Consider the following 230686-nt stretch of genomic DNA (forward strand, 5'->3'; position numbering starts at 1 on the left):
CTTGAAGCACTTCATACAGGCCGTAAAGCTCTTTGCCTTTATGGAAGATAGGCGTTTCTGGTGAGTTCAGGTATTTGGGTGTGCCGTCTTCTAAGACACGACCACCAAAACCAATCACTCGACCGCGACGATCGCGAATCGGGAACATGACACGCCCACGGAATCGGTCGTATCGGTTGCCTTTATCGTTTTCTATCAACATGCCGCCAGTAACGAGCATGTCTTGGGCTTCTTTTTGTTGCCCAAAGTTCTTACGAACCAAGTCCCATTCATCAGCGACGTAGCCAATGCCAAACTTCTGTACGATTTCACCAGACAGTCCACGATTCTTTAGGTAATCAATCGCAGGTTTGTTGGCTGATATTTTCAGTTGAGAGCGGTAAAAATTACTGATGCCGCCCATCAAATCGTAGAGGTTACGTTTTTGTTCGCTGTTGGCTCTTGGTGCCGTGGATATTTCACCACTGCGCTGTTCTCTAGGAACATCAAGGCCTAAAAATGAGGCAAGTTCTTCAATCGCTTCAACAAAGTCGAGACGTTCGAACTCCATAATGAAGTCGATGGCATTGCCATGCACGCCACAACCAAAGCAGTGATAAAACTGTTTTTCTTGGCTTACGCTAAAAGAAGGGGTCTTCTCGTTGTGAAATGGACAACAAGCACCATAGTTTTTGCCTTTTTTCTTAAGTTTCACGCGTGCGTCCACAATATCGACAATGTCGAGACGCGCTAGGAGATCATCGATGAAACTACGCGGGATGTGTCCTGCCATAAAACCTTAGAAAAATGCACTAACTGAGAGTGTGGATAATAATAGTTTGAATAGGTTACAGATACAAACAAGCCGTGCGTTCCGAAGGATTGCACGGCTTGTTGCAATTTGATTTGGGATTAAGCGAGTTTAGAACGAACTAAACCACTAACTTTTCCCATATCTGCACGCCCTTGAATTTGTGGTTTCAAGATAGCCATTACTTTACCCATGTCTTGCATGCCCGCAGGTTGAGCTTCCGCGATTGCGCTATCAAGTAGTGCAACAACTTCTTCTTCAGTTAACGGTTGAGGCATAAAGCCTTCAAGTACAGTAATTTCTGCTTTTTCCACGTCAGCAAGATCTTGACGATTTGCTGATTCATATTGAGCAACAGAATCGCGACGTTGCTTAACCATTTTAACTAATATAGCAATTATGTCGTCGTCGTTCAGAGTGATCCGTTCGTCAACTTCACGTTGCTTAATTGCTGAAAGAGCTAAGCGGATAGTGCCAAGGCGCGGTTTGTCCTTGGCTTTCATCGCTAATTTTTGCTCTTCTTTGAGTTGTTCAATAAGAGCCATAACTCAGTCCTTATGGATTAAGTTATTAGTACAGGCGAACGCGACGTGCGTTTTCGCGAGCTAGCTTCTTAGCGTGACGCTTTTGAGCTGCTGCTTTAGCGCGTTTGCGAACTGTAGTTGGCTTTTCGTAATGCTCACGACGACGCACTTCAGAAAGGATACCTGCTTTTTCACAAGAGCGCTTGAAACGACGTAGTGCAACGTCGAACGGTTCGTTTTCACGTACTTTAACTATTGGCATATGCCTTTCACCTCAGGGGTTATTCATTATCGCTGGTCACTCAGTACCAAATCAGAGAAGTTACCCATCGAGCTAACTCTCTATTCGCGTTTGGCCATTAACCAGCTTGATCAAAAATGGTGCGGAATTTTAATCCGATCACAGTGGCTTTGTAAAGCACTTTGTCGATTATAGTCTGTACAATATTTGTTTGAAGAGCTTAGGCAGGGTAATATTGCGCTAATTTCCCATTTTAGACGAAAGCGTGCCGAGAAAATTATGCGCATTATTGGTATTGAAACCTCTTGTGATGAGACAGGAATTGCGATTTATGATGATGAGCAAGGCCTGCTTTCTCATCAATTATACAGCCAAGTGAAGCTGCACGCCGATTATGGTGGTGTGGTTCCTGAGTTGGCATCGCGTGACCACGTAAAAAAGACCATCCCACTGATTAAAGCGGCATTGGCTGAAGCTAATCTAACGTCAAAAGACATTGATGGTGTGGCTTACACTGCAGGACCCGGTTTAGTCGGCGCTCTTCTGGTTGGCGCAACGATCGGTCGCAGTATCGCTTATGCTTGGGGTGTACCAGCTGTACCTGTTCACCACATGGAAGGTCACCTTCTTGCTCCTATGCTAGAAGATAACCCGCCACCATTCCCATTTGTTGCTCTGCTGGTTTCTGGCGGACATACCATGATGGTAGAAGTGAAAGGCATCGGTGAGTATCGAATCCTTGGTGAATCGATTGATGATGCTGCCGGTGAAGCATTTGATAAAACCGCGAAGCTGATGGGCTTAGATTACCCAGGTGGCCCGTTGCTGTCTCGTTTAGCAGAAAAAGGCACACAAGGTCGTTTTAAATTCCCGCGTCCAATGACCGATCGTCCAGGACTCGATATGAGCTTTTCTGGTCTAAAAACATTTGCTGCGAACACCATTCGTGCGAATGACAACGACGATCAGACGCGCGCTGATATCGCTTACGCTTTCCAAGAAGCCGTTTGTGCGACCTTGGTAATTAAATGTAAGCGTGCCTTGGCGGAAACGGGCATGAAACGTATAGTGATTGCTGGTGGTGTCAGTGCCAACAAACAGCTACGTATTGAGCTTGAAGCGCTGGCGAAGAAAATCGGTGGTGAGGTTTACTACCCGCGAACTGAGTTCTGTACTGATAACGGTGCCATGATTGCCTACGCTGGTATGCAACGCCTTAAAAATGGTGAAACGGCTGATTTGTCTGTTCATGCCACGCCGCGTTGGCCAATTGACCAACTAGAGCCAATTGCTTAACTAGTAGCAATCGTTCAGCGAGAAACAGTCGATCAACAAAAGCTAAGCGCAGAATAAACCATAGTATTTCGATAAACGGTCGCTGAGTGCGGCCGTTTTTATATCCTAGCTTATCGACTATATGTCGATAAATAATTGCTGATAGAGATTAGGGAAGAAAATGAATAAGTTCACTGTAGATAACCAGTCGATGACGTACCTAGATGAAGGTCAGGGCCCTGTTGTTGTATTCGGTCACAGCTATCTTTGGGATAGTGCAATGTGGCAGCCACAGGTTGAGGCTCTAAAAGCTCAGTATCGCTGCATTGTTCCAGAGCTTTGGTCTCATGGTGAATCACAAGCGGCGCCGAATTCGATGCGTAACTTGAAAGATTACGCTCAGCATGTTTTGGATCTACTTGATCATTTGAAAATCGAAGAGTTTTCTGTTGTCGGTCTATCGGTTGGCGGTATGTGGGGAACAGAACTAGCGGAGTTAGCACCTGCACGAATCAAGTCTTTGGTACTTATGGATACCTTTGTTGGTTTAGAGCCAGAAGTTGCCCATGCTAAATACTTCAGCATGTTAGACACCATTACTCAAACCAAAATGGTTCCTCAACCGATTGTTGAAGCCGTGGTTCCACTGTTCTTTGCCAATGATGCTCAAACAAACTCACCAGCTTTGGTTGAGAGCTTTACTCAGCATTTGTCTGAACTTCAAGGTGATAGAGCAGAAGAAGTGGCACGAATCGGTCGAATGGTGTTCGGGCGTCGCGATATGATTGAAGCGGTGGAGAACTTTGCACTGCCAGTTTTGATTGCGGTTGGACAAGAAGACAAACCGCGTCCGGCACTGGAGTCATACCTAATGCACGATTGTATTACCGGCAGTGAGTTGGTTGTAATTCCTGGAGCTGGTCATATTAGCTCGCTAGAGCAACCTGAGTTTGTGAACACAATGCTGAAGACGTTTTTAGATAAGCATCTACTGTAAGCTTTAAATATTGAATAGTATTGTTCGACAGAGACTTACGTTGGTTTAAACGTATCTCAGTTTAAAAATGGTTCGGCTTAGACGTGACAGTTTAAGCCGATTTTTTTTGTCCAAGTTTTGGCTCGCTGCCATCGAGAAGGCGGCGGATATTCTGATGGTGACGTAACACAATTAAGCAACACAGCATGGCTACTGGCAGCGTGTATTGTGGTTTGACTAACCAAGCGTAGAAAGGCGCAAGCAAGACGGTAACCAGTGCCGCTAACGAAGAGTAGCGAAACAAAAATGCTACCACCAACCAAGTCGCCATGATCATGCCTGTTAAATCGAATCCAATTGGGGCGATGGCTCCTAGTGCGGTTGCGACGCCTTTACCACCTTTGAAGTGGAAGAAGATTGGATACATATGACCAAGACACGCCGCTATCGCGACAACACCTAAAATGATCGGGTCGATTTTGAGGTAGTAGCCAAGCCAGACTGGAATGGTACCTTTAAGCATGTCACACAAAAGGACGGCAGCAGCTGCGGCTTTACCGCCAACACGCAGAACATTGGTTGCTCCAGGGTTGTTAGAACCTACCGTTCGAGGATCAGGGAGTCTTAAAACTCGGCATATCAAGACCGCACTCGAGATTGAACCTAGCAAATAGGCAGCAATGATCATGATGAGAGCCAAAGGGGTCATGTCTGTCCTTAACGGTTATAAGCTTAAGCTTAACGATGGGAAAATAATGCTCAATCCAAGAGTAATTGATATCATATCCGGAATTGCGCAAATAATACGTTTTTTTCCCCAATATGGGTATCCGACCTCTAAAAGGACAAGTCATGGCACTGGATAAAGTTTTCATTGAACAGCTAGAAGTAATTACAACGATCGGTGTTTACGATTGGGAACAAGAGATTAAACAAAAACTTGTGCTTGATATTGAAATGGCTCATGACAATCGCCCTGCGGGTAAAAGTGACGATGTGGTTGATGCTTTGGACTATTCGACGGTAAGTACTGCTGTGCTGGATCATATTGCTAATGGCCGTTTCCTATTAGTGGAGCGCGTGGCGGAAGAAGTGGCTGAATTGATCATGACTCAATTCTCAGTGCCTTGGATTAAAATCCGTCTGGCGAAACCAGGTGCTGTGCCTCAAGCAAAAGCTGTGGGCGTAATCATCGAAAGAGGTCAGGCATGACAATAGCCTATGTTGGTGTTGGCACGAACATAGACCGCAACAAGCATGCAAAGGTGGCATGGACTGAGCTTCAATCGTTAGGGACTAACCTTAAATGCTCTAAAATCTATCACTGTGAGCCTGTTGGGTTTAAAAGCCACTCGTTTTATAACTTTGTGATAGAGCTTGATACTCCGTTGTCATTGACGGAGTTTTCACAACAGTTGCGTAAAATTGAGTTTAAATGGGGTCGCTCTCAAGATGCTCATAAACTTCAAGACCGTAAACTCGATCTTGATATCGTGCTGTTTGGTGAGGCGGTTTCTGCGAGTGATCCAGAATTACCTCGCAGTGACATCTATAAATATCCTTTTGTAACACAACCACTTTATGATCTTTGTCCTGCGAGAGTGATCCCGCAAGACGGAAGAACCGTCGGTGAAATATGGCAGAATATGCAGCAATTAGACTCGCTCTCTGTCGTAGACATAAAACTATAATTTTTAAGGTAAGTAATGAGTTATTTTGAAGCGTTTATATTGGCGTTGGTGCAAGGCTTTACTGAATTTCTGCCTATTTCCAGTTCGGCACACTTAATCCTTCCTTCTGCTGTTTTAGGTTGGGAAGATCAAGGCTTGGCTTTTGATGTCGCGGTCCATGTTGGTACTTTAGCTGCTGTGGTTATCTATTTCCGCAAAGAAGTGGTGTCTCTTTTGGGCGCTTTCTTTGGATCTATCTTCAAGGGCGATCGCAGCAAAGAAGCGAAGCTGGCATGGATGATCATTCTCGCAACCATTCCTGCATGTATCTTTGGTCTGTTGATGAAAGACATTGTTGAACTTTATTTGCGTAGCGCGTGGGTAATTGCAACAACCACTATCGTCTTTGGCCTATTGCTATGGTGGGTGGATAAGAACTCAAGCCTGCGTGATGACGAATACCAAGCGGGTTGGAAAAAAGCGTTGTTTATCGGTCTTGCTCAGGCAATGGCGATCATCCCTGGAACGTCGCGTTCTGGTGCGACGATTACGGCCGCGCTTTATCTTGGTTTTACACGTGAAGCGGCAGCTAGATTCTCTTTCTTAATGTCTATCCCAATCATCACTCTGGCTGGTGGTTACTTAGGTCTTAAGTTGGTAACAAGCGGTGACCCAATCCATGTTGGCACACTGCTAACGGGCGTTGCGGTGTCTTTCATCAGTGCCTATATCTGTATTCACTTCTTCTTGAAGCTTATCTCTCGTATGGGTATGACACCATTTGTTATCTACCGCCTGATTTTAGGTTTTGGTCTGTTTGCTTTCTTGATGATGCAGTAACAGACACCGGTAACGGTCTCGTCTTGAAGATTGAAACAAAAAGCCCGCTTAACAGCGGGCTTTTTAATACGTTTTAGTTAGTGCGGTTACGATTAACTAGTAGCGAGCTCTGATAACGCGCTCTCAATCGCAGCAGCTCTGCGCCTCTCTTGTTCTTCTCGAATATCTTTGCCTTGAAAACCATCGGCAATGATCGATTTAACTTCGACTTGAAGCGCTGCTTGGTAAGCGACTTCAAAACGCGCTTTCTGAGGGTAAGGTTGATCTTCTAACCCTTTACGGCCTGCATGATCGGCTTGGCAACAAAGCAAGATGTCGTTGAGTCTGTCTGGTTTACGCCAAACATCAAACTTGTTCAGAACCTTGAGGAAAGTTGTGGGCTTTAGCTCACCTGCGCGATGAATATTAGAGTGTTGCTCGCAGACTAACAGTGCGAGATCTCTGAATTCATTCGGCACTCTTACTCTTTCACATAGCTTCTTAATTATCTTCAAGCCAGTATGACAGTGCATTTTGTGGCTTGGCCATTCGACTTGTGGTGTGACGCCTTTACCCAAGTCATGCACTTGGGCTGTAAAGCGTACTGGTAACGATGAGCTTAATAGCGCAGCTTGCTGAGCAACCATTAGAGTGTGAATGCCAGTGTCGATTTCTGGGTGCCATTTTTCGGGTTGAGGTACGCCAAATAGAGCGTCAATCTCAGGTAATACGACTGCCAATGCACCGCACTCTTTCAGTACAGAAAGGAACACTTCAGGATGTGGTGTGCTAAGAGATTTATGCCACTCTTGCCAAACACGCTCTGCCGTAAGATGTGCCAGTTCACCAGATTGAACGATCTCACTCATCATCACCATAGTTTCAGTAGCTATCGTAAAGTTAAGGTGGTGAAGCTTGGCGGCAAAGCGAGCCACACGGAGTACGCGAAGAGGATCTTCAACAAAAGCGTCCGAGACGTGTCTTAGAATGCGATCATCAAGATCTTGCTGCCCATGATAAGGATCGCAGAGAGCGCCTTTATCATCTTGAGCGATAGCGTTGATCGTTAGATCTCGGCGCATCAGGTCTTCTTCTAAACTCACGTCCGGAGCAAAGTAACACTCAAAACCTGTGTAGCCAGAACCTGATTTCCTCTCAGTACGAGCCAGTGCATGCTCTTCTTTGGTTTTTGGGTGTAAGAATACAGGGAAATCTTTCCCGACAGCAGTAAAGCCAAGGCTTTCCATTTCTTGAGGGGTACTTCCTACCACGACCCAATCTCTATCATAGCTATCAATATTGAGCAGCCTATCGCGTACCGCTCCACCGACTAGGTAGCGCTGTAGCCCACGCTCTTTTGGTAGGCTATCGTATATTTGCAACTTATCACCTCGAAATGTTTTATCACTGCTGGACTTTACTGCGAGCAATGGTACTTTCCATTAATCGTAATTATAGGGCAGCACATGTATAAGGAATATTTTGGCTTCGTTGAGATGCCATTTTCGATTGTACCAAATTCTCGCTATTTGTTTTTGAGTCAGCGTCACCAAGAAGCAATGCAGAACCTACAAGCCGGTTTAGGCGAAGGTGGGGGCTTTGCGATGCTTACTGGTGAAGTGGGTACAGGAAAAACAACGGTCGCCAAAGCGATGTTGTCATCACTCGATAATCAGACTCAAGCTGGCCTTATACTTAACCCTACGTTTTCCAATACGGATTTACTGGAAGCGATTTGTGATGAGTTCGAGGTCGAGTACCCTGAACGAGCATCGTTGAAACAGCTCAGCCAAGCGATTCATTATTTCCTGCTTGATAGTCATGCTGAAGGTATTCAAACCTTACTGGTAATTGACGAGGCTCAACATCTCGCAGCCGATGTGTTGGAGCAGCTACGTCTTCTAACCAATCTAGAAACAGACAGTCGTAAGCTGTTAAAAGTGCTGCTGGTTGGCCAACCGGAATTGCAGCAGCATCTACAGACCACTCAGCTACGTCAGCTTGCACAGCGCATTACGGGTCGTTATCACTTACTGCCTCTTAATACTGAAGAGGCAGGCAAGTACATCGCGTTTCGTTTGGAAACTGCGGGTGGCGAGCAGATGTTATTTTCGAATCGTGCTATCAAGCTGATCGCTCAATATACTCATGGCATTCCAAGATTTATCAATCTGGTGTGTGATAAAGCACTGCAGTTAGCTTTTCATGATGGTGAGCAAACGCCCTCGAATGAGACGGTTAGCCGAGCTTGTCAGCAGATCATGGCTTTTCAGGCTGATGTGTATCATGTTGAAAAACAGCACGCAGTTGCTGCGGCACCAAAGCTACTCAAATATGCCGCTTTAGCGACGTTAAGCATTGGCTTAGCCTTTACTACTTTTAACTTCGCCCCGTCATACATAGAGCCATGGCTATCGACTAACACTTCAAACGAAGCTAAAACCGAAGTGCCGGCACAAGCGCAACGCTCATTGGTGGCAGATACGGCTAAGTTAGCGGCAGAGGCTAACTTAGCAGCAGAGCCGAAGCCTTCAAAGTTTGCATTACCACAAGATATTCAACAGCATTTAATGCAAGGAACTAACCGTTCTCTTGCGGTTAAAGATCTCTATACCTTATGGGGATATCAATCTTCTTTGCGTGATGGTTTGTGTTTAAGTGAACCTCAGAGCGTGTTCGTGTGTGAGCAACAACAGTCCAACCTAGCGGATTTAGTAGAGCTTGGGGTACCTGTGGTTCTCAATCTTGAACTCGAACAAGAGTCGGTATTCGCCGTGCTTTATGGGGAGTCTGACGACTCGGTTGAACTACTCATTAACGAGAAGTTGCTGGTGATGCCTAAGCGCTCGTTAGAGCAGCTGTGGCAAGGTGATTATGTCGCGATTTGGAAACAACCACTGAGAGAAACCCTAAAAGAGGGTTATCAAGGCGAAGCCGTAACATTATTGGATTTACTGTTGTCTGAAGTGTTAGGTGAAGTCGTTTCAGGAAATGATGTGTTTGATAATGAATTAAAAATGAAAGTCGAAGCCTTTCAGATCTGGCAGGGGATGTCTGTGGACGGTATTGCTGGCAAACGTACACTGGCAAGATTGCAAAGGTTGGCTCAACTGGATTCACCTAAGTTGATGTCACTTGATGGAGGAGCTAGCTAATGTCACGCATTATGCAAGAGCTCAAACAATCCGAGCTTAGAGGCTACCAAAGCCATCATGTACCTAATTCTGCTGTGGCTATCAGTAAAAAGAGAGGTTCGTCGCTCACTATAGGGCTTCTCCTGCTATTAGTCCCTTCTTTGTTGGTCGGTGGAGCGTTGATTTATCAATCTTATAGTTCCTCATCTCAAGTACTCAGCCGGTCTACTGAATCAATGCCTCCGAATCCTGAAGATAAAACGATCGCTTCAAAGGCGCCAGTAACGAATGAAACCGTGGCAGTTACACAAGATGAGTCACCATTTTTGATTCGCACAGCACCAACAAATAACGAGTTAAAAGCATTACCGCGTAAAGAGGTGTATGCACAAGTGAATATCAACGGCACCGCTGATATGGATGATTCGAACGCCATGCTTGCACTCGCTGATGTCTCTGAACCCAATTCAGAGTTAAATTCTGAGCCAAGTACAGAGAGCTTCGAACCTTCATCGACACAGTCAAGCTCATCCGACTACAGTAATGAGTTGCAATCAGACAGTGATTTACTGCAAAGGCTCGACCTCAGTGAGTTACCACCTGATTTAGCATTGAAGCTTGAATCTATCATGGGTGACCAACAAAGCGCACCTGAGCCAATGGATTCTAGACCTGCTGAAAGTATGGAATCTCCGGTCATCGAGTTAGAATCTCATGGCAGTAGTTTGTCTGGGGTACTGCCAAAGCTAGATTTACAAACTCATATGTACTCGAGTAGTGAAACGAAACGTTGGGTCAAAGTGAATGGTCATGAAGTGGCGCAAGGGGACTGGATTGGACAAGACATTCAGTTGCTAGAGATTAAGCCACAATCGGTGATCATTGAGTTCAATCAGCAGAAGATAGAAATCCCAGCTCTATATGAGTGGAAAGGCTAGTGCAATAGAGGGTAGATTCTCCTCTCACATAGAGCGGAGATTTGAACGAGGAACCAAGACAAATAAAAAGGAGCACCGAGGTGCTCCTTTTTTGATATTCGATACTGAATTTACTCTGTTTCGCGCAAGATGAGCCAAACAGGAAAAGCGGTCAGCTTACGACCAGCCGTTTGGTGACTTTCTGCGACGAGGCATAATGTGCGGAAGGATAAGGCCAAGAAGTAGACCAATACCAGCAACACCACCACCGTACATGAAGTACTTCAGTAGTAGATCATCTTTTTGCGTGTCTAGCTTAGCGCGTAGCTCACGGTTCTCTGTTTGAGAGCTCGTTAGCTGTTGGCTAATCTCGCTGTAGTTTTGCTCAAGTTCAGCAATTTGCTTGTTACGAGAGTCTAGAGAGCTCGCTAGGCCAGCTTTCTCGCTGTCTGCACTTTGACGAGCATTCGCTAGCTTGCCTTTAACTTCAGTCAGCTCTTTCTCTAGCTTAGGCATACGTAGAGCCATGCTTTCTTGAGTGCTTACAAACTTACTTTCTACCCAGCCTTTACGGCCGCGGTTGTCTTGAACCTGGGTGTAACCCGTGCTCTTGTTAGTTTGTAGGTAAGTAATCTTTTCACCAGCATCAACACTACCGATGATACGGAATGTGTTGTTTGGGCCAGAATGCATATAAGTAAATAGTTTGTCAGCAATATAACGGTCTTGTGCAAAGGCAGCTGGAGCCGCAAGCATTGCGAGCAAAACTAAGCTAATCAGTTTTTTCACAGTAAATCCCTTAACGATTCAAATTGGGTAGGCGTATGAGTCAGCCTCAATGAGCAAATAATATTTAGTTTCTTTATGCGGTGCAACAAAGAAGGGAGGCAAAGCCTCCCTTTCTGTGCGTTTGAGTCAATAATGACATGGTATTTACATATCGTTACCGAAGCTCACCGTTTTCTGACGCTAATATTTACTAACGTCAGGGCTATTACATAGTAAACATAGCCTGAATTGCGTAGAAGAACACAACAGCAAGTAGAGCACCTGCAGGTAGCGTTACAATCCACGAAGCAACGATGTTACGCACAACGCCTAGGTTCAGAGCTGCGATACCACGAGCAAAACCTACACCTAATACCGCACCAACTAATGTTTGTGTGGTTGAGATTGGAAGGCCAGTACCAGAAGCAAGAACAACGGTACACGCAGTTGCAAGCTGAGCTGCGAAACCACGGCTAGGTGTTAGTTCTGTAATACCAGTACCCACAGTCGCCATTACTTTATGACCCATGGTAGCAAGACCAACAACGATACCAATACCACCTAGTGGAAGAATCCACCATGCGATAGTGCTCTTACCGGAGATTTCACCCATGTGCTCAACAGTTGAAACAACAGCAGACAGTGGACCAATCGCGTTAGCTACGTCGTTTGAACCGTGTGCGAATGCCATTGCACAAGCTGTGATAACCATAAGTACGCTGAAGATACCTTCAACGCCTGCAAAGCCATGGTCTTCTTCGCGATTAGCAAATTTCTTTTGAATGTATAAGTAACCGCCAACCATGACTAGAGCAGAAACTCCTGCTGCCCATAACCATGCCTCAGTACCACTTAGGTGAAGGCCAACGTGCTTAAGACCTTTCTTGATCGTTACAAGTGCAATGACCATGGTTGTAATGAACATGTACACAGGCACAAAACGCTTAGCGTTAAACAACGGATTTTCTGTATCGAATATCAGTCGTTGGGCACTTACAAAAATGAGATAGGCGAAGATGCCGGAAATCAACGGTGTGACAATCCAACTACCCACAATGCCTTGAACGCTGTTCCAGTCTACGGCTTCTGTACCAACAGACACACAAGCGAAACCGATGATTGCACCGATGATTGAGTGAGTCGTTGATACTGGCCAGCCCATGTATGATGCTAGAAGCAACCATGTACCAGCAGCTAGTAGTGCAGACATCATGCCGTACACAAGTACATCAGGTTGATGAGCGAATAGAGACGTTTCGATAACACCTTTACGGATCGTGTCTGTTACTTCGCCGCCCGCAAGGTAAGCACCTGCGAATTCAAAGATCATTGCGATAATGATCGCTTGTTTAACGGTTAGAGCTTTAGAGCCTACTGAAGTGCCCATTGCATTCGCAACGTCATTTGCACCAATACCAATAGCCATCAAGAAACCGAAAGCTGCTGCAACAATAATCAGGACAGTGCCGTAGTTAGCAAGGATATCCATCGTAATACCTAGTTGTTTGATAACAAGCGGAACAAATTTAGACGCAAAAAACCGCTCAGCGAGAGGAATACTCAGCGCATAAGTGGTTTGGTTAAAAAGTGCTCTTCGTTATATGGTTAACGTATGATTTAAGATCGAGAAAGCATTACTTCAAGACGAGCGCCAACACGCTGTGCTTGATCTGCAATACCACCAACCCATTCAAGAATCTTGTACAAGAACATGATGTCAACTGGATTCAGACCTTCTTCTATCGCCATAAGTTGTTGGCGTAGTTCGATCTGCATCGCGTCCGTGTCATCTTCAATTACATCTAATTGATGAATCATTTCAGCAACGAGTGTTACTTCACGGCCTTTAAAGCCAGTTTCAAGCAATTCGTCTAATTCATTGATTACGTTTTGTGCTTGGTTCGCTGCATCTAGACAACGTTTAACGTAAGCGATGAAGTTCTGTTGCATTGGAGCAGGAATGACAAGTTGACGACCATACACACGGCCAGCAATGTCTTTCGCTAGGTTTGCTAGTTTGTCTTGTTGAGTTAAAAGCTCCAACATGTCGGTGCGATCAACTGGCATAAACAAACCGCGAGGAAGTTTAAGGCGAATTTCACGTTTTAGTACGTCAGCTTCTTTCTCAAGGTGAGAAATTTGAGCTCGAATTTCAGATGCTTTTTCCCAGTCACCTTTTGAAGAAACTTCAAAAAAATTAACTAGGTGAGAACAACATTCGTTCACGCATACTACGTGACGCTGCAAAGGTTTAATTGGGGACTTTGCAAATAACCCCATAATTGTATTTACTGGCATGGTCATCCAACCTAATAAATAATAACCTTAAAACAACATACACCATATTCATGGTGAAATGTTAAGCGATGGCTACAAAGTCGCGCATGTTAACCTAATCAATGTCTCATTAAAACTGTTTTAGATCATCATAAGGGCGATATTTCTGACTTGCTGACTTTTCAAATTGGCAATATCCTGTCCCTATCTTCACAGAAAGGTATAACTATGGAAACCGAGATAGAACTGAAGTTTTTTGTTTCTCCTGATTTTTCAGAGACTTTACGCAATAAAATTGCTGAAACTAAAGTACTTCAGCACAGTTGTCGTGAGCTAGGTAACATCTACTTTGACACCCCTGACAACTGGCTACGCAAGCACGATACAGGCTTGCGCATTCGACGTTTTGATGACGTATTTGTACAAACCGTTAAGACCGCAGGTCGCGTGGTTGCTGGCTTGCATCAAAGACCAGAATACAACGCAGAACACGACAGCAATGAGCCTAAGTTATCCTTACATCCTGCGGATATTTGGCCAGCAGGTAAGGACATTGAAACCTTACAAGCAGAGCTGACGCCTTTGTTCTCTACCAACTTTACCCGTGAACAGTGGCTGGTGGGTATGCCTGATGGCAGCCAAGTTGAAGTGGCATTTGACCAAGGTTTTGTCGAGTCTGGTGGCCTACAAGAACCCATTTGCGAAGTCGAATTAGAACTTAAATCAGGTCAAACCGATGCTCTGTTTACTTTGTCTCGTCAATTCTGCGAGCAAGGCGGCATGCGCTTAGGCAACCTTAGCAAAGCGGCTAAGGGCTATCGTCTTGCTCAGGGTTATCAAGGAGATGAAGTCACTCCTTTGACATTAGTTGATACTGGCAAAACTGATACCGTTGAATCGTGTTTCATTCAATCTTTAGAGCATGCTCTCGCTCATTGGCACTATCACGAGCAGATCTTCACAGAGCGCCAATCAATCGAAGCGCTGCATGAGATCAGTCACTCGTTGAGTTTTATCCGTCAAACCTTCACTATTTATGGTGGCATCGTGCCAAGACGCGCGAGTGCTATTTTACGTCAAGAGTTGAAGTGGCTTGAGCAAGAGCTCGATTGGCTGAAAAGCTATGACCATTTCGAAGATTTGTTGGAAGATAAAGGCCACGTGCTGCGTAAACTTGATGCGCGCAAGTTCTTAGTCGCTGAGCTGAAAGAGATGCAGGAACAGCTTCCTGATCGTGAAAACCTGCTTACCTTGTTAAGCTCTGCTCGTTATACCGGTTTGTTGTTAGACCTAAGCCGTTGGATCTTGTCTCGTGGATGGCAACCATTCTTAGATGAGAAAGCGCGTGAGCAAATGGGTCGTGGTATCGAATGGTTTTCGGTGCAGCAACTCGATCGTACATGGGCAGACTTGATGGAAGCTTTCCCGCCAGAGCGAGTTATGACCAGCCAAGCGTATATTGATCAGCAATACCGTTTGATGCGTAATCTATACTCTGGCGTCGGTTTCGCGAGTTTGTATGACGACGATGAGCGCAACAGCTTCCGTTTGCCATGGGCCGATATGGTGCAAGGTATTGATGACTTGCTGGCACTTAAAACATTAGAGCCTTTGACTGAGAAGTTGGAAGGCGATGAGAAGGTTCAGCTAGAGCGTTGGTTGGCTCGTCAAGAAGTGTCCATTCTGCATGCGATGGAACAGACGCGCCAAATCAGTGTCGAGGTTGAGCCATACTGGCAAGACTAAATTCTGTATCTATATGAATTTGAAAATAGGGCTCCGGCCCTATTTTTTTGTCTGTTGCTCAAGCTTTTCTAGGCGTTCTAAGATTTTTTGTTGCTGCTCAATGATTTTCTCAAGATGCTTCTCTTTGTTTTCCGCTCGTTGACTCTCGTGATGAGTTGGAGAGGTGATTAAAGAGGTAATCAAGCCTGAAATCATACCAAACACCCCCACACCGCAAATGATCACCAGAGAGGCGACTAATTTTCCTGAGCTTGTGACAGGATAATGATCGCCATATCCCACCGTACTGATGGTGACGAAAGCCCACCATAAAGCATCTTGTCCAGTGGTGATGTTGGCATTGGGATCTTTGTGCTCTAACAGCAGTATTGTTCCTGCTCCTATGGTCAGGAGAATGACCAACAGCAATATAATTGAGGCGAGGGTAGTTTCTTTACGATTGCGAAATAGTTCTCTGAGAACACGTTTTCCTGAACGGAGAACAAGAATGACACGCAAAATCTGAAAAATGCGAGCGAAACGAAGAGGCTCGATCATAGGGATGCTTGCTAAGAAATCGATCCAGTGTACTTTTAGATATTCTTTTTTGTTTTGTGATCTGAATAGATCAATTGTGAGCTGAAAAAGAAAAACACTACAGATTACAAAATCGAGGCCGATAAGGACTTGTTTCGATTCTTTATCAATCGGTACGAACAATAAGCCTGAGATCACAAATAACGCTAAGAAAGAGAGAATCAGTGACAATAAGCTCATCGGCTTGGTGGCGTCTTTGGTATTATTCAACATTCATACGAGGCTCAAAATAAATCGCGAACTTTGACTGACATAGCCACCTCGCGGATATAGAAGCCATCAATATATAAGAATTAATGGAGAACTGACAATGACTAAACTGTCATTCAAGCCGTGGGAAAGGATAATCTCTGACGTTCGTCTCGTTCCGAAAATGATCATGCTAATGGTATTCAGCACTGTTTTGATCATTTCGAAACAGCTATGGGACGCAAGTACGTTTTACGATTCATTGCTTGCTGTAACGAATAATGCTCAAGTTGCACAACAGCATTATGAGACTTACCTAGTTCAAGTGGCTTGGCAAACAGCCTTAATGATCGTTGTTTTTGTGGTTCTTCTATTAGCGGCAGCTCGCGTGATGTTGCGTCAAACTCAATATCTTAACGACGCTATTAAAACTATGGCCGATAAAAACTTATCGGTGCCTATTCAAATGGACTGTAAAGATGAATACGGTGATGTGGCACGTGAGCTTGAGAAAACACGTGTTCAGTTGCATGACATGGTTAAAGCTCAGATTGCGTCTTCAGATGAGCTGTTTGCTCTGACAGAAGTAATGACCATCAGTATGTCGGAAACCAAAGATTCGGCTCAAGAAGAGTTCAATGAGATCGATCAGCTTGCGACAGCGATGAGTGAGATGACATCGACAGTCCAAACAGTAGCTGAGCATGCGCAAAACGCTTCATCTTTGACTGAGCAGGCTTCAGGTCAGGCTCTTACTGGCCAGAAATTTGTCCAAGGCTCTGTTTCTAAGATGAGTGAGTTGTCTTCAGACATCGCAGCCTCTGCTGCGGCAGTAAACCAAGTTGAAGAGCGTGTTGACTCAATTGGTAGCGTTGTTGGTACTATCCAAGGCATTTCAGAACAAACCAACTTACTGGCATTGAACGCAGCGATTGAAGCGGCGCGTGCGGGTGAGGCGGGTCGTGGTTTTGCCGTGGTTGCTGATGAGGTTCGTAACCTTGCACAGCGCACTCAGCAAGCGACGGTAGAAATTCAAGACATGATCAGTCATCTACAAAGCAGTGCAAATTCTGCGGTAGAGCTGATGGAAAAAAGTGTGGTGGAAGCGGCTGAAGGCGTTGAACTTGTTACCAATGCAGGCTCGGAGCTTGATGGTATCGTAAGCCAAGTAAACCAAATCAATGATATGAATTTCCAGATCGCGACGGCTGCGGGTCAGCAAAGTAGTGTCGCTGAAGAGATGAGTGTCAACCTAACCAATGTTCGGGAGCTCGTTGAAGCGTCTGTTGTGGTGGTTGGTGAACTTCTTGAGACTTCTCAGCTTATGGAAAGCAACGCACAAGAACTTGACGGTAAGATTAAGCAGTTTAAGGTTTAATCCTTAGCGCTTGGTCTTTATCCGTAAAAGCTTACTCTCAGAAACTTTTCTCAGATGTAAGCTCAACCAGATAAGTTAATCGATAAAACGCCCACATTGCTAATGTGGGCGTTTTTTATTGGCGTAATTTGGTATAACTTATCTTATATCAATCGTAGTCAATAACTGGTCACCCTAGCTTGTTAAAAATCTCGATAACTGCGTTAGAATTTTTGATTGTAGAATAACTACTTATCGAAACTATTTGTCGAAAAGAGCTGCCTTATTCTCAAGCTTTTTTCTACGCTATTTCTGAACACTTACTGTGATTGGTGTTAGCTTTTAAAACTCGTTACTGAAGAACTGAACCGATAAACCGATTGTTCAGCGCGCAGCTTACACAAGGAAGAAACATGCCATTGCCTCCTCAACTCGTTACTCATTCGCAGTCTGCTTTTGAGCATTTACTAGAACATCAAAGTGAAGCCATTAATGCGTGGTCTGAACCACTTGTTGACGATCTTAAGTATGTATTAGGTTTGAGCGGCTTCATTGGTGAATGCCTGCAGCGTGATTCGGTTTTATCGAGCGCTTTACCAGACATGCTCAAGTGCGATGAACGTGCTCAAGGATATCGTGAGCGATTAGCAGAGCTTCTCTCTAATTGTACTGATGAAATGAGTGGTCAACGAGTGTTGCGCCAATTCCGCAACCGAGAAATGACCTATATTGCATGGCGTGACTTTATGGGCTCTTGGCAACTTGAACAGAGCTTAAGCCATTTATCGATGTTAGCTGAGGCGATGATCTTCGAGACCTATCAATGGCAATACGACATTTGCTGTAAAGAGTGGGGCACTCCTTGCAATGAACAAGGCGAAGCGCAGCCTATGTTGATCATCGGTATGGGGAAGTTGGGTGGCGGAGAGCTTAACTTTTCTTCGGATATCGACCTAATTTTTACCTACCCTGAAAATGGCGAAACACAAGGTGCTCGACGAAGTATCGCCAATGCTCAGTTTTTCACTCGCCTAGGGCAACGCATTATCAAGGCGCTCGATCAGCAAACTTTTGATGGATTCTGTTATCGCGTCGACATGCGTCTGCGTCCATTCGGTGAGAGTGGACCTTTGGTGATGAGCTATGCTGCGCTGGAAGATTACTACCAAGAGCAAGGCCGTGATTGGGAACGCTACGCGATGGTTAAGGCGCGAGTCATGGGCTGTGAAATGTATCCTCAGTACCAAGAGCTTCGCCAGATGCTACGCCCATTTGTGTTCCGTCGTTATATCGATTTCAGTGCCATTCAATCGTTAAGACGCATGAAGTCGATGATTGGCAGTGAGGTTCGTCGTCGTGGCTTATCGAACAACATCAAACTGGGCTCTGGCGGCATCCGCGAAGTGGAGTTTATTGCTCAAGTATTTCAGCTGATCAGAGGCGGCCGTGAACCAAGCCTTCGTGGGCGAGGTCTACTTGAAACGCTAAGTGCGATTGAAGCTCTGAGTTTGCTAGAAACTGAAGAGGTGGGTCACTTACGTGATGCTTACCTGTTTTTACGTCGCCTTGAAAATCTATTGCAAGCTATGGGAGATAAGCAGACCCAGACCTTACCTGACAACGAGCAAGAGCAATTACAGCTAGCGATAGCGATGCAATTTTCTGATTGGGATGGTTTGATTGACGCGACCCGTGCGCACATGGCGAATGTACACACCGTATTTGAAGACTTGATTGGGGTTGAAGAAGAAGACGCCAATCCAATTGCGAGTCACTTTAGTGAGCTGTGGGATATGGCTCGTAAACCGGATGTGATTGAGCATGTATTAGAACATGACATAGCGGTAGCTAGCCCACCTCAAGCGGCTAAAACGATCATTCAATTTAAAGCTGATTTGGCTAAGAAAACCCTCGGCCCTCGTGGGCGCGAAGTTCTCAATCGTTTGATGCCTAAAGTATTCCAAGCCTTATATACCGCCAAAGATGCCGAGTTTGGCTTGTCACGCGTGTTGCATTTACTGCAAAAGATAGTGACTCGAACCACCTATCTAGAGCTGCTTGATGAACATCCTGCCGCCTTGACTCAACTCGTTCGCCTGTGTACAGCGAGTCCGATGATCTCGGAGCAGCTTGGTCGTTATCCTATTCTTTTAGATGAACTTATCGACCCTCAGCAACTCTATAACCCTGTGCCATTAGAGTCGTATAAAACAGAGTTGCGTGATTATCTTGCTCGTATTCCTGAAGACGATATGGAGCAACAGATGGAAGGTCTGCGTCAGTTTAAGCAGACTTGTATTCTGAGAATTGTTGCCGCGGATATTGCGGGCGCTTTGCCTGTAATGAAGGTCAGTGATCACCTTACCTATTTAGCGGAAGCGATTGTTGAAGCTGGTGTTAACCAAGCGTGGCTGCAAGTGTCAGCTAAGTTCGGTGAGCCCACTCATGTAAAAGATCGAGAAGGTCGCGGTTTTGCGGTTGTTGGTTATGGCAAAGTTGGAGGCTGGGAGCTCGGTTATAACTCCGACCTTGATATTGTGTTCATGCACGACTGTCCGGTACACATCTATACTGATGGTAAGAAAGAGATTGATGGACGCCAGTTTTATCTAAGATTGGCTCAGCGCATCATCCATATTTTCTCGACAAGAACCGCTTCCGGAATTTTGTATGAGGTCGACACACGTTTACGTCCTTCAGGAGCGTCTGGCCTGTTGGTTAGCCCTACAGATGCGTTTGATGAGTATCAACACCAAGACGCTTGGACATGGGAGCATCAAGCTCTGACTCGCGCTCGTATGATTTATGGCGATGAGCTATTGGCTTCTGCGTTTAACAAAACACGTCATGAGGTGTTGTGCTTGCCGCGTGATGAAGCGACGCTGAAAAAGTCTGTTGTGGATATGCGTGAAAAGATGCGTGGTCATTTAGGCGGAAAAAAATCTGACCGATTTATGCTTAAACAGGATGCGGGTGGTATTACTGATGTCGAGTTCTTAGCTCAATACTTAGTACTGAGATACAGCAACGAAAAACCAAAGCTTACCCGCTGGTGTGACAATGTACGAATCTTTGAAAGTTTGTTGTCGCAAGGGATTATGGATGAGCAACAAGGTGTTGCATTAATGAATGCGTATACGACGCTACGCGATGAAATTCATCATCGAAACTTACTCAATCTAGATGCAGACGTAGCGATTGATAAGTTCGAAATGGAAAGAGAACATGTTGTTCAAGCTTGGAAGCAATGGATGGAAGCATAAGTTGTCTTTTGCTTATCTATCACAGTGCCTATCGAGATAGGTTTTACTTATTTTTATATGGTTTAGCCACTGTAATCAGTGTGCTAGACTCTAGCCAGATTCGATTTTTGGAGTTCAACAATGAAACCAATTCTACCTGACTACAGCCAATCAGGTGTTCTTATTGTCGGTGATGTAATGCTTGATCGTTACTGGTATGGCCCAACTGGCCGTATTTCACCAGAAGCACCTGTACCCGTTGTGAAAGTAGAAAATAACGAGGAGCGCCCTGGAGGTGCTGCCAATGTAGCGATGAATATTGCTTCTCTTGGTGGTCATGCTCATGTCGTTGGTTTGACTGGTAAAGATGAACCTGCTGAGGTGTTAAAAAACACCTTAGGTGCGCTCAATGTTAAGTGCGACTTTGTTGAGTTGGACGATTACCCAACCATCACTAAACTGCGAGTAATGAGCCGAGGTCAACAGCTGATTCGTCTTGATTTTGAAGACAAATTTGAGAACACAGATCCGGAGTTGGTCTTGTCTCGCATGGAACAAGCGCTACCTAATGTACGTTCGGTTATCCTATCTGATTATGCGAAAGGTGCACTTGAGCACGTACAGAGCTTTATCCAAAAAGCTCGTTCGGCTAATGTTCCTGTATTTATCGATCCGAAAGGCGCTGATTTGGAACGCTACCGCGGTGCAACTTTGCTTACTCCAAACATGTCGGAATTTGAGTTGGTTGCAGGCAAGGTTAAGTCTGAAGAAGATCTTATTGAGAAAGGCATAGCCTTGATTGAAAAGTATGACTTTGAAGCTTTGTTGGTGACTCGTAGTGAACATGGTATGACGCTGCTTCGTAAAGGTCTGGCACCATTCCACTTACCGACTCAAGCCAAAGAAGTCTATGACGTTACTGGTGCAGGCGATACCGTTATCTCAGTACTGGCTGCGTCTGTTGCTGCTGGTAAGCCACTGGATGAAGCGTGTGCATTAGCGAACGCAGCGGCTGGTGTGGTTGTTGGTAAGCTAGGTACGTCAACGTTATCTACGATTGAACTCGCGGAAGCGATTCATGGTAGCCAAGATACTGACTACGGTGTGATCTCTGAAGCGGCACTGGTTGAAGCGGTTAAGCGAGCTCGTGCGAAAGGCGAGAAAGTGGTTATGACTAATGGCTGCTTTGATATTCTTCATGCTGGTCATGTCTCTTACATGAACCATGCGGCTGAGTTAGGTGATCGTTTGATCGTTGCCGTTAATACGGATGACTCAGTGAAACGTTTGAAAGGTCCTGGGCGCCCTGTGAACCCAACCGATCGTCGTATGGCGGTATTGGCTGGTTTAGGTGCGGTTGATTGGGTTGTTCCGTTTTCTGAAGATACGCCTCAACGTTTGATCTCTGAAGTATTGCCAAGCATTTTGGTGAAAGGTGGTGATTATAAACCTGAAGATATCGCTGGCGGTGCGGAAGTGATTGCGGCTGGTGGCGAAGTTAAAGTACTTAACTTTGAAGATGGTTGCTCTACGACTGAAATCATCAAAGCTATTAAAGGTGGCCGAGGTTAACCCTTAGCCTTCTAGTATCAAACCTTTAGCCTCAAGCTTCTAGTCAGATTGTAAATCTAACTTTTGATAGATAAAAAAATGCCGCTCAATGAGCGGCATTTTTGTAACTGTAATCTAGTCACTTTATTAAAGACTCTGATTAGAATCTTTAATTAGGATTTAAGAATTACTTGTTTGCTACTTTTAGACCTGCGTTTACATCAACGATGTCTTGTTCGCTTAGTGTACCAACCGCTTGACGAAGCTGAAGTACACTTAGGATGTAGTTGTAACGAGCATCTGAAAGGTTTTTGTTCGCATCGTATAGACGACGAGTCGAATCTAGTACGTCAACGATAGTACGAGTACCCACATCAAAACCAGCTTCTGTTGCTTCTAGAGCAGACTGAGCTGAAACCACAGATTGTTCGTAAGCGCGTAGAGCACCGATCGAAGCTGTGATGTTGTTGTTGAATGCACGTACGTCTTTTACAACGCTACGGTAAGTGGCTTCTAGATCTTCACTTGCTGCAACGTAGTTGTATTCAGCCTGTTTAGTCAAAGAAGTTGTGCTACCACCGGTGTATAGAGGTACAACTAAGTTCAAACCAATGTTTAGGTTGTCAGAGTCGTAATCATTTGCACTGGTAGAGCTGTCAGTCTGTTCTGCAAGACCGTAACTACCATCTAACGTTAAGCTTGGTAGGTGACCAGAGCTTGCTAGAGAGATGTTATCTTTTGCTACGTCTTGAGAGATACGTGATGCAAGAAGGCTAAGGTTCTTTTGCTCTGCTTGTTCAACAAGTGCAGATGCAGATTCAGAAGACTTGCTTGCCGAGAAACGATCAGTATCTAGGATGCTTAGGTTAGAGTGTTCCTGACCAGTGATCTCACGTAGACCTTCGTAGTTATTTATCAGAGTGTTTTCTGCTAAAACTTCGTCAGCCAATACGCCATCGTACTGAGCTTGCGCATCATGTACATCGGTGATTGCTGAAAGACCTACTTCAAAACGTTGCTTAGTTTGCTCTAGTTGACGAGCAACCGCGGCTTTTTCTGCACGAACAAACTCTAGATTATCCTGAGCTCGAAGTACTTCGAAGTATGCTGTCGCAACACGAAGGATCAAAGCTTGTTGCTCTGCCGCATACGCTGAATCAGATTGACGAGCAGTTTTCTCTGCCGTGTCTAGTGTGATCCAAGAAGAACGCTGGTAAAGCTCTTGACTGAAACCGATGCCAACACCCCATTGGTTGTTGTCATTGCTCATATCGCTTCGATCGCCACGGTTAATGTCGTAGTTAGCCGTTAAATTGATTTGCGGTAACAAAGAGCTACGGCTTGACGTTACTGCTTCAAAAGCGGCATCGCGCTGCGCTGCTGAACGAAGAAGTTGTGGATCGTTCTGTTTTGCTTGGTCGTAAACTTCAGCTAGCGTATCAGCGAAAGCTGACGAACTCAGGCTGCCAATTGCTGCACTGATAAATAGTGGAAGCAGTTTTTTCATTTTCCTATTCCTGCCTTTTATGGAATTTTCTTTAAAAGAGTTTAACCCAGTTTGGTGGTAATTTACTCGAAACTTTGCACTTTTTTACAGTTAACTGTCCACTTGTGCAATATTTATTTTTCAAAACTTAACTTTAATTGTAAGTTTTATATAAAAAGTTGAACCTTATCCTTGGTAGTTAACTCGGACAATGAGTAAACTGTAAAGATCACTTAGTGAGGTACCAAATGCAACAGTATGACAATCAACGACATGAGTTTACTCCGCAAGATGTGGAAATAGTCTCAAAAGAGACGCTGTTTCGTGGTTTTTTTAAAATGGTGAAGTACACATTCAAGCATAAGCTTTTTGAGGGAGGCTGGAGCCAACCGATAGAACGCGAGATGTTTGAGCGTGGTCATGCCGCCGCTTTGTTACCTTACGATCCTGTCCGTGATGAAGTTGTGATCGTGGAGCAGATCCGTGTCGGTGCTTTAGAGCATCAAAACCCGTGGCAATACGAAATTGTTGCTGGGATCATTGATACGGACGAATCCCCCCAAGACGTCGCTCGTCGTGAAGCAATGGAAGAAGCGGGAGTCGAAGTCGGATCTGTATTACCGATTACTTCGTATTACCCTTCATCTGGAGGCTGTTCAGAAAGACTTGACGTCTTTGTTGGCTGCGTTGATGCCACGACAGCAAAAGGGGTACACGGATTGGATTACGAAGGTGAAGATATTCGCGTACAAGTGATGAGTCGCGAAGCGGCTTATCAGTTAGTAAAAGAGGGTGTGTTTGAAAATGGGGCCACGATCATTGCGTTGCAGTGGCTACAATTGAACTACCAAGAATTACAGTCAGAGTGGATAGATTAACGTTATGCCAAATATAGCGGTCAAAAAACCGTATCATGTTGATCTTGCTGAATTGATGCGAGTTTACGAAACCAATTATGCCAAACTTAACGCTTTGTTACCTGTTGGGCATGAGGTTGGTGACGTTCGCTGTTACCAAGCCGTTAATATGGTGTATCAATTGACAGTGAATGAGGTCACAAAATACACCACATTAATAGATATATGTCAGAGTGACGCGATGCCAGTGTTTCCTTTGCCAGAAATGTCTGTCAGGCTATATCACGACGCTCGAGTTGCAGAAGTATGCGCTAGCGGGGACTTTTCACGAGTCAAAGCGAAATATGACTATCCCAACACTAAGCTTCTTCAAAAGGACGAGAAATTTCAATTGAATAAATTTCTTGGAGAATGGTTAACGTTTTGTTTAAAAACTGGTATCAGCCGAACTCCAATTGCCTTTTAATTGAGCCTACTTAACAACACTTTTTAAGTCTAAACAGTAACGTATCTGGATTTGTTATTTTGGAATTATCACACACTTCAAAATTTGATGAGAGCACTATTAAGCTTGTGCAGCTAACGGACACGCATTTGTTTGCGCCGAGCAATGGCAGCTTATTAAGCATCAACACTCAAGATAGCTTTCGTGCTGTAGTCGATGGCATTGTTAGCCAGGACTTCGATTATGAAGCGATCTTGGCTACTGGTGATATCTCTCAAGATCACAGTGCAGAGTCGTACCAGAAATTTGAGTCAGGGATTCAACCTTTGGAAAAGCCATGTTATTGGCTGCCAGGGAACCATGACTTCAAGCCTAATATGGGCAGTGTTTTACCATCACCACAAATACAGTGCGTTGAGCATGTATTGCTAGGCGATAACTGGCAGATGGTGATGCTGGATTCGCAAGTAGTTGGTGTACCTCATGGGCGTCTCAGTGATCAACAGCTTGATCTACTCGAACAAAAGCTGACGGAATTCCCTGAACGCAATACCTTGGTTCTATTACACCACCACCCACTATTGGTTGGCAGTGCATGGTTGGATCAACATAACCTGAAAGATGCAGACCAATTTTGGGACGTGGTTCAACAGCACACTAATGTGAAAGCAGTGCTGTGTGGCCATGTTCATCAAGACATGAACCGAGATCATCATGGTGTACAAGTCATGGCAACACCGTCGACTTGCGTGCAATTCAAACCGAATTCAGATGACTTTGCCGTCGATACTTTGTCTCCTGGTTGGAGAGAGATTGAATTGCATCAAGATGGCACGGTAAGTACGCAAGTTCACCGTTTGCCTCACGGGCAGTTTTTACCTGATTTTGAAGCCGCTGGTTATTAATGAAGGTTGTTACTGATGTCTGAATTTCTCAAGCAAACTGCAAAACCATCACTGCTTCTCTATATTCATGGTTTTAACAGTTCATCACGTTCTCACAAGGCGACAGTGATGGCTGAGTACTGCGCTCAACATCGCGCTGATATTAAAGTTGTAACTCCTCAACTGCCGAGTTTCCCTCAGCAAGCAGCTCTGCATTTACAGCAGCTAGTGGAGCAATATAAAGATCAATATCAGATCGCGTTAGTCGGTAGCTCGTTGGGTGGCTATCTTTCAACATGGCTGAATAGTCACTATGGTTTCAAAGCGGTGGTTGTAAACCCTGCAGTGAAGCCGTATGAGCTGCTTGCTGATTATTTAGGTGAGCAAGTAAACCCATACACAGATGAACGATATGTGTTAGAAGCAAAGCATATTGATGAACTGAAGGCATTAGAGGTGCCGGCTTTAGCTAAGCCGAGTGATTTCTGGTTACTTCAGCAAACGGAAGACGAAGTTCTGGATTACCGACAAGCGGTAGAGAAGTACCAAGGTGCAACACAAACAGTAGAAGAGGGCGGGGATCATAGCTTTGTTGATTTTGAACGCTACCCACAACAAATCGTCACCTTTCTAAATCTTTAATCTGTTTCTCCCACAGAGTTATTTCTCTTGTTTGCCTGTTATTTCATCTATCAATGGTGAAATATCATAGTTTGATGTCTTAGTTTTTGAACTAGCTTGACATCATTACTCAGCTTCCAGACTATATTCCCCAATACTTCGCTCGTTCGCTCTACTATGAAGGTTCATAGTAATAATTTTGCTTTAGTGCAACTAGAGCCCGCGAACTTACGCAAACTTTTTGAGTAAACTCCGTATTATGACTGAACAATATAATGCAAAAGACCTCGAGGTACTTGAAGGTCTCGATCCTGTGCGACACCGCCCAGGTATGTATACAGAGACAGAAAGGCCGAACCACCTTGCCCAAGAAGTCATTGATAACTCGGTCGATGAAGCATTAGCGGGACACGCTAAGAAAATTAAAGTCGTGCTTCATGCTGACCAATCATTAGAAGTTACCGATGACGGCCGTGGTATGCCGGTTGATATCCACCCTGAAAAAGGGATCTCGGGTGTTGAGCTGATTTTAACTAAGCTCCACTCAGGCGGTAAATTCTCAAACAACAACTACAAGTTTTCAGGTGGTTTGCACGGGGTAGGTATCTCGGTAGTAAACGCACTGTCTAAACGTGTAGAAGTGACCGTTCGCCGTGAAGGGCAAGTGCACGAAATTGCCTTAGAAGGTGGTCATGCAGTGACTGAACTCACTGTGACTGGCACTTGTGGTCATCGCAATAGTGGTACATCTGTTCACTTCTGGCCTGATCCTAAATACTTCGATAGCTCTAAGTTTTCGGTTTTACGTCTTATTAATAACCTGCGCGCGAAAGCAGTACTTTGCCCGGGTTTAGAAATCACTTTCATCGATAAAGTGGGCGGTGAAGAACATAAGTGGTACTACGAAGATGGCCTAAAAGATTACCTTGCTGAAGGTGTGAAAGGTTATACCTTACTACCTGAAGAGCCTTACGTTGGCGAGTTCGTTGCTGAAACTGAAATGGCGAACTGGGCGATTATCTGGCAGCCTGAAGGCGGTGATATGATCACCGAGAGTTACGTGAACTTAGTACCAACTAAACAAGGTGGTACACACGTAAACGGTCTTCGCCAAGGTCTGCTTGATGCGATGCGTGAGTTCTGTGAATTCCGTAACTTGCTGCCTCGTGGCGTTAAGTTAACGGGTGATGACATCTTTGACCGTTGTTCTTACGTTCTATCGGTGAAGATGCAAGATCCACAATTTGCTGGTCAAACGAAAGAGCGTCTATCTTCTCGTCAAACCGCTGCGTTTGTTTCTGGTGTCGTTAAAGATGCGTTTAGCTTGTGGTTGAATGAAAAGCCTCAGCTCGCAGAACTACTTGCAGAAGCGTGTATTGCTAACGCCCATCGTCGTATGCGAGCAAGCAAAAAGGTTGTACGTAAAAAAATTGCTTCTGGTCCAGCACTGCCGGGTAAATTAACTGACTGTTCAGTTCAAGACTTAAGCCGCACCGAAATCTTCTTTGTGGAAGGGGACTCGGCGGGCGGTTCTGCTAAACAAGCTCGTGATCGTGAATTCCAAGCGGTAATGCCACTGCGCGGTAAGATTCTCAACACATGGGAAGTATCTGCAGACCAAGTTCTTGCTTCACAAGAAGTACATGATATTTCCGTAGCTCTCGGTATCGACCCTGATAACGATGATTTATCGGGTTTACGTTACGGTAAAATCTGTATTCTTGCCGATGCGGACTCGGATGGTCTTCATATCGCGACACTGTTGTGTGCACTGTTTACTCGCCACTTCCATGCATTGGTTGAAGCGGGTCATATCTATGTGGCAATGCCTCCTCTGTATCGTATCGATTGCGGTAAAGAAGTGTTCTACGCACTCGATGACGCAGAGAAAGATGGTGTACTTGAGCGATTATCGCAGAAAAAAGCCAAGATCAACGTGCAACGATTCAAAGGTCTGGGTGAGATGAACCCACTTCAGTTGCGTGAAACCACGATGGATCCAAATACTCGTCGTCTTGTTCAGTTGACTATTGATGACAACGATGCGACCAACGAGATGATGGACATGCTGCTTGGTAAAAAACGTGCAGATGATCGCCGTTCATGGCTACAGACTAACGGTGATATGGCCGAGGTATAATGGATGTCTAACGAAATTACATATGATGGCGTTGAACAATTGCCGATGCGCAAGTTCACCGAAGATGCCTATTTAAATTACTCAATGTACGTGATCATGGATCGTGCATTGCCTTATATCGGTGATGGCTTGAAGCCAGTACAGCGTCGTATTATCTATGCGATGTCTGAATTAGGTTTATCGGCTGCATCGAAATATAAAAAATCAGCTCGTACGGTTGGTGACGTTCTAGGTAAGTACCACCCACACGGTGACTCTGCTTGTTACGAAGCGATGGTGTTGATGGCGCAACCATTCTCTTACCGTTATCCATTAGTGGATGGCCAAGGTAACTGGGGTGCTCCTGATGATCCTAAATCATTCGCTGCTATGCGTTATACCGAAGCTAAATTGTCTAAATTCGCGGAAGTTTTGCTTGGTGAATTAGGTCAGGGCACCGTTGATTGGCAACCGAACTTTGATGGCACGATGAAAGAGCCTCAGATGTTGCCAGCACGCCTTCCTCACATCTTGCTTAACGGCATCACGGGTATTGCGGTTGGTATGGCGACTGACATCCCGCCTCACAATGTCCGTGAAGTGGCGAACGCAGCGATTCATTTGATTGATACGCCGAAAGCTGAACTTCCAGATGTGATGGGTTTCATTCAAGGTCCAGATTACCCGACAGAGGCTGAGATTATTTCGCCTAAGTCGGACATCGAAAAGATCTACCGTACAGGCCGCGGAAGTATCAAGATGCGTGCGGTATGGCATAAAGAAGGCTCTGATATTGTAATCACCGCTCTTCCTCATCAAGTGTCTGGTGCGAAGTTACTTGAGCAAATCGCGAACCAAATGCGTGCTAAAAAGCTGCCAATGGTTGACGATCTACGTGATGAATCTGATCACGAAAACCCAACGCGTATCGTCGTGGTTCCTCGCTCGAACCGAATCGACTGTGACCAACTGATGAGTCACCTATTCGCTTCGACAGATCTCGAGAAAAACTTCCGCGTTAACTTGAACATGATTGGTTTAGACAACCGTCCTCAAGTGAAAGGCTTAGTTCAGATTCTGAAAGAGTGGATTGAGTTCCGTCGTACGACCGTTCGTCGTCGTTTACAGTACCGTTTAGATAAAGTACTGGCTCGTTTGCACATATTAGAAGGCTTACTTGCCGCTTACCTAAACATCGATGAAGTGATTGAGATCATTCGAACAGAAGACGAGCCGTGTCCTGTTTTGATGAACCGTTTCAACATTTCTGAAATTCAAGCCAATGCGATTCTTGATATTAAACTTCGTAACTTAGCGAAGTTAGAAGAATTTAAAATCCGAGCTGAGCAAGAAGAGCTTGAAGCTGAACGTGAGAAGCTTGAAAAGCTCCTAGGTTCAGAGCGTCGCTTGAATACGCTGATCAAAAAAGAAATCCAAGCAGATGCAGATAAATACGGCGATGATCGTCGCTCACCATTGATTGAACGTGCTGAAGCGAAAGCGCTAACAGAGCGTGACTTAGTACCAAGCGAACCTATTACGGTTGTGCTGTCTGAGAAAGGTTGGATTCGTCATGCTAAAGGGCATGAGGTTGACGCTGAAGGCTTGAACTACAAATCAGGTGATAAATTCTTAGCGAGCGCTAAGGGTAAGAGTAACCAACAAGCGGTGTTCCTCGGCAGTGATGGCCGAAGCTACTCTCTTGAGTCTCATTCATTACCGTCGGCTCGAAGCCAAGGTGAGCCAATTACAGGCCGCCTGAACGTCAGTCCGGGTACTTCGATTCGCCAAGTGGTGATGGGAGAGAATGAACAGCTATGGTTAGCCGGTTCTGATGCTGGATACGGTTTTGTTTGTAAGGGCAGTGATCTACTGTCGAAGAACAAGAGTGGTAAAGCATTAGTGAACTTACCGCAATCTTCAGAAGTAATGCTGCCAAGCCCAATTGCTGATCTTGAAAGCAACCAGATCTTGGCGATTACTAACCAAGGTCGTATGTTGTTGTTCCCAATTAAGGACCTGCCGCAGCTTAGCAAAGGTAAGGGTAACAAGATCATCAACATCCCTTCTGCGAAAGCGAAAGAGCGTGAAGAGTTTGTGTCACACTTGATGGCTATCCCTGAGAATGCGACGCTGACTATCTATGCGGGTAAACGTAAGCTTGGTTTGAAACCATCCGATCTTGAGAACTTCCGTGGTGAACGTGGTCGTCGTGGTGGTTTATTGCCGAGAGGATTGCAACGCGTGACTCGTATCGATATCGAAGATCCAAGCGAATCATAGAGACGTTTGTTATCTTGATTAGATAAAAGAAAACCCAGCCTGAGAGCTGGGTTTTTTGTGGTTGTACTCTTTTGTATATGTATTTGGCGGTTTGAATCGCGCCTGTAATGTTTAACCTACAAGCGTGTATCTTCGGCAATCGTCACTTTCAGAGTTTCGTTTTTACCTTGGCGTAAAATACCCACATCAATCACTGTACCTGGTCTTAGGTCGGTAACAATGTCCATGACGCTTTGGCGTCCATTAACTTGGGTGTTGTTGATGCTGACAATAATATCTTGTGCTTCAAAGCCTGCATCGGCTGCTGGACCGTTCGGGTCAATACCCAGTACCACAATACCACCGATGTTCTTATTACCCAGTAAGCGTGATGTCACTGAGTTAATATCTTGCCCATCAATGCCGATGTAACCACGAATTACACGCCCATCCGCGATGATTTTTTGCATGATCTTATTGGCCAGTGGGTAGGGGATAGCAAACGAAATACCGTAGGTTTCCATATCGGTGGCTTGCTGGAAAGATGCGGTGTTGATACCGACTAGTTCGCCTTGTGAGTTAACAAGAGCACCACCAGAATTACCTTCATTGATGGCGGCATCAGTTTGAATAAACGCTTGGTGTCCATCTGCACTGATTGAAGAGCGACCCGTTGCTGAGATAATACCAAAGGTCGTCGTTTGCCCTAGATTGTATGGGTTGCCGATGGCTAGTACCACATCGCCCACATTGGCTGTGTAATCTTGGTTCAGTGGAATCACCGGTAAGTTGTCACCGCTGACTCGGAGTATTGCGATATCGGTGCGTTTGTCTGAACCGACTAGTTGTGCAGCGGCAATGCGACCGTCTTGTAAGGCAACCACAATTTGGTCAGCTTGAGCCACCACGTGAAAATTGGTAATGATGTAGCCTTTTTCGCTGACAATGACCCCTGAACCCAAACCTTGAGTCAGCAGTTTGTTGCGATCGCTTTCTGCGTATTTACGGCTATAAATGTTGACCACAGCTGGTGCCGCGCGGCGTACAGCTTGGTTAAATGAAATCTGAAGTGAACCGATGTTATCCACCTTAGGGCTAGTAACATCAGAAACAATAGCGGGTCTCAAGCTTGGAAATGCAAGAAGAATAAGCGCCGCTGAAACAAGTCCAAGGGAAATAGAACGAAATAGAAAGGACAGCATGTTTCCCTCTTCACAAGTAAGGTGTGAAGCCTCCATCGATGGATGGACGACTTGATTACTAGTGAAGCATAGCATTTTGATTCATCTAAAGAAAAGGGAGACTGAGCAAGTTTAAAGCAAACTTACCGAGCCTCCCTGTTATTACGCTGACGCATGACTATCTAATAACGAGGTAGATAGTCCTGTCGCCACGTTGGATATTTAGCGCTAATACGCCCGGCTGTTTCTCTAGAATTTCTCTAAATTCGGCAAGGTTCTTAACGGTTTGGCGATTGACGCCAATAATGATGTCGTCTTTGAGAAGTTGATAAGCTTCTGCTGGCGAGCCTTGAGCAACACTTGATACTTTCACGCCTGTCGCTGAATCACTCTCGTTAGTGTTAGTCAGCTCTGCACCGGCAAGTCCTTCATGAAGCTTTTCAGCTTGTGTCTTGCTATTGGTTGATTCGCCAAGGGTCACATCATAGCTTTTGCTTTTTCCATCGCGGATAACACCGAGTTCGATCTGTTTGCCTGCGCCTAGTGTCGCAACTTTCGCTCTGAGTTCACTAAAAGTATCAATGCGTTTGCCATTAATAGAGACGATAATATCGCCCGCTTTCAGGCCTGCTTTGTCTGCGGCACTGTCAGGGACAATTTGGCTAACAAAGGCACCTTTACTGGATTCATAACCTAGTGCTTCTGCCAATTCAGAGGTCACCTCTCCGCCTTGAACACCAAGCATGCCGCGTTTTACCTCACCGAAATCGAGGATCTGTTCTGTCAGGTTTGTCATCATATTGGATGGAATTGCAAAGCCGATACCGACATTGCCTCCGTTAGGGCCTAGGATCGCCGTGTTGATACCAATCAGTTCACCGTTAAGATTCACTAATGCACCTCCAGAGTTACCACTGTTGATTGCGGCATCGGTTTGAATGAAGTTCTCGAAGTTCTCTAGATTAAGACCGCTACGGCCTAACGCTGAAACGATACCGGATGTCACGGTTTGGCCAAGTCCAAATGGATTGCCGATAGCGACACTGAAATCGCCGACTCTTAGTTTGTCTGAGTCTGCGACTTTTATTTGGGTAAGGTTTTTGGCTTTCTCTAATTTGAGCAGTGCGATATCAGACATCTGATCGCCACCGATCAGTTCGGCATCGTACTCTCGACCATCATGAAGTTTTACTTTGATATCGTCGGCGCCATTTATAACGTGATAGTTGGTGACGATATGGCCTTTTTTAGCATCAATGATGACACCAGACCCTAACCCGCGGAATGGGCGTTCTCGTGTTTGCTCTGGGCCGAAAAAGAATTGGAATTGTTCAGGGATTTGCTGACGTTGTACCTGTTTGCCTTCTACGGCAATACTAACCACAGCGGGGGTCACTTGTTCAAGCATGGGTGCCAGGCTCGGTAATTGTTCATTACCCACACTTAATGGCAGTGCGGCGGTTGCTTGAATTGGGGTGATGATTGAACTTAAGCTTAAAGTCAGTACTGATAAAGCAAGCAAAGGTTTTTTCATCATAAACTCCTCTCTAGTTAAGGCCTTATCCCTCTCATATTTGCTATAGATATGAGAGGTTTCAAATGACCTGAGTGAAAGTTATGACTCAAAAACCTTTGTAAAGTTCAAGAAGTGTTAAATGTTTACGATGCTTTTGCTGTGACTACGTCAGGAGCATCCATGATTTCTTTCTTTTGCTCTTTAAATAAACCGGTTGCGCCATTAGCGTAATCTTTTGGTTGTTCCTCAAGAGCCGCTTCTTTAGTTGAAGGCTTGTCTTGCGTCTTATCCGAATGGGCAGCGGCTGTTTTGACAAACGGGTTGTCTTGCTCTGGCAGATTAGGAATCAGCTCTGAGCTCGTTTTTTCCATGTGTTGATACAGCTTTGTGTAGTCCTTACCTAAGGTATCTAACATTTCTGCTGATTTAGCAAAGTGGTCAGCAAGTTCTTGTCGTTGCTGTTCAAGGGCAAACTTTGCACTATCTAATTCTTTTTGTACGTTCTTTTGTTTTTTGTATTCAGGCGTCATGAGACGAGAAATAGCGACCCCTAAGATAACTCCGACTAGTAAACCGGCAACGGCATACATCCAAGGCATAACAGCTCCTTATTATTGTTTTTTAACATGTTTGTTACTGCTTAGTTACACGTGATACGGCTCCATGGTACTATGAGAAAGCCGCAGTATAAAGAGAAATGCGTGTGCGCTAGATAGCAGTTTAGTGTTGCTTTATTCATCGTATCAAACCATCTCTCGTGCTGTTTGGGTACCTTTTTCTTCGCTGTCTGATATCGCTTTCATTGTGGAAATGTCGTCATGAATCCCGTTAAAAAATACGAACAAGATATAAAAGAACATGGATTTCAAAGAGATCCAGCACAAGAGCAAGCCGTTAAATCTTTAGATGAACTCTTTCATCAATTCCAAGATTACATGAATACCCCAGTTCCTCAACTTACGCGATTCCAGAAATTGCTAGGTAAAAAGCCCGAGTTGCCAGAGCCGCCTAAAGGCCTCTATTTTTGGGGCGGTGTAGGGCGTGGCAAAACTTATCTAATGGATACGTTTTACGAAGCCTTACCGACCACTAAAAAAATGCGAGTTCACTTTCACCGCTTTATGTATCGAGTTCATGATGAGCTGAAAGCGCTCGGTAATGTTAGTGATCCGTTACCACTGGTGGCTGACACGCTAAAGCAAGAAGCCGATATTATCTGTTTCGATGAGTTCTTTGTTTCAGATATCACAGACGCCATGATTTTAGGGACTTTGTTCCAAGAGCTATTTGCGCGTAACGTTATCTTGGTGGCTACTTCTAACATCCCGCCGGCAGACCTATATCGTAATGGCTTACAGCGTGCACGCTTTTTACCTGCGATTAAGCTGATTCAAGAAAACTGTCACATCCTTAATGTAGACAGTGGTATTGATTATCGACTGAGAACCTTAGAGCAAGCTGAGATCTATCATTACCCATTAGATAACCAAGCCAATATCAATCTAGAGAAATATTACGCGCAGTTGGTCGGTGAAGATAAAGAGAAGCTCAAGCAGATCGAAGTTAACCATCGCCAATTGGATGTCATTGAGGCGAGTGACGGTGTATTACATGGTACTTTTGCACAACTTTGTCAGTCGGCTCGTAGTCAGAATGATTACATAGAATTGTCTAAGGTTTACCACACGGTTTTATTAGCGGATGTTTTACAGATGGGAGCAACGTCAGACGATGCGGCGAGGCGTTTTATTGCATTAGTTGATGAGTTTTATGAGCGCCACGTGAAATTAATAATTTCAGCGGAAGTTGAGTTAGAAAAATTGTACACGAATGGCCAGCTAGAGTTTGAGTTTAAACGTTGTCAGTCGCGTTTAATCGAAATGCAGAGCCATGAATATTTGGCAAAAGAACACTTAATTTAGCTCTTATTATCTCGAATACGAAAGAGAATTAAAAAAATCGTGATTTTGTTCAAAAAGAGGTGATTTTTTCTTCGCTCTTCTCTATAATCCTGCGACCTACCGTTACTGCGGGCCTCTAGCGATGAGTAAAATCACGTTATGCCAAGAGTTTTCCAACACTCGAAGGGGTGATGAATGGTAACTCTTAGACAGTGGGAATACGCGAGTATTCCTTAAGTGTAAATTTTTTAAATAGGTAATTATTAGCATGAAAACTTTCGTTGCTAAACCAGAAACTGTAAAACGCGACTGGTATGTTGTAGACGCTGAAGGCAAAACTCTTGGCCGTCTAGCAAGTGAAATCGCTTCTCGCCTACGCGGCAAGCACAAAGCAGAATACACTCCTCACGTAGACACTGGTGATTACATCATCGTTGTTAACGCTGAGAAAGTTGCTGTGACTGGTAACAAAGCTAAGGGTAAGGTTTACTACCGTCACTCTGAGTTCCCAGGTGGTCTTAAGACTATCACTTTTGAAAAGCTAATTGCTAAGAAACCAGAAATGGTTCTTGAACTAGCAGTTAAAGGTATGCTTCCACGTGGTCCTCTAGGCCGCGCGATGTACCGTAAGCTTAAAGTATACGCTGGTACTGAGCACAACCATGTTGCTCAACAACCACAAGTACTAGACATCTAATTGGGGATTAAGACAATGGCAGAGAATCAATACTACGGCACTGGTCGTCGCAAAAGCTCAGCAGCTCGTGTTTTCATCAAACCAGGCTCTGGTGAGATCGTAATCAACAAGCGTAGCCTTGATGTTTACTTCGGTCGTCCAACTTCTCGTATGGTTGTTAAGCAACCTCTTGAGCTAGTTGAACTAACTGAGAAACTTGACCTTTACATCACTGTTTCTGGTGGTGGTATTTCAGGTCAAGCTGGCGCAATCCGCCACGGTATCACTCGTGCTCTTATGGAATACGATGAAACTCTACGTCCTGCTCTACGTGCAGCTGGCTATGTTACGCGTGACGCTCGTTGCGTTGAACGTAAGAAAGTTGGTCTACGTAAAGCACGTCGTAAACCTCAATTCTCTAAGCGTTAATTTTTCCTTACCGAAAAATACACGCGACCAGTTTTATTACTGGAATTGTGGTTCAAAGCTCGGCTATATGCCGGGCTTTTTGTCTTTCTGGCCCCCGCTAAACGCTTTTCCCCCCTCGTTTTATTCCCAAATTCTTATATTTTGAAAGCTTTTGTAACCCAATGTGCGCTTTGCCTCATGATTGTTACAAAAAGGTAGCTTTATCTTGTCAAAAAGTAGGGTTTTATTTATCATTTGCCGTCAATAAATAGAACTAAATACATATTTTGTTAGCCATGCTCTTTAATCGGAATTATTTCAATCCATAAGGAGCAAATGGGAGAATGTTTGGATGAGCAACGCGCCTTTAAATAACGGTCGCAGGCGTTTCTTAACCGCAACAACAGCCGTTGTTGGTGGTTTGGGAGCAGCTGCTGTAGCCGTGCCTTTTATTAAATCATGGAACCCGAGTGCCAAAGCGAAAGCTGCGGGCGCGCCGGTGGAAGTGGAAGTCAATAAGTTAGAACCAGGACAAATGGTTCGTGTCGAGTGGCAAGGTAAACCTGTATGGGTTGTACGCCGAGCTGAATCGGTACTAGAGAACCTAAAAGCGATCGGTGGTCAACTTCGTGACCCTCAATCTGAGACTGAACAACAACCCGACTACGCACAGAATGAATTCCGTTCAATTAAGCCGGAGTTCTTCGTTGCTGTTGGTTTCTGTACGCACTTAGGTTGTTCTCCTACTTACCTACCAGATTCTTTCGCAGAACAAGTTCAAGGTGTTAAGTCAGGTTTCTTCTGTCCTTGCCACGGGTCAAAGTTTGACATGGCTGGTCGAGTGTTCCAGGGCGTACCTGCACCGCTCAACCTTGTTGTGCCTAAGCATATGTATTTGAGTGACACGAAGATCATGATCGGTGTCGACGAGGGAGACGCATAATGCAAGGATTGCTTGATTGGGTAGAAAAACGTCTACCCGCGATGAATGCTTACAAAAAGCACTTATCTGAATACCCAATGCCTAAGAACTTTAACTTTTGGTACCTTTTCGGTTCTTTGGCAATGTTGGTACTGGTTAACCAAATCCTTACGGGTATCTGGTTAACAATGAACTACGTGCCGTCTGGTGAGGGTGCGTTTGCTTCTGTTGAATACATCATGCGTGATGTGGAATACGGTTGGTTACTGCGTTATATGCACTCGACTGGCGCTTCTGCGTTCTTTGTTGTTATCTACCTGCATATGTTCCGTGGTCTAATCTACGGTTCTTACCAAAAACCTCGTGAGCTACTTTGGATCTTCGGTATGTTGATCTTCTTAGTGCTTATGGCTGAAGCTTTCATGGGTTACTTACTACCATGGGGTCAAATGTCTTACTGGGGTGCTCAGGTAATCATATCTCTGTTTGGTGCAATTCCTGTAATTGGTGATGACCTAACGCTTTGGATCCGTGGTGACTACATCATCTCTGGTGCAACGCTGAACCGTTTCTTCGCACTGCACGTTATTGCTCTACCAATTGTACTATTGCTGCTTATCGTACTTCACGTACTAGCACTACACGAAGTTGGTTCGAATAACCCTGACGGTATCGAAACTAAGCTTCCTAAAGGTACTATGGGCGACGACTACAAGACTCAGTTCCCATTCCACAAGGATTACACTAAGAAATACGACATCATCGACTCTATTCCTTTCCACCCATACGGGACGGTGAAAGATATGGTAGGTGTTGCGGGTTTCCTATTCTTGTTCTGTTACGTGCTGTTCTTTAATCCAGAGATGGGTGGGTACTTCCTTGAGCCGCCTAACTTTGAAGCTGCAAACCCACTGAAAACACCTGAGCACATCGCTCCAGTTTGGTACTTCACGCCGTTCTATGCGGTATTACGTGCTGTTCCAGATAAGCTACTGGGTGTGGTTGCAATGGGTGCGTCTATTGTTGTGCTATTCCTACTGCCATGGTTCGACCGTTGTAAAGTGCGTTCTTACCGTTACCGTAGCAAGCTGCATTTGATTAACATCATCCAATTCACAATAAGCTTTATTGCGCTTGGTATCCTTGGTGCGCTTCCAGCAACGCCAACATACACATTACTGGCTCAAATTTTTAGCTTAGGTTATTTCATGTTCTTCGTTCTGCTGTGGTTCTACAGTAAAAATGAAGCGACGAAACCATTACCAGAAAGGGTGACATTCAAATGAAAAAGTGGATTGTAATTTTATTTGCTATGTTGCCGTCACTAGCGATGGCAGCGGGTGCAGGCGTACCATTAGACAAAGCAAACAATGATTTAACAGATAAAGCTTCATTGCAAAATGGCGCTAAGATGTTCATGAACTACTGTTTTGCTTGTCACTCAACGCAGTACCAACGCTATGAACGTGTTGCGAATGATTTAGAGATTCCTTTAGATCTAATGAAGGAAAACCTGATCTTCGATCCTGAAGTGAAAATTGGTAGCTTGATGGTTAACGCTATGCCGTCTGACCAAGCAGCTAGCTGGTTTGGTGCTCCACCACCAGATCTAACATTGGTTGCTCGTGTTCGTGGCGCAGATTGGCTATACACGTACCTTCGTACTTTCTATGAAGATCCGTCTCGTCCATTTGGTGTGAACAACATTGTTTTCCCAAGTGTTGGTATGCCGCATGTTCTTGAAGAGCTACAAGGCATCCCAACGCCAATCTACGATACTCACATGGTTGATGGTGAGGAAGTAAAGGTTGTTGTTGGTACTGAAACGGACGGTTCTGGTGAACTAAGCACTGGTGAGTATGACAACGCGGTTCGCGATCTTGTTAACTTCCTAGTTTACTCGGGTGACCCAGTACAACTTGAGCGTCATGCTATGGGTTGGTGGGTAATGGCCTTCTTGGTAATCTTCACTATCGTTGTGATTTTACTGAAGAAAGAGTATTGGCGTGATGTGCACTAATTGTGCTATAATACCGTGCTAATTCCCAAATTATGTTAATGTTCAATGGAGGCTTTAGGCCTCCATTGTTTTTATTTAAAGTGTACTGGAGGGCTCCATGGCTGTAGCTGCCAATAAACGTTCTGTAATGACTCTTTTCTCAAGTGCTTCTGATATGTATAGCCATCAGGTGCGCATTGTTCTTGCTGAAAAAGGCGTAAGTGTTGAAGTTGAGTTAGTAGATGAAAAAAATCTACCAGCAGAGCTTGTTGAACTGAACCCGTACAAATCAGTACCTACCCTTGTTGATCGTGAGCTTGCTCTATATGACTCAAAGATCATCATGGAATATCTAGATGAGCGTTTCCCTCATCCACCATTGATGCCTGTATACCCGGTTGCACGTGGTAATAGCCGTCTAATGATGTACCGTATTGAGCGCAACTGGTATTCAGTTGCAGAGAAGATCGTTAAAGGCAACGCTGAAGAATCAGAAGCTGCTCGCGTTAAACTGCGCAACGACCTACTGACTCTTGCTCCTATCTTCGCTGAGTATGAATACTTCATGAGCGAAGAGTTTAGCCTAATTGATTGCTACCTTGCTCCGCTACTATGGCGTTTACCTGAGCTTGGTATCGAACTGATTGGTCCTGGTTCTAAAGAGCTTAAGATTTACATGAACCGCGTATTTGAACGTGATTCATTCCTAGCTTCTCTAACGGAAGCTGAACGTGAGATGCGACTCGTTCGCTAAGCGTATGGATATTTCTAATATGACACCACGCCGACCATACATGCTTCGTGCATTCTATGATTGGTTGGTTGATAACGAATTAACGCCACACCTTGTTGTCGAAGCAACATTACCAGGTGTGCGAGTTCCAGAAGAGTTTGTTCAAGATGGCCAGATCATTCTGAACATCGCGCCTCGTGCGGTTGGGCAACTTGAACTGAGTAACGAGGCTGTTACGTTCAGTGCTCGCTTTAGCGGACGTCCACACTCTGTGATCGTTCCTCTATATGCAGTACAAGCGATTTATGCTCGTGAGAACGGTGCTGGTACCATGTTTGAACCTGAAGAGGCATACATGGAAGCGTTTGAAGAAGGGATTGAAGAAAGTCCTTTTGAAGAACCAGAAAAAGGCCCGTCTTTGAGTGTAGCAACGGCAGACGTTGATGCTGAAGAGCCTGACTCAGATCCTGAGCCACCTCGCCCAGCAAAAGGTCGACCAAGCCTTCGTGTTATCAAATAGCGTTATTTTTAAATAACTCCAAATACAAAAAAAGCAGCGATTTATCGCTGCTTTTTCTTTTTGTGCTTTCTGGTTTTTATTCGCCTGATTCATTTCGTTAGGCTTTTTCAGCTAACTAAGCAGCTAAGCCAGTTAAGTCCGTTTAAGTGAACTGAGGGAATGTTAGTTTACCGAAGCGTCTTCTTCACCATATTCGAATGCTCGAATAACCTGCTTTACGCCTGAAACATTACGGGCAACTTCTGTCGCGATATCAGCGTGCTCTCGAGATACTAACCCAAGTAAAAACACCTCTGAATCTTCAGTGATGACTTTAACCTTGATACCGTTGAGATCAGAATTCGCAAGAAGGGCCGATTTTACCTTAGTGGTAATCCAGCTGTCGTTACTAATGGCGCTGATGGTCAACGGCTCTTTTACTCGAACCTGATTATGGATGCTTTCTACGCCTGTCACTTCTTTGGCTTGGCTTTCAAACGCGCGACGTTCTGAATCAGTGGTTGCTTGCCCCATCAATACAACTGAACCTCGGTAAGAGCTGGCTGTGATGCGAACGTTGCCACGATATGGCTGTTTGTTGGTGATGGCTGCGACTTCAAATTCGATATTGTTGTCGTTCCAAATTTGTTTGGTGGTTCGTGTATCAGTGACTAAGTTCGCTGTGGTTGCGGCACCAGCAATGAAAATGCCAGCACAACCAGACAGAGAAAGTGTAAGTAGCGAAACACTAATCAGCTTAAACAGCCTCATAGAGGTTAATGATTTCATTGTGATGCTCCGTCTATCACTCTTCGTGAGCAGGGAAGAGTACTTGATCGATTAGATCACATAGGCAGTGCAGTGTCACCATGTGAACTTCGTGAATGCGTGCTGTACGGTGTGAAGGAATACGAATTTCTACATCGTGTTCGCCAAGCAAACCAGCCATTTCACCACCGTCTTTACCGGTAAAAGCAATGATAGTCATATCACGAGTTACCGCCGCTTCCATCGCTTTGATGATGTTCTTGCTGTTACCGCTGGTCGAGATAGCCAGTAAAATATCACCAGTTTGGCCAAAAGCACGTACCTGCTTAGAGAAGATCTCTTCATAGTGGTAATCGTTAGCAACGGCTGTCAACGTCGTATTGTCCGCCGTTAGAGCCATTGCTGGTAGGCTAGGGCGTTCTGTTTCAAAGCGGTTTAATAAGCATGATACAAACTGTTGAGCATTAGACGCAGAACCACCATTACCACAACAAAGAATTTTGTTTCCGTTGAGCAGGGTTGCAACCATTGCTTGTGCAGCATGCGTAATTGCGTCAGGCAGTGCTTCGGCAGCAGCAATCTGGATCTGAATACTTTCTGTAAAACTTTCTTTAATGCTGTCTAGCATGTTTATCCTTGGGTAATCGCGTTTTGAATCCAGTTGATATCGTCATTTGGGCCTTCGATGGCAACGATATCAAATCGGAAGTCTGTAGAGTGTACTGACAGGCCTTGCTGCATAAGCCAGACATTGGCTGTTTTAAACAGCTTGTGTGACTTCTTTGCTGTCACCATCTCAGCGGCATGTCCGTAGCGTGTTTGCTTGCGGTATTTTACCTCAGCAAACACAACCGTATTGTTATGGCGCATTATAAGATCAATTTCGCCACACTTTGCTATGAAGTTTTCTTCAATTAGCGATAAACCGTGGCGAATTAGGTAGGACTTTGCCACGGCTTCGTATTTATCACCCACTTGTTTGTGGGTGATTGTTGGTTTGGAGAGAAACTTGCGGCTAAAAAGCCCCATGCTCTGCCCAACTGATTTCTCGTTGTACGATGCAATTGTTGTCGATAGTCAGCACACCGGTTTCTCCTGGAATGCTGTAGCCTTGAACGGCTTTCATCTGTGGAAGCGCATCCATTAGGTAATAAGCATCCATTCCCAACGCTTGCAGACGTTTTTGGCCGTTTGAGTTTGAAGGCCATAGGTCGTTTAGCTCTTTGTTCAGCTCGTTCTTGTTCTCAACCAATAGTGGGATGTCGCTGTAGAACACACCTGTTAAGTCTTCGTACTGCTTATCACCGCTGTTGCTGCGTGAGTTTGAGAACAAGGCTGGTTGGTCAGCATCTGGGTTAATCGCCACTTCAATGAAAGGCTTAATCAATGTTAGCTCTGAGTTCTTCGCCACAATGTAGACTGAGTCGATATCGCGACGACTGCGTGGCTCAGTTTCTAGATCCAGATTAAGGAGGCCATCCATTTGAGCGATACGCTGCTGGCTTTCTTGTAGTCCGAATACTTGATTCACATTACGCTGAAGTTGGCGTTTGTCAGAGAACATAGTAATCGCGACTTCGTTGTTGCTGTACTTTTTCCACTCGGCTTTGAAGGCTTGCTCTACTCGGTCACCTAAGCGTCCTTTTGGCGCTAGGATAAGCGGGTACTTGTAGCCTTGAGCAAAAAGATGTTTCGCTGCTTGAGCGACTTCTTGTTCTGGCGATAGAGCGAGATAGCAGATATTAGTATCAGGTTCTAGTTGCGTTGGAATGTTCAAAGCTAACGCAGGAATCGAGTTCTCGTGATTTTTCTGCGCTTGTTGTAGCTTGGTGATGTTGCTCTTAATCAGCGGGCCAACAATGAAATCAACGTTGTTTTCTTCCAGCGTTGCTTTAATTTCAGCGGCACTTTGTACGTTGGTATCCATAACAGTTAGTGTTGCATCTTCTTCGCGCTCTTTGTCATTCATCATTGCAAAGATAAAACCGTCACGAACGAGTTGAGCCTGCTTGCCGTACTTACCTGTTAAAGGAAGCAATAGCGCGGTGCTGGTCGGCTTGCTGATTTCTAACGCTAATATGTCGGTGATCGCTTGAGGTGTATAAAGCGCTGCTGGGTGACGAGGGTTCTCAGCTAACCAGTCAGACAGTGTTTTCTGTAGGTCTGGAAGATTTGAGTTGAGCGTTTTCATGTAAATAGACAGCTGTAACCAGCCCGCTAAAACGTCTTCGGTAGGAGACGTTTTGAGTTCTAGAATCTCATATTGAGAATAGCTATTCAGATTCTGCCAAATACGGTCAGCCGTTTGTTGCTGGATTTCTTCATCAGCATCTACGTACTCTGAATAAAGCACTAACTCACTGCTCGCTTCGAAATATTCTGTCTTCATCTCGGAAATATTAGCGCGTAGCTCGTGATAATCTTTCCATTGCTCGTTAGGCAGTTTCCACCACGGCTGAAAATTAAGTTGGCTATAGGCTTGATCTGGTTGTGAGTTATTTACTAATAACTGCGCACGAGCCAGTTGCCATTCTGCTTGTTGCACTTCGCTAAGCTCTTGCTTTGCTATGCGTTTGATAAGCAAAGTAGCTTGATCGGTTTTTCCAGCTTGCACAGAGGCTTTAAGTGCCATGATTAGCCAATCGTTTTGCAGGCTTCCTTTGCTGCTATCCGCTTGCATCATGTATCTTTCAGTTGATTGCGCTGGATCTAGTGTAATATCAACACGCGTTGGTGCTTGAGGGCCTGAAGAACAAGCCGCCAACGTAATTGCTAATGCAATTGGAGTGAGTAAGCGTGGTACACTGAGTCTCTTATGGTTCATCGTTGCCATGAGTTCTTTAAATTCCGTATCAATTTGTATCTATATTAATCGTTGAAGTGATGGTAAACAAATGACAGATAACAAAACCTTGCTCACAGAGAGCCCAACTCTCTATATTGTGCCAACCCCAATCGGAAATTTGGGAGATATCACTCAAAGAGCAATTGAAATTTTATCAAGTGTCGATGTTATTGCAGCCGAAGACACACGCCACACGGGTAAGCTGCTTGCTCACTTCAATATATCCACCAGAACGTTCGCTTTACATGATCATAATGAACAAACTAAAGCGCAAGTTCTAGTCGAAAGGTTATTAGAAGGTCAGTCTATCGCATTAGTCTCTGATGCGGGTACTCCTTTAATCAGTGACCCAGGTTACCATCTTGTATCACAATGTCGTCAAGCGGGTGTGAGAGTTGTGCCACTTCCTGGTGCTTGTGCTGTGATTACCGCACTCAGTGCGTCTGGTTTGCCGTCTGATCGTTTCAGCTTTGAAGGCTTCTTACCGCCAAAGAGTAAAGGTCGTAAAGACAAGTTCTTAGAGATCGCAAAAGCAGAACGCACGTGTATCTTCTACGAATCTCCGCACCGTATTACTGATTCTCTACAAGACATGCTAGAGATCTTAGGCCCAGACCGTGAGGTTGTGTTGGCGCGTGAGCTGACTAAAACATTCGAAACCATTCAAGGGTTACCACTCGGTGAGCTTATTGAGTGGATTGAAGAAGATTCGAACCGTAAGCGCGGCGAGATGGTGCTGCTGATTCATGGTCACCGTGAAGAGGCGTCCACAGAGCTACCAGACGAAGCTACCCGCACGCTGGGTATTCTAACCAAAGAGCTGCCCCTTAAAAAAGCAGCAGCAATGACGGCAGAGATCTACAACCTTAAGAAGAATGCACTCTATAAGTGGGGTCTAGAACACCTAGACAACTAATACTTCTTTAGTGATTTAGTTCAGATACAGATAAATGAGTAACTAAGCTGTTCTCTTTTATCTGTATTGCTAATCTGCCGCTCGCTCTTAAATGTTTTCGCAACTCTCATCCGCTTTTAATTTTTTTTCGAATCCCTCATCTCGTTACTCGCATCCGCTTTTAATTCTTTTCGAATCTCTTATCTCGCTAGGCGTATCTGCTCTTTAGCTGCTTTTGCTTAATTTCTGAACACTTAACAATCGGTTTGCAGCATATTTGTGATCTCGCTAGACACTGCACACTAATCTCTATACAATCCGCCCTCGGAGTTGAACGGGTAATCGCTGCTTTGCTGATGTCCTTCGGGAGACTGACGTTGAGGTCCTTAGGGAAACTGACGTTGAAGTCCTTCGGGAGACTGGTAGAGGGGAGGAACGTCCGGGCTCCATAGAGCAGGGTGCCAGATAACGTCTGGGGGGCGCGAGCCCACGACAAGTGCAGCAGAGAGAAGACCGCCGATGGCCTCATTTCTTCGGAAGAGGCACAGGTAAGGCTGAAAGGGTGCGGTAAGAGCGCACCGTGCGGCTGGCAACAGTTCGTAGCAAGGTAAACTCCACCCGGAGCAAGATCAAATAGGCCCTCGCATTGCGCTGCTCGCGTATGGGGGCGGGTAGATTGCTTGAGCCTGTGAGCGATTGCAGGCCTAGACGAATGGTTACCGCCGCGCAAGCGGAACAGAACCCGGCGTATGTGTCAACTCCACCTATATAAAGAACCCATCATTACTTAACGGTAGTGATGGGTTTTTTGCTTTATATTGACGTAAATTATTTAGATTTCCTTAGAATCCTTCATCCTGATATGAGCTTGGGTCAAAAATTCCCAAAGCCTATACACAATATGGTGGAGATACAGCTCGAAATCAGTACACTAAAACGTTAATAGAACAAATTATTGCCTAACTAACGGCTCAATCCACTCACTGAGAAGACTATGACAGAAGCATTCAAACATATTTCAGTATTGCTTAACGAATCTATTGACGGACTTGCGATCAAACCTGACGGTACCTACATCGATGGTACTTTTGGCCGTGGTGGTCACAGCCGTACAATCCTGTCTAAACTGGGCGAGAATGGACGACTCTTTAGTATCGACCGCGATCCACAAGCGATTGCTGAAGCTCAGAAGATTGATGATCCCCGTTTTACAATTATTCATGGCCCATTTTCGGGTATGGCTGAATATGCAGAGCGTTATGACTTAGTCGGTCAAGTGGATGGCGTTTTACTGGATTTAGGTGTTTCTTCACCGCAGCTGGATGATGCTGAACGTGGCTTTAGCTTCATGAAAGATGGCCCGTTGGACATGCGTATGGATCCAACCACGGGTATTCCTGTTTCTCAGTGGTTAGTTGAAGCGGATCTTGATGATATCACTTGGGTTATTCGTGAGTTTGGTGAAGACAAACACGCTCGCCGTATCGCGAAAGGCATCATTGCTTATCAAGAGAACGAAGAGAACGAACCGTTAACGCGTACTGGCCAACTGGCTAAGCTTATCTCAGATGTTGCTCCAAAGAGCTTTAAAGAGAAAAAGCACCCAGCGACACGTGCATTCCAAGCGTTTCGTATCTATATCAACAGTGAACTTGAAGAGATCGATACCGCACTGAAAGGCGCTGCAAGCATTCTTGCTCCTCAAGGTCGTATCTCTGTTATCAGCTTCCACTCTCTTGAAGACCGTATGGTGAAGCGCTTTATCCGTAAAGAGAGCCAAGGGCCGCAAGTTCCTCACGGTTTACCGCTAACAGAAGATCAAATTAAAGCTTTAGGCAGTGCCGATCTAAAACCAATAGGTAAAGCGATCAAGCCTTCTAAAGATGAAGTGGATGAGAATACTCGTTCGCGCAGCTCAGTTCTACGAATCGCAGAAAAGCTATAGTCAATGAAGACCTCCAAACCAAACTTAGCCAAGATAATATTTTTTGATTTGATCTCAGTGGGCAAAGTCCCACTGGTGCTTCTTATCTGTATCTTCGCGAGTGCGATGGGGGTCGTTCTTACGACGCATATGTCACGTCAGGCTATTACGCAAAAAGACACGGCATTAGTGGAGCGAGAACAGCTTGATGATGAGTGGCGAAATTTAATGCTTGAAGAGACGGCTCTAGCTGAACATAGCCGCGTTCAAGCAGCAGCAAAACGAGAGCTAGACATGAAACGTCCAGATTCTGACAAAGAAGTAGTGATCACATTGAAATGACCGGTAAAAAGGAAAAAGCACCCGCGAAAACCGTTAATAAATCAACGAAAGAGCGAGTGAAGAGCGAAAAGGATTCGGATCCAATTCTTATTAAATGGCGTTTCAACGTCGTGATTGCTTTCGTGTTTCTTGCTTTTGCTGCACTCGTAGGCCGCGTGGCTTACATTCAAATCATTGAACCAGATAACTTAATTCGTCAGGGCGACCTTCGCTCGGTACGTGTTAAGGCAATTCCTTCCGCCCGCGGTATTATCTCAGACCGCAATGGCGAACCGCTTGCTGTAAGTGTTCCAGTGGAAGCGGTATGGGCCGATCCGAAAACTATTTTCGATAAAAACGGCATGGCTCAAATTGATCGTTGGTATGCGTTAGCCGATGTACTTGGCCTACAGCGACAATCAATGATCGATAAGATCTCTAGCAACAAATCCCGCCGATTTATCTATCTACAAAGACAAGTTAGCCCCGCGATGGCTAAGTATATTCGCGAGCTTAAGTTGGTGGGTGTTGGCCTGAAAGCGGAATCTCGACGTTACTACCCTGCAGGCGAAGTCAGTGCACACCTTATCGGTGTAACCGGCATTGACGGGCACGGTTTGGAAGGCGTTGAACGCAGCTATGACAAATGGCTCACGGGCGAGGCGGGTAAGCGGACTATTCGTAAAGATCGTTACGGGCGCGTTGTTGAAAATATTGCCTTAGAAGAGCGTGAAGAAGGCAAACCACTAGAGCTAACGATCGATCAACGACTTCAGGCGATAGCTTATCGAGCGATTAAGCAGGCCGTGGCGGATCATAAGGCGACTTCAGGCTCTGCTGTATTACTCGATGTAAAAACGGGTGCCGTGTTAGCCATGGTTAATGCCCCTTCTTATAATCCGAATAATCGTGCTGATTTACAAAGCTTTAAGATGCGTAACCGCGTTCTGACAGATGCAATGGAACCAGGTTCTACCGTGAAACCTTTTGTGGTTTTAGCGGCGCTAGAGAACGGTACTGCAGACCCTGATATCGTTATTGATACGGGCAATGGCATTATGCAGATCGGTGGCAGTCGCGTACGAGACTCTTCTAAAGTCGGTAAGGCTGACTTAGCGCTTATCCTCAAGAAGTCGAGTAACATCGGCGTAGCTAAATTGGCACTTAATATGCCACTTGAAGCTTTGCTTGGTATGTACAGTTCAGTTGGTCTAGGCGAGATGTCTGGGCTCAACTTGGTTGGTGAAACGAGCGGTATTTTCCCGAATCGCCGTCGTTGGTCAAAGTTTGAAATTGCGACCTTAGCGTTCGGTTATGGTTTGTCGGTTACGCCGATGCAGTTGGCTCATGCTTATGCAACGCTAGCCAACAAAGGCATGTATGAACCGATTCATATTATTAAGAGTAACGACCAAGATTTTTCTAAGCAAATCATCAAGCGAGAGAACGCTGAACTGGTTTTGAATATGCTAGAAGGGGTTACTCAAAAAGGCGGTACGGCAACAAGAGCCGCAGTGCCTGGTTATCGAGTTGCAGCAAAAACGGGTACCTCTCGTAAGGCTGAAGCGGGCGGCTACAGTGATGAATACATCGCAGTGACCGCAGGCTTTGCTCCCGTTAGTGACCCAAGGGTGGCGCTGGTTGTTGTGGTCAATGAGCCTCAAGGTGACCTTTACTATGGCGGTTCAGTCGCAGCCCCCGTTTTTTCTGAAATCATGAAGGGTGCACTGCAAATACTCAATGTCCCTGCTGATGAAAACAAGTTTCAAGAATAGAGCTAATCAGGATTCAATATGAGTAATAGCCTCACGCTGTCATCTTTACTTTCTCCTTGGGGAGACTTTGGTTCTCCTGAGTTGGAGTCGATTGCTATTGAGCAATTGGAGTTAGATAGCCGAGCCATCAAGGATGGTGATGTTTTTGTTGCCGTAATCGGACATGCTGTCGATGGTCGTCGGTTTATCGACAAAGCGGTCGCTCAAGGCGCGAAAGCCGTCATTGCACAAGCTGGCGATGACAAAGTTCATGGCTTGGTTGAATGGCTAAACTCGGTTCCTGTGGTTTATATTTCAGACTTAAACTCAATACTCTCTGAATTAGCTGGCCGTGTTTATTCTTCTCAAGCGACCAAATTGATTGGTGTCACGGGCACCAATGGTAAAACCACCATCACCCAGTTGATTGCTCAATGGCTTGATCTCGTCGGCCAGCGTTCAGCGGTAATGGGCACTACTGGTAATGGTTTCTTAGATAATCTAAAAACTGCTGCTAACACCACGGGGAGTGCTATTGAAATACAGCACACATTGAGTGAGTTGGCTGCAGAAAAAGCGGTTTATACCGCAATGGAAATCTCTTCTCATGGTTTGGTTCAAGGCCGAGTAAAAGCGTTGGATTTTGAGGTTGGTGTATTTACTAACCTGAGCCGTGATCATCTTGATTATCACGGTACGATGGAAGAGTACGCATTGGCTAAGAAGAGCCTGTTTACTCAACACAAATGCAAGCACGCAGTCATTAATGTGGATGACGAAGTGGGTAAAGCTTGGATGTCAGATTTATCCAATGCAATAGCCGTTTCACTGTCACCGCTAACGGGCTATCAACAATCGCTATGGGCATCTGATGTCGCTTATGCAGAAACCGGTATTCAGTTGTCTTTCGATGGTAGCTGGGGACAAGGGAAGTTTTCTGTTCCACTGATTGGTCAGTTCAACGCATCAAATGTACTGGTTGCTTTTGCGACTTTGCTTTCGTTGGGTATCGACAAGCAAACCTTGGTCGATACCGCGTCTCAGCTTCAGCCTGTTATTGGCCGTATGGAGCTTTTCCAAACTCCGAACAAGGCAAAAGTGGTTGTCGATTACGCTCATACGCCCGATGCGCTAGAGAAAGCATTGGCAGCACTACGCGTGCATTGCTCTGGACAACTGTGGGCAATCTTCGGCTGCGGTGGTGACCGCGACACCGGTAAGCGCCCAATGATGGCGGCAACCGCAGAGCAGTTCGCAGATAAAAGCATTATTTCAGATGACAACCCTCGTAGTGAAGATCCTGCGTTGATTGTTAAAGATATGCTGGCTGGCTTAAGTAAACCTGAATCTGCATTTGTCGAGCACGATCGCTATCAAGCCCTTAAGTTTGCTCTAGAGCAGGCTGGCAGCAATGACATTATTCTTTTGGCTGGTAAAGGCCATGAGGATTACCAAGTATTGAAAGACAAAACGGTACATTATTCAGACCGAGAGTCTGCGCTACAACTTTTAGGTATTTCATAATGATTGATGTATCACTCGAGCAGATTTGTTTTGCTGTTAATGGCGAGTTGATTGAGTCTTCAGAAACGAGTAGTCACAATACAGTGATCAACGCCGTTTCTACCGACACGCGTACAGTCGAAGACGGCGCGCTGTTTGTTGCTATCGTCGGTGATCGTTTCGATGCGCATGATTTTTGCCATCAAGCAGTTGCAGCAAACGCGAGCGCGTTGTTAGTCGAACGAAAACTTGACCTAAATATTACTCAAGTTGTTGTTGAAGACACTAAACTTGCTTTAGGTCAGCTAAGTGCTTGGATCCATAAGCAATGTAATGTTCCAACCATGGCGATTACAGGCAGCTGTGGCAAAACGACCGTCAAAGAGATGGTGGCAAGTATTCTACAGCAGCGAGGCAAGGTGCTGTTTACGGCAGGTAACTTCAATAATGATATTGGTGTGCCTTTGACTTTGCTACGCAGTGAACCAAGCGATGACTATGCGGTGATCGAATTAGGCGCCAACCATATTGGTGAAATCGCCTACACCACGCAGCTAGTCAAACCACAGGTTGCTTTAGTGAATAATGTGGCCGCGGCTCATTTAGAAGGCTTTGGTTCTATCGATGGCGTTAAACAAGCGAAAGGTGAAATCTTTCAGGGGCTTGCTGCCGATGATACTGCTATTGTTAATTTAGAGAGCAACGGTGGTGACTTTTGGAATGAAGTACTCGCGGATAAAACGGTACTGACATTTTCTGAAAGTAACCATGAAGCCGATTACTTTGCTGAAAATATTGAAATCAACGACCAAGGCGAAGCTTTCTTTGATATGCAAACGCCACTAGGTGCTACGGCTGTTGAACTTGGTATTATTGGTCAGCATAACGTGGCGAACGCGTTGGCAGCTGCAGCGTTGAGCATTCAATTTGGTGCAACGCTTGATGAAATAACAAGTGGTTTAGCGAATCTTATCTCGGTCAAAGGACGAGTTGAGGTTCAACAATTAAGTCAGAATATCAAGCTGATAGATGACAGTTATAACGCTAGCGTGCCTGCAATGAAGGCGGCAGCTAAACTGCTGTCGAGCTTTAAAGGTCAACGTTGGTTGATTTTAGGCAATATGGCTGAATTAGGCGACGAAAGTCTTGCACTTCACCGTCAAGTCGGTGAATATGCTGCCCCATTCGCTTTTGAGCATGTACTCACTTACGGTGATGATACCAAGGTGATTAGTGAGGTCTGTAATGGTACCCACTTTGTAACGCATCAAGCGATGATCGCACACATAGAGCAGCACTTATGCTTGCCGAATAACGTGTCACACACCTTGTTGGTGAAAGGCGCAAACAGTGCAGGAATGAGTAAAATAGCCGCTGCTTTAAAGGAGAACTTTTCATGATAATTTGGCTTGCAGAGCTACTACAGCCATACTTTTCTTTTTTCCGTTTGTTCGAATACCTATCGTTTCGAGCAATCGCGAGTATTTTGACGGCTTTATGTCTGTCGCTGTGGATGGGACCTCGTTTAATTGAGCGTCTGCAAATGCTACAAATTGGCCAAGTTGTTCGTAATGACGGCCCAGAGTCTCACTTCAGTAAACGTGGTACGCCAACCATGGGCGGCGTGATGATCCTTGCTGCGATCATTATTACGGTATTAATGTGGGCTGATCTTTCCAACCCTTACGTTTGGGCGGTATTGGCAGTGCTTGCTGGCTACGGCGCCGTTGGTTTTGTTGATGACTACCGTAAAGTGGTTCGTAAGAACACAGATGGTCTGATCGCTCGCTGGAAGTACTTCTGGCAATCGGCGATTGCACTTGTGGTGGCATTTGCTCTGTATGCTCACGGACACGATACTGCGGCAACTCAATTGGTTGTTCCTTTCTTTAAAGATGTAATGCCACAGCTGGGTTTGTTGTACATCGTACTGACTTATTTTGTTATTGTGGGTACCAGTAATGCGGTAAACCTAACGGACGGCCTAGACGGCTTGGCCATTATGCCAACGGTTATGGTGGCGGCTGGTTTTGCTGTGATTGCATGGGCAACAGGTAACGTTAACTTCGCGGCATACCTCCACATTCCATACATCCCATACACCTCTGAGCTGGTTGTGGTATGTACCGCTATCGTGGGCGCGGGTCTTGGTTTCCTATGGTTTAACACCTACCCAGCGCAAGTATTCATGGGCGATGTTGGCTCACTAGCGCTTGGTGGTGCATTGGGTGTGATTGCTGTGTTAGTTCGCCAAGAGTTGGTACTGGTTATCATGGGCGGTGTGTTTGTAATGGAGACCTTGTCAGTTATTCTTCAAGTCGGCTCTTACAAACTGCGTGGTCAGCGTATTTTCCGCATGGCACCGATTCATCACCACTATGAACTGAAAGGTTGGCCAGAGCCGCGCGTAATCGTGCGCTTTTGGATCATCTCAATGGTATTAGTACTGGTTGGCCTAGCGACACTGAAAGTTCGTTAATCCTATGTGAGCCTCTTGATGAGAGGCTCTTTAAAACTATTAAGAGCATCTTGTTTAAATGGAACGTTGGCACAATATTCAAAATGTAGTGGTTGTGGGGCTCGGTATTACCGGGCTCTCTGTCGTTAAACATCTCGTAAAATATCAACCTCACACTCATGTGAAGGTGATTGATACACGAGAACTACCACCAGGCCGAGAGTCTTTGCCTGAATCGGTAGATCTGCATTCTGGAAGTTGGAATAGCCAATGGTTAGCGGAAGCTGATTTAGTTGTTGCTAACCCGGGTATCGCCTTAGCGACCCCTGAAATACAAGATGTTATTCAAGCGGGAACTCCGGTTGTTGGCGATATTGAACTGTTTGGCTGGGCGGTAGACAAACCCGTCGTGGCAATAACAGGTTCCAATGGTAAGAGTACCGTGACCGATCTAACGGGTGTGCTTGCTAAGGCTGCCGGTCTTAACGTTGGCGTTGGTGGCAACATCGGTATTCCTGCCCTAGACCTTCTTGAGCTTGGTGCTGACTTGTATGTCCTTGAGCTTTCAAGCTTTCAGCTAGAGACAACGTCCAGTCTAAATCTTGCAGCAGCGGCCTTTTTGAACCTGTCAGAAGATCATATGGATCGCTACCAAGGCATGGCAGATTACCGTGACGCCAAGCTAAGAATCTTTAGCAATGCTCAGTATGCAATTGTAAACCGCGACGACAAAGAGACGTACCCAGACAACAACATGCCATTAGTAACATTTGGGCTCGACGACCAAGAGTTTGGTGTGGCGACAATTGATGGTACTGAATGGCTGGTGGACAACGGTAAGCCTGTACTTACTACCCAAGATTTGACATTGGTTGGACGTCATAATGTGGCGAATGCTTTAGTCTCTTTAGCACTACTGAAGCAAGTTGGCATTGATTACGGCAAAAGCCTTGAAGCTCTGAAAGCCTACAATGGTTTGACGCATCGTTGCCAAGTAGTGGCTGACAAACGTGAAATCAAATGGGTTAATGATTCGAAAGCGACCAACGTAGCCAGTACATTGGCTGCTCTGTCGGGCTTAGAGTACCAAGGTACTCTGTATCTTTTGGTTGGTGGTGTGGGTAAAGGTGCCGACTTTAGCGAGCTTAAACCTGTGTTGGCGCAACTAGATCGTGTTCAACTGTGTTGCTTTGGGGAAGATGCAGCACAGTTTATGCCATTACATCCATCGGCTAAGACATTTGATACCATGCGTGACATCATCGAGCGTATCTCTGCACAATTGGTGTCGGGTGACATGGTGATGCTGTCTCCTGCGTGTGCAAGCTTCGATCAATTTAATAACTTCATGGCGAGAGGTGATGCGTTCACTGAACTTGCCCATGAATATGCCTAACGTGTTGAAGGACTAACATTCAGTGCAAAGAGTGAAAGAGATCAATCAATCTATTTGGCAATGGCTTAATCGTGCCACACCAGAGGCGCTCTACGATCGTCAATTGGTATGGATTGCTCTTGGACTGATGCTGACCGGTTTGGTAATGGTAACGTCGGCTTCGTTCCCAATCAGTGCTCGTTTAACCGATCAGCCGTTTCACTTTATGTTCCGTCACGCCATTTTCTTGGTATTAGCGTTATGTGTATCTAGCGTAATACTTCAAATCCCAATGAAGCGTTGGTTTCAATACAGCATGTATCTACTGGGTTTATCCTTCTTTTTGCTGGTTGTGGTATTAGCTGTCGGTAAGTCGGTTAACGGCGCATCACGCTGGATTCCGCTTGGGCTGTTTAACTTACAGCCTGCCGAAGTCGCTAAATTATCACTTTTTATCTTTATGGCGGGCTACTTAGTTCGTAAGCAAGACGAAGTGAGGAAAACCTTCTTCGGTGGCTTTGGTAAGCCAATTATGGTGTTTGGTGCCTTTGCGGTATTACTCCTTGGCCAACCCGATTTAGGTACCGTTGTTGTAATGCTGGTTACCTTATTTGGCATGCTATTTATCGCGGGTGCCAAGCTTTCACAATTTATTGCCTTAATGGTGGCGGGTATTGCCGCGGTCGTCGGCTTGATTGTTATAGAACCCTACCGTGTTCGACGTGTGACCTCATTCTGGGAACCTTGGAATGATCCGTTTGGCAGTGGCTACCAGTTAACTCAATCACTGATGGCATTTGGTCGTGGTGATTGGATGGGACAAGGTCTTGGTAACTCGGTTCAGAAGTTAGAATATTTACCAGAAGCACATACCGATTTTGTGTTTGCTGTATTGGCTGAAGAGTTGGGCTTTGTTGGCGTGACTTTAGTGCTGATCCTTATTTTTAGTTTGGTGCTTAAAGCGATTCTAATTGGTAAAAAAGCCTTCGAAAACGACCAGTTATTCAGTGGCTACCTTGCTTTTGGTATTGGAATTTGGTTTGCATTCCAGACGCTTGTTAACGTAGGCGCGGCGTCGGGTATCGTTCCAACCAAAGGCCTAACATTGCCATTAATCAGTTACGGCGGGTCAAGTTTGATCGTGATGTCGGTGGCGGTTTCTATGCTGCTACGTATCGATCACGAATGCCGAATACAACAAAAAGAACAAGCCGACAATCAAAACGAATTAGCAGAATAAGAATCTAACGTGATGAAAAAAAACAAAAAACTTTTAGTGATGGCTGGTGGTACTGGCGGTCACGTTTTCCCTGGCTTAGCGGTGGCTAAAAAGCTTCAGCAACAAGGTTGGGAAATTCGCTGGTTAGGAACTGCGGACAGAATGGAAGCGGATCTGGTGCCAAAACATGGTATTGAGATCGACTTCATTAAGGTGAAAGGCCTGCGTGGTCAAGGCATTAGCAAGCTAATTAAAGCGCCATTCCAGATTATTAATGCCATACTTCAAGCAAGACAGCACATCAAAGCATGGCAACCAGATGTGGTGCTTGGAATGGGGGGGTACGTGAGTGGTCCCGGAGGTATCGCGGCATGGTTATCCGGTATTCCTGTGGTTCTGCATGAACAAAATGCAGTGGCTGGTTTAACCAACCAATGGCTATCTAAAATTGCTAAAAAAGTGTTCCAAGCTTTCCCCGGTGCTTTTCCAACGGCTGATGTTGTGGGTAACCCTGTACGTGAAGATGTTGTTGCCTTAGCTGAACCCGAGCAACGCATGGCAGGGCGTGACGGTGATGTTCGTATCCTCGTGATGGGTGGCAGTCAGGGCGCTAAGATCTTGAACGATACCTTGCCAGTTACCATGGCCCAGCTTGGTGAAGGTTTTACAGTGGTGCATCAAGCCGGTAAGAACAATCAACAGCAAGTGATTGAACAATACAAATCACATTCTGTAGATAATGTTCAAGTGACTGAATTTATTGATGATGTGGCGCAAGCTTATGAGTGGGCAGATCTATTAGTGTGTCGCTCAGGTGCATTAACCGTATCGGAAGTGTCTGCAGCCGGCGTGGGTTCTATTTTCGTTCCGTTTATGCACAAAGACAGACAGCAAGCGCTGAATGCCGATCACCTCGTTGAATGTGGCGCAGCGTTAATGATTGAACAGCCTCAACTGACGGCTGATAAGCTAGCGAATACTATCGCTCAGCTTGATAGAAATGAATTAAAAATGATGGCAACAAAAGCTCGTCAGGCAGCCAAGCTTGATGCGGATGTGACCGTCGCTAAAGCGATTAAAGCTTTAGCAAAATAATGAGATTGAATTGATGACGATTGAACATACCCAAGACTTAGCGCAAATCCGTGCAATGGTGCCAGAGATGCGCCGTGTTAAATCTATCCACTTCATTGGTATTGGTGGCGCAGGAATGAGCGGGATTGCTGAAGTCTTGCTTAATGAAGGCTACCAGATCACGGGTTCCGACATTGCTCAAAACCCAGTGACCGATCGTTTAGTTAGCAAGGGCGCGACCGTTTATATCGGTCACCAAGCAAGTAACGTTGCCGAAGCAAGTGTGGTAGTGGTTTCAACCGCTATCAACGAAGAAAATCCAGAGATTATTGCCGCTCGAGAAGCGCGCACACCTATCGTTCGTCGTGCTGAAATGCTGGCTGAGCTGATGCGTTTTCGTCATGGAATTGCTGTGGCAGGTACGCACGGTAAAACAACTACCACTGCACTAGTTACACAGATTTACTCGGAAGCGGGTTTAGATCCAACCTTCGTAAACGGTGGTTTGGTGAAGAGTGTAGGTACGAATGCTCGTCTAGGCTCTAGTCGTATTCTTATCGCTGAAGCCGATGAAAGCGATGCGTCATTCTTACATCTGCAACCAATGGTTAGTATCGTCACTAACATTGAAGCGGATCATATGGATACCTACGGCGGCGATTTCGAGACGCTAAAGCAGACGTTTATTGATTTCTTACATAACCTGCCATTCTATGGTCAGGCTGTGATGTGTGTTGATGACCCGGTAGTACGTGAGCTTATTCCTCAGGTTAGTCGCCAAGTGATTACCTACGGCTTCTCAGAAGATGCTGACATCCGAATTGAAAACTACGTACAAGAAGGCCAGCAAGGTAAGTTCACTGTCGTTCGTGAAGGCAAAGCTAATCTTGATATCACGCTGAACATTCCGGGGCGTCATAATGCACTGAATGCCTCTGCAGCGATTGCGGTGGCAACGGAAGATGACATCAGCGATGAAGCGATCCTAAAAGCGATGGCAGGAACCGAAGGCACAGGCCGTCGTTTTGATCACCTAGGTGAATACGAAACGGGTAAAGGTATTGCAATGTTGGTTGATGATTACGGTCATCATCCAACTGAAGTTGATGTAACGATTCAAGCTGCTCGCAGTGGTTGGACAGACAAACGTCTCGTGATGATCTTCCAGCCGCACCGTTATAGTCGCACTCGCGATCTGTATGATGATTTCGCGAATGTTCTTGAGCAAGTAGATGTACTTATTCTATTAGATGTTTATTCTGCCGGTGAGAAACCAATTGCAGGAGCAGACGGACGTTCACTAAGTCGAACTATTCGCGGGCGTGGTAAGATAGATCCAATTTTTGTTGCTGATATCAACACTCTGCCATCTGTTTTAGCTAACGTAATTCAAGGTGGTGACCTTGTTTTAACGCAAGGCGCAGGTGATGTTGGTCGTGTTGCTAAGCAACTCGAATCGTTACAGTTAGACATTAATAAGATGCAGAACGCGTAACAGAATACTGTCTACAGACTGTGGTCAATCGCTCACTTCTTGCGATTGACCTAAAATTGACCAAAAATCTTATTATCAACGTTTGATAGTTTGATTTTGCTCAGTATAATTCATAGGTTAAAGTAAGTGCTTTTACCTCTATTACGAAGATAGGGAATAGAATTGCGAACCAACGACAGGGAATGCGGGCTTTGGTAGAAAGTACTTTTAGCGAAAACCGCCACCTATTCAGTTTACCATCGCTCAAGAAACACGCCTTAGGCGGGTCTTTTTTAGTCGTGGTATTGCTATTCATTGGGTTTCTTTTCTATACCACACTGACTTGGATGTGGGACGATCAGCGATTGCCTCTTTCCAAAATAGTACTTCAAGGCGACTTAACTTATGTAACGGCTGGTGATGTTCAGCATGCTTTTGGCGAGTTAGAACATATTGGCACCTTCATGTCGCAAGATATTGGGGTATTACAAGACAGTTTAGAGGCGTTACCTTGGGTATCTGTTGTCTCGATTCGTAAACAGTGGCCAGACACAATAAAAGTATTTTTGACTGAATACCAAGCGGCAGCAATCTGGAATGGCAACATGCTGCTCAACGAAAACGGTCAAGTGTTTAATGGCGATATCGGCCTGTTAAAGGGTGATAGAGTTAAGCTTTATGGCCCGGAAGGGACCAGCCAAGAAGTGATAGCAAAATGGCGACAGATAACTCCTTTGATTAACAGTCTAGGATTAACCGTTACCTCACTTGTTCTTAATGAACGTCGCGCTTGGCAAATAATCCTAGATAACGGTATCCGTTTAGAACTAGGTAAAGATTCTTTAAATGAGCGTGTTGAACGCTTTATTTCGCTTTATAACGAATTAGGAAGTAAAGCGAATCAAGTGAGCTACATCGACCTCAGGTATGATACGGGAGCCGCTGTAGGTTGGTTTCCAGAGCAAGAGTTAGAAGAGAGCAGAAATGACTAAGACCGCAGATGACAACATAATCGTTGGTCTTGATATAGGCACTGCGACCATATCAGCTCTAGTTGGTGAAATACTGCCTGATGGTCAAATCAATATCATTGGTTCAGGGCAAAGCCCATCCAGAGGTATGGATAAAGGTGGTGTAAACGACCTAGAGTCGGTAGTGAAATCGGTTCAGCGAGCGATTGATCAAGCAGAGTTGATGGCTGAATGCCAAATCAGCAATGTATTTATCTCACTGTCCGGTAAGCATATCGCAAGCCGAATTGAAAAAGGCATGGGCACTATTTCTGATGAAGAAGTGTCTCAAGACGATATGGATCGAGCGATCCATACCGCGAAATCGATTAAAATAGGTGATGAGCAGAGAATTCTGCACGTGATTCCACAAGAATTTACCATCGACTACCAAGAAGGCATTAAGAATCCGCTTGGTTTATCTGGTGTTCGAATGGAAGTCAGTGTTCATCTAATTTCTTGCCATAGCGACATGGCGAGAAACATTATTAAAGCTGTTGAACGATGTGGTCTCACTGTAGAACAAATCGTGTTTTCAGGACTTGCCTCAAGTAATGCGGTAATTACTGACGACGAGAGAGAGCTTGGAGTATGTGTTGTTGATATTGGTGCCGGTACGATGGATATTTCCATTTGGACTGGCGGCGCACTGCGACACACAGAAGTCTTTTCCTATGCAGGAAATGCAGTAACCAGTGATATTGCCTTCGCTTTCGGTACGCCAGTGAGCGATGCTGAAGAGATAAAAGTAAACCATGGTTGCGCTCTGAGTGAACTCGTAAGCAAGGATGATTCTGTTAACGTCCCTAGTGTAGGTGGCCGTCCATCGAGAAGTTTGCAAAGACAAACTTTGTCGGAAGTGATTGAACCACGTTACACTGAACTTATGGGGCTCGTTAACCAAACTATTGATACAGTTCAATTACAGCTACGAGATGAGGGTATTAAACACCACCTTGCAGCTGGCGTCGTTCTCACTGGTGGAGCGGCACAAATTGACGGATTGGTAGAGTGTGCGGAACGTGTTTTCCGCAATCAAGTTCGAGTTGGTAAGCCGTTAGAAGTTAGTGGCTTAACTGACTATGTTAAAGAGCCGTATCATTCTACGGCGGTTGGTTTACTTCATTACGCAAGAGATTGTCAGATAAGTGATGAAGGTGATTACAGCGAACCTAAGCGTTCAGCACCTTCTATGTCAGGTTTATTTGGTAAATTGCGTAATTGGATACAAAAAGAGTTTTAACCTGAGTTGCAGGAAAAAACGGAGATAACACATGTTTGAACCGATGATGGAAATGTCTGACGATGCAGTAATTAAAGTCGTTGGAGTTGGTGGCGGTGGCGGTAACGCTGTTGAGCACATGGTACGTGAGTCAATTGAAGGCGTAGAATTCATTAGTGTTAACACTGATGCTCAAGCCCTTCGTAAAACAAGCGTGAGCAGCGTGATCCAGATTGGTGGTGATATCACTAAAGGCTTGGGCGCTGGTGCAAACCCACAAGTAGGCCGTGATGCAGCTCTCGAAGATCGAGAAAGAATTAAAGAAGTTCTAACTGGCGCCGATATGGTATTTATCGCAGCTGGTATGGGCGGTGGTACAGGTACAGGTGCTGCTCCAGTTATTGCTGAAGTTGCGAAAGAGTTGGGTGTGCTAACGGTTGCTGTTGTAACTAAGCCATTTAGCTTTGAAGGCAAAAAGCGTTTAGCGTTTGCTGAGCAAGGTATCGAAGAGCTTTCTAAACATGTGGATTCTTTAATTACGATTCCAAATGAAAAGCTGCTTAAAGTACTTGGCCGTGGCGTAACACTGCTAGAAGCTTTCGCAAGTGCAAATGATGTACTTAAAAACGCTGTACAAGGTATCGCTGAGCTAATTACTCGCCCTGGTATGATCAACGTCGATTTCGCGGATGTTCGCACTGTGATGTCGGAAATGGGTCATGCAATGATGGGTAGCGGTATCGCAAAAGGTGAAGACCGTGCTGAAGAAGCTGCTGAAACGGCAATTTCTAGCCCATTATTAGAAGACATCGACCTAGCTGGTGCTCGTGGCGTTCTTGTTAACATCACTGCTGGCCTAGATATGCGCTTAGATGAATTCGAAACTGTGGGTAATACAGTTAAGGCATTCGCTTCTGATAACGCAACGGTTGTTATTGGTACTTCTCTAGATCCTGATATGACGGATGAAATCCGCGTAACTGTTGTTGCAACAGGTATCGGCACAGAGAAAAAACCAGACATTACTTTAGTTGCTGGTGGTAAAGCAAAAGTAGCGCCAACGCCTCAACCTCAAGTTGCTGTTCAAACAGCAGCAAAAGTGGAAGAGAAAGTGGCACAACCATTGCAGGAAAAAACTGAGGTAAAACCTCAAGTTAAACCACAGCCAACAACGTCACCTGTTTCTTCAGGTACAGGGGCTAGCCAGAGTGCTGCACCTAAAGCTGAGAAAGAGAGCGGATATTTAGATATCCCAGCATTTTTACGACGTCAGGCTGATTAACAAATACCCAAAATTTGACTATCGTCGAATTAATGGTAAAATTCGCGGTCGGTAAATACTGACCGTGATTTGTAGCACTGATAACGAGGCAAGCAGATGATCAGACAACGTACTCTGAAAGAAATTGTGAAAACAACTGGTGTGGGTCTCCACTCTGGTCGTAAAGTCACACTTACTCTTCGCCCGGCAGCTGCAAATACAGGTATTGTTTATCGTCGTACAGATGTAAATCCACCTGTAGATTTCCCAGCTGATCCCGCATCAGTTCGTGACACTATGCTATGTACCGCTCTTGTTAATGACGAAGGCGTACGTATCTCTACAGTGGAGCACCTTAACGCAGCTCTAGCTGGAATGGGTATCGACAACATTATTGTTGAAGTAGATGCTCCAGAAATTCCAATTATGGATGGCAGCGCAAGCCCATTCGTATACTTGCTACAGCAAGCGGGTGTAGAAACACTGAATGCAGCGAAGCGTTTTATTCGAATCAAAAAGCCTATTCGTTTTGAAGATGGCGATAAATGGGCAGAGTTTGTTCCATTTAACGGCTTCCGTATGGACTTTGAGATCGACTTTAACCACCCTGCAATTGAATCCGATGAGCAACGTTTGTTGTTTGATTTCTCATCACAAGGTTTTGTGAAGCAGATTTCTCGTGCTCGTACTTTCGGTTTTATGCGCGATATTGAGTACCTTCAGTCTCAAAACCTAGTACTTGGCGGTAGCTTTGATAATGCTATCGTACTGGACGAATACCGAATCCTTAATGAAGAAGGCCTTCGTTTCGATAATGAGTTTGTAACTCATAAAGTATTGGATGCGATTGGTGACCTTTACATGTGTGGACACGCTATTATTGGTGAGTTCCGTGCATACAAATCAGGTCACGGCCTAAACAACCAACTTTTACGTGCAGTTCTTGCTGACGCAGAAGCTTGGGAATGGGCAACATTCGAAGAAGAAGCTGGCTCTCCAGTTGCTTTCGCAGAACCGGGTATGGTTCTAGCGTAATTGTTGTTTACAACAATATAAGATTTCAAAAACCAGGTCATCGGCCTGGTTTTTTTGTATCTATTTTCCAGATACAGTGTCGTTAACCTCCGGAAATTGCTGGCCAATGGGCTGCAGTCTGCTTAATCCATCAGCAATTAGAAAGAAAAGTTCCAAGCACATCAAACAAATGGTGTTCTAAATGGTCGTTAGTGTGAAAATTACTTACACTAAAGGGCATTAATTTTAACTCAAGCCTTGAAAACTCTACTCTCAAGTACAATATCAAAGATACTAGATTTATCTCAGTATCCTTGGTTAGTAACTGAAGACTAGTTCATAGCTAGTAGAGACTGACGGCATTTAAAATAGATCGCGGACGATCTGAGAACGAAGAGATTCCAAGCACATGATTACTAAGCTGCTGACAAAGGTAATTGGCAGTCGCAATGACAGAACACTGCGCCGCCTTAGAAAAATTGTAAAAGAAATTAATAACTACGAACCAACGTTTGAAGCACTTTCTGATGAAGAGCTAAAAGCAAAAACGGTTGAGTTTCGTGAGCGCTTAGATAAAGGTGAATCGTTAGATCAACTTCTACCTGAAGCATTCGCTACGGTACGTGAAGCGTCTAAGCGTGTTTACGGCATGCGTCACTTTGACGTGCAAATGATTGGTGGCATGGTTCTAAATGGTGGCCAAATTGCAGAGATGCGTACTGGTGAAGGTAAGACACTTACCGCAACCCTACCAGCTTATCTAAACGCGCTACCAAGCAAAGGTGTTCACGTAATAACGGTGAACGATTACCTAGCGAAGCGTGATGCGGAAACAAACCGTCCATTATTTGAATTCCTTGGCATGACTGTTGGCGTGAATGTGGCAAACATGGCTCCGCCAGAGAAAAAAGAAGCGTACCAAGCTGACATCCTATACGGAACAAACAACGAGTTTGGTTTTGATTACCTTCGTGACAACATGGCTTTCCGTGCTGAAGACCGAGTTCAACGTGAGCGCTTCTTCGCTGTAGTCGATGAGGTTGACTCAATCTTAATTGATGAAGCTCGTACTCCGTTAATTATCTCTGGCCCAGCTGAAGATAGTTCTGACCTTTATACGCGCATTAACACTCTAATTCCTTCTCTAGAGCGTCAAGATAAAGAAGATTCAGAAGAGTACCGTGGTGAAGGTCACTACACCATGGACGAAAAATCAAAACAGGTTCACCTGACTGAAAACGGTCAAGAATTTGTAGAAGAACTAATGGTCAAAAACGGCTTGATGGAAGAGGGTGACACACTTTACTCTCCAACCAATATCAGCCTATTGCACCATGTGAATGCTGCGCTTCGTGCACACGTATTGTTTGAGAAAAACGTCGACTACATCGTTACTGAAGAAGGCGAAGTGGTTATCGTTGATGAACATACTGGTCGTACTATGCCAGGTCGTCGTTGGTCTGAAGGTTTACACCAAGCTGTTGAAGCTAAAGAAGGTGTGAAGATTCAAAATGAAAACCAAACGCTAGCATCGATTACATTCCAGAACTTCTTCCGATTGTACGAAAAACTGTCAGGCATGACAGGTACTGCTGATACTGAAGCTTTCGAATTCCAGTCTATCTACGGCCTAGAAACGGTGGTTATCCCAACCAACAAGCCTATGGTTCGTAACGATATGCCAGATGTGGTTTATCGTACTGAAGAAGACAAGTTCAATGCGATCATTGAAGACATCAAAGACCGTGTTGCGGCTGGTCAGCCATCACTGGTTGGTACGGTTTCTATCGAGAAATCTGAACTGCTGTCTAACGCACTGAAAAAAGCAAAAATTAAGCACAACGTACTAAATGCTAAGTTCCATGAGATGGAAGCTGAGATCGTTGCGCAAGCTGGTATGCCGAGTGCGGTAACTATCGCAACTAACATGGCAGGTCGTGGTACCGATATCGTGTTAGGTGGTAGCTGGCAGGCACAAATTGAGAAGCTAGATAATCCAACGAAAGAGCAGATCGACAAGATCAAAGCTGACTGGAGAGTTGTCCACGATACAGTTCTTGAGTCAGGTGGTCTGCACATCATTGGTACTGAGCGTCATGAATCTCGCCGTATCGATAACCAGCTACGTGGTCGTTCTGGTCGTCAAGGTGATGCGGGTTCTTCTCGTTTCTACCTATCAATGGAAGATTCTCTACTACGTATCTTTACGTCTGATCGTATGGCTGGTCTTATCCAAAGTGGTATGGACGAAGGCGAAGCGATTGAATCTAAGATGCTGTCTCGCTCAATTGAAAAAGCTCAACGTAAAGTGGAAGGTCGTAACTTCGACATCCGTAAGCAGCTTCTTGAGTACGATGATGTAGCCAATGACCAACGTAAGGTTGTTTATGAGCTACGTGATGAACTGATGAGTTCTGATGACATCAGCGAGATGATCGAACACAACCGTGAAGATGTACTGGCGTCAGTCATTGATGAATACATCGCTCCTCAATCTCTTGAAGACATGTGGGATATCGCGGGTCTGCAAGATCGTCTGAAGAATGACTTCGACCTAGACTTTGATATTCAAGGTTGGTTAGACGAAGACGACAAGCTTTATGAAGAAGCATTGCGTGAGCGTATTCTTGGTATGGCGGTAGATTCGTACAAACAGAAAGAAGAAGTGGTTGGTGCTCAAGTACTGCGTAACTTCGAGAAGTCTGTGATGCTACAAACGCTAGACGGTCTTTGGAAAGAGCACTTGGCTGCGATGGATCACCTTCGTCAAGGTATCCACTTACGTGGTTATGCTCAGAAGAACCCGAAACAAGAGTACAAGCGTGAGTCGTTTGAACTGTTTGAAGGCCTACTCGATGTGCTGAAAACAGATGTTGTTACCATCCTTTCTAAAGTTCGCGTTCAGCAACAAGAAGAAGTTGAAAAGATGGAAGCTCAACGTCAAGCTCAAGCTGAACAAGCGGCGCGTCGTGCACAAGCACAACACGCAACGGCTGAAAACCAGCTAGCTGACGATGAAGCGGATGCGGCATCTCCACAAACGGTAGTACGTGATGAGCGTAAAGTGGGTCGTAACGAACCATGCCCATGTGGAAGTGGTAAGAAGTATAAACAGTGTCACGGCAAAATTGACTAAGTTTGGTGAAACGTTGCTGTAACGGATGATTACAGTGTCGGAGGTACTCACTTACTAACGTAAGCTCCGTGCCACCTCCTTGCACTCACCACATCACAGCTTAGCTTCATAAAACTTACTGATATTAAAAAGAGTCGCTTAGGCGGCTCTTTTTGTATGTAAATAATAAGGTTTTGATAGCGTCATCCTCGAGAGTGAGGTACGAGCGAGTCGGGGATCTTTCGAACTAACAAAAGAGCAGATACCCTATCTAATTCGTTCCTCATTGTAGGGAATGACGGTAGGGACATAGAAGGAACATCATCATATGAAAAGAATCCATATTGTCGCGGGCATTATCTTCAACCAAGATAAGTCACAGGTCTTTATCACTAAACGCCCAGACGACAAGCACAAAGGCGGTTTCTGGGAATTCCCTGGTGGTAAAGTAGAAGCGGGCGAAACCATTGAGCAGGCGATGGCTCGTGAACTTGATGAAGAAATTGGCATTAAGGTGACAGATCAGTCTCTGTTTGAGCACCTTGAATTTGATTACAGTGACAAGTCGCTTAAGTTTGATTTCATTCTTGTGACTGATTTCGAGCAACAGCCTTATGGTAAAGAAGGGCAACAAGGTGAATGGGTCGATCTTGAATCATTGAGCCAATACGCATTCCCTGAAGCGAATGTGCCCATTTTAGAGCGAGTAATAAAAGAGTTTTCGTAATTGCTAGCCTGAGTTTGAGATTGTTGTTAGTTTAAAGAGATTAATCGAATGAACGTTGCTGCGACAGATGAGCAGTGACGGTAACCAAAACAATGGAGATATTCGCAGTGGTAAGAATTGCAATTGCAGGAGCAGCTGGCCGTATGGGTCGTAACTTGGTGAAAGCCGCTCACCAAAATTCAGAAGCAAGCGTTGGCGCTGGTTCAGAGCGCCCAGAGTCATCTTTGGTCGGTGTTGATGTTGGCGAGTTATGCGGTGAAGGCCGTTTTGATGTAGCTCTAGTCGATGACCTTTCGAAAGCGATTGAAGAGTTTGACGTGATCGTCGACTTTACCGCACCTGTGAGCACATTAGCGAATATTGAACTTTGTAAACGTCACGGAAAGAAGCTAATTATCGGTACGACAGGTTTCTCTGAAGAAGAAAAGCAGGTTATCGATGCGGCTTCAAAAGAGATGCCTATTGTAATGGCACCAAACTACAGTGTAGGCGTAAACCTGGTATTTAAGCTGCTAGAAAAGGCCGCTAAAGTGATGGGCGATTACTGTGATGTTGAAATCGTAGAGGCTCACCACCGTCATAAAGTTGATGCACCTTCTGGTACTGCGATTGGCATGGGCGAAGCGATCGCCGGTGCGATGGGCAATGAACTAAACGATGTCGCTGTATGGTCACGCGAAGGCATTACGGGCGAGCGTACAAAAGATGAGATCGGTTTTGCGACAATTCGTGCCGGTGACATCATTGGTGAGCATACCGCTATGTTTGCTGATATTGGCGAGCGCGTTGAAATTACCCATAAAGCAACGGATAGAATGACCTTTGCTAATGGCGCAATCAAGGCGGCTGTTTGGCTAAATGACAAGCCAGCAGGCTTTTATACCATGACGGATGTCCTTGGTTTAAACGATCTATAAATAGATATTTATGCGCTGGCAATTGCCGGCGCTTTCTTTATTACCCCCTTTTTTCCACTTAAACTGCTCTTGGTTACTTTCTTCTTATTCTCGATTTTTCCTGATTAGAACTGTAATTGGCTATTGTTTATGGGTGCTTGGCTGTTGTTTTTGATTTAAAGCCCTAAATTTACATGTTTACTCTTTGTATTTATCGATTGCGTTTTGTTGGTGATATTTTTGTTACTCAATGGCGGGTGAAAATGACGGGTGAAAATTAGAAAATCGTAATATTCCTATTAATTGAGTATGAAAGTTGAACTTTTGAAGCTTTGGTAAAGGAAATTGAATTAGTTCTTACAAATGTTTAATTTCTTTTGCGTTAAATGTTGACACGTATCACGCAGATCACTAAAATACCGCCAATTTGTCTAATTTCCATAAACACGCAGTTTTTAGTGTTGCAGGAAGGTAGATTTGCAAATTAAATCAATTTTAATGCATTTTTATTTCTGGAGGTTGTCTTGAAGAAGTCAGCACTACTCGTCCTAGAAGATGGGACAGTATTTCACGGTGAAGCCATTGGCGCTGTAGGTTCTGCAGTTGGTGAAGTCGTTTTTAATACCTCGATGACGGGGTACCAAGAAATCCTCACTGATCCTTCCTATTCTCAACAAATCGTTACCCTTACTTACCCTCACATTGGCAATACCGGAACCAATTCCGAAGATGAAGAATCTTCTTCAATCCACGCTCAAGGCCTTGTGATTCGCGATCTCCCTCTAATCGCTTCTAACTTCCGTAATGAACAATCCCTTTCTGATTACCTTAAGTCGCAAAACGTTGTTGGTATCGCTGATATCGATACTCGTAAGCTGACACGTATTCTTCGTGAAAAAGGTGCTCAAAACGGTTGTATCGTTGCAGGTAACAATTTAGACGAAGCTTTGGCTCTGGCTAAGGCAAAAGAATTCCCTGGCCTGAAAGGTATGGACCTTGCGAAAGAAGTTACAACAAAAGAAGCGTATCAATGGAAACAAGGTTCGTGGACGCTTACGGGTGGACTTCCTGAAGCGAAAGCAGACTCTGAATTGCCATACCACGTTGTTGCTTATGACTTCGGCGCAAAACGAAACATCTTACGAATGCTTGTTGACCGCGGCTGCCGCCTAACGGTTGTTCCTGCTGAAACTTCAGCAGAAGAAGTACTCGCTCTGAACCCCGACGGTGTTTTCCTTTCAAATGGCCCTGGTGACCCAGAACCATGTACTTACGCAATTGAAGCGACAAAAGTGTTCCTAGAAAAAGGCTTACCAATCTTTGGTATCTGTCTAGGTCACCAGATTCTTGCTCTTGCGTCAGGTGCTAAGACAGTGAAGATGAAGTTTGGTCACCACGGTGCAAACCACCCGGTTAAAGATTTAGATCGTGATGTTGTGATGATTACTTCACAAAACCACGGCTTTGCTGCTGACGAAGATACACTTCCAGAGACATTGCGAGCGACTCATAAGTCTCTATTTGATGGTTCTCTACAAGGTATCCACCGTACAGATAAACCAGCATTTAGCTTCCAAGGGCACCCAGAAGCAAGCCCAGGTCCAGAAGATGCGGCACCGCTATTCGACCACTTCATTGAATTAATTAAACAGCACACAGCGTAATCCGGAGTAGTAGATAATGCCAAAACGTACTGACATTAAAAGTGTTCTAATTCTAGGTGCTGGTCCGATTGTTATCGGTCAAGCATGTGAGTTTGATTACTCTGGTGCTCAAGCTTGTAAAGCACTTCGCGAAGAAGGTTACCGAGTTATTCTTGTAAACTCGAACCCAGCGACAATCATGACTGACCCAGACATGGCTGATGCGACTTACATCGAACCTATCCAATGGGAAGTGGTTCGTAACATCATCGCTAAAGAGAAGCCAGATGCAGTTCTACCGACAATGGGCGGCCAAACTGCACTTAACTGTGCGTTAGATTTAGAAAAATACGGCGTACTTGAAGAGTTCGGCGTAGAGATGATTGGCGCAACGGCTGACGCTATCGATAAGGCTGAAGACCGCTCTCGTTTTGATAAAGCAATGAAATCGATTGGTCTTGAGTGTCCAACGGCTGATACAGCGAAAACGATGGAAGAAGCTTACAAAGTTCAAGAAATGGTTGGTTTCCCTTGTATCATTCGTCCATCGTTTACGATGGGTGGTACAGGCGGTGGTATCGCTTATAACAAAGAAGAATTTGAAGAAATCTGTCGTCGTGGTTTGGACTTGTCTCCAACCAACGAACTTCTAATCGATGAGTCACTAATCGGTTGGAAAGAGTACGAGATGGAAGTGGTTCGCGACAAGAACGACAACTGCATCATCGTGTGTGCGATCGAAAACTTTGACCCAATGGGTATTCACACTGGTGACTCGATCACAGTGGCTCCGGCTCAAACGCTAACAGACAAAGAATACCAACTAATGCGTAACGCTTCTCTAGCGGTACTGCGTGAGATTGGTGTTGAAACGGGTGGTTCAAACGTACAGTTTGGTATCAACCCGAAAGATGGCCGTATGGTTATCATCGAGATGAACCCACGTGTATCTCGTTCTTCTGCACTTGCTTCTAAAGCAACAGGTTTCCCAATCGCTAAGATTGCAGCGAAACTGGCTGTTGGCTTTACGCTAGATGAGCTAATGAATGACATCACTGGCGGCGCAACACCAGCATCATTCGAACCAACAATCGACTACGTAGTAACTAAGATTCCTCGTTTTAACTTCGAGAAATTTGCAGGTGCTAACGACCGTCTAACGACGCAAATGAAGTCGGTTGGTGAAGTTATGGCTATCGGCCGTAACCAACAAGAATCTCTACAGAAAGCACTTCGCGGTCTAGAAGTTGGCGCAACTGGTTTTGACGAAATGGTTGACCTAGATGCGCCTGACGCTCTAACGACGATTCGCCATGAGCTTAAAGAAGCTGGTTCTGACCGTATTTGGTACATCGCAGATGCTTTCCGTGCTGGTATGTCAGTTGATGGTGTATTCAACCTAACGCAAATTGACCGTTGGTTCCTAGTTCAAATCGAAGACATCGTGAAACTAGAGCAAGAACTTAAAGCGAAAGGCTTTGCTGGTCTGAATAAAGACGAGCTAATGAAGCTTAAGCGTAAAGGTTTTGCTGATGCTCGCCTGTCTAAGATTCTAGGTGTGGCAGAAAGTGAAATTCGTCGTCTACGTGACCAATACGATATTCACCCAGTCTACAAGCGTGTAGATACGTGTGCGGCAGAATTCTCTTCTGATACGGCTTACATGTACTCATCTTACGATGACGAATGTGAATCGAACCCAACAGACAAAGAGAAAATCATGATCTTAGGCGGCGGTCCAAACCGTATCGGCCAAGGTATTGAATTTGATTACTGTTGTGTACATGCATCTCTAGCACTGCGTGAAGATGGCTACGAAACAATCATGGTTAACTGTAACCCTGAGACAGTTTCGACAGACTACGATACATCTGACCGTCTGTACTTTGAACCAGTAACACTGGAAGACGTACTAGCAATCGTTCGTGTTGAGAAGCCAAAAGGCGTTATCGTTCAGTACGGTGGTCAAACACCACTGAAACTGGCTCGTGAGCTTGAAGCTGCTGGCGTACCAATCATTGGTACTAGCCCAGACGCAATCGACCGTGCAGAAGACCGTGAGCGTTTCCAAGTTGCTGTTGACCGTCTTGGTCTTCTACAACCAGAAAACGCGACAGTAACAACAATGGAGCAAGCGGTAGAGAAATCTCGTGAAATCGGCTTCCCATTGGTTGTTCGTCCTTCTTATGTTCTTGGTGGTCGTGCGATGGAAATCGTATACGACGAGCAAGACTTACGTCGCTACTTCAACGAAGCAGTCAGCGTTTCAAATGAATCTCCAGTACTACTTGATAGCTTCCTAGATGATGCCATTGAAGTAGACGTTGATGCGATTTGTGACGGTGAGCGCGTTGTTATTGCGGGTATCATGGAGCACATTGAGCAAGCAGGTGTTCACTCGGGTGACTCAGCATGTTCTCTTCCTGCTTACACGCTAAGCCAAGAAATCCAAGACGTAATGCGTGAGCAAGTTGAAAAGCTAGCGTTTGAGTTGGGTGTTCGTGGTCTAATGAATACGCAGTTTGCTGTTAAGAACAACGAAGTGTACCTAATCGAGGTTAACCCTCGTGCAGCACGTACAGTACCGTTCGTATCGAAAGCAACAGGCGCAGCGGTCGCTAAGATTGCAGCTCGTGTTATGGCGGGTCAATCGCTAGAGTCTCAAGGCTTTACGAAAGAAATCATCCCACCATACTACTCAGTGAAAGAAGTTGTTCTTCCATTCAACAAATTCCCTGGTGTTGACCCACTATTAGGCCCAGAAATGCGCTCTACTGGTGAAGTTATGGGTGTTGGTGCAACGTTTGCTGAAGCATACTCTAAAGCTGAATTGGGTTGTGGCAACATCTACCCAGAAGGCGGCCGTGCACTTCTTTCTGTTCGTGAAGGCGACAAAGAGCGCGTTGTTGACCTAGCATCTAAGCTATCTAAGCTTGGTTACCAGCTAGACGCAACACACGGTACTGCAGTTATCCTTGGCGAAGCGGGTATCAACCCACGTCTAGTAAACAAGGTACACGAAGGTCGTCCTCACATTCTTGACCGTATCAAGAACAATGAGTACACGTACATAGTGAACACTGCTGCTGGCCGTCAAGCGATTGAAGATTCTAAAGTTCTTCGTCGTGGCGCATTGGCTGAGAAAGTTAACTACACGACTACGCTAAACGCTGCATTCGCGACTTGCATGGCGCACACTGCAGACGCGAAAACGTCAGTAACTTCAGTTCAAGAGCTACACGCACAAGTTAAAGCTTCTCAAGCTTAATTGACTCACGTGTATCGCTGTTAAGCGGATATAAATGCTCAAAGCCCACTCTTCGGAGTGGGCTTTTTTATGTCTGTCATTTGGTTGGAATTAAATGATGAAAATTTGGAATGGGTTACAATCTTGTGTTTCGTTGTTGATTGTTTGCTCACGGTGGTAAGTTGTCGCTACACGAGAATTTAAGGCGTTGGGTATATGGAAATCACTCTAGAAATATTGGCTATCTTGTTTGTTGTTGCAACGGCGGCAGGTTTTATTGATGCAATGGCTGGTGGCGGTGGATTGTTGACTCTACCTGCATTGCTAGCGGCAGGAGTACCACCAACGCAGGCATTGGCAACCAACAAACTTCAAAGTTCTTTTGGTAGCTTCTCCGCCAGTTGGTATTTCGTACGCAACGGTATCGTGAACATAAAAGAGATGCGTCTTGCCATTATCTGTACCTTTATTGGTTCTGCGATTGGCGCTGAGTTAGTGCAGCATATTGACGCGAGCTTGCTGACCAGCATGATCCCATTACTGCTTATTGCCATCTCTCTCTATTTCCTATTAGCACCACAAACCAGAGCGTCTGAGGGAAAACAAAAGATCTCTGAGGCGATGTTTGCTTTGTGTATTGGTGGTGGTGTTGGCTTCTACGACGGCTTTTTTGGACCAGGTACGGGTTCTATTTTTACCGTCTGTTTTGTTGCTATCGGCCATTTCTCTTTAGTGGATGCTACGGCACGTACCAAAGTACTGAACTTCACCTCGAACATCGCTGCACTGATCTTCTTTATTTTGGCTGGCTTGCCAATTTGGGAGTTAGGATTAGTGATGGCGGTTGGTGGCTTTATGGGCGCTCAACTTGGCGCTAAAGTAGTGGTGACAAAAGGGCAGAAGTGGATTCGCCCCCTTGTGATCGTGATGTCGATGTTAATGGCTTCTAAACTGCTTTGGGAACAGCATCAACAATGGATTCTATCAGTGTTTTAACCCGTGGAGACTGATAGCTATTTGGCCTTACACAGATATGAATCGGTCGAATTAACCCCTCTAGCTCCGGAAAACTAAACAGGTATTGAGGCTCAATATTGAGTGTCTTTACGATCGAGAGCGGGATCAAAGCAGGCCCTGTCCCACCCAACGCTAGCTGGGCTGCTGCGGTGTAAGCATCCATCTCCATTAAGGGTTTGATGCCGAACTTTTCAAGCACAGATAACTGATATGAGTTTGCCGGATTAGTCATGTCGTTGGTAATGACTAAAGGAGGAAGCTTAGTCAGTGGCGTTTGGCTGACAATATAGAATGGTTCGTCAAACAGATGAAAGGTCATCAGCCCGTGATGCGGTGGCAGTAAGCCTGCACACAACCCCAATGTAGCCTTGCCCGATTGAACGCGCTCGATAATTCTTGGGGTATGGTTAGTGGTGATGGTGATGTATTTATCTTGCTGGATAAATTGCCCCATCATTTGCCCTAAATAACCTGCGATCAAAGATTTAGAGCTATCTAAGGTAATAAGGGTGGTGTCTTCCAACTCTTGTTGCTCATAGATAAGCCCTCGAAGTTCATTGAATGCAGGGCCTATACTCTCGATGAGCGCGACCGCATCCGGCGTCAGTTTTATCTGTCGGCCACTCGGTTCTATGAGTTTCTTGCCTAACTTCTTTTCTAAATTCGCAATCCGTTTGCTGACGGCTGATTGGCTGATATAAAGCAAACTGCCAGTACGGCTCATGGTCTTTGCTTTGCTCAGTACCAATAGAGTTTCGATTCCTTCGAGTAACATTTAGTGATATTCATGAAAGTTGGGAATGATTGACCCAAGTTACCTTAAACACCATTCATTCTCTAGTCTTGAACTCATAGATATTAAACAAGCTAGGAGTTTTGAAGCTAGTCGCTAGTGAGTACGTTAGCTAGGTTCTCTTAGCTAGGCTCGCGATGCGTTGGCCAAAGTAGAAAGCGGTTTTAAGATCATTGCTGTTAATGTGATTATTGGTGCTATCAGCCGTCTGATCATCACTGGCGACCAAACCAATACTTGAACCTGTGCGATTCAAACCTAAATCATCGATATGCTTTGAGATATCAAGCCCCGCCCAAATCATGCCATGCTGACAAGCCAGAGTGAAAAAGCTTAACAAAGTTTGTTGCTGCTCGCCGTTAAGGCTACCACCAGTAGTGAAACCTGCAGCGAGCTTATTCCGCCATGCTTTCTTACAGTAGGTATCACTGCTCGCATCCATAAAGCTTTTAAACTGCGCGGCTGGTGAGCCCATGTAAGTAGGAGCACCATAGATAATCGCATCACAGCTATCTAATACTTTGAGCTTATCGTCATTGTCATATCTTCCTTCTACTACCTCAGAAGATAGGACTTCAATGAGCAGTGCTGAGTTGGATTGTTGAGTGTTAATACCTTCAGCGATTGTCTCAGCGACTTGCTTCGTCGACCCATTTTTAGAGAAGTAAACAATACCTACTTTACTGATGCTCATCTTGAACTCCCTATTGTCAGTGTTAGTAAATAAAATTATTTATAAAGCAACCTATTTACCAATATAGCCTGCCAACTAGATAAGTAAATAAAAAACATTACTAAACCATGAGCTAATGAACTAACCAGCTATCTAAATTGAGAGTAAGGAAAGAGGGGGATCTTTGAAGGGTGAAATAGAGGGTATAAGTGATTTGAAAGCGAATAAAAAAGGCTCCTATGCGGAGCCCATTTCTATTTTGTAACGCTAGCCTATTTGATTGCGAAGGTAGGCAATGACAAGTGCCAGCGAATAGCGCCAAGCCTAATCAATAGTGTCGTGAACACGCCGGCTAAAAAGGCAGTTTCTGAGTCGTGTCCCATGCTAATTGCCATGGTATGGAAAGCGCCGCCAATGATACAAGCGGTCGCGTAGACTTCACTTCTTAGGATCATCGGGACTTCACGAGCAAGTACGTCACGGATAATACCGCCACCGCAACCTGTGATCACACCCATGATAATAGCAACCAATGCAGAATCTTGATAAATCAGTGCTTTTTCAACACCAATGCCAACAAATACAGCTAAGCCGATCGCATCACATACTGGCAGGATCCACCAAGCCAGACGCTTTGGGCGTCTTACTATAATCATGGTCAGCAAACAGGTGGTGATGATGACCCAAAGGTAGGTGGTATCGGTGATCCAAAACACGGGAGTTGCACCCAATGCCATGTCACGAATAGTACCGCCGCCAATCGCGGTTACACTGCCTAAAACGGCTACACCAAAGGGATCCATCTTAAGACGGCCAGCGACAAATACGCCAGAGACAGCAAAAATGGCAGTGCCAAATAAATCGATAATATAAAGCAGCATGGAGTCCATGATACTGGTGCTCTTATGGTTGAAATTGTAGGGACAGGTCGGTGGCGAATTGTACGAAAAAACGCAGCAAATAGTTAGTGATTTTGCCTCGCTCTATCGAAGAAATCGCATACTTGTTGGATCGCTTTCAAAGTTCTCGTCGTTGGGCGATTTATCCAGTCAGAGTTGAGTGACCAAATCTGATTTTGAGCGACCGCCGGGATCTCATCTTGCCAAGTTTGCCACATGGCTCCATTCTCAATTGCGTGCTGAGAAGTGAAGATCACTTGCGGCTTCCTTAACACAACTTGCTCAATGCCAACTTGTGGGTAAGGAGAGGCGCTGTCTTCAAAAATATTGTGGCCACCACAAAACTCAAACACCTCACTTGGCCAGTGTCCTTGAGCTACGGTGATGATCGGCTTTTCACTGAGCTGATAAAAGTAGTCTACGGGTTCGGCATCTTTATATTTTAGTCTCAACTTGTTGAGCTGCTCTTTGTATTGCTTAGCATTATTCTCTCCAATATTCGGATCACTGGAGTATTGGCTGAGTTGCTCGATATTGGTCGCAATGCTGTCTAGGCTTTTGGTTTTAGAGTAGTAAATGTTAAATCCAAATTGCTCTAGTTTCGCGAGTTCTCTTGGTGGATTCCCAGCTGGCCACGCGAGAATCAGATCAGGTTGCAGGGCGATGATTTTCTCAACCTTGATGCCTTGGTAATTCGCCACTTTCTCCAGCTTGTCAGCTTGTGGTGGATAATCACTTCGCTCACTAACCGCGATAAGATTGTCACCTAAACCTGCGCTGTAGGCGAGCTCAGTCGCGTGAGGAGCAAGGCTGATGACGCGCTCGGCAGTTACTACTTCTGTTGCGAGGGAAGCGGGTGCCCATAAATAAAAACTGAGACTGAACGTGAGAGCGGTACATCGTGTAACGAGTTGAGAGGGTTTCACTTTAAATCCCTTGATGAATAATGAGTAATACTAGGCTTTGTAAGAATATCCAGATAGCGATGCGGCCAAAAACCAGCCTTTGAACCTGAGATAAATGCAGGGCTGATGGAGCGATTCTGCCGCCTAATTTTGCACGAATGGCTTTGGTGTTGTCATAAATAGCAGGACCGCCCAGTGAAAGCTCAAGCTTGTTGCCAACAGCGGTAATTAACCATGCAGGGCCAGGTAGAGGCCAAGAGCGACTCTGAACGAGCATCATCTTAAACGTGTGTGTGGCCTTATCACCACATACGATCATCAAAGCAAATAAGCGCATTGGTATGAATTCTAGGGTCGCGACAATCTTGATAGCGGTTGAGCCGAATGGGGAAAATTGCTTGCGACTTGGTGACCAAGCTCGAGCTAACTCGACTACAAGGCGATACATTAGCGCGGCGATTCCACCACCGATGGCGTACCAGAACAGCACACAAACTACATTACGAGCGTAACCCATGATGATGGTTTCAGCAGCGGCTTTACCAAGCCCAAGTGATGACAGTGATTCAGTTTGACGATTAACAATCGGAGCCAATAACTGGCGAGCCGCGGCTTTATCTTCTCGGCCAAGTGCTTTGATCAGTTGATTCGCTAGCTTTTCATTGTTACGCCAATCAATCGCGAGTAACAACAGCGCTAATTCAAACAGTTGTGATTGCCAAACCAGTGGCTGCAGTGCCAATAGAATAACCAGAGCCGGCAAGACCATTAACCCCCAAGCTAAGGTGCCCGAGATTAAGCTTTGGGAATAGTTTTGGTTGTTATTAACCTTGCTTGCTAAAAGTTCAGCAAACTTATGCCATAAGGTCGTGGGGTGTGCGGCATGAGGGATAGGTAAAATTAAATGAAAAAGCAGTGCTCCCCACATTACAAGGAGCACGCCATTTGCAAATACCTGATCGAACAGTGTTTGCATGTCTAGTCGCTTACTTTAGTAGGGCAACCATCTTGATAACCATTTCAGAAGAGCTTTGCGCTGCTAGTGGCAGGAACTCTTCGAAGCTCATTGGTGATTCTTTGTCTGCAACGTCAGAGATTGCACGAACAACCACGAATGGTACTTGGAATTGGTGACAAGCTTGAGCGATAGCCGATGCTTCCATCTCTACAGCAACCACCGATGGGAAGTGCTTACGGATAAACTCTTGGCGTTCAGCTGTACATACAAATGCGTCGCCAGTACAGATAAGACCGCGAACGGCATGCTTACCTTCCATTTGTGCTAGTGCTTGTTCTGCAACAGCCATCAGCGTGTCATCCGCCTTGAACGCTGCAGGTTGACCTGCCATTTGGCCGATTTCGTAACCGAAAGCAGTAACGTCTGCATCGTGGTGACGAACTTCAGTCGAGATAACCACATCACCAAGGTTTAGCGTTGAATCAAAACCGCCAGCAGAGCCAGTGTTTAATACTACATCTGGTTGGTATTCGCTTAGTAGGATTGAAGTACCAACAGCCGCTGCTACTTTACCAATGCCTGATTGAAGCAAAACAACGTCAACACCATTAAGCTGACCAGAGAAAAAGGTACAACCGCCTTTATTAACTTCAGTAATGTCTGAAATTGCTGCTTTTAGGATCGCAACTTCTTGCTCCATTGCGCCAATGATGCCGATTTTCATGTGTAGTCTCTTAATAAATAATATTTAAACAGTAGAGCGAAATTGTAGCATGGATAAGAAGTGTCGAGCGACTGCCCAGAGGCACTTCTCATCCGAATAGCAGCAATTTGTCTGCGTATTCTTTTATCTATTTGATTAGGCCTTCGCTTTTCAAGCTAACGCGAAGTTGTTCAGCTCGTTTTCGGTTTACACCAAAATCAGAATGACCAGTACGAGATTCAGAGCGAACAATCAGTTTTCCATCGACTGTTTTTAGCTCTAAATCATCGACAAAACGCATGATGCGTGAGGTGCATTCAACACGTAGGTAGTCTTCCGTTTTATTAGCAGTTTTTGCGCCTGGTAAGGTAAGAGCAACTTGTTCAATTTGATCGAGAGTTACAGACTCTGAGAGGTCAAACTCTGCTAGAGCATGTTGTTCACGGTTATCTTGAGTTGAGACACAGTTGGGTTTATCACCACAAGGCGATGAGGTTCTGTCTTTCATGTCCGTGATTCCTTGGCTGCAAGCGGTTAGAGTTAAAAGAGATAGAGAGAGGAGAGCGGCTTTTTTCATCGTGATTCCAATGGTGTTGTTTTCGTTGTTATTATAGTTCTCGATATTGGTTCTTTTGCGATTGTTCTACTTATTTGTCGTTAGGCTTGTGATCAAACGTATCGAATTGAAAAAAGGATCCATGCTTGGATCCTTTTTTTATAGTAACGAACTGAGTAATAAGGGAAACCTTATATTAGGGCGTGTTGACCTTTCGTGGTTAAATTTTGTTCGAGATAAAAGCGTTTTAATCGCGGCGAGGGGGAAGTAGCCTAGTCACTCTAAGCAAATCTCCCTCAACAAAGAGTAAAACGCTTTTTGCGGGGGCGCCCAGCTCGAACCCTTCGGGCAGCGTTTACTGGTCATTTCTACTACGTTATCGGCTTCTCATGTAGGCTAGCTACACATCGACGCCTCTGCCTTGTATAAATACCCAGCAACTCGCTGCAAAAGTCAGCTCGAAAGATCAACACGCCCTAGTCACACTTCTAGGTAGTCCAAGATCCCTTCTGCGGCTTTACGGCCTTCATCGATAGCGGTTACCACTAAGTCAGATCCTCGAACGGCATCACCACCGGCAAATATCTTGCTGTTGGTGGTTTGGTATTGAAACTCTTGTTTGCCGGGAGCTTTGATACGGCCCCATTGGTCGAGTTCAACACCAAATGGTTCTAACCATTCCATAGCGTGGGGCTGAAAACCAAATGCCATGATTACGGCATCAGCCTCAAGAACATGCTCACTGCCTTCAACTGGTTCTGGACGACGACGTCCTGCATCATCAGGTTCACCCAAGGCTGTTTTCACCACTTTGACGCCGGTAACGTGACCTGATGAGTCGGTTTCCAGTGCTAATGGTTGAAGGTTGAACATGAACTTCACGCCTTCTTCTTTCGCATTTTTCACTTCGCGACGAGAGCCTGGCATGTTCGCTTCATCTCGGCGATAAGCACAAACAACATTAGCTGCGTGTTGACGAATCGAAGTTCGGACACAGTCCATCGCGGTATCACCACCACCAAGCACGACCACTTTTTTGCCTTTCATGTCGATGAATGGTGTTGGGTTATCCAGTTCCATGACCTTGTAGGTATTGGAAACAAGGAATGGTAGCGCATCATAAACACCCGGTGCTTCTTCATTGTCTAACCCTGCTCGCATGTTTTTATAGGTACCGACACCTAAGAAAACGGCATCATAGTCATCGACCAGTTGTTGCAGTTGAACGTCTTTACCGACTTCGGTATTCATCTTAAATTCGACACCCATTCCACTAAAGATACGGCGTCGGTTTTCCATGATGCCTTTCTCGAGTTTGAATGATGGGATACCAAACGTCAGAAGGCCACCGATCTCTGGATAGCGGTCAAATACCACGGCCTTTACACCATTTCGAACTAAGATATCAGCAGCTGCAAGACCTGCTGGACCTGCGCCGATGATGGCGACTTTTTTGTCGGTCCATTCAACGTGAGACATGTCTGGCTTCCAGCCCATCTCAAACGCTTTGTCGTTAATGTACTTTTCAATATTGCCTATCGTTACTGCGCCGAAATCTTCATTGAGGGTACAAGACCCTTCACACAAACGGTCTTGAGGACAAACTCGGCCGCAAACCTCAGGCAAGCTGTTGGTTTGGTGGGACAGTTCAGCCGCCTCGATAATGCGCCCTTCATTGGCAAGCTTGAGCCATTGAGGGATGTAGTTATGGACTGGACACTTCCACTCACAGTAAGGGTTACCACAGTCTAAACAGCGGTCAGCTTGCGCCTTGGCTTGTTGTTTAGTAAAAGGTTCGTAGATCTCTACAAACTCAATTTTACGAATCTTGATTGGTTTCTTCGCTGGATCTACGCGATTCACATCAATAAATTGGTATACATTCTGGCTCATTATTGGCTCCTTCCAATTATTGCGCTTGAACACGAAGTTCAGCAGAGCTTCGGCTTTGGTGGCCGAGCAAGGTGTTAAGATCCGCCGTCTTCGGCTTCACTAGGTAGAACTTCGGAATCCATTCATCAAAGTTCGCCAGAATCGCTTCAGCGTGTACTGAGCCTGTCTCTTCTAAGTGCTCTGCAATCAAACCGCGTAGGTGTTCTTGGTGGATAAATAGCTCAGACAGAGAAAGTGCTTCGACCGATTCGTTGTTTACGCGACCTTGGAAGTCTTCATTCTTATCCATGACATAAGCAAAACCACCCGTCATACCGGCACCGAAGTTCACTCCGGTTGCGCCAAGAATAGCCACAATACCGCCTGTCATATACTCACAAGCGTTATCACCCGCGCCTTCAATCACTGCGACGGTTCCTGAGTTACGCACGCCAAATCGTTCACCTGCGGTGCCTGCTGCAAATAATTTGCCTCCGGTAGCGCCATACAAGCAGGTATTGCCGATGATGGTCGCTTCGTTACAAACAAATGCAGTGCCTTGGTGAGGTTTGATTACTACTTTGCCGCCCGCCATGCCTTTGCCGACATAGTCATTGGCATCGCCAGTCAGATACAGCTCGACGCCACCGGCGTTCCAAACCGCAAATGATTGGCCTGCCGTACCATCGAGGTGCAACTTAATTGGTGAGCCCGCCATGCCTTGGTTACCGTAGCGTTTGGCAATTTCGCCAGAGATACGAGCGCCAATTGAGCGATCGGTGTTGATTACGTTGTAGTAGAGGTTGGTGGATTGACGTTTCTCAATCGCATCGAGTGCGTCATCAAGGATTTGTTGGTTGAGCTGAGCCTTATCAAATGGTGCGTTTGGCTCGGTCCAAAACAGCGGGTGACCTTCTGGAGACACAGGAGCTTCGAGTATTGAAGATAGATCGAGTTTACTCTGTTTCGCAGTAAGGCCTTGAACTGCTTCAAGTAGATCTGTACGACCAATCAGGTCTGTAAGTTTTTCTACGCCAAGTTCTGCAAGGTACTGGCGAACTTCATCGGCTAGGCCAGTAAAGTAGTTCACTACCATGTCTGGGAGGCCTTTGAAGTATTCACGACGTAGCGTTTCATCTTGAGTCGCAACCCCCGTTGCACAGTTGTTTAGGTGGCAAATTCGTAAGAACTTACAACCCATTGCGACCATTGGTGCAGTACCAAAACCAAAGCTTTCAGCGCCTAGAATCGCGCCTTTAATCACGTCGAGGCCGGTTTTTAAACCACCATCGACCTGTAGGCGGATCTTATGACGAAGCCCGTTGGCGACTAATGCTTGTTGAGTTTCAGCTAAGCCAAGTTCCCAAGGACAGCCTGCGTATTTCACCGAGGTCAGTGGGCTTGCCGCGGTACCACCGTCGTAACCAGAAATAGTAATCAAGTCGGCATAGGCTTTTGCTACACCTGTGGCAATGGTTCCTACACCAGGTTCAGATACTAACTTCACTGAAACCAAGGCTTTAGGGTTTACTTGTTTAAGGTCGAAAATCAGCTGTGCCAGATCCTCGATAGAGTAGATATCGTGATGTGGAGGAGGGGAGATCAGTGTTACGCCTTGAACTGAGTATCTCAGCTTAGCGATTTCTGCTGTGACTTTATGACCTGGCAGTTGACCACCTTCGCCGGGTTTCGCCCCTTGTGCAACTTTGATTTGTAGAACATCCGCATTGGTTAAGTAATGTGGCGTTACACCAAAACGGCCTGACGCAATCTGTTTGATGCGTGAGTTACGGTCGGTACCAAAACGTCGTGGATCTTCACCGCCTTCACCAGAGTTAGAATAGCCACCTAAGCGGTTCATCGCCATGGCCAGCGCTTCATGAGCTTCTGGACTTAGAGCACCAATCGACATCGCTGCCGAGTCGAATCGCTTAAAGAGATCGCTATTTGGCTCTACTTGTTCTAATGGCAGAGGTTGTTCGGCTTTTTTGAGGCTCATTAAGTCGCGCAGCATAGCTGCAGGACGAGCATTAACTTGCTTGGCAAAAGATTGGTAGTCGGATGTTTCGCCTGTTTTTACGGCTGTTTGTAAGGTACTGACCACGTCTGGGTTGTAGGCGTGGTATTCGCCGCCATGTACGTATTTGAGTAAGCCACCATGTTCCAGTGGTTTACGTTTAGTCCATGCCTTACGCGATAAGTTATAGATATCTTGCTGGAAATCGCTAAAACTAGCGCCTTGGATGCGAGTAGTTACGCCACGGAAGCACAAATCAACAACATCGGTATGTAAACCTACCGCTTCAAATAATTGCGAGCAACGATAAGAAGCAATCGTCGAGATACCCATCTTCGACATGATCTTATAAAGACCTTTGTTGATGCCGTTTTGGTAATTTTGTAATGCAGTGCGATAGTCTTTATCTAATGAACCATCGTCCAACATTTTGCCCAGAGCTTCATAAGCGAGATACGGGTAAACCGCGGTAGCACCGAAGCCAAGCAGTACTGCAAATTGGTGTGGGTCACGTGCGGTTGCTGTTTCAACTACTATGTTGGCATCACAACGTAGGTTGGTGTCTGCAAGTCGAGTTTGCACCGCACCGACCGCCATGGCTGCTGGTACTGGGATCTTACCTTTCTCTAAACCTTTGTCTGAAAGCACAACTAAAACGGCGCCGTCACGTACTTCTTGAACTGCACGATCACACAAGTCGTTGATGGCTTGTTCGAGATCTTTTTCTGCTGGGTCATAGTGCATGCTAAGAATCGCATGGCCATAATGCTTTTGATTTAATTGCAGAAGTTGCTGCATATCAGAATAAAGCAGAACGGGTGAATCAAAAGTCACACGGTAAGCATGCCCATCGGTTTCACAGAACACATTCATCTCTTGGCCGATACTGGTTGCCAGAGACATAACGTGTTTTTCACGCAAAGGGTCAATCGGTGGATTGGTTACTTGAGCAAACTTCTGACGGAAATAGTCGGTAATGAGGCGCTCTTTCGAAGACAGTACAGCCATAGGCGTATCGTCGCCCATAGAACCGACGGCTTCTTGTCCCATGTCACCGAGTACACGCAGTACTTGGTCTGACTCTTCGTTGCTCATCGCAAACTGTTTTTGATAGGTCTTTAGGGTGTCGTCATCAAAATTACGCTTACCTACTTGGTCATCTGCTAGTGCGGAAAACGGTGTTAATTTGTGAACGTTCTTATCCATCCACTGTTTATATGGGTGACGGCTTTTAAGATCATTGTCGATCTCGTTTGATTGCCATAGCTTACCGCGACGAGTATCAATAACAAGCAATTCACCAGGGCCGACGCGTCCTTTCTCTGCCACTTCGTCTGGCGCATAGTTCCAGATACCAACTTCGGATGCCAAGGTGATCAAGTTATCTTTAGTGATCACATAACGAGCAGGGCGTAAGCCGTTTCTGTCTAGGTTACACGCAGCATAACGACCATCTGAAAGTACGATACCCGCAGGGCCATCCCATGGTTCCATATGTTTGGAGTTGAAATCGTAAAAGGCACGAAGATCAGGATCCATGTCTGGGTGGTTTTGCCAAGCGGGCGGTACAAGCATACGCATCGCTCGGAACACATCCATACCACCGGCAAGGAATAGGTCGAGCATGTTGTCTAAGCTTGAGGAGTCAGATCCTGTCTCATTCACAAAAGGTGCGGCTGTTTGTAAGTCTGGCAGCAACGGTGAAGAGAATTTATAGGCACGAGCCTTGGCCCACTGACGGTTGCCTTCAATGGTATTGATCTCACCATTGTGCGCCAAGTAGCGAAATGGTTGAGCTAGTGGCCAGCGAGGTTGCGTGTTGGTTGAAAAGCGCTGGTGGAACAGACATATGGCTGATTCCATACGTAAGTCAGCAAGATCGAGGTAAAATCGCGGAAGATCGGCGGGCATACACAAGCCTTTGTAGACCATTACTTGAGTTGACAGGCTACAAATATAAAAATCTTTGTCTTCGGTGATCTGCTTTTCAATTCTACGACGAGCGATATAAAGGCGTCGTTCAATATCACGTTCACGCCAACCTGCGGGAGCCGAGATAAACACTTGTTGAATATTGGGAACAGAATCTTTGGCGATTGGGCCTAAAACATCGGTGTTGGTTGGCACGACACGCCAGCCAGCTATGGTTAAAGTCTCTTGAGCGAGCTCTTTATTGACGATGTCTTGCGCTGATTGCGCTTTGATTGGATCTTGGCTGAAGAAAATCATGCCGACAGCATATTGCTTGCCGAGCTTGAAGTTATTCTCTTCAGCAATAATTCTGAGATAAGAGTCGGGCTTCTGTAGCAATAAGCCACAGCCATCTCCTGTTTTACCATCCGCGGCGATACCACCACGGTGTGTCATGCGATCGAGGGCTGAAATAGCAGTTCGTACCAACTTATGACTAGGTTGGCCTTCCATTTGCGCTATTAAACCAAATCCACAGTTGTCTTTTTCAAGACTAGGATCATATAGAGCCATTGCAATTCTCCCTTTTGCTTCGCTGTCATCCAGACAGTAAATGACTAACTATTCATGTACTTGTTATTTTTTTTGAACTTATAGTTTGTTTTTAGCTAGCTAAAACGTTATTGGTTGTGTTAACAAAACCGATTGGTTTTATTTTCATCAGCTTTACAACGTATAGCTAATTGTGTTTAAGGTCAAGTTCATGGTTAATTATCATGTGTAAACGCGATTAGCCACGTAATAATCTAAAATAGTCGATGAAGATCAATGAGATATAAAAGCTAGATGTTAACGGGATTTAACATATATAGCAGGGGTGATTGAGAAAGAGTTAAAGGCCAGATAGAAAAAAGGCTAGCATCGAGTGCTAGCCAAATATAAAAGTTAGGAAGGGTGTTGCTTTTTCCCTAGGCCAACGTCAACGACGTTAGCCCGAGAAATATTATGCGGAAAGCATGAGTGAATCAGCTTTCGCTTCTAAGTTTGAGTTACCCATTAAGAAGTCATCAATGGCAATTGCACATTCACGACCTTCATTGATACAACGTACAACTAGAGACTGGCCAGTACGCATGTCACCAGCAGCGAAAACGCCTTTCTGGTTCGTCGCATAACCTTCAGAGGCCACGTTGCCGCGCTCATCAAGTTTAATGTCTAGCTGAGCCAGTACACCTGTTGGTTCAGGGTGTAAGAAGCCCATTGCTAAGAATGCCATGTCACAAGGGATAACACGTTCAGAGTTTGCTACTTCATCAAAACCTGGACGTTCACCTGGTTTCGCATCTTGCCAAACGATGTCAGCAATGCGAAGTCCGGTTACATTACCGCTATCGTCAGAGATGAACTCTTTAGTCAGGATGTTCCAATGACGTTCACAACCTTCTTCGTGAGAAGTGGTGGTCTTCATGATCATTGGGTATTGAGGCCAAGGCATATTGGCAGGGCGCTTCTCTGGTGGGATCGGCATGATCTCAACCTGAGTAATGCTTGCTGCTTTATGACGGTTTGATGTGCCCACACAGTCAGAACCTGTATCACCACCACCGATAACCACAATGTGCTTATCTTTAGCGTGAAGCTCTTCTGTTTTAAGGTCTAAGTCGTTGGCACGGCGGTTGTTTTGACCAAGGAATTCCATGGCAAAGTGAACGCCTTTCAGCTCACGACCTGGGATTGGTAAATCGCGTGGAACCGTAGAACCACCCGTTAGCAATACCACATCAAATTCTTGGCGTAGCTGTTGAGCATTAACATCAACACCGATGTGTTGGTTCACTTTAAACTCAACGCCAGCTTCAGCCATTAGGTTGATCTTACGATCAATCACGTCCATACCAAGTTTGAAATCTGGGATACCGAAACGCAGTAGGCCACCCACTTTCTCGTCACGTTCAAATACCGTCACAGAGTGACCTGCACTGTTTAGTTGCTCAGCAGCGGCTAGACCTGCAGGGCCTGAACCGATCACGGCTACTGTTTTTCCTGTACGAGAGCGAGGTACTTTAGGCTTTGCGTACCCTTCACGGTACGCAGTTTCTACAATTGTTTTCTCGATATTACAGATAGTGATTGGGTCTTGGTTGATACCAAGAACACAAGCGCTTTCACAAGGAGCAGGACACACACGACCTGTAAATTCAGGGAAGTTGTTGGTAGAGCTTAGAATGTTCCAAGCTTCTTCCCAGCTGTCACGGTAAACCGCATCATTGAATTCTGGGATGATGTTACCAATCGGACAACCGCTGTGACAGAAAGGTACGCCACAGTCCATACAACGAGAGGCTTGAGTATTGATCTTTTCACCAAACTCTTCGTTAAGTATGAACTCTTTATTGTCTTCAATTCGAACTGACGGGTCGAGCTTCTTTGGAAGCTCACGACCGTGTTCTAAAAATCCAGTAGGCTTACCCATTATACTGCCTCCACTTCTTCCGTTTGTGCCTGTTGTGCTTCAGCTTTACGCTTTTTAAGAACCGCTTTGTAGTCACGTGGCATGACTTTAATCAGTGATGCAACACTTGCTTCAAAGTTGTCTAGGAAAGACTGAGCAACTTCACTTCCTGTGAATTCAACATGCTTAGTTAGCATATCTAGTAGAAGATCTTTATCTTCTTGTTCAATTGGATCTAGGTCGACAAGTTCTGCGTTGAGCTTGGTTTCGAAGTCGCCTGCTTTATCCCAAACATAAGCGACACCGCCACTCATACCTGCAGCAAAGTTACGGCCTGTTGAACCAAGGATAATTGCCGCGCCACCTGTCATGTATTCACAACCGTGGTCACCAACACCTTCAACAACAACCTTTGCACCAGAGTTACGAACACAGAAACGTTCGCCAGCCATACCGCGAATGAAAGATTCACCTGAGGTTGCACCGTAGAAACATACGTTACCAACCACGATGTTATCTTCCGCAACGATAGTAGATTTCGCATCTGGGTACAGTACCAAAGTACCGCCAGACAGACCTTTACCCCAGTAATCGTTCGCGTCACCTTCTACTTCGAACTTCACGCCTTTAGCAAGGAATGCACCGAACGATTGACCTGCACTACCGTGGAACTTAACGTTCATTGGCTGTGGTAAACCTTGGTCTTTGTAAACCTTCGAGATTTCGTTCGACAGCATCGTGCCTGCTGAACGGTCCGTGTTGATAATAGGGAACTGAGCGGTAACCGCTTCGCCTTTCTCAAGCGCTGGGATTGCAGCCTGAATCAATTTACGGTCTAGAACGTCTTCAAGATTATGATTTTGTTTTGTCTGGTTGTAGATACCATCTTCAGCACGAGCCTGCTCAATGTGCAGTACCGGTGTTAGATCTAGGTTCTTGTATTTCCAGTGACCGATGTCATCACGAACTTTAAGTTTGTGTGATTGACCAACCATTTCGTCGATAGAACGGAAGCCAAGTTCAGCCATTACTTCACGTAAGCCTTCAGCCATGTATTGGAAGAACGTTACTACGTCTTCTACACGGCCGTCGAAACGCTCACGAAGAGTTTTGTTCTGTGTTGCGATACCAACAGGACATGTATTCTTGTGACACTTACGCATCATGATACAGCCTTCAACAACTAGAGCGGCGGTTGCTACGCCCCATTCTTCAGCGCCAAGTAGCGTTGCGACTGCAAGGTCACGTGGTGTTTTCATCTGACCATCAGACTGAACAACGATACGGTTACGTAGGCCGTTTTTCAGTAGTGTTTGGTGAGTTTCTGCTAGACCCAGTTCCCAAGGCAGACCTGTGTGACGGATAGAAGACATCGGAGATGCACCCGTACCACCATCAAAACCTGCGATAAGTACTACGTCAGCTTTCGCTTTCGCTACACCTGATGCAATCGTACCTACGCCAGCTTCCGATACTAGTTTCACGTTGACACGGCCATTACGGTTCGCGTTTTTCAGATCGTAGATCAGCTGAGCCAAATCTTCGATTGAGTAGATATCATGGTGTGGTGGTGGAGAGATAAGACCTACGCCCGGAGTCGAGTGACGTGTTGCACCGATCCAATCATCAACCTTATCACCTGGTAGCTGACCACCTTCGCCAGGTTTCGCACCTTGAGCCATTTTGATTTGCAGCTCATCAGCGTTAGATAGGTAGTAAGACGTTACACCAAAGCGACCGGAAGCCACCTGTTTGATTGCTGAACGCTCCCAGTCACCGTTTTCTTTACGCTCGAAACGTGCTGGATCTTCACCACCTTCACCTGAGTTTGATTTTGCGCCAATGCGGTTCATTGCAACAGCCAGTGTTGAGTGAGCCTCATGTGAGATTGAACCAAAACTCATAGCACCCGTTGCGAAACGCTTAAGGATTTTCTCGATAGGTTCTACTTCCGCTAGAGGAATAGAGCCTGCTGGGTTCTTAATGAAATCAAGTTGGCTACGTAGTGTCGCTGCGTTGTCGCCTTGAGCATCAACGGCGTTCGCGTACTTTTTGAATTGACCGTAATCTTTGTTACGCGTCGATTCTTGAAGTAGAGAAATCGTTTCTGGGTTGAATAAGTGCTTCTCACCACGTTGTTTCCACTGGTAAACACCACCAACATCAAGAATCTGTGCTGGGATTTCACGAGCAGGATAACCAACACGGTGACGTACTAGGACTTCGCGTGCGATATCATCGATCGTTAGACCTTGGATACGAGAAACCGTCCCTGTGAAGTATTTTTCAACCACTGATTTGCTGATACCAAGAGCTTCAAAGATTTGAGCGCCGTGGTAAGACTGCAGCGTAGAGATACCCATCTTCGAGAAGATCTTCAGTAGACCGCCGTTAACACCTTTACGGTAGTTATCGAATAACTCACGTGGGTGAACGTTTGGATCTAGCTTCTTAGTACGTTGCAGTTCAACAATCGTTTCGATAACTAGGTATGGGTTAACTGCGTTTGCACCGTAACCGATTAAGGTTGCGAAGTGGTGCGTTTCGCGCGCGTCACCCGTTTCAACCACGATGTCACACTTAGCACGTAAACCTTTACGGATTAGGTGGTGGTGAACAGCGCCAACCGCCAGCATTGCTGGGATAGCTGCGTGGTTTGAGTTAACCGCACGGTCAGTCAGTAGAATGATAGAGTAACCATCAATAACCGCATCTTCCGCATATTGGCAGATCCGCTTAAGTGCGCGCTCTAACTTTCCTTGGTCTCCGTTCGCTTGGAATACGATATCCAGCGTCTTCGATTGAAGGTGCTCATTATCGATAGCACGAAGTTTTTCTAACTCAGAGTTAGACAGAACTGGAGACTCAAGTTCTACTTTTTGACAGTGTTCAGGTGTTTCAGCAAGTAAGTTCTGATCTTTACCTAGGTAAGTGTTCAGAGACATAACCATACGCTCACGAATCGGATCGATTGGCGGGTTAGTTACTTGAGCAAACAGCTGCTTGAAGTAGTTTGAAAGGTGCTGCGATTGGTGAGAAAGAATCGCTAGCGGCCAGTCAGCACCCATTGCAGAAAGTGGCTCGTAGCCTGTTTTTGCAAGAGGGAGAATGATTTCGTTTACTTCTTCAGAGCTCACACCAAACGATTGTTGTTTGTGTAGAAGCTTCTCTGGAGAAGGTTGGTTAAATTCGTTGCTCGCATCGGGTAGCTTTTTCAAGCTCAGAAGGTTCTCTTCAACCCATTTCTCGTAAGGTTGCGATTTAGCGATGCCGTCTTTCACTTCTTCATCAGAAATGATGCGGCCTTGCTCAAGGTCAGCAACGAAGATACGACCAGGCTGTAGACGACCACGGTATTCAACGTTCTCTGGTGCGATTTCAACTACGCCAGATTCAGACGCCATCACTAGGAAGTCGTCTTTGGTCACTGTATAGCGAGAAGGGCGCAGACCATTACGGTCAAGTGTTGCACCTACTTGAACACCATCAGTGAAGCAGACAGAAGCTGGGCCATCCCATGGTTCCATTACGTTCGCGTGGTACTGGTAGAACGCGCGACGAGTTGGATCCATGTTTTTGTTTTCTTGCCATGCTTCCGGGATCATCATCATCAATGCGTGTGGCAGAGTACGACCAGACAGAACTAGAAGCTCAAGTGCCATATCGAAGTTTGATGAATCCGAGCTACCTTCCTGACAGATAGGCAGTAGCATGTCGATTTCAGCTTGTGTGAACAGATCCGATTCAAGGATTGCTTCACGTGCTTTCATCCAGTTTAGGTTGCCGCGAACCGTATTGATTTCGCCATTATGCGCAATGTAACGGAAAGGCTGAGCTAGACGCCAACGTGGGAATGTATTGGTAGAAAAACGAGAGTGTACAAGTGCTAGAGCTGTCACCATGGTTGGGTTTTGCAGATCTAGGAAGTACTGAGGAACTTGTTCTGTTGTTAGCTGACCTTTGTACACCAATGTCTTGTAAGACATAGAGTTGATGTAGAAGTCATCACCAATGTTTGACACGCTTTCTAGGCATACACGAACAGTGTAGTTACGTAGAACATACAGTTTGCGTTCAAGCTCTTCTGGTGTAGTACCAGGGCCGCCAGAGATAAATACGTGTTCAAATTGAGGTTCAGTGCTTAGTGGGTCAGCACCAATCATTGAATTGTCCGTTGGAAGTTCACGGTAGCCGATAACTTCTAACTCAAGGCGTTGTGCATTGCGCTCTAAAATGTCGCGACACTGAGCACGTTTGTATTCATCTTTAGGGAAAAGTACAACACCAACACCATATTTTTCAAAAGATGGCAGTTTAATTCCAAGCTTAACGGCTTCTTCTAGTAAGAATTCGTGCGGCTTCTGTAGCAGGATACCTGCACCATCACCAGAACACGGGTCGCAGCCTTGGCCGCCACGGTGTTCCATACGTGCAAGCATATCGAGTGCTTGAGTTACTACATCATGAGATTTGCGATTCTTTAGATGCGCAACAAAACCGATACCACAAGCGTCATGCTCCAGTTCAGGAGTATACAGACCCTGTGAGTTCTGCTCTTGATCTACCATAGATACATCCTTCCAGTTAAATCTAGGCGCAACTTATTTGTATAAAGTTAGCCTTGTCCTTTTATATTTATGGGTCTAAACCTGCCTATGCTGGCGGTTTGAATCCTTTCCGTATCTCGCAGGAAAAGTATTGCGAGAAAAACAATCCTTAGTGATATCCGTTTATTTTTAGCCACAAACTAGTGGTTTATATAGGTGGGATATGGATATCACCGACTTATTAACAAGTTTTCGTTGTAAGTAAATACACAAAAATAGCCAATATGTGTAAGTATCCTACAATTTTGTCTAGGCGAATTGCAATGAAAGTTGACCCATGTAGACCATTTTTTTCGTTTTATTTTGAATTTAATGTCTAACAAATGTGCAACATTAGGCAAATAGAGCCGATTTTTTGCATGTTTATTGATATTTGATAGGTTGCTCGCAAAAGGCCTTGAGTAAACTAATTGGTTGAATTTTGCAGGGATGTAATTTTTTTTCAGAAATAGACTGATATTCATTCTTATTTACTTGAGCACTTTCAAAATATGCAATTACACGAGTTGGTTAATACTATCGGCCAAGACCTTCAGCGCCGTTATGGCGAGAAGGTTCATAAACTGACACTGCACGGTGGCTTTAGCTGTCCAAATCGCGACGGAACAATAGGCCGTGGTGGGTGTACTTTCTGTAATGTCGCTTCATTTGCCGACGAACAAACTCAGATTCAAAGTATTGCTGATCAGCTAAAAGATCGTGCGGGTGAAATTGCCCGAGCCAAAAAGTATCTTGCTTACTTTCAGGCTTACACCAGCACTTATGCTGAAGTACAAGTGCTCAAGAATATGTATGAAGAAGCGCTTAGAGCACCGGGTGCTGACATTGTTGGTTTGTGTGTCGGAACAAGACCTGATTGTGTTCCAGATTCGGTGTTGGAACTGCTGGCGGGTTATGTGGAGCAAGGCTATGAAATATGGCTTGAGTTAGGCTTACAAACTGCAAACGACAAAACATTGAAGCGTATTAATCGTGGCCATGATTTTGCGGTGTATGAAACGATAACCCAACGTGCACGTGCTTTAGGAATCAAGGTGTGTACCCACCTTATTGTTGGCCTGCCGAAGGAAACCAAAGCCGATAATCTTGAAACTTTAAACAAAGTACTTGCCGTTGGCACCGATGGTATCAAATTGCATGGACTGCATATTGTAGAGGGCAGCACCATGGCTAAGGCGTGGAAAGCTGGCAAGCTCGAGGCGCCAACGTTGGAGGAGTACATTGATATCGCCAGTGCAATTATCCAACGCACGCCTGCTCATGTGGTTTATCACCGAGTTTCTTCTGCCGCGCGACGTCCAACACTGCTCTCTCCTTTATGGTGTGAAAACCGCTGGTTAGCGATGACAGAAATTGGCCGTTCGTTAGACAAAACGGGCGCTCAAGGCATCGAAACGGGCGCTGAATTTAAGTACACATTACCTGTATTAAACAGCGGTAATTGATAGATTTGAGCAGAAAGTAGGTAACAGCAGATAATCCCTATAATTAGTGGTAACATTTCCCTCACAGAATTGATGGTATAGATTGAGAGTAAATGGAACTGGTTATGACTTGGTTGTGGGACAGGGCTTATGGGTACGGTATTTATATCGTGATCATGTTGCTCATTGGTCTCATCTGCTGGCACCTTTATTCTCGTTATCAGTTACATATAGAAAAACTTCTACTTGCTACGCCATCACCACTCTACTTTGTCGACATCCGAAATGGTGAAATCTTATATGCCAATCGTCAAGCGATGCAGTTGCTCGGTATTCGTCAGATTGGTATCAATTTCCGCTTTCCTACCATTGAAAGTGAAAATAGCTTTCGCCACTACCTGACCAATCATCGCAATTCTCGAGCGTTTGAACAGCTTTCGCTTTGGGCGCTTTCAGAGTTCGAATTCTTCAAAGTGAATCTGGTTGGTCGTCGGATCGTTTTTAGAAGTAAAAGCGCGTGGATGATCCATGCTGCCCCTTATAAAAATACCGACGAAGAATATTCCCAAGAAGTGCGTGAGTTAAATGTCTCACGTACTGCCTTAGACTCTTTATCAGAGTTGATCTACGTGAAAGATCCAAAGGGTGAATTGGTTGCGAGTAATCGATCTTTTAAGAAGTTTTGGCATGGCCGCCCAGAAGAAGGCACCTTGAGTGTTTCTGGTGGTGCGTTGAAAGGGCGTGTGAGTGAGCGCTCTTGGACCACGGATCAAGATGGCAAAAGTTGCCTGCTCGAAACATATCAAAGTGTTTTACTGTCTCAAGATGGTGAAACCATAGGAACGCTTTCTATCAGTCATGACGTGACCGACTGGCATGACATGCAGCAGAAACTGCGTGGTGAGATGGAAAGGCGTAAAGATACCGAAGTGGCTCTTGCTCAGCGTGACACCATCTTACAAAATATCTTAGAAGCGAGCCCTGACTCCATTGGTATCTTCAATGAAAACATGGTGTATCAAGCGTGTAATAAGCCATTTGTGGCGGCGCTTGGTATCTCTGAAGTGTCGGATTTAGTGGGCAAGCGCTTGCAAGATGTGGTGCCTAATAGCATGTACTTGCGTCTTTCTGATACGGATCAGCAAGTGCTTCATCAAGGTAAATCGCTGCGTTACATCGATAAGGTGGTTTCTAGTGATGGCGAGTTCACTTGGTATGATGTAGTGAAATCACCGTTTAGAGATCCGGCTTCGAGTACCAATGGTGTGTTGATCATGGCGCGTGACATCACCGAGCGTTATTTAGCAGAGCAGAAGCTTGAAGAAGCGAACCTTGAACTTGAACGTTTGAGCTTCATGGACAGCTTAACTCAAGTATCAAATCGACGTCGCTTTGATGAGCAGCTATCGACACTGTGGCATTACCATGTGCAAGAGAAGTTGCCACTGACCATTATGCTGTGTGATATCGACTTCTTTAAAGGCTACAACGACTTTTATGGGCACCAACAAGGTGATGATGCACTCGTTCAGGTTTCTCAAGCATTCAAGCAAGTGCTGAATCGTTCATCGGATTGTGTGGCTCGCTACGGCGGTGAAGAGTTTGGCTTTATTCTGCCGAATACGACAGCTGACGGTGCTCTGCTGGTGGCAAAGCGCATTCATGAGGAAGTGCAAAAGCTCGGTATCGAACATGAAGACTCGGCAGTTTCTGAACTCGTGACGGTAAGTATCGGTATCATCTCTTACATACCGACACCGAATGATGAAATGGAGTCGGCGGTCGCATTGGCAGATAGCGCGCTCTATCAAGCGAAGTCTGATGGCCGAAATCAATCAAGTGTCCATCCATCTTCTATACGCTAAGTCAGTTAATTTCTTCTTTTCGTTAACCTATCTAATTTTGATTGGTTAACGGCAATATTGCTACGACTCTCTTGCTGCATGTGATGTAGCTAGCTTACCTCCTATCACCAAACAGGGTAGAATGTTGCTAGTCTTATCGCATGGAGCGCTAAATGAAACCCATGAAAAATCTTGCCCAGTATTACGTCGATCTACTCGTAAAACTGGGGATTGTCCGCTTTTCTATCTTACTCGCCCTAGCGCTTGTTGCCCTAGCTGTTGTTGTGCAAGTTGGGATCACCCTAGCACTCAAAGGTAATGTTGATGATATCGATATTGTCCGCTCCGTTTTCTTTGGTCTGGTGATTACCCCTTGGGCTGTTTATTTCCTTTCTGTGGTTGTTGATCAACTTGAAGAATCTCGTCAAAGGTTGGCCAAGTTAGTCTCTAAGCTTGGCGACATGCGTGAGCGTGATCAAGAACTCAATAACAAGCTCCAGCTCAATATTGAGAAGCTGAATCAAGAAATTGAAGAGCGTGAAAAAGCAGAAGAAGCACGTGCTGAAGCGATGCACGACCTTGAAAATGAGGTGTTTCAACGTGAACGTACTCAGCTTGAATTGGCTGAACGCACCGCACTGCTGCGCTCATTTATCGATGCTTCTCCCGACCTCATTTATTATCGTAATGAAGATGGTGTTTTCTCAGGTTGTAACCGTGCGGTTGAAGAGTTGACGGGGAAAACTGAGAAAGACTTGGTGGGCTTAACTCCTTGGGATGTCTATAGCAAAGAGATCGCTCAACAGGTTATTGAAACCGATAAGAAGGTTTTTGCCGACAATCAGGCACTGACCTATGACCAATGGTTGGAATACCCTGATGGTCGTAAGAGCTACTTCGAGCTACGTAAAGTGCCTTTCTACAGTAAAGATGGCCGCCATCTGGGCTTAGTGGGCTTTGGTCGCGATATTACCGAGCGTAAAGAGCACCAAGAATCACTAGAGAAAGCCAGTCGCGATAAGACCACCTTTATCTCAACTATTAGTCATGAACTAAGAACACCACTTAATGGCATCATCGGCTTGAGCCGAATGTTGTTGGATAGCCAGTTGACCACTGAACAGCGCAAACACATGCAAACCATTAAGGTGAGTGCGGTGACGCTGGGTAATATCTTTAACGATATTATCGATATGGATAAATTTGATCGCCGTAAACTAGAGTTGCTGCCAACCCCGATCAACTTCGAAGATTTCGTTGCCGAGATGGAGAGTATCTCCGCTCTGATGGCAGAACAGAAAGGCTTACGATTCGACCTGGAAAGGTTATCGGACTTACCAACCTCAGTTAAAGTCGATGGCACACGCCTAAGACAAGTGCTGTGGAACTTGGTCAGCAATGCCATGAAGTTCACCAAAGACGGCGGTGTGGTGATGACGGTCAGTGCTGATATCGATGGTGACTTTGCCGACATTACCATGGAAGTCGAAGATACAGGAATAGGCATTCCTGAAAGTGAAGTCGATAAAATTTTCGCGATGTACTATCAGGTGAAGTCTGGCTCTGACAATCTGCATGCGGTGGGCACTGGTATTGGCCTTGCAGTATCGAAGCAACTGATCAATATGATGGACGGCGACATTGACGTTACCAGTGAAGAGGGCTTCGGCAGTACCTTCACGGTTTCTATTCGTGTGCCTGCGAATCACGATACTCAGGCTCTGATTAAGACGCCAAGAAAGCAGTCGAACCTTAAGATCTTCATGGTCGAAGATATTGAACTTAACATTACGGTTGCTCGTTCTCTGCTTGAAAGCTTAGGCCATGAAGTCACGGTGGTGATGACAGGACAAGAGGCACAAATCGTTTTCCATCCAGAAGACTATGATTTGGTGTTGCTGGATATCCAACTGCCAGATATGACAGGTTTCGATATTGCTCAGTACTACCGAGAGAAATACAGCAAGCTGCCACCTTTAGTCGCCTTAACGGCCAATGTCTTAAATAACAAACAAGAGTATCTGCAAAAAGGGATGGATGAAGCGATCAGCAAACCGCTGTCGGTGAAAGCCATCCAAGACGTGATATCCAAATTTATCGAGAACAAACCTGAAGTGATAGAAAAAGTAGAGGTTATTAAACCGGTTGTTTCTTCGATTGACACCACTTTGCTTGATATTGATATGCTAGAGTCTTATGTTGACATTGTTGGGCCGAAACCGGTTTTGGATAGCATCGTGATGTTTGAAGATATGATGCCGGAGTATATGGAAATATTGAATTCCAACATGGTCGCAAAAGATCAAGCTAGCATCGTTTCTGAAGCACATAAGATCAAAGGTGCCGCAGGTTCAATTGGCTTGAAGCGTATCCAGCAAGTTGCTCAGAAAGCTCAATCACCAGATATGCCTGCTTGGTGGGAGAATATTTCAGATTGGGTTGATGAAATTAATAACGAATACCAAAATGACATTGAAGTCTTAAAGAGTTGGTTAAATCAAAGGTAGAAGAATAATGAAAAAATTAGCATTCGCCGCATGCGTTGTGGCATTAGCGGGTTGTTCTGCACCACAAGTTGAATGGCAGCAAGACAATCAAGTAGAAGTCTCTGCAGCGACAGTCACAATGAAAAGCAACCTTTGGCTGAACAAGATGCCGACGATTGGAGAGACTCAAGATAAGACTCTGCACGGTGCTATTTACCTAGAATCGACCTCAGAACTGCCAGCAACACTCGCGGTTGAGAGTGTTACGGTCAAGCAGGGTGCAGATACTTTGTTGGTGACGGCTGACGATCTTGATTTAAGAACGCACAGTGAAACTCAGTGGGAAGTCGCTTTTGTATGGCAACTAGAGATCGACAGCGAACAGCCTGTTGATGTTGCAGTAGAGCTTAAAGATGGCGAAACCGTGAAGTGGTTGGTTGAGAAAGACGTGAAGGTCGATACAGTCTACTAATTGACTTGCCTAATGGTTCACATTGAATGAACAACAAAAAAGGGAGAATGCGTTGGCATTCTCCCTTTTTAATAACGATTGATTCTGCTTCTGATGTTAGAAGGACTAAACGGTTAGAAGAACTAAACGGGCAGAAGCGTAATCAAATTAGTCTTCTAGGTCACCACAAAAGCGGTAGCCTTCACCGTGAATCGTTGCGATGATTTCTGGCGTACCAGAAACTGATTCAAAGTGCTTACGAATACGACGGATTGTTACGTCTACAGTACGATCGTGTGGCTTAAGCTCACGGCCAGTCATCTTCTTAAGAAGATCAGCACGTGTTTGGATCTTACCTGGGTTCTCACAGAAGTGAAGTAGAGCACGGAACTCTGAACGAGGAAGCTTGTAGCCTTCGCCATCTGGGCTAACCAGAGAACGACTGTTGATATCTAGTACCCAACCGTTGAACTCGTACTTCTCAACGCTACGCTTTTCTTCTTGAACAGAGCTTGTGCTCATTGAACGGTTAAGAAGGTTGCGTGCACGGATAGTCAGTTCACGAGGGTTGAAAGGCTTAGTGATGTAGTCATCAGCGCCGATCTCTAGGCCAAGGATCTTATCAACTTCATTATCACGACCAGTTAAGAACATAAGCGCTACGTTTGCTTGCTCACGTAGTTCACGCGCAAGTAGTAGGCCATTCTTACCTGGAAGGTTGATGTCCATAATTACAAGGTTAACTTGGTTGTCAGATAGCACTTGGTGCATCTCTTCACCGTCGCTAGCCTCAAAAACAGCATATCCCTCTGCTTCAAAAATACTCTTTAGAGTGTTACGAGTTACTTGCTCATCTTCAACGATAAGAATCTGCGGGGTTTGCATTTGGCGGTACCTAAATTTGTGACGAAACTGTGCTAATAGAATAAATTCTAGGCAAAAACATAACATACAGGTAATGTAATTTTGATGATAACTTAAAGTTTTCAAAAAAACACTTACTTCCAGCTATCTGCCTTCCTTGAAGTATTGCCCAATAACGTAGATCCAGTACGCCTTTCAATCATTCTGTTAGTGATTGCAGTGGATTCTATAATGTTAACAGCATGCTAACAACGCGAGAATGTTAATTCCATTCACTTTGTTGATTTACATCAATTGCCGTATCGCAACAAACTTTAATAGTATGGCTACAACTTAACCAGTGTTATGGTGACTATTTAGCAGCAAAACTAGAATGATTATTCGAGATAGTTCTCACACCTCGCCTGCTAAAGACCAGATTTTGAACCAAGGAAGCTGAAAGCTGTTCTTAGAGTCTAGTAGATAAATATGCGCAATCAACTCTAATTCAATATTAAATTGAGCATAGAACAATGAAAACAAAGGATTAATTCTAACAACATATAAAAGCATAGAGGCACAGCCGCATTAGCTGGCAACGCCTTACTCACGGAGGATATATGCACGATATAACACCTGATTTGTGTGACGAGTTTGAAAGCAAAGTCACCTTACTGAACATGCCATTACAGAACTTCGGCCAACGTGGTGCGTTCTGGGGAAAAATTGTAACAGTTCGTTGTTATCACGATAATTCCAAGGTTCGTGAGGTTTTAGAGACCGATGGCTGCGGCAAAGTACTCGTCGTAGACGGTAATGGCTCGTGTCAAAAAGCGTTACTTGGCGACCAATTGGCGATTCTTGCCATAGAAAATGGTTGGGAAGGCGTCATTGTGAATGGTGCGGTTCGAGATGTGGCGATGATGGCGCAGATGGATCTTGGTATTCAAGCTCTCGGAGCCTCTCCATTTAAAACCGAAAAGCACGGTGTTGGGCAGGTTAATGTCACGCTCACGGTACATAATCAACTGATTCAACCGGGCGATTATATTTATGCTGACTGGAACGGTGTCTTAATCTCAACTGAGTTGTTGATGGAATCCTAATCACTGGATTGAATCGCGTGAGGTTCTGTTAAGAGGGATTGGATGCTTCCGAATTGATACTGAAGCGATCTTTCAAGGTGAGTTTCAGTGGGTAATTTTAGTTTCCAGGATAACTGAGCTCGCAGGGTAACTTAGGCTCACTGGGAAACACCGCTCACTGGACTCATCAACAGGTTAAAAGCGAAAGCCTAATCCCACTTCAACACCGCGTTGCCACTCTTCATAATCAAGGGTGGCATGCATATCTAAATTGTCTGTTAGCTGGACTCGACTCGATACTTCGGCAGCCACTGACTTGTCGTTATCTTCTGTCTCGTCTTTATATGTATGCAGAGAGCTGTTGAAAGAGATGCGTTCAGAGAATTGATAGCTCACTCCACTCAAGAAACCACTTTCGTATTTGAGAGAGGCACTGTTAATACGTGCTCCCACATAAAGGTCCACATCAGTAAATAAACTGTAGGAATAGCCGCTGTCTACTTTCCACGTATCGAAGCTTTCACTAGAAGCGTTTTGGGTTGAGATAAAGAACTTATGAGAAGAGCTGTCTATCTGGCTTGGTAACAGAGGTAAACCGCTTAATATAGGTAAGTCATCCGCAGAACAAACAGCAGGCACAGCAAAGACTAAAAGAATAAGTAATCTCTTCACTTCCCACTCCTGATGTCATTATTATTGTTCTTCGAACGTTATCGTTCAATTAAAGCACAGAATTTGTACGTTCGCTGCACAATCGATATAGCATTTTGTTATTACTATATATGCAACTGCTTACCCTTGTTTGTTTGATGAGTTAATCCAGTCTCTGAATGGTAGGTTGATGCAGGGTGTTTTATCCCTTAAATGACGGTTTGCTCTGAAAAACGGTGTGAATGTAAAAAAAACGCAACTTTTCATTGACGTCTAGTGGTAAAAATTGATACACGTAGAGTAAAGCACAAGCAGAGAATTTGATATGCAGCACGTAAGCCACCTAGTAATGACCACCACCATTATTATTACCGACATTAACATTGTTGGGGCAGGCTGCTAAGTAACGGATTTTAAAAAAAAGGCCTGTATCCAACAAGATACAGGCCTTTTTTTGTACCATTTTTATGACTTATGGAGAAAGGGATGCGCGTTTTAAAGTTTGGAGGTTCATCATTAGCTGATGCAGATCGTTTTTTACGAGCAGCAGATATCATCGCTAATAATGCCCAGCAAGAAGAGCTAGCCGTTGTACTATCGGCTCCAGGAAAAACAACTAATAAGCTGGTTGCTGTTATTGAAGCAGCACTAAAAAATGGTGAAGCAGACGTACAGATCGCCGAGATCGAATCATCATTCGCTGCATTGTTTACAGAGATTCAAGCGGTATTGCCGTCAGTTGATGGCTCTGCGTTTCAAGAGCAGGTCGATACCTCTCTTGCTCAACTTAAGCAGTTCGTGAATGGTATTAACTTACTGGGCATGTGCCCGAACCATGTTAATGCTCGCATCATCAGTAAAGGTGAGCGAATCTCGATTCAGTTAATGAAAGCGGTATTAGAAGCGAAAGGTCAGCCAGCAAGCCTGATTGACCCAGTGGAATACCTATATGCTAAAGGTGACCACCTTGAAGCGATGGTTGATGTGGACATTTCTACACAGAACTTCCGTCAATCTCCACTTCCACAAGGTCACGTTAACATCATGCCTGGCTTTACGGCGGGTAATGAAAAAGGCGAGCTAGTCACACTAGGTCGTAATGGCTCAGACTATTCTGCGGCTGTATTGGCTGCATGTCTACGTGCAGACTGTTGTGAGATCTGGACTGACGTCGATGGTGTTTACAACTGTGACCCACGCTTAGTAGATGATGCCCGTCTTCTTAAATCACTTAGCTACCAAGAAGCGATGGAGCTTTCTTACTTCGGTGCTTCAGTTCTACACCCGAAAACAATCGCACCTATTGCACAATTCCATATTCCATGTCTGATCAAAAACAGCTTCAACCCACAGGGTGCAGGAACTTTGATTGGCCAAGACACTGGCGAAGATAACCTAGCGATCAAAGGTATCACTACGCTAAGTGACCTAACCATGGTTAACGTATCAGGCCCTGGTATGAAGGGCATGGTAGGCATGGCGAGTCGTGTATTCGGCGCGATGTCTTCTGCAGGCGTTTCTATCGTCCTTATTACTCAATCTTCTTCTGAGTACAGCATCAGCTTCTGTATTGAATCAGCTGACAAAGTGAAAGCGAAGCAAGTGTTGTCGGATGCGTTTGAACTTGAACTTAAAGATGGCCTATTAGAGCCAGTTGAGTTCATGGATGATGTCGCGATTGTAACGCTGGTGGGGGACGGCATGCGTACTTCACGCGGCGTTGCTTCTCAGTTCTTCTCTTCTTTAGCTGAAGTGAACGTCAACATTGTTGCTATCGCTCAAGGCTCTTCAGAGCGTGCTATCTCAGCGGTTATCCCTGAAGATAAAATCTCAGAAGCAATCAAAGCGTGTCACGAAAATCTATTCAACTCTAAGCACTTCCTTGACGTATTCGTCGTTGGTGTTGGCGGTGTCGGCGGTGAACTTGTCGATCAGATCCAACGTCAACAAGGCAAACTGGCTGAAAAAGGTATTGTGATTCGCGTATGTGGTTTAGCAAACAGCAAAGGCTTATTGCTAGACAGTGAAGGCTTACCATTAGAACAATGGCGTGATCGCATGTCGAGCGCGACAGAAGAGTTCAGCCTAGCGCGTTTAGCGGCACTTGTTCAACGTAACCACATCATCAACCCTGTATTGGTTGATTGTACGTCTAGCGAAGGTATTGCCGGACAATACGCTGATTTCCTAGCAGCTGGTTTCCACGTTGTAACACCAAACAAAAAAGCCAACACAGCAAGCATGGCTTACTACCATCAGCTCCGTGAGGTTGCACGTAACTCTCGTCGTAAGTTGATGTACGAGACAACAGTAGGCGCAGGTCTACCGGTAATCGAAAACCTACAGAACCTAATTTCTGCAGGTGATGAGCTTGAGAAGTTCAACGGCATTCTTTCTGGTTCACTGTCTTACATCTTCGGCAAACTTGATGAAGGTATGACACTCAGCCAAGCAACCAACATTGCTAAAGATAACGGCTTTACTGAACCGGACCCTCGTGATGATCTGTCTGGTATGGACGTTGCGCGTAAGCTGCTTATTCTTGCACGTGAAGCGGGTATGGCACTTGAGCTTGAAGATGTTGAAGTTGACCAAGCATTGCCACCGGGTTTTGATGATTCAGGTACGGTTGACGAGTTCATGGCTCGCTTGCCAGAAGCGGATGCATACTTCAAAGAGCAATCAGCTATCGCAGCAGAAGAAGGCAAAGTACTTCGTTATGTGGGTGAGATCGCTGAAGGTAAATGTAAGGTTCGTATCGCAGCTGTTGATGGCGATGATCCAATGTTTAAGATTAAAGATGGCGAGAACGCTCTAGCATTCTACAGCCGTTACTACCAGCCAATCCCACTCGTTCTACGTGGCTACGGTGCAGGTACTGAAGTTACAGCAGCAGGCGTATTCTCTGATGTGATGCGTACTCTTGGTTGGAAATTAGGAGTTTAGGAATGAGTTCAAGTGATATGGATGTTGTCGTTTATGCTCCTGCATCAATTGGCAATGTCAGTGTAGGTTTTGATGTGCTGGGGGCCGCTGTGTCTCCAGTGGATGGCACATTACTGGGTGATCGAGTAATGGTTAAAGCCGGTGATGAACCATTCTCGCTAAAAACAGTTGGCAGCTTTGTTTCTAAGCTGCCAACTGAAACCAAAGAAAATATTGTCTACGACTGCTGGGTTGTGTTCTCTCGCGAGTTAGACAAGAAAGGTATCTCAGTTAAATCTCTAGAGATGACGCTAGAGAAGAACATGCCTATCGGTTCCGGTTTAGGGTCGAGTGCATGTTCAATTGTCGCAGCGCTTGATGCCTTGAACCGTTTTCATGGTCAACCGTTGAATGAAACTGAACTGCTTGCTCTTATGGGTGAAATGGAAGGTAAGATTTCAGGTGGCATACATTACGATAACGTTGCGCCATGTTACCTTGGTGGTGTGCAGTTAATGTTGGAAGAGCTTGGCATTATTAGCCAAGAGGTTCCATGTTTTGACGATTGGTATTGGGTAATGGCTTACCCTGGCATCAAGGTTTCAACGGCCGAAGCGCGAGAGATCTTGCCTTCTCAGTATCGCCGTCAAGATGTGATTGCTCATGGTCGTCATTTAGCTGGCTTTATTCATGCTTGTCACTCTGGTCAGCCCGAGCTAGCGGCTAAGATGATCAAAGACGTGATTGCTGAACCATATCGTGAGAAACTGCTTCCAGGGTTTGCTGATGCACGCAAATATGCAACGTCAGCAGGAGCATTAGCTACTGGAATTTCTGGTAGTGGCCCTACGCTATTTAGCATTTGCAAAGAACAAGATGTCGCCGAGCGTGTTGCACGCTGGTTAGAACAAAATTACGTACAAAATGAAGAAGGATTCGTCCACGTTTGTCGCTTAGATAAGCAAGGTTCGATCGTTACAGGAAGTGAGTTATGAAGCTGTACAACATCAAAGAAAACGATGAGCAAGTCTCTTTTGGCCAAGCCGTTCGTCAAGGTCTAGGCCGTAACCAAGGTCTATTTTTCCCATCAGAACTGCCTAAGTTCGATGACATCGATGCACTACTTGCAGAGGACTTTGTCCCTCGTAGTTCAAAGATTCTTTCTGCTCTAATTGGTGATGAGTTACCAAAAGAACAGATTGATCAACTAGTGGATGCGGCATTCCAATTCCCAGCACCGATCAACCAAGTGAAAGACGGTGTTTACGCACTTGAACTGTTTCACGGTCCAACGTTAGCATTTAAAGATTTCGGTGGCCGTTTTATGGCTCAATCTTTAGCTGCGGTTTCTGATGGCGGTCAAATCACTATCTTAACGGCTACATCGGGTGATACTGGCGCTGCGGTTGCACATGCTTTTTACGGTATGGAAAACATCAATGTTGTGATCCTTTACCCGAAAGGCAAGATCAGCCCACTGCAAGAAAAGCTATTCTGTACGCTAGGTAAGAACATCCACACTGTCGCGATTGATGGCGATTTTGATGCGTGTCAGGCACTAGTAAAAGACGCGTTTGACGACGCTGAACTGCGCAAAGAGATTGGCTTGAACTCAGCAAACTCAATCAACATCAGCCGTTTGATGGCTCAGATTTGTTACTACTTTGAGGCAGCTTCTCAGCTAACCAAAGAGCAACGTGAAAATCTGGTTATCTCTGTACCAAGTGGTAACTTTGGTAACCTAACTGCTGGCCTATTAGCGAAAGCGCTAGGCTTACCAGTTAAACGCTTCATTGCAGCAACCAACGAAAATGACACGGTTCCTCGTTACCTAGAAACAGGCCAATGGGATCCAAAACCAACGGTTGCGACAACATCGAACGCGATGGATGTGAGCCAACCAAACAACTGGCCACGTATCGAAGAGCTTTGCCAGCTGAAAGGTTGGGGACTGGATACTTTGGGTAAAGGTAAAGTATCTGATGAGCAGAGTGCTGAATCAGTACGCGACCTAAAAGCTCAAGGTTACCTATGTGAACCTCATGGTGCGATTGCTTACCGTCTATTGGAAGAGCAGCTGCAAGAGAACGAGACCGGTCTGTTCTTATGTACGGCACACCCGGCTAAATTCAAAGAAGTGGTTGATGACATCTTAGGTACTGACATTGAACTTCCTGGCCCGCTGGCTAAGCACGCGGTGATGGAGTTGTTGTCTGAAGACCTAGATAATGATTTTGAAGCTTTGAAAGTGGTACTTCGTCGAGTTCAGCCATAACGTACTTCTGTATTGTTTGAACAAATAAAAACGGCGCTCAATGAGCGCCGTTTTTGTATTCTAATCTGAGTTCTAAAAATTATAGAGACTCAGTGAATGTACGTGCAATAACGTCACGTTGCTGTTCAGTTGTTAGAGAGTTGAAACGTACAGCGTAACCCGATACACGGATAGTTAGCTGTGGGTAGTTCTCTGGGTGAGCAACTGCGTCTTCAAGCGTTTCACGCTTAAGAACGTTAACGTTTAGGTGTTGACCACCTTCGATACGTGGTGCTGCTTCGATTGCAACTTCACGGCTCTCGTATTCACCTAGATCTGCAGCTGGGATAACTTGGTCAGCTTCAAAACCAGCAGTAGCTGCAACACAACGAGCTTCATTCTTCTCGCTATCTAGTAGCCAGATTGAGTTTAGTAGGTCGTCGTTTGCTGCTTTAGTAATTTGAATACCTTGGATCATAACTATCTCCTAGTCCACTGAATGTGGTTTGATTATGGTGTTAACTTTCGATTTTTATTGAGCTGGGTAATATATACCTAATATTAGTAAGGTTAACATTGATTTAAGTCAAAAAACAACCAAAAACCATATTTTTACAAAGGTGATTATATTGAGGTAAATCAATAAAACCTTTGAAAACAAAGTAATTACAAAATATTTTAAAGTATAAAAAATATTTAACAGTCTTATTTGTTGTAAGTTTACTACATTTGTTGTGTTTTTATTGAACTACAAACGATACGACCCTTTATTTATTAAGCATTCTGAAAGTGTAAAGTGATTTAATGACAAACAATAATTCATCTTCAAAACCTCAAACCAATATTAAGTTTATTGGTGCTCATGTGTCTGCTGCTGGTGGTGTTGATCAGGCGCCAATGCGCGCTCGTGAGATTGGCGCCAATGCGTTCGCACTGTTTACCAAAAACCAGAGACAATGGGCTGCAAAACCATTGGAAGCTAAAACAATCAGCGCCTTTAAGGCCAATTGCAAAATGTTAGGTTTTAGCGCTGAACACATTCTTCCTCATGATTCCTACCTTATTAACTTAGGAGCACCAGAAGAAGAGAAGCTAGAGAAATCACGTGCGGCTTTTATTGATGAAATGGAGCGTTGTAATCAACTTGGACTAACGCTTTTGAATTTTCATCCTGGGAGTCATTTAAAGAAAATCTCAGAAAGCGAATGTTTGGCCAAGATCTCTGAGTCGATCAATTTGGCTCACCAAGCGGTGCCTGATGTAATTGCGGTGATTGAGAATACCTCAGGGCAGGGCACTAATCTGGGTTGGAGGTTTGAGCACCTAGCAGAGATCATCGACCAAGTAGAAGATAAGTCACGCGTCGGCGTATGTTTAGATACCTGCCATACCTTTACTGCCGGTTACGACCTACGAACAAAAGAAGCGTGCGAGCATACTTTTGCAGAGTTCGACCGTATTGTGGGCATGCACTATCTAAGAGCAATGCACATCAATGATTCAAAAGCTGAGTTCGCAAGCCGAGTAGATAGACACCATTCTTTAGGAAAAGGTGAAATTGGCTGGGATTGTTTTGAGTATATTGCCTCGGATTCTCGCTTTAACGGTATCCCTCTTATCTTAGAAACGATTGATTCGACGATCTGGAAAGAGGAAATTCAACAACTTAGAATGTTTCATCGCTCAGCAGCGCTAGCTAGCGAAGAAGCGTAATAATAGAGGGGATAATTAATTTCCTTCTATTTCTAAAAATTGGCACCTTTCTTTCATAGTATTAAAGTGAATATGTAGTTCACGATGTCTTAGAGGAGGTGCCTTTATGTATTCACAAGCCCAAACTTCAACTGTTGCTGTCGCCAGTCGTTTACCGACACCAAATCGTCACGTGCATAGTCATGGTCATCATCGTACACCGCAAAAAAGCGGTTAATCGAACTTAACTTAAATTGCAGCGTCGCTATTAGTTTTCAAGAAACGGTGTTTACTCAAGAAAGGTGATTTCTTAAGAAACGATGTTTACTCAAGAAGCTGTGACTGCTCAATAAATCATGACTTCTCAAGAAGCCAACCCTACACATCATGTTTATTGATAGCTGTATGAGGTATAACTAGAGCCTTATTTAGGACAGTTAGCCGATACAGCTATTTTTTGTCTGGCGAAAGGCCCTAGAAATCTTGATGATTGGGAAGTAAAACGATGAGCGCACCAAAGACTTGGGAATCCATTATTAGTGATGAACGTGAGAAAGAGTACTTTCAGAGTGTTCTCGCTTTTGTCGAGCAGCAACGTAATAGTGGGAAAACCATTTATCCTCCCCAAGAGCAGGTGTTCAGTGCTTTCGATATGACGCCTTTTGAGTCTGTACGCGTGGTTATCCTTGGGCAAGACCCGTATCACGGTGCCAACCAAGCTCACGGCTTAGCATTCTCAGTGCTTCCTGGCGTGAAAATCCCACCGTCTCTGCGTAATATGTACAAAGAGCTCGCACAAGATATAGAGGGCTTTGAGATCCCTAGTCATGGTTACCTTGATACTTGGGCATCTCAAGGGGTGTTAATGTTGAATACGGTACTGACGGTAGAAGAGGCCAAAGCACACTCACATGCCAAGTGTGGTTGGGAAACCTTTACCGATGCCATCATTGCAGAGCTAAATCAGCGTTCTGAGCCGATCATCTTCTTACTGTGGGGCGCGCATGCCCAGAAGAAAGGCCAAGCTATTGATGCAGATAAACACCATGTGTTGGTCGCACCTCATCCATCGCCACTATCAGCACGCCGTGGTTTCTTCGGTTGTAAGCATTTCTCGATGACCAACGAGCTACTCTCTTCTATTAAGCAACAGCCTATCGATTGGACATTACCACTGGTGTTGTAGATTGATGATTTTCTGAGCAGGGTCAAACCACAAATTGCCATCTTCATATACACTTATAAATAGTAGGTGTAATGGAGTGCAATACTATGATGATTGAAAGGATAAGACGAGAGCACGGCTATATGGCTCGTTTGCTCGCGATTCTCAAAAATAAATTAGAGTGCCTGAAGCAAGAGCGTGACATTAACTATAGCTTGATCGCTGAGGTGGTTCATTACTTGATGAACCATTCAGATAAGGTGCATCACCCTAAAGAAGACATTATTTACCGCTACTATCTCAAGCAGTATGGCAGTGACCAAGTGATTGAAGACTTGGAATTAGAGCATCAACTGCTTTCTGAGAAAACAGCTGACTTTTTAGGTTTGGTCGACATGATCCTGCAAGATGCGGTTGTCCCTCAACAGTTTTTCATTGAGCAATTAGAAGGTTTTGTCTCTGTTCAGAAAAAGCATATGGAACTGGAAGAGAGGTTCATTATCCCTAAGATTGTGGACGCGTTTACGGTACAAGATTGGCAAGAGGTTGAATCGCAGTGGCAACTGCCTGAAGATGACCCTGTATTCGGCCAAACCATCGCAGACCAATATAAGCAATTAGCTGCTCGAGTTCGCCAAAGTGAAGGCGAATGTGTGTAGTGAATGGATTAGTCCTCACAAAAAATAAAGGCACCGTTTAGGTGCCTTTATCATTCTATTTATTTGTTGTTCTGATTAAAGCTTAATATCGTCTAAGCTAAAATCGAGACCGAGGTTCATCTCTCTGAGCTCTTTCTCAAGCTGTCGACGGTCGTTGATCGCCTCGATTTCTCGCCATTTTCGTTTAAGTGGTTTTGAGCGAGTCTTGGTAGTAGCACGTGGTAATTCTAGTTCTGATATTTCATCAAATTGAAAGTTGTCCATAAGCTATATCTCCATCCGTGGGCTAGTCTTTACAGACTATTAGATACCATATTTGGTTCTACAATAACCTTGATTTGTTTCTCATTTGTTTCAAAATCATGAAGGTTTTGTTTGCATTTCCTATGCATGCTCACACATTGCTCTTTATTTTCTGTATAAAAAACAAGCAAACAGACTGACGTAAACGATTAAATTATCTGTGTTTTAATGTTAATTCATTGTGCGAAAGGAATAGTACTTTAACGACAATGCATACAGCTGCGTATTGTGTGATGAGGGAGAGGGATTTAATCGCTATAGAAAAAATCACAGATCTTCACTATACCTTGTAAAACCTAGGCTGGTGCTATTTTTATCGAATGTCATTCTTGTTAAACCAAGGCGCTGGCCATTGTTGATATTATGTCCCGATAATGTGACTTTTATTGGGCTTGATTGTTGAAAATTGTGTTAACAAAAGGTGTGTTATTAGTGAAATGTCATTTAAATATTAATCAATTTGCATATTGATTTTTAGGTCATCTCACTGCATTATCCGCCCGTCAAAAAATACACTGATACGTAAAATGGATGCATGAAGCGACATTTACAATCTAGATCGCAACAAATAAATATAAAACGAATGCCGATACAACATTGACACTGGCATAGGCGATTTAGAGGAAGGCTCGGAAGCAAGATCAGTGCTTAAACTCAATTACGAGGTTCACGTGACAGACTTAATCAATTTGATGAACGATCTCCTTTGGGGATCTATCTTAGTTTACTTACTCGTTGGTGTGGGTATCTACTTCACTGTACGACTAGGCTTCATTCAATTCCGCCATTTCGGCCACATGTTCTCTGTTCTTAGAAACAGCCGTAAAGCAGACAGTGCTGGTATCTCTTCTTTCCAAGCTCTTTGTACTAGTCTAGCAGCTCGTGTAGGTACAGGTAACATGGCAGGTGTTGCTGTTGCTCTTACCGCTGGTGGCCCTGGTGCTATCTTCTGGATGTGGCTAATTGCCATGCTGGGTATGGCAACATCGTTTGCAGAAAGCACACTAGCACAGCTATACAAAACACGTGATAACGACGGTAACTACCGTGGCGGTCCTGCATACTACATGGAGAAAGGCCTAGGTATGCGTTGGATGGGGGTTCTATTCTCTATCTTCCTAATCATCGCATTCGGTCTAGTCTTCAACGCAGTTCAAGCGAACGCGATTGCAAGTGCAATGAACACAGCATTCGACTTTGAGCGTAGCTACGTTGGTGTTGGTATCGTTATTATCTCTGCATTCGTTATCTTCGGTGGTATCCGTAAGATTGCTCGCACTGCAGAAATCATTGTTCCAGTTATGGCGCTGGCTTACTTAGCTATCGCTATTTACGTAATGCTAATGAACATTGAGAAAGTGCCTGAAGTTCTGGCTCTTATCTTCAAGAGTGCATTCGGTCTGCAAGAAGCAGCAGCGGGTGGCCTAGGTTACGCAATCGCACAAGCGATGATTAACGGCATCAAACGTGGTTTGTTTTCGAACGAAGCGGGTATGGGTTCTGCGCCAAACGCAGCAGCTTCTGCTACGCCTTACCCACCGCACCCAGCATCACAAGGTTATGTGCAAATGCTAGGTGTGTTCATGGACACGATTGTTATCTGTTCTGCAACAGTAGCAATCATCCTGATGTCTGGTGAGTATGTACCACACGGTGAAGTAACGGGTATCGAACTAACGCAACGTGCACTAACGGCACAAGTGGGCGAATGGGGTGGCATCTTTGTAGCGGTAGCGATTTTCTTCTTCGCTTTCACTTCAATCATTGCAAACTACTCGTACGCTGAAACGAACCTTATCTTCCTAGAGCACAACAACAAGAAGGGCCTAGTGCTGTTCCGTATCGTTGTACTGGGTATGGTTATGTTCGGTTCTCTCGCGACACTACCAACGGTATGGGCATTGGCTGACGTATCGATGGGCCTAATGGCGATTGTTAACTTGGTAGCGATTATCTTGCTATCGGGTATCGTGATTAAGCTAGCGAAAGACTACAACCGTCAATTAGACGCGGGTAAAGTACCTACGTTCGATGCAGATGATTTCCCAGAGCTTAAGGCTCAATTGGAAGATGGTATTTGGGTTAACAACAAGAAGAAGTAATCTTGTTGGAGTGATTCATCGCTCATCCTAAAATCATTAGAAAGGCTAAGGTTTCGACCTTAGCCTTTTTCTTTGCCTGCGATTTCTATGTATCTGCGATCTTTCTTTGCAAGCGACTTATAGCTAGATCTGTCTATCAAAGTAATAGGAAGAGTCATAAAGACAAGTTGATGTTTTTTCTATACTCTAGCTGCATCCAGTTAGATAACCGATTAGGGTAAAGTTATGTTAGTTGTCGTTTCTCCAGCCAAGACATTAGATTACGAATCACCATTAGCGACTGAGCGCTTCAGCCAGCCAGAGTTTGTTGAACACTCTGCAGAGCTTATTGAAGTGTGTCGTAAGCTGACACCTGCTGATGTATCAGCACTGATGAAGGTAAGCGATAAGATTGCTGGGCTGAACGTAGCGCGCTTTGAGCAATGGAGCGAGACCTTTACCCAAGAGAATGCTCGCCAAGCTATTTTGGCGTTCAAAGGTGACGTCTACACAGGCTTAGATGCTGAAACGCTGTCGGACGATGATTTTGACTACGCACAGAATCACCTACGCATGCTTTCCGGCTTATATGGGTTATTGAAGCCATTAGATTTGATGCAGCCATACCGCCTAGAGATGGGCACACGCTTAGCCAATGAGCGTGGCACTAACTTGTACCAGTTCTGGGGCAATATCATCACAGATAAGCTGAATGAAGCGTTGAATGCTCAAGGCGATAATGTGTTGATTAACCTAGCATCGAACGAATACTTTAAAGCGGTGAAGCCGAAGAGCCTTGATGGTCAAATCATCACCCCAGTTTTTAAAGACTGCAAGAATGGCCAGTACAAGGTGATCAGCTTTTACGCGAAGAAAGCGCGTGGCATGATGGCTCGCTACATTATTGAGAACAAAATCGATTCAGTGGAAGCGCTGACCAAATTTGATACCGCGGGTTACTACTTCGTTGAAGAAGAGTCGAATGCGAAAGAGTTAGTCTTCAAGCGTGAAGAGCAAAACTAGCAGCCCTTGGCTAACGAGTTACTCTCGGTTTTAGCCTGATCACAGGCCAGATAGAGAAAAGCCCCATGCAGAGAACTGCATGGGACTTTTTATTGAATCATTGAAAGGCGGTTAGGTTACTTGTTCTTAACGGCTTTCTTTTTCTTAGCGATTTTCTTTTTCTTAGCAATCTTTTGCTTTGCTACCGCTTTCTTATCTTCTTTCTTCGGTTTCTTTTTCTTCGTTACCGCGGCTTTCTTATGCGTTGGACGCATGCCTTCGATGAAGCGTTCTTTGATCGCATCTTCAGTGTAACGAGCCACACGTTCAATCATTAGCTGATCGTGCGCTTCAATGATAGAAACCGCGTTACCTTTCTTACCTGCACGAGCCGTACGGCCAATACGGTGTAGGTAGACATCTGCTGTACGTGGCATGTCGTAGTTAATAACGTGGCTCACATCAGGAAGGTCAATACCACGAGCTGCGACGTCAGTTGCCAGCAGTACGTTGATAGAACCATCGCGGAAACGAGAAATCGCGTTGTTACGACGATCTTGAGGCATTTCACCTTGGATCCATACACACGGGATCTGTGCACTTTCTAGTTGAGCTCGAAGGTCACCTAGGCGGTCACGAGTCTTCAAGAAGATGATGCTGCGTTCAGCTTGCTCTGTGATGATATGTTTTAGGATATCAAGCTTGTGCTTAGCTGAATCGGCGCGGTGATACCATTGAGTGATCTTCTTACGTTCACGCAATGATGATTTCGCATCGATCTCTGCTGGGTTTTTCAGAAGATCTTCAGTGAAACCTTCAATACCTTTACCTTCTAGCGTTGCTGAGAAAAGTAAAGTTTGTTTACGCCAGCGACATTCTGCTGATAAACGGTCCACAACCGGGCCAAAGCCCATATCTAGCATGCGGTCTGCTTCATCCAGAACTAACCATTCAATTGCACGACAATCGAAACGCTCACCTTCAATGTATTCCATCAGACGACCTGGTGTAGCCACCACGATATCTTGAGTCGTACTTAAGATGTCAGCGTGCTCTTGGTACATCACGCCGCCTGTGATCGTAAAGATATTTAGGCTGGTGTACTTAGCGAGTTCACGAGCTTGCTCGGTGATCTGCATTGCTAGTTCACGCGTTGGCGTTAGGATAAGCATACGTGCAGGACCTGACTTCTTACGTGGGAAGTCCAGTAGGTATTGCAGTGCTGGCAGTACAAATGAAGCTGTTTTACCGGTACCTGTTGGCGCAGAAGCCAAAACGTCTCTTCCATCTAACGCTTGTGGGATAGCTTCAGCTTGTATCTGTGTAGGGCGCTCGTAGCCCATTTCGTCAATTGCTTTAAGCAGCTCTTGGTTTAGATCGAGTTCTGCAAAGGTTCTGATCACTGTTGTTTCTCCACAAGCAATAAATGTTTCTGCTTCTAACAGCAGACGATAAAAAAGAGTAGTCGGACATTATAGAAGCATTAGTGATTAGGATCACATGGTATTTGCTACATCTTGAGATAAAAATCTTTAGTAAGTGCAATAAATACCTCGCTATAACCGCCATCACCATGGATTGTAAGCGATTCACACTGAAGATCTCGCTCACAAGCAGGATCTTTAGATAGTTCAAATAGGATTCTGCTTGGCGGTTTTTTGTCGGTTGTTTTCACATCAAGGCGCTTTGCTAGGTACCAACCACATTGCTCGGCCAGTTTTATAAAGCTTTCCCCTTCTGGCGTTGGCAGTATGAAGCTTGCGGTTGCACTCTCTGTTGTGAGCTTGAAACAGCGTTTGGCGAGTTCAAGATGATCCAAACTTGTTGTGTGTCTAGCGGTGGCCCTTTGACTTTGCTTTGCCTGCTCGCCTGAATTGAAATAAGGGGGATTACAAACGATGGCATCAAATGCTTGAGGAAACGCGGCCGTTAAAATACTGCCTTGGTGAAGGCTAATACGATCTTGCCAAGGCGACTGTTCAATATTGATGGTCGCAGCATGGATCGCATGCTGATCAATATCAATGGCCGAGATTGAGGCACCTTTGAAACGTTGAGCCGCCATCAGAGCTAACAATCCTGTGCCTGTCCCTATATCGAGTACCGACTCTTTTTCCGTAAGGTTAACCCATGCACCGAGTAGTACTCCATCGGTACTGACAGGCATACCGCTCTGCCCACCGTAAATAGAGAATTTTTTGAAATCGAAGCTTTTGGTTTCTATGGTTTTGTCTTTCATGAATGTTCTGAGTATCGAGATATTTTAAGTGATTAGCTCTAATGTTAATCAGTTGTATGAATCAATGTTCTGCTTGGAGAACTATTGTTGTGAATTATGGTTAGTTTATAATTATGGCTATTTTTCCATATCCAGTGGAATCCACTGCTTTTTGTTCGTATATGCAAATTTATATGGTGTTTTTTTATGGTGACTTGCAGCTAGGCGAGCGTTTCGTCATTATGCGCGACTATTTTATAGATTGATTGGCAGCCTTGAGCTGTAACATTCATGTAAGCACAACATAAATTCATAAATATAATTAAGGATTATCTGTGAAACAGAGTCTAAAACTAACAGATATAATGGCATTGGGCTTTATGCTTTTTGCGTTTTTCTTAGGTGCGGGTAACATCATCTTCCCACCTCTTGCTGGCCAATTGGCTGGTGACCACTTTCTTCCAGCGATGTCTGGTTTCCTGCTGACCGCCGTTGGTCTGCCGTTAATCACTATCGTCGCAGTCGCAGTGGCGGGTGGCTCTTGGGGTCATCTAACCAAAGATCTTCCTAAGCAAGCTGCAACTATCATGGCTGTGCTGATCTTCATCATTATCGGTCCTGCATTTGCTGCGCCACGTACCGGTCTTGTTGCTTATGAGATGGCGGTGAAACCGTTCTTCATCGATGCCTCTCAAGCTCACCTCACTCTTTTTTCGATTGCATTTTTTGTGGTAGCGATGTTCTTCTCATGGTCGCAAGGTAAGCTTATCGACGTGATTGGTAAGGTACTAACACCAGTACTGTTCGTTGGTTTAGTTGTACTGGCGATCGCTGTATTCGTTAATCCTCAAGGCGATATTCTTGCGGCTCACGGTGAGTACATCACTCAGCCACTGACCAAAGGTTTCCTTGAAGGCTACAACACCATGGATACTTTTGCTTCTTTGATGTTTGGTATGCTGATTGTTGACGCGATTCGTAGCAAGGGCATTACTGACCGTGCAGCGACGACTAAGTATCTGATCAGCGCAGGTTGCATTGCTGCTGCTGGCCTAGCGTTTGTTTACATCTCTCTGTTCTTCCTCGGCGCAACAAGCGCAACAGTTGCAGCGGGTGCGGACAATGGCGGTGCTATCTTAAGCCTTTATGTTCAATCGTTGTTTGGTCCTTCTGGTCAGCTAGTGCTTTCTGCCATCGTACTATTGGCGTGTCTAACAACGGCGATTGGCCTTGTATCAGCATGTTCTGATTACTTCAGCTCGCTAACACCGCTGTCTTACAAGACTTGGGTCATCATCAATGGTGTAGCTTGTGCAACCGTAGCGAACGTTGGTCTTTCTCAGCTGATTTCACTGTCTGTACCTGTATTGTTTGCGCTTTACCCAGTAGCTATCGCTCTAGTAGCACTGACGTTCTTGCGTAGCCGTTTCCCTAATCCAAAAGCGGCTTACCGCGTGGTGGTATTAGTGTCACTGCTGTTTGCTCTTATCGATGGCGCTAAAGTAGCGGGTGTAGATGTGTCTGCACTTAAGATGCTGCCATTGTTTGAGATTGGTATGGGTTGGTTGCTTCCAACTGCTGCCGCAATCATCTGTATGTTCTTTGTTGGTAAATCGACAGAACAAGAGATGGCGGAAAAGACAGTTTAATCTTCCGTTGAGATTAAATCGTTAGCCCGTATTCAATCAAAAGTTGAATAGAAAAGGCCTCATTACTTCGCAGTAATGAGGCCTTTTTGTATCTAATCGATAATGTTCTTTCGGCTTGGAGTTAGAAACTCGCGCTTAATTCTTAACGCTTAGCTCTAAGAAAACTGAGCTTAAAGCTTTTCGCTGTACTCGACGAGTACTTGTTCAACCCAAGTTGCGATGCGTTCGTCGCTGAGTTCATACTGTGAATCTTCATCCAGAGCTAAGCCAACAAATTGAGATTTGTCTTCCGTTAACGCTTTAGATGCTTCGAACTCGTAGCTGTCATCGTTTGGCCAGAAGCCGACAAATTCAGCGCCTGCGGTTTTCAGTTCATCATGCAATAGTCCCATCGCATCTAAGAACCATTCACCGTAGCCCTCTTGATCACCTAGACCAAACAGAGCCACAACCTTGCCTTTCATTGGCGTGGTTGCGATGTCTTCCCACAACTCATTCCAGTCTTCTTGAATCTCACCGAAATCCCATGTTGAGATACCAAGCAGTAATAGGTCGTAGTCCGCCATAAAAGAAAGAGGGGTTTCTTTCACGTTATGGATATCAACTAGGTCTTCACCAATAATGCCGCGAATCTTCTCTGCTGCCATTTCGGTATAGCAGGTGGTTGAGCCGTAAAATAATCCAATTTTCATAGCAAACGTTCGATTTTAATTTCAGATGGCGAATTCTAACCATAAATCGACTTCGATTGCAGCGATTATCCGCTCAAGTCGTAATTTTTATGGCATTCATATTTGCTCTGACATACTCTCAAAATAGTTTCCAATATTGTGAGTAACACTATGCAGTCGCCTCAAGGGCAGAGCGCAGACCACGGTCTAGTTGAACAGTTTTTAGATGCTATGTGGATGGAGAGAGGGTTATCAGAGAATACACTCGTCTCTTATCGTACGGATTTATCCAAACTACTGACGTGGATGGAAAAGCACAATTATCGCCTCGATTTTATTAGCCTTTCGGGGCTACAAGACTATCAAGGTTGGTTAGCCGACGCCGATTTCAAGCAGACTTCTCGTGCTCGTATGTTGTCTGCCATTCGTCGTTTGTTCCAATATTTACATCGCGAGAAAGTAAGAGCCGACGACCCTAGTGCATTGTTGATCAGCCCGAAACTGCCGAAGCGCTTACCGAAAGATCTAAGTGAAGAGCAAGTGGATTCACTGCTTGAAGCGCCAGATCCAAACGACCCCATTGAGCTTCGCGATAAAGCGATGCTTGAGTTACTCTATGCAACTGGACTTCGTGTGACTGAGCTCGTTAGCTTGACCATGGAAAACATCAGCCTAAGGCAAGGTGTGGTGCGTGTGATCGGTAAAGGTGGCAAAGAGCGCTTAGTACCAATGGGCGAAAATGCGGTGGATTGGATAGAGACATTTATTGAGCAAGGTCGTCCACAATTGTTGGGTGATAATAGTTCGGATGTGGTTTTTCCGAGTAAACGAGCAAAGCAAATGACCCGTCAAACGTTCTGGTATCGTATCAAGCATTATTCGGTGATAGCGGGCATCGACACGGAATTATTGTCGCCACACGTATTAAGGCATGCTTTTGCAACGCATTTACTGAACTATGGCGCAGATCTCAGGGTCGTACAGATGTTGCTTGGGCATAGTGACTTATCGACAACCCAAATTTATACTCACGTGGCGACTGAAAGGCTGAAGCAAATTCACGCTCAGCACCACCCACGTGCTTAAATCCATTTATTTTTAAGGTGAACTTAATGAGCGTATTACGCCGTCTTCCTCTATTAGCGCTTCCTCTCATGATTACTGCATGTAATGCATCAGAAGCGAAAGTAGAACAAACATCAACAGCCGTCGAAGTTGCTTCAGCTCAAGCTGTTGATACAGCTGCGTTAACTAAGCGCTTTGAAAAAATCGGTATTAAGGTAGAGAAGATTGTTCCTTCAGATATCGATGGCCTGTTAGAAATTCAAACCAACAGCGGCATTATCTTTTCTTCTCCAGAGGGCGATCACTTTCTAGCGGGCACTCTTTACTCTTTGGATGACAACGGCAAGTTCAGTGATGTGCTGGCCGAGCGTCAAGCTCCGCTTAATGCTGAAAAAGTCGCGGCATTGTCAGATACGGTTATCGAATATAAAGCCGATAACGAAAAGTACGTTGTGACGGTGTTTACTGACATTACCTGTGGCTACTGTGTTCGTCTACATAGCCAGATGCAAGGCTATAACGATCTGGGTATTACCGTTCGTTACATGGCTTACCCACGCCAAGGTGCGACCGGGCAAGTTGCCGACCAAATGGCAGCAATCTGGGCTTCTGACGATCCAAAAGCAGCGATGCACAGTGCTAAAGCAGAACGTAAAATGCCAGCAGCGGGCAAAGACCTTAGCGAGCAGAAGCAAATCATAGCGAAGCAGTATCAACTAGGCCGTGAGCTTGGTATTAATGGTACTCCTGCTATCGTGCTAGCAAGTGGTGAGTTGGTGAGTGGTTACTTACCGCCAGCACAACTTCTTCAGCGTTTAGAGCAGTAAGCTTTATTCCGAGCAAATCAGTTTGGTTTAGAACGGCATGATTTGTTCAGAGCGATGAGATTCGTTGAAAGTTATCTAGCCTCGTCGCTCGTTGTTTAAATTCCCCCATGTTTTTGATTTAAGGAGTGGCCTGATTGATATCGGGCCCATTTTTATATGATAGAGATCCAACGCCGTCCTGAGGTCGATACTTCAGTTTTACCTGCTCACTTACCTGATTTGTTAAAGCGCATTTATGTAAGTCGCGGAATCGACAGTGCAGAGCAACTGGAGACAGCTGCGAAAGGCTTACACTCCTATCAAAAACTGGGTGGTATCGATGCCGCGGTAGAGCTGCTTTTCAATGCGATTAAGCTTCAGAAGCGCATTATTGTTGTCGGTGATTTTGATGCCGATGGCGCGACTAGTTCAGCTTTGTCGGTGTTGGCACTGCGCATGCTGGGCAGTTCGAATGTCGATTACCTAGTACCGAACCGCTTTGAAGATGGCTATGGATTGAGCCCGGAAGTTGTTGAACAAGCGATTGAGATTGGTGCCGAAGTAATCATGACCGTAGATAACGGTGTCTCTTCGATTGACGGTGTTCGCTTTGCTAAAGAGCAAGGCCTTGATGTGCTGGTTACTGATCATCACTTGCCTGGCTCTGAACTACCGATTGCCGATGCAATGGTTAACCCCAACCTAGAAAGCTGTGCATTTCCTTCAAAAGCACTAGCAGGTGTTGGTGTGGCGTTTTACCTGATGATGGCGCTGTGTGTTCATATGCGTAAATTGGGTTGGTTCGCACAGCACGGCATGACAGAACCTAAATTGATGGAACTGATTGACCTTGTGGCGCTAGGCACTGTAGCCGATGTGGTTCCACTCGATGAGAACAACCGTATTTTGGTTCATCAAGGTTTGCAGCGTATCCGTGCAGGCAAAGCGCGCCCGGGTATTCAGGCCTTGATTGAAATTGCTAAGCGAGACGCTAAGCGTTTGGTGGCTTCTGATTTTGGTTTTGCTCTTGGCCCGCGTATCAATGCAGCAGGCCGATTGGATGATATGTCGTTTGGTGTTGAGTTGTTGATGAGCAATAACATTCACGCCGCGCGTCGAATGGCCAGCGAGTTAGATGGCTTGAACCAGACACGTAAAGAGATTGAAGAGGGCATGAAACAAGAGGCGATGGCTTTTTGTGAGCGCCTTGAGTTTGGTAAAGACGATCTGCCTTCCGGTTTAGCCCTGTTCCAACGTGATTGGCACCAAGGTGTGATTGGTATTTTGGCTTCGCGTATCAAAGACAAATACCACCGCCCAGTGATTGCGTTCGCTGATGGTGGGGAAGGCAGTATTAAGGGTTCATGTCGCTCGATTCCGGGTTTGCACATGCGCGATGCGCTCGACCGAATCGATACTCAAAACCCTGGTTTGATCTTGAAGTTTGGTGGCCATGCGATGGCGGCCGGTTTGACCATTATGGAAAAAGACTTCGAGCGATTCAGTAAGATGTTTGATGACGTTGTGCGCAAAGAGCTGGGTGAGACAGCGCTGAAGGGCATCATCTTGTCTGATGGTGAACTGTTACCAGAAGAGTTCTCTATGCACACCGCTGAAACGTTGCGTTCAGGTGGTCCTTGGGGGCAAGCGTTCCCTGAGCCAATCTTCGACGGTGAATTCAAAGTGTTGCATCAAAAATTGGTCGGTGAGAAGCACCTTAAATTGATGCTAGAACCTTTATACAAAGGCCATCCAACCAATGTAATGATCGATGGTATTGCCTTCAACGTTGATTTACGTCGCTGGCCAGATGCGTCAGTGAAAAGGGTGAATCTCGCATTTAAGCTGGATATCAACGAGTTTCGTGGCAACCAATCTTTGCAGTTGATGATTGATCATATTGAAGCAAAATAGCGTTATCTTCACTGAATAATGTTCATCATTTAGCCCCAAATTCAACAAGCTCTGTTCAAAAACAGGGCTTGTTTTCTTTCTTTCCCTTATAAATCCTACGTCTTTTTTCAGCCAGTCAAATTTATATCCCACTAAGTTATTGAATCTTGGCTTTCCACTCTAAAAAATTCTGTATCTCCGTCACACTTTTGAGTACAATTCTTCGGTTAAATTCTACTCATAAATGATGAGCTAAAATGTTTGAAATCAATCCTATTAAAAACCGTCTGCAGGATGTGTCTGAACGCACAAATATCCTGAGGGGGTATCTTTGACTATGACGCTAAGAAAGAGCGTCTAGAAGAAGTAAACGCAGAATTAGAACAACCGGATGTATGGAACGAACCTGAGCGTGCACAAGCGTTGGGTAAAGAACGTTCTGCATTGGAAGCGGTAGTAGAAACAATCGACCAACTTGACCAAGGTGTTGAGGATGTTGAAGGTCTATTAGAGCTTGCGGTTGAAGAAGAAGATCAAGAGACGTTTGACGAAATTGAACCGGAACTGGCTGAGCTAGAAGCTAAGCTAGAAAAACTGGAATTCCGTCGTATGTTTGCTGGCGATCACGACGCATCAGATTGCTACATCGATTTACAGTCAGGCTCGGGCGGTACAGAAGCTCAAGACTGGACTTCAATGATGTTGCGCATGTACTTACGTTGGGCAGACTCGAAAGGCTTCAAAACTGAAGTTATCGAAGTGTCTGATGGCGATGTTGCTGGCCTTAAAGGCGCAACGGTACGTATTTCTGGTGAGTACGCATATGGTTGGTTGCGCACAGAGACCGGTGTTCACCGTCTGGTTCGTAAGTCACCATTTGATTCAAGTGGTCGTCGTCATACTTCATTTGCATCTGCGTTTATCTACCCAGAGATTGATGACAACATTACGATCGACATTAATCCTTCTGACTTACGTATTGACGTATACCGTGCCTCTGGCGCTGGTGGTCAGCACGTAAACACCACTGAATCGGCGGTACGTATTACTCACGTTCCAACCAACACTGTGGTTCAATGTCAGAATGATCGTTCGCAGCATAAGAACAAAGATCAAGCGATGAAGCAGCTACGTGCTAAGCTTTTTGAACTTGAGATTCAAAAACAAAATGCTGAAAAACAAGCGAGCGAAGAGACGAAATCAGACATCGGTTGGGGCAGTCAAATCCGCTCTTACGTACTGGATGATTCTCGTATCAAAGATTTGCGCACCGGCATCGAAAATCGCAATACTCAAGCGGTTCTTGACGGTGACTTAGACAAGTTTATTGAAGCTAGCCTGAAATCAGGTCTGTAAGCTTTACCAACTATTAAGCTTTACCAATAATATTGGTAAAAATGCCTATATTTGAAAAAATATAGCTGTCCAAATTATAAAAGCAGGGTACATCTCTAATGACTGATGCTGTTCAAAACGAAAACGCACAAGAAGCTTCTTCACCTGAAGAGAACAAACTAATCGCTGAGCGCCGCAGCAAGCTGGATCACATCCGCCTGAACTGTAAAGCTAACGGTCACCCAAATGATTTCCGTCGTGAGCACCTAGCTGGCGACCTTCAAGCGGAATTCGGTGAGAAGACTAAGGAAGAGCTAGAAGAGCTTAACCACATCGTTGCGATCGCTGGTCGTATTATGGCGAAGCGTGGTCCATTCCTTGCGATTCAAGAAACTTCTGGTCGTATCCAAGCATACGCAGCGAAAGACGTTCAAAAAGTACTAAAAGAGAAGTACCAAGGCCTAGATATCGGTGACATTATCGGTGTTAAAGGTGCGCTTCACAAGTCTGGTAAAGGCGACCTTTACGTGAACATGGAAGAGTTTGAATTGCTAACGAAAGCACTTCGTCCTCTGCCAGAGAAGTTCCACGGTCTAACTGACCAAGAGATGCGTTACCGTCAGCGTTACGTTGACCTAATCGTGAACGAAGACTCTCGTAACACATTCATCGTGCGTTCTAAGCTTGTGTCTTCAATCCGTAACTTCATGAGCTCAAAAGGCTACCTAGAAGTTGAAACGCCAATGATGCACGTGATCCCGGGTGGTGCAACAGCACGTCCATTTATCACTCATCACAACGCACTAGACATCGACATGTACCTACGTGTTGCACCTGAGCTTTACCTTAAGCGTCTAGTGGTTGGTGGTTTTGACCGTGTATTCGAGATCAACCGTAACTTCCGTAACGAAGGTCTATCTCCACGTCACAACCCTGAATTCACAATGATGGAATTCTACCAAGCGTACTCTGACTACAAAGATCTAATGGATCTGACAGAAGAGATGCTAAGCACAGCAGCGATGGACGTTCTTGGTTCGACTTCTATGCCTTACGGTGACGAAACCGTTGAGTTCGGTGGCACTTACGCTCGTATGAGCATGTTCGATGCAATCAAACACTACACACCTGAAAATGCAAACATTCAAGCTCTGACTGAAGATGATCTTCAGAACAGAGAATTGATGGTTAAAATTGCAGAAGAAGTGGGTCTGTACGTTGAGAAGTTCTGGACATGTGGTCAGCTTCTTGAAGAGATCTTTGGTGAAACGGCTGAGCCTCAGCTAATTCAACCAACGTTCATCACAGGCTACCCAGCGGACATTTCTCCACTGGCTCGTCGTAGCGATAGCAACCCATTCTTCACAGACCGCTTTGAGTTCTTCATCGGTGGCCGTGAAGTAGCGAATGGTTTCTCTGAGCTTAACGATGCACAAGACCAAGATGAGCGTTTTAAAGCACAAGTTAACGCAAAAGACGCGGGTGATGATGAAGCTATGTACTACGATGCAGACTACATTACTGCACTAGAGCACGGCCTTCCGCCAACAGCAGGTCAAGGTATTGGTATCGATCGCCTAGCGATGCTATTTACTAACACGCACACAATCCGTGACGTGATCTTGTTCCCGGCGATGCGCCCTCAAGCGTAATTTTCGCTGACAGGCTGTAACAGCCGATTCAATTTAAAAGCCACCTTCGGGTGGCTTTTTCTGTTTATAAGTGTCCAAAACCTTGCCTGTACCGCACTCTTGATTCGAAAAATCATTATTTCTGACATAGTCTTACTATTGAGACAAAAAATCTAAGATAGTCTCACTACTATACGTCTCTGCGCTGAATACGATCTCGCGGCATTTTTGTCGAACGATGAAGCAGTGACTCGTATTAGCCTGATTTAAATAAAAATAGAATAAGGAAGAAGGATGGGAACTCAATTTAAGATGGATTCCTTACCAGGTTCTCTTATCGTCGTTGGTGGTGCGTACGAACCCTGGTTATCTGTATTAGAACAAGTGGGTTGGCAGTGTACCCAGTGTGCAGATTTACGAAAAGCCGATGCATTGATTGCCGACATAGGCCCATGCATTGGCATTGTGGACCTTAGCCATGATGAGTTCAGCCTAAATGGCATTGCAAACTTGGTGAGTAACAATAAGCAGGTTAGGTGGCTCGCCTTTATCCGTGAATCGCAATTAAGCTCCGATACTATTTGCCAGTTTATCGTTAACTTCTGTATCGACTTTTTCACGGCACCCATTCCAGATGCGCAGCTACTGAGCACCATAGGTCACCAGCTTGGTATGCTTAAGCTTGAGCAGAAAGTATGGCCAAACTACGGCATTAACAACAATATGGGCTTATTGGGCGACTCGGTGGCAGTAAAGCGCCTAAGAGACCAAGTAAAGCGTATTGGGCCAACTGATGTCAGCATCTTAATTTATGGCGAGAGTGGGGCCGGTAAAGAGACGATTGCACGCTCTATTCATCAAAACTCTTCGCGCGCGCAAAAGCCATTTTTAACGGTCAATTGCCGAGCTCTGTCTGAGATGAGAATTGAGGCTGAAGTCTTTGGCATTTCAGCTTCATCTGATGTTGCCCCCTGTATGTTGGAAGAGGCGGACGGCGGCACGATATTACTCAATGATGTACTGGCGATGCCCCGCAATCAACAGTTGAATCTGTTGCGCTTCTTACAAGAAGGGAAAATAGAGACGGAGACTGGATCTAAATCGGTAGATGTTCGTATTCTAGCGGCTAACTCTTCTGATATTGAAAAGGCACTGATTGAAGGTGATTTCAATGAAGAGCTTTACCACTATATCAATGTTCTACGAATCCAGGTTCCGAGTTTAAAAGAGCGGGTTAGTGATATCTCTGTGCTGGCTAATCATTTCTTACGTCAGTATTCGAAAGAGTTTAATGCTCAAGCTAAGAGCTTCTCTGACGAAGCGCTTCGCTCGATGAATCGTTATCACTGGCCGGGTAATGTCCGTGAGTTGATGAACCAAATCAAACGTGTTGTGTTGATGTCGGATTCGGTGATCATTGACGATCATCAGCTGGATTTACCTAAGCAAAATGATGAACGACGCAGTCTCAAAAGTATTCGTGAGCGTTCCGAGCGAGATGCATTATTGATTGTTCTGGAATCTTATGGTGGTCAAGTATCGTTGGCCGCTAAGGAACTTGGAGTTTCACGCGCAACCATGTACCGATTGCTTAACAAACATAGCCTGATTTCTGAAGGTGTTGTTTAGAGCTCTCAATTAATCGAATTTATCCGGTTAGTGTCAATCTAAGAGCCACGCATGATGCGTGGTTTTTTTGTTACCTATCGCTACAACTTCCTGTTGGCTGATAGATTGAGCTATTGGACGCTCGGTCGTTAAGATAGATGTTCTGTGATTTTATATAATCATAGTGAATATGTTATATATAAAGTGATATGCAACTAATATTTAGGTGAATCATTTGTTTTGAAATTGTTAATCAATTATCGGTTGAATAATATACTCACTTGGTTAGACTTTAACCGTGAAAGCAATGGTTTAACAAAGACTTATTTGCTTTTATTATCTCATTTCTTTTTGGATTTTTTAGTTAGTTTGGAGGCGCAAATGAAACATTTCGATTTTATGCAGCATATTTGCGCGTCGTTTGATCCGTGTACTGACATGGTGACTGTTATGTCACAAGCATCAGCCATGGCCGATCGAAACACCCAAGATAAACCTAACTAATAGATCCGTATCCTTATTTGGCTGCGGAAAAATAGCAGCTAAGTGAGAAGCCCTCATACTATCTAGAACGCTATTTTTCCTCAGTTTATTCCACAACTGGAGAGTTATTATGCGTCACTCAGTATATTTAAAACTAGCAACAGTCCTTATCCGTGCAGACCTTCGTCGTGAAGAACGTGAATGGCAACGAAAAGTTCGTCGTAGTTCATATGATCTACCATGGAACAATACTCACTTATTGAGAGATATTGGCCTTGAAGCCGATGGTCGACCAATTGGTTTTTCTGAGCCTGAAGTAGTCACGATTGAGCGTCGAGTTCGTCATCTTCGTCGAGTCTTAAGCGCGCGAATACCGACGTAATCTTGTGGGGTGATAGCGCATTTCACCCCTTAAGATAAATATCAGAGATAGTTATGGCGTCTAAAGCACAAGCTTTTGAACTAGATCTGGCCAAAAAAGAGAAGCACTTGCTTCTCTTTTTTGCTTTTTAAGCCGTTATGTATGATTTTTTAAGTCGTTATCTAGTAAAGGAAAAGAGTTCTACTAAGCTTTATGTAGCAATGGAGGCAGGCTATGCAAAAGCATCAATTAGACATGTGGTTACATGGAGAGCATAAAGACTCTTATCAAACACCTAAAGTGTACGTTATTGGGTGTTCCGATATATCGGAATATCTATTGGCGGTGGAATATAAACACAAGCTGGAACCCGTTAAGCAGGACGGAGAACCGCTTCATTTTGGCTCCTTAGATCAAGTGAAAGAGGAGTTGCTCCGGCTGGGCTTTGAAAAGGCATACCTGCGTTTGCACAATGCGTATGACGAGTTTGGTAATGAACCAAGCCAAAGCTACTGCGATATAGAGTTAGCTTTAAAATCGCATTAAAACGCCTCTGTAACACACGACAACCAATGACATCTACTCGTTAGTCATTGGCGAAACCAGTATTAAGCGCTAGGCACAGTGGCTGTGAGCTATTTATGCGTAGTGTGTTGTGAGCAAGTTATGAGTGAACTGGGTTCGTAGGTAGAAACCACGAGGTTTGGTCTTGATAGGCTTTCCACTTGCACCATACGCTTCTGTTAATACTCGGCTGTTTGCTGCTTTCGGTCGTAAGTGCAATGCTTCTCCGTGCCTTGCTGTGATCTGCTCAACATTACCTAACACGATCAACTCCATGAGCTCTTCCCAATCTCTTTTTAAGATCTCGTCTTCTGCTTGGGTTGGTGTCCAGAGTAGTGGGGAGCCAACATGCCTTTCTGCTAGCGGGATCTCTCGCTCACCTTCAACTGGGATCCACAACACTTTAGATAGCTTGTTTCGGACGTGACTGGTTTCCCATGTTAATCCTTGTACTCCCATTAAAGGTGCTACACAGACAAAGGTTGTTTCTAAAGGCTTACCAGAATAACCGATAGGAATACTTTTTAGTTCGATCCCTAACTTAGCAAAATCTTGTTCTGGCTTACTGCCTGCTGCCGCACCCAAGTGCCATTCTAATAGTTGTCCAACCCAGCCTTTATCGCGCTTAAGATCGTTTGGCATGATCATCTCAGCTTCATCCGCGAGCTCTTTGAATGTCATTCCGGCGATAGCATACGCTCTGTCTAAGAGCTCTTGTTGTGTTTGTGGTTCTGGTTTCATAATAAAAGGCATGATCAAAAAAATGATTTTATCAGAAGTTATCACCAAATGCCGACTGGTTAAGAAATGATCTCATTGCTATAAAAGGGATCAAACTCATGGTTATCCACAGGTCATGAAGGTAATTAATTGGAATATTAATTTAGTGTATAAATAAACAGGGGTTTGTGGTGGATAAAATGCTTGCTAAATGGGGTTCAAAATGAATCTTTGACCCACCAGTGTGGATAAGCAGCGGAGTGGTTGATCTTTGACCATGTTTGATTTTGAAAAGATCTTTTGGTTTTTGAAGATTGTTTATTTTATGATTTTTCTCTTAACTTTATGATTTTGTGTGTTTTTTATTGTTGGTGGTGAAAGGTCCACTTTCGGTGTTGATGAATGTATGGATTAAAAAAAACGATTGCGGGTAATTCTTCACATAGTTATTCACAGAAAAGGTGAATAAATGTGGTCTATGTCTCACTCTTGTGTGGGTAACTAAGATTTGAACAAAACTTATCCATATTCTTAGTTAATCTTCATAAATATAGCGCTTGTCACGTCACTAAGTTTGCTCCAATTGGGGATATGTGGAAAAATCAGTGTAATTAAAAATTTAGATAGAGGTTGGCCAGTGATAGATGGCGATGGTTACCGATTAAATGTTGGTATTGTAATCTGTAACAACCATGGTCAGGTCTTCTGGGCTAAACGATACGGGCAACATTCATGGCAATTCCCTCAAGGGGGAATAGATGAAGGTGAAACTCCGGAACAGGCAATGTACCGCGAGTTGTATGAAGAGGTTGGCCTTACAAAAAAGGATGTAAAAATCGTCGCGACAAGTCGTCATTGGTTACGCTATAAGCTACCCAAACGACTGGTTCGGTGGGATTCGAAACCTGTCTGTATTGGACAAAAACAGAAGTGGTTCCTTTTGCGCTTAGATTGCGATGAATCGCATATCAATATGCAGCGTGGAAGTACACCTGAGTTTGATGGTTGGCGTTGGGTGAGTTACTGGTACCCAGTTCGACAAGTTGTTTCTTTCAAGCGAGATGTTTACCGTCGAGCAATGAAGGAATTCGCATCTTTAGCAATGCCGTTTAAAGAGCGAAAAACAAAAGGAAAACGCAAATTGCGTAGAGGTTAAGCATGCTCAGCCAACTAAGGGAAATAGTTGAACACGTATCAAGAGTTGAAGATGTGTCGACGGCTCTTGATATTTTGGTGAAAGAGACATGCAGTGCGATGCAGACAGAGTGCTGCACCGTGTATCTAGCGAATAATGATATGCAGCGCCTTGAGTTGATGGCAACTCAAGGCCTGATCTTCGAAGGGAATAGTATTCACATTGGTTTTGACGAAGGCTTGGTTGGCCTTGTCAAAAGAAGTGCTGAACCTATTAACCTTGCACAGGCATCTGCTCACCCTGCTTATAAGTTTTTTCCAGAACTAGGAGAAAGTGTTTACCACTCTTTTCTAGGCACTCCGATTATCCATCGTAAGCAAGTGCTTGGCGTTTTGGTTATTCAACAGAAATCTCCTCGTTTATTCAGTGAAATGGAAGAGTCTTTCCTTGTCACTCTCTCAGCTCAACTTGCGGTTATTGTGGCGCATGCCCAAACTCAAGGCCATTGGCTTCTTGAGCAACAAAAGCTGCCAGCCATTAAAGGTATTGCTGCATCATCCGGTGTCGCTATCGGTGATTTATGGTGGGACAACACACAACCTGAATTAACCGATGTTTACCCGGCATCGACGCTCAACGTTGAAAGAGAGCATGAGTTGTTGGCGGTTGCGGTCGAAAATGCCCTCAACGACTTCAAGCGCATGCGAAAGCGCTTAGATAGTGAAATCAACAAAGATGCGCTGGCGATCTTTGACTTGTTTACCCACTTACTCAACGACCCTATGTTGCGTAAGGATCTGAAAAGCCAAATTCAAAAAGGTGACAAGGCGGATTGGGCATTAAGACAGGTTGTTGAGAGTTACTCTAACCGCTTTGCCCGTATGTCTGATGTCTACCTTCGAGAGCGGGCACAAGACATTCGCGAACTGGGTCAAAGGCTGCTCTATTTCCTTCATAACTCAGAGCACGAGCTGCGGACTCTAGATAAACCGATTGTCTTGGTGGTACGTGAGTTAACGGCTTCAGTCTTAGCGTCGATTCCAAAAGAAAAATTGTTGGCGGTAGTCTCGCTTGAAGGGGCAGCTAACTCGCACGCAGCCATTTTATCTCGCGCATTAGGCATTCCCTCGGTAATGGGAGTAAATCTCAATCTAGCTGAAGCTAATGGCAAACAAGCGATTGTTGATGGTTACAGCGGTGAGATCTTTATTGAGCCGACTCAGAGCCTACTGAGCGAATACCAAGGGCTAATTCTAGAAGAGAGTGAGCTCTCCTCTATGGTTAACCGAGAATTGTACTTACCTGCAAAAACTCAAGATGACCGACAAGTCGAGATCTTGCTTAATGCAGGCTTAAGTGCCGATACCAATATTGCGATCAACCAAGGGGTGGATGGCGTAGGCCTGTATCGAACAGAAATCTCTTTCTTGCTGCAGCAAAGATTCCCGTCAGAAGACGAGCAGTTCAAGCAGTATCGATCTGTGCTCGCGAGTTACCCAGAGAAGCAAGTCGTGATGCGAACCTTGGATATCGGTGGCGATAAGGCGTTACCTTACTTCCCTATAGAAGAAGATAATCCATTCCTTGGCTGGCGTGGTATTCGTTTTACGCTCGATCATCCCGATATATTTATTATCCAGTTGCGTGCAATGTTGCGTGCGAGTTGTGATAGCCAGAACTTGAGTATTTTGTTGCCAATGATCTCTAGCACTCAAGAACTGGATGATACTGTTCAACTCATCGAGCAAGCCTACGATGAAGTGCATGAACTCGACAATCGAGTACGTATGCCGCGTATTGGTATCATGATTGAAGTACCATCAATGCTTTACCTTCTTCCGCTTATTGCGGATAAAGTTGACTTCGTTTCGGTGGGCACCAATGACTTAACTCAATATTTATTGGCGGTTGACCGGAACAATTCCCGTGTCTCTGATGTCTATGAATCCATGCACCCTGCAGTGATCATGGCATTGAAACATATCCATGATACTTGTAAACAGCATCAATTGCCTGTGTGTATATGTGGAGAGCTCGCGGGCGATCCAATGGGCGCATTGCTCTTGATTGGGTTAGGGTATGAGACGTTAAGTATGAATACCTCAAATGTCGCAAGGACTAAGTATTTGATTCGTCAATCTAAGCTTAGTGAACTGCAAGATTTGGCAAATGAGGCGCTATCAAAACCGTATGGAAGTGACATCTATAGTATGATGCTCAACTATTTCGAAGAGCGTGAATTTACAGGCTTCATTCGAGCGGGTAAAAAATAGGATTTAACGTGTCATACGAACTCATTGGCTTGTTAGCAGGTCTTGGTGCTGTTGTTGGTGTTTTAGCGGGTTTGCTGGGCATTGGTGGTGGTTTGCTGGTGGTTCCAGCCTTACTGTTTTTGCTTCCTAAAGCGGGTATTCCTCAAGAGTTTGCAATGCAGATGGCGTTAGCGACTTCATTATCAACCATTATTGTTACGTCAGGATCTTCTGCGATTAATCACCTAAAGCTAGGCAACGTCGAGATCTTTGTTGTGAAGTGGTTGATGCCCGGAGTGGTGGTCGGTGGTTTCCTAGGTTCTTTCATCGCAGACGTTATTCCTGCGCAATATCTGCCGAAGGTGTTTGGTGTGATTGTCTTGGTATTGGCACTGCAAATGCTTCTATCCATTCGCTCAACAAGCCAAAAAGTGATGCCTAGTTCTGCAAAGACGATGATGTATGGCGGCGGAATTGGTGTGGTATCGAGCTTAGCTGGTATCGGTGGAGGCTCTTTATCTGTGCCTTTCCTGAATCACCACGGTGTGGAAATGCGTAAAGCCGTAGGTTCATCTTCAGTATGCGGTTGTGTCATTGCGATTTCAGGGATGCTTGGATTCATTTGGCATGGTTCATCGGTTAACGATTTACCCGCTTTCAGTTTAGGTTACGTTTATCTACCCGCTCTGGTTGCGATATCCTGCACCTCAGTGTTGACTACTCGAATTGGCGCTAAGTTGGCGACTCAACTGCCAACGCCTGTGCTGAAAAAATTCTTTGCGGTATTTTTAATGTTTATAGCATCGATGATGCTGCTGTAATGTATTTCTCCGTTGGTTGTTTTGCTGAGTTGTTTAACTTCAGTGAAGCAGTTACCCCATTGTTTATTATTTAGATAGAGAGCCAAGTATGTCTCAGGGTTTTATCGAATTCCCAAATATCGATCCTGTTCTTATTGAACTAGGACCAATCTCAGTTCGTTGGTATGGCCTAATGTACCTGGTCGGTTTTATGTTCGCGCTTTGGTTAGCAAACCGCCGAGCTGATCAACCTGATAGTGGTTGGACTCGAGAGCAAGTATCAGATCTCCTGTTTGCTGGCTTCCTTGGTGTGGTGCTTGGTGGTCGTATTGGTTATGTGCTTTTCTACAACTTTGACCTTTTCTTAGCAGACCCACTTTACCTCTTCAAGGTATGGACTGGTGGTATGTCTTTCCACGGTGGTTTGCTTGGTGTTATCACTGCGATGTTCTGGTATGCGAAAAAGAATGGTCGAACCTTCTTTGGTGTAGCAGACATGATCGCGCCACTGGTTCCATTTGGTTTGGGTATGGGTCGTTTAGGTAACTTCATGAACAGTGAGCTTTGGGGCCGTGTGACTGATGTGCCATGGGCAATCGTGTTCCCGAATGGTGGTCCACTCCCTCGTCACCCATCTCAGCTTTATGAAATGGCGCTTGAAGGTATTGTGCTGTTCTTTATCTTGAACTGGTTTATCAAAAAGCCGCGTCCTCTTGGTTCAGTGTCAGGGTTATTCCTAGCAGGATATGGTACATTCCGCTTCTTAGTAGAATACGTACGTGAACCTGATGCTCACCTAGGTTTGTTCGGTGGATTTATCTCTATGGGACAAATTTTGTCACTGCCAATGGTTATCATCGGCGTGCTGATGATGGTTTGGGCATACAAGCGTGGTCACTACAAAGATGAATTACCACAACAAACGAAGTAAGGAATTGGTGTGAAACAGTATTTAGATCTCTGTCAGCGTATCGTTGATGACGGTACTTGGATTGAAAATGAACGCACGGGCAAGCGCTGCCTAACTGTGATCAATGCTGACCTTGAATATGATGTTGGTAATAACCAATTCCCACTGGTAACAACGCGTAAGAGCTTTTGGAAAGCAGCAGTTGCTGAACTGCTTGGCTATATCCGAGGTTACGATAACGCTGAAGATTTTCGCAAACTAGGGACTAAAACTTGGGATGCGAATTCGAACTTGAACGAGGCATGGTTGAATAACCCTTACCGCAAGGGGGAAGACGACATGGGCCGCGTTTACGGCGTTCAAGGACGTGCATGGGCAAAACCTGATGGTGGTCATATCGACCAACTGAAGAAGATTGTTGATGATCTGACAAATGGTATTGATGACCGCGGCGAGATCTTAAACTTTTATAACCCGGGTGAGTTCCACATGGGTTGTTTACGTCCGTGTATGTACAGCCACCACTTTTCTTTGCTTGGTGACACTCTGTACCTAAACAGTACTCAGCGCTCTTGTGACGTACCTTTAGGTTTGAACTTCAATATGGTTCAAGTGTATGTGTTCCTCGCTATCATGGCGCAGATCACAGGCAAGAAAGCGGGTGTGGCTTACCACAAGCTTGTTAACGCTCATATTTATGAAGATCAACTTGCACCAATGCGCGATGTTCAGTTGAAGCGTGAGCCTCTAGCTGGCCCTACATTCCATATAAACCCTGAAATTAAGTCTCTAGAAGATCTGGAAACGTGGGTAACGATGGATGACTTCTGGGTTGAAGGTTACGAATGCCACGAAGCGATTAAGTACCCGTTCTCGGTGTAATCTAATCTATGATTTTGATCGAAAGGCTGCCTCTGTGCAGCCTTTTTTGTATCTGAGGGAGCAGTGACGAGTAAACGGGATGCGAGATACGAAGATAAAAAGCAACCGTCACTCCCTAGACTGACGAAGGAAGGAGTAGGGAATCTTTGGGTGTTATGTGTTGGGTAGACTCCCAATCACGCTCGTGCCTTGCTGTAGGGAATGACGGTTGTTTAGGTGTGAGATTCGAAAGGATTGTTTAGATGCGAGTAGCCGAGATGCGGGATACGAAGAGCGTGTTTAGATTTGAGTCAGTGAGATACTGAATATCAAACGCAGACAATTAGAGGGAGTAGCTTTTCGTTACTCGTTTACCCGAATCTCGTCTCTTCTTTTGATACTCGTATCGATCCCAAAAAGAAAAAGCCCGCAACCTAGGTTACGGGCTTTGCTATAAGCGATGTTTGTTTTGCTATTAAGCAGTCAGTGCTAATACGCTACCTGGCAGTACAAGGAATACCGCAATAAGGTAACCAGCCACTACAGCTTTGTTTTTCACAGCCATGTCAGAAATGATATCAGCTGCTTTCACTGGAAGCTCACGTAGGAACGGAATACCGAAGATGAATACCGTTGCCATAATGTTGAACACCAAGTGTACTAGAGCAATCTGAAGTGCGAATACTGCGAACTCACCAGATACTGCTGTTGCTGCTAATAGAGCGGTAATACACGTACCGATGTTTGCACCCAGAGTGAATGGGTAAACGTCACGTACTTTAAGAACACCTGAGCCTACTAGTGGAACCATCAAGCTTGTTGTCGTTGAAGAAGACTGAACAAGGATAGTAACGATAGAGCCTGAAGCGATACCGTGGATAGGACCGCGACCGATTGCGTTCTTTAGAATTTCACGAGCACGGCCAACCATTAGGCTCTTCATTAGCTTACCCATTACAGTGATAGCTACGAAGATAGTCGCGATACCCAGAACGATAAGCATTACACCGCCAACAGTGTCGCCAAATGTTGATAGTGGCTCTTTAATCGCACTTACTACAGGTTTAGTGATTGGCTTGATGAAGTTTAGTCCACCCATGCTCATATCACCTGTTGCTAGCATCGGTGATACTAACCAGTGAGAAATTTTCTCTAGAATACCAAACGCCATCTCTAGTGGTAGGAAGATAGCAACGGCTAATAGGTTAAAGAAGTCGTGAATCGTTGCACTTGCGAATGCACGTTTGAATTCATCTTTACAACGAACATGACCAAGGCTAACTAGCGTATTGGTTACTGTAGTACCAATGTTTGCACCCATGATCATAGGGATTGCTAGCTCAACAGGTAAACCACCTGCCACAAGGCCAACGATAATTGAAGTAACTGTACTTGATGATTGAATAAGTGCTGTTGCCACTAAACCAATCATTAAGCCTGCAACTGGGTGTGAAGCAAATTCGAAAAGAACCTTTGCTTGCTCGCCTGTTGCCCATTTGAAGCCTGTACCAACCATTGAAACTGAAAGTAATAGTAGGTAAAGCATGAATGCCAAGTTAGCCCAGCGTAGCCAACGAGTTGTGCTCGAGATAGGCGCTGCTGCAGTAGTAGCTTGGTTCATAATGTTTTCTCCATTGGACCGTTTAAGTCTGTGTTTGGTCTGTTTGTTTAATCTGAGCGTGATGTTAGAGGGGAAATATTTCAGTAATATTACATTTTGGTTTAGGTGAGACTTTTTTGTGATGATTTACTCTCTAAATATTCCAATAGCTAATGTGGGTGTTTTAAGTGCTTGTTTTCATTTGACTTTTAAGGTGATTTCTATAGGTGATATAGATCTTAAAAGTTAGAAAAAAATTGAAAATAATCGATGAAATATTACATTATGAAATCACACACTTCGAAAAAATAAGTGGTAACAACCATTTAGATTAGGTTTTTCCGAGTTTGTTGAGGGGAGGTGTCATATTTGATATAAAAGGTTATCTACTCTTTTACCACGGCGCACTTATGTCGCATCTCAACTATAACCATCTTTATTACTTCTGGATGGTTTGCAAACAAGGCTCTGTTACTAAAGCCGCAGAAGCTCTGTTTTTAACGCCACAAACGGTAACTGGCCAGATCAAGGCGTTAGAAGAACGTATGGATGGCAAGTTAACAAAGCGTAATGGGCGCAGTGTTGAGCCTACAGAGCTTGGCCAGTTGGTATTCAAGTACGCCGATCGCATGTTTGGCCTGAGTTATGAAATGCTGGATATCGTGAATTATAGCCAGCACTCCAATATTCTATTTGATGTTGGCGTTGCGGATGCTCTGTCGAAAAGATTAGTCAGTAAGATATTGATGTCGACTATCCCACCCGATAACAGCATTCATTTACGCTGTTTTGAGTCGACCCATGAAATGCTACTCGAACAACTCTCTCAACATAAACTCGATATGATTCTTTCCGACTGTCCCGTTGATTCAAGCCAAAGCCCTGGTCTTTTTAGTAAGAAATTGGGTGAGAGCGGAATGAGCTTTTTCTGTTCTGGTAAGGTTGAAGGGATTAGTTTTCCTGCCGTGTTAGAACAAAGGAAGCTTTTGATCCCTGGAAGCCGAACTTCTATGGGGCGAAAAGTACTGCAGTGGTTTGATAGGCAGGGTTTAAAACCCGATATTTTGGGCGAGTTTGATGATGTTGCTTTGATGAAAGCTTTTGCGCGTTATCATCATGATGCCATTTTCCTTGCTCCCACTCTTTATATGTCTGAAGTGGAAGAAGACACCTCTTTGCAACTTTTGTGTGATATTGAAGAGTTAAAAGAAGAGTACTACGTCATATTTGCGGAAAGGATGATTCAACATCCAGCAGTAAAAAATGTATGTGACGCAGATTTTAGTAAATTGTTCGAATGAGTTAGTTTGTTAATGAATTGATATCGATTATCATACCCAAGCAATATGCCGTAAATACTGATAGCCCGTAGTTGGCGTAATAAGTCGTTGGGAGCCAGACTATGAACTTAAAAGAGATGGAGAAGAACTCGGCGCAGGCCGTTATTCTACTCAAAGCCATGGCCAACGAGCGACGTTTACAGATCTTGTGCTTATTGCATGGCACAGAGCTGTCGGTCGGGGAGTTATGTGGCAAGTTGGAATTGAGTCAATCAGCGTTATCTCAACACCTTGCTTGGTTGAGAAGAGATGGCTTAGTCGAAACTCGTAAAGAAGCTCAGACGGTGTATTACACATTGAGCAGTGAAGAAGTAAAAGCGATGATTAACCTACTGCATGGTATGTATTGCAAGTAGCTTATTGCTGGTGGATTAGCTCATTTCCTATCAGAAATAAGATAGGCACAAGGAAGTGTCGCTATTTATTCGTAAGGCTTAAACGATTATTAGTAAGACTTAGAGATGTGTTCGCCAAATTTCAGATATAAAAAAACCGGCCGAGGCCGGTTTTTTTCGTTTTGCGTTGTAATCAAATTTCTATTAAAGAGCTTTGATTGCAGCAGCGAAACGAGACTTATGACGTGCAGCTTTATTCTTATGAATAAGGCCTTTAGTCGCCATACGGTCTAGAAGAGGTGTAACTTCTACAAGAGCAGCAGTTGCAGCTTCTTTATTGCCAGCTTCAATAGCTGCAATAGTTTTTTTCATGTAAGTGCGCATCATAGAACGACGGCTAGCATTGTGCTGGCGACGTTTCTCAGCTTGGATAGCGCGCTTCTTAGCAGATTTACTGTTTGCCAAGGTCTAACTCCCAAAAACTTAGTTCGGTGACAATTTAAGGGCGAGGACTATCCCTCATAGGCGCTTAATTGTCAAATGATTTGTGCAAAAACCAATCTCAGCCAAACAAATTTTGGTATGGAAAGGTCATCGCGGTTAAGATGGCGGGGATTCTAACAGCATTTTTAGACCAATGCTAATAATTATGCTTCTAAGGATAGGATAGTATTTATCCTTGCTTGAAAGTAATCAACCAGTGTCAGAGGTTTCTGTGAGTAAACGACTATTAAAGTCAGGGCTGATTGTCAGTGTAATGACTTTTGTTTCCCGTGTCTTGGGGCTAGTGCGTGATGTCGTAGTAGCAAACTTAATGGGGGCAGGAGCAAGTGCAGACGTATTTTTCTTCGCCAATAAAATTCCTAATTTTTTACGTCGACTGTTTGCCGAAGGCGCTTTTTCTCAAGCCTTTGTACCAGTATTAACGGAATATCACGCCGCCGGTGATAAAGATAAAACTAGAGACTTGATAGCAAAGGTATCCGGTACACTAGGGGTGTTGGTTTCTATTGTCACTGTGCTTGGGGTATTAGGCTCTGGGGTTATCACCGCAATGTTTGGTGCGGGTTGGTTTATTGATTGGCTTAACGACGGCCCCTCGGCGCCTAAGTTTGAACTCGCCAGCCTAATGTTGAAAATTACTTTTCCTTATTTATGGTTCATTACGTTTGTCGCGTTATCGGGTGCAATCCTCAATACCATGGGCAAATTTGCGGTTTCGTCATTTACGCCTGTGTTCTTGAACGTAATGATCATTGCTTGTGCTTGGTTTCTTGCTCCTAATTTAGAACAGCCTGAAATTGGTTTATCCATCGGCGTTTTTCTTGGAGGCTTAGTTCAATTCCTGTTCCAAATGCCTTTCTTGATTAAAGCAGGAGTATTGGTTAAGCCTAAGTGGGGTTGGAGAGATCCGGGCGTGGTTAAGATCCGCACGTTAATGATCCCAGCTTTGTTTGGTGTTTCAGTGAGTCAAATCAATTTGTTGTTCGATACCTTCATTGCCAGTTTTCTAGCGACGGGCTCTATCAGTTGGCTGTACTACTCGGATCGATTATTGGAATTTCCACTCGGTTTGTTTGGTATTGCCATTGCGACGGTTATTCTTCCGGCTTTATCTCGTAAACACGTTGATGCTGAAGGAGAAGGGTTTGCTCATACCATGGATTGGGGTGTGCGCATGGTACTGCTGCTAGGCATTCCTGCGATGTTCGGCCTTATTGTGTTAGCAAAACCGATGTTGATGGTGTTGTTCATGCGTGGAGAGTTTTCTCCCCATGATGTCAATCAGGCTTCCATGTCTTTGGTGGCGTACGCTTCAGGTTTGCTGAATTTCATGCTCATTAAAGTATTGGCTCCCGGCTATTATTCTCGTCAAGACACCAAAACACCGGTGAGATACGGCATCATTGCGATGGTCACTAACATGGTGTTTAACGCAATTTTCGCTTATTTCTATGGCTATGTTGGTTTGGCGATCGCAACGGCGTTGTCTGCGTTCGTGAACATGACTCTGCTTTATCGTGGTTTGCATTTAGCGGGTGTTTATCGTTTAACCAAGACTACATTGTTGTTTAGCCTTAAATTATTGATCTCAGGTACGGTAATGGTTGGCGTGATTTTATGGCAGCTAGACAATATGCAATTGTGGCTTGCTTGGGGCTTTAACCAAAGAGCGTTGACACTAACAGGGTTGATCACACTTGGCGCCTTTGCTTATATTGTGTCGATACTGGTTTTAGGTATCCGAGTAAAACATTTAAAAGCAGCGACAGATTAATACTGATTAGTATATAATCCGTCGGTTTCACACAATAAATGATGTAAATAACAGGTTTTAGCTGATCACAATGGAACTGATCCGAGGTATACACAATATTAAAGCACAGCATCATGGCTGTGTATTAACCATAGGTAACTTCGATGGTGTTCATTTAGGGCATCAAGAGGTTCTGAGCCAGGTTTCTAAACAAGCTGCAGCATTAGGGCTCCCTTCTGTTGTCATGACGTTTGAGCCGCAACCTATGGAGTTGTTTGCCAAAGGTAAAGCACCAGCACGTTTAACTCGCTTACGAGATAAATACGTGCAACTGAGTAAGCTAGATATCAGTCGTTTATTGTGTGTGAATTTTAATCAGTATTTTGCAAGCTTGTCTGCGGAAGCGTTCATTAAAGACCTTTTGGTTGATAAGCTTGGCGTGAAATTCTTGGTTGTCGGTGACGATTTTTGCTTCGGTAAGGGTCGTACTGGTAATTTCGCTATGCTTCAAGAAGCGGGCGAGAAGTATGGTTTTGAGGTGGTGAGCACCCAAAGCTATTGCTTAAACCAATTACGAGTAAGCAGTACTGAGATACGAAATGCGTTAGCGGCCAATGATTTGGCTTCTAGTGCTACCATGCTAGGGCGTGACTACAGTATCAGTGGTCGTGTTTCTCATGGTCGTAAATTAGGGAGAACTATCGGTTTCCCTACCGCTAATATTCCATTAAAGCGTTGTGTTTCTCCTGTTTCTGGAGTGTATGTTGTTGAAGCATTAGATATCGACGGTGTTCCTGTCGGTGGCGTTGCTAATATTGGACAACGACCAACGGTTAATGGTGTAAGGCAGCAATTAGAAGTGCATTTTTTTGACTTTAAAGCCAATTTATATGGTAAACAGTTAGAAGTACGACTTTTACACAAACTGCGCGACGAGATAAAGTTTGAATCGTTCGACGCATTAAAGAATCAAATAGAATTGGATGCTGAAGCCGCAAGGGTGTGGCTGCTTCAGCTAAAGAATTAGTCGGATGATTCCACCGATTAACATAATGTCTAACTTCGCCCAATATAACGGAATTAAGAATCGATGAGTGATTATAAAGATACCCTGAACTTACCAGAAACAGGGTTCCCAATGCGTGGCAATCTGGCAAATCGTGAACCAGAAATGCTTAAGCGTTGGTACAAAGAAGACCTTTACGGTGAAATCCGTAAGGCAAAGAAAGGTAAAAAATCTTTCGTGCTGCATGATGGCCCTCCATACGCGAACGGCGACATTCACATTGGCCACGCGCTGAACAAGATTCTTAAAGACATTATTATCAAATCTAAGACCCTTTCTGGTTTTGATGCACCGTACATCCCTGGTTGGGACTGTCACGGTCTTCCAATCGAGTTGATGGTTGAGAAGAAGAAAGGTAAGCCTGGTCAGAAGATTTCGGCTGCTGAATTCCGCGAAGAGTGTCGTAAGTACGCTGCGGGCCAAGTTGAAGGTCAGAAAGAGAGCTTCAAACGTCTTGGTATCATGGGCGAGTGGGACAAACCTTACCGCACTATGGATTTCGGCACAGAAGCGAACATCATTCGTTCTCTAGGTAAAATTGCAGACAAAGGTCACCTACTTAAAGGTTTCAAACCAGTTCACTGGTGTACTGACTGTGGTTCTGCTCTGGCTGAAGCTGAAGTTGAATACAAAGATAAAGTTTCTCCATCTATCGATGTGAAATTTTCTGCAGCTGACGAAGCGGCTCTACTAGAGAAATTTACTCTAGCTGAAGGCCACGCTGGTCAAGGCGAGATCTCTATCGTTATCTGGACAACAACACCATGGACTCTGCCGGCTAACCGCGCAGTATGTCTACGTGATGATCTTGAATACGTGCTTATCCAAGTTGAAGCGAATGGCGAACTGCCTGCTCAACGTATTATTGTTGCTTCTGAACTAGCAAAAGACGTAATGGATCGTGCGGGTATCGAGCGTTTCCATAACCTAGGTTTTGCAACTGGTGCTGATCTTGAGCTTTCTCAGTTCAACCACCCGTTCTACGACTTTACGGTTCCTGCAGTTCTTGGCGAACACGTAACAACTGACTCTGGTACTGGTGTGGTTCATACCGCTCCTGGTCACGGTCAAGAGGATTTCGTGGTTGGTAAGAAGTACAACCTAGAAATCGCTAACCCAGTTGGTTCAAACGGTGTTTACCTGCCAGACACTGAGCTTTTTGCTGGTCAGCATGTATTCAAAGCGAACGATTCTGTTTTAGAAGTTCTAAAAGAGAAAGGTGCACTACTGCACCACCACGCTTACGAGCACAGCTACCCACATTGCTGGAGACATAAAACTCCAATCATCTTCCGTGCAACACCACAATGGTTCATCTCTATGGATCAAGCTGGCCTACGTGCAAAAGCACTAGAGTCAACAAAGAGTGTTGAGTGGATGCCTGAATGGGGTCAAAGCCGAATCGAAGGTATGATCGAAGGTCGCCCTGAGTGGTGTATCTCTCGTCAACGTACTTGGGGTGTGCCAATTGCTCTGTTCGTTCATAAAGAAACATCAGAACTTCATCCAGATAGCCCAGCTCTTATTGAAAAAGTAGCGAAGCTTGTGGAAGATAAAGGCATTCAAGCTTGGTGGGATGTAGATGCTGCTGAACTGATGGGGGCTGAAGACGCTGACAAGTACGAGAAAGTACTTGATACGCTAGACGTATGGTTCGACTCAGGTGTAACGCACTTCTCTGTTGTAGATTCTCGTGAAGAGTACAACTTCCCGAATGAAGAAAGAACGCACAGTGCTGATCTTTACCTTGAAGGTTCTGACCAACACCGTGGCTGGTTCCAGTCATCTTTGATTTCATCTATCGCGATGAAAGATGAAGCACCATACAAGCAAGTGCTAACGCACGGTTTCGTGGTTGATGGTAACGGCCGTAAGATGTCTAAATCTATCGGTAACGTTGTTGCTCCTAAAGATGTAACTAACAAGCTAGGCGCAGATATTCTACGTCTATGGGTTGCTTCTACGGATTACACTAACGAAGTTGCGGTTTCTGACGAGATCCTTAAGCGCTCTGCTGATGCTTACCGTCGTATTCGTAACACGGCTCGTTTCTTCCTAGCGAACTTGAACGGTTTCAACCCTGAAACTGACCTAGTTCCTGCTGAAGAAATGGTAGCACTTGATCGCTGGGCTGTTGGCCGTGCTCAAGCTGCACAAGAAGAGATCGTTAAAGCATACGGTGAGTACAACACTCACGGTGTGACTCAACGTCTAATGCAGTTCTGTTCTATCGAAATGGGTTCTTTCTACCTAGACGTAATTAAAGACCGCCAGTACACAGCGAAACAGGGCAGCCATGCTCAACGTAGCTGTCAAACGGCGCTTTACTACATCGTAGAAGCTCTAGTTCGTTGGATGGCTCCTATCATGTCGTTCACTGCAGATGAAATCTGGAACGAGATGCCAGGCGAGCGCGATACGTTTGTATTCACAGGCGAGTGGTTCGAAGGCCTATTTGGTCTTGCTGACGACGAAGAGCTAAGCAACGAATTCTGGACTGAAATCCAGTCAGTTCGTGGTGCAGTGAACAAGCTTCTTGAAGATGCTCGTAAAGAGAAAACAATCGGTGGTGCACTGCAGGCTGAAGTTACTCTATACGCTGACGATGCACTAGCGGCTAAAATCAACAAGCTAGAAGATGAGCTATGTTTCGTACTTATCACTTCTGCTGCTGTTGTTAAGCCACTTAGCGATAAGTCTGATACAGCTCAAGCGACAGACGTTGAAGGTCTATACGTTGAAGTTGCCGCAACTGAAGCTGAGAAGTGTGACCGTTGCTGGCACCACACTCCTGATGTAGGCACAATTGAAAGCCACGAGAAAATTTGTGGTCGTTGTGTGTCGAACATCGACGGTGAAGGCGAAGTGCGTAAGTACGCATAACGACTCAGAGAAAGACTGAACTTTTTGTAAAAATCATAGCCCCAGTATCAACTGGGGTTATTTTTAATTATAGGAAATGTGTTTAACCAAGCTGACTTCTCGTATTCATTCTTGAGAGTGGATAATGAGATGATTTGACTGAGTAGATACTAGGAATAGAAATGAGTGAAGTTTCGTTAAAACAATCTGGTGTTCGTTGGTTATGGCTGGCTTTGCTGGTGTTCCTTGCTGATATCGGCATCAAACTCTTTGTCATGGACAACATGGGTTATGGTTGGGCAAACCGTATTGAGGTGTTGCCATTCTTTAACTTTTTGTATGTTCATAACTATGGTGCAGCATTTAGCTTTCTGAGCGATCAGAGCGGATGGCAGCGTTGGTTATTTACGGGTATCGCATTTGCGGTAACGGGTATGCTGACATACTGGATGAGTAAACTACCGGCGACAGAAAAGTGGAATAACATTGCTTATGCGATCATCATTGGTGGCGCGGTAGGTAACGTATTCGACCGTGTTGTGCATGGTTTTGTGGTTGATTACCTAGATTTCTACTGGGGCACCTACCATTGGCCTGCATTCAACTTGGCTGATATGGGGATCTGTATCGGTGCTGCGATGATCATCTTAGATGGCTTTCGCAAGAAAGATGAAAGCAAATAGGTTACTCAGGCATTAATGAGTATTAAGTAAATCGCTTTGAAATAGATTGCCCTAAAGTCAGTCTATGACTCACAGAATAGAATAGCCTTAAGCGCTGTCGGTTGATTCCGACGGCGCTTTTTTTTATGCTTCAGTTAACAAGGAAGCAAAGCACAACGCGTCCTCAAATAATAAAGAAATCTAAGGAAAGTAACGTGGCAGCAATTAAAAATGATTCAGCAGTAACTCTACATTTTACGATTAAAATGAAGGATGGTTCAGTTGCCGATAGTACCGAAAATATGGGTAAACCCGCTAAGTTCGTTATGGGTGATGGTAGCCTAAGCGAAAACTTCGAAGCGTGTTTGCTTGGGCTTGAAGCGGGTACAGAAAAGTCTATCGAACTGACAGCACAAGATGCGTTTGGTATGCCTAATCCAGATCATATCCACCACATGGATAAAGCGAAGTTTGCTGGTGGTACTGATGTTGAAGTCGGTACTATCATGGCGTTCTCTGGCCCTGACGGTATGGAAATTCCTGGTATTATCACTGATATCGCAGGTGATTCAGTGACCGTTGATTTTAATCACCCATTAGCAGGCCAAGACGTTACGTTTGACGTTAACATCTTAGCGGTGGACTAACTATCTTAGCGTTGGAATAACTATCTTAACGGTGGAGTAGCTATCGTAACGATAGAATCACATCGCCTTACAGGTGTGATACAACCCAGAGCTTCACTGTCTAGGCGCTTCACTGTAGAATGCGAACCTCGCTGACAGCGAACTCTATAGAAACAACCTTAGTACCGCGGTAAATGATGAGCAATGAAATGAAAATAATGTTAGCTAACCCTCGTGGCTTTTGTGCTGGTGTCGATCGTGCGATCAGCATCGTAGAACGCGCACTGGAAATGTATCAGCCACCGATCTATGTTCGCCATGAAGTGGTGCACAACCGCTTTGTTGTTGAGGGGCTCAAGCAGCGTGGTGCTATTTTTGTCGAAGAACTGAGTGAAGTGCCAGACGACAACATCGTGATCTTCTCTGCTCACGGTGTCTCTCAAGCGGTTCGTAAAGAAGCGAAAGAGCGTGAACTCACGGTATTTGATGCAACATGCCCATTGGTAACCAAAGTACATATGGAAGTTGCTCGTGCTAGCCGCAAGCATATGGAAGTGGTTCTGATTGGTCACGCGGGTCACCCAGAAGTGGAAGGCACGATGGGTCAGTACGCTAGCCAAACCGGTGGAATGTACTTGGTTGAGAGGCCTGAGGACGTACAGAACCTCGTGGTGAATGACCCAAGCAACCTGCATTACGTTAGCCAAACTACGCTGTCAGTTGATGAAACGGCGGATGTGATTGAAGAGTTACGCCGCGTATTCCCTGAGATCCAAGGGCCACGTAAAGATGATATTTGCTACGCAACACAAAACCGTCAAGACGCAATTCGTGAGATGGCTGGTGATGTCGATGTCGTGATTGTTGTCGGTTCTAAGAACTCATCGAATTCAACACGTTTGAAAGAGCTGGCTGAGAAGCTAGGCACGCCAGGTTACCTAACCGATTGTCCTGAAGACATTCAAACTGAATGGGTTGAAGGGAAAAAGAAAATTGGTGTGACAGCGGGTGCTTCAGCTCCTGAAGAGCTAGTAAACCAAATCTTAGACCGTATTCGTGAGCTAGGTGCAACTGAAGTCGAAGAGATTCAAGGTCGCGAGGAGAACATGTTCTTCGAAGTACCGAAAGAGCTACAGATTAAGCAAGTCGATTAATCTCTATCGATTTGTGATACTAGCGATTCGTAACAAAGTCGATTCTTGAACAGTAAAAAGCCAACGTTGATACGTTGGCTTTTTTGATCGTGCCTTGAAACAAGGCGCCGAATTTCTAACGGGTTACTGAAGACCGAGCTGTTCTTTTAAGGTTTTGAGATAACGGCGACTAACAGGTACTTCAAAGCCAGTCAGTGTAATGATCTCGGCTAATCCATTCTCTAACAATTTGATCTCTTGGATCGATTTTATGTTGATCAAATATTGTCGATGACAGCGGATCAAATCGGTCTTTTCTTCTAGGATCTTCAGAGTTAACTGTGAGGTCGCAGTTTGTGATGAGCTACGAACATGCACACCACTGATATCTGAATAAGCGCACTCGACCGTTTGGCTTGCCATGATCACAATACGGTTGTGACCAATACACGGAATTTGCTCTAAATGGCAGGGAGCAATCGCAGATATGTTTTGTTCTGGCGCTTTCTGGTTCTGATTGATGACTTTATTCAGACGACAAACACTCTTGTTTAATCGACAAGGCTCAACTGGTTTAAGTAGGTAATCAAAGGCATTGTCTTCAAATGCTTGAATCGCATATTGGTCGTAGGCGGTGACGAACACCACGTAGGGCATGGTGTCTGGGTCAAGCATGCTCAGTAGTTCTATCCCGGTAACTTGAGGCATTTGGATATCCAAGTACACCACATCCGGCTTGAGAAGGTTGATCTGTTTCAGTCCTTCGATCGCGTTACTCGCTTGGCCAATAATTTCTACTTCACCGGTTTCAGTCAGTAGTTCAATCAGCTCCTCACGAGCAAAAAGCTCATCATCGACAACTAGTGCCTTTAACATCCTACAATCTTCATCTTGATTCTATCCCTGCTTGATTCGCGCTTTTCTTTTAAATGTCTGCTTCTAAATTTCAACTCGGAGCGATTCGTCTCTGAAAGTATCATTAATTAAGTATAGGTATGATAAAGCTCATTCGAGTAAATTGCTGTGGTTGAGATTCTATTTTTAGTGCTGAATCTTGTCCAAAGAAATTAGTGAGTCGTTTATCAACAATTTCCATCCCTAAACCGACATGATCTTGAGATGGCTTCTGATAATTGCCAGCGTTGTCTTCAACGGTTAACTTGAACCCACCCTCGAAAGCCTCGCTATAGATCTTCACTTTGCCACCTTCCAGCATATTCGATATCCCATGTTTGATGGCGTTTTCTACCAGTGGTTGCAGGGTAAAGCTCGGCAGTTGCGATTCATACAGCTGTGGGTCGATATCCCACTCCACTTCTAATCGGTCGGTGAAACGAGCCTTCTCAATAGTGAGGTATGCATTGACGTGTGCCAGCTCGTCTTTGAGCTTTACGGTATTGATATTCTGCTTCAGGTTACTTCTAAAGAAGTGAGACAGATGCTGAATAAGCTCTCGTGCTTTATCTGGGTCACGGCGAGTAACGGCACTGATGGTGTTGAGCGCATTAAACAAGAAGTGTGGGTTCACTTGAGCGTGCAGCAGTTTGATTTCCGCTTGGGTGAGCAGTGTTTGCTGTTGCTGATAGTTGCTAAACAGGATCTGGCTCGACAAGAGTTGAGCGATACCTTCTGCCATCGACATGTTGATTGTTGAGAATAGCTTGAGTTTTGGCTCGTATAGTTTGATGGTTCCGACTACTTCATTACCTGCACGCAACGGAATAATTAACGCAGAACCTAATTTACAATCTTGAGATAGAGAGCATTGGTATGGGTTCTCTTTACCATCAAGGTAGATGATGTCGTTTTTTTCCATCGAGGTAAGGGTGCTTTGTGATGAAATCGGCGTGTTTGGAATATGGTGTTCATCGCCAATGCCGACGAACGCGAGGATTTTCTCTCGATCGGTAATCGCCACTGCACCAACATTGGTTTCTTCGTAAACGATACGCACGATTTTTTGTGCGTTATCGGAATTAAACCCGCCATGCAGAATACCTACTGAACGTTCGGCGATGGTTAATGCGCGGCGAGAGAAGGTCGCTGAGTATTTTTCGAAGATGGTTTTCCTGTCTTGGATGATGCTCATGAACAGCGCCGCACCCACAGAATTTGCGATGATCATTGGCGCGGCAATATCAGAGACTAGAGCGTAGGATTGTTCGAACGGTTTAGCGACTGCGAGCAAGATGCTCATCTGAATGATTTCGGCAAAAAGGGTCACAGAGAACACCACTAGAGGATTAAATAGCTGGCTGGCTTTGTTCTTTCTCACGAGGTAAACGTGTAACAAGCCACCAATCAAGCCTTCTGCTGTGGTTGAAATCGCGCAAGCTAGATCTGTGAATCCACCCAAAGAGTAACGATGGATACCGCCAGTAAAACCGACCGCGAAGCCGACAACCGGACCACCGAACAGACCGCCCATTACCGCTCCCATCGCACGGGTGTTAGCGATGGCATCATTAATCTGTAATCCAAAATAGGTGCCCATAATACAGAACAGGGAAAACAGAACGTAGCAGCTGATTTTATGACTTAAGCGTGAAGAGATGCTCAACAAAGGGAGAATCAGTGGAGTCTTACTGAGCATGTAAGCAATCACTAAGTAGACACAAGTTTGTTGCAGAAGAGAGAGAATGAGTTCCATATTTTCACCTATTGAGACGCTTGTTAAGTGTAAAGCTCATTGCGGGGTAACGGTAGCTTTGCTTGTCTTTTCATTGGTTATATCGGCCTCCCAGAGTCGGAGCACTAACGCCTACAAACAATAAAGCCCATCACAGTGGACGGGCTTTAGTTTTAATTTCCACGAATCACCGAGTGATTGCGGGAGCAAGCGAAGTTGTGCTTGGCAGTTCTTTTGTCTCTTTCTATGAAGATTGGTTTCTTGTTATCAAGAGCCTTAAAGAACTAGGCTGTTTTAGTAACTGGTTTTGACTCTTGATCTTGCTCGTCGTCAGCTAGGTCGATATCGCCTTTGCCTTTTGAAATCTTGATAACGTAAGCCGTAATCAGTAGAGATGAAACCACACCTACGATTGTTGAGATTTGCATAGGTAGACCAAAACCTAGTTGGCTGTTGTTCAGGATGAATGTGATACACACAGACGTCATGAAGATAGCTGGAACCGTTGTTACCCAGTGCAGTTTGTTGTGACGAAGTAGGTAAGCTGAAGCAGTCCACAGCATCATTACTGCTGTTGATTGGTTAGCAAAACCGAAGTAGCGCCAGATGATACCGAAATCTACTTGAGTCAGGATGCCACCAAGAACGAATAACGGTAGTGCCATTAATAGTCGGTTACGCAGCGTTTTCTGTTCCATGTTGAAGTATTCAGCAAGGATAAGACGGCTTGAACGGAACGCTGTGTCACCAGAAGTGATAGGTAGGATAACCACGCCAAGGAAAGCAAGGATACCGCCAAATACACCCAGTAGGCCAAATGAAGCGCTGTATACCACGTTACCTGGACCACCATTTGCAATCGCGTCAGACAAAGACTCAACTGAACCGAAGAACGACAGAGCAAGTGCACACCAGATTAGAGCGATGATGCCTTCACCAATCATTGCGCCGTAGAATACGAAGCGGCCGTTCTTCTCGTTTTCCATACAACGCGCCATCAAAGGAGACTGAGTTGCGTGGAAGCCAGAGATAGCACCACATGCGATGGTGATGAATAGAGCAGGCCAAAGTGGTAGGTCATTCGGGTTCATGTTGGTGAACATGTCGCTCATCTCAAAACCACCCATGATTTGGTGTTCGTCAGATAGACCAATCGCCGTGATTAGGCCAACAGACATAAAGATAAGTAGTGCACCGAACAGTGGGTAGAAGCGACCAATGATTTTATCGACAGGGACAATCGTTGCGATGATGTAGTAAGCAAAGATGATAACAACCATAGTGCTTGCAGACATTACGAAATCAGTTTGGTCGTTCACTAGGTTAGTGATCATGCCGGCAGGAGCAGAAACGAATACCACACCAACAAGAAGCAGTAGAACAATGGCAAAGATGTTCATAAAGTGTTTTGCGCCATTGCCTAGGTAACGTCCAGTGATGGTTGGAACCGAAGCGCCGCCATTACGGATAGATAACATACCTGAGAAGTAGTCGTGTACTGCACCTGCGAAGATACAACCTAGTACAATCCAAAGCATTGCTGCTGGGCCGTAAAGGGCACCCATGATAGGGCCGAAGATTGGACCGACACCTGCAATGTTAAGCAGTTGAACTAGGTAAACCTTTGGCGTCGACATTGGAACGTAGTCCACGCCGTCTTGCTTGGTATGCGCTGGGGTTTGACGCTTTTCATTGATACCGAAAATCTTCTCGATAAAGGCACCGTAAATAAAGTAGCCACCAATGAGTGCTGCGACGCAGGTAAGAAACCACATCATAATTTGTTATCCCTGAATGTATTAATTAAGTCAGGGTGTATATTAAAGGAGTCGATGAGAAGAAACTTCCGCTACTGGAGTTAGTGGTCGAATAGCCAATTTAGTGGTGCTATAACTGATTGAGTGGTTTGTCATCTTCACGGAGTGGTTGATTCTTTGTGTCGAGCGGCTTATTGACCCAGTAGACAGGTTGATAGATCTAGCAGAGAGGTGGATTGAAGCTGTGGGCGGTAGGTTGCTGCTCTTGAGTGGTCTGTATCAGTCTCAAGCGGAGAACATGAGACAATGAGTGGACATCAGTACTCGTTCAGCGGAGAATCAGCACAAAGGCAACGCTTCGTCAGGAAGTGGTTAGGTAAATATAAAGGACTGAAATGAAAAAAATAATCGCACTATTCGCCGTGGCATTTAGCCTTGCAGGATGCAGCGCTAATGTTCAAGATTTAGCGGCTGAAGGTAATTGGCAAGAGATTGGCTACCGTGATGGCATCAAGGGCCATACTCAGCGTTCGTATTCAGAGATGACTGAGCTTGGTGCTGTTGATCAAGCCAGTTATACAGAAGGTTATCACTTAGGTGTGACCGAGTTCTGCAACCCTAACCATGCTTATCAGATTGGTTTGTCTGGTCAGGTATATGAAGGTGTGTGTTCTGGTACAGAAGACGCTCAACGTTTTCGTATGGAATGGCAACGTGGTTGGGATGAGTTCTCGAACGATTATTAATCCGGCTTACGGTTAATTCACTATCTTGCTAAATAAAAAACATCTAGCTAAATAAAAAACATCTAGCTAAATAAAAAAACCAGTACCTCATGTGTACTGGTTTTTTGTATCACGCTTTCATCAGTATCGAAGACTAATCGGCGTTTACTGATTATTCTCGACCGCTTTTCTTAAGAAGCCGTGTTGTTGGTCAAGCTGAGCTTTGGCCGATTCAAAATCGAGCCCTGTCAGGATCATCAAAATCGCCAGCTTAACGTCGTAATCGGTGGTTTTCAGCGTCGATACTGCCAGTGCTTTATCACATTCAGTTGCTTGAATAACGATACGAGCAGCGCGGGCAACCAACTTCTCATTGGTCGCTTTTACATCGACCATCAGGTTCTGATAACTCTTACCAATACGAATCATGCTCGCAGTGGTGAGCATATTAAGTACTAGTTTTTGTGCTGTCCCTGATTTCAAACGAGTTGACCCCGTTAAGGCTTCTGGGCCAACTACTGGGCTAATTGCGATTTGAGCAATCTCGGCAATTGGAGAACCTGGGTTACAAGACAGCGCAACCGTCACCGCGCCAATCTGATTGGCATAGTTGAGTGCACCAATCACGTAAGGTGTGCGACCACTGGCTGCGATGCCTACCACGACATCCTTTTCTGTAAATTGAATGGCTTTCAGGTCTTCAATACCGAGAGTCAGCGAATCTTCAGCTCCCTCTTTGGCTTTTAAAATCGCTTCTGGTCCGCCAGCTATTAGACCGATAACCATTTTGTCTGAAACACCGAAAGTCGGAGGGCATTCTGAGGCATCTAAAACACCTAATCGGCCACTGGTGCCCGCACCCATATAGATCAGTCGACCGCCGTTTTGAAAGGCGTGAGCGATCTTATCAACCGCTTTCGCGATCTGTGGCAGTTCGGCTTCGATCGCCAGTGGGACCTGTTTGTCTTGTTGGTTAATCTTTTCAACCACTTCGAGAGAGGTGAGCAGATCAATATCCATAGTGTCAGGGTTTCTCCCCTCCGAAACGAGGTGCGAGAGCGCTGATATGAGAGCGTCGTTACTCATAATGATCCTTAAATGGTGATTCTAAAATGATGGTTCTAAAATTGTTTAGACAGCACCGTGAAATCAGTATTGTTACTAAGTTAGCACGGCTATCAAGTTAATCTGCACGATATAGAACGCCTAGAGAGGCAGCTCTACTTGCGCCAGTCACTTCTGGTAAATTGCTGGGTAGTTGATGAACATGACGTTGAGCAAGCCATGCAAAGGCCATGGCTTCCATGTAATCGGCATCAACGCCTTTACTGGTGGTCGACTCAACCTCCCAGCTAGGAAGCAGTTCAGACAGTCTCTTCATCAACAATGGATTTCTCGTACCACCGCCACATACATAAAGTGCAGGTTGGCTACCCAAGCGATAATCCTCCACTTCACTGGCTATCGTCAATGCGGTGTATTCACAAAGTGTGCGCTGAACATCTTCTGCTGCAAGGTCTTTAAACTCTGTTAATTGTTGCTCTAGCCACGGTAGATTAAACAGCTCTCTGCCAGTGCTTTTCGGTGGCATTTGGGATAGATAAGATTCATTCAACAGCTGTTCGAGTAAAGCTTGATTGAGTTGGCCTTTTAGCGCGAACAGTGCATCACGGTCAAATTTCTCACCCGTATGTTTATCTACCCAAGCATCCATCAACATATTGCCCGGGCCAGTATCATAACCAAGAGTTGGCTGATTAGGGCGCAGCACTGAAATATTCGAGATACCACCAATATTCAAGACCACAACCGAGCTGTCTTGCGGGTGAAAGATCGTATGGTGAAAGGCGGGTACTAATGGCGCACCTTGCCCGCCAAGCGCCATGTCTTTACGTCTGAAATCGGCGACTGTTTGAATCTGTGTTTTAGCGGCAATGATATTGGCGTCACCCAACTGCATGGTAAATGGCGAATCACCGGTTGGCTGGTGGAATACTGTTTGGCCATGATTACCAATGGCAGTCACAGAAGATACAGGTGTATCTGACTTGTCGAGAAGTTGTAGAACCGCATCAGCAAATAGATGACCAAGCTGGTGGTCGAGTTCGCCAATGGCAATCAAATCTGTTTTCTGACCAATACAAACTTCAAGTAGGTGGGCCTTGATATTATCTGGCATAGGGAATTCATCATGAGCGAGCAATGTAATACGAGTGTCTTCTATCGAAACTAAGGCCGTATCAACGCCGTCCATACTCGTTCCCGACATCACACCAATGTATAACTCTGACTTCATTACGAGTCTCCTAAGTTGAGCTGATTAATCTTCTGGTTAGCCAATACTTCTGCGCCATCCAGAGCGTTCCCTTGAACATGTAAACTACGAGCTTGAATCGCTGGTGAAAGACGCTCACGATAGAACTGTCCTAAGCTACCCAAGAACATAATAGGTAGCGTGTTGTTATTAGAACAAGCCTGAGTGAGCAGCTCTATTTGAGTGGTACCTTGTTCTATAATCGCTTTTGCTGTTTGGCATTGTGATTCAATGTCGACCAGAGCTCTTGCAAATTGAGCATAATCAGTCGCGTTTGCTTGGCTAATCCATTCTAATATTTGGCTACGTTTGCTACCGGTTTTCTTCATGACTAAATCGCGAGTCAGAGATGCCCCCTGACTGTCGAACTCGGTGAGGGTCTGTTGAACCGCTCGAAAGCCAAGCCAAGCGCCACCGCCTTGGTCGCCAATTGGAAATCCCCATCCGCCAAATTGCAGAGTCTCATGTAGGGAGTTCAATTGAATGGCAACTGAACCAGTCCCTACGGCGATACAATTGACTCCTTGTCCGGCATTGGCACCAAATACTGATGCTTCCGCATCGGTTGTGATGTACAGGTGAGGACAATGCGCTAAAGCGGACTTTAACTTGGACTTTAGCTGCGTATTACCCGCTCCCGCAACACCCAACACAATATAACATTGTTTCGGTATTATCTGGTTTGTCGCTAGAATTTCATCAATATAATGAGTGAGTTGAGTCACCGCAGCTTCACCGTATAGGGTCAGTGAAGTCGCCGGTAAAATTAACTCCTCAATCACTATTGATGTGGGCTCTATTTTCTTAAGCCTGACAGCGGTTTTTGTACCGCCGCCATCGACTGCCAAAGTGTGTGTAATCATTCACTAGACCGTTTGTAGCTTGTTGACTTCTTGAGTCTGTTTTTTACCTGCTAGGCAGACAACCAACGAGACAAAGGTGCCAATACATAATTGATAAGGGAAAGCCAATCGAACACCAACCCAGTCAGCGTTAATTACGCCCATCACGCTATCCCACACGTAAGCTTGCATCAGTAATGTCGTTAAGAAGCCTGCAATAAGGGCTAGAGCAACCGAGGTTTCGTTGCCACGTTCAGTAAAGATTGCAGTGAAGTACACGCCCAGTAAACCTGTGTAGGCAAACACCATCACACTCAGTGCAAATGATAACAGTGGCATGTCGGTGTATTGCTGCCAGTAGTAACACAATATGCCCATGCTACCCAGAGCGACTGCTGCTACAGCCATACCAACGCGTCCAGCTTTCACGTAATGGAAGTCATCCTGCCCTCCTTTGCGTGCTTCTAACCAAGGCTTGTAGATATCTTGTACCGCAACCGAAGACATAGAGTTTAAGCCCGAGTTTAACGTTGAAAGCGCTGCGGCAACGACCCCAACAGTCACTAAGCCACGAAGACCCGCAGGCATTTCATTCAGCACGTAATACATGAAGATTGTTACGTTTTCACCATTAAAGTTTTGCACGACTTCTTTGCCTTCAAAACCCATTAGATCAGGTCTTTGATAGAAGACATACAAGTAGCAAGCCAATAGACATGAATACGAGTACAACTGGAATCGAAAAGATGATTGAGTTGATCATCGCCTTTGAACCTTGTTTGGCATCTTTGCAGGTCAATACACGTTGCGTCATGTCTTGATCAAGGCCAAATGCACCGATGTTTAACAGGACAAAACCAGTGATACATGCCCAGAAACTAAAGGTGCCTGCAGGGCTAAAGTCGAGAGTGAAATCGAGTAAGGTCAGCTTAGAAGATTGGCCTTCGCCAGGGTTTGCCAGTACTTGAGCTATTTGACTGAAGTCGGCTGGAATTTGTCCCAATAAATAGATGATCACAGCAATGGCCGCACCGACATAAACCACAAGTTGGATAAGGTCGCTCCAGATGACCGAACGAATGCCACCCATGTAGGTATAAGCAAGGCCGACAGCCACCAAAATGACAACCGAAGTCACTACACTGCTAGGGTCAATATTGGTAAACAGAATCATGGAGACCGCAATCGCTGCCATGTAGAGGCGAGCTCCTGAAGCAAACACTCTACCGACCAAATACATCACTCCTGCACGCTGTTTGGTTTTCTCGCCAAAGCGCACTTTCAGTAGCTCATAAACGGTTGAGACTTTGTTTTGGTAGAAGCGAGGGATAAGTACCAAGGCAACGAAGATGGCACCAATAATGCCGCCAATATTGGTGGCTAAATAAGTTAAATCACCACGGTAACTAGACTCAGGTCCACCTAAAAATGTCGCGGCAGATTGTGATGTCGCCAGTACTGAGATAGCTACGACCCACATTGGCATCGAATTACCACCTAAGAAATAGTCTTTAGTGCTCGTTATTTTTGTTCGGCTGAAGTGCCAACCTGTAAAAGCAATGATGGCGAAATATATCGCAAATACGGCCCAGTCCAGTGAGGTAAATAGTGAATTCATAGCAGCTCCGTAGCATGAATAGGGTAGAGGGTACTTATAATTATTTTTTCAGAATGTCAGTTTGAATAATGAGTTTCAAAATCTATTCCTTGGTGGAATAGTGACCAATGCTTTTCTTTGACCATGATCCCAGAAGGTTGTGTTAGCTATTCCATATGGGAGAATACGAAGGAATAATTATTCCAATGAAAATACAAAACTCGTTATGATAACGAAGAACTGGCAGAAGGAAGGGGAAGGGCATTTAGTGAAAGGCATTGCGAAAGTAAAAGCGCTGTTACCCAAGCTGTCTCCATCTGATGCGCTGGTGGCGCGATATGTTCTTGATCACCCACAACAGGTGAAGCAATTATCTTCGCCTGAGTTGGCCAAAGCGGTCGGGGTGAGTCAGTCAACGATAGTGAAGTTTAGTCAGAAGCTTGGTTATAAAGGGTTTTCAGAAATGAAGGTCAAACTCTACCAAAGCGATATGACTTATCAGCCCGTATCTCAACGTGGCATACATGGCACGATCACTCGTAAAGATCCGCCCGACATGGTGATGGACAAACTTCTTGCAAGCAAAACACAATCGCTTGAGCGTACTGTGCTATTAAACGAAGGTGAGCAGTTAAACCATGCCGCAGATATTTTGCATCTTGCGCGTAAGGTGCAGATCTCAGGTGTAGGCGCCTCATCATTGGTAGCGAAAGATCTTGCTTATAAGTTGATGAAAATAGGCCACGCCGCCAATGCAGAGCAGGATGCCCATATTCAAATTGCCAATGCCGCTTCTCTTTCTGAAAACGATGTGTTGATTGCGATTTCTTATTCTGGAAACACCAGAGAAGTGGTGAAGGTTGCTCAGCTAGCCAGATCTAAAAAGGCCAAAGTGATTGTGATTAGTCAGTTATCACCTTCTGCTTTAGACAAATACGCTGATATTAAGTTGATATCAGCAGCCGACGAAAATCATATTCGCAGTTCATCTATAACTGCTCGTGATAGCCAACTTTTTATTACTGACTTGTTGTTCATTGCGTTAACTCAGCAGGAAGAGCAAGCCGATCAATTAATTGAACAAAGCAAATCTGCAGTAGCAGAATTTAAGCAATAGAAGGACATTGTATGGGACCGTTGTGGGTAGATGTTGCGGGCTATGAGCTAACAGCTGAAGACAGAGAAATTTTAGAGCACCCAACCGTTGGTGGTCTCATCTTATTTGCTAGAAACTACCACGATAGCAAACAGCTATCGGCGTTAAATAAAGAGATCCGCAAAGTTGCAAAACGTCCTATTTTAATCGGTGTCGACCAAGAAGGTGGTCGAGTTCAGCGTTTTCGCGACGGTTTTTCAATTATCCCGGCAGCTCAGGAATTTGCGACCAAGAATAATGGCGAACAATTAGCAGAACAAGCGGGTTGGTTGATGGCGGCAGAGTTGATTGCCCATGATATCGATCTGAGCTTTGCGCCTGTTTTAGACAAAGGTCACGACTGTAAAGCGATTGGTAGCCGAGCGTTTGGTGAAGATATTGATACCATCGTTCGCCACAGCAGTGCTTTTATTAAGGGCATGAAATCGGTTGGAATGGCGACAACAGGGAAGCACTTCCCAGGACACGGTGGCGTGATTGCTGATTCGCACCTTGAAACGCCTTACGATCCTAGAGACGATATCTTTGAAACTGATATGGCGATCTTCAAGGCTCAAATTGAAGCTGGAATATTAGATGCGATGATGCCTGCGCACGTGGTTTTTTCTCACTATGATGATCAGCCAGCGAGTGGCTCTGAGTATTGGTTGCAGAAAGTCTTGAAGCAACAGCTTGGATTTAAAGGCTTGGTGTTCTCTGATGACCTAACTATGGAAGGTGCTGCGATTATGGGAGGGCCAGCCGACAGAGCGAAGACCGCTCTGAATGCGGGTTGCGACATGGTGTTGATGTGTAATAAACGAGATGCACAAATTGAAGCTCTTGATCACTTAGCTATTCAAGAGGTGCCTTTAGCCAACTCATTGCTTAAAAAGCACAACTTTGATTTACCGACTCTTCACTCGGATAGCCGATGGAAAGAGGCCTCAGAACAAATTAAGCGAATGTTAAACGCTGGGTGATAAATAAACACTCTATAAGTTTTAAGAAGGCGATATGAAAAATATCGCCTTTTTTGTATGTGTGAAGCGTGGTTTAGTCCTATTTGTGTCTCATAACGAACTAAAGTTAATATGTAAACTTAAATTTACACTAAATGTTTTTTATTGTTTACACTTGCAATCGTTTTTGTAGCTGTTATTGTGTTTTTAAAGATTGTTAGCCCATGTGGATGTCTTGGGTGTAAAAATAAATATACAGGTTGAGTTATGCAAAAAAGTGAATTAAGCAATGTCAATATCATCGACGAACAGGTACTGATTACTCCAGAGGAGTTAAAAGCGAAATTACCTTTGAGCGATAATGCTCGTCGTTTTATTCAAGAGTCTCGTGAAACGATTGCGAATATCATTCATAAGAAAGATCACCGTATGCTAATTGTGTGTGGCCCATGTTCTATTCACGATCTAGAAGCTGCGAAAGAGTACGCAAAACGCCTTAAAGCACTTTCTGAAGAACTGAGCGACCAACTGTATATTGTTATGCGTGTTTACTTTGAAAAGCCTCGTACCACTGTTGGTTGGAAAGGTTTGATCAACGACCCACATCTAGATGGTACGTTCGATATTGAGCATGGTCTGCATGTTGGTCGTGAGCTTTTAGTTGAGCTAGCTGAGATGGAAATCCCATTAGCGACAGAAGCACTAGACCCAATCAGCCCCCAATACTTAGCAGATACATTCAGCTGGGCTGCGATTGGCGCACGTACCACTGAATCTCAAACTCACCGTGAAATGGCAAGTGGCCTTTCAATGCCAATTGGCTTTAAGAATGGTACTGACGGTAACTTAGGTACTGCAATTAATGCGATGCAGGCTGCTTCTTCTAGTCACCGTTTCATGGGTATCAGCCGCGAAGGTGAGGTTGCACTGCTAACGACTCAGGGTAACCCAAATGGTCACGTTATTTTACGTGGTGGTAAGCAAACGAACTACGATTCAGTATCGGTACATGAATGTGAACAAGAACTGGGTAAATCTGGTTTAGAAGCTGCGTTGATGGTTGATTGCAGCCACGCAAACTCTCGCAAAGATTTCCGTCGTCAACCATTGGTTGCTGAAGACGTTATCCACCAAGTGCGTGAAGGCAATAAATCGATTATTGGCCTGATGATTGAGAGCCATATTAACGAAGGTAATCAGCCGTCAGATATTCCTCTAAATGAGATGGAATACGGCGTTTCTATTACCGACGCGTGTATCAATTGGGAGTCAACTGAGGCACTATTGAAACATGCACATACGGAGTTAGTCCCGTTTTTAGAGAACCGCCTGAAAGGTTAGTCAGAGTTTAAATTTAAGTGCCTCATCTAATGGGGCATTTTAAGATCTGTCGCTAACGAACCTGCGTCAATGCGGGCTTTTAGATTAGTACGGGCTTATAGATTAGTAAGGAATAAAATGGCCGTTGAACTGAACGAATTACGCGACCAAATCGATGCTGTCGATAAACAAATGTTGGATTTACTGGCTCAACGACTTGCTCTAGTAGAGAAAGTAGGCGAAGTAAAAAGTGAACATGGTTTACCTATTTATGTACCGGAACGTGAAGCCGCGATGTTGGCATCTCGTCGTCAAGAAGCCGAGAAAATAGGGGTTCCGCCGCAGTTAATCGAAGATATTTTGCGTCGTACTATGCGTGAGTCTTATGCCAGTGAAAAAGATTCTGGTTTTAAGTGTCTTAACCCAGAGTTGCGTTCAGTGGTTATCGTGGGTGGTAATGGTCAACTTGGCGGCCTGTTTGGCCGTATGTTCAAGCTTTCTGGCTACGAAGTGAAAATCCTTGGCAGCCAAGATTGGGATAAAGCCGATGAGATCTTAGATAATGCTGGCCTTGTGGTTGTAACGGTTCCAATTCACCTAACAGAAGGTGTCATTGCGAAGCTGGGTAACCTACCAAGCGATTGTATTCTTTGTGATTTGACGTCGATTAAATCAAAGCCTCTGCAAGCAATGATGAACATGCACCAAGGTCCAGTGGTTGGATTACACCCAATGTTTGGTCCTGATGTTCCAAGCCTTGCGAAACAAGTGATTGTTTACAGTGATGGGCGTGGTTCTGAAAGCTACCAATGGTTACTGAATCAATTTGGTATCTGGGGCGCGAGTCTGTGCCAAATGGATGCTGCTGAACACGACCATGGTATGACTTTGATTCAAGCACTTCGTCACTTCACCTCGTTTGCTTACGGCTTACACCTGAGTAAAGAGAACCCGAACATTGATCAGCTTCTGAAACTAAGCTCGCCAATCTACCGACTTGAGATTGCGATGGTTGGCCGTCTGTTTGCTCAAGACCCGAACTTGTACGGCGATATCATTCTTTCTTCAGATGAGAATATTGAGATGATTCGACGTTTCCATAGTCGTTTCGGTGAAGCATTAGAAATCTTGGATGGGAAAGATAAAGCCAAGTTTGTTGATAGCTTTAATCAAGTCAGTGATTGGTTTGGCGACTACTCACAGCAGTTCTTGCAAGAGAGCCAAAACCTTTTAAAACAAGCACATGACTCGATTCATCGTGGCTAATCACTATTTGAAATCATAAAAAAGAGCGACCATCAGGTCGCTCTTTTTTTATCTAATTCAGGACTAAAAGTAGTTGACCTACAGTAGTCTAAAAGCAATTAGATCATCGTAGGCCAAACCAACAGGTCTTAGTAATTAACAGCTAGTTAGTCGTGATAGGTTTTTTACTATCTTCACTCGATACTGTGTCGATAGTTGAACTGATGTAAGGCACGTTAGTCAGGTTGATCTGCAAGCGAACCACATTATCAATCAGTTGAACCAGTGGACCCCACTTAACCTTTTTCTCTTTCTCGAACACGTAGTTGAAGTTTTCCGGTGTCCAGTCCATTAAGTATTGAGGGTTCAATGAACGACCAAGGAAGCGTACTTCATAATGCAGGTGTGGCCCGGTTGAGTTTCCTGAGTTACCACAACTTGCAATCACATCACCTTTACTAACAAACTGACCGCTGCGAACTTTGAATTTTTGTAGGTGCGCGTAAGAACTCATGAAGCCGAATGAGTGACGCATAGTAATAAAGTTACCGAAGCCTTTTTTACTTGGGCGTACCGTTTCAATGACTCCATCTGCGGGCGCGACAATATCTTCACCACGCTTACACGTCAGATCGATACCAGTATGTACATGGCGTTTACCTGAAATAGGGTTAGTGCGACTGCCATAAGAAGAAGAGATACGTTGATAAGCCATAGGACTGTCGTTTGGAATCAAGCGAAACATTGTGGCTCTTACTGCTGAATCTACTGCAGCAGCATCAATGCGATCTTCTAAAGATACATCATCGGTAAGCAGCTCTTCATCGGCAAGGCCAAGTACTGATTCCACATCAAATACACGCTTACCAAGCAGCTGAATTGTGCCTTCTTTCTCGGTGAGTGTTTGCGATAACGAGTGATTAGTTTCTACCTGCTCGGCGTAAAGAAACTCGGTTTGCTCTTTTTCAACAATCAGCGTTTCAATCAACTGTTGTGCATCGCCTGCTTGCATCGCGAGCTCTTGTTTACCTTCTAAGTGCATGTATGCAGCTCCGCCAATTAACAGCGGTACTGAAAAAATTGCAGTGGTGCACATGAGCACGGCTTTTCGGCCGAAGTAAAACGTCTGTTCCCCATTGTTAGAGGGAATAGTAATGGAAATTTTTTTAGACATGGTTCTGTATTAACTAAATGCTTCTAATAGAAAAAGGTAATGGAGATATTATTCCTTACCTAAATCGGTAAGGTGTTCAATCTCTCTATAAAGCAGTTCATCGTCGCCAACATTAAGCTCAATAAGGCGCTTAAGGTGGCTGATACTATCAATATCTAAATGCTCTATGCGTAAACGCATTGAGGTATTGATGGTAGAGACTATCGTTGCTTCTAACTGAATATTGATATCACTGTTGGTGAGCTTAAAGCTGACTTGAACAGGAGCATCGTGGCTGAGTTGCTGCCATTTATCACATTGAATGAGTAAACCATGGAGAGATAAGTCTTGCACTGAGCCTGATACATTTACTTGTCCTTGTGAAATCTCAGTCGGGACTTGATAAATTACTCGTGAAAATTGACGTCTTTCAAGCATAGGTAATTTCTCTATATCAATAGGTAAATAGTAAGCCAGATATATCAAAGGCCGCTATTATCGCGGCCTTTGTTCAAAATACAAGCTAATTTACTTAGTAATACGCTTGTACTTGATACGGTGCGGTTCAGCCGCTTGTGCACCCAGAGTCTTCTTCAGCCACTCTGTGTACTCAGTATAGTTACCTTCGTAGAAGTTAACTTGACCTTCATCACGGTAGTCTAAGATATGGGTCGCAATACGGTCAAGGAACCAACGGTCATGCGAGATAACCATTGCACAGCCAGGGAACTCAAGCAGCGCTTCTTCAAGTGCACGTAGAGTTTCGACATCAAGGTCATTGGTTGGTTCATCGAGTAGCAGTACGTTACCGCCCGCTTTTAGCAGTTTCGCTAGGTGAACACGGTTACGCTCACCACCAGAAAGCTGACCGATGATTTTCTGTTGGTCGTTGCCTTTGAAGTTGAAGCGAGAGCAGTATGCACGAGCAGGGATTTCGAAGTTGTTGATCTTAATGATATCAGCGCCTTCAGAGATCTCTTGGAATACTGTTTTTGTGTCATCCATGCTGTCACGGAACTGATCAACAGAAGCAAGCTTAACCGTTTCGCCAAGTTCAACTGTGCCTGAATCTGGCTGTTCAGCGCCACTTAGCATCTTAAACAGTGTCGATTTACCGGCACCGTTGGCACCAACGATACCGACGATAGCGCCTTTAGGCATGCTGAATGATAGGTCGTCGATAAGAACGCGGTCACCAAATGACTTAGTTAGGTTCTTAACTTCAAGTACCTTGTCACCTAAACGCTCACCTGGCGGGATGAACAGTTCGTTGGTTTCGTTACGTTTCTGGTATTGGCCAGTCGTCAGTTCTTCAAAACGAGCCATACGAGCTTTAGACTTAGCCTGACGGCCTTTAGGATTCTGACGAACCCACTCAAGTTCTTTCTCGATCGTCTTTTGACGTGCGCTTTCGCCTGATTTCTCTTGCTTCAGACGCTCATCTTTCTGCTCTAGCCAAGATGTGTAGTTACCTTCCCATGGAATACCTTCACCACGGTCAAGTTCTAGAATCCAGCCAGCAGCGTTGTCTAGGAAGTAACGGTCGTGGGTAATTGCCACAACAGTACCGCTGTAATCAACAAGGAAGTGCTCAAGCCAAGCGACTGATTCTGCATCCAAGTGGTTGGTTGGTTCATCAAGAAGCAGCATGTCTGGCTTCTCTAGAAGTAGACGACAGATCGCAACACGACGACGTTCACCACCTGAAAGAAATTCGATTTTCGCATCCCATTCAGGAAGACGAAGTGCATCAGCAGCACGCTCTAGAGCTGTCTCTAGGTTGTGACCATCTTTCGCTTGGATAAGTGCTTCAAGCTCGCCTTGTTCTTTAGCAAGAGCATCGAAATCTGCATCTGGTTCAGCATAAGCCGCGTAAACCGCATCGATACGCTTAAGTGCGTCTGCAACATCGGAAACCGCTTCTTCTACGATTTCACGCACTGTTTTTGATTCGTCTAGTACAGGCTCTTGCGGTAGGTAACCGACTTTAAGACCTTGTTGTGCACGAGCTTCACCATCAATATCAGTATCAATACCAGCCATGATACGTAGTAGGGTAGATTTACCTGAACCATTTAGACCCAAAACACCGATTTTAGCGCCAGGAAAAAAGCTAAGAGAAATGTCTTTAAGAATTTGACGCTTAGGTGGAACAGTTTTGCTCACCCGAGACATGGTATATACGTATTCAGCCATTGCCGATCGATCCTAATTTATTGTTCAAAATTGTCTGCTATTTTATACCAATATCCCCAAAGATGTTACTCCTAGGACAGAAAAGCCATTCTTGAACTAATCCTTACCTATTATTGTCACATTAGTCATTAAAACTATGTTTAATAAGCTTCTGAGGCGAAGTGTTAAATATTAATAATATTTACACTCAAACTCTTTACATTTGATGTGATGTCGGGCGTAAATAGACTTCACGTATTCATACACGCACTAAGGAAAGAGCGAATGTTTTTCCGCATTGGTAATACGAAAATTGCTGTCGCTGCATCGGCAATTTTGTCTTCATTTTCACTGACTCCGATGGCTTTGGCGAGCAATGCATCCGAGCTTGAAATGCAGCGTGATGTTTATGACAGAGCGCAAGAGGTTTTGGACAACCGAGATCTAAAAGCCTACTCCGCGCTGCGCAACAAAATTCAAACATACCCTCTAACGCCTTACACTGATTATCGTGCCTTTCTCATAGGCCTAGGTGATCGCACACCTGCTGAAGTAGATGCTTTTATTGAAGAGAATAAAACTCTGCCATTTTCGAATCGTATGCGTGCGCCTTACTTAGATTCATTAGCCTCTCAAAAGCAGTGGCAAACGATCCTTGAATTTCAAACTCAAGAGCCGGTTGGTGAAAAATACCAATGTATCTATTACCGAGCGCATTATGAGCAAGGTAATCAAGAGCTCGCCTTCAAAGGTGCGAAACAGCTTTGGTTAAGTGGCAGTGGTGTTGATGACGCTTGTGACCCACTTTTTGAAGGATGGGATCAAGCCGGTTTAAGAACGGATGATCTGATACTCGAAAGGATGCTGTTAGCGTTTGAAGGCCGTAACGGTAAGCTGATTACTTATCTGATTAAGCAATTAGATCATGATGAGTCAATTGCTCAAGCCAAGCAGATGAAGGCGTTGTACAACAAGCCTGAAAATGTACTCGCGTTTGCTAAGAAGCACCCAGCGAATGTATTTTACCAAGCTCAAACTGAATTCGGTTTTAAGAAGTTAGCAAGAAAGTCAGCAAGCAGCGCTCAAGAGGTTTTTGATGATGTTGTGAAAGCTCAAAAGCTATCTAAAGAAAAATCCCAAGAGTTAGCGGACTATCTAACGTTTCGTTTGATCAATACCGATTCTGAAGAGCTGATGGTGTGGCGAGACAAAATGTTAGCGAGTTCATCAAAACAAGTATTGCTTGAACGACGTGCTCGCTTAGCGATTCAACATGCTGATTGGGTGGGCTTGAAAGAGTGGATAGCGCGCCTAGATGATAAACATCAAGCTTCGCTTCGCTGGCAATATTGGCAAGGCAGAGCTGAGATAGCGCTAGGCAATACTGCTGAAGGTAACAAGCGACTGTCAGACATTTTGGGTCAGCGTAATTTCTACAGCGTTGCCGCAGCTAAACAATTAGGCAAGCCTATTAGCTATCCAACGTCGACACTCAAATACAATGCTGAAACGGTGAAGCCGTTCGAGGCCTCTTTGGTGCGTATCGGCGAACTGATTGCTCGAGATAAAATTGCCGCAGCGAAGAGTGAGTGGCGTTGGTTATTAACCAATGCTGATAAAGATCAGAAATCAATGCTTGCCGCTCATGCTGCGACACAGCGTTGGAATCACTTTACGGTAACGGCGAGTATCTCAGCGAAGATGTGGGACAACATCGCATTACGCTTCCCTGTCGCTCACAAGTGGTGGTTTAACTTCTACGCAGAAAAGCATGATATAGACCCGATCACCTTGATGTCTTTAGCGAGACAAGAGAGTGCAATGGATTCAGAGGCTCGTTCTCCTGTTGGGGCTCGCGGTATCATGCAAATCATGCCGAAGACGGCTCAATATACGGCAAAGAAGCATCAGATTAAGTATCAGGGTAGCGATGATCTTTATGATGTCGGTAAGAACATTGAAATTGGTAGCCACTATTTAGATGGCTTACTAGCTCAATATGATGATAACCGTATCTTTGCATTTGCTGCTTATAATGCAGGTCCTAGTCGTGTGAAACAATGGCGTTCACGCAGCGATGAAAAGTTAGATGCGTACGCCTTTATCGAAATGATCCCTTTCAAGGAGACTCGTGGGTATGTTCAGAACATCTTGATGTTTGAGACTTACTATCGGGATATCTTGGGCGAGAAGGGAACGTTTTTAGCGCCGCATGAGGCAAAAACGAAATACTAAGACTTCGGTTTTTTGTCCGAAACTGAGTGATTTTAAAGGCAGTGAGTGCGAACCATTTCCACTTACTGCCTTTTTACATTGGATCACATCGAGTGTTTCGGTATAAAGTGTTGAACGCTCTTAATCGTTAAGCGACTCTTTAAAGTCAGAATTTAAAAGTAAGTGTAGAAATATGGCATCACAACCTGAATATGATAATTGGCAACAACTAATGGACTTGGTAAAAACAGCCGCTGAAAAAGATCAGCATGAGCTGTTGTTGACCATGATGATGACATCTGATGAACGCGATGCTTTGGTTGCTCGAGTTAATATTCTTTGTGAATTGATGAAAGGCGATATGTCTCAGCGACAAGTGAGTCAAATGCTGGGAGTAGGTGTTGCTACGATCACTAGAGGCTCCAATGAGCTCAAGGCTAAATCTGAACAAGAGAAAGCGGCCATCGCAGAGTTACTGCTTAAGTAGACCTACTTATTAAGCACTGAAATTTGATAGAAACGCTAACAATCTGTTAGCGTTTTTTTGTTTCTGCTGTACTCGTTATGCTTCAACGAGATAAGTTAATCTAAATCTTTGAAAACCATGTCTTTGAAAAGCGAAGTCTTTGAAAAATAGAGCATCTAAAAACATGAGCCAGCAAAACTTAACCCTTTAGAAGCTGATTCTTTGAGAGCTAAGCGGGGAAATGTTCAGGATTAACGAAAGGGATAAGCGCCAAGATCAAAGCTTGATGATATACCGAACTGCGCGAGAGTTGGTTGTGTGTTAGTAGGCCAATCGCCCCACCTTTTTGCTTGATGTTGTCTGTACCGAAGACTTCATCCATGACATCTCCTAACTCGTTGGCATGTTCTAGCTTTTCAAGTACCGCGGGTGGCAGCATCAGGCTTGCCGAACGTGACTCTCCACGCTGACCATTCGCTTCAATCACCATCCATGCAAAGGTAATACTGCCTTCTATTCCTGCTTCTAGACCGACATAGAAATCCGCATTCGACTGCGCTTGAATAGCGTTTCGCACGCGGTTCACTGCACCTTGATAGGTTTCATCATTGCTCATGGGTTGATCGGCAACCCCGCTGGGTACACTAACACCGATGAATTCGAATTCAGTATTAGGGAAAGCAGACAAGAACGCACTTTTAACGGCGTTGATCTTAGCTGGGTTGAGCGATGCAATGACTACGGATTTCATGAATGAGTTCTTATTGTTGTTGGTTAAATTGCAATTGATGTTCTCTGTACCAATCACTTAGGTCTTCAAGTGGCATCGGTTTGCCAAAGTAATAGCCTTGCAGCATATCGCACTGGGCTTCTTGTAACCATTGATGCATTCGTTTGGTTTCGATGCCCTCAGCGGTGACCGTCTTTCCTTGTGCATGGCACAAACTTATCACTGGTTTTACTATGTTCTGATTGTCTGTTTCGATCAAGGTTTCTAAAAAGCTCTTATCCAATTTGATCTTTTGAGTAGGATATTCAACCAACTGGGTTATTGATGTGTAACCAGAGCCAAAGTCATCAATCGCTAAGCGGTAACCCATTCGAGATAGCTCGTTTAATAATGGAAACCCTTGTGAGTTTGAGTAGAAGGTCTCGGTGATTTCAAAATCAATTAAGCTTGGCGGAATACCATTGATCTTGGCGTGTTCTCCTATGAAAACTGCAAGGTGAGTCGTTTCTATTCCTGCTGAAGACAGGTTGATAGAGAGCTGAATCGAATGATCAAATTGAGCTTGAAGCTTATGGAATGAAGCAAAAGCATGCTGGATTACCCAGCGATCGACCTGTTCGAATAATCCGGTTTGTTCGGCAATCGGAATAAACTCATCGGGCGGTACTGAACCTAGTTGTTGCGAGTCCCAACGTAATAGCACCTCAACACCGATGACCTGACTTCCTGTTGAATCCATGTATGGCATATAAACGAGTTTGAACTCTTCATCAAAGTTCTTACGCCTCAGAGCCTGTTCAATGCTTGCCTGTCGTTGAATGGTTTTGTCTAAGTCTGAAGAGTAATCAGCGTATTGATTCTTACCTGCTCGTTTGGCTTGGTACATTGCCGTGTCTGCATTTGAGAGCAGCTTTTCTATTGAGTGACCGTCATTAGGGTAGGTTGCAATACCAATACTGACCGTAATCGGGTAGTTGCCAGATTCAGTGATAAACCCTTTTTGAAGAGGCGCCAATAATGTATCTGAAAATTTATGTGCGATATTCCCGTGGCGAGTCGATGCATTGATGTAAACAACAAACTCGTCACCAGAGAGTCGAGCTGGCATGCAATGGGCATCGTAATCCGTTTGGTACAGAGCACCGATCTCAGAAATACGTTGAGCGAAAGAGACTAAGATCGAGTCGCCAATTTGATGGCCATATTTATCGTTAACAAATTTAAAATTATCTAAATCTAAATAGAGTACCCACGTGTATGTTTTCGAGTTTGTTTTCGGGAGTGATTGCTCAATAAAGGTTTGGAATTGACGTCGGTTGGCGATCTGAGTCAGCTGGTCATTTTCAGCTAGAACTTTGGTTTGTTGATAGGTGTTATCTAACTCTTGGTACATGTCATAGAAGCGATGCGATAAGCGGCCTAATTCGTCATTTGTTTTTAAGCGCTCGATGTTCTTTCTTTGTTTTTTCTCCACTTGCTGTAACTGTCGGTCTAGCCTTGAAATTGGGCTAATGACGCAGCGAGAGAGAAGCATCAGCAGTAAGGCAACCGTTACTAATGCTGACAGTGCAAACGACAGACTCAGTTTATTCCAGATAGAGTCGAGCTTATTGTTTAGAAGAAACTGAGCAGGATCGACCGTTGCGTAAAGCTCAGGTGCCAACTTCACTGACTGAGTTAAATCATTTTCTAAAGAGATGGCCGTTGGCGTGAAAAACAAACTGGTCTGGTAGTCGAACTCGATCTGCTTTCGCAATGTATTAAATTTATCGAGAGAAACAGAAACCACCACAAAAAAAACATCACTAGGTTGATAGCTTACTGGGGGCGAAACCGTTTTTTTATCGAGTACTTCATAGTGAACTAACATCCCTTCGCCTTGAGAGTTTTGGACGTAATTGGTGCTCGATTCTTCTAAAGTCTTTTGATATTGACGATCAATAAACGCAAGAATTTTAGGGTCCATTTTCGCGAGTGAGTCACTACTATTATCTGCGTAATAACTGAGTTTTCGTTCACCATCAAGCAGTGCTAGCCCTGTAAAACTCTCATCACCATCTTGTAAGAACTGTATGGTTTCTCGAAGGTTATTGATCAGTTCAAGTTCACGATACGGATTGTCATCAACTAAAAAATAGCGTCGAACCAAGTCACTGTTAGTAAGAGTGTAAGAATAACTATTTAGGAAGGAGCGAGATTGGCGAAAATACCCAGCTAACTTTTCCATATTCAGTTGCAGTACGTTGTCTTCGCGTTTGATAAAACTGCTTTTCTGCATCGAATAAATAATATAGCTAGAAGCTGCGGTACTGATCAGTATCACAGGGGTTATCAGTAGTAAGATTTTAGTACTTAGCTTCATAGTTAATGACAACACTATTTATAATTTAAGCGCGTAAGTTTATGTTACTTAATACTTACTCGCTATTAATTACACGTAGTTCGATGATTTCCTGTGAAGGCAATAAGGTTTTGTCTTTATTGATAAAAATGTGATTAGTGGGGTTTTTATTATGTTGGTAATGATTTTAGGAGGCGGGTGTGAAGAGAGAGCTAACGGAATAACAATTTAATATCCAACAATACTTATTTCTGCGTATTGTTTCGTTCAATTGTTATTCCGTTTGCGTTAACTTTTACTGTTTGGCCTATGGTAGGCGCATTGCTTTTGGCAACCTAAACTTACGATAACTTAACTTGAGTTGCTTTAATGTTCTCACTTGGGTAGCAGCCTAGCACTTTTAAGTGACGAGTAATGGCCGTCAGTTCCGTGATTGCTTGCTGCATGTTATCCGCATCCAAGTGTGCCTCTAAATCAACATAGAACATCTCTTCCCATGGGTTACCCATAATTGGACGAGATTCTAGTTTCGTCATATTGATACCCAAGCGTTGCAGAATCAGTAGGGTTTCAACCAAAGAGCCCGCTTCTTGAGAGGTCGACATGATGAGTGTCGTTTTCGCTGGGATTTGAGTCGATACTTCCACTGGCTTGCGCGCTACCACGATGAAGCGAGTGTGGTTCTCTGTTTGATTAGCAATATTGCCTTGTATTGCTTGAAGCCCATACAGTTTGCCACTTGAAGCGTTACCAATTGCCGCTACATCATCACCATCCAGTTCTTGCACTTTCTTCATTGCGTCAGCGGTGCTTGCACAAGATTCAAGGCATACACCTTTAAGGCGACTCAAGAACTCACTGCATTGCTGATGAGGTTGTGGATGCGAATAAAGCGTCTTAATGTCTTCTAATCGAATATCACTTTTAGCAACTAAGCAGTGTTCAATAGGCTGAGACAGCTCACCCACGATGTAGAGCGTTGTGTGTTGCAGAAGATCGTAAACTTCGTTGATTGAACCAGAACTGGTGTTCTCAATCGGCAGCACACCATAATCGGCATGACCAGATTCCACCGTCGATGCGACTTCTTTGAAGTGATTGCAGTTAAGCTCTATCAATTCCATATTCTTGCGGCTGAAGTATTCACGGCTAGCAAGGTGAGAATATGAACCTTTAGAACCTAAGAACGCAACGCGAGCTAGTGGCTTGCGGCTTTGTGGGTTCGCAAGGTTTTGCAGGTATGACTGTTGCAGCAGAACCGAATCTTCGATGATGGTATGAAACAGCTTAGTAATGTACTGCGCATCAAGCTCGTATTTATCTTTACCGTTGTTAATCAGCTTAACCAGAAGCTGCTGTTCACGAACGGCATCGCGTACAGGCTTTGATGTCTCTACTTTACTTTTCGCAACTTCGATACTGAGTTTGCGGCGTTCTGAAAGTAAACTCAGCAGTTCGTCATCTAAATCATTGAGACGAAGGCGGATATCATCCAGTGAAATTGAGCGGTCAGTCATAAATGTGTCCTTATAAAAAAGCCTCCCTAGTGTGGGAGGCTTCTTGTTCGTTTTTGACTTGTTTTTCTAAAACGACTCAGCCTCCGATTTACGGAAGAAAAAAGAAGTCAAAAATAAACAAAGATTGAGTGTGCATAAAAAGTGATTGTTTTATGAATGTTTAAACACAATAAGCAAGCGAGCTACGAGCGTCAAGCAAAAAAATAGCGCCCTGAGGCGCTATTTTTTAATCTGTTCTTTTTCCTTATTCTACTTCAGCTTCTAGCTCTTCAATTTCAGGCTTTTCAGCGCGGCGCGCTTCTGGTTTATGGCGTAGCTTGTTGAGTTGACGTTCTAGTTTTTGTTCTACTTCGTTGATAGCTACGTAGAGGTCGTCATGGGTTGATGAAGCAACAAGTTGGCCTTTTGGCACCGTTAGAACGGCTTCAAACTTTTTCTTTTTGTTTGGTTCTTCGCTAAAGCTCGCTTGGCAACCAATGATGTCTACTTGCCATTTATCTAGCTTTTTAAATTTGCTTTCTATGTGATCACGGATTGCAGAGGTAATGTCGATATTTTTACCAGTGATGTTCATTTTCATAGAAGTTTTCCTCTGTTGTATCCCTCATGGGTTAACTTCAGATTACGACTTTTAGGAATAAAGAATGTGATCTAGATCTTATTTTGGTTGGGTGGGATAAGCATTAAAATCAAATGTGATCTCACGCAAGTCTTGGTATCTTTTTGTCGAAAAATGCTTGTTATCCCTATGAAAAACGATAAGTTGGAGGCAAGGCTTCGCTAAAAATTAAACTGGTTTTTAGGGGTGTCCTACAGCTTTTTGAAAGTGCTTGATGAAAATTCACGCAATGTACTTTCGTGATTTAAATCACACCAAAGAACGATCCGAATTTGATAAGCAAAAGCCGCATAAATTTCCTTATGCGGCTTTTGTGTTTTTAGTCTTGCCTTGGGCGTTTACTGCTTAAGCTCATAATGACAAACAGCGGCTAATCGTTGGTTTGCAGCAGCCTTGCTGTTCCGTTCTCTCGAGTGGCATTTATCGCCGCCAATTGTTTATAAATAACAAAGTAGCGATTGATGTTGGCGACATACGTGACAGGTTCTTTACTGACATATTTTCGCGTCACGATTTCGACGTTTTTAAACCAGACGTTAGGGTTGTAGCCTTTCTTCTTCGCGAGGTATCTCATTTTTCTGATTTTAGCTGGGCCTGCGTTGTAAGACGCCAACGTAAAATAGATCTGGTTGTCAGCCGTTATGGCAGGGTCATTAAAATATCGGTCTTTGATAAAACGCATATATTTCACACCCGCATGGATGTTGTTATCCACTTTATGAATATTTTTGATATTAACGTTTTTGTCCTTGGCCGTACTTGGTAAAACTTGCATGACGCCAATCGCCCCACGATGGGAGACTTGACTCTGATCGAGCCCTGACTCTTGAAACCCTTGAGCAGACATCATCAAAGGATCAAATTCGTACTTGCTGGAGTATTTCTCAAACACGTCAGCGAGCTTGGCAACCCTGTCGACCTTGTTTGGATTGAGAGCTCGACCTAACCAACGCGTATTATCGATATATTTTTGATAGATCACGTTACCCAGCAAAGTACCTGTGCGGGCTTTCTTGACGTACTTGTTGATTTCTTTTTTGAGAAGAGGGCTATTCTTTCTCAGTGCCCAAGCAATTTGCCCGTTTTCACGCAGCGGCAACTCCGTATGTACCTGTATGTTTTCCATCACATCAGTCCATAGCTTCGCTTTGTGGCTATCTAGGATCGTTCCTTGAATATAACCTTGGTTAACAAGCTCTATCAGTTCATAGTCTTGCAGTGACTCTTCGATAAAGTGGACATGCAGTGGTGGCAGTTCCATTTTATTGAGCTCTTTATTCACTTTTTGCACACTCTCGAAATAACTAGAGCTCGCACGGATCCACACTTCTTTACCGCTCAATTGCTTGATTTCGGTGATAGGGTCTGAGTTTTTCCCGGTAATAATGAGTTCTTGTCCATCCTTGATCATCGGGTCTGAAAAGTCGATCACGCTTAATCGTTTATCGGTAATTGTGAGGTTCGCTACCGCGACATCACCGTATCCAGATTCGAGTGAAGGAAGGAGATCATCTCGCTGAACCGGAATGATTTGTACATTAAGATAAGGGTGTTTCTTGCGAAGGCTTTTCTCAAAGTGATAGAGCATTTCTGCCACAATACCTTTCGGTTTACCATCTTCTATGTAGTAAAACCCAAGATCAGCCGATACCAATACTCTCACTGTTCCTTTTGCTTTGAGTACGTCTAAGTCGCCCATGTAAGGCTGATTGCTCAATGGGGACAGTTCTAATGCGTTGGAAAGTGGGCTAAATAACCCGATCCAGATAAATAATAACATCCTGCTCACATCCACACTCCATGTTGATGTTTTGTTAAAAGTTATCTATTGAAGATACTGCTTATGTTGCCATTCATCAAGTTTACCAGACGAAGTTCAAAAAAAATCGCGCTAACAAATTAGCGCGATTTTGAAGTGATTGTTTTAGTGAACAACGAGTGTGATTCGTTGATTAAGGCAGTGGGTTGAGCTCAATCAAGGCTTCTGTTCTTGTCACTGCGTCTTCTAGCCCAAGCTGCTCGTAGGCTTCTAACTGTATTTTTAAAGATTTACGCGCTGCAATTGTGTCAGGGTAAGTCTTTTGTAATTCCTGTGAACGATTCACAGCTGCAATCCACGCTTCACGACGTAGGTAGAAATCAGCCGTTGCTAAGTCATACTCCGCTAGGCGGTTTTTCAGTGCGAACATGCGTTTTTGTGCATCTTCAGCGTATGGGCTTGCAGGGAAACGTTCTAACAGTCGTTTGAAGTCAGCAAACGCTAGCTTCACTGGTTCTGGATCTCGGTCGCTTCGATCGATATTAAAAATATCGTGCATGAAGTTTCGATCTTGAGCCATGTGTGTCAGGCCACGCATGTAAAGAACCCAATCCTGTTTTTCATGAGTTGGGTTTAAGCGTAGGAATCGTGAAATGGTGGCAAGGCCTAACGCCAAGTCATCATTTTTGTAGTACGCGTAAATCAGATCCAGTTGTACTTGTTCAGAATAGGCGCCGAATGGGTAACGAGAGTCTAAGGCTTCTAGCTTTTCGATTGCAGAAAGCCAGCTACCACTCTGCAGTGATTCTTGGGCGTCAGAGTAAAGAACCGATGGCGGTACATCCGGTACTATTTCTTCACTACTTGAACAGCCAACTAAGAGTGATACGGCTAATAGACCCGATAAAGTAAGGTGTTTCATGTCAGGCGTCGATTCCTTGAATTAAATATTTCGTAAGCTTCCGTTACTTTCTAACCAGTAACAGATACAATGATGCAATTATTCTATTTTATCCATACTAATGGGTATTAGTCTCACGGTTTTTAAAAAAGTTCGATATGGCTCAGCAGATAACATTAACAGACACAGTAAAAAGCAGCCAGTTAGGTCAACGTTTAGACCAAGCTGTCGCTGAACTATTTACCGATTTTTCTCGCTCTCGTATTAAAGAGTGGCTTCTTGACGGCAAAATCCAAGTGGATGGCGAAGTTATCACGAAACCGCGCACCATAGTTTTGGGCGGTGAAGCGATCATCTTACAAGCGGAGCTTGCGGATGAAGAGCGCTGGGAAGCACAAGATATTCCGTTAGACATTGTCTATGAAGATGATGATTTATTGGTTATCAATAAACCTCGCGATCTGGTTGTACACCCAGGTGCAGGTACGCCGGACGGAACCATACTAAACGCATTGCTTTTCCACTATCCTCAGATCGCTGAAGTACCTCGTGCAGGTATTGTGCACCGTCTTGATAAAGACACAACAGGTCTTATGGTTGTGGCTAAAACGGTTCCAGCTCAAACTCGTCTTGTACGTGCTCTTGCTAAACGTCGTATTACTCGTGAATATGAAGCAATTGCGATAGGCAAAATGACAGCGGGTGGTGTTGTTGAGAAAGGCATTAGTCGTCATGCAACGAAGCGTACGTTAATGGACGTCAATGAATTGGGTAAACCTGCGGTAACTCACTACCGTGTTGCGGAGCATTTCCGCGAACATACTCGTATTCGCCTGCGTCTAGAAACAGGTCGTACTCACCAAATCCGTGTTCATATGTCATACCTTCAGCACCCACTGCTAGGTGATATTGCGTACGGTGGTCGTGCACGTATTCCTAAAGGTGCATCTGAAGAGCTGACGACAATGATTCGTTCTTTTGATCGCCAAGCGCTACACGCGGTTATGCTGAAATTTGTTCACCCTATTACTGGTGAAGAAGTTGAGTTCCACGCACCTGTGCCAAATGACATGGTTGTGATGGCAGAAGCGTTGCGTGTTGATGCTCGCGAAAACAAAGAAGACGACATTTAATCATGTCAATGATCATCCCTGACTGGAATGCACCAAAAAACGTGAAGGCATTTGCTTCGACTCGTTTCGATGGTTGTTCTACAGGTGCCTATCAAGGGTTAAACCTCGGTATGCACGTTGGGGATGATGCTTTGCTTGTTGAAAGCAATCGAGCGTGGTTAAAGCAACAGTCTAAGATGCCTACTGCTCCGGTATGGCTAAATCAAACTCACTCAACGGATGTCGTTACGGTTTTAGAACCTGTGGCGAATGTGCTTGATGCTGATGGTGCATATACCACTGCAACGGGTGTTGTGTGTTCTGCGATGACAGCCGATTGCCTACCGGTCATCCTCACCGATACCAAAGGTACTCAAGTTGCTGCAGTTCATGCAGGTTGGCGCGGTCTTGCTGGTGGCATTCTTGAAAATGCCGTCGCAAAGTTTTCAAACCTAGATTCAGATAACCCGATCATTGCTTGGCTTGGTCCTGCAATTGGTAAAGATGCATTTGAGGTTGGCAACGATGTGTTGGACGCTTTTGTTCGTTTTGACCCTCAAGCGAAATTAGCATTTAAAGCCAAATCTGAATCTGGCAAGTGGTTAGCAAACATGTCTCAACTCGCGACTCAACGATTAATGAAAGTTGGCGTGACTTCGGTGACAGATTCGAATCTATGTACATACGCAGATTCAGATGCTTTCTATTCTTATCGTCGTGATGGTATTACTGGACGTCAGGCGACATTTATTTGGTTAGAGTAATCTCTGACTAGCACAACTACTCATCCAGCTCATTTATATTTTCGTATAAGCTCTATTCTTCATTCTTATCCCTTGAAAATCCGCGTTACCGTATCCATCTTCTAACCATAAGATAAACATATCTAAGAGTAGGAAGGTTGGCATGCGTCTCGATCGATTCACTAGTAAATTCCAAATTGCGATATCTGATGCTCAGTCGCTCGCATTAGGTCGTGATCACCAATATATAGAACCTGTACACCTAATGGTGTCTTTGCTTAATCAAGATGGTAGTGCGATTCGTCCATTGCTCACCATGCTTAATATTGATGTTGTTCAGTTACGTTCTAAATTAAGCGAAATATTAGACCGAGTGCCAAAAGTAAGTGGTATCGGTGGTGATGTTCAGCTCTCTAACGCAATGGGAACGCTATTCAATCTATGTGATAAGGTCGCGCAAAAGCGTCAAGACAGTTACATATCTTCAGAAGTATTCCTACTCGCTGCAATTGAAGACAAAGGTCCGTTAGGGAACTTACTTAAAGAGCTAGGCCTTACCGAGCAAAAATTATCTCAAGCTATCGAGCAAGTTCGCGGTGGCCAGAAAGTCGATGACCCGAATGCAGAAGATAGACGCCAAGCACTAGAGAAGTTCACCATTGATCTGACCGAAAGAGCAGAGCAAGGCAAGCTGGATCCTGTAATTGGCCGAGACGACGAAATTCGTCGCACGATTCAAGTCCTTCAACGTAGGACTAAGAATAACCCTGTCATTATCGGCCAACCCGGTGTGGGTAAAACCGCGATTGTCGAAGGTTTGGCTCAGCGTATTATTAATAATGAAGTTCCTGAAGGCTTAAGAGGCCGAAGAGTTCTTTCATTAGACATGGGCTCATTAGTAGCGGGGGCTAAATATCGTGGCGAATTCGAAGAGCGTCTAAAATCAGTGCTTAATGAATTATCGAAAGAGGAGGGCAATGTCATTCTCTTTATCGATGAAATTCATACGATGGTCGGCGCAGGTAAAGGCGAAGGCTCTATGGATGCGGGTAACATGCTGAAACCAGCATTAGCTCGTGGTGAATTGCATTGTGTCGGCGCAACAACGCTCGATGAGTATCGCCAGTACATAGAGAAAGACCCTGCGTTAGAGCGTCGGTTCCAAAAAGTGATCGTGGATGAACCAACCGTTGAAGACACGGTAGCGATCCTTCGTGGTTTGAAAGAGCGTTATGAACTTCACCATCATGTCGAAATCACGGATCCCGCTATCGTAGCTGCAGCAACGTTATCTCACCGATACGTTTCAGATCGTCAGTTACCAGATAAGGCGATAGATCTCATTGATGAAGCGGCTTCGAGTATTCGAATGCAGATAGATTCAAAACCTGAGTCACTGGATAAGTTAGAGCGCAAAATCATTCAGTTGAAGATCGAGCAACAAGCTTTGACTAATGAAAGTGATGAGGCCAGTGAAAAAAGACTTCGTACGCTACAAAGCGAACTTTCTGAGAAAGAGCGAGATTTTGCAGAGCTCGAAGAAGTCTGGAACGCTGAGAAAGCGGCACTTTCGGGCACGCAACATATTAAGTCAGAGTTAGAACAAGCTCGGATGGATATGGATTTTGCACGACGTGCTGGTGACCTTAACCGTATGTCTGAATTGCAATATGGCCGAATCCCAGAATTGGAGAAGCAGTTAGATCTCGCGACTCAAGCTGAAATGCAAGAAATGACCTTATTACGTAATAAGGTGACTGACGCTGAGATTGCCGATGTCCTTTCAAAGCAAACCGGTATCCCAGTTTCTAAAATGCTAGAAGCAGAAAAAGAGAAGCTTCTGAAAATGGAAGGTGTTCTGCATAAGCGTGTTATCGGTCAAGCGGAAGCGGTCGAAGTAGTATCGAATGCGATTCGTCGTAGCCGTGCTGGTTTGTCTGATCCGAATAAGCCGATTGGTTCGTTCTTGTTCTTAGGACCAACAGGTGTCGGTAAAACGGAACTGTGTAAAACATTGGCGAACTTTATGTTTGATAGTGAAGATGCCATGGTGCGTATCGATATGTCTGAGTTTATGGAGAAGCACTCTGTTGCTCGTTTAGTTGGTGCTCCCCCTGGTTATGTGGGTTATGAAGAAGGTGGGTATTTAACCGAAGCCGTTCGTCGAAAACCTTATTCTGTCATTCTGCTTGATGAGGTAGAGAAAGCACATCCTGATGTTTTCAATATTCTATTACAGGTTTTAGATGATGGACGATTAACTGACGGACAAGGTCGCACGGTCGATTTTAGAAATACCGTGGTAATAATGACATCGAACCTAGGTTCAACTCGTATTCAAGAGAACTTCAATACATTGGATTACCAAGGGATTAAAAATGAGGTTATGGAAGTGGTGGGTAAACATTTCCGACCTGAGTTTTTGAACCGTGTTGACGAAAGTGTTGTGTTCCATCCATTAGGCCAAGAGCACATCGAGTCAATTGCCGCTATTCAGCTTGAGCATTTGAAAAAGCGAATGGAAGACAATGGTTATGAACTCGAAGTTTCAGAAAAAGCGCTCAAGCTAATCTCTCAAGTTGGTTTTGACCCTGTATATGGTGCAAGGCCTCTTAAAAGAGCAATTCAACAAACTGTTGAGAACCCGTTAGCGAAAGCAATACTGGCTGGAAAAATAAATCCAGACAAGAAAGTGCAGCTATTAGTGAATAACGACCGGATTATTGCTCACCAATAATCAAACCATAAACAATAGGTACGGTTAGCCGAAATTAAGGCTTAATCGTACCTATTTTGAACGCTTTGTGTGAATAGTGTCCGAACGATCGCCAGCGGCGGTTTTTTTTCGTTTTTGGTCTTGTGCAAAGGGGGATTCTCTCTATAATGCGCCTCCGTTGCCAGGGATAACCAAGCGGTTTGAACTAAGTAACGAGACGACATTAAGCATTTAAGATGCTTTGAAAAATTAGCTGGAAAAAGTGTTTGACACTGGAACCCAATTCGCTAGAATGGCCGTCCACTTAGAGAGGCTCCTTACTAAAAGGAAGGCTTAATAAGTAAAGCTCTTTAACAATTTAAACCTATCAATCTGTGTGGGCACTCGTTGATGAATATCAAAACGTTTTATCGTTAGATAAAACAGATTCTTCGGAATCAAAATTGATTTCAATGAACTGAGTGACCAATACGAATAACTTCGGTTATTTGGCACAGTCAATTCATTACCATTCTGTTGGAATGGTAATAGCTTTAAAATTACATAGTAGTTTTGAAGTCAGTATTCGTTGAGTCACAAAATCTTAAATTGAAGAGTTTGATCATGGCTCAGATTGAACGCTGGCGGCAGGCCTAACACATGCAAGTCGAGCGGAAACGACACTAACAATCCTTCGGGTGCGTTAATGGGCGTCGAGCGGCGGACGGGTGAGTAATGCCTAGGAAATTGCCTTGATGTGGGGGATAACCATTGGAAACGATGGCTAATACCGCATAATGCCTACGGGCCAAAGAGGGGGATCTTCGGACCTCTCGCGTCAAGATATGCCTAGGTGGGATTAGCTAGTTGGTGAGGTAATGGCTCACCAAGGCGACGATCCCTAGCTGGTCTGAGAGGATGATCAGCCACACTGGAACTGAGACACGGTCCAGACTCCTACGGGAGGCAGCAGTGGGGAATATTGCACAATGGGCGAAAGCCTGATGCAGCCATGCCGCGTGTATGAAGAAGGCCTTCGGGTTGTAAAGTACTTTCAGTTGTGAGGAAGGGGGTAACGTTAATAGCGTTATCTCTTGACGTTAGCAACAGAAGAAGCACCGGCTAACTCCGTGCCAGCAGCCGCGGTAATACGGAGGGTGCGAGCGTTAATCGGAATTACTGGGCGTAAAGCGCATGCAGGTGGTTCATTAAGTCAGATGTGAAAGCCCGGGGCTCAACCTCGGAACTGCATTTGAAACTGGTGAACTAGAGTGCTGTAGAGGGGGGTAGAATTTCAGGTGTAGCGGTGAAATGCGTAGAGATCTGAAGGAATACCAGTGGCGAAGGCGGCCCCCTGGACAGACACTGACACTCAGATGCGAAAGCGTGGGGAGCAAACAGGATTAGATACCCTGGTAGTCCACGCCGTAAACGATGTCTACTTGGAGGTTGTGGCCTTGAGCCGTGGCTTTCGGAGCTAACGCGTTAAGTAGACCGCCTGGGGAGTACGGTCGCAAGATTAAAACTCAAATGAATTGACGGGGGCCCGCACAAGCGGTGGAGCATGTGGTTTAATTCGATGCAACGCGAAGAACCTTACCTACTCTTGACATCCAGAGAAGCCAGCGGAGACGCAGGTGTGCCTTCGGGAGCTCTGAGACAGGTGCTGCATGGCTGTCGTCAGCTCGTGTTGTGAAATGTTGGGTTAAGTCCCGCAACGAGCGCAACCCTTATCCTTGTTTGCCAGCGAGTAATGTCGGGAACTCCAGGGAGACTGCCGGTGATAAACCGGAGGAAGGTGGGGACGACGTCAAGTCATCATGGCCCTTACGAGTAGGGCTACACACGTGCTACAATGGCGCATACAGAGGGCAGCAAGCTAGCGATAGTGAGCGAATCCCAAAAAGTGCGTCGTAGTCCGGATTGGAGTCTGCAACTCGACTCCATGAAGTCGGAATCGCTAGTAATCGTGAATCAGAATGTCACGGTGAATACGTTCCCGGGCCTTGTACACACCGCCCGTCACACCATGGGAGTGGGCTGCAAAAGAAGTGGGTAGTTTAACCTTTCGGGGAGGACGCTCACCACTTTGTGGTTCATGACTGGGGTGAAGTCGTAACAAGGTAGCCCTAGGGGAACCTGGGGCTGGATCACCTCCTTATACGAAGATATTTACGATGAGTGTCCACACAGATTGATTAGGTTTAGAAAGTAAAAGAGATACTAGTGTCCCGTTCGTCTAGAGGCCTAGGACACCGCCCTTTCACGGCGGTAACAGGGGTTCGACTCCCCTACGGGATACCATCTTTAAGTATTCTCTTCTATCAGAGTATTTAAAAATGGTTCATTTATGAATCAAGCTCTTTAACAATTTGGAAAGCTGACTGATTTGATTACTTACGAGTAATTCAAATCAAATTTAAAAGTTCTCAATGTTTATCTTTCATTAGATAAACACAACAAACACATTCAAGTGTCTTGTATTCGAATCAAATTTATTTGATTCACAATTGAGTCCGGCAAACAGTTATCAAGAATTAACCCTTCTTGATGACAACCAAAAACCTTGGTTAGTTGCCATACACTAAGACCCTTTCGGGTTGTATGGTTAAGTGACTAAGCGTACACGGTGGATGCCTTGGCAGTCAGAGGCGATGAAAGACGTAATAACTTGCGATAAGCCCAGATTAGGTAGTAATAACCTTTTGAGTCTGGGATTTCTGAATGGGGAAACCCACGTGCATAAGCACGTATCCTGTTGTGAATACATAGCAACAGGAGGCAAACCGGGGGAACTGAAACATCTAAGTACCCCGAGGAAGAGAAATCAACCGAGATTCCGAAAGTAGCGGCGAGCGAAATTGGATTAGCCCTTAAGCTTTTAATGATGCAGGTGAAGAGTCTGGAAAGTCTCGCAATAAAGGGTGATAGCCCCGTAACCGACACATCATAATCAGTGAAATCGAGTAGGGCGGGACACGTGATATCCTGTCTGAATATGGGGGGACCATCCTCCAAGGCTAAATACTACTGACTGACCGATAGTGAACCAGTACCGTGAGGGAAAGGCGAAAAGAACCCCTGTGAGGGGAGTGAAATAGAACCTGAAACCGTGTACGTACAAGCAGTAGGAGCACCTTCGTGGTGTGACTGCGTACCTTTTGTATAATGGGTCAGCGACTTAATTTTAGTAGCAAGGTTAACCGTTTAGGGGAGCCGTAGGGAAACCGAGTCTTAACTGGGCGTACAGTTGCTAGGATTAGACCCGAAACCAGGTGATCTAGCCATGGGCAGGTTGAAGGTTGAGTAACATCAACTGGAGGACCGAACCGACTAATGTTGAAAAATTAGCGGATGACTTGTGGCTAGGGGTGAAAGGCCAATCAAACCTGGAGATAGCTGGTTCTCCCCGAAAGCTATTTAGGTAGCGCCTCGGACGAATACTACTGGGGGTAGAGCACTGTTAAGGCTAGGGGGTCATCCCGACTTACCAACCCTTTGCAAACTCCGAATACCAGTAAGTACTATCCGGGAGACACACGGCGGGTGCTAACGTCCGTCGTGGAGAGGGAAACAACCCAGACCGCCAGCTAAGGTCCCAAAGTATAGCTAAGTGGGAAACGATGTGGGAAGGCTCAGACAGCCAGGATGTTGGCTTAGAAGCAGCCATCATTTAAAGAAAGCGTAATAGCTCACTGGTCGAGTCGGCCTGCGCGGAAGATGTAACGGGGCTAAGCTATACACCGAAGCTGCGGCTACGTACCTTAGGGTATGTGGGGTAGGGGAGCGTTCTGTAAGCCGTTGAAGGTGGTCTGTAAGGGCTGCTGGAGGTATCAGAAGTGCGAATGCTGACATGAGTAACGATAAAGGGAGTGAAAAACTCCCTCGCCGGAAGACCAAGGGTTCCTGTCCAACGTTAATCGGGGCAGGGTAAGTCGACTCCTAAGGCGAGGCCGAAAGGCGTAGTCGATGGGAAACGGGTTAATATTCCCGTACTTCTTACAATTGCGATGGGGGGACGGAGAAGGCTAGGTGGGCCTGGCGACGGTTGTCCAGGTTCAAGTATGTAGGCGGAAAGTTTAGGTAAATCCGGACTTTCTTTAACGCTGAGATACGATGTCGAGCTACTACGGTAGTGAAGTCATTGATGCCATGCTTCCAGGAAAAGCCTCTAAGCTTCAGATTGTAAGGAATCGTACCCCAAACCGACACAGGTGGTCGGGTAGAGAATACCAAGGCGCTTGAGAGAACTCGGGTGAAGGAACTAGGCAAAATGGTACCGTAACTTCGGGAGAAGGTACGCTCTTATCAGTGAAGTCCCTTGCGGATGGAGCAGACGAGAGTCGCAGATACCAGGTGGCTGCAACTGTTTATTAAAAACACAGCACTGTGCAAAATCGTAAGATGACGTATACGGTGTGACGCCTGCCCGGTGCCGGAAGGTTAATTGATGGGGTTAGACTTCGGTCGAAGCTCTTGATCGAAGCCCCGGTAAACGGCGGCCGTAACTATAACGGTCCTAAGGTAGCGAAATTCCTTGTCGGGTAAGTTCCGACCTGCACGAATGGCGTAATGATGGCCACGCTGTCTCCACCCGAGACTCAGTGAAATTGAAATCGCTGTGAAGATGCAGTGTACCCGCGGCTAGACGGAAAGACCCCGTGAACCTTTACTACAGCTTGGCACTGAACATTGAACCTACATGTGTAGGATAGGTGGGAGACTATGAAACCGCGTCGCTAGATGTGGTGGAGTCGTCCTTGAAATACCACCCTTGTAGTTTTGATGTTCTAACGTTGGCCCCTGAATCGGGGTTACGGACAGTGCCTGGTGGGTAGTTTGACTGGGGCGGTCTCCTCCCAAAGAGTAACGGAGGAGCACGAAGGTGGGCTAAACACGGTTGGACATCGTGTGGTTAGTGCAATGGCATAAGCCCGCTTGACTGCGAGAATGACAATTCGAGCAGGTGCGAAAGCAGGTCATAGTGATCCGGTGGTTCTGAATGGAAGGGCCATCGCTCAACGGATAAAAGGTACTCCGGGGATAACAGGCTGATACCGCCCAAGAGTTCATATCGACGGCGGTGTTTGGCACCTCGATGTCGGCTCATCACATCCTGGGGCTGAAGTCGGTCCCAAGGGTATGGCTGTTCGCCATTTAAAGTGGTACGCGAGCTGGGTTTAGAACGTCGTGAGACAGTTCGGTCCCTATCTGCCGTGGGCGTTGGAAAATTGAAAGGGGCTGCTCCTAGTACGAGAGGACCGGAGTGGACGAACCTCTGGTGTTCGGGTTGTCATGCCAATGGCATTGCCCGGTAGCTAAGTTCGGAATCGATAACCGCTGAAAGCATCTAAGCGGGAAGCGAGCCTTGAGATGAGTTTTCCCTGACGCTATAAGCGTCCTAAAGGGTTGTCGTAGACTACGACGTTGATAGGCAGGGTGTGTAAGTGCTGCGAGGCATTGAGCTAACCTGTACTAATTGCCCGTGAGGCTTAACCATACAACACCCAAGGGGTTTTGTGGACTCAAAGACAGACCTTGAATGAGTTTGAAGAGACACTTTTAGATTAGCTTTCCGAATTTTAAAATTTGCTTGGCGACCATAGCATTGTGGACCCACCTGATTCCATGCCGAACTCAGAAGTGAAACACAATAGCGCCGATGGTAGTGTGGGGTTTCCCCATGTGAGAGTAGGACATCGCCAGGCTTTAAATTAAATCTTTAGGTTGACCGACCTGGAGATATGGACGCTCACTTAGTGAGTTGACCACTGCGGAGTGGTAGTTCAGTTGGTTAGAATACCGGCCTGTCACGCCGGGGGTCGCGGGTTCGAGTCCCGTCCACTCCGCCACTTATTCAGAGTTTCAGCTCTTTAAAACTGAAAATAGGGGTGTAGCTCCAATTGGCAGAGCAGCGGATTCCAAATCCGCGTGTTGGGAGTTCGAATCTCTCCACCCCTGCCATATTTAAGGCTCTAGCAGAAATGCTAGAGCCTTTTTGCTTTCTATGATTTGAAAAATCCCCTCTTCGTCGAATAAAAAACTTATTTATCTTCTAAATATCACCCTCGATATGAACCTACTTCCTAATAACGACTAGTATAAAAAGTAGTGATCATTCATTTGGAATAGCTATGAGGTTATTTTGTATATCGGCTCTCATTTTTTGTTCACTTGCCGTATCGGCAACCCCGTGGGAAAAAGAGAAAAGCCCGACAAGAAACTCAACCTTATCAATAGGAAGTTATGCTAATGGTTGCCTCGATGGCGCACAGGCTTTGCCAACCAATGGAGTCGGCTACCAAATTATTCGTCCTCAAAGAGAGCGCTATTATGGCCATACAGAAGCTATAAAGTTTATTGAGAGATTAGGTGTTACTACTAGCGAGAAACTCAATACTAATTTATTGGTCGGTGATATTTCTCTTCCTAGGGGAGGGCGCTTTTCTTCTGGCCATTCAAGTCATCAAACAGGGTTAGATATTGATATATGGCTAAGGTTAACTAGTAAGAGGTTGTCAGATAACGAGTTAGCTGTGCCTAAACCTGTGAGCGTTGTAGATCTTACCAACTACAAATTGCGTCAATCGAATTGGACTAATGATCATTTTCAAGTTATTCGCTATGCAGCCAAAGATGAAAAAGTGGTACGTATCTTCGTCCATCCTGTCATTAAGCAAACCCTTTGCGAACAAGAAAACTCTGACGTTAATGATAGATCTTGGTTAGGCAAAATAAGGCCTTGGTGGGGACACCATTCTCATTTTCATGTTCGTTTAAAGTGTCCTGAAGGCAGTTCAAACTGTATCGCTCAAGCAAACCCGCCAAAAGGTGATGGTTGTGGAGATGAACTTGCAAGTTGGGCTCCGCAGACCATTCCAGTTCCGCCCCCCAAAAAAGTAGCGAAAAATAAGAAAAAGAAAAAAGTTAAAGTGATGCCAAGTCAGTGTTTGGCCTTGATATCGAATAAGTAATCGTATTTATCGAGCCTTTTTACAGTGGTAATGCCACTGGTTTTCTCGACTCTAAAACTGGAGAAACATCACACTTTTGTCTAGAGTTTATAAACATGAGATTAAGAACATCGTTTGATATTAATAAAATCAATAACGGTATCAGCAACGGCGATGACGAATTCGACAAAGTTTGGTCAGGGATAGAGTGTTTTTGGGGTGAAAGATGTGGCTTATATGCAGTATACGAAATCAGAGTCTGATACCCGTCGATAGATAATTCAAGGATAAGACTATGACTATGATTTGTGCAAAGGAATTTTCAGAATGGTTAAGACATAGGTTCAACGCTGAAAGCTCGGGTATTTCTATTTCGAGAGATGACATTACCCAACTGACAGGCAGACAACGTTTAGACCCTAGCTTCGTAAATGATGTTCACTATGAATTGATGCAGTATGGAATGGCATTTGTGACAGATACCAGTAGGGAAAACTTTTATCTTGTTCCGATAGCTCAATCAATAAACTGGCGAGAACGACTCGAATATCAATTTGAAAAAGAGCTATTCTGCAATATTTATCCAATCGAAAAATCAGGATAAAAAAAAGGTTCAACTTATGGCTAAGTTGAACCTTTTTCCTTTTAGGTCAAGCCTTGAATGATGACAAACTTCTCGAGTAGTTCATCGTCAGTTTCAATATGGTTTGGGTCAGTGATTATGCATTTTGTAATCGGGCATACAGACTGACACGTTGGCTTCTCATAGTGACCTTTACATTCCGTACATAAATCTGGGTCGATTTCGAAGATGCTGTCACCCATAGTGATTGCGCCATTTGGGCATTCAGGATCACACATATCGCAGTTTATGCACTTGTCAGTGATTAACAGAGCCATTGCTTACTTCTCAGTTTTCTAAGTAAAGTTACTTACCTGATGCGTTGCGTGTGTCTTGGCCTTCGCTCAAGTTACGCATCAGCAAGCCGTACTCTAAGTCTAGATCGGCTGGTACAGGAATAAAGACAAAGTGACCGTTACCTTTTGCGTCTTCTACTGGCTGAGATTTACGGTTCTCCATAACTTCTAATTTGAAAACGATGTTACCTTTTGGTGTCATCATTTCTAAGCTATCGCCAACTAGGAATTTGTTCTTAACTTCGACTTCTGCTAAGTCACCACGGCGCTGACCAGTGAATTCACCAACAAACTGTTGAGTATCAGAGATAGAGTAACCGTACTCATAGTTTTGGTATGTGTCGTGAGTGTGACGACGCAAGAAACCTTCAGTGTAGCCACGGTGAGCTAGGCTCTCTAGCGTACCCATAAGGCTCTCATCAAATGGTTTGCCTGCAACAGCATCGTCGATAGCTTTACGGTAAACCTGTGCTGTACGTGCACAGTAGTAGAAAGACTTAGTACGACCTTCGATTTTCAGAGAGTGAACGCCCATCTTAGTTAAACGCTCAACGTGCTGGATTGCGCGAAGATCTTTTGAGTTCATGATGTAAGTACCATGCTCATCTTCAAACGCCGCCATTTTCTCTTCAGGTTTGTGTGATTCAGAAAGTAAAACCACTTCATCAGTTGGTTTACCAAGGCCTAGTGTGTTGTCTGGGCGCTCGTCCTGAACTTCAATACCCTGAGTTTCTACTTCTTGAATAGCAACACCTGTTGGGTTTGCTTCAACGATCTGACCGTTTTCGTCTTCTATCGCAGCTTCGGTTTTGTATTCCCAACGACAAGCGTTAGTACAAGTACCTTGGTTTGGATCGCGTTTGTTCATGTAACCAGAAAGTAGGCAACGACCTGAGTAAGCCATGCATAGTGCACCATGAACAAAGATCTCTAGCTCTGTTTCTGGGCAGTGTTCGCGAATTTCTTCGATCTCTTCAAGTGATAGTTCACGAGATAGGATCACACGCTCAACGCCTTGAGTAGACCAGAATTTTACGGTTGCCCAGTTTACAGCATTTGCTTGAACGGAAAGGTGGATCGGCATTTCAGGGAACGACTCACGTACCATCATGATAAGACCAGGGTCTGACATGATAAGTGCATCTGGGCCCATCTCAACAACAGGCTTAAGGTCGCGAATGAATGTTTTTAATTTAGAGTTGTGTGGCTGAATGTTACATACAACATATAACTTTTTGCCTTGAGCATGAGCTTCATCGATACCGATTTGTAGGTTTTCGTGATTGAACTCGTTGTTACGAACGCGAAGGCTGTAACGTGGCTGGCCTGCGTATACTGCATCTGCGCCGTAGGCGAATGCGTAACGCATGTTTTTAAGGCTTCCTGCCGGTGATAATAGTTCAGGTACAAATGGTTTTTGTGTAGTCATTGCTTCGTTCTCTAATCTGATCTCAAGTCAGGTTGATACCACCAAGTGATATCAAAGGGGCGCAAATTTTACGCTAAAATGAGTTTGGTTGATAGCCCTAAAGATAACAATGGTATTAAGAAGAGTGTTGATAGGTATTGATAAGCGGGAGTAGGAAAGAAAATAAGCTCAGATATCGTCGACACCTGAGCTTCAAATCGGAACAATTACGCGTTAGGTTGAGTTAAACCGCCTAATGATTCAAATAGGTTTGGTAGGAAAACACTGAATTCACCACATAGCAGTGAGAAGTCTGCATCAAAGCGCGCTGCTTGATCTTCACGAGGAATATCGTCGTTCTCATCTTTTAATTCATCACTGAATTTCAGGCGCTTGATGCTGCCGTCTTCAGCAAGAATGAATTCAATGCGATCTTGCCAGTTGATCAGAAGCTTAGTCACAACTTTGTTGGCTTCGATGTGGTTTTTAATCTCATCAGCTTCTAGTTCTTGCTTCTTAACTCGGACAATACCGCCGTCTTCTTGGATTGATTTAAGCTCAGCTTCGTCGAGCATGGTGATACCTTTAGGCGTATCACCTGATTTTACCCACTCTGTCAGAGTCGTTTCAATCGCTTGCTCTGGAATAGCAGGTACTACTGGCAAGCTACCCATTGTTTTACGTAGTAATGCTAGTACGTCTTCTGCTTTTTTGTAGCTGCTAGCATCAACAACAATAAAGCCTTCTTTCGGCATGATCAGTGCGTAAGTGAAGTTACTGCGGCTGAAAGCACGAGGAAGAAGATCGATGATGATGTCTTCTTTTAGGCTGTCTTTTTCTTTCTTTTTCAGAGGAGTACCAGACTCTGCCTCAAGCGTTTCTACTTTTGCATTCAATGAATCTTTGATCACAGAAGCTGGAAGCATTTTCTCTTCTTTCTTTGCACAGATGAGAATGCGGTTTTCTGATACGTGCGTCATCATATCGCCGTGTCTACCCATCGCATTTACCCAACCAAACTTTTGTTTGTCTTGGCTACCACAAGGGGTAAAACGGAACTCTTCAAGTTGTTTCTCTAGCTGATCTGCGTTGAAGTCTATATCACGATTAAAGCGATAGACGAGGCAATTCTTAAACCACATAAATATTTCTCATACCTTTATCTGAAGACGCTCATCATAGGAGATTTCGATCCATTTGTCTTATACCTGCAATAAAAATTAAAAGTGAAATGTTTGAGACAGTTATATGAAAATTTGTTTTCAAAGGTCACAAAAGTGTCATAATTAAACCAGATAATGCAATGCGTTGATTAAATACTAAGGCTATTCAATTATGTCGAGAAGGATTCTGGTCGTTGAAGATGAAGCACCTATTCGTGAGATGCTGTGTTTTGTACTTGAACAAAAAGGCTACCAAGCAGTAGAGGCTGAAGATTACGATACAGCGGTAAACAAGCTATGTGAACCTTTCCCAGATCTAGTATTACTAGATTGGATGCTACCAGGTGGTAGCGGGATAAACTTTATCAAGCACATGAAGCGTGAAGAGTTAACTCGCAACATCCCTGTGGTGATGCTGACGGCTCGTGGTGAAGAAGAAGATAAGGTTCGCGGTTTAGAAGTTGGCGCTGACGACTACATTACCAAACCATTTTCACCAAAAGAGTTGGTTGCTCGTCTGAAAGCGGTTATTCGCCGTGTAACACCAACGGCATTGGAAGATGTGATTGATGTCCAAGGTCTTAAGCTAGACCCTGTATCTCACCGCGTTACAGCAAGCGAAGGCCCAGTTGATATGGGACCAACCGAGTTCAAAATGCTGCATTTCTTTATGACTCACCAAGAGCGAGTATACAGCCGAGAGCAACTGCTAAATAACGTTTGGGGCACCAACGTTTACGTTGAAGATCGTACGGTTGATGTTCATATTCGACGCCTACGCAAAGCACTTGAATCTGCAGGTCATGATAAACTAATTCAAACGGTTCGCGGCGCAGGCTACCGTTTTTCTACAAAGGCTTAATGTGGCTTCGCTGCCCAGTTTACGGAGTCCTGAATGGTTGAAAAGTTAACCTGGAAAAAGCTGGCTTGGGAGCTGGCTTTTTTTTACGCACCATGGGTTTTAGTCGGATGGATATTCGGTTACCTACCTTGGTTACTGCTGGCTGCTACGGTATTGCAGCTCGGCTGGCATCTACACAATCAAATGCGTTTGTCCGCATGGTTGTGGGATGAGAAGCGTCTAACACCACCTTCAGGCTCAGGAAATTGGGAATCTCTGTTTAACGGTATTTATCGTATGCAGCAGAGACAGCGTCGCAAGCGCAAAGAGTTGACCAACCTTATCCGCCGTTTCAGAAACGGTGCTGAATCCCTTCCCGATGCCGTTGTGGTGTTTCGCGGTGAAGGCAATATTGTTTGGTGTAACAAGCTTGCTCAGTATTTACTGGGTTTTCGTTGGCCAGACGATTCAGGTCAACCGATCTCGAATTTGATCCGAACGCCGGACTTTATCAAATATCTCAATAAGCAAGACTTCTCTGAGCCGTTAGAAATGCCATCGCCACTCAATGTGGAACGTATGCTTGAGCTGCGTATCGTGCCTTATACCGAAGGTGAGCATTTGATGGTAGTACGTGATGTTACTCAGCTTAAACAGCTGGAAGGCATGCGTCGGAATTTCTTTGCTAACGTTTCTCATGAGCTACGTACCCCTATGACCGTACTTCAAGGTTACCTTGAAATGACGGAAGACCCAGACATGATTGTTGGCCCAATGTGGACTAAAGCTCACGGTGTGATGACTGAGCAATTGAATCGCATGAACAGTTTGGTTAATCAGCTGCTAACGCTTTCAAAGATTGAAGCGGCGCCAATGCATGAATTGGATGAGGTGGTTAACGTTCCGGCGATGTTAGAAGTTCTTGAAAAGGAAGCGGCTAGTCTAAGTGGGGATCGTGAGCATAAGCTGGAATTTGATATTGATAAGAGCCTGCGTGTATTAGCTGATGAAGATCAGATGAGAAGTGCTATATCGAATTTGGTTTATAACGCGGTGAAGTACACTCCACCTGGTGCAACCGTCAAGGTTCGTTGGTATCAAACCAGTCAAGGTGCGTGTTTGGATGTGTCAGACACCGGTGATGGCATAGAACCTCAGCACTTACATCGACTCACAGAACGTTTCTATCGAGTTGATAAGGCGCGCTCTCGTGATACGGGTGGCAGTGGTCTAGGATTAGCTATCGTTAAACACGCACTGAGTCATCATGACTCACACTTAGAAATTCAAAGTGAAGTCGGTGTTGGTAGCCGTTTCCATTTCACACTTCCAAGCCGATTGACCGTGCAATGAAAGCGCTGATACGCATAATGCGTCTTCCTATTGTTTCTGCCCTCGCGTTGGCTATAACTCACTACGCTTATGCAGAGCAGGGCGTTGAGTCGCTTCCTGATTACTCTAAAGTTCCGGGTATTTCTGGCAGCTTGTTGTCTGTCGGTTCCGATACCTTAGCGGGAATGACGACGTTATGGGTTGAAGAGTTTAAGTCTTATTACCCGAACGTGAATGCTCAAGTTCAGGCGTCTGGTTCTTCTACTGCACCTCCTGCATTAACGGAAGGTACTGCGCACCTCGGGCCGATGAGTCGTCCAATGCGCTTACGCGAAATTGAAGCATTCGAAAGAGAGCATGGCTATAAACCTACTGCTCTTCGAGTTGCAATCGATGCCATAGGCTTGTTTGTACACCGTGATAACCCAGTTGAAGGACTTAACTTTCGACAGATCGATGGTATTTTTTCCCAAACATTACGCTGTGGTGCAACGAAACCACTCAATAGTTGGCAAGATCTAGGTATTGAACAGCCTTGGGCTAAACATCGATTCCAACTGTTTGGACGAAATTCGGTTTCAGGGACATACGGTTATTTCAAACAAAATGCCTTGTGCGGCGGTGATTTTAAGAATCGAGTGAATGAGCAGCCAGGTTCGGCGTCAGTGGTTCAATCCGTGGCATCTTCCATTAGTGGTATTGGCTATTCTGGAATTGGATATCGGGTTGCAGGTGTGAAATTGATACCGATCGCTGAACAAGGTTCCGATTATGTCGAGCCTACTAGAGCTAACATCTTGAGTGGGGATTACCCACTATCTCGTTTTCTGTATGTGTATGTAAACAAGCATCCAGATAAGCCACTTTCACCGGTTGAGAGAGAGTTCTTTCGCTTTGTATTCTCAAAGCAAGGGCAAGAGTTGGTGGAAAAAGACGGTTACTTGGCAATACCATCTGAGTTCGCAGAGCAAGAGTTAGCGAAGATAGGGCTATGACACGGTCGTTATAGAACGACAAACAAGTGCTCTATCAGCCATGATAATATAGCCCTAACAGCTTGCTAATGCAGGCTGTTTTTCATTTTGGTTACGATTAATTTAACGCTAGTGTCCAACCCACACTTTTCCAGCGTTCTTGCTCTTGTACTAGTTCATAGCTAATTAGTTGATGCTCTGTTAGCCAGTCAACATTACTTCCGGTCAAAGACCAGCACTCTCCCGTTTCAATCCTTAAGCGTATCTCTGGGGTTGGGGATTGGCTTCGTTGTCGGTTGAGAATAATCGCCAGTCTCAGAACTCGAATGAGCAGCGTTACCTGTTCTTCGGTAAATAAATAGAGTTCTGGCAACTCGCGAAGCTTAATGGCTTTTCTTTGATTGCGAGCTAAAAGCGATAACAAGCGTTGTTGTTCAGCATTAAAACCGGGCATCGTCGTATGTTTAAGCAAGTAAGCTGAATGGCGATGATAACCTTGGAATGAGATACTTTGCCCGACCTCATGAAGCAGCGCTGACCAACCAAGAAGATCAAATAACTCGCGATGAACAGGTATGTTGATTTGAGGTTGAGCTTGTTTCAACAAGGTGATGGCTAGCTTTTTGACTCTTTCTCCATGAGTTAAATCTACGTGATAGCGCGAGATAAGCGTTTCGGCTGTTCGAGTGCGGATATCAATATCTTTAAACCTTTCTTCCATATCATAAAGAACCCCTTCTCTTAATGCGCCATCAGAAAAATGAAGCTCCTTGATATCGAGAGTACCCATTACGGCAGATAGAATTGAGACTCCAGCGGCGAATACGGCCTTTCTCTCGTCACTCAAACCTGAAAGATTGATGTTATCTGAGGTGTCAAATTCACATAATCGACTTTTCAGGTAGCTAAGCCGCTGTGGAGTTATATAGCCGTCAGTAAACCCTAATCCGATTAAGACCTCTTGTATTGATTTCGCTGTGCCGGAAGAGCCGAAAGCGATCTCCCAAGTGATATTGCGATATTCATTTAATACAGGCTCAATTAAACGATTCGCTGTGGTGCAAGCAATGGCGAATTTTTCAGGCGTTAATTTTTTGTCTGCGAAGAAGCGTTGGGTAAAATTGACACAACCCATAGGTAAGCTATGCATAGTTATTGGTGTAAAACCTTGCCCAGCGATGACCTCTGTACTGCCGCCACCAATGTCGATAACGAGTTTACTGTTAGAGGTGGCTTGAGTATGTTCGACACCGTTGTAGATGAGTCTAGCTTCTTCCTTACCTGCGATTATCTCTACCGGAAAGGGGAAAACCTTTTTTGCTCGCTCCAGAAAAACTCTGGAATTTTTTGCCTTCCTGAGTGTATGGGTCGCAACGACTCTCACATCATCGAGTTCAAAATCGGTCAGTCGTTCAGCAAAGAGTTCAAGGCAGTCTAACCCCCGTTGAATGGCACTTTCTGATAGGTGTAGGTTAGCGTCGAGCCCGTCACCCAGCCGGACTTTTTGTTTGTGCCGACTCACTAATTGCAAGTGCTGCTCAAAGACCTGAGCGACAACCATATGGAAGCTGTTCGAGCCCAAATCAATGGCGGCAATACGTCTTGAACGTTTATGATCGATTAGCTGCATGACTTTTTCTCTTTCTTATGTTTCTTACGTGCGTGCTTCTCTATACGTTTAATATAGTGGTATGTCGCCAGTTGTGACGTCGAGTAATCAAGCGGCTCTGAAGGTGGCGCTAAGTAAAGGTTGCTCATTGCTTGGTCAAGGCTTCTCGCTTTGTTGTAATCACCAAAGTGAAACTCTGTGATGTCGATGATCGTTTGCTTAGCTTTGGGATCTAAGATCGGCGCTGCAACTTCGATCCGATGGTCAAAGTTTCGAGTCATCCAGTCGGCGGAAGATATGTATACCTTAGGCTTTCCATCATTATGAAAGATCATCACTCTAGGGTGTTCAAGGAAACGATCGACCACACTAATTATCTCAATATTGTCGCTGATGTTTGGTATTCCTGGAACCAAGGAGCACATACCGCGAATGATCATTTTTATGGTGACGTTGGCTTGGCTAGCTTGATAGAGTTTTTCAATGATCTCACGGTCGACTAAGTTGTTGAGCTTGAGGGTTATGCTGGCAGGCTTGTTCTCAGTGGCATTCTGAATTTCATTATCAATCAACTGATACAGACGTTTTCTGGTGTTTTTGGGAGAAACAATCAGCTGTTTAAATTGAGACTTTTGATGTGGGCTTTCAATATATTTAAAGACCTGTTTAACCTCTTGTGTGACCTCTTCTCGTGCCGTCAGCAGAGAAAAATCTGTATAAACACGAGCGGTCACTTCATGAAAATTGCCAGTCCCAATATGAGCATAATGCTCGAGCGCTTTTCCATTTTTTCTTGTGATCAGTAGAAGCTTAGAATGCACCTTTAAACCTGGAATGCCATGGATGACTTTTACTCCGGACTTTTGAAGTGTTTTCGTCCATTGGATATTTGCCTGTTCATCAAAACGAGCTTGAAGTTCAACAGCCACGGTCACCTTTTTTCCGTTGTGCGCGGCATCAATAATTGAGCTGAGTAGTTTAGAACCTTCAGCAACACGATAAACATTTATTTTGATGACCGTTACCTTAGGATCGAATGACGCCTGCCTGACGAGTTCAGTGATGTGTTCGAAGCTGTGGTAAGGGTAGTGCAGTAAGATATCGCGAGCTTTAATCGCCTCAAAATAGTTGGGGTACCAGCCGAACTGAGCGCATTTGATTGGTGGTAGAGGGCGGTGGACTAATTCACGACGGCTGAGGCTTGGAAACTCAGAAAAGTGTTTGAAGTTATGGTAACGCCCCCCAGCAATGACACTGTCATAGTCGGATAGCTGGAGCTTTCTGCGTAAAAAATCCAGCATTTCAAGAGGCATTTCTGATTCATAAATTAAGCGAATAGGAAGTGCAGTGAGCCGTTGCTCTAGTCCTAATGACATGGCCTCTAGTATGTCACTGTCATTGCCTTCTTGGAGCGCGTAGTCCGCATCGCGAGTCATTTTAATCGCATAGCAGCTCAGAGAGTCGTACTCAAAGAATCCTTTTAGCAGGTCATCTAAACAGAACCGAACTATATTATCTAATAAGATCAGAGTCGTACGCTGTGACTCTGAGTTGTCAGGAAGTTTCACAAAACGAGGAAGGTTCTCTGATGGGATCTCGAGCAACACGTATTGAGAGCTATCTTGATGCTTTATGTCAATGGCGAGATAGCTTTGTTCATCTTTTAGAATGTTGAGCAATGGACTTTCGTCGTTCAACAAGAATGGCGTTAGGTGTGGCAGTACTTTCTTCTTGAAGTATTTTCTTACCCATTCACTTTGCTCTGTACTGATTTGCTGTTCATTGATGAGAAAAATTCGGTTACGTGCCAGCTCTAACAGTAAATCGTTATAAAGTTCATTAAAGCGAAGATCAAGCTCGCTTGCCTTACTTTGCATTCGCGCCAATAACGTTTTCGGTGAATGAGGTGAGGGTTGTGGATCTTGAAGGATAATCTTTCGTTTAACGTCAGCAAAGCGAACTTTGTAAAACTCATCAAGATTATTGGAGTAAATACCTAAAAAGCGCACTCTTTCGATCAATGGAACAGACTTGTCAGCGGCTTCTTGTAGAACTCTTTCATTGAACGATAACCAGCTAAGTTCTTTTGTAACATAGTCTTTTTCCATCGTCATGCTTATTCCTTGGGCGCTGGTTATAGAGTTTGTTACTTTAAGTGAGAACGAGGCTATTCACAAAAACAATGATCTTATTTTAAGAAATATGACGAAGAAACTTGTTATTAGTTTCAGTTGTTTAAAGTAACTTGTAATATAATTGTCATCTAACGTACATATTATGTCAGTAGCTAAAAAAAGGTAGATAAACAGATGGCTTCAGCCCAATTTTCATTGAAAGAGCGCGACAAAAAAAGATGGTTGAAAGATCGTCTCGTCCGTTTTTCGGTGACATGTGGTGGTGTCAGTGTTTTAGCTTGTTTAGTTTTGATCTTTGTTTACCTTGCTATGGTCATTTTACCGGTATTTTCTGATACTGGACTTCAGACCGACCAAGTCGTTAAAACCGTTGATGTTGAGCAGCCAATTGCTTTATCTGTTGATGAATATGGTCAACATGCATTTACTATCGAAAAGTCCGGTTTAGTGCAATTTTGGGATTTAGACGCTCAAAATACGCAGTCTTACTTTGAACGCGATGTTTTCGATGACCCAATAGCCTTCTCTCGTAACACCCCATCTGAAAACTGGTTTGCTTTTGCTGACAGCGCAAGCAACATGACCTTCTTTTATCCAGAGTATAGTGCGCCTGTGCTTCAAAAGGACAGCGTTGTACAACCTAAGATCACACAGATCGAATTACCTGAACCGTTTTTGAAAAGTGGCGAATCGAACGGAGCGATCATCGATCAGTTTGCATTTTCTAAGAATGAGCGTGGAATTACCGTTGTTGCGCAGTTAAGTGATCAACGAGTTATCGTTAAGTGGTACCAAAGCGATCTGGCTGGTGACTATGTATTTAAGAAGAGCCAGTGGTTATCGAACAAGCTAGGTTTACAGCAGCAACTTTTAGTCACTCCGGATGGAAGAACGATATATCTTAGATCTCAATCGGATCTAGCAGTGTTGAAGCTGTCTGACACTGGTTTCAATGTTCGCGAAGTGATCGATCTTAGTTTGAATGATGCGAAACACTCCGTGAAAAGCATCGACTTGTTGTCGGGCGCCTACTCTTTATTGGTGACGCATGAAGATGGACAGGTTTCTCAATGGTTTGATGTGCTTAAAGATGAACAGCGTAGCCTGACACACATTCGAGACTTCCAGCTCGCTGAAGAAGTGCAATTTATCTTGCCAGATACCTACCGTAAAGGGTTCTACAGCTTCTATAAAAATGGCACATTGCAAAGCCATTATACGACCAGTGAAAAGCTCTCTTTATTTGAGCGAGCATTTGATAAGTCACCACAATTGGCGGCAATGTCTGCTAATGAACTGCATCTTGCGACTCTTATTGATGGCGAAATCAGCGTGGCTAAAGTCGACAATGAGTATCCTCAGATTTCATTCTCATCGTTGTGGCAAAAAGTGTGGTATGAAAGCTACCCTGAGCCTCAGTATGTTTGGCAATCCACGTCTGCTAATGACGATTTTGAAGAAAAATTCAGCCTAGTCCCTATTACTTTTGGCACCATTAAAGCGGCCTTGTTTGCGATGATGTTTGCAGTGCCTGTAGCGGTATTAGGTGCGATTTACACTGCTTATTTCATGTCTCCTCGCATGCGTAGAGTGGTCAAGCCTTCAATCGAATTAATGGAAGCCTTACCAACAGTGATCATCGGCTTTCTGGCTGGCCTTTGGTTCGCCCCTATTGTAGAGACGCACCTAACCGCTGTTTTCTCTTTGATGGTGATGTTGCCCTTGAGTACTTTATTGACTGGATTGGCTTGGTTCTGTTTACCTAAAGTCATCACGAGCCGCTTTGCTAATGGTTGGCATGCCTTGATACTGATTCCGGTATTAATCATTACCGTGATTACGGTATTCGCAGGTGGAAACAGCATTGAAGCCTTATTGTTTGATGGTGATATACGTACTTTCCTTGCTAGCTATGGCATCGATTTTGACCAACGTAATGCGCTGGTGGTTGGATTTGCGATGGGCTTTGCGGTTATCCCTACCATCTTTACGATTGCAGAAGATGCGATTTTCTCTGTACCAAAACACCTGTCGGACGGTTCATTAGCTCTAGGTGCAACAGCGTGGCAGACTCTGATTTACGTTGTGTTGCTCACCGCAAGTCCGGGTATATTTTCAGCCGTCATGATGGGACTTGGACGAGCTGTGGGTGAAACCATGATTGTGTTGATGGCAACCGGTAACACCCCAATTTTGGATTGGAATATCCTTGAAGGGATGAGGACACTTTCTGCTACGATTGCCGTCGAATTACCAGAGTCAGAAGTTGGCGGTTCTCATTTCCGATTACTGTTCTTAGCGGCACTGTTGCTGTTTATTTTCACGTTCGCAGTAAACTCTGTCGCAGAGTGGGTAAGACAAAGGTTAAGAGATAAATATCGTGCTTTGTAGTGTTGAAGTTATGCCTCATTGTCTTGCTAATATGGCTGAATCATCGGTTTGTGTCTGTCATGAAAACGCGTGTTGCCTAGCTGATACAGTTAAAGGGCAGGTGAATCATGTTTAACAAGCTCAAATCATTATTATCTTGGGTTAAATCGGGTTCCCCTTGGATCTGGTTAACTGGCGGTGCGGTGAGTATTAGTATGCTCTCAGTACTTGGCCTAATGCTGCTGATCGGTTGGAAAGGTTTAACCTATTTTTGGCCTGCACCTCTTTATCAATGGCAAGTTGACTCTAAAGACCTATCATTAGTTGTCGATCTTGATGAAACGGTCTCACAGCAAGATGTGCTGATTGGTCAACTTTACGAAAGAAAGTACATCCCGATAGAGCAAGTGCCACAAGCTCATGACTTACTGTCGCCTCAAAATATTGCCACGGGGTTAATTCAACGCTTAAGTATCAAAGTAGCTAATAGAGAGCTTTACCCAGCCGACTTTGTTTCAATACTTGATGTGAACCTGCGTGAACCTACCACTCCGTCAGAATGGGCTGTGATCGAGCGCAGTCGTGGTGGCTATTTCTTTGGTAAACCGGTTGGCTTTAAAACAGCTTCAGGGACATATCAAACCAACATTGACCAAAAACTCCAAGAAGGCTTAGCGTTTGCCGATACCTTACGTGAAGAAACGTCACGAGTGGTGGATCAGGAAATTCGCAATATCAGCTGGCAGTTAGAAAACCTACGTTTAGAAAAGCGTAAACTCGAGCTCAATGAATCGGTCAGTGATGAATATCTTAAAACCTATACTAAGACTAAGCTTGAGTTAAACAGCCAGCTTGGTGATGCTGAGATTAAACTCGAGCACCTTCGAACGCAGTTAAATGTGGAAAGCTTGTTGGTTGAAGATATGACTGGTGAGCAGGTCGAGATATCGCTCAGTCATATTCTTGATTACTGGTATCCCAATAACATGTCATACCCTGAAAAGGTTGTGCATTGGGGTAAACAGGTTTGGAAGTTCTTATCTGAAAATCCTCGAGATTCTAACTCGGAAGGTGGTGTTTTTCCTGCGATTTTCGGTACGGTATTACTCGTAATATTGATGTCGATTGTGGTGATGCCTCTTGGAGTTGTCGCCGCTATCTATTTACATGAGTATGCCCAAAATAATGCACTGACACGCTTGATTCGAATTGCAGTGATTAACTTGGCGGGTGTTCCGTCGATTGTGTATGGCGTATTCGGCCTAGGTTTCTTCGTGTATACCATCGGTGGTTCGATCGATTCTTTGTTCTATGCAGAGCGACTGCCAGCACCGACATTTGGTACTCCAGGTCTGTTATGGTCCGCACTGACCTTGGCCGTGTTAACTCTTCCCGTTGTTATTGTCACCACGGAAGAAGGCTTAACACGTATACCTAGCGCGGTGAGACATGGCTCTTTAGCGCTGGGAGCGACTCAATTTGAGACCTTGTGGCGCATTGTTTTACCTATGGCAAGCCCTGCGATTATTACTGGCTTAATATTGGCGATAGCGAGGGCGGCAGGTGAAGTAGCGCCATTGATGCTGGTGGGTGTCGTTAAATTAGCATCAAGCCTACCGGTTGATAGCCAATTTCCATACATACATTTGGATAGAAAGTTCATGCATTTAGGCTTTCATATCTACGATGTTGGATTCCAAACATCGAACATAGAAGCTGCCCGCCCATTGGTGTACGCGACTTCATTTCTATTGGTTACCGTTATCGTCGGCTTGAATTTAACGGCAATCAATATCCGTAATAACTTACGTGAAAAATACCGAACCTTAGGACAAGATTAGATGTTCTCGATTAATGAAACCTTGGGTTACCAAGCGCCACTTGATGTTCACAACCTGAAGGATGAGCAAATCGCTATCTCGATTGAAGGGCTGAATCTTTATTACAAAGATAGCCAAGCACTTGATGATATCTCGATGCAGATCCCCAAAGGGCAGGTAACGGCTTTTATCGGCCCATCGGGTTGCGGTAAGTCGACATTGTTACGCTGCATTAATCGAATGAACGATTTAGTTGAAGGCTGTAAGGTTTCTGGGAAAGTGAAGCTTCATGGTAAGAACGTGTATCACCCTAAGGTTGATGTTGCGACTTTACGACGTCGTGTCGGAATGGTATTCCAACGCCCGAATCCTTTTCCTAAATCTATCTATGAAAACGTAGTTTATGGATTGAGGTTGCAAGGCGTGAGCAATAGTCGAGATCTTGATGACGCCGTCGAGCGTTCTTTACGCGCAGCTGCGTTATGGGATGAGGTTAAAGACCGACTGCATGAAAATGCCTTTGGTTTATCGGGGGGGCAACAACAGCGCTTGGTGATTGCGCGTGCCGTTGCTATTGAGCCTGAAGTATTGTTGTTGGATGAGCCGACATCGGCACTCGATCCGATTTCGACATTGACGATTGAAGAGTTGATCAACGAACTGAAAACCCAATACACCGTTGTTATTGTTACTCATAACATGCAGCAGGCTGCTCGCGTGAGTGACCATACCGCTTTTATCCATATGGGTAAGTTGATCGAGTACTCAGATACTGATTCTATATTTACTTCGCCATTGAAAAATCAAACTGAAGACTACATTACAGGTAGGTATGGTTAACGTTTAAGTTCGTGCCATCTAGAGCTAAGTCACTCTTAAATAAATGACTTTATTCATTTCTTTTAAGGAGCTGACATGCATTTTGGTCGCCACATTTCAGGGCAGTTTAATGTCGAATTGGAATCTATCCGTACCCACGTATTAACCATGGGTGGGCTGGTAGAGCAGCAGTTGTCCTTTGCGATGCAAGCGCTTCATAAAGATGACGCGGAGCTGGCCAAAAAAGTGATTCGTGATGACCACAAAGTGAATGCGATGGAAGTTTCAATCGATGAAGCATGCACTCGTATTATCGCCAAGCGTCAACCGACCGCAAAAGACCTACGCTTGATTATGGCGATCATCAAAACCATTACTGATCTTGAGCGAATCGGCGATGTTGCCTCTAAGATTGCGCAAGGTGCTATTGAGATCCCTTCGACGAAAGAGCAGAAATTCCATGTATCGCTAGAGCCACTGTGTCGACAAGCGATCACTATGCTTCATCAGGTTTTGGATGCATTTGCGCGAATGGATGTAGATGCCGCGGCAGAAGTGCATAAGCTAGATGACAAGCTTGATGCGGAGTACGAAGCCGTGATTCGTCAGCTGATGACTTACATGATGGAAGACCCTAAGAACATTCCTAACATCTTACAAGTGATGTGGTCTGCAAGGGCGATTGAACGAGTGGGCGATCGTTGTCAGAATATTTGTGAATACATCATCTATTTCGTGAAAGGTAAAGATGTTCGTCACCTAGGCGATCAAAGCCTAGATGACGTTTTACGATAGTGGTCACTATGTTGAAATCTTACTCAATCTAGAAGCTGACTGTCGCACCTAGGTTGATATTAATCGCTGTGTCGTAAGGGATGTAGGTTTTATTGTGATCAAAAAAGTTCATATCAAACCCCGCACGTAGACCAAGCATTGGTGTCGCTTGATAAACGTACGCGCCGCCAAGACTTAAACCATGTGCTGTTTTCCCTTCAATTTCTCCGGAAGGTGTTTTCGTTCCATCATAACTTGCCATCCCTATCTCAGCTTGAAAGCCGTGTGTTCTGCTTTGTCCAAACATATTTTGGATACCAACTCGGTATGCATCTACGGTTTCGTCATATCGATTACTGTCATACCAAATATGAGAGTAGCTTAAGTACACCGCTCCTAAATTGGCGACGTCAGTAATACCTGCTTGCATTCCAAATCCATGGTAAGCACCGATTTTTACTTCAGGAGATAAGTGAAGCCCGTTTGATAATGCAGATGTTGAAAATAAAGCGGAGACTAAAAGGAGTGTTTTTAATTTCATGGTGCCACCAAAGTAGTTTTGCTCTCCTTCGCATTAGGTCGATCCATGTGTAAACCCATTGAACGTTCTGGGTAACGGCAAATATTATATTGGCTTTGAAAAAGGAGGCTAATAAACATTGGTTATCCGTGTGATAACCAATGTTTACGTGTGGGCTGTAATCACTGACCCACAATCTTAGCGTATTGTGAGAAAAGCGTTTATCGTTCTAGCAACGAATACTAGAACTTGTATCCAACGGTTAAAGATAGCTGATCGATATCGTAATCATCCATCATGATGAAGTTGAAGCGTAGGTCACTATAAAGACCGAAATTAAAGTTTGCTCTTACACCAGTACCAAGTAGCAGTGAAGTACTGTTGCTTTTGATGCTTCCTGAATGGACGGTAATTTTTTCTTCTACGCGAGCTAGGCCAATGGCACCGTATGGTTTGATGTCAAACTTGTTTAGGAAGAATGCGTAACCGATATCCGAGTCTACTTTGATCGTTGAAACCTTAGTTTCATACTCAAAACCTTCAAAGTTATTATCATCTTTACTCGTGTCTGACGAAATGTTAATACCAAATATTCGGTTAATGTCATAACCATATTCAAGCTTTAGCCCGCTTCCTAAATCGCTTCGAGAGAAATCAGAATCTAGATGATCGACTTCACTGGAAACAATACCGAAACCAATGCGGTGTCCCGAATAATCTTTTTGTGCGTACGCTGATGAAGCTGCAGTAATTGAGATAAGGGCTACCATTTTTGTAAATAATTTCATATCACTCTCTTTATTAAAGGTTCAGTAAACGTATCCTTACGAACTGATATAAGATGCTTTGTTTCGAGTTTATTGAATTCCATTCACTTTAAGGTTCCCCGCTGTCCTTAGCAGGGAGAGAGTGCTCTATTTAAAGTTGTACTGAACGCCAACGCCACCAGCTACATCCGAAGAAGAATATTTGCCTGATGTCTCGTAATGGAAAGTACCTGATACGCTTAACTGTTCATTAACACCATATGCGCCACCTAGTGCTAGGGCTTCTTTTGAACCAGCAAATCCTACACCTGCACCAATAGCAAACTCGCCATTAGTCACAAATGGGCGAGCATTCGTTACCGCGTGTAAGCTCGCTCGAATACCATCCATTTGCTCTGCATGGTCGTTGAATTTAGCGTTGTATTCAGTAGCCATTGCTTCAAAGCTGCTTTGAAGTTCCGCTTGGCTCATTTCTAGTGCTGATGAACGCTCTGCTTCCGTTGGGCCAGAGATGTCTGGAGTATCGCCATAGTCAGGTGCTGGTCGCTCTGGGCTATTATCCATTGGTGGTTGAGTTGGCTCTGGTAGTGTTGGGTGTACTGGTAATTGAGGTTGAGTTGGTGTTTGCTCAATCGGTTGTGTTGGCTTTGGAAGCTCAATAGGGTTGCTTGGAATTTGTTCTATTGGGTTAGCTGGAGTTGGAGGTTGTGGTCGAACCGGTACTCCAGGAACGCTATTGTCTACAGAAGGAAGTGTTGGCTGTACAGCTTCTCCCCAAATCGGATTATGGATTTCATCTTGAGCAAAAGCTGGAATAGAAAATACAGTAGTTAGTGACACTGCAATAATTGATTTTTTCATTGAATACACTCTCAATAAATTAAATATTGAGCATCCTTACTATGATTTAATGTTGACTCCGTGTCGATGGAGTGAATATTAAACAGTGTTTTATTTTTAGGCTAAGTAGAGAAACTTATACAAGTAATAATCTTTACTTATCAGACTGCTCTAATAAGGCTTTTTGGATAATAGAAAATAGCCATTTGTGCATCAGGTTGTTCCTATTTTTAAGGTGGATGTGGCTGAAAATAGGGTACTTATAAGGTTCGCCCTCGATTAAAACATCAATAGCCCTTAATGACGGATAGTTTTCGATTGGAAATAGATTGGAATGTGGCATATACATGTCTGTATGCTGAAGAACATCGATCAAGGCCATAACTAACTCAGAGCGAAACCCAATCGAGTGCTCAACAGAATACTTGTCTAACATGCGAGAGGCGTAGCTAAAATTATCGTTCCAACCTGGAGAGATTAAAGAGGCGATTTCATAACCACTCATATCTTGAGGAGTGATGGTGGACTGTGTTATAGGATGATCTTTTCGTACAAAAATGCGGCCAGTTAGATCAATTAATTTCTGCTCGTAGATCTCTTTACTTGAATTTGGTAGCTGGTAATTAACTCCGATCTGCACTGTACCTTTTTGTATTTCTTCTGCTGTACTTTGGCTCCAGCTGACTAATTGTAGTTTGGCTTTTGGCGCTTGTCGTTTGATTTCTTTAAATAATGTGCCTGAAAGGCAAGCCATAACGACAGGTGATACTGCTACTTTCAGGACATGATCGATTTCGGAAGGAGTGAAAACATTAGACTGATTGATAGCGATAGATAGTCCGTCAAAATATGGCGTAATATTATCTGAGAGTTGCTCACTAAACGCTGTCGGTTGGAGCCCTCGGTGAACTTTTACGAAAAGATCATCGTTAAAGTGGTGGCGCAGCTTCTGTAAGGCCTGACTTACCGCTGGTTGGGATACAAATAACCGCTCCGCTGCCTTTCTGGTGTTTTGTTCTTGGTAAACAACCAGAAAGGTACGTAATAAGTTTAAATCGAGAGAGCTGAATAGGTCCTTAGCCATAACGTTCCATGTGTTGCCATATTGAATCTACCAATATACTTGAGTTCCCTGTTTTTACTAGGGGTCTAATAACAGTGTTTAGTCAGTGCTCGGAGACTTTCTACTTATCAAGACTAGCTCTGAGTTCTTTAATCTTTTGACTACTCGTGACCGGTATTAAGTAGTCGTCCACGTCATCGTGTCCCATCTGAGCTTTTGAAGCTTGTGTCATTAGACTCGGCCTTGTTGATTTTGCAGATAGGTGCAGAGCCTGAACCTTGGCATGCTTAAGGATTTCATGACCATTGTCAGCGGTAACACCCGCCCCTGCCATGATATCTAGTCGTCCTTGGGTTAGTTTGACCATATCTTGGAGAATATTCTTTCCTTGCTCGGCATTACTTGCCAGTCCTGACGTTAAAACACGCTCACAACCAAGCTCAATAATCTGCTCTAATGCGACTTTATAATCCTGAAGTTGATCGATTGCTCGGTGGAAGGTGATACCTAGTTTTAGTTGATGAGCCTTGGTTGCGAGGATTTGCATCGCAGGCATGTCAATCTCCCCTTTAGGTGTTAGCACACCCAGTACCACACCATTTAAACCAGCATCGGCAGCGACTTGGATATCGTCAAGCATACATAACACATCATCAGCATCGAAAATGAAGTCGCCTTGTCTTGGACGTATCATTGCGTATACCGGAACCGATGAAATTCGAGCCGCTTGTTTCATCATTCCAAAGCTTGGTGTTAGTCCACCTAATGCCAATGACGAGCAGAGCTCGATTCTATTCGCGCCACCAGATAGTGCGTTATGGAGAGATTCTAAGTTATCGATACAGACTTCAATTTCGGTATTCATCATATTTACTCGTTCTAAGAGATACTGATGAAATAATAGCAATCTAGAGACGAATCTGAATAGGTGTCGGTAGAGGAAAATAGGGGTAAAGTTTGAGTTTGTAACTACCTCAATTGTGCATCCGTAGAGACAATTGAGTGTGAAAGGAAATACGGTGGAGATATAAAAGAAAAAAGCCCGAAGCGTTAACTTCGGGCTTTTAATAAGACTTTACTTCTTAACTGATTGGCGGTGCGCTTTGCGCTATTAGCTTATGCTTTATTTCTCTTTGTAGAGAATGTTCCAACCATTAACCTGAGTTGAGTTCAGGCTTAAGAGGTAATTACTTGCTTAGGTCGTCAGCGTGCTCAGATAGGAATGCTGCAACACCTTGTGGAGATGCGTCCATACCTGATTTACCTTCTTCCCATTGTGCAGGACAAACTTCACCGTTCTTCTCGTGGAAGTTTAGTGCGTCTACCATGCGTAGCATTTCGTCGATGTTACGACCTAGTGGAAGATCGTTAACTACTTGGTGACGTACAAGACCGTCAGCGTCGATTAGGAAAGAACCACGGAAAGCAACGCCTGCTTCTGGGTGCTCAACATCGTATGCTTTGCAGATCTCGTGCTTAACGTCAGCAATTAGAGGGTATTTAACTTGACCGATACCGCCATCAGCGATAGCAGTGTTACGCCATGCGTTGTGAGAGAATTGTGAATCGATAGAAACACCGATTACTTCAACGCCTTTAGCTTGGAAATCTTCTAGACGGTTGTCGAAAGCGATTAGCTCTGAAGGACAAACGAAAGTGAAGTCTAGTGGGTAGAAGAAAACTACAGCTTTCTTACCTTTAGTGAATTCTGCGAAGTTGAAGTTATCAACGATCTCACCGTTACCTAGAACAGCTGCTGCAGTAAAGTCAGGGGCTTGACGACCTACTAGTACCATTTGGAATCTCCTAAAAAATTAGTTGGCCCAACACATCTTTGTTTGGGCTCCGTTTCTACGGGACAAACTATAGTACAATCGGTACTATAGAAAAAAGCGAATTAAATAGATTAAGTTAATCGAAAAAAGCGATGAGCTTAATCTTTGCCCAGTCCTTAGGTCAAATGACCTTTACGTAACTTATCCTACTCATATTACAAAGTAATTTCATGAATAAATGGCCAAGTCTTAAGCAACTTCACTATCTTGTTACGCTTCACGAAACCCGTCACTTTAGCGACGCTGCGGATCGCTGCTTCGTGAGTCAATCGACGCTAAGTAAAGGCATTCAAAACCTAGAAGAGCTGATTGGTTGTCCTCTCTATGAGAAGAAAGATAAAAAGAGTCCACTCGTTTTCACTCAAGCGGGAGAGCTGGTGGTGAAGCACGGCCGTGAGTTATTGGCGAAAGGGCAAGACTTGGTTGAACTTGGAAACCTATGTAATGGGGATGCGATGCAAGGCCAGCTACGAGTTGGGTGTATTCCTACCATTGCTCCATTCCTTTTGTGTGATTTGGTCCAAGAAGCCAACCATCGTTTCCCACAGTTGAACTTACTGTTACGTGAAGACACGACAACTAACTTATTAGCTGCATTGCGTCATGGTGAGTTGGATGTGTTGATTCTGGCGCTGCCTGTCGATATTGACAACATGGAGAGTAAAGTTGTTGGGCAAGACCCGTTCAGAATGGTGATCAGTCGCAATCAAGCAGATGGCATTCGTGTCCCGATTAAATACGATGACCTGCCAGACGAGTCTGTATTCCTACTAGAAAATGAACACTGCCTAACCGAGCACGCGGTATCAGCGTGTAAGTTAACGGATAAAGAGAAGATCAATCCATTTACGGCTACGAGCCTTCACACATTGGTTCAAATGGTAGCCAATGGTTTAGGTACTACCTTTATCCCGCAAATGGCGATCGATCACGGCTTACTTGAGAATCAGAACCTCGTGGTTATCGACCCCCCAGGTCAGCAAGCGTACCGCGATATCGGCCTGGTTTGGCGTCCAAGCTCATCACGCCGCGAAACCTTCCACCAATTAGCCGATGTGGTTTCTGAGTTGCTTTAAAAGACTGTCGTCGACACCTACGTATTACCCCTATCTTTGAGCGGTTAGTTAAGGCGTTCTTCTTATTAAACCAACCATACTATCAATCAATATTGATAGTATGGTTGGTTTAAAGTCGATTTTATTATCTTTTTTATCACTCCAATGATTAGTAAACGTGAGCAGTGTTAGGTTAATGATAAATTGAATTTATAAATGTTGATGTCACATTTTTTCTATGGATAGTTAACCTAGTTATTCGTATTACCCTCATGATACTAACGCCTAAAAATTGTGTGTATTTACCACTTTCTATGATGTTAGTGGCTGATTTTATTAATAGTTATCTTTTATTTCTACTTCCAATGGTTTGACGTTACTAACGTAAGTGTCAGAGCAATATTTTCAATTTCTGTTGTAGTGGTAGAAGTTCGAAGGACTAATGTAAATCGAAGAGGGTAAAGTCGAATAATTAGGTCGGGGTAAATAGTTTTGGTGCTATTTACCCATTAATTAAAAATAAAAATCAAAAGAAAAATTATGAATGATACTAAACACAGTTTGGTAGGGCTTCTTATACCCTTAATATTATTGTCGAGTGCGGTTAGTGCTACAGAAAATATAAGTAAAGACACGTTAATTCAGTTATCTCAAAGTGATTCTGCAACTGTAATAGATGAGACTTTGGCTGCGTTGTATCCCCAATATGCCAATAGCTCTGAAGCAAAGAGTTTGACTACTTTTCGTTACTTAGAGCGTATGTACACTCTTGAACCCAAAAGTGGCAAAATTATTGTCGCAATATCTGAAGGTAGAGAAGGAACTCGTTTCGATTCTTTGTGGGGAAATAAAGAAAAACGTCAAGCTGACGATGCAGTTGAAACTATTGAAAACCTCGTTATCGAAACTTCCGACATGGAAGATTTAGAAGCGGTACTTTTTGATATTTATTATGATCGCGCTACAGCAGATTTTATTTTGGCTAATCGTTCTACTGACCAAGCTAGAATACAATGGATTGAGCAAGCGAGCACCTCAACTGTAGAAAAGTACCGTCAACAATCTTTCGATATTCTATTAAGTGCTTTTGATGACTATTGGAAGTTGATCGAAAACCACCCTCAAACATTTGCTAGTGCGCAGCCATTTCGTGATGTAAAAAGCGCTCGATACCTAAATGACAAAGGACAGTCATTACCGGTATATCAAGAAGACCTTTTAATTACAGGTTATAAAGATGCTTTATTAGCTTATCAGTTAATGAATGAGTTATTGTCTCAGCAATTACAACTCAGTAAATTAAAGGCAGTATCGGCGAGCTCTGCAGAGCAAAAATCTAAGCTTGCATATGAAGCAAGCTTACTGCTTGAGCGAGTTTCTTTACAAGAGAAGCAGCTACGTCGTTTGTTAGGCGCTGATTCCTATACCCATATAATGTTGTCCTCTGAGCTTGATAAATTTAAAGGCAACATTGTTGAATTGAAATCTGTAGCCAACTGGCTCGAAGGTGGACCTAACTATTTAGGGCTGCCTGATGATTTTGTCATGTTGATGCCTGATTACAACTCACAAGATAATGTTGAAAACAGCTCATTCGAGTCTTTGGAAAAAGTGTTAGGTGGGATGTCACACTCATTAGAGTATTCATTGAATAAAGCTCAAAAAGAGCGTGTTGATTACCACTACCAATTGGATTCATTTACACGAAACTTCGCTCAAGCAAATGACCGATTAAAGGCAAGATTGTTTACTTTACTCGGATGTTCGGTCGACTCGGATGCTAGACCTTGTAAAGAACAGACCGAGAGTCAACGTAAAGGAAGCTTAATCGGTTACCAGTTGAAAAGCGTTCAAGCTACAAAGACCGAAGTTGAACGAGCCTATAGAGTTCATAGTGAGGTATTGAAAAATATATCGATAGAAATTGAACGTATTGAGCAAGATAAGGATGTTAACAATGCGATCGATGAGTTTACGGTTAAGTTGGGTCTTAATGATATTCCTTTCAAAAGCTTAATTGATGAAAGCCGAAAGTCGACTTTGGATATGAATTCAGTGCTGTCTTCCGAAGAAGTTAAGCGCTCTCTTGATATCTTAGGCCGCTTTTTGAATGATACCGGTTCCACCGACTTGTCATCGACATTTTCTGCTATTGAAAGCTTACAAGGCGCTTTGAAGGGAAGCTCTCTTGAAGCTGAATTATATATTCAGAAGTTGGCTTTGCTCGAGCGTTCAAGAATCAAAGGTTTACGAGCAGAACAATTAGATGTCTTTACAGAAGGTCGGATTAAGGAACTAACGTTAGAGCTAGAAACTGCTAAAGCTGATATGGCTAAGTCGCTTTCTAATTTAGTTGATGATGCCGATAGATTGGTAGCCTTTAGTGCAGAAGCTCAGCGTTTGGTTGCTCAAATAGAACAAAATGAACATCTTAAATCTGAACGCTCTTATGCTAATCCGCTGAATTTCAGTGCGTTGACCGTTGAAACCTCTCGAGCTGAATCACAGTTCTCTAACCTTCAAGAATGGCTTTTTTATGCTGTACAAGCACTTGAGTATAAATGGCAGGAGTCGTTTTATGATCGCCTTGAGGGTTTTGATAAAAACTTTGTGTTTAAGCTCCAAGATACACAGCAATCAGCCGCTTACTTAGATGCATTAAAGCGTTTTGACGATAAGAGGTATACGCCATTCGGCCAGAAAGTGACGGATGTTATTTCCCTAAAGGAACATATTTTCGGTTACATCGATAATCATGGTGGGAAAACCATTTACTATCCTGCTCCTGATGGTAGCGGAGATATGTTGACTGCAGATGAAGCGTTTAACGCAAAGTTAAAGCTGCTTTCTCGTAACTTTGGCTTTGATAAATGGTTAACTGTAGAGTTCAGTACCGTGAAACATTTTCCTAAAACGAACCTTTTTCATGGCCCGATACTTGGCAACGAAGATGATGAGATGTGTTTAGAAGTTGCTGGGAATTACTCGGATAAAATTGACGGGATTTCGATTAACCTTGCAATCAATTATGACATATCGGGTGAATCTGCAACTCGCGCACTTCTTACTTATGGTGGTAATAACTACATGCGTAGCCGTATTCCAGGAATGTTAACTGACGATGGCGAAGGGCTTAAAGAAGATTTGATTCATTATTCAACACGTTTTTCGGATATTTCCAATAACGGTGTTGTATCTAAAAGCAGTTTTAAACAGCATATGAGCGCTAATATCATGACTGGCTATCATGATAATAAAGAGCTCCTTAACCCAACTTATTCATTTAAAGAGAGAAGTGTAGCAGCTTCAGGGTGGAGGTTGTCTCTTCAGTTAGGTGACGAATATGGTGACATTGTTGAAACTGAAGCGATTGATGATATCCAAATTATAGTGCAGCACAACCTGAAGGCTCGACGTACCTCAATTTGTAGCGGCGAATCTGGTCCTTTATAACAACATAAATAACCTAACTTTGAGCCTCATAGTTTTATGAGGCTCTTTCTATAGCTTCCGAGCGTTACTCTACTTCAGCTTCTTCCGGTTCTACTTCTTCTTGTAGTTCCAGCAAGTTAATCGCTATTGTGACGAAATCACTGTCGGTGATAATCCCCACTAATTCGTAGTTTTCTACGACAGGTAAACAGCCCACTTTGTGTTTCTGCATATAGATAGCTGACTCTTTTAAACCCGCACGTGGCTCTACCGACATAACGCTTTTGTGCATGATGTCGTTGAGTGGTGTTGAAAGGGTAAAAGATTGAGCTTGTGGGATATTTTGTAGGCTGGATTCTTGAGCGGCAAGAACGTCTCGTTGTGTGACAACACCAAGTAGCTTTCTGTCGGCATCTACAACAGGAATATGGCGGATATCAAGCGCTTCCATCATGTGCTTAGCATCGGCCAGTGAATGTGAACGCAATAGAGTATGAGGGTTGCGAGTCATCATATCTTCAACCTTGATCATACGAACCTCCTTATTTTTTTATTTGTTGCTATGACTATAGTTTTTTATCAAAAAAATAACTGAGATCTGACGCATTTTGGGGCGAGTTTTACATAACTATTTCATTGGGTTCGATAGCTGATTCGGTAGCATTATTTTACGCCTCTTTACAATAATCCATTGCTGTAAACCTTGCTATTGCGGCTCGTGTGCCTATACTAGCCCACTGCGAAATTTTTAGTCGCGCCTACGATCTGTTTACGGTAGCTATTTCCTAACGGTAACGGTTTATTAGCGGCAGCTATTTATGATTCGACAACGATACAAACCTCATCAACTAAGACAAGATTAGACACATGCAAGTTTCAGATTTTCACTTTGACCTACCAGATGAACTCATTGCTCGCTACCCTCAAGAAGAGCGTACAGCAAGCCGACTGCTTAAATTAGACGGTAATAATGGCAACCTAGCTGATGGTTCGTTTAAAGACGTTTTAGACTTGGTTGAACCAGGTGATCTTGTCGTTTTCAATAACACGCGTGTTATTCCTGCTCGCGTATTCGGTCGCAAGGCATCAGGCGGTAAGCTTGAAGTGCTTGTTGAGCGTATGTTGGATGAGAAAAGCATTCTGGCGCATGTTCGTTGTTCTAAATCACCAAAGCCGGGCACTAAGTTGTTCCTTGGTGAGAACGATGAATATGAAGCTGAAATGGTGGCGCGTCACGATGCGTTATTTGAAATCCATTTCACATCCGATCAAAGCGTTTTAGATATTCTAAACAACGTTGGTCACATGCCATTACCGCCTTATATCGATCGTCCAGATGAAGATGCCGATAAAGAGCGCTACCAGACTGTCTATAATGAAAAGCCGGGTGCAGTTGCTGCGCCAACAGCTGGCCTTCATTTTGATGACAAGTTAATGGCTGGCATGAAAGAAAAAGGTGTTGAGTTTGCTTACGTGACGCTTCATGTTGGTGCTGGTACATTCCAGCCCGTAAAAGTGGACAACATCAATGATCACCACATGCATGCTGAGTACGTTGAAGTGCCGCAAGAAGTGGTTGATGCCGTAGCTGCTGCAAAAGCACGTGGCGGCCGTATTATCGCTGTTGGTACAACATCAGTACGTTCGTTAGAAAGTGCAGCGCAAGACGCACTGAAAAAAGGCACTGAGCTCGTTCCTTTCTTTGGTGATACAGAAATCTTCATCTTCCCTGGTTATGAATATCAGCTAGTAGATTGCTTGATTACTAATTTCCACTTACCAGAATCAACACTGATTATGCTGGTGAGTGCATTTGCTGGTTATGACAATGTGATGGGTGCATACGATCACGCAGTGAAGAGCGAATATCGTTTCTTCAGCTATGGCGATGCCATGTTCATCAACAAGAAAACAGCATAGTTTAAAGCTTTAAGCTTGGTGAGCTAATAGACTCACCAATAGATACAAAATGTTTACGAGTGCTAGCAGTAGGCTAGGAGTCGGGCAGGTCACTGTCTAATCTCTCGCAAGGAATACGCGACCGCTCCTCATAGAACTCGCTAGATTGAACTTATGTTTAGCTTCAGGTTCTGAATTAACAGTCAGATTGTTTCTCTGGCATATTGGAGGCTTCGTGAAATTAAAATACGAACTTAAAAAAACTAATAGCGGCGCACGTCGTGGTCAACTTCAGTTTGAACGCGGTACCGTTGAAACACCAGCATTCATGCCTGTAGGTACTTACGGTACTGTAAAAGGTATGACGCCTGAAGAAGTAAAAGACACCGGTGCTGAGATCCTATTAGGTAACACATTCCACCTATGGTTACGCCCTGGCCAAGAAATCATGAAACTGCACGGTGATTTGCACGATTTCATGAACTGGAAAGGCCCGATTCTGACTGATTCAGGCGGTTTCCAAGTCTTCAGCCTAGGTGCTACGCGTAAAATCACTGAAGAGGGTGTTCACTTCCGTAACCCTGTAAACGGTGACAAGATCTTCATGGACGCTGAAAAGTCGATGGAAATCCAAAAGGATCTAGGTTCAGACATCGTAATGATCTTTGACGAATGTACGCCTTATCCAGCAACGCACAAAGAAGCTAAAGATTCAATGGAGATGTCTCTTCGTTGGGCTCAGCGTTCACGCAATCACTTTGATAAGCAAGAAAATCCGAACTCACTATTCGGTATCGTTCAAGGTGGCGTATACGAAGACCTTCGTGATGTATCCGTTAAAGGCCTAACAGAAATTGGTTTTGATGGTTACGCTGTTGGCGGCCTAGCAGTAGGCGAACCAAAAGAAGACATGCACCGTATTCTTGAGCACACATGTCCTCAACTACCTGAAGATAAGCCACGTTACCTGATGGGTGTAGGCAAACCTGAAGACTTAGTTGAAGGTGTTCGTCGTGGTATCGACATGTTTGACTGTGTTATGCCAACGCGAAATGCACGTAACGGCCACTTGTTTGTGACTGAAGGTGTGATCAAGATCCGTAATGCGAAGCATAAAACGGATACAACACCACTAGATTCAGATTGTGACTGTTACACTTGTAAGAACTACAGTAAGTCTTACTTACATCATTTGGATCGCTGTAATGAAATCCTAGGTGCAAGACTAAACACTATCCATAACCTGCGTTTCTACCAACGAATCATGTCAGACATTCGTCAATCTATTGATGAAGACCGTTTTGAAGAGTTCGTTGCTGAGTTTTACGCAAGAATGGGGCGTGAAGTGCCACCACTAGGTAAAGAATCTTAGTATTTCTTTTTTGCGAGCCCTATCTCTCTTCCGAGTGATGGGGCTTGAAAATAAAGGGATGCAACCCAATTAGACAAACAATTACTAAAATATAATAGAGGATGTTTTTAATGTTTATTTCTCAAGCTCACGCAGCAGTAGAAGGTGCACCAGCAGGCGGCGGTTTCGAAATGCTTATCATGCTAGGTATGTTCGCTGTGATCTTCTACTTCATGATCTACCGTCCACAAGCTAAGCGCGTAAAAGAGCATAAAAATCTTATGTCTTCTATGGGCAAAGGCGATGAAGTTCTAACGAGCGGCGGTCTGATTGGTAAGATTACTAAGATTGCAGAAGACAGCGACTACGTTGCTATCGAACTGAACGCAAACAACGAAGTCGTTATCAAGAAAGATTTCGTTACAGCAGTGCTACCAAAAGGTACTCTGAAATCTCTATAAACAGCTAGAGGATCCTCGCTGTGCTAAACCGTTATCCGTTATGGAAGTATTTGATGGTGATGTTTGCCATCGCTATCGCTGCGTTGTACGCACTTCCAAATATATACGGTGAAGATCCGGCAGTTCAAGTTACAGGGGCGCGCGGCGCCTCTGTAGATCTGTCTACGCTGGATGCTGTCACCGACGCTCTTGAAGCAAAGAGCCTTTCTACTAAATCCGTTGCTCTAGAGAACGGTTCCATTCTTGTTCGCTTTAACGATACAGATACGCAAATCAGTGCCCGTGATATCATCACAGAAGCACTAGGCGATGACGTTATCGTTGCTTTAAACCTAGCTGCTTCAACTCCTGATTGGCTTGAATCTATTGGTGCTGCACCAATGAAACTGGGTCTTGACCTACGTGGTGGTGTTCACTTCTTAATGGAAGTGGATATGGACGCTGCAATGGAAAAGCTAGTTGGCCAACAAGAAGAAGCGTTCCGTAGCGAACTTCGTGAAGAAAAAATCCGTTACCGTGCTATTCGCCCATCGGGTAAAGATGCCGTGGAAGTGATTCTGCGTAACGAAGAGCAGCTTGCTGAAGCAAAATCGCTACTGCAATCTAAGCACCAAGATATGACGTTCGTAGATTCAGAATCTAACGGTCGTTTCTCTTTGATTGCTAACTTCACTGAAACTCGCCTTCAAGAAATCCGCAACTACGCGGTAGAGCAAAACATTACCATTCTACGTAACCGTGTTAACGAACTTGGTGTTGCTGAGCCTTTGGTTCAACGTCAAGGTGCTAGCCGTATCGTAGTGGAATTGCCAGGCGTTCAAGACACGGCTCGTGCTAAAGAAATTTTAGGCGCAACCGCGACTCTTGAATTCCGTGAAGTGGACAGCAGTGCCGATTTGGCCGCTGCAGCTTCTGGTCGTGCTCCTGCTGGTAGTGAAATCAAGCAAGACCGTGATGGTCGTCCTGTGGTACTTAAGAAGCGCGTTATCTTAGGCGGTTCTAGCATTACAGATGCAAGCTCAAGTGTTGATGAATATGGTCGCCCACAAGTTAACATCTCGCTAGACAGCGAAGGTGGTAGCAAGATGTCTACATTCTCTCGTCAAAATATCGGTAAGCTAATGGCAACCGTATTTGCAGAGTACAAAGACAGTGGTCGTAAAACACCTGAAGGTCGAGTGATCCTAAGTAAGCACGAAGAAGTGATTAACCAAGCGACGATTCAATCTGCGCTTGGCCGTAACTTCCGTATTACAGGTATCGACTCAACGGCGGAAGCTCATAACTTGGCACTTCTACTACGTGCTGGTGCATTGATTGCGCCTATCTCGATTGTAGAAGAACGTACAATTGGTCCATCTATGGGTCAACAAAACATCGATATGGGTATCATGGCGATGGTTTGGGGTATGGCTGCAGTAATGCTGTTTACACTGCTTTACTACCGTACTTTCGGTTTGATTGCGAACGTCGCTCTGATGGCTAACTTAGTGTTGATTATTGGTGTGATGTCGATGATTCCTGGCGCGACAATGACGCTACCAGGTATTGCCGGTATCGTATTGACGGTCGGTATGGCTGTCGATGCCAACGTTCTTATCTTTGAGCGTATACGTGAAGAACTTCGAGATGGACGCAGTCCACAACAAGCGATTCACCAAGGTTATGCAAACGCATTTAGTACAATCGCCGATGCCAACATCACCACATTACTAACAGCAATCATTCTATTTGCTGTCGGCACAGGTGCGATTAAAGGCTTCGCGGTAACGTTATCAATCGGTATCTTGACTTCAATGTTTACAGCTATTATCGGAACACGTTGTATCGTGAACCTGATGTATGGCGGTAAACGTGTTAAGAAACTGTCGATCTAAGGCTAGGAATTAATATGTTTCAGATTCTAAAAGCAGAAAAAATGATCGACTTTATGCGTTGGTCAAAGGTTGCCTTTGTATTCTCTATCTTGATGATTGGTACTGCTATCTTCACCCTAACAACGAAATCGTTGAACTGGGGTCTAGATTTTACCGGCGGTACTCTGATTGAAGTGGGTTTTGAGGAGCCTGCAAACCTACCCGATATCCGAAGTGCACTAGAAGCTGAAGGCTTTGGTGATGCTACGGTTCAGAACTTTGGTTCTGCGCGTGAGGTAATGGTTCGTCTACGTCCACGTGACGGTGTTGCGGGCGAAACGCTTGGTAACCAAATCCTGTCTGCGATTAAAGATGGTACTGGTGAGCAAGTTGAGATGCGTCGTATCGAGTTCGTTGGTCCAAACGTGGGTGATGAACTAACAGAAGCTGGTGGTCTTGCGATCTTAGTTTCTCTGATCTGTATCTTGATCTACGTATCAGTGCGATTTGAATGGCGATTGGCGGCAGGTGCTGTATTAGCCCTAGCACACGACGTTATCATCACACTCGGAGTGTTCTCTCTAATGCAAATTGAGGTAGACCTTACTATCGTGGCAGCCTTGCTGACGGTGGTCGGTTACTCCCTCAACGATACCATAGTGGTATTTGACCGTATTCGTGAGAACTTCCGTAAGATGCGTAAAGGCGAAGCGCCTGAAGTATTGAACAGCTCAATCACACAAACATTGAGCCGTACTTTGATTACTTCTGGTACGACGTTGTTCGTGGTTATCGCTCTGTTTGTACAGGGTGGTGCTATGATTCACGGTTTCGCGACTGCACTTCTATTGGGTATTACGGTTGGTACTTACTCTTCTATCTACGTTGCATCAGCACTAGCTATGAAGTTGGGTATTACGCGTGAACACCTAATGCCACCACAAGTGGAAAAAGAAGGTGAAGAGTTTAACGAGATGCCTTAAGCCTCGGCTTAAACTGTTTCGATAAACCAAAAAAACCGCTAGGCAACTAGCGGTTTTTTTACACCTGTATTTTGTGGTTGAGCTCATTGCAATTTAACGTTGAAGTGAGTTGCACTCAATGTAACTAAGCGCCACCCTGCTTGTAGCTTGTAGCTTGTAGCTTGTAGCTTGTAGCTTGTAGCTTGTAGCTTGTAGCTTGTAGCTTGTAGCTTGTAGCTTGTAGCTTGTAGCTTGTAGCTTGTAGCTTGTAGCTTGTAGCTCGAATAGCTGATACAAAAAAGCCCCGCAATCGCGAGGCTTTAGAATTTCTACGCTCTGCTATAAGAGAGCTTTAACGTAGGCCTGAATTACTTCAGCATACCTTCGTTTGCGTTCTCACGAACGTGCTTAAGAATAGACTTAACACCACGTGCGCTTGAAGCAACAACATTACCAGAAGTCATGTAATCAGTACCGCCAGCAAAGTCAGTCATGATAGCACCAGCTTCACGAGCGATTAGATCGCCAGCTGCTAGATCCCATGGCTTAAGGCCTAGTTCTAGGTAACCATCGACACGGCCAGCTGCTAGGTAACATAGGTCAAGAGCTGGAGAACCAGTACGACGGAAGTCAGCACAGTCAACGAATAGACCAGTGATGATTTTCATGAAAGATTCAGAATGTTGTTTTTGCTTGAATGGGAAGCCAGTAGCAAGAACAGTACCTTGAAGGTCTTTAAGTTGAGTAACACGCATACGAGCGTTGTTAAGTTGTGCGCCAGCGCCACGTTGAGCTGTGAAAAGCTCGTTTAGCATTGGATCATAAACACAAGCAACTTCTGTACGACCGTTCATGCGAACAGCGATAGATACTGAGAAGTGAGGGAAACCTTTTACAAAGTTGTTGGTGCCATCTAGTGGGTCAACGATCCATTGTACATCAGAGTCTTTACCTTCAGTCAGGCCTGACTCTTCAGAAATAATGCTGTGCTCTGGGTAAGATGATTTGATTGTCTCAATAATCATGTACTCAGCTTCTTGAGCAATGTTAGTAACGTAATCGTTGTTACCTTTTAGAGACGTTTCGATCTTATCAGTTGTTTCTAGAGATTTAGCAATATGGTTGCCAGCTTTACGCGCAGCGCGTATCGCAATGTTTAGCATTGGATGCATAGGTTTTTCCCACAAGATGTTAAAGAACAGTTTAAAGCGGCGGCGAGTATACCAAATTTTTTGCAAAAGGGAAGTGGTTGTTTTTTGAACTCTTGGATTCACATTCCGAGAAGGGTCTGACCATTTTACTTAGCTATGTGTTAATATCTCGCGATTATTTTTAAAGTGGTGTCATATAGCATGTTAGACAATGTAAAAGTCGTTCTGGTTGGTACGTCTCATTCGGGAAATATCGGATCAGCAGCTCGCGCAATGAAAGTGATGGGTTTGAGTCAATTGGTTCTTGTCGACCCTCAATGTGAAGTTGACGAGCAGACCTTAGCACTGGCAGCAGGTGCAGGTGACATCGCAGAAAATGCGACGATTGTTTCTACACTGGATGAAGCCGTAAAAGACTGTGGTTTGGTGGTGGGCTCGAGTGCGCGTTCACGCACGCTTGAATGGCCAATGCTTGAGCCTCGTGAATGTGGACAAAAGTTTGCAGTTGAAGGTCAAAAACACCCTGTAGCGTTAGTCTTCGGCCGTGAACGTACAGGTTTAACAAATGATGAATTACAAAAGTGTCATTATCATGTATGCATTCCAGCGAACCCTGAATACAGTTCACTGAACTTAGCAATGGCGGTACAGACGCTGAGCTATGAAGTTCGCGTAGCACACCTTGATATGGTCGCTAGCCAATATCAGCCGCAGCAACAAGATGAGTATCCTCGTCACGAAGAACTAGAAATGTTCTATGAACACCTTGAAAAAGTGATCATTGATACCCAATTTATCTCTAAGGATAAGCCTGGCCAGGTAATGAACAAGCTGCGTCGTCTATTTAGCCGAGCTCGTCCAGAACTGCAAGAGATCAATACTCTACGTGGTATTTTGACCTCTATTGAGAAAAGCAATAAAGATAAATAAAGCCCGTACAATAGCTAAGGGTGAATACCTGACTAAAATAGTCAACTAAATACTTGACCGATTTAGTCAGGTATGGGAAAATTCCAACCACATAAACAATGTGGATACGGTGTGATATGAAACTTACATCCAAAGGAAGATATGCAGTAACAGCTATGTTAGATGTAGCGCTGCATTCGCAAAAAAGCCCAGTTCCTCTGGCTGATATTTCAGAGCGACAGGGTATTTCGTTATCGTACTTAGAACAGCTATTTTCTAAGTTACGTAAAGCTGGCTTAGTTGCTAGTGTTCGTGGTCCTGGTGGTGGTTACCGCCTTGGTGCTGAAGCGAGCGAGATCGCTGTCGGAACTGTGATTGCAGCAGTGGACGAATCAGTCGATGCAACTAAGTGTCACGGTAGAGCTGATTGCCAAGGTGGCAGTCGTTGTTTAACTCACACTTTATGGCGTGATTTAAGCTCCCGTATTAGCAGTTTCTTAAATGACATTACGCTCGGTGAGCTAATGAAAGATAACGAAGTTTTACAGATTTCCGATCGTCAAGACATTGATCTTGCGGTTAATAATGGTTTTGCACAAAAAAATACGAGCACTACAACGATTAGTGCAGCACCTCACGGTGTTAATGCCCGCTCTTAGCGGTCAGTTTTTACATTGGAGTAGAAAATGAAACTGCCTATTTACTTTGACTATTCAGCTACATGCCCAGTCGATCCACGTGTTGCTGAAAAGATGGTTCAGTGCATGACGATGGATGGTAACTTCGGTAACCCTGCGTCTCGTTCACACCGTTATGGCTGGCAGGCAGAAGAATCAGTAGATAATGCTCGTGAGCAAATTGCCGATCTACTAAATGCAGACCCACGTGAAATTGTTTTCACGTCAGGTGCAACAGAGTCAGACAACCTTGCGATTAAAGGTGCAGCGCACTTTTATGAGAAGAAAGGTAAGCACGTAATTACGTGTAAAACAGAACACAAAGCAGTTCTTGATCCATGCCGTCAACTAGAACGTGAAGGCTTTGAGGTGACATACCTAGAGCCAGAAGCAAACGGCATTATCGATCTAGATAAGCTACAAGCTGCAATGCGTGAAGATACTGTTTTAGTTTCTATCATGCACGTAAACAACGAAATTGGTGTAATCCAAGATATCGCTGCGATCGGCGAGTTATGTCGTTCACGTAAGATCATCTTCCACGTTGATGCGGCTCAGTCTGCGGGTAAAATCCCACTAGACGTAAAAGAGATGAAAGTTGATCTTATCTCTATGTCTGCACACAAAGTATATGGTCCTAAAGGTATCGGTGCTTTGTACGTTCGTCGTAAGCCACGTATTCGCCTAGAAGCGCAAATGCACGGTGGCGGTCATGAACGTGGTTTCCGTTCTGGTACGCTTGCTACTCACCAAATCGTGGGTATGGGCGAAGCTTTTGCTATCGCTAAACAAGACATGCAGAAAGATTACGATCACGCACTAGCACTTCGTGAGCGCCTATTAAAAGGTGTTCAAGATCTAGAAGCGGTAACCGTAAACGGCGATTTAGACCAACGTGTACCACATAACCTAAACGTGAGCTTCGCTTTCGTTGAAGGTGAGTCTCTGCTTATGTCTCTAAAAGACCTAGCAGTATCATCAGGTTCAGCATGTACATCAGCAAGCCTAGAGCCTTCATACGTTCTACGTGCTCTTGGTTTGAACGATGAACTGGCACACAGCTCAGTACGTTTCTCATTCGGCCGTTTCACAACGGAAGAAGAAATCGACTACGCGATTGCACAAATTCGTGTAGCGGTAAACAAATTACGCGACATGTCTCCTCTATGGGATATGTATAAAGAAGGGATTGATTTGAACACTGTTGAGTGGGCTCATCACTAATCTCACGGAAATAGAGGATTCGAGGTAACTATCATGGCATATAGCGAAAAAGTAATTGATCACTACGAAAACCCACGTAATGTAGGTTCGTTTGATAAAGAAGACCCAAGTGTAGGTAGCGGCATGGTTGGCGCACCAGCTTGTGGTGACGTAATGAAACTGCAAATCAAAGTATCTGCAGAAGGTATTATTGAAGACGCAAAATTCAAGACTTACGGTTGCGGTAGCGCAATCGCTTCTAGCTCACTCGTTACAGAGTGGGTTAAAGGTAAAAGTATTGATGAAGCAGCTGCAATTAAAAACTCTGAAATCGCAGAAGAGCTTGAGTTGCCACCAGTGAAAGTTCACTGTTCAATTCTTGCTGAAGATGCAATCAAAGCAGCTGTTGCGGATTACAAAAAGAAGCACTAATCGCTTCAATACAGTAATCACGTCGACAAAATAAGTAATATTTGGGAGCACCCTTTGTGCTCCCACCTGAGTTCTCAATTTATATAAAACACAAGGTTGTAGTATGGCCATCACCATGACAGATACGGCAGCAAGCCGAGTTCAAGCTTTCCTAGATAACCGTGGTAAAGGTCTCGGGTTACGCTTAGCAGTAAAAACTACTGGCTGTTCAGGTATGGCGTATGTACTGGAATTCGTTGACGAGCTTAACGAAGAAGACGAAGTGTTTGAGCACTCAGGTGTTAAGGTCATCATTGATCCAAAGAGCCTAGTATACCTAGATGGTACTGAGCTTGATTATGTAAAAGAAGGCCTTAACGAAGGTTTTGAATTCAACAACCCTAACGCGAAAGGCGAATGTGGTTGTGGTGAGAGCTTCAATGTTTAAACGCTTGAATCGTTAAGCGTTGTAAGCGAAGAATAAAATTAGGCTCTGAACAAAGAGCCTAAACTTAGGACCACCTTTACATGAATCATTTCGAATTATTTGGGCTACCACTTCAGTTTCAACTGGATGGTAGCCTTCTTTCTTCTCAGTTTAGAGATCTGCAACGCCAATTCCATCCTGATAAATTTGCGATAGCTTCTGAGCGTGACCGCTTATTAGCAGTGCAAAAAGCGGCACAAATCAACGATGCGTACCAGGTATTGAAGAATCCAATCAGCCGAGCAGAATACCTGTTGGTTCAACACGGAGAAGACATTCGTGGTGAACAACAAACCATGCAAGATCCGATGTTCCTGATGGAGCAAATGGAACTGCGTGAAGAGCTGGAAGATATCGCAGACAGTTCTGATCCTGAAGATGCGCTATTTGCATTTGAAGGCAAGGTTAGCAAAATGTATAAACAACAATTAAGTGCTATCCAACAAGAACTCGAAAGCGAAGCTTGGCTAGAAGCTGCAGACCGAGTAAGAAAGCTTAAGTTTATTGCAAAATTAAAGAATGAAATCGAATTAGTTGAAGATCGTTTGATCGGCTAGTTTGTATAACAAGGACACATCCATGGCACTACTTCAGATTGCAGAACCAGGGCAAAGCGCCGCTCCTCACCAGCACAAGCTTGCAGTGGGTATTGATTTAGGTACAACAAACTCACTGGTTGCGACCGTACGCAGTGGTGAGGCGAGCACACTCGTTGATCAACAAGGTCGAAGCATTTTACCTTCAGTTGTTCACTATCAGTCGGAATCTTATACGACTGGCGATGAAGCTCGTGCTAACGCGCAGACTGACCCTAAAAATACCATTATCTCAGTAAAGCGATTAATTGGTCGCTCACTGTCGGATATTCAACAGCGATACCCGTCTCTGCCATATCAATTTGAAGAAAGTGATAATGGTCTACCTGTGATCCGTACAGAACAAGGCAACAAGAACCCAATTCAGGTTTCTGCTGACATTCTACGAGCGCTTGGCCAACGAGCTGAGTCTACGCTAGGTGGTGAACTATCTGGTGCCGTGATTACGGTTCCCGCGTATTTTGATGATGCACAGCGTGCGGGTACGAAAGACGCGGCTCAGCTTGCTGGGTTACATGTATTACGTCTTCTTAATGAACCGACAGCGGCAGCGATTGCTTATGGTTTGGATTCAGGAAAAGAAGGGGTGATTGCGGTTTATGACCTTGGCGGTGGCACGTTTGATATCTCTATCCTACGCCTGTCTAAAGGTGTCTTTGAAGTATTAGCAACGGGTGGCGATTCCGCATTAGGCGGAGATGACTTTGACCATTTGATCGCAGAACACTTCCAAGAACAAATGGGCTTAACAGAGCTTACAGCAGAACAGAACCGTATCCTTTTGGATGCTGCAACAGACGCTAAGATTGGTTTATCTGAAACTGAAAGCGTTGATGTTGAAGTGCTAGGTTGGTCTGGTGCGTTAACTCGTGAAGAGTTTGAAGACATCATCAAGCCACTGGTTAAGAAAACACTGCTTTCGTGCCGTCGTGCATTGAAGGATGCCGAAGTTGACGCTGATGAAGTGCTTGAAGTGGTTATGGTCGGCGGTTCAACTCGTACATTGCTTGTACGTGAAATGGTTGGTGACTTTTTTGGTCGTACGCCATTAACCAGCATTAACCCAGATGAAGTGGTTGCGATTGGTGCTTCTATCCAAGCGGACATTTTAGTCGGTAACAAACCTGACTCTGAAATGTTGCTGCTTGATGTTATCCCACTTTCCCTAGGTATCGAAACCATGGGTGGCTTGGTCGAAAAGATCATTCCACGCAATACCACGATCCCTGTAGCTCGCGCACAAGAATTTACCACGTTCAAAGACGGTCAAACTGCAATGACAGTACACACCGTACAAGGTGAGCGTGAGATGGTTGATGACTGTCGCTCATTGGCTCGTTTTGCTCTGAAAGGTATTCCCCCAATGGCTGCTGGTGCGGCGCATATTCGTGTGACTTACCAAGTAGACGCTGATGGCCTGTTATCGGTTACTGCTATGGAGAAGAGCACGGGTGTTCAAGCTGAAATACAGGTTAAACCGTCTTACGGCTTAAGCGATAATGAAGTGGCGAACATGCTGAAAGATTCGATGACGTTTGCTAAAGAAGACATGCAAGCGCGTGCTCTAGCTGAACAACGTGTAGAAGCAGATCGTGTTATCGAAGGCCTTATTTCAGCAATGCAAGCTGATGGCGATGAGCTGCTTGATGAGCAAGAAAAGCAGCACCTTCTGCAAGCTATTGAGGCTCTGATTGAAGTGCGCAATGGCGAAAGCGCTGATGCCATCGAACTAGAAATTAAGAATACCGACAAAGCGAGCCAAGACTTTGCTTCTCGTCGTATGGATAAATCAATTCGAGCTGCACTGTCAGGTCAGTCAGTCGATAATATTTAATAGTTAGAGAATAGATAAACATGCCAAAGATTATTGTTTTACCTCACGAAGATCTATGTCCAGAAGGCGCTGTTTTAGAAGCAAAAACTGGTGAGACGGTTCTTGATGTTGCATTGAAGGCCGGTATTGGTATTGAACACGCATGTGAGAAGTCGTGTGCATGTACAACATGTCACGTTGTGATTCGTGAAGGTTTCGACTCATTAGAAGAAAGTGATGACCTAGAAGACGACATGCTTGATAAAGCATGGGGTCTGGAAATGGAATCTCGTCTTGGTTGCCAAGCTAAAGTAGCTGATACTGACCTAGTGGTTGAGATTCCAAAGTACACACTGAACTTAGCTTCTGAAGAGCACTAAGAACTCAGCTTGACTAAACGTGTTAGTAAAACTGGCATAAAATATAAATCATTAAGATGACAAATCATCGCTGATAAAGATAAGGAAGTGTTATGAGCTTGAAATGGATTGATTCGCGAGATATTGCGATTGAGCTATGTGATTTATACCCGGAGACTGATCCTAAAACCGTACGTTTTACGGACTTGCATCAATGGGTGCTAGATCTTGAAGATTTTGATGATGAGCCGAATCACTCGAATGAGAAAATTCTAGAGGCCATTATTTTATGCTGGATGGATGAGATGGACTAACCTTCTTGTTCTATAATTTGGCCGTTGGTTGGAATTTATCCAATATAAAACACAGCCAAGTTAACAATTCTTACTAAAAAAAGCGGACCTTATGGTCCGTTTTTTTATCAAAATGACATTTTACTTCTACATAATGCTAACATCAGAGCGCTAATAAAAAATAATCAGAATCACTCACTCAACGTGGTTCAAAGACAAGGAGAAATCATGTCTACACAGATGTCAGTATTTTTAAGTCAAGAAGCTGCCCAGCCTCAGTGGGGAGCAAGAGCTATCTTATCGTTTTCGGAAGCGGGAGCGACAATTCACATTGGTGAAGGCCACGATTTAGGCGCAGTTCAACGTGCTGGCCGTACGCTTGACGGACAAGGTATCGCATTGGTTGCACTTAGCGGTGAAGGTTGGGATCTCGAAAGTGTTTGGGCTTTTTACCAAGGCTACCGTGGACCAAAGAAAAAGAATGCATTGGAGTGGGATGCTCTAGCTGAAGCTGATCAAATTGAACTAGAAGCACGTATCCGCGCGACAGATTGGACTCGTGACATCATCAACAAAACGGCTGAAGAAGTTGCTCCTCGTCAATTAGCGACAATGGCAGCTGAATACATCAAGTCAGTAGCGCCAGCAGGCACTGTTAAAGCGAAAATCGTTAAAGACAAAGACCTCCTAACTGAAGGTTGGGAAGGCATCTACGCGGTAGGCCGCGGCTCTGAACGTACTTCAGCAATGCTTCAACTGGACTTCAACCCAACTGGCGATGAAAACGCCCCTGTATTTGCTTGTCTTGTGGGTAAAGGTATCACTTTCGACTCAGGCGGTTACAGCATCAAGCCTGGTCAATTCATGACAGCAATGAAAGCTGACATGGGTGGCGCAGCGACTATTACTGGCGGTTTAGGTCTAGCGATTGAACGCGGCCTGAATAAGCGTATCAAGCTTATCCTATGTTGTGCAGAGAACATGATCTCTGGTCGAGCATTGAAGCTTGGCGACATCATTACTTACAAAAATGGTAAGACTGTCGAGATCATGAATACCGATGCGGAAGGTCGTTTAGTTTTAGCTGATGGCCTGATGTTCGCAAGCGCTCAGAATCCAGAGTTGATCATCGACTGTGCAACGCTAACCGGCGCGGCTAAAAATGCATTAGGTAATGACTACCACGCATTATTGAGCTTCGATGACGAGTTGTCTCACCAAGCACTAACGGCTGCAAACCAAGAGAAAGAAGGTCTATGGCCACTGCCTCTTGCTGATTTCCACCGCGGTATGTTGCCTTCAAACTTTGCTGATCTTTCAAACATCAGCTCTGGTGATTACACACCGGGTGCAAGTACAGCTGCTGCGTTCCTTTCTTACTTTGTAGATGACTACAAAAAAGGTTGGATTCACATGGACTGCGCAGGTACTTACCGTAAGTCATCAAGTGATAAATGGGCTGCAGGCGCGACCGGTATGGGTGTTCGTACACTGGCTCGTCTTCTTATCGACCAAGCAAAATAATAATAAGAGTGAGCGGTATTTCGATACCGCTTATTCATAAACTCAGATCGAATGATCTCAGTAATTTCAGTATTTAATAACAAAAAAATGAAGTGAAGGAATCCCTATGGCTCTAGAAAGAACGTTCTCAATTGTTAAGCCGGATGCAGTTAAGCGTAACCTTGTCGGTGAAATCTACCACCGCATTGAAAAAGCTGGCCTACAGATTATTGCCGCTAAAATGGTTTGTCTTACTGAAGCACAAGCAAGTGGCTTCTACGCAGAACATGAAGGTAAAGAGTTCTTTGGACCACTTAAAGAGTTCATGACTTCTGGTCCTATCATGGTTCAAGTACTTGAAGGTGAAAACGCGATTGCCCGTTACCGTGAACTAATGGGTAAAACTAACCCAGAAGAAGCGGCATGCGGCACTATCCGTGCTGACTACGCAATCAGCATGCGTTACAACTCAGTACACGGTAGCGATAGTCCTGAGTCTGCGGCTCGCGAAATCGAATTCTTCTTCCCAGAATCTGAAATTTGCCCGCGTCCAGCTGAATAGGCAGACAACAGCAAGTATCAATAAAGGCTTCACTTCGGTGAAGCCTTTTTAGTTTCTTATGGGTTGTAGGAAAAGATGTGTAGTGAAAAACGAGATTCCAGATACCTCGTCCCTCGGTTCTGGAATGACGGGGTGTTTTGGAACCACAATCTCGTGGTAAGTATTGGTGAGCTGTTGGAGATTATTTACGTCATTCCCGAAAGCGACGAAGGAGTGTAATCGGGAATCTCGCTTTGAATTGGTTAAACTTAAGCGAGTAAATTTGGCTGTGTGAATTTTAATCACTTAAGTTTGAATGTCTTAGTAAACACAAGGTTTTACAGTGCTTGTTGAAGTTGCGTAAAGGCTGTACAATTCGCGCCCTTAATTATTGTTCCGTCATTGAGAGGCATCATGACCACAGCTAAAGTCAATCTACTCGATTTTGATCGTAAAGGTCTTCGTAAATTTTTCACAGAAGAACTGAATGAGAAAGCGTTTCGAGCAGAGCAAGTGATGAAGTGGATTTATCACTTCGGTGTCGATGACTTCGAACAAATGAACAACATCAACAAAAAGTTACGTGAGAAACTGCTGCATCGCTGTGAGATTGTTGCACCTATTGTTTCTGAAGCTCAGCACTCTGCGGATGGCACCATTAAATGGGCTATGAGCGTTGGAGACCAAGACGTTGAAACGGTATACATCCCAGATGGTGACCGTGCGACGCTATGTGTATCTTCGCAAGTAGGTTGTGCGCTTGAATGTAAATTCTGCTCTACGGCTCAACAGGGATTCAACCGTAACTTGAAAGTTTCAGAGATCGTTGGTCAAATCTGGCGTGCTGCACGTGAAATCGGTTTAGAGAAAGAAACGGGTCGTCGTCCAATTACTAACGTCGTAATGATGGGTATGGGTGAGCCTCTGCTTAACATGAAGAACCTAATTCCATCATTAGAGCTGATGCTTGATGATCTAGGTTTCTCACTGTCTAAGCGTCGTGTAACAGTATCAACATCTGGTGTTGTTTCTGGTCTTGATCAGATGACAGACAACATTGATGTAGCTCTGGCGATTTCTCTACACGCACCAAACGATGCACTACGTAGCCAAATCATGCCAATCAACGACCGTTGGGATATCCAAGATTTCCTAGCCTCGGTTCGTCGTTACATTGCTTCTTCAAATGCTAACCGCGGTAAAGTAACGGTTGAGTACGTTCTGTTGGATCATGTGAATGATGATATGGACCATGCTCGTGAACTTGCTGAGTTAATGAAAGATACGCCTTGTAAGATCAACTTGATTCCATTCAACCCTTATCCGGGGTCGCCTTACAAGAAGCCAAGCAACTCTCGTATTGATCGCTTCCAAAAAACACTGATGGAATACAACTACACAGTAACGGTTCGTAAAACACGTGGTGATGATATTGATGCCGCATGTGGCCAGTTGGTTGGTGATGTTATTGATAGAACCAAGCGTACTAAAATGCTGAAAGCCGCCTCTGAAGCTAACTTAATCGCAGGTGATGTGATTCAAGTAAAAGCGGTTTAAATACCATTTAGAACTAAACAAGCCAGAAGGATTCCTTCTGGCTTGTTGCTTTTCTGGAAGGTGAATTTCCAAGAATTGGATTTTTTCCCCACGCTTTCTTACATTTTTCGTTAAATTTTGGACAAAACCATGAGCTGACGGTAAATTTTGTCGAAAGTGTTTTTGCCTTGTAATGGCATTAGCTTATGATTAAATAATCTTAAATTAATTTAAGTGCTCGCTTGTTACCCGATAATCGTCAATGTGTCTATTTAGGTTGGCTACTTGATAAACTAGCTTCCTGAGAAAATCGCTCACCAACAGCGTGTGGTTTTCTACTTTAAGGGTTGATGAACTGGGTTACAGGAAAAATTCCACATAGTAGGTTGTAAGATTGAGCTTAAACGAAAATAAAAAATGCTCTCATCAACCTGCAATAATTATTTAGAAGTTCACTCTCTATGAACACAGAACACGAAACACAAACCAAAGAAACTGTCGCTCCAGCAATTGAAGCGGGAACGCTGCTTAAAAATAAACGAGAATCTCTGGGGTTAACACAAAAGCAGATCTCTGATCGTTTGAAGCTGCGCGTTACGCTGATTCAACAAATTGAAGAAAACCAATTCGAGTCAGATCAGGTCGCCACCTTTATGCGTGGTTACATTCGTTCATACGCGAAATACGTTAATCTTGATGAAAAAGTCGTGTTGAACGCGCTTCATCATTCTGGTGATGCTCAACACCAAGAGCAAGAAATGCTGAGCTTTTCTCGTAAGACAAAAACAGAGAAGCACAACAGCCGTATTATGATCCTTACATGGAGCATCTTTGCTGTGATTGCGGGTATCTCATCACTTTGGTGGTGGCAGAACCAGCAGCAAGACACCTTATCTCAATCTCTCGCCAATACAGAAAGCTCAGAAGAGCTTGTGGTGGAAGAGCCTCTAGAGCCAGAATTTACGTCATTAGAAGTGATTGAAGCCGAGCAAAATACTGCGGAGCCTTCAGCGACTGAAAGTACGGATACACTTGCAGTGGTTAGCGCTGCTGAGGCTTCAGGGAATATCGAGCAAGTAGAACAGACACAAGACGTTGCAGAGGTTACTCCTGTAGCGGCTGAATCAGAGACAGTGACGCCTGAACCTGTAGCCAACGAGCTAGTGATGCAGTTCTCTGCAGACTGTTGGATCCAAGTTAAAGATGCGGCAGGCAAGACTTTGTCTACTGGTATCAAAAAAGCAGGTCAGACACTCAATCTTTCAGGAACTGCGCCATACAAAGTGATTCTAGGTGCGCCAGAGGGCGTATCGATGACATTTGCAAGTGAACCCGTTGACCTTTCTGGGTATACTTCAGGCAAAGTAGCTAGAATAACCTTACCTTAGAGTTTATATGCAACACGAATCTCCTATTATTCGTCGCAAATCAACCCGTATTTATGTGGGTGATGTGCCGATCGGTGATGGTGCACCAATTGCTGTGCAATCCATGACCAACACAAGAACAACTGATGTCGCCGCGACCGTTGCTCAAATTAGAGCTTTGGAAAAAGTTGGCGCTGATATCGTTCGCGTATCTGTACCGACTATGGATGCCGCTGAAGCATTTAAGCTAATCAAGCAGCAGGTTTCTGTTCCTTTGGTGGCTGACATTCATTTCGACTACCGTATTGCCCTTAAAGTGGCAGAGTACGGTGTTGACTGTCTGCGTATTAACCCA

188 protein-coding genes, 3 tRNA genes, 3 rRNA genes, 1 other RNA gene, 2 pseudogenes and 2 other annotated features (2 of these 199 running past the window's edge) are annotated in these 230686 nt (G+C 44.5%); of the genes and pseudogenes, 129 read left to right on the forward strand and 68 right to left on the reverse strand.

Annotated features, from left to right (window positions below):
* The 3 genes from dnaG to rpsU form a co-directional block, all read right to left on the reverse strand.
* Positions 1–772: the 5' end (the start) of a DNA primase gene (gene dnaG / locus IHV80_RS02135; protein WP_017102947.1), read on the reverse strand. Its footprint begins 980 nt before the window's first position; only the first 772 of its 1752 coding nucleotides appear in the window; its start codon is at positions 770–772; its stop codon lies beyond the left edge, outside the window.
* Between the two features lie 119 nt (positions 773–891).
* On the reverse strand, positions 892–1335 hold the full coding sequence (locus IHV80_RS02140; protein WP_017106852.1) for a GatB/YqeY domain-containing protein: 444 nt from the start codon (positions 1333–1335) through the stop codon (positions 892–894).
* Positions 1336–1360: 25 nt separating this feature from the next.
* On the reverse strand, positions 1361–1576 hold the full coding sequence (rpsU, locus tag IHV80_RS02145; protein WP_004396009.1) for a 30S ribosomal protein S21: 216 nt from the start codon (positions 1574–1576) through the stop codon (positions 1361–1363).
* Positions 1577–1834: 258 nt separating this feature from the next.
* Here rpsU and tsaD point away from each other — a divergent pair, with 258 nt between their 5' ends.
* Together tsaD and IHV80_RS02155 are read left to right on the forward strand one after the other, a co-directional pair.
* A complete protein-coding gene (gene tsaD, locus IHV80_RS02150) occupies positions 1835–2851 on the forward strand; it encodes a tRNA (adenosine(37)-N6)-threonylcarbamoyltransferase complex transferase subunit TsaD (protein WP_192889918.1) in 1017 nt (338 codons plus the stop codon).
* Between the two features lie 160 nt (positions 2852–3011).
* Entirely contained in the window at positions 3012–3827 is an 816-nt protein-coding gene (locus IHV80_RS02155; RefSeq protein ID WP_192889919.1) for an alpha/beta fold hydrolase, read from the forward strand.
* Positions 3828–3918: 91 nt separating this feature from the next.
* On the opposite strand, the gene plsY is transcribed toward IHV80_RS02155, so the two are convergent.
* Positions 3919–4515, reverse strand: a complete 597-nt coding sequence (gene plsY, locus IHV80_RS02160) for a glycerol-3-phosphate 1-O-acyltransferase PlsY (RefSeq protein WP_192889920.1) — start codon at positions 4513–4515, stop codon at positions 3919–3921.
* 143 nt (positions 4516–4658) lie between these two features.
* Between plsY and folB the strand changes: the two genes are divergently transcribed.
* From folB to IHV80_RS02175, 3 genes are read left to right on the forward strand one after another with little or no spacing between them, the layout of a single operon-like run.
* Positions 4659–5018 (forward strand): dihydroneopterin aldolase, encoded by a 360-nt coding sequence (gene folB / locus IHV80_RS02165; protein ID WP_004735969.1) that lies wholly within the window; start codon positions 4659–4661, stop codon positions 5016–5018.
* Entirely contained in the window at positions 5015–5497 is a 483-nt protein-coding gene (gene folK, locus IHV80_RS02170; protein ID WP_192889921.1) for a 2-amino-4-hydroxy-6-hydroxymethyldihydropteridine diphosphokinase, read from the forward strand. The genes folB and folK overlap by 4 nt, the downstream gene beginning before the upstream one ends.
* A 15-nt stretch (positions 5498–5512) precedes the next feature.
* Positions 5513–6316 carry an undecaprenyl-diphosphate phosphatase gene (locus IHV80_RS02175; RefSeq protein WP_192889922.1) on the forward strand — a complete coding sequence of 268 codons (804 nt, stop codon included), beginning with the start codon at positions 5513–5515 and terminating at the stop codon, positions 6314–6316.
* Between the two features lie 92 nt (positions 6317–6408).
* On the opposite strand, the gene IHV80_RS02180 is transcribed toward IHV80_RS02175, so the two are convergent.
* A complete protein-coding gene (locus IHV80_RS02180) occupies positions 6409–7725 on the reverse strand; it encodes a multifunctional CCA addition/repair protein (protein WP_192889923.1) in 1317 nt (438 codons plus the stop codon).
* A gap of 36 nt (positions 7726–7761) precedes the next feature.
* Between IHV80_RS02180 and IHV80_RS02185 the strand changes: the two genes are divergently transcribed.
* On the forward strand, positions 7762–9450 hold the full coding sequence (locus tag IHV80_RS02185; protein ID WP_192889924.1) for an ExeA family protein: 1689 nt from the start codon (positions 7762–7764) through the stop codon (positions 9448–9450).
* Complete coding sequence (locus tag IHV80_RS02190) at positions 9450–10367, forward strand: general secretion pathway protein GspB (RefSeq protein ID WP_192889925.1); 918 nt, start codon at positions 9450–9452, stop codon at positions 10365–10367. Before IHV80_RS02185 ends, IHV80_RS02190 begins: the two co-directional genes overlap by 1 nt.
* 156 nt (positions 10368–10523) lie before the next feature.
* Here IHV80_RS02190 and IHV80_RS02195 read toward each other — a convergent pair whose 3' ends face one another.
* From IHV80_RS02195 to IHV80_RS02205, 3 genes are all read right to left on the reverse strand, one after another.
* The gene (locus IHV80_RS02195; protein ID WP_017084748.1) at positions 10524–11135 is read right to left on the reverse strand and encodes a TIGR04211 family SH3 domain-containing protein; all 612 of its coding nucleotides are present in this window, start codon (positions 11133–11135) and stop codon (positions 10524–10526) included.
* A 205-nt stretch (positions 11136–11340) separates the two neighbouring features.
* Positions 11341–12603: an inorganic phosphate transporter gene (locus IHV80_RS02200; RefSeq protein WP_017077661.1), complete on the reverse strand. Its 1263-nt coding sequence runs from the start codon at positions 12601–12603 to the stop codon at positions 11341–11343.
* Positions 12604–12731: 128 nt separating this feature from the next.
* On the reverse strand, positions 12732–13412 hold the full coding sequence (locus tag IHV80_RS02205; protein WP_192889926.1) for a TIGR00153 family protein: 681 nt from the start codon (positions 13410–13412) through the stop codon (positions 12732–12734).
* Positions 13413–13619: 207 nt separating this feature from the next.
* Here IHV80_RS02205 and IHV80_RS02210 point away from each other — a divergent pair, with 207 nt between their 5' ends.
* A complete protein-coding gene (locus tag IHV80_RS02210; RefSeq protein ID WP_192889927.1) occupies positions 13620–15137 on the forward strand; it encodes a CYTH and CHAD domain-containing protein in 1518 nt (505 codons plus the stop codon).
* 39 nt (positions 15138–15176) lie between these two features.
* Here IHV80_RS02210 and IHV80_RS02215 read toward each other — a convergent pair whose 3' ends face one another.
* Positions 15177–15926 (reverse strand): potassium channel family protein, encoded by a 750-nt coding sequence (locus IHV80_RS02215; protein WP_192889928.1) that lies wholly within the window; start codon positions 15924–15926, stop codon positions 15177–15179.
* A 97-nt stretch (positions 15927–16023) separates the two neighbouring features.
* Here IHV80_RS02215 and IHV80_RS02220 point away from each other — a divergent pair, with 97 nt between their 5' ends.
* The 3 genes from IHV80_RS02220 to hldE all read left to right on the forward strand — a co-directional run bounded on the left by IHV80_RS02220 (position 16024) and on the right by hldE (position 22073).
* Positions 16024–17280: a methyl-accepting chemotaxis protein gene (locus IHV80_RS02220; RefSeq protein WP_192889929.1), complete on the forward strand. Its 1257-nt coding sequence runs from the start codon at positions 16024–16026 to the stop codon at positions 17278–17280.
* A 392-nt stretch (positions 17281–17672) separates the two neighbouring features.
* A complete protein-coding gene (gene glnE, locus IHV80_RS02225; RefSeq protein WP_192889930.1) occupies positions 17673–20522 on the forward strand; it encodes a bifunctional [glutamate--ammonia ligase]-adenylyl-L-tyrosine phosphorylase/[glutamate--ammonia-ligase] adenylyltransferase in 2850 nt (949 codons plus the stop codon).
* Positions 20523–20642: 120 nt separating this feature from the next.
* Positions 20643–22073 (forward strand): bifunctional D-glycero-beta-D-manno-heptose-7-phosphate kinase/D-glycero-beta-D-manno-heptose 1-phosphate adenylyltransferase HldE, encoded by a 1431-nt coding sequence (gene hldE, locus IHV80_RS02230; protein WP_192889931.1) that lies wholly within the window; start codon positions 20643–20645, stop codon positions 22071–22073.
* Positions 22074–22239: 166 nt separating this feature from the next.
* Here the strand turns inward: hldE and tolC are convergent, their stop codons facing one another.
* Positions 22240–23559: an outer membrane channel protein TolC gene (gene tolC / locus IHV80_RS02235; RefSeq protein ID WP_192889932.1), complete on the reverse strand. Its 1320-nt coding sequence runs from the start codon at positions 23557–23559 to the stop codon at positions 22240–22242.
* Positions 23560–23786: 227 nt separating this feature from the next.
* Here tolC and nudF point away from each other — a divergent pair, with 227 nt between their 5' ends.
* The 6 genes from nudF to parC all read left to right on the forward strand — a co-directional run bounded on the left by nudF (position 23787) and on the right by parC (position 30747).
* On the forward strand, positions 23787–24416 hold the full coding sequence (gene nudF, locus IHV80_RS02240) for an ADP-ribose diphosphatase (protein ID WP_192889933.1): 630 nt from the start codon (positions 23787–23789) through the stop codon (positions 24414–24416).
* 4 nt (positions 24417–24420) lie between these two features.
* Positions 24421–24861 (forward strand): DUF1249 family protein, encoded by a 441-nt coding sequence (locus IHV80_RS02245; protein WP_192889934.1) that lies wholly within the window; start codon positions 24421–24423, stop codon positions 24859–24861.
* A gap of 59 nt (positions 24862–24920) precedes the next feature.
* A complete protein-coding gene (gene cpdA / locus IHV80_RS02250; protein ID WP_192889935.1) occupies positions 24921–25745 on the forward strand; it encodes a 3',5'-cyclic-AMP phosphodiesterase in 825 nt (274 codons plus the stop codon).
* Between the two features lie 15 nt (positions 25746–25760).
* Positions 25761–26366 carry an esterase YqiA gene (gene yqiA / locus IHV80_RS02255; protein ID WP_192889936.1) on the forward strand — a complete coding sequence of 202 codons (606 nt, stop codon included), beginning with the start codon at positions 25761–25763 and terminating at the stop codon, positions 26364–26366.
* A 238-nt stretch (positions 26367–26604) separates the two neighbouring features.
* A complete protein-coding gene (parE, locus tag IHV80_RS02260) occupies positions 26605–28485 on the forward strand; it encodes a DNA topoisomerase IV subunit B (protein ID WP_017106834.1) in 1881 nt (626 codons plus the stop codon).
* Between the two features lie 3 nt (positions 28486–28488).
* Complete coding sequence (parC, locus tag IHV80_RS02265) at positions 28489–30747, forward strand: DNA topoisomerase IV subunit A (protein ID WP_192889937.1); 2259 nt, start codon at positions 28489–28491, stop codon at positions 30745–30747.
* A 116-nt stretch (positions 30748–30863) separates the two neighbouring features.
* On the opposite strand, the gene degS is transcribed toward parC, so the two are convergent.
* The 3 genes from degS to zapG form a co-directional block, all read right to left on the reverse strand.
* Positions 30864–31928: an outer membrane-stress sensor serine endopeptidase DegS gene (degS, locus tag IHV80_RS02270; protein WP_192889938.1), complete on the reverse strand. Its 1065-nt coding sequence runs from the start codon at positions 31926–31928 to the stop codon at positions 30864–30866.
* Between the two features lie 157 nt (positions 31929–32085).
* Positions 32086–33441 (reverse strand): Do family serine endopeptidase, encoded by a 1356-nt coding sequence (locus tag IHV80_RS02275; protein WP_192890708.1) that lies wholly within the window; start codon positions 33439–33441, stop codon positions 32086–32088.
* 125 nt (positions 33442–33566) lie between these two features.
* Entirely contained in the window at positions 33567–34022 is a 456-nt protein-coding gene (gene zapG / locus IHV80_RS02280; RefSeq protein WP_192889939.1) for a Z-ring associated protein ZapG, read from the reverse strand.
* Positions 34023–34241: 219 nt separating this feature from the next.
* Between zapG and zapE the strand changes: the two genes are divergently transcribed.
* The 8 genes from zapE (at position 34242) to sspB (ending at position 40582) form a co-directional block, all read left to right on the forward strand.
* Positions 34242–35345: a cell division protein ZapE gene (gene zapE, locus IHV80_RS02285; protein ID WP_192889940.1), complete on the forward strand. Its 1104-nt coding sequence runs from the start codon at positions 34242–34244 to the stop codon at positions 35343–35345.
* A gap of 247 nt (positions 35346–35592) precedes the next feature.
* Positions 35593–36021, forward strand: coding sequence for a 50S ribosomal protein L13 (gene rplM / locus IHV80_RS02290; RefSeq protein ID WP_010434689.1), 429 nt, complete (start codon positions 35593–35595; stop codon positions 36019–36021).
* 15 nt (positions 36022–36036) lie between these two features.
* On the forward strand, positions 36037–36429 hold the full coding sequence (gene rpsI, locus IHV80_RS02295) for a 30S ribosomal protein S9 (RefSeq protein WP_004740758.1): 393 nt from the start codon (positions 36037–36039) through the stop codon (positions 36427–36429).
* A 331-nt stretch (positions 36430–36760) separates the two neighbouring features.
* A complete protein-coding gene (gene petA / locus IHV80_RS02300; RefSeq protein WP_102298433.1) occupies positions 36761–37351 on the forward strand; it encodes a ubiquinol-cytochrome c reductase iron-sulfur subunit in 591 nt (196 codons plus the stop codon).
* Positions 37351–38616, forward strand: a complete 1266-nt coding sequence (locus IHV80_RS02305) for a cytochrome b (RefSeq protein ID WP_137374482.1) — start codon at positions 37351–37353, stop codon at positions 38614–38616. The genes petA and IHV80_RS02305 overlap by 1 nt, the downstream gene beginning before the upstream one ends.
* Positions 38613–39350, forward strand: coding sequence for a cytochrome c1 (locus IHV80_RS02310; protein ID WP_192889941.1), 738 nt, complete (start codon positions 38613–38615; stop codon positions 39348–39350). Before IHV80_RS02305 ends, IHV80_RS02310 begins: the two co-directional genes overlap by 4 nt.
* Before the next feature lie 97 nt (positions 39351–39447).
* Positions 39448–40083, forward strand: coding sequence for a stringent starvation protein SspA (gene sspA, locus IHV80_RS02315; protein ID WP_009848943.1), 636 nt, complete (start codon positions 39448–39450; stop codon positions 40081–40083).
* A gap of 19 nt (positions 40084–40102) precedes the next feature.
* Complete coding sequence (sspB, locus tag IHV80_RS02320; protein WP_102434658.1) at positions 40103–40582, forward strand: ClpXP protease specificity-enhancing factor; 480 nt, start codon at positions 40103–40105, stop codon at positions 40580–40582.
* A 162-nt stretch (positions 40583–40744) separates the two neighbouring features.
* On the opposite strand, the gene IHV80_RS02325 is transcribed toward sspB, so the two are convergent.
* From IHV80_RS02325 to IHV80_RS02340, 4 genes are read right to left on the reverse strand one after another with little or no spacing between them, the layout of a single operon-like run.
* Positions 40745–41350 (reverse strand): BON domain-containing protein, encoded by a 606-nt coding sequence (locus tag IHV80_RS02325; RefSeq protein WP_192889942.1) that lies wholly within the window; start codon positions 41348–41350, stop codon positions 40745–40747.
* Positions 41351–41366: 16 nt separating this feature from the next.
* Positions 41367–41957 carry a phosphoheptose isomerase gene (locus IHV80_RS02330; RefSeq protein ID WP_004729817.1) on the reverse strand — a complete coding sequence of 197 codons (591 nt, stop codon included), beginning with the start codon at positions 41955–41957 and terminating at the stop codon, positions 41367–41369.
* A gap of 2 nt (positions 41958–41959) precedes the next feature.
* Positions 41960–42358 carry a YraN family protein gene (locus tag IHV80_RS02335; protein ID WP_192889943.1) on the reverse strand — a complete coding sequence of 133 codons (399 nt, stop codon included), beginning with the start codon at positions 42356–42358 and terminating at the stop codon, positions 41960–41962.
* Complete coding sequence (locus IHV80_RS02340; RefSeq protein WP_192889944.1) at positions 42345–44162, reverse strand: penicillin-binding protein activator; 1818 nt, start codon at positions 44160–44162, stop codon at positions 42345–42347. Before IHV80_RS02340 ends, IHV80_RS02335 begins: the two co-directional genes overlap by 14 nt.
* A gap of 61 nt (positions 44163–44223) precedes the next feature.
* On the opposite strand from IHV80_RS02340, the gene rsmI reads away from it, so the two are divergent.
* The 22 genes from rsmI to IHV80_RS02450 all read left to right on the forward strand — a co-directional run bounded on the left by rsmI (position 44224) and on the right by IHV80_RS02450 (position 73302).
* Positions 44224–45090 carry a 16S rRNA (cytidine(1402)-2'-O)-methyltransferase gene (gene rsmI, locus IHV80_RS02345; protein WP_017106823.1) on the forward strand — a complete coding sequence of 289 codons (867 nt, stop codon included), beginning with the start codon at positions 44224–44226 and terminating at the stop codon, positions 45088–45090.
* 305 nt (positions 45091–45395) lie between these two features.
* An RNA gene (gene rnpB / locus IHV80_RS02350) (RNase P RNA component class A) lies at positions 45396–45835 on the forward strand.
* Between the two features lie 228 nt (positions 45836–46063).
* Positions 46064–47014 (forward strand): 16S rRNA (cytosine(1402)-N(4))-methyltransferase RsmH, encoded by a 951-nt coding sequence (gene rsmH / locus IHV80_RS02355; protein ID WP_017084764.1) that lies wholly within the window; start codon positions 46064–46066, stop codon positions 47012–47014.
* Between the two features lie 3 nt (positions 47015–47017).
* A complete protein-coding gene (gene ftsL, locus IHV80_RS02360) occupies positions 47018–47335 on the forward strand; it encodes a cell division protein FtsL (protein WP_192889945.1) in 318 nt (105 codons plus the stop codon).
* A complete protein-coding gene (locus tag IHV80_RS02365; protein ID WP_192889946.1) occupies positions 47332–49089 on the forward strand; it encodes a penicillin-binding transpeptidase domain-containing protein in 1758 nt (585 codons plus the stop codon). Before ftsL ends, IHV80_RS02365 begins: the two co-directional genes overlap by 4 nt.
* A gap of 18 nt (positions 49090–49107) precedes the next feature.
* Entirely contained in the window at positions 49108–50592 is a 1485-nt protein-coding gene (murE, locus tag IHV80_RS02370; protein ID WP_192889947.1) for a UDP-N-acetylmuramoyl-L-alanyl-D-glutamate--2,6-diaminopimelate ligase, read from the forward strand.
* A complete protein-coding gene (locus IHV80_RS02375) occupies positions 50592–51971 on the forward strand; it encodes a UDP-N-acetylmuramoyl-tripeptide--D-alanyl-D-alanine ligase (RefSeq protein WP_192889948.1) in 1380 nt (459 codons plus the stop codon). The genes murE and IHV80_RS02375 overlap by 1 nt, the downstream gene beginning before the upstream one ends.
* The gene (gene mraY / locus IHV80_RS02380) at positions 51968–53050 is read left to right on the forward strand and encodes a phospho-N-acetylmuramoyl-pentapeptide-transferase (protein WP_192889949.1); all 1083 of its coding nucleotides are present in this window, start codon (positions 51968–51970) and stop codon (positions 53048–53050) included. The genes IHV80_RS02375 and mraY overlap by 4 nt, the downstream gene beginning before the upstream one ends.
* Before the next feature lie 58 nt (positions 53051–53108).
* Positions 53109–54425 (forward strand): UDP-N-acetylmuramoyl-L-alanine--D-glutamate ligase, encoded by a 1317-nt coding sequence (murD, locus tag IHV80_RS02385; RefSeq protein WP_192889950.1) that lies wholly within the window; start codon positions 53109–53111, stop codon positions 54423–54425.
* 22 nt (positions 54426–54447) lie between these two features.
* Entirely contained in the window at positions 54448–55644 is a 1197-nt protein-coding gene (ftsW, locus tag IHV80_RS02390; RefSeq protein ID WP_192889951.1) for a cell division protein FtsW, read from the forward strand.
* 12 nt (positions 55645–55656) lie between these two features.
* The gene (murG, locus tag IHV80_RS02395) at positions 55657–56718 is read left to right on the forward strand and encodes an undecaprenyldiphospho-muramoylpentapeptide beta-N-acetylglucosaminyltransferase (protein WP_192889952.1); all 1062 of its coding nucleotides are present in this window, start codon (positions 55657–55659) and stop codon (positions 56716–56718) included.
* Between the two features lie 13 nt (positions 56719–56731).
* Positions 56732–58192, forward strand: a complete 1461-nt coding sequence (murC, locus tag IHV80_RS02400; protein WP_192889953.1) for a UDP-N-acetylmuramate--L-alanine ligase — start codon at positions 56732–56734, stop codon at positions 58190–58192.
* Positions 58193–58374: 182 nt separating this feature from the next.
* Positions 58375–59163: a cell division protein FtsQ/DivIB gene (locus tag IHV80_RS02405; protein ID WP_404818305.1), complete on the forward strand. Its 789-nt coding sequence runs from the start codon at positions 58375–58377 to the stop codon at positions 59161–59163.
* Positions 59156–60424, forward strand: a complete 1269-nt coding sequence (ftsA, locus tag IHV80_RS02410; protein ID WP_004729844.1) for a cell division protein FtsA — start codon at positions 59156–59158, stop codon at positions 60422–60424. The genes IHV80_RS02405 and ftsA overlap by 8 nt, the downstream gene beginning before the upstream one ends.
* A gap of 31 nt (positions 60425–60455) precedes the next feature.
* A complete protein-coding gene (gene ftsZ, locus IHV80_RS02415; RefSeq protein ID WP_017084771.1) occupies positions 60456–61685 on the forward strand; it encodes a cell division protein FtsZ in 1230 nt (409 codons plus the stop codon).
* Between the two features lie 96 nt (positions 61686–61781).
* Entirely contained in the window at positions 61782–62699 is a 918-nt protein-coding gene (gene lpxC, locus IHV80_RS02420; RefSeq protein WP_017087510.1) for a UDP-3-O-acyl-N-acetylglucosamine deacetylase, read from the forward strand.
* 388 nt (positions 62700–63087) lie between these two features.
* Positions 63088–65814: a preprotein translocase subunit SecA gene (gene secA / locus IHV80_RS02425; protein ID WP_192889955.1), complete on the forward strand. Its 2727-nt coding sequence runs from the start codon at positions 63088–63090 to the stop codon at positions 65812–65814.
* A 307-nt stretch (positions 65815–66121) separates the two neighbouring features.
* On the forward strand, positions 66122–66520 hold the full coding sequence (gene mutT / locus IHV80_RS02430; protein WP_017084773.1) for an 8-oxo-dGTP diphosphatase MutT: 399 nt from the start codon (positions 66122–66124) through the stop codon (positions 66518–66520).
* 92 nt (positions 66521–66612) lie between these two features.
* Complete coding sequence (gene dapB, locus IHV80_RS02435) at positions 66613–67437, forward strand: 4-hydroxy-tetrahydrodipicolinate reductase (RefSeq protein ID WP_081008115.1); 825 nt, start codon at positions 66613–66615, stop codon at positions 67435–67437.
* A gap of 503 nt (positions 67438–67940) precedes the next feature.
* On the forward strand, positions 67941–69080 hold the full coding sequence (carA, locus tag IHV80_RS02440; RefSeq protein WP_017109272.1) for a glutamine-hydrolyzing carbamoyl-phosphate synthase small subunit: 1140 nt from the start codon (positions 67941–67943) through the stop codon (positions 69078–69080).
* Positions 69081–69096: 16 nt separating this feature from the next.
* Complete coding sequence (carB, locus tag IHV80_RS02445) at positions 69097–72327, forward strand: carbamoyl-phosphate synthase large subunit (protein WP_004734974.1); 3231 nt, start codon at positions 69097–69099, stop codon at positions 72325–72327.
* A gap of 195 nt (positions 72328–72522) precedes the next feature.
* Positions 72523–73302, forward strand: a complete 780-nt coding sequence (locus tag IHV80_RS02450) for a TSUP family transporter (RefSeq protein WP_192889956.1) — start codon at positions 72523–72525, stop codon at positions 73300–73302.
* On the opposite strand, the gene IHV80_RS02455 is transcribed toward IHV80_RS02450, so the two are convergent.
* The 11 genes from IHV80_RS02455 to gltB (IHV80_RS02505) all read right to left on the reverse strand — a co-directional run bounded on the left by IHV80_RS02455 (position 73253) and on the right by gltB (IHV80_RS02505) (position 91630).
* Positions 73253–74098, reverse strand: a complete 846-nt coding sequence (locus IHV80_RS02455) for a LysR family transcriptional regulator (protein WP_192889957.1) — start codon at positions 74096–74098, stop codon at positions 73253–73255. The genes IHV80_RS02450 and IHV80_RS02455 overlap by 50 nt on opposite strands.
* 130 nt (positions 74099–74228) lie before the next feature.
* Positions 74229–74810 (reverse strand): flavodoxin family protein, encoded by a 582-nt coding sequence (locus tag IHV80_RS02460; protein WP_192889958.1) that lies wholly within the window; start codon positions 74808–74810, stop codon positions 74229–74231.
* A 251-nt stretch (positions 74811–75061) separates the two neighbouring features.
* Positions 75062–75679 (reverse strand): TRIC cation channel family protein, encoded by a 618-nt coding sequence (locus IHV80_RS02465; RefSeq protein WP_017106808.1) that lies wholly within the window; start codon positions 75677–75679, stop codon positions 75062–75064.
* A 74-nt stretch (positions 75680–75753) separates the two neighbouring features.
* Positions 75754–76614 carry a vitamin B12 ABC transporter substrate-binding protein BtuF gene (gene btuF / locus IHV80_RS02470; protein WP_192889959.1) on the reverse strand — a complete coding sequence of 287 codons (861 nt, stop codon included), beginning with the start codon at positions 76612–76614 and terminating at the stop codon, positions 75754–75756.
* A gap of 1 nt (position 76615) precedes the next feature.
* Entirely contained in the window at positions 76616–77569 is a 954-nt protein-coding gene (locus IHV80_RS02475) for a cobalamin biosynthesis family protein (RefSeq protein WP_192889960.1), read from the reverse strand.
* 10 nt (positions 77570–77579) lie between these two features.
* On the reverse strand, positions 77580–78275 hold the full coding sequence (mtnN, locus tag IHV80_RS02480; protein ID WP_192889961.1) for a 5'-methylthioadenosine/S-adenosylhomocysteine nucleosidase: 696 nt from the start codon (positions 78273–78275) through the stop codon (positions 77580–77582).
* A 127-nt stretch (positions 78276–78402) separates the two neighbouring features.
* Positions 78403–78831, reverse strand: coding sequence for a DUF1499 domain-containing protein (locus IHV80_RS02485; RefSeq protein ID WP_192889962.1), 429 nt, complete (start codon positions 78829–78831; stop codon positions 78403–78405).
* A 459-nt stretch (positions 78832–79290) separates the two neighbouring features.
* Positions 79291–80703: an FAD-dependent oxidoreductase gene (locus tag IHV80_RS02490; protein WP_192889963.1), complete on the reverse strand. Its 1413-nt coding sequence runs from the start codon at positions 80701–80703 to the stop codon at positions 79291–79293.
* Between the two features lie 16 nt (positions 80704–80719).
* A complete protein-coding gene (gene gltB, locus IHV80_RS02495) occupies positions 80720–85183 on the reverse strand; it encodes a glutamate synthase large subunit (protein ID WP_192889964.1) in 4464 nt (1487 codons plus the stop codon).
* A 430-nt stretch (positions 85184–85613) separates the two neighbouring features.
* Positions 85614–87083, reverse strand: coding sequence for a glutamate synthase subunit beta (locus IHV80_RS02500; protein ID WP_192889965.1), 1470 nt, complete (start codon positions 87081–87083; stop codon positions 85614–85616).
* Positions 87083–91630 (reverse strand): glutamate synthase large subunit, encoded by a 4548-nt coding sequence (gltB, locus tag IHV80_RS02505; protein WP_192889966.1) that lies wholly within the window; start codon positions 91628–91630, stop codon positions 87083–87085. The genes IHV80_RS02500 and gltB (IHV80_RS02505) overlap by 1 nt, the downstream gene beginning before the upstream one ends.
* Before the next feature lie 530 nt (positions 91631–92160).
* On the opposite strand from gltB (IHV80_RS02505), the gene IHV80_RS02510 reads away from it, so the two are divergent.
* From IHV80_RS02510 to IHV80_RS02525, 4 genes are all read left to right on the forward strand, one after another.
* Positions 92161–93114, forward strand: coding sequence for a TIGR01212 family radical SAM protein (locus IHV80_RS02510; protein ID WP_192889967.1), 954 nt, complete (start codon positions 92161–92163; stop codon positions 93112–93114).
* 92 nt (positions 93115–93206) lie between these two features.
* A complete protein-coding gene (locus IHV80_RS02515; RefSeq protein WP_192889968.1) occupies positions 93207–94958 on the forward strand; it encodes a sensor domain-containing diguanylate cyclase in 1752 nt (583 codons plus the stop codon).
* Positions 94959–95110: 152 nt separating this feature from the next.
* On the forward strand, positions 95111–97444 hold the full coding sequence (gene arcB / locus IHV80_RS02520) for an aerobic respiration two-component sensor histidine kinase ArcB (RefSeq protein ID WP_192889969.1): 2334 nt from the start codon (positions 95111–95113) through the stop codon (positions 97442–97444).
* A gap of 7 nt (positions 97445–97451) precedes the next feature.
* Positions 97452–97895, forward strand: a complete 444-nt coding sequence (locus tag IHV80_RS02525) for a hypothetical protein (protein ID WP_017106799.1) — start codon at positions 97452–97454, stop codon at positions 97893–97895.
* A 147-nt stretch (positions 97896–98042) separates the two neighbouring features.
* Here the strand turns inward: IHV80_RS02525 and arcA are convergent, their stop codons facing one another.
* Both arcA and IHV80_RS25385 read right to left on the reverse strand, forming a co-directional pair.
* On the reverse strand, positions 98043–98759 hold the full coding sequence (gene arcA, locus IHV80_RS02530; protein WP_004741534.1) for a two-component system response regulator ArcA: 717 nt from the start codon (positions 98757–98759) through the stop codon (positions 98043–98045).
* Positions 98760–99131: 372 nt separating this feature from the next.
* Entirely contained in the window at positions 99132–99290 is a 159-nt protein-coding gene (locus IHV80_RS25385) for a ribonuclease activity regulator protein RraA (RefSeq protein WP_318842408.1), read from the reverse strand.
* Positions 99291–99337: 47 nt separating this feature from the next.
* Between IHV80_RS25385 and IHV80_RS02535 the strand changes: the two genes are divergently transcribed.
* Complete coding sequence (locus tag IHV80_RS02535) at positions 99338–99823, forward strand: putative 4-hydroxy-4-methyl-2-oxoglutarate aldolase (protein WP_192889970.1); 486 nt, start codon at positions 99338–99340, stop codon at positions 99821–99823.
* Between the two features lie 174 nt (positions 99824–99997).
* Here the strand turns inward: IHV80_RS02535 and IHV80_RS02540 are convergent, their stop codons facing one another.
* The gene (locus IHV80_RS02540; RefSeq protein WP_192889971.1) at positions 99998–100474 is read right to left on the reverse strand and encodes a ribonuclease regulator; all 477 of its coding nucleotides are present in this window, start codon (positions 100472–100474) and stop codon (positions 99998–100000) included.
* 317 nt (positions 100475–100791) lie between these two features.
* Positions 100792–100910: a sequence feature (Thr leader region), on the forward strand.
* A gap of 29 nt (positions 100911–100939) precedes the next feature.
* On the opposite strand from IHV80_RS02540, the gene thrA reads away from it, so the two are divergent.
* Genes thrA through thrC form a run of 3 tightly spaced genes read left to right on the forward strand, consistent with a single transcriptional unit; the run spans position 100940 to position 105653 of the window.
* Positions 100940–103399, forward strand: a complete 2460-nt coding sequence (gene thrA / locus IHV80_RS02545; RefSeq protein ID WP_192889972.1) for a bifunctional aspartate kinase/homoserine dehydrogenase I — start codon at positions 100940–100942, stop codon at positions 103397–103399.
* Positions 103400–103416: 17 nt separating this feature from the next.
* Entirely contained in the window at positions 103417–104373 is a 957-nt protein-coding gene (gene thrB / locus IHV80_RS02550; RefSeq protein WP_192890709.1) for a homoserine kinase, read from the forward strand.
* A complete protein-coding gene (thrC, locus tag IHV80_RS02555; protein ID WP_192889973.1) occupies positions 104370–105653 on the forward strand; it encodes a threonine synthase in 1284 nt (427 codons plus the stop codon). The genes thrB and thrC overlap by 4 nt, the downstream gene beginning before the upstream one ends.
* 79 nt (positions 105654–105732) lie before the next feature.
* Here the strand turns inward: thrC and grcA are convergent, their stop codons facing one another.
* A complete protein-coding gene (gene grcA / locus IHV80_RS02560) occupies positions 105733–106110 on the reverse strand; it encodes an autonomous glycyl radical cofactor GrcA (RefSeq protein ID WP_004739575.1) in 378 nt (125 codons plus the stop codon).
* Between the two features lie 326 nt (positions 106111–106436).
* Here grcA and nfo point away from each other — a divergent pair, with 326 nt between their 5' ends.
* The 3 genes from nfo (at position 106437) to IHV80_RS02575 (ending at position 109148) form a co-directional block, all read left to right on the forward strand.
* A complete protein-coding gene (gene nfo, locus IHV80_RS02565; protein ID WP_192889974.1) occupies positions 106437–107345 on the forward strand; it encodes a deoxyribonuclease IV in 909 nt (302 codons plus the stop codon).
* 484 nt (positions 107346–107829) lie between these two features.
* The gene (ung, locus tag IHV80_RS02570) at positions 107830–108510 is read left to right on the forward strand and encodes a uracil-DNA glycosylase (protein WP_192889975.1); all 681 of its coding nucleotides are present in this window, start codon (positions 107830–107832) and stop codon (positions 108508–108510) included.
* A gap of 86 nt (positions 108511–108596) precedes the next feature.
* Entirely contained in the window at positions 108597–109148 is a 552-nt protein-coding gene (locus IHV80_RS02575) for a hemerythrin domain-containing protein (RefSeq protein WP_102434689.1), read from the forward strand.
* A 75-nt stretch (positions 109149–109223) separates the two neighbouring features.
* Here the strand turns inward: IHV80_RS02575 and IHV80_RS02580 are convergent, their stop codons facing one another.
* The gene (locus IHV80_RS02580) at positions 109224–109412 is read right to left on the reverse strand and encodes a DUF3545 family protein (RefSeq protein ID WP_102434690.1); all 189 of its coding nucleotides are present in this window, start codon (positions 109410–109412) and stop codon (positions 109224–109226) included.
* 710 nt (positions 109413–110122) lie between these two features.
* Here IHV80_RS02580 and IHV80_RS02585 point away from each other — a divergent pair.
* Both IHV80_RS02585 and yaaA read left to right on the forward strand, forming a co-directional pair.
* Positions 110123–111553 carry an alanine/glycine:cation symporter family protein gene (locus IHV80_RS02585; protein WP_192889976.1) on the forward strand — a complete coding sequence of 477 codons (1431 nt, stop codon included), beginning with the start codon at positions 110123–110125 and terminating at the stop codon, positions 111551–111553.
* A 225-nt stretch (positions 111554–111778) separates the two neighbouring features.
* On the forward strand, positions 111779–112555 hold the full coding sequence (gene yaaA / locus IHV80_RS02590; protein ID WP_017110544.1) for a peroxide stress protein YaaA: 777 nt from the start codon (positions 111779–111781) through the stop codon (positions 112553–112555).
* Positions 112556–112671: 116 nt separating this feature from the next.
* Here the strand turns inward: yaaA and srmB are convergent, their stop codons facing one another.
* Positions 112672–113937 (reverse strand): ATP-dependent RNA helicase SrmB, encoded by a 1266-nt coding sequence (gene srmB, locus IHV80_RS02595; protein WP_009848422.1) that lies wholly within the window; start codon positions 113935–113937, stop codon positions 112672–112674.
* A gap of 107 nt (positions 113938–114044) precedes the next feature.
* Positions 114045–114773: a tRNA1(Val) (adenine(37)-N6)-methyltransferase gene (locus IHV80_RS02600; protein ID WP_192889977.1), complete on the reverse strand. Its 729-nt coding sequence runs from the start codon at positions 114771–114773 to the stop codon at positions 114045–114047.
* Positions 114774–115087: 314 nt separating this feature from the next.
* On the opposite strand from IHV80_RS02600, the gene brnQ reads away from it, so the two are divergent.
* Positions 115088–116401, forward strand: coding sequence for a branched-chain amino acid transport system II carrier protein (brnQ, locus tag IHV80_RS02605; protein ID WP_192889978.1), 1314 nt, complete (start codon positions 115088–115090; stop codon positions 116399–116401).
* Positions 116402–116571: 170 nt separating this feature from the next.
* Here brnQ and fldB read toward each other — a convergent pair whose 3' ends face one another.
* Positions 116572–117093 carry a flavodoxin FldB gene (fldB, locus tag IHV80_RS02610; RefSeq protein WP_004735008.1) on the reverse strand — a complete coding sequence of 174 codons (522 nt, stop codon included), beginning with the start codon at positions 117091–117093 and terminating at the stop codon, positions 116572–116574.
* A 150-nt stretch (positions 117094–117243) separates the two neighbouring features.
* Between fldB and xerD the strand changes: the two genes are divergently transcribed.
* From xerD to IHV80_RS02655, 9 genes are all read left to right on the forward strand, one after another.
* Positions 117244–118158 (forward strand): site-specific tyrosine recombinase XerD, encoded by a 915-nt coding sequence (gene xerD / locus IHV80_RS02615; RefSeq protein ID WP_065105633.1) that lies wholly within the window; start codon positions 117244–117246, stop codon positions 118156–118158.
* A 26-nt stretch (positions 118159–118184) separates the two neighbouring features.
* Positions 118185–118964, forward strand: a complete 780-nt coding sequence (locus IHV80_RS02620) for a thioredoxin fold domain-containing protein (protein WP_192889979.1) — start codon at positions 118185–118187, stop codon at positions 118962–118964.
* Between the two features lie 156 nt (positions 118965–119120).
* A complete protein-coding gene (recJ, locus tag IHV80_RS02625) occupies positions 119121–120857 on the forward strand; it encodes a single-stranded-DNA-specific exonuclease RecJ (protein WP_192889980.1) in 1737 nt (578 codons plus the stop codon).
* Between the two features lie 236 nt (positions 120858–121093).
* A protein-coding gene (gene prfB, locus IHV80_RS02630) for a peptide chain release factor 2 (protein WP_102550771.1) occupies positions 121094–122192 on the forward strand; the annotation gives its coding sequence in 2 pieces (ribosomal slippage) (positions 121094–121168 and positions 121170–122192; 1098 coding nt in all).
* A 98-nt stretch (positions 122193–122290) separates the two neighbouring features.
* Positions 122291–123823, forward strand: coding sequence for a lysine--tRNA ligase (gene lysS / locus IHV80_RS02635; RefSeq protein WP_017110548.1), 1533 nt, complete (start codon positions 122291–122293; stop codon positions 123821–123823).
* Positions 123824–124096: 273 nt separating this feature from the next.
* Entirely contained in the window at positions 124097–125431 is a 1335-nt protein-coding gene (gene vpsR, locus IHV80_RS02640) for a cyclic-di-GMP-binding transcriptional regulator VpsR (protein ID WP_192889981.1), read from the forward strand.
* A gap of 360 nt (positions 125432–125791) precedes the next feature.
* Positions 125792–125914 (forward strand): hypothetical protein, encoded by a 123-nt coding sequence (locus IHV80_RS25290; RefSeq protein WP_264158396.1) that lies wholly within the window; start codon positions 125792–125794, stop codon positions 125912–125914.
* Positions 125915–126023: 109 nt separating this feature from the next.
* Positions 126024–126275, forward strand: a complete 252-nt coding sequence (locus IHV80_RS02650; RefSeq protein WP_004735015.1) for a hypothetical protein — start codon at positions 126024–126026, stop codon at positions 126273–126275.
* A 213-nt stretch (positions 126276–126488) separates the two neighbouring features.
* Positions 126489–126800, forward strand: a complete 312-nt coding sequence (locus tag IHV80_RS02655; protein ID WP_086712439.1) for a DUF6482 family protein — start codon at positions 126489–126491, stop codon at positions 126798–126800.
* Positions 126801–126893: 93 nt separating this feature from the next.
* On the opposite strand, the gene mutH is transcribed toward IHV80_RS02655, so the two are convergent.
* Positions 126894–127559 carry a DNA mismatch repair endonuclease MutH gene (gene mutH, locus IHV80_RS02660; protein ID WP_050546301.1) on the reverse strand — a complete coding sequence of 222 codons (666 nt, stop codon included), beginning with the start codon at positions 127557–127559 and terminating at the stop codon, positions 126894–126896.
* Positions 127560–128175: 616 nt separating this feature from the next.
* Here mutH and rppH point away from each other — a divergent pair.
* The 5 genes from rppH to IHV80_RS02685 all read left to right on the forward strand — a co-directional run bounded on the left by rppH (position 128176) and on the right by IHV80_RS02685 (position 133517).
* Positions 128176–128694, forward strand: a complete 519-nt coding sequence (rppH, locus tag IHV80_RS02665; RefSeq protein ID WP_009848435.1) for an RNA pyrophosphohydrolase — start codon at positions 128176–128178, stop codon at positions 128692–128694.
* 2 nt (positions 128695–128696) lie between these two features.
* Positions 128697–130946, forward strand: a complete 2250-nt coding sequence (gene ptsP / locus IHV80_RS02670; RefSeq protein ID WP_192889982.1) for a phosphoenolpyruvate--protein phosphotransferase — start codon at positions 128697–128699, stop codon at positions 130944–130946.
* Positions 130947–130954: 8 nt separating this feature from the next.
* Complete coding sequence (locus IHV80_RS02675; protein ID WP_065105635.1) at positions 130955–131746, forward strand: sulfite exporter TauE/SafE family protein; 792 nt, start codon at positions 130955–130957, stop codon at positions 131744–131746.
* 88 nt (positions 131747–131834) lie between these two features.
* Entirely contained in the window at positions 131835–132656 is an 822-nt protein-coding gene (gene lgt / locus IHV80_RS02680; protein ID WP_010434825.1) for a prolipoprotein diacylglyceryl transferase, read from the forward strand.
* Positions 132657–132665: 9 nt separating this feature from the next.
* The gene (locus IHV80_RS02685; protein WP_010434826.1) at positions 132666–133517 is read left to right on the forward strand and encodes a thymidylate synthase; all 852 of its coding nucleotides are present in this window, start codon (positions 132666–132668) and stop codon (positions 133515–133517) included.
* A 454-nt stretch (positions 133518–133971) separates the two neighbouring features.
* Here IHV80_RS02685 and IHV80_RS02690 read toward each other — a convergent pair whose 3' ends face one another.
* Positions 133972–135117 (reverse strand): Na/Pi symporter, encoded by a 1146-nt coding sequence (locus IHV80_RS02690; protein ID WP_192889983.1) that lies wholly within the window; start codon positions 135115–135117, stop codon positions 133972–133974.
* Between the two features lie 389 nt (positions 135118–135506).
* Here IHV80_RS02690 and nhaR point away from each other — a divergent pair, with 389 nt between their 5' ends.
* Both nhaR and IHV80_RS02700 read left to right on the forward strand, forming a co-directional pair.
* On the forward strand, positions 135507–136397 hold the full coding sequence (nhaR, locus tag IHV80_RS02695; protein WP_017106778.1) for a transcriptional activator NhaR: 891 nt from the start codon (positions 135507–135509) through the stop codon (positions 136395–136397).
* 101 nt (positions 136398–136498) lie between these two features.
* Positions 136499–136792, forward strand: coding sequence for an ArsR/SmtB family transcription factor (locus IHV80_RS02700; RefSeq protein ID WP_009848443.1), 294 nt, complete (start codon positions 136499–136501; stop codon positions 136790–136792).
* A gap of 183 nt (positions 136793–136975) precedes the next feature.
* Here IHV80_RS02700 and rpsT read toward each other — a convergent pair whose 3' ends face one another.
* Positions 136976–137236: a 30S ribosomal protein S20 gene (rpsT, locus tag IHV80_RS02705; RefSeq protein WP_012603273.1), complete on the reverse strand. Its 261-nt coding sequence runs from the start codon at positions 137234–137236 to the stop codon at positions 136976–136978.
* 250 nt (positions 137237–137486) lie between these two features.
* Here rpsT and murJ point away from each other — a divergent pair, with 250 nt between their 5' ends.
* The 6 genes from murJ (at position 137487) to ispH (ending at position 145398) form a co-directional block, all read left to right on the forward strand.
* Entirely contained in the window at positions 137487–139049 is a 1563-nt protein-coding gene (gene murJ, locus IHV80_RS02710; protein WP_318842409.1) for a murein biosynthesis integral membrane protein MurJ, read from the forward strand.
* Positions 139050–139119: 70 nt separating this feature from the next.
* Positions 139120–140055, forward strand: coding sequence for a bifunctional riboflavin kinase/FAD synthetase (gene ribF / locus IHV80_RS02715; RefSeq protein ID WP_016799151.1), 936 nt, complete (start codon positions 139120–139122; stop codon positions 140053–140055).
* A gap of 63 nt (positions 140056–140118) precedes the next feature.
* Complete coding sequence (gene ileS / locus IHV80_RS02720; RefSeq protein WP_192889984.1) at positions 140119–142977, forward strand: isoleucine--tRNA ligase; 2859 nt, start codon at positions 140119–140121, stop codon at positions 142975–142977.
* A gap of 161 nt (positions 142978–143138) precedes the next feature.
* On the forward strand, positions 143139–143639 hold the full coding sequence (gene lspA, locus IHV80_RS02725) for a signal peptidase II (RefSeq protein ID WP_004739521.1): 501 nt from the start codon (positions 143139–143141) through the stop codon (positions 143637–143639).
* Positions 143640–143833: 194 nt separating this feature from the next.
* On the forward strand, positions 143834–144265 hold the full coding sequence (gene fkpB / locus IHV80_RS02730; RefSeq protein ID WP_192889985.1) for an FKBP-type peptidyl-prolyl cis-trans isomerase: 432 nt from the start codon (positions 143834–143836) through the stop codon (positions 144263–144265).
* A gap of 176 nt (positions 144266–144441) precedes the next feature.
* Positions 144442–145398, forward strand: coding sequence for a 4-hydroxy-3-methylbut-2-enyl diphosphate reductase (ispH, locus tag IHV80_RS02735; protein ID WP_012603278.1), 957 nt, complete (start codon positions 144442–144444; stop codon positions 145396–145398).
* Positions 145399–145521: 123 nt separating this feature from the next.
* Here ispH and btsR read toward each other — a convergent pair whose 3' ends face one another.
* From btsR to IHV80_RS02750, 3 genes are all read right to left on the reverse strand, one after another.
* A complete protein-coding gene (gene btsR / locus IHV80_RS02740; protein WP_192889986.1) occupies positions 145522–146253 on the reverse strand; it encodes a two-component system response regulator BtsR in 732 nt (243 codons plus the stop codon).
* A gap of 103 nt (positions 146254–146356) precedes the next feature.
* Positions 146357–148027: a sensor histidine kinase gene (locus IHV80_RS02745; RefSeq protein WP_192889987.1), complete on the reverse strand. Its 1671-nt coding sequence runs from the start codon at positions 148025–148027 to the stop codon at positions 146357–146359.
* A 263-nt stretch (positions 148028–148290) separates the two neighbouring features.
* The gene (locus IHV80_RS02750; RefSeq protein WP_017106770.1) at positions 148291–149784 is read right to left on the reverse strand and encodes a carbon starvation CstA family protein; all 1494 of its coding nucleotides are present in this window, start codon (positions 149782–149784) and stop codon (positions 148291–148293) included.
* A gap of 374 nt (positions 149785–150158) precedes the next feature.
* Between IHV80_RS02750 and IHV80_RS02755 the strand changes: the two genes are divergently transcribed.
* A complete protein-coding gene (locus IHV80_RS02755; protein ID WP_017106769.1) occupies positions 150159–150509 on the forward strand; it encodes a DUF2799 domain-containing protein in 351 nt (116 codons plus the stop codon).
* A 144-nt stretch (positions 150510–150653) separates the two neighbouring features.
* Here the strand turns inward: IHV80_RS02755 and murQ are convergent, their stop codons facing one another.
* From murQ to IHV80_RS25390, 4 genes and pseudogenes are all read right to left on the reverse strand, one after another.
* Positions 150654–151574, reverse strand: a complete 921-nt coding sequence (gene murQ, locus IHV80_RS02760) for an N-acetylmuramic acid 6-phosphate etherase (protein WP_192889988.1) — start codon at positions 151572–151574, stop codon at positions 150654–150656.
* Between the two features lie 97 nt (positions 151575–151671).
* Positions 151672–152784 (reverse strand): anhydro-N-acetylmuramic acid kinase, encoded by a 1113-nt coding sequence (locus tag IHV80_RS02765; RefSeq protein ID WP_192889989.1) that lies wholly within the window; start codon positions 152782–152784, stop codon positions 151672–151674.
* Positions 152784–153665, reverse strand: a complete 882-nt coding sequence (locus IHV80_RS02770) for a BadF/BadG/BcrA/BcrD ATPase family protein (RefSeq protein ID WP_192889990.1) — start codon at positions 153663–153665, stop codon at positions 152784–152786. The genes IHV80_RS02765 and IHV80_RS02770 overlap by 1 nt, the downstream gene beginning before the upstream one ends.
* Before the next feature lie 3 nt (positions 153666–153668).
* A pseudogene (locus IHV80_RS25390) lies at positions 153669–155262 on the reverse strand (sodium:solute symporter).
* 247 nt (positions 155263–155509) lie between these two features.
* On the opposite strand from IHV80_RS25390, the gene IHV80_RS02780 reads away from it, so the two are divergent.
* From IHV80_RS02780 to tyrA, 4 genes are all read left to right on the forward strand, one after another.
* Positions 155510–156358, forward strand: coding sequence for a MurR/RpiR family transcriptional regulator (locus IHV80_RS02780; RefSeq protein ID WP_017077734.1), 849 nt, complete (start codon positions 155510–155512; stop codon positions 156356–156358).
* A gap of 11 nt (positions 156359–156369) precedes the next feature.
* On the forward strand, positions 156370–157359 hold the full coding sequence (gene nagZ, locus IHV80_RS02785) for a beta-N-acetylhexosaminidase (RefSeq protein WP_192889991.1): 990 nt from the start codon (positions 156370–156372) through the stop codon (positions 157357–157359).
* Between the two features lie 246 nt (positions 157360–157605).
* Positions 157606–158679, forward strand: a complete 1074-nt coding sequence (locus IHV80_RS02790; protein WP_099167401.1) for a 3-deoxy-7-phosphoheptulonate synthase — start codon at positions 157606–157608, stop codon at positions 158677–158679.
* Between the two features lie 117 nt (positions 158680–158796).
* Complete coding sequence (gene tyrA, locus IHV80_RS02795; RefSeq protein WP_017072892.1) at positions 158797–159924, forward strand: bifunctional chorismate mutase/prephenate dehydrogenase; 1128 nt, start codon at positions 158797–158799, stop codon at positions 159922–159924.
* Positions 159925–160066: 142 nt separating this feature from the next.
* On the opposite strand, the gene IHV80_RS02800 is transcribed toward tyrA, so the two are convergent.
* The 3 genes from IHV80_RS02800 to ettA form a co-directional block, all read right to left on the reverse strand.
* A complete protein-coding gene (locus IHV80_RS02800) occupies positions 160067–161077 on the reverse strand; it encodes a M23 family metallopeptidase (RefSeq protein WP_192889992.1) in 1011 nt (336 codons plus the stop codon).
* Between the two features lie 48 nt (positions 161078–161125).
* Positions 161126–161494: a PilZ domain-containing protein gene (locus IHV80_RS02805; RefSeq protein ID WP_102299867.1), complete on the reverse strand. Its 369-nt coding sequence runs from the start codon at positions 161492–161494 to the stop codon at positions 161126–161128.
* Between the two features lie 90 nt (positions 161495–161584).
* A complete protein-coding gene (gene ettA, locus IHV80_RS02810) occupies positions 161585–163252 on the reverse strand; it encodes an energy-dependent translational throttle protein EttA (RefSeq protein ID WP_017110510.1) in 1668 nt (555 codons plus the stop codon).
* Positions 163253–163516: 264 nt separating this feature from the next.
* Here ettA and sltY point away from each other — a divergent pair, with 264 nt between their 5' ends.
* Both sltY and trpR read left to right on the forward strand, forming a co-directional pair.
* Positions 163517–165466, forward strand: coding sequence for a murein transglycosylase (sltY, locus tag IHV80_RS02815; protein ID WP_192889993.1), 1950 nt, complete (start codon positions 163517–163519; stop codon positions 165464–165466).
* Between the two features lie 172 nt (positions 165467–165638).
* A complete protein-coding gene (gene trpR, locus IHV80_RS02820) occupies positions 165639–165932 on the forward strand; it encodes a trp operon repressor (RefSeq protein WP_192889994.1) in 294 nt (97 codons plus the stop codon).
* A 208-nt stretch (positions 165933–166140) separates the two neighbouring features.
* Here the strand turns inward: trpR and yjjX are convergent, their stop codons facing one another.
* The 6 genes and pseudogenes from yjjX to IHV80_RS02850 form a co-directional block, all read right to left on the reverse strand.
* Positions 166141–166662 (reverse strand): inosine/xanthosine triphosphatase, encoded by a 522-nt coding sequence (yjjX, locus tag IHV80_RS02825; protein WP_192889995.1) that lies wholly within the window; start codon positions 166660–166662, stop codon positions 166141–166143.
* Positions 166625–169003 (reverse strand): annotated as a pseudogene (locus IHV80_RS02830) (putative bifunctional diguanylate cyclase/phosphodiesterase). The gene yjjX and the pseudogene IHV80_RS02830 overlap by 38 nt, the downstream one beginning before the upstream one ends.
* A gap of 320 nt (positions 169004–169323) precedes the next feature.
* Positions 169324–170499 carry a prephenate dehydratase gene (gene pheA / locus IHV80_RS02835; protein WP_192889997.1) on the reverse strand — a complete coding sequence of 392 codons (1176 nt, stop codon included), beginning with the start codon at positions 170497–170499 and terminating at the stop codon, positions 169324–169326.
* Between the two features lie 12 nt (positions 170500–170511).
* Positions 170512–170633 (reverse strand) — a sequence feature (Phe leader region).
* Between the two features lie 110 nt (positions 170634–170743).
* A complete protein-coding gene (hpf, locus tag IHV80_RS02840; protein ID WP_017072900.1) occupies positions 170744–171079 on the reverse strand; it encodes a ribosome hibernation-promoting factor, HPF/YfiA family in 336 nt (111 codons plus the stop codon).
* A 409-nt stretch (positions 171080–171488) separates the two neighbouring features.
* Positions 171489–172913, reverse strand: coding sequence for an MltF family protein (locus tag IHV80_RS02845; RefSeq protein WP_318842410.1), 1425 nt, complete (start codon positions 172911–172913; stop codon positions 171489–171491).
* A 157-nt stretch (positions 172914–173070) separates the two neighbouring features.
* On the reverse strand, positions 173071–173799 hold the full coding sequence (locus IHV80_RS02850; RefSeq protein WP_192889998.1) for an outer membrane protein assembly factor BamD: 729 nt from the start codon (positions 173797–173799) through the stop codon (positions 173071–173073).
* Between the two features lie 137 nt (positions 173800–173936).
* Between IHV80_RS02850 and rluD the strand changes: the two genes are divergently transcribed.
* The 11 genes from rluD to IHV80_RS02905 all read left to right on the forward strand — a co-directional run bounded on the left by rluD (position 173937) and on the right by IHV80_RS02905 (position 185885).
* Positions 173937–174911 carry a 23S rRNA pseudouridine(1911/1915/1917) synthase RluD gene (gene rluD, locus IHV80_RS02855; protein ID WP_192889999.1) on the forward strand — a complete coding sequence of 325 codons (975 nt, stop codon included), beginning with the start codon at positions 173937–173939 and terminating at the stop codon, positions 174909–174911.
* A 2-nt stretch (positions 174912–174913) separates the two neighbouring features.
* A complete protein-coding gene (gene pgeF, locus IHV80_RS02860; protein ID WP_192890000.1) occupies positions 174914–175654 on the forward strand; it encodes a peptidoglycan editing factor PgeF in 741 nt (246 codons plus the stop codon).
* Positions 175655–175796: 142 nt separating this feature from the next.
* Positions 175797–178370, forward strand: coding sequence for an ATP-dependent chaperone ClpB (gene clpB / locus IHV80_RS02865; RefSeq protein ID WP_192890001.1), 2574 nt, complete (start codon positions 175797–175799; stop codon positions 178368–178370).
* 564 nt (positions 178371–178934) lie between these two features.
* Positions 178935–180489, forward strand: a 16S ribosomal RNA gene (locus tag IHV80_RS02870).
* A gap of 67 nt (positions 180490–180556) precedes the next feature.
* Positions 180557–180632 (forward strand) — tRNA-Glu (locus tag IHV80_RS02875).
* A 302-nt stretch (positions 180633–180934) separates the two neighbouring features.
* Positions 180935–183828 (forward strand): 23S ribosomal RNA (locus IHV80_RS02880).
* A 92-nt stretch (positions 183829–183920) separates the two neighbouring features.
* Positions 183921–184036, forward strand: a 5S ribosomal RNA gene (gene rrf, locus IHV80_RS02885).
* The 16S, 23S and 5S rRNA genes sit together here with 3 tRNA genes alongside, the layout of an rRNA operon.
* 67 nt (positions 184037–184103) lie before the next feature.
* A tRNA-Asp gene (locus tag IHV80_RS02890) sits at positions 184104–184180 on the forward strand.
* A gap of 35 nt (positions 184181–184215) precedes the next feature.
* Positions 184216–184292, forward strand: a tRNA-Trp gene (locus IHV80_RS02895).
* A gap of 170 nt (positions 184293–184462) precedes the next feature.
* Positions 184463–185302 (forward strand): penicillin-insensitive murein endopeptidase, encoded by an 840-nt coding sequence (gene mepA / locus IHV80_RS02900; RefSeq protein WP_192890002.1) that lies wholly within the window; start codon positions 184463–184465, stop codon positions 185300–185302.
* Between the two features lie 274 nt (positions 185303–185576).
* Positions 185577–185885, forward strand: coding sequence for a hypothetical protein (locus IHV80_RS02905; RefSeq protein ID WP_048613433.1), 309 nt, complete (start codon positions 185577–185579; stop codon positions 185883–185885).
* 41 nt (positions 185886–185926) lie between these two features.
* Here IHV80_RS02905 and IHV80_RS02910 read toward each other — a convergent pair whose 3' ends face one another.
* The 3 genes from IHV80_RS02910 to rdgC all read right to left on the reverse strand — a co-directional run bounded on the left by IHV80_RS02910 (position 185927) and on the right by rdgC (position 188749).
* Positions 185927–186181: a YfhL family 4Fe-4S dicluster ferredoxin gene (locus IHV80_RS02910; RefSeq protein ID WP_004735061.1), complete on the reverse strand. Its 255-nt coding sequence runs from the start codon at positions 186179–186181 to the stop codon at positions 185927–185929.
* Positions 186182–186209: 28 nt separating this feature from the next.
* Positions 186210–187628, reverse strand: a complete 1419-nt coding sequence (gene trhP, locus IHV80_RS02915) for a prephenate-dependent tRNA uridine(34) hydroxylase TrhP (protein WP_192890003.1) — start codon at positions 187626–187628, stop codon at positions 186210–186212.
* 206 nt (positions 187629–187834) lie between these two features.
* Positions 187835–188749, reverse strand: coding sequence for a recombination-associated protein RdgC (gene rdgC, locus IHV80_RS02920; RefSeq protein WP_009848262.1), 915 nt, complete (start codon positions 188747–188749; stop codon positions 187835–187837).
* A 193-nt stretch (positions 188750–188942) separates the two neighbouring features.
* Here rdgC and phoB point away from each other — a divergent pair, with 193 nt between their 5' ends.
* Genes phoB through IHV80_RS02935 form a run of 3 tightly spaced genes read left to right on the forward strand, consistent with a single transcriptional unit; the run spans position 188943 to position 191938 of the window.
* Positions 188943–189632 (forward strand): phosphate regulon transcriptional regulator PhoB, encoded by a 690-nt coding sequence (phoB, locus tag IHV80_RS02925; protein ID WP_004735064.1) that lies wholly within the window; start codon positions 188943–188945, stop codon positions 189630–189632.
* Positions 189633–189665: 33 nt separating this feature from the next.
* Positions 189666–190964: a phosphate regulon sensor histidine kinase PhoR gene (phoR, locus tag IHV80_RS02930; protein WP_192890004.1), complete on the forward strand. Its 1299-nt coding sequence runs from the start codon at positions 189666–189668 to the stop codon at positions 190962–190964.
* A 17-nt stretch (positions 190965–190981) separates the two neighbouring features.
* Entirely contained in the window at positions 190982–191938 is a 957-nt protein-coding gene (locus IHV80_RS02935) for a PstS family phosphate ABC transporter substrate-binding protein (protein WP_192890712.1), read from the forward strand.
* Between the two features lie 97 nt (positions 191939–192035).
* Here IHV80_RS02935 and ppx read toward each other — a convergent pair whose 3' ends face one another.
* Entirely contained in the window at positions 192036–193547 is a 1512-nt protein-coding gene (gene ppx / locus IHV80_RS02940) for an exopolyphosphatase (RefSeq protein WP_192890005.1), read from the reverse strand.
* Positions 193538–195634, reverse strand: a complete 2097-nt coding sequence (gene ppk1 / locus IHV80_RS02945; protein WP_192890713.1) for a polyphosphate kinase 1 — start codon at positions 195632–195634, stop codon at positions 193538–193540. The genes ppx and ppk1 overlap by 10 nt, the downstream gene beginning before the upstream one ends.
* 201 nt (positions 195635–195835) lie before the next feature.
* On the opposite strand from ppk1, the gene IHV80_RS02950 reads away from it, so the two are divergent.
* The 4 genes from IHV80_RS02950 (at position 195836) to phoU (ending at position 201465) form a co-directional block, all read left to right on the forward strand.
* Positions 195836–198052, forward strand: coding sequence for an ABC transporter permease subunit (locus IHV80_RS02950; RefSeq protein WP_192890006.1), 2217 nt, complete (start codon positions 195836–195838; stop codon positions 198050–198052).
* Between the two features lie 107 nt (positions 198053–198159).
* Entirely contained in the window at positions 198160–199872 is a 1713-nt protein-coding gene (pstA, locus tag IHV80_RS02955; protein ID WP_192890007.1) for a phosphate ABC transporter permease PstA, read from the forward strand.
* Positions 199873–200691: a phosphate ABC transporter ATP-binding protein PstB gene (gene pstB, locus IHV80_RS02960; RefSeq protein ID WP_192890008.1), complete on the forward strand. Its 819-nt coding sequence runs from the start codon at positions 199873–199875 to the stop codon at positions 200689–200691. It abuts the gene before it with no gap.
* Between the two features lie 75 nt (positions 200692–200766).
* On the forward strand, positions 200767–201465 hold the full coding sequence (gene phoU, locus IHV80_RS02965; RefSeq protein WP_102438010.1) for a phosphate signaling complex protein PhoU: 699 nt from the start codon (positions 200767–200769) through the stop codon (positions 201463–201465).
* A gap of 28 nt (positions 201466–201493) precedes the next feature.
* Here phoU and IHV80_RS02970 read toward each other — a convergent pair whose 3' ends face one another.
* The 6 genes from IHV80_RS02970 to IHV80_RS02995 all read right to left on the reverse strand — a co-directional run bounded on the left by IHV80_RS02970 (position 201494) and on the right by IHV80_RS02995 (position 206430).
* Positions 201494–201985: a hypothetical protein gene (locus tag IHV80_RS02970; RefSeq protein WP_192890009.1), complete on the reverse strand. Its 492-nt coding sequence runs from the start codon at positions 201983–201985 to the stop codon at positions 201494–201496.
* 221 nt (positions 201986–202206) lie between these two features.
* Complete coding sequence (locus IHV80_RS02975; RefSeq protein WP_192890010.1) at positions 202207–202752, reverse strand: porin family protein; 546 nt, start codon at positions 202750–202752, stop codon at positions 202207–202209.
* A 126-nt stretch (positions 202753–202878) separates the two neighbouring features.
* The gene (locus IHV80_RS02980) at positions 202879–203592 is read right to left on the reverse strand and encodes a YadA C-terminal domain-containing protein (protein WP_192890011.1); all 714 of its coding nucleotides are present in this window, start codon (positions 203590–203592) and stop codon (positions 202879–202881) included.
* Between the two features lie 133 nt (positions 203593–203725).
* The gene (locus tag IHV80_RS02985) at positions 203726–204655 is read right to left on the reverse strand and encodes a LysR family transcriptional regulator (protein ID WP_192890012.1); all 930 of its coding nucleotides are present in this window, start codon (positions 204653–204655) and stop codon (positions 203726–203728) included.
* 100 nt (positions 204656–204755) lie between these two features.
* A complete protein-coding gene (locus IHV80_RS02990) occupies positions 204756–205499 on the reverse strand; it encodes a copper homeostasis protein CutC (RefSeq protein WP_192890714.1) in 744 nt (247 codons plus the stop codon).
* 322 nt (positions 205500–205821) lie between these two features.
* Complete coding sequence (locus tag IHV80_RS02995; RefSeq protein WP_009848275.1) at positions 205822–206430, reverse strand: peroxiredoxin C; 609 nt, start codon at positions 206428–206430, stop codon at positions 205822–205824.
* Between the two features lie 209 nt (positions 206431–206639).
* Here IHV80_RS02995 and IHV80_RS03000 point away from each other — a divergent pair, with 209 nt between their 5' ends.
* Entirely contained in the window at positions 206640–207545 is a 906-nt protein-coding gene (locus tag IHV80_RS03000; RefSeq protein ID WP_017090958.1) for a hydrogen peroxide-inducible genes activator, read from the forward strand.
* 519 nt (positions 207546–208064) lie between these two features.
* Positions 208065–210977: a hypothetical protein gene (locus IHV80_RS03005; RefSeq protein WP_192890013.1), complete on the forward strand. Its 2913-nt coding sequence runs from the start codon at positions 208065–208067 to the stop codon at positions 210975–210977.
* Positions 210978–211041: 64 nt separating this feature from the next.
* Here IHV80_RS03005 and IHV80_RS03010 read toward each other — a convergent pair whose 3' ends face one another.
* Positions 211042–211488, reverse strand: coding sequence for a CBS domain-containing protein (locus IHV80_RS03010; RefSeq protein WP_192890014.1), 447 nt, complete (start codon positions 211486–211488; stop codon positions 211042–211044).
* Between the two features lie 335 nt (positions 211489–211823).
* Here IHV80_RS03010 and queA point away from each other — a divergent pair, with 335 nt between their 5' ends.
* From queA to secF, 5 genes are all read left to right on the forward strand, one after another.
* Positions 211824–212876 carry a tRNA preQ1(34) S-adenosylmethionine ribosyltransferase-isomerase QueA gene (queA, locus tag IHV80_RS03015; protein WP_065105028.1) on the forward strand — a complete coding sequence of 351 codons (1053 nt, stop codon included), beginning with the start codon at positions 211824–211826 and terminating at the stop codon, positions 212874–212876.
* A gap of 214 nt (positions 212877–213090) precedes the next feature.
* Positions 213091–214227, forward strand: coding sequence for a tRNA guanosine(34) transglycosylase Tgt (gene tgt, locus IHV80_RS03020; protein ID WP_061023916.1), 1137 nt, complete (start codon positions 213091–213093; stop codon positions 214225–214227).
* Between the two features lie 110 nt (positions 214228–214337).
* The gene (gene yajC / locus IHV80_RS03025) at positions 214338–214667 is read left to right on the forward strand and encodes a preprotein translocase subunit YajC (protein ID WP_192890015.1); all 330 of its coding nucleotides are present in this window, start codon (positions 214338–214340) and stop codon (positions 214665–214667) included.
* Between the two features lie 20 nt (positions 214668–214687).
* Positions 214688–216544: a protein translocase subunit SecD gene (secD, locus tag IHV80_RS03030; RefSeq protein WP_102438021.1), complete on the forward strand. Its 1857-nt coding sequence runs from the start codon at positions 214688–214690 to the stop codon at positions 216542–216544.
* Between the two features lie 14 nt (positions 216545–216558).
* Complete coding sequence (gene secF / locus IHV80_RS03035) at positions 216559–217506, forward strand: protein translocase subunit SecF (protein WP_017106487.1); 948 nt, start codon at positions 216559–216561, stop codon at positions 217504–217506.
* Positions 217507–217853: 347 nt separating this feature from the next.
* Here secF and suhB read toward each other — a convergent pair whose 3' ends face one another.
* Positions 217854–218657, reverse strand: coding sequence for an inositol-1-monophosphatase (gene suhB, locus IHV80_RS03040; RefSeq protein WP_102279638.1), 804 nt, complete (start codon positions 218655–218657; stop codon positions 217854–217856).
* A gap of 180 nt (positions 218658–218837) precedes the next feature.
* Between suhB and trmJ the strand changes: the two genes are divergently transcribed.
* The 14 genes from trmJ to ispG form a co-directional block, all read left to right on the forward strand.
* A complete protein-coding gene (trmJ, locus tag IHV80_RS03045; protein WP_192890016.1) occupies positions 218838–219566 on the forward strand; it encodes a tRNA (cytosine(32)/uridine(32)-2'-O)-methyltransferase TrmJ in 729 nt (242 codons plus the stop codon).
* A 116-nt stretch (positions 219567–219682) separates the two neighbouring features.
* On the forward strand, positions 219683–220204 hold the full coding sequence (gene iscR / locus IHV80_RS03050) for a Fe-S cluster assembly transcriptional regulator IscR (RefSeq protein ID WP_192890017.1): 522 nt from the start codon (positions 219683–219685) through the stop codon (positions 220202–220204).
* Positions 220205–220231: 27 nt separating this feature from the next.
* On the forward strand, positions 220232–221446 hold the full coding sequence (locus tag IHV80_RS03055; RefSeq protein ID WP_192890018.1) for an IscS subfamily cysteine desulfurase: 1215 nt from the start codon (positions 220232–220234) through the stop codon (positions 221444–221446).
* 33 nt (positions 221447–221479) lie between these two features.
* On the forward strand, positions 221480–221857 hold the full coding sequence (iscU, locus tag IHV80_RS03060) for a Fe-S cluster assembly scaffold IscU (protein ID WP_004735094.1): 378 nt from the start codon (positions 221480–221482) through the stop codon (positions 221855–221857).
* A 103-nt stretch (positions 221858–221960) separates the two neighbouring features.
* On the forward strand, positions 221961–222284 hold the full coding sequence (iscA, locus tag IHV80_RS03065; protein ID WP_004735095.1) for an iron-sulfur cluster assembly protein IscA: 324 nt from the start codon (positions 221961–221963) through the stop codon (positions 222282–222284).
* An 80-nt stretch (positions 222285–222364) separates the two neighbouring features.
* Positions 222365–222880 (forward strand): co-chaperone HscB, encoded by a 516-nt coding sequence (gene hscB, locus IHV80_RS03070; RefSeq protein ID WP_009848288.1) that lies wholly within the window; start codon positions 222365–222367, stop codon positions 222878–222880.
* A 22-nt stretch (positions 222881–222902) separates the two neighbouring features.
* Positions 222903–224753 carry a Fe-S protein assembly chaperone HscA gene (hscA, locus tag IHV80_RS03075; protein WP_192890019.1) on the forward strand — a complete coding sequence of 617 codons (1851 nt, stop codon included), beginning with the start codon at positions 222903–222905 and terminating at the stop codon, positions 224751–224753.
* A gap of 20 nt (positions 224754–224773) precedes the next feature.
* Positions 224774–225112, forward strand: coding sequence for an ISC system 2Fe-2S type ferredoxin (gene fdx, locus IHV80_RS03080; RefSeq protein ID WP_004735098.1), 339 nt, complete (start codon positions 224774–224776; stop codon positions 225110–225112).
* Positions 225113–225204: 92 nt separating this feature from the next.
* Entirely contained in the window at positions 225205–225405 is a 201-nt protein-coding gene (gene iscX / locus IHV80_RS03085) for a Fe-S cluster assembly protein IscX (protein ID WP_017098072.1), read from the forward strand.
* A gap of 207 nt (positions 225406–225612) precedes the next feature.
* Positions 225613–226908, forward strand: a complete 1296-nt coding sequence (gene pepB, locus IHV80_RS03090; protein WP_192890020.1) for an aminopeptidase PepB — start codon at positions 225613–225615, stop codon at positions 226906–226908.
* A 106-nt stretch (positions 226909–227014) separates the two neighbouring features.
* Entirely contained in the window at positions 227015–227449 is a 435-nt protein-coding gene (gene ndk / locus IHV80_RS03095; protein WP_192890021.1) for a nucleoside-diphosphate kinase, read from the forward strand.
* 393 nt (positions 227450–227842) lie between these two features.
* Positions 227843–228985, forward strand: coding sequence for a bifunctional tRNA (adenosine(37)-C2)-methyltransferase TrmG/ribosomal RNA large subunit methyltransferase RlmN (locus IHV80_RS03100; protein ID WP_009848292.1), 1143 nt, complete (start codon positions 227843–227845; stop codon positions 228983–228985).
* A 440-nt stretch (positions 228986–229425) separates the two neighbouring features.
* Positions 229426–230352, forward strand: a complete 927-nt coding sequence (locus IHV80_RS03105; protein WP_192890022.1) for a RodZ domain-containing protein — start codon at positions 229426–229428, stop codon at positions 230350–230352.
* Between the two features lie 7 nt (positions 230353–230359).
* Positions 230360–230686, forward strand: partial view of a flavodoxin-dependent (E)-4-hydroxy-3-methylbut-2-enyl-diphosphate synthase gene (gene ispG / locus IHV80_RS03110; RefSeq protein ID WP_009848294.1) — the 5' portion only. 795 nt of this gene lie beyond the right edge of the window; only the first 327 of its 1122 coding nucleotides appear in the window; its start codon is at positions 230360–230362; its stop codon lies off the right edge, out of view.

The organism is Vibrio bathopelagicus (genome assembly GCF_014879975.1).
Taxonomy (GTDB): Bacteria; Pseudomonadota; Gammaproteobacteria; order Enterobacterales; family Vibrionaceae; genus Vibrio; species Vibrio bathopelagicus.

Coding starts and splice junctions, on each gene's coding strand:
- IHV80_RS02140 (WP_017106852.1), bottom strand. CDS start 1,335: ATGGCTCTTATTGAACAACTCAAAGAAGAGCAAAAATTAGCGATGAAA.
- rpsU (WP_004396009.1), bottom strand. CDS start 1,576: ATGCCAATAGTTAAAGTACGTGAAAACGAACCGTTCGACGTTGCACTA.
- tsaD (WP_192889918.1), top strand. CDS start 1,835: ATGCGCATTATTGGTATTGAAACCTCTTGTGATGAGACAGGAATTGCG.
- IHV80_RS02155 (WP_192889919.1), top strand. CDS start 3,012: ATGAATAAGTTCACTGTAGATAACCAGTCGATGACGTACCTAGATGAA.
- plsY (WP_192889920.1), bottom strand. CDS start 4,515: ATGACCCCTTTGGCTCTCATCATGATCATTGCTGCCTATTTGCTAGGT.
- folB (WP_004735969.1), top strand. CDS start 4,659: ATGGCACTGGATAAAGTTTTCATTGAACAGCTAGAAGTAATTACAACG.
- folK (WP_192889921.1), top strand. CDS start 5,015: ATGACAATAGCCTATGTTGGTGTTGGCACGAACATAGACCGCAACAAG.
- IHV80_RS02175 (WP_192889922.1), top strand. CDS start 5,513: ATGAGTTATTTTGAAGCGTTTATATTGGCGTTGGTGCAAGGCTTTACT.
- IHV80_RS02185 (WP_192889924.1), top strand. CDS start 7,762: ATGTATAAGGAATATTTTGGCTTCGTTGAGATGCCATTTTCGATTGTA.
- IHV80_RS02190 (WP_192889925.1), top strand. CDS start 9,450: ATGTCACGCATTATGCAAGAGCTCAAACAATCCGAGCTTAGAGGCTAC.
- IHV80_RS02200 (WP_017077661.1), bottom strand. CDS start 12,603: ATGGATATCCTTGCTAACTACGGCACTGTCCTGATTATTGTTGCAGCA.
- IHV80_RS02205 (WP_192889926.1), bottom strand. CDS start 13,412: ATGCCAGTAAATACAATTATGGGGTTATTTGCAAAGTCCCCAATTAAA.
- IHV80_RS02210 (WP_192889927.1), top strand. CDS start 13,620: ATGGAAACCGAGATAGAACTGAAGTTTTTTGTTTCTCCTGATTTTTCA.
- IHV80_RS02215 (WP_192889928.1), bottom strand. CDS start 15,926: ATGTTGAATAATACCAAAGACGCCACCAAGCCGATGAGCTTATTGTCA.
- IHV80_RS02220 (WP_192889929.1), top strand. CDS start 16,024: ATGACTAAACTGTCATTCAAGCCGTGGGAAAGGATAATCTCTGACGTT.
- glnE (WP_192889930.1), top strand. CDS start 17,673: ATGCCATTGCCTCCTCAACTCGTTACTCATTCGCAGTCTGCTTTTGAG.
- hldE (WP_192889931.1), top strand. CDS start 20,643: ATGAAACCAATTCTACCTGACTACAGCCAATCAGGTGTTCTTATTGTC.
- tolC (WP_192889932.1), bottom strand. CDS start 23,559: ATGAAAAAACTGCTTCCACTATTTATCAGTGCAGCAATTGGCAGCCTG.
- nudF (WP_192889933.1), top strand. CDS start 23,787: ATGCAACAGTATGACAATCAACGACATGAGTTTACTCCGCAAGATGTG.
- IHV80_RS02245 (WP_192889934.1), top strand. CDS start 24,421: ATGCCAAATATAGCGGTCAAAAAACCGTATCATGTTGATCTTGCTGAA.
- yqiA (WP_192889936.1), top strand. CDS start 25,761: ATGTCTGAATTTCTCAAGCAAACTGCAAAACCATCACTGCTTCTCTAT.
- parE (WP_017106834.1), top strand. CDS start 26,605: ATGACTGAACAATATAATGCAAAAGACCTCGAGGTACTTGAAGGTCTC.
- parC (WP_192889937.1), top strand. CDS start 28,489: ATGTCTAACGAAATTACATATGATGGCGTTGAACAATTGCCGATGCGC.
- degS (WP_192889938.1), bottom strand. CDS start 31,928: ATGCTGTCCTTTCTATTTCGTTCTATTTCCCTTGGACTTGTTTCAGCG.
- IHV80_RS02275 (WP_192890708.1), bottom strand. CDS start 33,441: ATGAAAAAACCTTTGCTTGCTTTATCAGTACTGACTTTAAGCTTAAGT.
- zapG (WP_192889939.1), bottom strand. CDS start 34,022: ATGCCTTGGATGTATGCCGTTGCCGGTTTACTAGTCGGAGTTATCTTA.
- zapE (WP_192889940.1), top strand. CDS start 34,242: ATGAATCCCGTTAAAAAATACGAACAAGATATAAAAGAACATGGATTT.
- rplM (WP_010434689.1), top strand. CDS start 35,593: ATGAAAACTTTCGTTGCTAAACCAGAAACTGTAAAACGCGACTGGTAT.
- rpsI (WP_004740758.1), top strand. CDS start 36,037: ATGGCAGAGAATCAATACTACGGCACTGGTCGTCGCAAAAGCTCAGCA.
- petA (WP_102298433.1), top strand. CDS start 36,761: ATGAGCAACGCGCCTTTAAATAACGGTCGCAGGCGTTTCTTAACCGCA.
- IHV80_RS02305 (WP_137374482.1), top strand. CDS start 37,351: ATGCAAGGATTGCTTGATTGGGTAGAAAAACGTCTACCCGCGATGAAT.
- IHV80_RS02310 (WP_192889941.1), top strand. CDS start 38,613: ATGAAAAAGTGGATTGTAATTTTATTTGCTATGTTGCCGTCACTAGCG.
- sspA (WP_009848943.1), top strand. CDS start 39,448: ATGGCTGTAGCTGCCAATAAACGTTCTGTAATGACTCTTTTCTCAAGT.
- sspB (WP_102434658.1), top strand. CDS start 40,103: ATGACACCACGCCGACCATACATGCTTCGTGCATTCTATGATTGGTTG.
- IHV80_RS02325 (WP_192889942.1), bottom strand. CDS start 41,350: ATGAAATCATTAACCTCTATGAGGCTGTTTAAGCTGATTAGTGTTTCG.
- IHV80_RS02330 (WP_004729817.1), bottom strand. CDS start 41,957: ATGCTAGACAGCATTAAAGAAAGTTTTACAGAAAGTATTCAGATCCAG.
- IHV80_RS02335 (WP_192889943.1), bottom strand. CDS start 42,358: ATGGGGCTTTTTAGCCGCAAGTTTCTCTCCAAACCAACAATCACCCAC.
- IHV80_RS02340 (WP_192889944.1), bottom strand. CDS start 44,162: ATGGCAACGATGAACCATAAGAGACTCAGTGTACCACGCTTACTCACT.
- rsmI (WP_017106823.1), top strand. CDS start 44,224: ATGACAGATAACAAAACCTTGCTCACAGAGAGCCCAACTCTCTATATT.
- rsmH (WP_017084764.1), top strand. CDS start 46,064: ATGACAGAAGCATTCAAACATATTTCAGTATTGCTTAACGAATCTATT.
- ftsL (WP_192889945.1), top strand. CDS start 47,018: ATGAAGACCTCCAAACCAAACTTAGCCAAGATAATATTTTTTGATTTG.
- IHV80_RS02365 (WP_192889946.1), top strand. CDS start 47,332: ATGACCGGTAAAAAGGAAAAAGCACCCGCGAAAACCGTTAATAAATCA.
- murE (WP_192889947.1), top strand. CDS start 49,108: ATGAGTAATAGCCTCACGCTGTCATCTTTACTTTCTCCTTGGGGAGAC.
- IHV80_RS02375 (WP_192889948.1), top strand. CDS start 50,592: ATGATTGATGTATCACTCGAGCAGATTTGTTTTGCTGTTAATGGCGAG.
- mraY (WP_192889949.1), top strand. CDS start 51,968: ATGATAATTTGGCTTGCAGAGCTACTACAGCCATACTTTTCTTTTTTC.
- murD (WP_192889950.1), top strand. CDS start 53,109: ATGGAACGTTGGCACAATATTCAAAATGTAGTGGTTGTGGGGCTCGGT.
- murG (WP_192889952.1), top strand. CDS start 55,657: ATGAAAAAAAACAAAAAACTTTTAGTGATGGCTGGTGGTACTGGCGGT.
- murC (WP_192889953.1), top strand. CDS start 56,732: ATGACGATTGAACATACCCAAGACTTAGCGCAAATCCGTGCAATGGTG.
- IHV80_RS02405 (WP_404818305.1), top strand. CDS start 58,375: ATGCGGGCTTTGGTAGAAAGTACTTTTAGCGAAAACCGCCACCTATTC.
- ftsA (WP_004729844.1), top strand. CDS start 59,156: ATGACTAAGACCGCAGATGACAACATAATCGTTGGTCTTGATATAGGC.
- ftsZ (WP_017084771.1), top strand. CDS start 60,456: ATGTTTGAACCGATGATGGAAATGTCTGACGATGCAGTAATTAAAGTC.
- lpxC (WP_017087510.1), top strand. CDS start 61,782: ATGATCAGACAACGTACTCTGAAAGAAATTGTGAAAACAACTGGTGTG.
- secA (WP_192889955.1), top strand. CDS start 63,088: ATGATTACTAAGCTGCTGACAAAGGTAATTGGCAGTCGCAATGACAGA.
- mutT (WP_017084773.1), top strand. CDS start 66,122: ATGAAAAGAATCCATATTGTCGCGGGCATTATCTTCAACCAAGATAAG.
- dapB (WP_081008115.1), top strand. CDS start 66,613: ATGGAGATATTCGCAGTGGTAAGAATTGCAATTGCAGGAGCAGCTGGC.
- carB (WP_004734974.1), top strand. CDS start 69,097: ATGCCAAAACGTACTGACATTAAAAGTGTTCTAATTCTAGGTGCTGGT.
- IHV80_RS02450 (WP_192889956.1), top strand. CDS start 72,523: ATGGAAATCACTCTAGAAATATTGGCTATCTTGTTTGTTGTTGCAACG.
- IHV80_RS02455 (WP_192889957.1), bottom strand. CDS start 74,098: ATGTTACTCGAAGGAATCGAAACTCTATTGGTACTGAGCAAAGCAAAG.
- IHV80_RS02460 (WP_192889958.1), bottom strand. CDS start 74,810: ATGAGCATCAGTAAAGTAGGTATTGTTTACTTCTCTAAAAATGGGTCG.
- IHV80_RS02465 (WP_017106808.1), bottom strand. CDS start 75,679: ATGGACTCCATGCTGCTTTATATTATCGATTTATTTGGCACTGCCATT.
- IHV80_RS02475 (WP_192889960.1), bottom strand. CDS start 77,569: ATGCAAACACTGTTCGATCAGGTATTTGCAAATGGCGTGCTCCTTGTA.
- mtnN (WP_192889961.1), bottom strand. CDS start 78,275: ATGAAAATCGGCATCATTGGCGCAATGGAGCAAGAAGTTGCGATCCTA.
- IHV80_RS02485 (WP_192889962.1), bottom strand. CDS start 78,831: ATGAAAAAAGCCGCTCTCCTCTCTCTATCTCTTTTAACTCTAACCGCT.
- IHV80_RS02490 (WP_192889963.1), bottom strand. CDS start 80,703: ATGAGCCAGAATGTATACCAATTTATTGATGTGAATCGCGTAGATCCA.
- gltB (WP_192889964.1), bottom strand. CDS start 85,183: ATGGCTCTATATGATCCTAGTCTTGAAAAAGACAACTGTGGATTTGGT.
- IHV80_RS02500 (WP_192889965.1), bottom strand. CDS start 87,083: ATGGGTAAGCCTACTGGATTTTTAGAACACGGTCGTGAGCTTCCAAAG.
- gltB (WP_192889966.1), bottom strand. CDS start 91,630: ATGGTAGATCAAGAGCAGAACTCACAGGGTCTGTATACTCCTGAACTG.
- IHV80_RS02510 (WP_192889967.1), top strand. CDS start 92,161: ATGCAATTACACGAGTTGGTTAATACTATCGGCCAAGACCTTCAGCGC.
- IHV80_RS02515 (WP_192889968.1), top strand. CDS start 93,207: ATGGAACTGGTTATGACTTGGTTGTGGGACAGGGCTTATGGGTACGGT.
- arcB (WP_192889969.1), top strand. CDS start 95,111: ATGAAACCCATGAAAAATCTTGCCCAGTATTACGTCGATCTACTCGTA.
- IHV80_RS02525 (WP_017106799.1), top strand. CDS start 97,452: ATGAAAAAATTAGCATTCGCCGCATGCGTTGTGGCATTAGCGGGTTGT.
- arcA (WP_004741534.1), bottom strand. CDS start 98,759: ATGCAAACCCCGCAGATTCTTATCGTTGAAGATGAGCAAGTAACTCGT.
- IHV80_RS25385 (WP_318842408.1), bottom strand. CDS start 99,290: ATGCTTTTATATGTTGTTAGAATTAATCCTTTGTTTTCATTGTTCTAT.
- IHV80_RS02535 (WP_192889970.1), top strand. CDS start 99,338: ATGCACGATATAACACCTGATTTGTGTGACGAGTTTGAAAGCAAAGTC.
- thrA (WP_192889972.1), top strand. CDS start 100,940: ATGCGCGTTTTAAAGTTTGGAGGTTCATCATTAGCTGATGCAGATCGT.
- thrB (WP_192890709.1), top strand. CDS start 103,417: ATGGATGTTGTCGTTTATGCTCCTGCATCAATTGGCAATGTCAGTGTA.
- thrC (WP_192889973.1), top strand. CDS start 104,370: ATGAAGCTGTACAACATCAAAGAAAACGATGAGCAAGTCTCTTTTGGC.
- grcA (WP_004739575.1), bottom strand. CDS start 106,110: ATGATCCAAGGTATTCAAATTACTAAAGCAGCAAACGACGACCTACTA.
- nfo (WP_192889974.1), top strand. CDS start 106,437: ATGACAAACAATAATTCATCTTCAAAACCTCAAACCAATATTAAGTTT.
- ung (WP_192889975.1), top strand. CDS start 107,830: ATGAGCGCACCAAAGACTTGGGAATCCATTATTAGTGATGAACGTGAG.
- IHV80_RS02575 (WP_102434689.1), top strand. CDS start 108,597: ATGATGATTGAAAGGATAAGACGAGAGCACGGCTATATGGCTCGTTTG.
- IHV80_RS02580 (WP_102434690.1), bottom strand. CDS start 109,412: ATGGACAACTTTCAATTTGATGAAATATCAGAACTAGAATTACCACGT.
- yaaA (WP_017110544.1), top strand. CDS start 111,779: ATGTTAGTTGTCGTTTCTCCAGCCAAGACATTAGATTACGAATCACCA.
- IHV80_RS02600 (WP_192889977.1), bottom strand. CDS start 114,773: ATGAAAGACAAAACCATAGAAACCAAAAGCTTCGATTTCAAAAAATTC.
- fldB (WP_004735008.1), bottom strand. CDS start 117,093: ATGAAAATTGGATTATTTTACGGCTCAACCACCTGCTATACCGAAATG.
- xerD (WP_065105633.1), top strand. CDS start 117,244: ATGCAGTCGCCTCAAGGGCAGAGCGCAGACCACGGTCTAGTTGAACAG.
- IHV80_RS02620 (WP_192889979.1), top strand. CDS start 118,185: ATGAGCGTATTACGCCGTCTTCCTCTATTAGCGCTTCCTCTCATGATT.
- recJ (WP_192889980.1), top strand. CDS start 119,121: ATGATAGAGATCCAACGCCGTCCTGAGGTCGATACTTCAGTTTTACCT.
- lysS (WP_017110548.1), top strand. CDS start 122,291: ATGACTGATGCTGTTCAAAACGAAAACGCACAAGAAGCTTCTTCACCT.
- vpsR (WP_192889981.1), top strand. CDS start 124,097: ATGGGAACTCAATTTAAGATGGATTCCTTACCAGGTTCTCTTATCGTC.
- IHV80_RS25290 (WP_264158396.1), top strand. CDS start 125,792: ATGAAACATTTCGATTTTATGCAGCATATTTGCGCGTCGTTTGATCCG.
- IHV80_RS02650 (WP_004735015.1), top strand. CDS start 126,024: ATGCGTCACTCAGTATATTTAAAACTAGCAACAGTCCTTATCCGTGCA.
- IHV80_RS02655 (WP_086712439.1), top strand. CDS start 126,489: ATGCAAAAGCATCAATTAGACATGTGGTTACATGGAGAGCATAAAGAC.
- mutH (WP_050546301.1), bottom strand. CDS start 127,559: ATGAAACCAGAACCACAAACACAACAAGAGCTCTTAGACAGAGCGTAT.
- ptsP (WP_192889982.1), top strand. CDS start 128,697: ATGCTCAGCCAACTAAGGGAAATAGTTGAACACGTATCAAGAGTTGAA.
- lgt (WP_010434825.1), top strand. CDS start 131,835: ATGTCTCAGGGTTTTATCGAATTCCCAAATATCGATCCTGTTCTTATT.
- IHV80_RS02690 (WP_192889983.1), bottom strand. CDS start 135,117: ATGAACCAAGCTACTACTGCAGCAGCGCCTATCTCGAGCACAACTCGT.
- nhaR (WP_017106778.1), top strand. CDS start 135,507: ATGTCGCATCTCAACTATAACCATCTTTATTACTTCTGGATGGTTTGC.
- IHV80_RS02700 (WP_009848443.1), top strand. CDS start 136,499: ATGAACTTAAAAGAGATGGAGAAGAACTCGGCGCAGGCCGTTATTCTA.
- ribF (WP_016799151.1), top strand. CDS start 139,120: ATGGAACTGATCCGAGGTATACACAATATTAAAGCACAGCATCATGGC.
- ileS (WP_192889984.1), top strand. CDS start 140,119: ATGAGTGATTATAAAGATACCCTGAACTTACCAGAAACAGGGTTCCCA.
- lspA (WP_004739521.1), top strand. CDS start 143,139: ATGAGTGAAGTTTCGTTAAAACAATCTGGTGTTCGTTGGTTATGGCTG.
- ispH (WP_012603278.1), top strand. CDS start 144,442: ATGAGCAATGAAATGAAAATAATGTTAGCTAACCCTCGTGGCTTTTGT.
- btsR (WP_192889986.1), bottom strand. CDS start 146,253: ATGTTAAAGGCACTAGTTGTCGATGATGAGCTTTTTGCTCGTGAGGAG.
- IHV80_RS02745 (WP_192889987.1), bottom strand. CDS start 148,027: ATGGAACTCATTCTCTCTCTTCTGCAACAAACTTGTGTCTACTTAGTG.
- IHV80_RS02750 (WP_017106770.1), bottom strand. CDS start 149,784: ATGATGTGGTTTCTTACCTGCGTCGCAGCACTCATTGGTGGCTACTTT.
- IHV80_RS02755 (WP_017106769.1), top strand. CDS start 150,159: ATGAAAAAAATAATCGCACTATTCGCCGTGGCATTTAGCCTTGCAGGA.
- murQ (WP_192889988.1), bottom strand. CDS start 151,574: ATGAGTAACGACGCTCTCATATCAGCGCTCTCGCACCTCGTTTCGGAG.
- IHV80_RS02765 (WP_192889989.1), bottom strand. CDS start 152,784: ATGAAGTCAGAGTTATACATTGGTGTGATGTCGGGAACGAGTATGGAC.
- IHV80_RS02770 (WP_192889990.1), bottom strand. CDS start 153,665: ATGATTACACACACTTTGGCAGTCGATGGCGGCGGTACAAAAACCGCT.
- nagZ (WP_192889991.1), top strand. CDS start 156,370: ATGGGACCGTTGTGGGTAGATGTTGCGGGCTATGAGCTAACAGCTGAA.
- IHV80_RS02790 (WP_099167401.1), top strand. CDS start 157,606: ATGCAAAAAAGTGAATTAAGCAATGTCAATATCATCGACGAACAGGTA.
- tyrA (WP_017072892.1), top strand. CDS start 158,797: ATGGCCGTTGAACTGAACGAATTACGCGACCAAATCGATGCTGTCGAT.
- IHV80_RS02800 (WP_192889992.1), bottom strand. CDS start 161,077: ATGTCTAAAAAAATTTCCATTACTATTCCCTCTAACAATGGGGAACAG.
- IHV80_RS02805 (WP_102299867.1), bottom strand. CDS start 161,494: ATGCTTGAAAGACGTCAATTTTCACGAGTAATTTATCAAGTCCCGACT.
- ettA (WP_017110510.1), bottom strand. CDS start 163,252: ATGGCTGAATACGTATATACCATGTCTCGGGTGAGCAAAACTGTTCCA.
- sltY (WP_192889993.1), top strand. CDS start 163,517: ATGTTTTTCCGCATTGGTAATACGAAAATTGCTGTCGCTGCATCGGCA.
- trpR (WP_192889994.1), top strand. CDS start 165,639: ATGGCATCACAACCTGAATATGATAATTGGCAACAACTAATGGACTTG.
- yjjX (WP_192889995.1), bottom strand. CDS start 166,662: ATGAAATCCGTAGTCATTGCATCGCTCAACCCAGCTAAGATCAACGCC.
- pheA (WP_192889997.1), bottom strand. CDS start 170,499: ATGACTGACCGCTCAATTTCACTGGATGATATCCGCCTTCGTCTCAAT.
- hpf (WP_017072900.1), bottom strand. CDS start 171,079: ATGAAAATGAACATCACTGGTAAAAATATCGACATTACCTCTGCAATC.
- IHV80_RS02850 (WP_192889998.1), bottom strand. CDS start 173,799: ATGAAACACCTTACTTTATCGGGTCTATTAGCCGTATCACTCTTAGTT.
- rluD (WP_192889999.1), top strand. CDS start 173,937: ATGGCTCAGCAGATAACATTAACAGACACAGTAAAAAGCAGCCAGTTA.
- pgeF (WP_192890000.1), top strand. CDS start 174,914: ATGTCAATGATCATCCCTGACTGGAATGCACCAAAAAACGTGAAGGCA.
- clpB (WP_192890001.1), top strand. CDS start 175,797: ATGCGTCTCGATCGATTCACTAGTAAATTCCAAATTGCGATATCTGAT.
- mepA (WP_192890002.1), top strand. CDS start 184,463: ATGAGGTTATTTTGTATATCGGCTCTCATTTTTTGTTCACTTGCCGTA.
- IHV80_RS02905 (WP_048613433.1), top strand. CDS start 185,577: ATGACTATGATTTGTGCAAAGGAATTTTCAGAATGGTTAAGACATAGG.
- IHV80_RS02910 (WP_004735061.1), bottom strand. CDS start 186,181: ATGGCTCTGTTAATCACTGACAAGTGCATAAACTGCGATATGTGTGAT.
- trhP (WP_192890003.1), bottom strand. CDS start 187,628: ATGACTACACAAAAACCATTTGTACCTGAACTATTATCACCGGCAGGA.
- rdgC (WP_009848262.1), bottom strand. CDS start 188,749: ATGTGGTTTAAGAATTGCCTCGTCTATCGCTTTAATCGTGATATAGAC.
- phoB (WP_004735064.1), top strand. CDS start 188,943: ATGTCGAGAAGGATTCTGGTCGTTGAAGATGAAGCACCTATTCGTGAG.
- phoR (WP_192890004.1), top strand. CDS start 189,666: ATGGTTGAAAAGTTAACCTGGAAAAAGCTGGCTTGGGAGCTGGCTTTT.
- IHV80_RS02935 (WP_192890712.1), top strand. CDS start 190,982: ATGCGTCTTCCTATTGTTTCTGCCCTCGCGTTGGCTATAACTCACTAC.
- ppx (WP_192890005.1), bottom strand. CDS start 193,547: ATGCAGCTAATCGATCATAAACGTTCAAGACGTATTGCCGCCATTGAT.
- ppk1 (WP_192890713.1), bottom strand. CDS start 195,634: ATGGAAAAAGACTATGTTACAAAAGAACTTAGCTGGTTATCGTTCAAT.
- IHV80_RS02950 (WP_192890006.1), top strand. CDS start 195,836: ATGGCTTCAGCCCAATTTTCATTGAAAGAGCGCGACAAAAAAAGATGG.
- pstA (WP_192890007.1), top strand. CDS start 198,160: ATGTTTAACAAGCTCAAATCATTATTATCTTGGGTTAAATCGGGTTCC.
- pstB (WP_192890008.1), top strand. CDS start 199,873: ATGTTCTCGATTAATGAAACCTTGGGTTACCAAGCGCCACTTGATGTT.
- phoU (WP_102438010.1), top strand. CDS start 200,767: ATGCATTTTGGTCGCCACATTTCAGGGCAGTTTAATGTCGAATTGGAA.
- IHV80_RS02970 (WP_192890009.1), bottom strand. CDS start 201,985: ATGAAATTAAAAACACTCCTTTTAGTCTCCGCTTTATTTTCAACATCT.
- IHV80_RS02975 (WP_192890010.1), bottom strand. CDS start 202,752: ATGAAATTATTTACAAAAATGGTAGCCCTTATCTCAATTACTGCAGCT.
- IHV80_RS02980 (WP_192890011.1), bottom strand. CDS start 203,592: ATGAAAAAATCAATTATTGCAGTGTCACTAACTACTGTATTTTCTATT.
- IHV80_RS02985 (WP_192890012.1), bottom strand. CDS start 204,655: ATGGCTAAGGACCTATTCAGCTCTCTCGATTTAAACTTATTACGTACC.
- IHV80_RS02990 (WP_192890714.1), bottom strand. CDS start 205,499: ATGAATACCGAAATTGAAGTCTGTATCGATAACTTAGAATCTCTCCAT.
- IHV80_RS02995 (WP_009848275.1), bottom strand. CDS start 206,430: ATGGTACTAGTAGGTCGTCAAGCCCCTGACTTTACTGCAGCAGCTGTT.
- IHV80_RS03000 (WP_017090958.1), top strand. CDS start 206,640: ATGAATAAATGGCCAAGTCTTAAGCAACTTCACTATCTTGTTACGCTT.
- IHV80_RS03005 (WP_192890013.1), top strand. CDS start 208,065: ATGAATGATACTAAACACAGTTTGGTAGGGCTTCTTATACCCTTAATA.
- IHV80_RS03010 (WP_192890014.1), bottom strand. CDS start 211,488: ATGATCAAGGTTGAAGATATGATGACTCGCAACCCTCATACTCTATTG.
- queA (WP_065105028.1), top strand. CDS start 211,824: ATGCAAGTTTCAGATTTTCACTTTGACCTACCAGATGAACTCATTGCT.
- yajC (WP_192890015.1), top strand. CDS start 214,338: ATGTTTATTTCTCAAGCTCACGCAGCAGTAGAAGGTGCACCAGCAGGC.
- secF (WP_017106487.1), top strand. CDS start 216,559: ATGTTTCAGATTCTAAAAGCAGAAAAAATGATCGACTTTATGCGTTGG.
- suhB (WP_102279638.1), bottom strand. CDS start 218,657: ATGCATCCAATGCTAAACATTGCGATACGCGCTGCGCGTAAAGCTGGC.
- trmJ (WP_192890016.1), top strand. CDS start 218,838: ATGTTAGACAATGTAAAAGTCGTTCTGGTTGGTACGTCTCATTCGGGA.
- iscR (WP_192890017.1), top strand. CDS start 219,683: ATGAAACTTACATCCAAAGGAAGATATGCAGTAACAGCTATGTTAGAT.
- IHV80_RS03055 (WP_192890018.1), top strand. CDS start 220,232: ATGAAACTGCCTATTTACTTTGACTATTCAGCTACATGCCCAGTCGAT.
- iscU (WP_004735094.1), top strand. CDS start 221,480: ATGGCATATAGCGAAAAAGTAATTGATCACTACGAAAACCCACGTAAT.
- iscA (WP_004735095.1), top strand. CDS start 221,961: ATGGCCATCACCATGACAGATACGGCAGCAAGCCGAGTTCAAGCTTTC.
- hscB (WP_009848288.1), top strand. CDS start 222,365: ATGAATCATTTCGAATTATTTGGGCTACCACTTCAGTTTCAACTGGAT.
- hscA (WP_192890019.1), top strand. CDS start 222,903: ATGGCACTACTTCAGATTGCAGAACCAGGGCAAAGCGCCGCTCCTCAC.
- fdx (WP_004735098.1), top strand. CDS start 224,774: ATGCCAAAGATTATTGTTTTACCTCACGAAGATCTATGTCCAGAAGGC.
- iscX (WP_017098072.1), top strand. CDS start 225,205: ATGAGCTTGAAATGGATTGATTCGCGAGATATTGCGATTGAGCTATGT.
- pepB (WP_192890020.1), top strand. CDS start 225,613: ATGTCTACACAGATGTCAGTATTTTTAAGTCAAGAAGCTGCCCAGCCT.
- ndk (WP_192890021.1), top strand. CDS start 227,015: ATGGCTCTAGAAAGAACGTTCTCAATTGTTAAGCCGGATGCAGTTAAG.
- IHV80_RS03100 (WP_009848292.1), top strand. CDS start 227,843: ATGACCACAGCTAAAGTCAATCTACTCGATTTTGATCGTAAAGGTCTT.
- IHV80_RS03105 (WP_192890022.1), top strand. CDS start 229,426: ATGAACACAGAACACGAAACACAAACCAAAGAAACTGTCGCTCCAGCA.